Source organism: Photobacterium damselae (assembly GCF_003026815.1).
Classification (GTDB): domain Bacteria; phylum Pseudomonadota; class Gammaproteobacteria; order Enterobacterales; family Vibrionaceae; genus Photobacterium; species Photobacterium damselae.
Genome location: NZ_PYOG01000001.1, coordinates 230,686 through 461,371, shown reverse-complemented (window position 1 = coordinate 461,371; position 230,686 = coordinate 230,686). Strand labels below are relative to the sequence as shown.

Annotated in this window: 214 protein-coding genes, 2 tRNA genes, 1 other RNA gene, 1 pseudogene, 1 riboswitch and 1 other annotated feature (2 of these 220 running past the window's edge); of the genes and pseudogenes, 138 read left to right on the top strand and 80 right to left on the bottom strand. The window is 41.1% G+C overall.

What is annotated here, in order from left to right:
* From ligA to CTN07_RS02085, 5 genes are all read left to right on the top strand, one after another.
* Window positions 1–405, top strand: the final stretch of a protein-coding gene (gene ligA / locus CTN07_RS02110; protein WP_036764258.1) for an NAD-dependent DNA ligase LigA. The gene continues 1,611 nt to the left of window position 1, outside the view; only the last 405 of its 2,016 coding nucleotides appear in the window; its start codon lies beyond the left edge, outside the window; its stop codon occupies window positions 403–405.
* 582 nt (window positions 406–987) lie between these two features.
* Window positions 988–2,400, top strand: a complete 1,413-nt coding sequence (locus CTN07_RS02100) for an OprD family porin (protein WP_005300542.1) — start codon at window positions 988–990, stop codon at window positions 2,398–2,400.
* A gap of 143 nt (window positions 2,401–2,543) precedes the next feature.
* On the top strand, window positions 2,544–2,735 hold the full coding sequence (locus CTN07_RS02095; protein ID WP_005300540.1) for a hypothetical protein: 192 nt from the start codon (window positions 2,544–2,546) through the stop codon (window positions 2,733–2,735).
* 187 nt (window positions 2,736–2,922) lie between these two features.
* Window positions 2,923–4,347 carry a glutamate--tRNA ligase gene (gene gltX, locus CTN07_RS02090; RefSeq protein WP_005300535.1) on the top strand — a complete coding sequence of 475 codons (1,425 nt, stop codon included), beginning with the start codon at window positions 2,923–2,925 and terminating at the stop codon, window positions 4,345–4,347.
* Window positions 4,348–4,510: 163 nt separating this feature from the next.
* A tRNA-Ala gene (locus CTN07_RS02085) sits at window positions 4,511–4,586 on the top strand.
* Window positions 4,587–4,720: 134 nt separating this feature from the next.
* On the opposite strand, the gene CTN07_RS02080 is transcribed toward CTN07_RS02085, so the two are convergent.
* Window positions 4,721–5,257 carry an LA_2272 family surface repeat-containing protein gene (locus CTN07_RS02080; RefSeq protein ID WP_005300532.1) on the bottom strand — a complete coding sequence of 179 codons (537 nt, stop codon included), beginning with the start codon at window positions 5,255–5,257 and terminating at the stop codon, window positions 4,721–4,723.
* Between the two features lie 556 nt (window positions 5,258–5,813).
* Here CTN07_RS02080 and CTN07_RS02075 point away from each other — a divergent pair.
* From CTN07_RS02075 to CTN07_RS02065, 3 genes are read left to right on the top strand one after another with little or no spacing between them, the layout of a single operon-like run.
* Window positions 5,814–6,929: a hypothetical protein gene (locus CTN07_RS02075; RefSeq protein WP_005300529.1), complete on the top strand. Its 1,116-nt coding sequence runs from the start codon at window positions 5,814–5,816 to the stop codon at window positions 6,927–6,929.
* Window positions 6,929–7,408, top strand: a complete 480-nt coding sequence (locus tag CTN07_RS02070) for a three component ABC system middle component (RefSeq protein ID WP_036764255.1) — start codon at window positions 6,929–6,931, stop codon at window positions 7,406–7,408. Before CTN07_RS02075 ends, CTN07_RS02070 begins: the two co-directional genes overlap by 1 nt.
* On the top strand, window positions 7,405–9,354 hold the full coding sequence (locus CTN07_RS02065) for a DUF3732 domain-containing protein (protein WP_005300526.1): 1,950 nt from the start codon (window positions 7,405–7,407) through the stop codon (window positions 9,352–9,354). The genes CTN07_RS02070 and CTN07_RS02065 overlap by 4 nt, the downstream gene beginning before the upstream one ends.
* Window positions 9,355–9,398: 44 nt before the next feature.
* Here the strand turns inward: CTN07_RS02065 and CTN07_RS02060 are convergent.
* Window positions 9,399–9,475 (bottom strand) — tRNA-Arg (locus CTN07_RS02060).
* A 59-nt stretch (window positions 9,476–9,534) separates the two neighbouring features.
* The gene (locus CTN07_RS02055; protein ID WP_005300524.1) at window positions 9,535–10,680 is read right to left on the bottom strand and encodes a flagellar assembly protein FlgT; all 1,146 of its coding nucleotides are present in this window, start codon (window positions 10,678–10,680) and stop codon (window positions 9,535–9,537) included.
* Window positions 10,681–10,838: 158 nt separating this feature from the next.
* Between CTN07_RS02055 and CTN07_RS02050 the strand changes: the two genes are divergently transcribed.
* Window positions 10,839–11,474, top strand: a complete 636-nt coding sequence (locus tag CTN07_RS02050) for a FlgO family outer membrane protein (protein WP_036764254.1) — start codon at window positions 10,839–10,841, stop codon at window positions 11,472–11,474.
* A 6-nt stretch (window positions 11,475–11,480) separates the two neighbouring features.
* Window positions 11,481–11,942: an LPP20 family lipoprotein gene (locus CTN07_RS02045; protein ID WP_036764253.1), complete on the top strand. Its 462-nt coding sequence runs from the start codon at window positions 11,481–11,483 to the stop codon at window positions 11,940–11,942.
* A 33-nt stretch (window positions 11,943–11,975) separates the two neighbouring features.
* Here the strand turns inward: CTN07_RS02045 and CTN07_RS02040 are convergent, their stop codons facing one another.
* The 3 genes from CTN07_RS02040 to flgA form a co-directional block, all read right to left on the bottom strand.
* Window positions 11,976–12,401: a flagella synthesis protein FlgN gene (locus CTN07_RS02040; protein WP_036764252.1), complete on the bottom strand. Its 426-nt coding sequence runs from the start codon at window positions 12,399–12,401 to the stop codon at window positions 11,976–11,978.
* A 29-nt stretch (window positions 12,402–12,430) separates the two neighbouring features.
* Window positions 12,431–12,751, bottom strand: coding sequence for a flagellar biosynthesis anti-sigma factor FlgM (gene flgM / locus CTN07_RS02035; RefSeq protein ID WP_005300515.1), 321 nt, complete (start codon window positions 12,749–12,751; stop codon window positions 12,431–12,433).
* A gap of 123 nt (window positions 12,752–12,874) precedes the next feature.
* Window positions 12,875–13,570: a flagellar basal body P-ring formation chaperone FlgA gene (gene flgA, locus CTN07_RS02030; protein WP_005300512.1), complete on the bottom strand. Its 696-nt coding sequence runs from the start codon at window positions 13,568–13,570 to the stop codon at window positions 12,875–12,877.
* 92 nt (window positions 13,571–13,662) lie between these two features.
* Between flgA and CTN07_RS02025 the strand changes: the two genes are divergently transcribed.
* The 11 genes from CTN07_RS02025 to flgJ all read left to right on the top strand — a co-directional run bounded on the left by CTN07_RS02025 (window position 13,663) and on the right by flgJ (window position 23,393).
* Window positions 13,663–14,586 (top strand): chemotaxis protein CheV, encoded by a 924-nt coding sequence (locus tag CTN07_RS02025; protein WP_005300509.1) that lies wholly within the window; start codon window positions 13,663–13,665, stop codon window positions 14,584–14,586.
* A gap of 168 nt (window positions 14,587–14,754) precedes the next feature.
* Window positions 14,755–15,579 (top strand): CheR family methyltransferase, encoded by an 825-nt coding sequence (locus CTN07_RS02020; protein ID WP_005300506.1) that lies wholly within the window; start codon window positions 14,755–14,757, stop codon window positions 15,577–15,579.
* A 127-nt stretch (window positions 15,580–15,706) separates the two neighbouring features.
* The gene (gene flgB, locus CTN07_RS02015) at window positions 15,707–16,114 is read left to right on the top strand and encodes a flagellar basal body rod protein FlgB (RefSeq protein ID WP_036764251.1); all 408 of its coding nucleotides are present in this window, start codon (window positions 15,707–15,709) and stop codon (window positions 16,112–16,114) included.
* A 3-nt stretch (window positions 16,115–16,117) separates the two neighbouring features.
* Complete coding sequence (gene flgC / locus CTN07_RS02010) at window positions 16,118–16,537, top strand: flagellar basal body rod protein FlgC (RefSeq protein WP_036764250.1); 420 nt, start codon at window positions 16,118–16,120, stop codon at window positions 16,535–16,537.
* 23 nt (window positions 16,538–16,560) lie between these two features.
* Complete coding sequence (locus tag CTN07_RS02005; RefSeq protein WP_005300503.1) at window positions 16,561–17,292, top strand: flagellar hook assembly protein FlgD; 732 nt, start codon at window positions 16,561–16,563, stop codon at window positions 17,290–17,292.
* Window positions 17,292–18,641 carry a flagellar hook protein FlgE gene (gene flgE, locus CTN07_RS02000; protein WP_005300499.1) on the top strand — a complete coding sequence of 450 codons (1,350 nt, stop codon included), beginning with the start codon at window positions 17,292–17,294 and terminating at the stop codon, window positions 18,639–18,641. Before CTN07_RS02005 ends, flgE begins: the two co-directional genes overlap by 1 nt.
* A gap of 256 nt (window positions 18,642–18,897) precedes the next feature.
* A complete protein-coding gene (flgF, locus tag CTN07_RS01995) occupies window positions 18,898–19,647 on the top strand; it encodes a flagellar basal-body rod protein FlgF (RefSeq protein ID WP_005300494.1) in 750 nt (249 codons plus the stop codon).
* A gap of 16 nt (window positions 19,648–19,663) precedes the next feature.
* Window positions 19,664–20,452: a flagellar basal-body rod protein FlgG gene (flgG, locus tag CTN07_RS01990; RefSeq protein WP_005300492.1), complete on the top strand. Its 789-nt coding sequence runs from the start codon at window positions 19,664–19,666 to the stop codon at window positions 20,450–20,452.
* Window positions 20,453–20,463: 11 nt separating this feature from the next.
* Window positions 20,464–21,243 carry a flagellar basal body L-ring protein FlgH gene (locus CTN07_RS01985; protein ID WP_005300489.1) on the top strand — a complete coding sequence of 260 codons (780 nt, stop codon included), beginning with the start codon at window positions 20,464–20,466 and terminating at the stop codon, window positions 21,241–21,243.
* A 47-nt stretch (window positions 21,244–21,290) separates the two neighbouring features.
* Entirely contained in the window at window positions 21,291–22,376 is a 1,086-nt protein-coding gene (locus tag CTN07_RS01980; protein ID WP_036765111.1) for a flagellar basal body P-ring protein FlgI, read from the top strand.
* Between the two features lie 18 nt (window positions 22,377–22,394).
* Window positions 22,395–23,393: a flagellar assembly peptidoglycan hydrolase FlgJ gene (gene flgJ, locus CTN07_RS01975; RefSeq protein WP_005300483.1), complete on the top strand. Its 999-nt coding sequence runs from the start codon at window positions 22,395–22,397 to the stop codon at window positions 23,391–23,393.
* A gap of 56 nt (window positions 23,394–23,449) precedes the next feature.
* Here the strand turns inward: flgJ and CTN07_RS01970 are convergent, their stop codons facing one another.
* Window positions 23,450–23,638: a hypothetical protein gene (locus CTN07_RS01970; RefSeq protein ID WP_005300480.1), complete on the bottom strand. Its 189-nt coding sequence runs from the start codon at window positions 23,636–23,638 to the stop codon at window positions 23,450–23,452.
* Between the two features lie 254 nt (window positions 23,639–23,892).
* Between CTN07_RS01970 and flgK the strand changes: the two genes are divergently transcribed.
* The 47 genes from flgK (at window position 23,893) to CTN07_RS01735 (ending at window position 72,172) form a co-directional block, all read left to right on the top strand.
* A complete protein-coding gene (gene flgK, locus CTN07_RS01965; protein WP_232282462.1) occupies window positions 23,893–25,881 on the top strand; it encodes a flagellar hook-associated protein FlgK in 1,989 nt (662 codons plus the stop codon).
* 13 nt (window positions 25,882–25,894) lie between these two features.
* Window positions 25,895–27,133, top strand: coding sequence for a flagellar hook-associated protein FlgL (gene flgL / locus CTN07_RS01960; RefSeq protein ID WP_005300474.1), 1,239 nt, complete (start codon window positions 25,895–25,897; stop codon window positions 27,131–27,133).
* A 256-nt stretch (window positions 27,134–27,389) separates the two neighbouring features.
* On the top strand, window positions 27,390–28,796 hold the full coding sequence (locus tag CTN07_RS01955; protein WP_005300469.1) for a flagellin: 1,407 nt from the start codon (window positions 27,390–27,392) through the stop codon (window positions 28,794–28,796).
* 145 nt (window positions 28,797–28,941) lie between these two features.
* Complete coding sequence (gene fliB / locus CTN07_RS01950) at window positions 28,942–30,132, top strand: flagellin lysine-N-methylase (RefSeq protein WP_005300466.1); 1,191 nt, start codon at window positions 28,942–28,944, stop codon at window positions 30,130–30,132.
* A 45-nt stretch (window positions 30,133–30,177) separates the two neighbouring features.
* The gene (gene fliD, locus CTN07_RS01945; RefSeq protein ID WP_005300462.1) at window positions 30,178–31,566 is read left to right on the top strand and encodes a flagellar filament capping protein FliD; all 1,389 of its coding nucleotides are present in this window, start codon (window positions 30,178–30,180) and stop codon (window positions 31,564–31,566) included.
* 14 nt (window positions 31,567–31,580) lie between these two features.
* The gene (locus CTN07_RS01940; RefSeq protein ID WP_036764247.1) at window positions 31,581–31,880 is read left to right on the top strand and encodes a hypothetical protein; all 300 of its coding nucleotides are present in this window, start codon (window positions 31,581–31,583) and stop codon (window positions 31,878–31,880) included.
* Between the two features lie 9 nt (window positions 31,881–31,889).
* Entirely contained in the window at window positions 31,890–32,285 is a 396-nt protein-coding gene (fliS, locus tag CTN07_RS01935; protein WP_005300459.1) for a flagellar export chaperone FliS, read from the top strand.
* A gap of 291 nt (window positions 32,286–32,576) precedes the next feature.
* Window positions 32,577–34,022 (top strand): sigma-54 dependent transcriptional regulator, encoded by a 1,446-nt coding sequence (locus CTN07_RS01930; protein ID WP_107183670.1) that lies wholly within the window; start codon window positions 32,577–32,579, stop codon window positions 34,020–34,022.
* Between the two features lie 323 nt (window positions 34,023–34,345).
* Window positions 34,346–35,359 carry a sensor histidine kinase gene (locus tag CTN07_RS01925; RefSeq protein ID WP_036764243.1) on the top strand — a complete coding sequence of 338 codons (1,014 nt, stop codon included), beginning with the start codon at window positions 34,346–34,348 and terminating at the stop codon, window positions 35,357–35,359.
* A 3-nt stretch (window positions 35,360–35,362) separates the two neighbouring features.
* A complete protein-coding gene (locus CTN07_RS01920) occupies window positions 35,363–36,823 on the top strand; it encodes a sigma-54-dependent transcriptional regulator (protein WP_005300448.1) in 1,461 nt (486 codons plus the stop codon).
* Between the two features lie 107 nt (window positions 36,824–36,930).
* Window positions 36,931–37,242 carry a flagellar hook-basal body complex protein FliE gene (gene fliE, locus CTN07_RS01915; RefSeq protein WP_036764241.1) on the top strand — a complete coding sequence of 104 codons (312 nt, stop codon included), beginning with the start codon at window positions 36,931–36,933 and terminating at the stop codon, window positions 37,240–37,242.
* 38 nt (window positions 37,243–37,280) lie between these two features.
* Window positions 37,281–39,026: a flagellar basal-body MS-ring/collar protein FliF gene (gene fliF, locus CTN07_RS01910; protein WP_005300444.1), complete on the top strand. Its 1,746-nt coding sequence runs from the start codon at window positions 37,281–37,283 to the stop codon at window positions 39,024–39,026.
* Window positions 39,016–40,056 carry a flagellar motor switch protein FliG gene (fliG, locus tag CTN07_RS01905; protein WP_036764239.1) on the top strand — a complete coding sequence of 347 codons (1,041 nt, stop codon included), beginning with the start codon at window positions 39,016–39,018 and terminating at the stop codon, window positions 40,054–40,056. Before fliF ends, fliG begins: the two co-directional genes overlap by 11 nt.
* Window positions 40,057–40,067: 11 nt before the next feature.
* The gene (gene fliH, locus CTN07_RS01900) at window positions 40,068–40,883 is read left to right on the top strand and encodes a flagellar assembly protein FliH (protein ID WP_005300435.1); all 816 of its coding nucleotides are present in this window, start codon (window positions 40,068–40,070) and stop codon (window positions 40,881–40,883) included.
* On the top strand, window positions 40,880–42,193 hold the full coding sequence (gene fliI, locus CTN07_RS01895) for a flagellar protein export ATPase FliI (RefSeq protein WP_005300432.1): 1,314 nt from the start codon (window positions 40,880–40,882) through the stop codon (window positions 42,191–42,193). The genes fliH and fliI overlap by 4 nt, the downstream gene beginning before the upstream one ends.
* 94 nt (window positions 42,194–42,287) lie before the next feature.
* Window positions 42,288–42,740, top strand: coding sequence for a flagellar export protein FliJ (fliJ, locus tag CTN07_RS01890; RefSeq protein WP_036764237.1), 453 nt, complete (start codon window positions 42,288–42,290; stop codon window positions 42,738–42,740).
* Between the two features lie 188 nt (window positions 42,741–42,928).
* Window positions 42,929–44,731: a flagellar hook-length control protein FliK gene (locus CTN07_RS01885; RefSeq protein ID WP_005300429.1), complete on the top strand. Its 1,803-nt coding sequence runs from the start codon at window positions 42,929–42,931 to the stop codon at window positions 44,729–44,731.
* Between the two features lie 34 nt (window positions 44,732–44,765).
* Window positions 44,766–45,230 carry a flagellar basal body-associated protein FliL gene (gene fliL / locus CTN07_RS01880; protein ID WP_036764235.1) on the top strand — a complete coding sequence of 155 codons (465 nt, stop codon included), beginning with the start codon at window positions 44,766–44,768 and terminating at the stop codon, window positions 45,228–45,230.
* Window positions 45,231–45,237: 7 nt separating this feature from the next.
* The gene (fliM, locus tag CTN07_RS01875; protein ID WP_005300426.1) at window positions 45,238–46,281 is read left to right on the top strand and encodes a flagellar motor switch protein FliM; all 1,044 of its coding nucleotides are present in this window, start codon (window positions 45,238–45,240) and stop codon (window positions 46,279–46,281) included.
* 14 nt (window positions 46,282–46,295) lie between these two features.
* Window positions 46,296–46,682: a flagellar motor switch protein FliN gene (gene fliN / locus CTN07_RS01870; protein WP_005300423.1), complete on the top strand. Its 387-nt coding sequence runs from the start codon at window positions 46,296–46,298 to the stop codon at window positions 46,680–46,682.
* Window positions 46,682–47,020: a flagellar biosynthetic protein FliO gene (gene fliO / locus CTN07_RS01865; RefSeq protein WP_036764233.1), complete on the top strand. Its 339-nt coding sequence runs from the start codon at window positions 46,682–46,684 to the stop codon at window positions 47,018–47,020. The genes fliN and fliO overlap by 1 nt, the downstream gene beginning before the upstream one ends.
* Window positions 47,021–47,036: 16 nt before the next feature.
* Window positions 47,037–47,825 (top strand): flagellar type III secretion system pore protein FliP, encoded by a 789-nt coding sequence (gene fliP / locus CTN07_RS01860; RefSeq protein ID WP_085999124.1) that lies wholly within the window; start codon window positions 47,037–47,039, stop codon window positions 47,823–47,825.
* Window positions 47,822–48,091 (top strand): flagellar biosynthesis protein FliQ, encoded by a 270-nt coding sequence (gene fliQ, locus CTN07_RS01855; protein ID WP_036764231.1) that lies wholly within the window; start codon window positions 47,822–47,824, stop codon window positions 48,089–48,091. Before fliP ends, fliQ begins: the two co-directional genes overlap by 4 nt.
* A gap of 12 nt (window positions 48,092–48,103) precedes the next feature.
* Window positions 48,104–48,886: a flagellar biosynthetic protein FliR gene (fliR, locus tag CTN07_RS01850; RefSeq protein WP_005300418.1), complete on the top strand. Its 783-nt coding sequence runs from the start codon at window positions 48,104–48,106 to the stop codon at window positions 48,884–48,886.
* A 71-nt stretch (window positions 48,887–48,957) separates the two neighbouring features.
* Window positions 48,958–50,088, top strand: coding sequence for a flagellar biosynthesis protein FlhB (flhB, locus tag CTN07_RS01845; RefSeq protein ID WP_005300415.1), 1,131 nt, complete (start codon window positions 48,958–48,960; stop codon window positions 50,086–50,088).
* A gap of 246 nt (window positions 50,089–50,334) precedes the next feature.
* Window positions 50,335–52,440, top strand: coding sequence for a flagellar biosynthesis protein FlhA (flhA, locus tag CTN07_RS01840; RefSeq protein WP_005300413.1), 2,106 nt, complete (start codon window positions 50,335–50,337; stop codon window positions 52,438–52,440).
* A 39-nt stretch (window positions 52,441–52,479) separates the two neighbouring features.
* The gene (flhF, locus tag CTN07_RS01835) at window positions 52,480–54,066 is read left to right on the top strand and encodes a flagellar biosynthesis GTPase FlhF (protein ID WP_005300410.1); all 1,587 of its coding nucleotides are present in this window, start codon (window positions 52,480–52,482) and stop codon (window positions 54,064–54,066) included.
* Window positions 54,059–54,946 carry a MinD/ParA family protein gene (locus tag CTN07_RS01830; RefSeq protein ID WP_005300407.1) on the top strand — a complete coding sequence of 296 codons (888 nt, stop codon included), beginning with the start codon at window positions 54,059–54,061 and terminating at the stop codon, window positions 54,944–54,946. The genes flhF and CTN07_RS01830 overlap by 8 nt, the downstream gene beginning before the upstream one ends.
* On the top strand, window positions 54,939–55,661 hold the full coding sequence (locus CTN07_RS01825; RefSeq protein ID WP_005300404.1) for an RNA polymerase sigma factor FliA: 723 nt from the start codon (window positions 54,939–54,941) through the stop codon (window positions 55,659–55,661). The genes CTN07_RS01830 and CTN07_RS01825 overlap by 8 nt, the downstream gene beginning before the upstream one ends.
* Before the next feature lie 55 nt (window positions 55,662–55,716).
* The gene (gene cheY / locus CTN07_RS01820) at window positions 55,717–56,088 is read left to right on the top strand and encodes a chemotaxis response regulator CheY (RefSeq protein WP_036764228.1); all 372 of its coding nucleotides are present in this window, start codon (window positions 55,717–55,719) and stop codon (window positions 56,086–56,088) included.
* A gap of 36 nt (window positions 56,089–56,124) precedes the next feature.
* Window positions 56,125–56,847 carry a protein phosphatase CheZ gene (locus CTN07_RS01815; RefSeq protein WP_005300399.1) on the top strand — a complete coding sequence of 241 codons (723 nt, stop codon included), beginning with the start codon at window positions 56,125–56,127 and terminating at the stop codon, window positions 56,845–56,847.
* 9 nt (window positions 56,848–56,856) lie between these two features.
* Window positions 56,857–59,160 carry a chemotaxis protein CheA gene (locus CTN07_RS01810; RefSeq protein ID WP_005300396.1) on the top strand — a complete coding sequence of 768 codons (2,304 nt, stop codon included), beginning with the start codon at window positions 56,857–56,859 and terminating at the stop codon, window positions 59,158–59,160.
* A gap of 74 nt (window positions 59,161–59,234) precedes the next feature.
* Entirely contained in the window at window positions 59,235–60,488 is a 1,254-nt protein-coding gene (locus CTN07_RS01805) for a protein-glutamate methylesterase/protein-glutamine glutaminase (RefSeq protein ID WP_005300393.1), read from the top strand.
* Between the two features lie 11 nt (window positions 60,489–60,499).
* On the top strand, window positions 60,500–61,276 hold the full coding sequence (locus CTN07_RS01800) for a ParA family protein (RefSeq protein ID WP_005300390.1): 777 nt from the start codon (window positions 60,500–60,502) through the stop codon (window positions 61,274–61,276).
* Entirely contained in the window at window positions 61,266–62,468 is a 1,203-nt protein-coding gene (locus CTN07_RS01795; RefSeq protein ID WP_005300388.1) for a chemotaxis protein CheW, read from the top strand. Before CTN07_RS01800 ends, CTN07_RS01795 begins: the two co-directional genes overlap by 11 nt.
* 18 nt (window positions 62,469–62,486) lie before the next feature.
* Window positions 62,487–62,981, top strand: a complete 495-nt coding sequence (locus CTN07_RS01790; RefSeq protein WP_036764226.1) for a chemotaxis protein CheW — start codon at window positions 62,487–62,489, stop codon at window positions 62,979–62,981.
* A complete protein-coding gene (locus CTN07_RS01785) occupies window positions 62,981–63,415 on the top strand; it encodes a DUF2802 domain-containing protein (protein WP_036764224.1) in 435 nt (144 codons plus the stop codon). The genes CTN07_RS01790 and CTN07_RS01785 overlap by 1 nt, the downstream gene beginning before the upstream one ends.
* Window positions 63,416–63,788: 373 nt before the next feature.
* Window positions 63,789–64,439, top strand: a complete 651-nt coding sequence (gene ccmA / locus CTN07_RS01780) for a cytochrome c biogenesis heme-transporting ATPase CcmA (protein WP_005300381.1) — start codon at window positions 63,789–63,791, stop codon at window positions 64,437–64,439.
* A 2-nt stretch (window positions 64,440–64,441) separates the two neighbouring features.
* A complete protein-coding gene (gene ccmB, locus CTN07_RS01775) occupies window positions 64,442–65,110 on the top strand; it encodes a heme exporter protein CcmB (RefSeq protein WP_005300379.1) in 669 nt (222 codons plus the stop codon).
* A 225-nt stretch (window positions 65,111–65,335) separates the two neighbouring features.
* Window positions 65,336–66,067, top strand: coding sequence for a heme ABC transporter permease (locus CTN07_RS01770; protein WP_005300377.1), 732 nt, complete (start codon window positions 65,336–65,338; stop codon window positions 66,065–66,067).
* 7 nt (window positions 66,068–66,074) lie between these two features.
* Window positions 66,075–66,281 carry a heme exporter protein CcmD gene (ccmD, locus tag CTN07_RS01765; protein ID WP_036764222.1) on the top strand — a complete coding sequence of 69 codons (207 nt, stop codon included), beginning with the start codon at window positions 66,075–66,077 and terminating at the stop codon, window positions 66,279–66,281.
* Window positions 66,278–66,757, top strand: a complete 480-nt coding sequence (ccmE, locus tag CTN07_RS01760; RefSeq protein ID WP_005300374.1) for a cytochrome c maturation protein CcmE — start codon at window positions 66,278–66,280, stop codon at window positions 66,755–66,757. The genes ccmD and ccmE overlap by 4 nt, the downstream gene beginning before the upstream one ends.
* A 3-nt stretch (window positions 66,758–66,760) precedes the next feature.
* Entirely contained in the window at window positions 66,761–68,722 is a 1,962-nt protein-coding gene (locus CTN07_RS01755; RefSeq protein ID WP_036764220.1) for a heme lyase CcmF/NrfE family subunit, read from the top strand.
* An 11-nt stretch (window positions 68,723–68,733) separates the two neighbouring features.
* The gene (locus CTN07_RS01750; protein WP_005300370.1) at window positions 68,734–69,288 is read left to right on the top strand and encodes a DsbE family thiol:disulfide interchange protein; all 555 of its coding nucleotides are present in this window, start codon (window positions 68,734–68,736) and stop codon (window positions 69,286–69,288) included.
* Window positions 69,285–69,809, top strand: coding sequence for a cytochrome c-type biogenesis protein (locus tag CTN07_RS01745; protein ID WP_036764218.1), 525 nt, complete (start codon window positions 69,285–69,287; stop codon window positions 69,807–69,809). Before CTN07_RS01750 ends, CTN07_RS01745 begins: the two co-directional genes overlap by 4 nt.
* The gene (gene ccmI / locus CTN07_RS01740) at window positions 69,806–71,086 is read left to right on the top strand and encodes a c-type cytochrome biogenesis protein CcmI (RefSeq protein WP_005300362.1); all 1,281 of its coding nucleotides are present in this window, start codon (window positions 69,806–69,808) and stop codon (window positions 71,084–71,086) included. The genes CTN07_RS01745 and ccmI overlap by 4 nt, the downstream gene beginning before the upstream one ends.
* Window positions 71,087–71,368: 282 nt before the next feature.
* Window positions 71,369–72,172 carry an MlaA family lipoprotein gene (locus tag CTN07_RS01735; RefSeq protein ID WP_005300358.1) on the top strand — a complete coding sequence of 268 codons (804 nt, stop codon included), beginning with the start codon at window positions 71,369–71,371 and terminating at the stop codon, window positions 72,170–72,172.
* Window positions 72,173–72,261: 89 nt separating this feature from the next.
* Here the strand turns inward: CTN07_RS01735 and CTN07_RS01730 are convergent, their stop codons facing one another.
* The 4 genes from CTN07_RS01730 to CTN07_RS01715 all read right to left on the bottom strand — a co-directional run bounded on the left by CTN07_RS01730 (window position 72,262) and on the right by CTN07_RS01715 (window position 76,861).
* On the bottom strand, window positions 72,262–73,596 hold the full coding sequence (locus tag CTN07_RS01730) for an outer membrane protein transport protein (protein ID WP_005300355.1): 1,335 nt from the start codon (window positions 73,594–73,596) through the stop codon (window positions 72,262–72,264).
* A gap of 365 nt (window positions 73,597–73,961) precedes the next feature.
* Entirely contained in the window at window positions 73,962–75,203 is a 1,242-nt protein-coding gene (locus CTN07_RS01725; RefSeq protein WP_005300351.1) for an outer membrane protein transport protein, read from the bottom strand.
* 388 nt (window positions 75,204–75,591) lie between these two features.
* Window positions 75,592–76,305, bottom strand: coding sequence for a DUF3379 family protein (locus CTN07_RS01720; RefSeq protein ID WP_005300349.1), 714 nt, complete (start codon window positions 76,303–76,305; stop codon window positions 75,592–75,594).
* A complete protein-coding gene (locus tag CTN07_RS01715; RefSeq protein ID WP_005300345.1) occupies window positions 76,292–76,861 on the bottom strand; it encodes a sigma-70 family RNA polymerase sigma factor in 570 nt (189 codons plus the stop codon). The genes CTN07_RS01720 and CTN07_RS01715 overlap by 14 nt, the downstream gene beginning before the upstream one ends.
* A 649-nt stretch (window positions 76,862–77,510) precedes the next feature.
* Here CTN07_RS01715 and fadI point away from each other — a divergent pair.
* Entirely contained in the window at window positions 77,511–78,821 is a 1,311-nt protein-coding gene (fadI, locus tag CTN07_RS01710; protein WP_005300342.1) for an acetyl-CoA C-acyltransferase FadI, read from the top strand.
* Window positions 78,821–80,941 carry a fatty acid oxidation complex subunit alpha FadJ gene (gene fadJ, locus CTN07_RS01705; protein WP_005300339.1) on the top strand — a complete coding sequence of 707 codons (2,121 nt, stop codon included), beginning with the start codon at window positions 78,821–78,823 and terminating at the stop codon, window positions 80,939–80,941. Before fadI ends, fadJ begins: the two co-directional genes overlap by 1 nt.
* A 76-nt stretch (window positions 80,942–81,017) precedes the next feature.
* Here fadJ and CTN07_RS01700 read toward each other — a convergent pair whose 3' ends face one another.
* The gene (locus tag CTN07_RS01700) at window positions 81,018–83,783 is read right to left on the bottom strand and encodes an insulinase family protein (RefSeq protein WP_005300337.1); all 2,766 of its coding nucleotides are present in this window, start codon (window positions 83,781–83,783) and stop codon (window positions 81,018–81,020) included.
* A gap of 438 nt (window positions 83,784–84,221) precedes the next feature.
* Between CTN07_RS01700 and sixA the strand changes: the two genes are divergently transcribed.
* Both sixA and CTN07_RS01690 read left to right on the top strand, forming a co-directional pair.
* Window positions 84,222–84,695 carry a phosphohistidine phosphatase SixA gene (sixA, locus tag CTN07_RS01695; protein ID WP_036764214.1) on the top strand — a complete coding sequence of 158 codons (474 nt, stop codon included), beginning with the start codon at window positions 84,222–84,224 and terminating at the stop codon, window positions 84,693–84,695.
* A gap of 25 nt (window positions 84,696–84,720) precedes the next feature.
* A complete protein-coding gene (locus tag CTN07_RS01690) occupies window positions 84,721–85,083 on the top strand; it encodes a hypothetical protein (protein ID WP_232282461.1) in 363 nt (120 codons plus the stop codon).
* A gap of 94 nt (window positions 85,084–85,177) precedes the next feature.
* Here CTN07_RS01690 and smrB read toward each other — a convergent pair whose 3' ends face one another.
* A complete protein-coding gene (gene smrB, locus CTN07_RS01685) occupies window positions 85,178–85,708 on the bottom strand; it encodes an endonuclease SmrB (RefSeq protein WP_005300331.1) in 531 nt (176 codons plus the stop codon).
* Window positions 85,709–85,761: 53 nt separating this feature from the next.
* On the opposite strand from smrB, the gene prmB reads away from it, so the two are divergent.
* On the top strand, window positions 85,762–86,694 hold the full coding sequence (prmB, locus tag CTN07_RS01680) for a 50S ribosomal protein L3 N(5)-glutamine methyltransferase (RefSeq protein ID WP_005300328.1): 933 nt from the start codon (window positions 85,762–85,764) through the stop codon (window positions 86,692–86,694).
* A 122-nt stretch (window positions 86,695–86,816) separates the two neighbouring features.
* Here prmB and queC read toward each other — a convergent pair whose 3' ends face one another.
* The gene (gene queC / locus CTN07_RS01675) at window positions 86,817–87,521 is read right to left on the bottom strand and encodes a 7-cyano-7-deazaguanine synthase QueC (protein ID WP_005300325.1); all 705 of its coding nucleotides are present in this window, start codon (window positions 87,519–87,521) and stop codon (window positions 86,817–86,819) included.
* 388 nt (window positions 87,522–87,909) lie between these two features.
* A complete protein-coding gene (locus CTN07_RS01670; protein ID WP_005300322.1) occupies window positions 87,910–88,998 on the bottom strand; it encodes a PLP-dependent cysteine synthase family protein in 1,089 nt (362 codons plus the stop codon).
* A 250-nt stretch (window positions 88,999–89,248) separates the two neighbouring features.
* Here CTN07_RS01670 and CTN07_RS01665 point away from each other — a divergent pair, with 250 nt between their 5' ends.
* Window positions 89,249–89,710 carry an Lrp/AsnC family transcriptional regulator gene (locus CTN07_RS01665; protein ID WP_036764211.1) on the top strand — a complete coding sequence of 154 codons (462 nt, stop codon included), beginning with the start codon at window positions 89,249–89,251 and terminating at the stop codon, window positions 89,708–89,710.
* Between the two features lie 144 nt (window positions 89,711–89,854).
* On the opposite strand, the gene tesB is transcribed toward CTN07_RS01665, so the two are convergent.
* Complete coding sequence (gene tesB, locus CTN07_RS01660) at window positions 89,855–90,721, bottom strand: acyl-CoA thioesterase II (protein ID WP_005300318.1); 867 nt, start codon at window positions 90,719–90,721, stop codon at window positions 89,855–89,857.
* Window positions 90,722–90,855: 134 nt separating this feature from the next.
* Here tesB and CTN07_RS01655 point away from each other — a divergent pair, with 134 nt between their 5' ends.
* On the top strand, window positions 90,856–91,278 hold the full coding sequence (locus tag CTN07_RS01655) for a YbaY family lipoprotein (protein ID WP_005300316.1): 423 nt from the start codon (window positions 90,856–90,858) through the stop codon (window positions 91,276–91,278).
* Window positions 91,279–91,606: 328 nt separating this feature from the next.
* Here the strand turns inward: CTN07_RS01655 and CTN07_RS01650 are convergent, their stop codons facing one another.
* Window positions 91,607–91,912 (bottom strand): MGMT family protein, encoded by a 306-nt coding sequence (locus tag CTN07_RS01650; protein WP_036764209.1) that lies wholly within the window; start codon window positions 91,910–91,912, stop codon window positions 91,607–91,609.
* A 111-nt stretch (window positions 91,913–92,023) separates the two neighbouring features.
* On the opposite strand from CTN07_RS01650, the gene CTN07_RS01645 reads away from it, so the two are divergent.
* From CTN07_RS01645 to CTN07_RS01630, 3 genes and pseudogenes are all read left to right on the top strand, one after another.
* Window positions 92,024–92,761 (top strand): VP0952 family biofilm-associated protein, encoded by a 738-nt coding sequence (locus CTN07_RS01645; protein WP_005300312.1) that lies wholly within the window; start codon window positions 92,024–92,026, stop codon window positions 92,759–92,761.
* Window positions 92,762–92,899: 138 nt separating this feature from the next.
* Window positions 92,900–92,996, top strand: an RNA gene (gene ffs, locus CTN07_RS01640) — signal recognition particle sRNA small type.
* Window positions 92,997–93,465: 469 nt separating this feature from the next.
* Window positions 93,466–94,238 (top strand): annotated as a pseudogene (locus CTN07_RS01630) (NERD domain-containing protein).
* A 280-nt stretch (window positions 94,239–94,518) separates the two neighbouring features.
* On the opposite strand, the gene CTN07_RS01625 reads toward CTN07_RS01630, so the two are convergent.
* The gene (locus CTN07_RS01625; RefSeq protein ID WP_036764207.1) at window positions 94,519–95,052 is read right to left on the bottom strand and encodes a hypothetical protein; all 534 of its coding nucleotides are present in this window, start codon (window positions 95,050–95,052) and stop codon (window positions 94,519–94,521) included.
* 599 nt (window positions 95,053–95,651) lie between these two features.
* Complete coding sequence (locus CTN07_RS01620) at window positions 95,652–96,059, bottom strand: hypothetical protein (RefSeq protein ID WP_036764205.1); 408 nt, start codon at window positions 96,057–96,059, stop codon at window positions 95,652–95,654.
* Window positions 96,060–96,272: 213 nt separating this feature from the next.
* Between CTN07_RS01620 and CTN07_RS01615 the strand changes: the two genes are divergently transcribed.
* A complete protein-coding gene (locus CTN07_RS01615; protein WP_005300310.1) occupies window positions 96,273–96,911 on the top strand; it encodes an AcfA family outer membrane beta-barrel protein in 639 nt (212 codons plus the stop codon).
* A 98-nt stretch (window positions 96,912–97,009) separates the two neighbouring features.
* On the opposite strand, the gene CTN07_RS01610 is transcribed toward CTN07_RS01615, so the two are convergent.
* Complete coding sequence (locus tag CTN07_RS01610; protein ID WP_036764203.1) at window positions 97,010–97,486, bottom strand: hypothetical protein; 477 nt, start codon at window positions 97,484–97,486, stop codon at window positions 97,010–97,012.
* Between the two features lie 186 nt (window positions 97,487–97,672).
* Entirely contained in the window at window positions 97,673–99,085 is a 1,413-nt protein-coding gene (locus tag CTN07_RS01605; protein WP_005300308.1) for a winged helix-turn-helix domain-containing protein, read from the bottom strand.
* A gap of 299 nt (window positions 99,086–99,384) precedes the next feature.
* On the opposite strand from CTN07_RS01605, the gene CTN07_RS01600 reads away from it, so the two are divergent.
* Together CTN07_RS01600 and CTN07_RS01595 are read left to right on the top strand one after the other, a co-directional pair.
* Complete coding sequence (locus CTN07_RS01600) at window positions 99,385–100,392, top strand: HlyD family secretion protein (RefSeq protein WP_005300306.1); 1,008 nt, start codon at window positions 99,385–99,387, stop codon at window positions 100,390–100,392.
* A gap of 11 nt (window positions 100,393–100,403) precedes the next feature.
* Complete coding sequence (locus tag CTN07_RS01595) at window positions 100,404–101,939, top strand: MFS transporter (RefSeq protein ID WP_005300304.1); 1,536 nt, start codon at window positions 100,404–100,406, stop codon at window positions 101,937–101,939.
* On the opposite strand, the gene CTN07_RS01590 is transcribed toward CTN07_RS01595, so the two are convergent.
* Window positions 101,936–102,541 (bottom strand): TetR/AcrR family transcriptional regulator, encoded by a 606-nt coding sequence (locus CTN07_RS01590; RefSeq protein WP_005300303.1) that lies wholly within the window; start codon window positions 102,539–102,541, stop codon window positions 101,936–101,938. The two genes, CTN07_RS01595 and CTN07_RS01590, sit on opposite strands and share 4 nt — an antisense overlap.
* A 143-nt stretch (window positions 102,542–102,684) precedes the next feature.
* Between CTN07_RS01590 and CTN07_RS01585 the strand changes: the two genes are divergently transcribed.
* A complete protein-coding gene (locus tag CTN07_RS01585) occupies window positions 102,685–102,960 on the top strand; it encodes a nitrogenase-stabilizing/protective protein NifW (RefSeq protein WP_036765109.1) in 276 nt (91 codons plus the stop codon).
* A 20-nt stretch (window positions 102,961–102,980) separates the two neighbouring features.
* Here the strand turns inward: CTN07_RS01585 and CTN07_RS01580 are convergent, their stop codons facing one another.
* Entirely contained in the window at window positions 102,981–104,009 is a 1,029-nt protein-coding gene (locus tag CTN07_RS01580) for a HoxN/HupN/NixA family nickel/cobalt transporter (RefSeq protein ID WP_005300301.1), read from the bottom strand.
* 187 nt (window positions 104,010–104,196) lie between these two features.
* Complete coding sequence (locus CTN07_RS01575; RefSeq protein ID WP_005300300.1) at window positions 104,197–105,234, bottom strand: FUSC family protein; 1,038 nt, start codon at window positions 105,232–105,234, stop codon at window positions 104,197–104,199.
* Between the two features lie 409 nt (window positions 105,235–105,643).
* Between CTN07_RS01575 and nfsB the strand changes: the two genes are divergently transcribed.
* Window positions 105,644–106,297 carry an oxygen-insensitive NAD(P)H nitroreductase gene (gene nfsB / locus CTN07_RS01570; RefSeq protein WP_005300298.1) on the top strand — a complete coding sequence of 218 codons (654 nt, stop codon included), beginning with the start codon at window positions 105,644–105,646 and terminating at the stop codon, window positions 106,295–106,297.
* A gap of 75 nt (window positions 106,298–106,372) precedes the next feature.
* Here the strand turns inward: nfsB and CTN07_RS01565 are convergent, their stop codons facing one another.
* Window positions 106,373–107,311, bottom strand: coding sequence for a LysR family transcriptional regulator (locus CTN07_RS01565; RefSeq protein ID WP_005300296.1), 939 nt, complete (start codon window positions 107,309–107,311; stop codon window positions 106,373–106,375).
* 201 nt (window positions 107,312–107,512) lie between these two features.
* On the opposite strand from CTN07_RS01565, the gene CTN07_RS22725 reads away from it, so the two are divergent.
* Window positions 107,513–107,668 carry a hypothetical protein gene (locus CTN07_RS22725; RefSeq protein ID WP_153274597.1) on the top strand — a complete coding sequence of 52 codons (156 nt, stop codon included), beginning with the start codon at window positions 107,513–107,515 and terminating at the stop codon, window positions 107,666–107,668.
* Window positions 107,669–107,779: 111 nt separating this feature from the next.
* Here the strand turns inward: CTN07_RS22725 and CTN07_RS01560 are convergent, their stop codons facing one another.
* Entirely contained in the window at window positions 107,780–108,346 is a 567-nt protein-coding gene (locus CTN07_RS01560; RefSeq protein ID WP_005300294.1) for a beta/gamma crystallin-related protein, read from the bottom strand.
* Between the two features lie 164 nt (window positions 108,347–108,510).
* Window positions 108,511–108,633: a hypothetical protein gene (locus tag CTN07_RS23205; protein WP_255199328.1), complete on the bottom strand. Its 123-nt coding sequence runs from the start codon at window positions 108,631–108,633 to the stop codon at window positions 108,511–108,513.
* A 519-nt stretch (window positions 108,634–109,152) separates the two neighbouring features.
* Between CTN07_RS23205 and CTN07_RS01555 the strand changes: the two genes are divergently transcribed.
* Both CTN07_RS01555 and CTN07_RS01550 read left to right on the top strand, forming a co-directional pair.
* Window positions 109,153–110,196 carry an HlyD family secretion protein gene (locus CTN07_RS01555; protein ID WP_005300292.1) on the top strand — a complete coding sequence of 348 codons (1,044 nt, stop codon included), beginning with the start codon at window positions 109,153–109,155 and terminating at the stop codon, window positions 110,194–110,196.
* 2 nt (window positions 110,197–110,198) lie between these two features.
* Window positions 110,199–111,737 carry a DHA2 family efflux MFS transporter permease subunit gene (locus CTN07_RS01550; RefSeq protein ID WP_005300290.1) on the top strand — a complete coding sequence of 513 codons (1,539 nt, stop codon included), beginning with the start codon at window positions 110,199–110,201 and terminating at the stop codon, window positions 111,735–111,737.
* Between the two features lie 96 nt (window positions 111,738–111,833).
* Here the strand turns inward: CTN07_RS01550 and CTN07_RS01545 are convergent, their stop codons facing one another.
* Window positions 111,834–112,646, bottom strand: a complete 813-nt coding sequence (locus CTN07_RS01545; protein WP_005300288.1) for a 5'-methylthioadenosine/S-adenosylhomocysteine nucleosidase — start codon at window positions 112,644–112,646, stop codon at window positions 111,834–111,836.
* A gap of 357 nt (window positions 112,647–113,003) precedes the next feature.
* On the opposite strand from CTN07_RS01545, the gene dtpA reads away from it, so the two are divergent.
* Window positions 113,004–114,485: a dipeptide/tripeptide permease DtpA gene (dtpA, locus tag CTN07_RS01540; RefSeq protein ID WP_005300286.1), complete on the top strand. Its 1,482-nt coding sequence runs from the start codon at window positions 113,004–113,006 to the stop codon at window positions 114,483–114,485.
* A 122-nt stretch (window positions 114,486–114,607) separates the two neighbouring features.
* Here the strand turns inward: dtpA and CTN07_RS01535 are convergent, their stop codons facing one another.
* From CTN07_RS01535 to dinG, 9 genes are all read right to left on the bottom strand, one after another.
* On the bottom strand, window positions 114,608–117,733 hold the full coding sequence (locus CTN07_RS01535; protein WP_005300284.1) for an efflux RND transporter permease subunit: 3,126 nt from the start codon (window positions 117,731–117,733) through the stop codon (window positions 114,608–114,610).
* Complete coding sequence (locus tag CTN07_RS01530) at window positions 117,733–119,211, bottom strand: efflux RND transporter periplasmic adaptor subunit (RefSeq protein ID WP_005300282.1); 1,479 nt, start codon at window positions 119,209–119,211, stop codon at window positions 117,733–117,735. Before CTN07_RS01530 ends, CTN07_RS01535 begins: the two co-directional genes overlap by 1 nt.
* Before the next feature lie 8 nt (window positions 119,212–119,219).
* A complete protein-coding gene (locus tag CTN07_RS01525) occupies window positions 119,220–120,497 on the bottom strand; it encodes a TolC family protein (protein ID WP_005300280.1) in 1,278 nt (425 codons plus the stop codon).
* A gap of 137 nt (window positions 120,498–120,634) precedes the next feature.
* A complete protein-coding gene (locus tag CTN07_RS01520) occupies window positions 120,635–121,036 on the bottom strand; it encodes a hypothetical protein (protein WP_036764199.1) in 402 nt (133 codons plus the stop codon).
* Between the two features lie 336 nt (window positions 121,037–121,372).
* A complete protein-coding gene (locus tag CTN07_RS01515) occupies window positions 121,373–122,905 on the bottom strand; it encodes an EAL domain-containing protein (RefSeq protein ID WP_005300277.1) in 1,533 nt (510 codons plus the stop codon).
* Between the two features lie 266 nt (window positions 122,906–123,171).
* Window positions 123,172–123,339, bottom strand: coding sequence for a pleiotropic regulatory protein RsmS (rsmS, locus tag CTN07_RS01510; protein WP_036764197.1), 168 nt, complete (start codon window positions 123,337–123,339; stop codon window positions 123,172–123,174).
* A gap of 60 nt (window positions 123,340–123,399) precedes the next feature.
* Window positions 123,400–123,951 carry a primosomal replication protein PriC gene (gene priC, locus CTN07_RS01505; protein WP_005300276.1) on the bottom strand — a complete coding sequence of 184 codons (552 nt, stop codon included), beginning with the start codon at window positions 123,949–123,951 and terminating at the stop codon, window positions 123,400–123,402.
* 11 nt (window positions 123,952–123,962) lie between these two features.
* A complete protein-coding gene (locus CTN07_RS01500) occupies window positions 123,963–124,736 on the bottom strand; it encodes a sulfite exporter TauE/SafE family protein (RefSeq protein WP_005300274.1) in 774 nt (257 codons plus the stop codon).
* Between the two features lie 35 nt (window positions 124,737–124,771).
* A complete protein-coding gene (gene dinG / locus CTN07_RS01495) occupies window positions 124,772–126,847 on the bottom strand; it encodes an ATP-dependent DNA helicase DinG (RefSeq protein ID WP_005300272.1) in 2,076 nt (691 codons plus the stop codon).
* Between the two features lie 532 nt (window positions 126,848–127,379).
* Between dinG and CTN07_RS01490 the strand changes: the two genes are divergently transcribed.
* Both CTN07_RS01490 and CTN07_RS01485 read left to right on the top strand, forming a co-directional pair.
* A complete protein-coding gene (locus CTN07_RS01490) occupies window positions 127,380–128,384 on the top strand; it encodes a porin (RefSeq protein WP_005300270.1) in 1,005 nt (334 codons plus the stop codon).
* 141 nt (window positions 128,385–128,525) lie between these two features.
* On the top strand, window positions 128,526–129,167 hold the full coding sequence (locus tag CTN07_RS01485; protein ID WP_036764195.1) for a YccT family protein: 642 nt from the start codon (window positions 128,526–128,528) through the stop codon (window positions 129,165–129,167).
* Window positions 129,168–129,258: 91 nt separating this feature from the next.
* On the opposite strand, the gene CTN07_RS01480 is transcribed toward CTN07_RS01485, so the two are convergent.
* A complete protein-coding gene (locus CTN07_RS01480; RefSeq protein WP_036764193.1) occupies window positions 129,259–129,624 on the bottom strand; it encodes a TraR/DksA C4-type zinc finger protein in 366 nt (121 codons plus the stop codon).
* A 329-nt stretch (window positions 129,625–129,953) separates the two neighbouring features.
* Between CTN07_RS01480 and CTN07_RS01475 the strand changes: the two genes are divergently transcribed.
* From CTN07_RS01475 to recR, 5 genes are all read left to right on the top strand, one after another.
* Entirely contained in the window at window positions 129,954–130,352 is a 399-nt protein-coding gene (locus tag CTN07_RS01475) for a YbaN family protein (protein ID WP_036764191.1), read from the top strand.
* A 171-nt stretch (window positions 130,353–130,523) separates the two neighbouring features.
* Window positions 130,524–131,069 (top strand): adenine phosphoribosyltransferase, encoded by a 546-nt coding sequence (gene apt, locus CTN07_RS01470; protein WP_005300263.1) that lies wholly within the window; start codon window positions 130,524–130,526, stop codon window positions 131,067–131,069.
* Between the two features lie 248 nt (window positions 131,070–131,317).
* Window positions 131,318–133,414 (top strand): DNA polymerase III subunit gamma/tau, encoded by a 2,097-nt coding sequence (gene dnaX / locus CTN07_RS01465; protein ID WP_005300261.1) that lies wholly within the window; start codon window positions 131,318–131,320, stop codon window positions 133,412–133,414.
* Between the two features lie 124 nt (window positions 133,415–133,538).
* On the top strand, window positions 133,539–133,868 hold the full coding sequence (locus CTN07_RS01460) for a YbaB/EbfC family nucleoid-associated protein (RefSeq protein WP_005300258.1): 330 nt from the start codon (window positions 133,539–133,541) through the stop codon (window positions 133,866–133,868).
* Between the two features lie 3 nt (window positions 133,869–133,871).
* Window positions 133,872–134,474 (top strand): recombination mediator RecR, encoded by a 603-nt coding sequence (gene recR, locus CTN07_RS01455; protein WP_036764189.1) that lies wholly within the window; start codon window positions 133,872–133,874, stop codon window positions 134,472–134,474.
* A gap of 104 nt (window positions 134,475–134,578) precedes the next feature.
* Here the strand turns inward: recR and CTN07_RS01450 are convergent, their stop codons facing one another.
* Entirely contained in the window at window positions 134,579–135,088 is a 510-nt protein-coding gene (locus CTN07_RS01450; protein WP_225314490.1) for a regulatory protein ToxS, read from the bottom strand.
* A 44-nt stretch (window positions 135,089–135,132) separates the two neighbouring features.
* Window positions 135,133–136,032, bottom strand: a complete 900-nt coding sequence (locus CTN07_RS01445) for a winged helix-turn-helix domain-containing protein (protein ID WP_005300253.1) — start codon at window positions 136,030–136,032, stop codon at window positions 135,133–135,135.
* A 189-nt stretch (window positions 136,033–136,221) separates the two neighbouring features.
* Between CTN07_RS01445 and htpG the strand changes: the two genes are divergently transcribed.
* The 4 genes from htpG to CTN07_RS01425 all read left to right on the top strand — a co-directional run bounded on the left by htpG (window position 136,222) and on the right by CTN07_RS01425 (window position 141,641).
* Window positions 136,222–138,123, top strand: a complete 1,902-nt coding sequence (gene htpG / locus CTN07_RS01440) for a molecular chaperone HtpG (protein ID WP_005300251.1) — start codon at window positions 136,222–136,224, stop codon at window positions 138,121–138,123.
* A gap of 136 nt (window positions 138,124–138,259) precedes the next feature.
* Entirely contained in the window at window positions 138,260–138,904 is a 645-nt protein-coding gene (gene adk, locus CTN07_RS01435; protein ID WP_005300248.1) for an adenylate kinase, read from the top strand.
* A gap of 285 nt (window positions 138,905–139,189) precedes the next feature.
* The gene (gene hemH / locus CTN07_RS01430; RefSeq protein WP_005300247.1) at window positions 139,190–140,164 is read left to right on the top strand and encodes a ferrochelatase; all 975 of its coding nucleotides are present in this window, start codon (window positions 139,190–139,192) and stop codon (window positions 140,162–140,164) included.
* Between the two features lie 172 nt (window positions 140,165–140,336).
* On the top strand, window positions 140,337–141,641 hold the full coding sequence (locus CTN07_RS01425; RefSeq protein ID WP_036764185.1) for an inosine/guanosine kinase: 1,305 nt from the start codon (window positions 140,337–140,339) through the stop codon (window positions 141,639–141,641).
* 77 nt (window positions 141,642–141,718) lie between these two features.
* Here CTN07_RS01425 and asnB read toward each other — a convergent pair whose 3' ends face one another.
* From asnB to nagB, 5 genes are all read right to left on the bottom strand, one after another.
* On the bottom strand, window positions 141,719–143,389 hold the full coding sequence (gene asnB, locus CTN07_RS01420) for an asparagine synthase B (protein WP_005300243.1): 1,671 nt from the start codon (window positions 143,387–143,389) through the stop codon (window positions 141,719–141,721).
* 362 nt (window positions 143,390–143,751) lie between these two features.
* A complete protein-coding gene (locus CTN07_RS01415; RefSeq protein ID WP_005300240.1) occupies window positions 143,752–145,341 on the bottom strand; it encodes a cation:proton antiporter domain-containing protein in 1,590 nt (529 codons plus the stop codon).
* 289 nt (window positions 145,342–145,630) lie between these two features.
* Entirely contained in the window at window positions 145,631–146,845 is a 1,215-nt protein-coding gene (gene nagC / locus CTN07_RS01410) for a DNA-binding transcriptional regulator NagC (RefSeq protein WP_005300239.1), read from the bottom strand.
* Between the two features lie 3 nt (window positions 146,846–146,848).
* A complete protein-coding gene (gene nagA / locus CTN07_RS01405) occupies window positions 146,849–147,985 on the bottom strand; it encodes an N-acetylglucosamine-6-phosphate deacetylase (protein ID WP_036764183.1) in 1,137 nt (378 codons plus the stop codon).
* Between the two features lie 17 nt (window positions 147,986–148,002).
* Complete coding sequence (gene nagB, locus CTN07_RS01400) at window positions 148,003–148,803, bottom strand: glucosamine-6-phosphate deaminase (protein WP_005300234.1); 801 nt, start codon at window positions 148,801–148,803, stop codon at window positions 148,003–148,005.
* Window positions 148,804–149,059: 256 nt separating this feature from the next.
* Between nagB and nagE the strand changes: the two genes are divergently transcribed.
* The 3 genes from nagE (at window position 149,060) to glnS (ending at window position 155,265) form a co-directional block, all read left to right on the top strand.
* On the top strand, window positions 149,060–150,529 hold the full coding sequence (gene nagE / locus CTN07_RS01395) for an N-acetylglucosamine-specific PTS transporter subunit IIBC (RefSeq protein WP_036764181.1): 1,470 nt from the start codon (window positions 149,060–149,062) through the stop codon (window positions 150,527–150,529).
* Window positions 150,530–150,700: 171 nt separating this feature from the next.
* A complete protein-coding gene (locus CTN07_RS01390; RefSeq protein ID WP_005300229.1) occupies window positions 150,701–153,364 on the top strand; it encodes a beta-N-acetylhexosaminidase in 2,664 nt (887 codons plus the stop codon).
* A gap of 233 nt (window positions 153,365–153,597) precedes the next feature.
* Window positions 153,598–155,265 carry a glutamine--tRNA ligase gene (gene glnS / locus CTN07_RS01385; protein WP_005300227.1) on the top strand — a complete coding sequence of 556 codons (1,668 nt, stop codon included), beginning with the start codon at window positions 153,598–153,600 and terminating at the stop codon, window positions 155,263–155,265.
* Window positions 155,266–155,550: 285 nt separating this feature from the next.
* Here glnS and fur read toward each other — a convergent pair whose 3' ends face one another.
* Complete coding sequence (gene fur, locus CTN07_RS01380) at window positions 155,551–155,997, bottom strand: ferric iron uptake transcriptional regulator (RefSeq protein WP_005300226.1); 447 nt, start codon at window positions 155,995–155,997, stop codon at window positions 155,551–155,553.
* Window positions 155,998–156,189: 192 nt separating this feature from the next.
* Here fur and CTN07_RS01375 point away from each other — a divergent pair, with 192 nt between their 5' ends.
* A complete protein-coding gene (locus tag CTN07_RS01375; protein ID WP_036764178.1) occupies window positions 156,190–156,651 on the top strand; it encodes a DUF4442 domain-containing protein in 462 nt (153 codons plus the stop codon).
* Window positions 156,652–156,766: 115 nt separating this feature from the next.
* On the opposite strand, the gene fldA is transcribed toward CTN07_RS01375, so the two are convergent.
* The 3 genes from fldA to CTN07_RS01360 all read right to left on the bottom strand — a co-directional run bounded on the left by fldA (window position 156,767) and on the right by CTN07_RS01360 (window position 158,519).
* On the bottom strand, window positions 156,767–157,294 hold the full coding sequence (fldA, locus tag CTN07_RS01370; protein ID WP_005300225.1) for a flavodoxin FldA: 528 nt from the start codon (window positions 157,292–157,294) through the stop codon (window positions 156,767–156,769).
* Window positions 157,295–157,449: 155 nt separating this feature from the next.
* On the bottom strand, window positions 157,450–157,671 hold the full coding sequence (locus tag CTN07_RS01365; RefSeq protein ID WP_036764176.1) for a DUF2788 domain-containing protein: 222 nt from the start codon (window positions 157,669–157,671) through the stop codon (window positions 157,450–157,452).
* 86 nt (window positions 157,672–157,757) lie between these two features.
* Complete coding sequence (locus tag CTN07_RS01360) at window positions 157,758–158,519, bottom strand: alpha/beta fold hydrolase (RefSeq protein ID WP_005300223.1); 762 nt, start codon at window positions 158,517–158,519, stop codon at window positions 157,758–157,760.
* A gap of 102 nt (window positions 158,520–158,621) precedes the next feature.
* Here CTN07_RS01360 and seqA point away from each other — a divergent pair, with 102 nt between their 5' ends.
* Window positions 158,622–159,167, top strand: a complete 546-nt coding sequence (seqA, locus tag CTN07_RS01355; protein ID WP_036765106.1) for a replication initiation negative regulator SeqA — start codon at window positions 158,622–158,624, stop codon at window positions 159,165–159,167.
* Window positions 159,168–159,216: 49 nt separating this feature from the next.
* Complete coding sequence (gene pgm, locus CTN07_RS01350; RefSeq protein WP_005300219.1) at window positions 159,217–160,863, top strand: phosphoglucomutase (alpha-D-glucose-1,6-bisphosphate-dependent); 1,647 nt, start codon at window positions 159,217–159,219, stop codon at window positions 160,861–160,863.
* Window positions 160,864–160,982: 119 nt separating this feature from the next.
* On the opposite strand, the gene CTN07_RS01345 is transcribed toward pgm, so the two are convergent.
* On the bottom strand, window positions 160,983–161,771 hold the full coding sequence (locus CTN07_RS01345; RefSeq protein WP_036764174.1) for a DUF1853 family protein: 789 nt from the start codon (window positions 161,769–161,771) through the stop codon (window positions 160,983–160,985).
* A gap of 119 nt (window positions 161,772–161,890) precedes the next feature.
* Here CTN07_RS01345 and CTN07_RS01340 point away from each other — a divergent pair, with 119 nt between their 5' ends.
* Together CTN07_RS01340 and CTN07_RS01335 are read left to right on the top strand one after the other, a co-directional pair.
* A complete protein-coding gene (locus CTN07_RS01340; RefSeq protein ID WP_036764172.1) occupies window positions 161,891–162,097 on the top strand; it encodes a DUF2517 family protein in 207 nt (68 codons plus the stop codon).
* 181 nt (window positions 162,098–162,278) lie between these two features.
* A complete protein-coding gene (locus CTN07_RS01335; RefSeq protein ID WP_005300216.1) occupies window positions 162,279–163,037 on the top strand; it encodes a Nif3-like dinuclear metal center hexameric protein in 759 nt (252 codons plus the stop codon).
* Between the two features lie 124 nt (window positions 163,038–163,161).
* On the opposite strand, the gene CTN07_RS01330 is transcribed toward CTN07_RS01335, so the two are convergent.
* The gene (locus CTN07_RS01330) at window positions 163,162–164,451 is read right to left on the bottom strand and encodes a citrate synthase (RefSeq protein ID WP_005300214.1); all 1,290 of its coding nucleotides are present in this window, start codon (window positions 164,449–164,451) and stop codon (window positions 163,162–163,164) included.
* A 386-nt stretch (window positions 164,452–164,837) separates the two neighbouring features.
* Here CTN07_RS01330 and sdhC point away from each other — a divergent pair, with 386 nt between their 5' ends.
* The 8 genes from sdhC (at window position 164,838) to sucD (ending at window position 174,465) form a co-directional block, all read left to right on the top strand.
* On the top strand, window positions 164,838–165,239 hold the full coding sequence (gene sdhC / locus CTN07_RS01325; protein WP_036764164.1) for a succinate dehydrogenase cytochrome b556 subunit: 402 nt from the start codon (window positions 164,838–164,840) through the stop codon (window positions 165,237–165,239).
* The gene (gene sdhD / locus CTN07_RS01320; protein ID WP_036764162.1) at window positions 165,233–165,580 is read left to right on the top strand and encodes a succinate dehydrogenase, hydrophobic membrane anchor protein; all 348 of its coding nucleotides are present in this window, start codon (window positions 165,233–165,235) and stop codon (window positions 165,578–165,580) included. The genes sdhC and sdhD overlap by 7 nt, the downstream gene beginning before the upstream one ends.
* On the top strand, window positions 165,581–167,347 hold the full coding sequence (sdhA, locus tag CTN07_RS01315) for a succinate dehydrogenase flavoprotein subunit (protein WP_036764160.1): 1,767 nt from the start codon (window positions 165,581–165,583) through the stop codon (window positions 167,345–167,347).
* A 14-nt stretch (window positions 167,348–167,361) separates the two neighbouring features.
* Window positions 167,362–168,072 (top strand): succinate dehydrogenase iron-sulfur subunit, encoded by a 711-nt coding sequence (locus CTN07_RS01310; protein WP_005300210.1) that lies wholly within the window; start codon window positions 167,362–167,364, stop codon window positions 168,070–168,072.
* A gap of 151 nt (window positions 168,073–168,223) precedes the next feature.
* Window positions 168,224–171,046: a 2-oxoglutarate dehydrogenase E1 component gene (gene sucA / locus CTN07_RS01305; RefSeq protein WP_005300208.1), complete on the top strand. Its 2,823-nt coding sequence runs from the start codon at window positions 168,224–168,226 to the stop codon at window positions 171,044–171,046.
* Window positions 171,047–171,077: 31 nt separating this feature from the next.
* Window positions 171,078–172,289, top strand: a complete 1,212-nt coding sequence (gene odhB / locus CTN07_RS01300; protein WP_107183669.1) for a 2-oxoglutarate dehydrogenase complex dihydrolipoyllysine-residue succinyltransferase — start codon at window positions 171,078–171,080, stop codon at window positions 172,287–172,289.
* Between the two features lie 137 nt (window positions 172,290–172,426).
* A complete protein-coding gene (gene sucC / locus CTN07_RS01295) occupies window positions 172,427–173,593 on the top strand; it encodes an ADP-forming succinate--CoA ligase subunit beta (RefSeq protein WP_005300204.1) in 1,167 nt (388 codons plus the stop codon).
* Window positions 173,593–174,465 carry a succinate--CoA ligase subunit alpha gene (gene sucD, locus CTN07_RS01290; RefSeq protein ID WP_005300203.1) on the top strand — a complete coding sequence of 291 codons (873 nt, stop codon included), beginning with the start codon at window positions 173,593–173,595 and terminating at the stop codon, window positions 174,463–174,465. Before sucC ends, sucD begins: the two co-directional genes overlap by 1 nt.
* A gap of 88 nt (window positions 174,466–174,553) precedes the next feature.
* On the opposite strand, the gene znuB is transcribed toward sucD, so the two are convergent.
* Entirely contained in the window at window positions 174,554–175,339 is a 786-nt protein-coding gene (gene znuB / locus CTN07_RS01285; protein WP_005300202.1) for a zinc ABC transporter permease subunit ZnuB, read from the bottom strand.
* Window positions 175,340–175,350: 11 nt separating this feature from the next.
* Window positions 175,351–176,100: a zinc ABC transporter ATP-binding protein ZnuC gene (gene znuC / locus CTN07_RS01280; protein WP_005300201.1), complete on the bottom strand. Its 750-nt coding sequence runs from the start codon at window positions 176,098–176,100 to the stop codon at window positions 175,351–175,353.
* Between the two features lie 96 nt (window positions 176,101–176,196).
* On the opposite strand from znuC, the gene znuA reads away from it, so the two are divergent.
* From znuA to CTN07_RS01255, 5 genes are all read left to right on the top strand, one after another.
* Entirely contained in the window at window positions 176,197–177,132 is a 936-nt protein-coding gene (gene znuA, locus CTN07_RS01275) for a zinc ABC transporter substrate-binding protein ZnuA (protein WP_005300199.1), read from the top strand.
* 2 nt (window positions 177,133–177,134) lie between these two features.
* Window positions 177,135–178,484 (top strand): murein DD-endopeptidase MepM, encoded by a 1,350-nt coding sequence (mepM, locus tag CTN07_RS01270; protein WP_005300198.1) that lies wholly within the window; start codon window positions 177,135–177,137, stop codon window positions 178,482–178,484.
* 215 nt (window positions 178,485–178,699) lie between these two features.
* A complete protein-coding gene (locus CTN07_RS01265; RefSeq protein ID WP_036764158.1) occupies window positions 178,700–178,927 on the top strand; it encodes a FeoA family protein in 228 nt (75 codons plus the stop codon).
* A complete protein-coding gene (feoB, locus tag CTN07_RS01260; RefSeq protein ID WP_005300195.1) occupies window positions 178,927–181,203 on the top strand; it encodes a Fe(2+) transporter permease subunit FeoB in 2,277 nt (758 codons plus the stop codon). Before CTN07_RS01265 ends, feoB begins: the two co-directional genes overlap by 1 nt.
* Window positions 181,200–181,442, top strand: coding sequence for a FeoC-like transcriptional regulator (locus CTN07_RS01255; protein WP_036764157.1), 243 nt, complete (start codon window positions 181,200–181,202; stop codon window positions 181,440–181,442). The genes feoB and CTN07_RS01255 overlap by 4 nt, the downstream gene beginning before the upstream one ends.
* A gap of 75 nt (window positions 181,443–181,517) precedes the next feature.
* Here CTN07_RS01255 and CTN07_RS01250 read toward each other — a convergent pair whose 3' ends face one another.
* Window positions 181,518–181,952 carry an HIT domain-containing protein gene (locus tag CTN07_RS01250; protein ID WP_036764155.1) on the bottom strand — a complete coding sequence of 145 codons (435 nt, stop codon included), beginning with the start codon at window positions 181,950–181,952 and terminating at the stop codon, window positions 181,518–181,520.
* A 161-nt stretch (window positions 181,953–182,113) separates the two neighbouring features.
* Between CTN07_RS01250 and CTN07_RS01245 the strand changes: the two genes are divergently transcribed.
* Window positions 182,114–182,719, top strand: coding sequence for a DUF924 family protein (locus CTN07_RS01245; protein WP_005300192.1), 606 nt, complete (start codon window positions 182,114–182,116; stop codon window positions 182,717–182,719).
* Between the two features lie 112 nt (window positions 182,720–182,831).
* Here CTN07_RS01245 and argS read toward each other — a convergent pair whose 3' ends face one another.
* Window positions 182,832–184,562: an arginine--tRNA ligase gene (argS, locus tag CTN07_RS01240; protein WP_005300190.1), complete on the bottom strand. Its 1,731-nt coding sequence runs from the start codon at window positions 184,560–184,562 to the stop codon at window positions 182,832–182,834.
* A gap of 414 nt (window positions 184,563–184,976) precedes the next feature.
* On the opposite strand from argS, the gene CTN07_RS01235 reads away from it, so the two are divergent.
* The gene (locus CTN07_RS01235) at window positions 184,977–185,561 is read left to right on the top strand and encodes a VOC family protein (protein WP_005300188.1); all 585 of its coding nucleotides are present in this window, start codon (window positions 184,977–184,979) and stop codon (window positions 185,559–185,561) included.
* Between the two features lie 90 nt (window positions 185,562–185,651).
* Here the strand turns inward: CTN07_RS01235 and purU are convergent, their stop codons facing one another.
* A complete protein-coding gene (gene purU / locus CTN07_RS01230) occupies window positions 185,652–186,491 on the bottom strand; it encodes a formyltetrahydrofolate deformylase (protein WP_172460609.1) in 840 nt (279 codons plus the stop codon).
* 253 nt (window positions 186,492–186,744) lie between these two features.
* Between purU and yoaA the strand changes: the two genes are divergently transcribed.
* From yoaA to rnd, 7 genes are all read left to right on the top strand, one after another.
* Window positions 186,745–188,703 (top strand): DNA repair helicase YoaA, encoded by a 1,959-nt coding sequence (yoaA, locus tag CTN07_RS01225; RefSeq protein WP_005300184.1) that lies wholly within the window; start codon window positions 186,745–186,747, stop codon window positions 188,701–188,703.
* On the top strand, window positions 188,704–189,405 hold the full coding sequence (gene tsaB, locus CTN07_RS01220) for a tRNA (adenosine(37)-N6)-threonylcarbamoyltransferase complex dimerization subunit type 1 TsaB (protein WP_036764153.1): 702 nt from the start codon (window positions 188,704–188,706) through the stop codon (window positions 189,403–189,405). It abuts the gene before it with no gap.
* Window positions 189,406–189,464: 59 nt separating this feature from the next.
* Window positions 189,465–189,755 (top strand): hypothetical protein, encoded by a 291-nt coding sequence (locus tag CTN07_RS01215; protein ID WP_036764152.1) that lies wholly within the window; start codon window positions 189,465–189,467, stop codon window positions 189,753–189,755.
* Between the two features lie 142 nt (window positions 189,756–189,897).
* The gene (locus tag CTN07_RS01210) at window positions 189,898–190,455 is read left to right on the top strand and encodes a Slp family lipoprotein (RefSeq protein WP_005300180.1); all 558 of its coding nucleotides are present in this window, start codon (window positions 189,898–189,900) and stop codon (window positions 190,453–190,455) included.
* A gap of 6 nt (window positions 190,456–190,461) precedes the next feature.
* Complete coding sequence (locus CTN07_RS01205; protein WP_005300178.1) at window positions 190,462–191,364, top strand: alpha/beta fold hydrolase; 903 nt, start codon at window positions 190,462–190,464, stop codon at window positions 191,362–191,364.
* A 178-nt stretch (window positions 191,365–191,542) separates the two neighbouring features.
* Window positions 191,543–193,237, top strand: a complete 1,695-nt coding sequence (gene fadD / locus CTN07_RS01200; RefSeq protein WP_005300176.1) for a long-chain-fatty-acid--CoA ligase FadD — start codon at window positions 191,543–191,545, stop codon at window positions 193,235–193,237.
* Between the two features lie 165 nt (window positions 193,238–193,402).
* Window positions 193,403–194,551 (top strand): ribonuclease D, encoded by a 1,149-nt coding sequence (gene rnd / locus CTN07_RS01195; protein ID WP_005300173.1) that lies wholly within the window; start codon window positions 193,403–193,405, stop codon window positions 194,549–194,551.
* Between the two features lie 86 nt (window positions 194,552–194,637).
* On the opposite strand, the gene minE is transcribed toward rnd, so the two are convergent.
* Genes minE through minC form a run of 3 tightly spaced genes read right to left on the bottom strand, consistent with a single transcriptional unit; the run spans window position 194,638 to window position 196,404 of the window.
* Window positions 194,638–194,901 (bottom strand): cell division topological specificity factor MinE, encoded by a 264-nt coding sequence (gene minE, locus CTN07_RS01190; RefSeq protein ID WP_005300172.1) that lies wholly within the window; start codon window positions 194,899–194,901, stop codon window positions 194,638–194,640.
* A gap of 5 nt (window positions 194,902–194,906) precedes the next feature.
* Window positions 194,907–195,719 carry a septum site-determining protein MinD gene (minD, locus tag CTN07_RS01185; RefSeq protein WP_005300171.1) on the bottom strand — a complete coding sequence of 271 codons (813 nt, stop codon included), beginning with the start codon at window positions 195,717–195,719 and terminating at the stop codon, window positions 194,907–194,909.
* 22 nt (window positions 195,720–195,741) lie between these two features.
* Window positions 195,742–196,404: a septum site-determining protein MinC gene (minC, locus tag CTN07_RS01180; protein ID WP_005300169.1), complete on the bottom strand. Its 663-nt coding sequence runs from the start codon at window positions 196,402–196,404 to the stop codon at window positions 195,742–195,744.
* A 206-nt stretch (window positions 196,405–196,610) separates the two neighbouring features.
* Between minC and CTN07_RS01175 the strand changes: the two genes are divergently transcribed.
* Window positions 196,611–196,889 carry a YcgL domain-containing protein gene (locus CTN07_RS01175; RefSeq protein ID WP_036764149.1) on the top strand — a complete coding sequence of 93 codons (279 nt, stop codon included), beginning with the start codon at window positions 196,611–196,613 and terminating at the stop codon, window positions 196,887–196,889.
* 10 nt (window positions 196,890–196,899) lie between these two features.
* The gene (locus CTN07_RS01170; protein ID WP_005300167.1) at window positions 196,900–197,871 is read left to right on the top strand and encodes a lytic murein transglycosylase; all 972 of its coding nucleotides are present in this window, start codon (window positions 196,900–196,902) and stop codon (window positions 197,869–197,871) included.
* A 292-nt stretch (window positions 197,872–198,163) separates the two neighbouring features.
* On the opposite strand, the gene CTN07_RS01165 is transcribed toward CTN07_RS01170, so the two are convergent.
* The gene (locus tag CTN07_RS01165) at window positions 198,164–198,559 is read right to left on the bottom strand and encodes an H-NS family histone-like protein (RefSeq protein ID WP_005300165.1); all 396 of its coding nucleotides are present in this window, start codon (window positions 198,557–198,559) and stop codon (window positions 198,164–198,166) included.
* 377 nt (window positions 198,560–198,936) lie between these two features.
* Window positions 198,937–199,120, top strand: a riboswitch (Lysine riboswitch).
* A gap of 100 nt (window positions 199,121–199,220) precedes the next feature.
* On the opposite strand from CTN07_RS01165, the gene CTN07_RS01160 reads away from it, so the two are divergent.
* From CTN07_RS01160 to CTN07_RS01150, 3 genes are all read left to right on the top strand, one after another.
* The gene (locus tag CTN07_RS01160) at window positions 199,221–200,816 is read left to right on the top strand and encodes a Na+/H+ antiporter NhaC family protein (RefSeq protein ID WP_036764147.1); all 1,596 of its coding nucleotides are present in this window, start codon (window positions 199,221–199,223) and stop codon (window positions 200,814–200,816) included.
* Window positions 200,817–200,969: 153 nt separating this feature from the next.
* Window positions 200,970–201,548 (top strand): thymidine kinase, encoded by a 579-nt coding sequence (locus tag CTN07_RS01155; protein ID WP_005300162.1) that lies wholly within the window; start codon window positions 200,970–200,972, stop codon window positions 201,546–201,548.
* A gap of 24 nt (window positions 201,549–201,572) precedes the next feature.
* On the top strand, window positions 201,573–201,785 hold the full coding sequence (locus tag CTN07_RS01150; protein ID WP_036764145.1) for a VF530 family protein: 213 nt from the start codon (window positions 201,573–201,575) through the stop codon (window positions 201,783–201,785).
* Window positions 201,786–201,889: 104 nt separating this feature from the next.
* Here the strand turns inward: CTN07_RS01150 and hisIE are convergent, their stop codons facing one another.
* From hisIE to CTN07_RS01100, 10 genes are all read right to left on the bottom strand, one after another.
* Window positions 201,890–202,510, bottom strand: coding sequence for a bifunctional phosphoribosyl-AMP cyclohydrolase/phosphoribosyl-ATP diphosphatase HisIE (gene hisIE / locus CTN07_RS01145; protein WP_005300161.1), 621 nt, complete (start codon window positions 202,508–202,510; stop codon window positions 201,890–201,892).
* Window positions 202,507–203,280 carry an imidazole glycerol phosphate synthase subunit HisF gene (hisF, locus tag CTN07_RS01140; protein WP_005300159.1) on the bottom strand — a complete coding sequence of 258 codons (774 nt, stop codon included), beginning with the start codon at window positions 203,278–203,280 and terminating at the stop codon, window positions 202,507–202,509. Before hisF ends, hisIE begins: the two co-directional genes overlap by 4 nt.
* A 9-nt stretch (window positions 203,281–203,289) precedes the next feature.
* Window positions 203,290–204,027 (bottom strand): 1-(5-phosphoribosyl)-5-[(5-phosphoribosylamino)methylideneamino]imidazole-4-carboxamide isomerase, encoded by a 738-nt coding sequence (gene hisA, locus CTN07_RS01135; protein ID WP_005300156.1) that lies wholly within the window; start codon window positions 204,025–204,027, stop codon window positions 203,290–203,292.
* 14 nt (window positions 204,028–204,041) lie between these two features.
* Window positions 204,042–204,668 carry an imidazole glycerol phosphate synthase subunit HisH gene (gene hisH, locus CTN07_RS01130; RefSeq protein ID WP_005300155.1) on the bottom strand — a complete coding sequence of 209 codons (627 nt, stop codon included), beginning with the start codon at window positions 204,666–204,668 and terminating at the stop codon, window positions 204,042–204,044.
* Window positions 204,668–205,741, bottom strand: a complete 1,074-nt coding sequence (gene hisB, locus CTN07_RS01125) for a bifunctional histidinol-phosphatase/imidazoleglycerol-phosphate dehydratase HisB (protein ID WP_085999140.1) — start codon at window positions 205,739–205,741, stop codon at window positions 204,668–204,670. Before hisB ends, hisH begins: the two co-directional genes overlap by 1 nt.
* A gap of 12 nt (window positions 205,742–205,753) precedes the next feature.
* Window positions 205,754–206,800 carry a histidinol-phosphate transaminase gene (gene hisC / locus CTN07_RS01120; protein WP_005300151.1) on the bottom strand — a complete coding sequence of 349 codons (1,047 nt, stop codon included), beginning with the start codon at window positions 206,798–206,800 and terminating at the stop codon, window positions 205,754–205,756.
* Between the two features lie 21 nt (window positions 206,801–206,821).
* Window positions 206,822–208,117 carry a histidinol dehydrogenase gene (gene hisD / locus CTN07_RS01115; protein WP_005300149.1) on the bottom strand — a complete coding sequence of 432 codons (1,296 nt, stop codon included), beginning with the start codon at window positions 208,115–208,117 and terminating at the stop codon, window positions 206,822–206,824.
* A 4-nt stretch (window positions 208,118–208,121) separates the two neighbouring features.
* Entirely contained in the window at window positions 208,122–209,018 is an 897-nt protein-coding gene (hisG, locus tag CTN07_RS01110) for an ATP phosphoribosyltransferase (protein ID WP_005300147.1), read from the bottom strand.
* A gap of 49 nt (window positions 209,019–209,067) precedes the next feature.
* Window positions 209,068–209,206: a sequence feature (His leader region), on the bottom strand.
* A 228-nt stretch (window positions 209,207–209,434) separates the two neighbouring features.
* Complete coding sequence (locus CTN07_RS01105; protein WP_080551733.1) at window positions 209,435–209,947, bottom strand: YchJ family metal-binding protein; 513 nt, start codon at window positions 209,945–209,947, stop codon at window positions 209,435–209,437.
* Window positions 209,940–211,175 (bottom strand): EAL and HDOD domain-containing protein, encoded by a 1,236-nt coding sequence (locus CTN07_RS01100; protein ID WP_005300145.1) that lies wholly within the window; start codon window positions 211,173–211,175, stop codon window positions 209,940–209,942. Before CTN07_RS01100 ends, CTN07_RS01105 begins: the two co-directional genes overlap by 8 nt.
* A gap of 277 nt (window positions 211,176–211,452) precedes the next feature.
* Here CTN07_RS01100 and CTN07_RS01095 point away from each other — a divergent pair, with 277 nt between their 5' ends.
* The gene (locus CTN07_RS01095; RefSeq protein WP_005300143.1) at window positions 211,453–212,346 is read left to right on the top strand and encodes a sulfite exporter TauE/SafE family protein; all 894 of its coding nucleotides are present in this window, start codon (window positions 211,453–211,455) and stop codon (window positions 212,344–212,346) included.
* Window positions 212,347–212,411: 65 nt separating this feature from the next.
* Here the strand turns inward: CTN07_RS01095 and lpxH are convergent, their stop codons facing one another.
* Both lpxH and CTN07_RS01085 read right to left on the bottom strand, forming a co-directional pair.
* Window positions 212,412–213,155 carry a UDP-2,3-diacylglucosamine diphosphatase gene (gene lpxH / locus CTN07_RS01090; RefSeq protein WP_005300141.1) on the bottom strand — a complete coding sequence of 248 codons (744 nt, stop codon included), beginning with the start codon at window positions 213,153–213,155 and terminating at the stop codon, window positions 212,412–212,414.
* A gap of 49 nt (window positions 213,156–213,204) precedes the next feature.
* Window positions 213,205–213,699: a peptidylprolyl isomerase gene (locus CTN07_RS01085; protein ID WP_005300139.1), complete on the bottom strand. Its 495-nt coding sequence runs from the start codon at window positions 213,697–213,699 to the stop codon at window positions 213,205–213,207.
* Between the two features lie 196 nt (window positions 213,700–213,895).
* Between CTN07_RS01085 and cysS the strand changes: the two genes are divergently transcribed.
* The 3 genes from cysS (at window position 213,896) to glpQ (ending at window position 219,552) form a co-directional block, all read left to right on the top strand.
* Window positions 213,896–215,275: a cysteine--tRNA ligase gene (gene cysS / locus CTN07_RS01080; RefSeq protein ID WP_036764139.1), complete on the top strand. Its 1,380-nt coding sequence runs from the start codon at window positions 213,896–213,898 to the stop codon at window positions 215,273–215,275.
* 252 nt (window positions 215,276–215,527) lie between these two features.
* Entirely contained in the window at window positions 215,528–218,182 is a 2,655-nt protein-coding gene (locus tag CTN07_RS01075; protein ID WP_005300136.1) for a hypothetical protein, read from the top strand.
* A gap of 284 nt (window positions 218,183–218,466) precedes the next feature.
* Entirely contained in the window at window positions 218,467–219,552 is a 1,086-nt protein-coding gene (gene glpQ / locus CTN07_RS01070) for a glycerophosphodiester phosphodiesterase (protein ID WP_005300134.1), read from the top strand.
* A gap of 212 nt (window positions 219,553–219,764) precedes the next feature.
* On the opposite strand, the gene CTN07_RS01065 is transcribed toward glpQ, so the two are convergent.
* Complete coding sequence (locus CTN07_RS01065; protein ID WP_005300132.1) at window positions 219,765–220,583, bottom strand: ion transporter; 819 nt, start codon at window positions 220,581–220,583, stop codon at window positions 219,765–219,767.
* A gap of 127 nt (window positions 220,584–220,710) precedes the next feature.
* Window positions 220,711–221,349 (bottom strand): YchE family NAAT transporter, encoded by a 639-nt coding sequence (locus tag CTN07_RS01060; protein ID WP_005300130.1) that lies wholly within the window; start codon window positions 221,347–221,349, stop codon window positions 220,711–220,713.
* 800 nt (window positions 221,350–222,149) lie between these two features.
* On the opposite strand from CTN07_RS01060, the gene adhE reads away from it, so the two are divergent.
* Complete coding sequence (gene adhE / locus CTN07_RS01055) at window positions 222,150–224,843, top strand: bifunctional acetaldehyde-CoA/alcohol dehydrogenase (protein ID WP_005300127.1); 2,694 nt, start codon at window positions 222,150–222,152, stop codon at window positions 224,841–224,843.
* An 83-nt stretch (window positions 224,844–224,926) separates the two neighbouring features.
* Here adhE and CTN07_RS01050 read toward each other — a convergent pair whose 3' ends face one another.
* The 6 genes from CTN07_RS01050 to cmoB form a co-directional block, all read right to left on the bottom strand.
* Complete coding sequence (locus CTN07_RS01050; protein ID WP_005300125.1) at window positions 224,927–225,607, bottom strand: SDR family oxidoreductase; 681 nt, start codon at window positions 225,605–225,607, stop codon at window positions 224,927–224,929.
* A 231-nt stretch (window positions 225,608–225,838) separates the two neighbouring features.
* Window positions 225,839–226,372: a VC2046/SO_2500 family protein gene (locus tag CTN07_RS01045; RefSeq protein WP_005300123.1), complete on the bottom strand. Its 534-nt coding sequence runs from the start codon at window positions 226,370–226,372 to the stop codon at window positions 225,839–225,841.
* 144 nt (window positions 226,373–226,516) lie between these two features.
* The gene (locus tag CTN07_RS01040) at window positions 226,517–227,491 is read right to left on the bottom strand and encodes an alpha-L-glutamate ligase-like protein (RefSeq protein ID WP_005300121.1); all 975 of its coding nucleotides are present in this window, start codon (window positions 227,489–227,491) and stop codon (window positions 226,517–226,519) included.
* Between the two features lie 3 nt (window positions 227,492–227,494).
* On the bottom strand, window positions 227,495–229,006 hold the full coding sequence (locus CTN07_RS01035; protein WP_005300119.1) for an inactive transglutaminase family protein: 1,512 nt from the start codon (window positions 229,004–229,006) through the stop codon (window positions 227,495–227,497).
* 18 nt (window positions 229,007–229,024) lie between these two features.
* Window positions 229,025–229,822 (bottom strand): ATP-dependent zinc protease family protein, encoded by a 798-nt coding sequence (locus CTN07_RS01030; RefSeq protein ID WP_036764136.1) that lies wholly within the window; start codon window positions 229,820–229,822, stop codon window positions 229,025–229,027.
* Window positions 229,823–229,910: 88 nt separating this feature from the next.
* A protein-coding gene (gene cmoB, locus CTN07_RS01025) for a tRNA 5-methoxyuridine(34)/uridine 5-oxyacetic acid(34) synthase CmoB (RefSeq protein ID WP_036765100.1) crosses the window boundary here: on the bottom strand, window positions 229,911–230,686 show its 3' portion. It continues 199 nt past the right edge of the window; only the last 776 of its 975 coding nucleotides appear in the window; its start codon lies off the right edge, out of view — the gene reads right to left on this strand; the stop codon is at window positions 229,911–229,913.

The following is a 230,686-nucleotide window of genomic DNA, read 5'->3' as shown; positions in this document are numbered from 1 at the left end:
GCATTGATGACTGCGAGTAAAGATCAATTAATCGAAGTTCCTGATGTGGGTGAAATTGTGGCTGCTCATATCTTTAATTTCTTCCGTGAAGAGCACAACCTTGCTGTGGTTAATGATTTACGTGATGTTGGTATTCATTGGCCTGATATTGAAAAAGTTGCAGATGATGTTGAGCTGCCTTTTGAGGGGAAAACAGTTGTCTTAACGGGTTCGTTATCACAGCTGTCGCGTACAGAAGCGAAAGAAGCACTTCAAAAGCTAGGGGCTAAAGTAACGGGGAGTGTTTCGAAAAAGACTGATCTTGTTGTGGCGGGTGAAGCGGCAGGTTCAAAGCTGACGAAAGCTCAAGAGCTGGGTATTGAAGTTTGGGATGAACAACAATTGATCGATTTCATGCAGCGTTAATATTCTGACCAAAAACAGCTGTTGAAAATAAAACCCTTGTTTCTGATTGAGGCAAGGGTTTTTTATTATTACGAGTTACTTCAAATATTAGGCTTATTACTTTTATTCTGCTCATTATTGAAACGTTATTGTGACTTTATTTTTTATCTTCAAAAAGAATAACTCTGTCTGAGATTTCATGCCTAAAACTAATGAATTCGATTCATAGATTAAAATGTTAATAGTGCAATTTTACTAATTTATAAATTTGCACTGTATCACAATATTTATTCTTATTGGTATAACTATTTGATTGTTATCGATTTTGTTGTTTTTGTTTTTATTTTTGAACTGGATCACTATTAACAAGGGAACTTTGCACTGCGTCATATTTTTAACACAAGAAATTAAGTTCTGATTGATGTTTTGCGCTGCAAAAGTAGTCTTAGTAATCGAAGAGAGACAAAGGTTCATTGTAAGAACCAAGAATATATGGTTTAGCGGATTTTCAATCGGCTGGCATATGGGAGAGTTACTTGCTGCCTCGGCGGCCAACCATTTCAGGTAGCAAGTAAACAGCTAATATCTTTTAGGAGTTATTCCATGGAAGCTAAGTTTTTCAAAGTATCTGCACTAACAGCAGCAATGGTAGGCGCATTCGTAGCAATGCCAGTAATGGCAACTTCCGACAGTGCTGCAGGTCCTGAGTATGTTGAAGCAGTTAATGAGTTCATTGATGGCTCAACACTAGCGGGTGTTGCCGTTGTTGATACTCGTTCACGTACTCGTACTACTGGTAAACCAGGTGGTCAAGATGGCGATCGTTGGAGCCGTCTAAACTACTCATCTTACAACCTAATTTTAGATTTCACTTCTGGTTACCACGATGGTTGGCTAGGTGCTGATCTTGGTGGTTACTTCTCTGGTGACCTTTACAATGACAGTGCTGTAAATGGCGGTACAGGTGAATACCTATGTAACGAAATCTCTACCTGTAACAACCTTGACTGGGGCGCAGGTGATGGTCAGCAATTTAAAGTAACACGTGCTGCGCTTAAGTTTAAAGCTGGCGAAGCTGTTGACGGTCGCTTCGGTTTCACTCAAGCGAATGGTAACGGTGTTCTAGGTAATGTATGGTCATTTGTTCCTGGTACTTATCGTGGTGCTGAGCTAAACGCTAATCTAGATCGTTTCAAGCTTACATACTTTATCGCTGACCAATTTACAGCACCTTGGCTTCTAAGTGAAAATGACTACGCTCCAGCACTTTGGTCTGACACTTCTTGGAGTATGGTCCACTCTCTAGGTTTCTCTGGTAATGTTTCTGACCAACTATTCATCCAATTGGGTCTAGGTCAAGCAACAGATGTTCGTTACGCAAATAGCATCGATTGGGGTGCTGGTGTAGTGAATTCTTACCACGGTGAAACTGACACAACAGGTTACAAAGCTTACGCGAAGTACACTTTCAACGAGAACATGTCATTGGCTTATGACTTCTACGGCGTAAACGATGACGTTCAGTATGATGGTCTAGGTTTCACAACAGGTCTATCTTTCAATGCTAAGTTTGGCCAGTTCTCTTGGATGTCTGACCTTCAGTACGCATCAAGTAATAACGACCGTGATGTTAACCCACGTATGATTTACACCTATGGTATGACTAACGGTACTTACTCACTATGGTGGGATGCCCTATCTGACTGGAACAAGTCTGGTGAGGTTGCATGGTACAACCGTATTTCTTACGACCAAGGTAATGGTTGGAACTACTACCTAGGCTTCGGTTACGGTACTGGCTCTAAATCTGCCGCTGAAGGCGCGAAGGGCGATTGGGATTATGAGAGCGAGTACGCATTTAACGCAACAATTGCATACTCTCTACAATCTGGTGCTCTTAAGGGCTCAACAATCCGTCTACACGGTACAGTGCTAGAGCGTGATGAATATGCTGGTGCACCTAAAGCTGATGAAACGGATCTACGTTTCCAAGTTATTATCCCTTACACTTTCTAATTTGAATTGTTAAGAGATACCACTTTAAAAGACTCGCAATTAGCGAGTCTTTTTTATTGGAGAAAATAAATGCATCTAGCTTGAGAGGTGAAGTATCTTGTCTATACTTTTTTGTGATGTTAATCACAAAATGAAGGTGCTTTATGAAAAAGCTAGTTTTTGCTGTATGTCTAGGGATGGCTGTCTTCACAAGCTCATCTGTCTTTGCTAATGGTGGTAATAGTGGTGCTGGTGGCGGGTTTGGTCAAACTATTTGTACTTTACCTGATGGTAGTTATGGCTTTATGCCTTGGTTTGCGTGTAAGTGGAAAGGTGGGGAGTCTCTCGACTTTTAGTTTTTCTTTTATCGTCTTGCTCCTTATTCGCTAAGAGAAGGGATGCTCTTACGTTTTAATTCAACTTTTCATGAGTGCTAAGTTGATGAGGATTATTGTAGATTTACCTCACAGTGCTAAAATAGCGTCATTAGTCTTTTCGCAGCATAGATAAGCTGCATAATCCTTCTTTATTAAGGTAAGTCAAATGACGGTTAAAACTCGCTTTGCACCAAGCCCAACTGGCTTTTTGCACGTAGGTGGTGCACGTACAGCTCTATATTCTTGGCTATACGCAAAACACAACAATGGTGAATTCGTTCTACGTATCGAAGATACTGACCTAGAGCGTTCTACTCAAGAAGCGATTGATGCCATTATGGAAGGTATGGAATGGCTTGAGTTGAACTGGGACGAGGGCCCATACTATCAAACCAAGCGTTTTGATCGTTATAACGCAGTTGTTGATCAACTACTTGCTGAAGACAAAGCATATAAGTGTTACTGCCCTAAAGAGCTTCTTGACGAAATCCGTGAAGAGCAGATGGCAGCGGGTGTAAAACCTCGTTACGATGCTAACCATCCAAAAATAATTGCGGCAAATGCTGCAGCAACAGAAGATTCCCCATTCTGTATCCGTTTCCGTAACCCAAAAGAAGGTACGGTTGTATTTGATGATAAGATCCGTGGTCGCATTGAAATCGCAAACAGCGAGCTAGATGATCTGATCATTCGTCGTACAGATGGTAGCCCAACATATAACTTCTGTGTTGTTATCGATGACTGGGATATGGGTATTACTCAAGTTGTTCGCGGTGAAGACCATATCAACAACACTCCTCGTCAAATCAATATCTATAAAGCACTAGGTGCACCAGTACCTGAGTTTGCTCACTGTGCAATGATTCTTGGTGATGATGGTGCAAAACTGTCTAAGCGTCATGGTGCGGTAAGCGTAATGCAATACCGTGATGAAGGTTACCTACCTCAAGCACTACTAAACTACTTAGTACGTCTAGGTTGGTCTCACGGTGACCAAGAGATCTTCTCAATGCAAGAGATGATCGATCTATTTAGCCTAGAGTCTGTAAGTAAGTCAGCATCTGCATTTAACACAGACAAACTACTATGGTTGAACAATCACTACATCAAAACAGCAGAACCTGAATACGTAGCTAAATACCTTCAGTGGCACCTAGATCAAAAAGAGATCTCTCTTGAAAATGGTCCAGCAATTACTGACGTGATTAAGCTTGTGGGTGAGCGTTGTAATACTTTGGTTGAGTTAGCAGAGCAGTCTCGCTACTTCTACCAAGATTTTGATGCTTTCGAAGAAGGTGCAGCGAAGAAACACCTACGTCCAGTAGCAAAAGAAGCATTAGAGCTTGCTCTTGCAAAAGTTGAAGCATTAACTGAGTGGACAACTGAAAATCTACATGCAGTTATCGCTCAAGTGTGTGAAGAGCTTGAACTAGGCATGGGTAAAGTAGGTATGCCTCTACGTGTAGCAGTAACTGGTCAAGGTCAATCTCCATCTGTTGATGCTGTAATGCAATTAATCGGTAAAGACCGTGTTGTTGCTCGTATTAAGATGGCTCTTGAGTTCATTGCAGCTCGCGAAGCAAACGCTTAATTTCTATCGAATAACTCGATAATAAAAACGAAGGTATCTCGGTATCTTCGTTTTTTTTATCACTATTATTTGATGTACTTAACAGTTTATTGCTTATTTAGACTCTTCGTTAATGTACTCTATTGACATGAAATCATTAGGTTTTTATTATTCAGCTCATCAAGGGGCTATAGCTCAGCTGGGAGAGCGCTTCGCTGGCAGCGAAGAGGTCATCGGTTCGATCCCGTTTAGCTCCACCAAATTTAAAACCTCGCTATTAAGATTTGTATAGAGATCTTTATCGCGGGGTTTTTTCTTTTTATCTCTTAATGAAAATAAAAACGGCCACCTCATGGCAGCCGTAATCATCATCATATAGTTAACTAATATTCAATTAGAAACGAGCGTTAATGATAGGGAATACCGGTAGGTTCTTGCTTACGAAAGTACCTGATTTGTCATAGTTGATCAGACCGATCTGAACACCTTGGTTGATATGATCTGTTGCGTTAACAAAACCAAACTGTAGACCGTTTAGAGTACCTGCATAGTTGAAAGTACCAAACTGAGCACCGGTAAAGTTACCTGCTGTGTAGTTAGCTAGACCAAAATCTACACCTTTTGCATTGCCATCGTTCCAGTTAGCTAGACCGAATTCAACACCAGTCATCATAGAGCGAGTACGGTTAATACCAAATGCAAGACCGAAGTTTAGACCTTTAAAAGTATCAATATCCGATAGACCTAGGAACGAGAAGTTAACACCCGTTACTGAACTTGTGTGGCCGTAAAGGGCATTTAAACGAACACCTGTTACGTTACCAGCAGGTAGGTTTACGCCTGGTACGGATAGCTGAATTGGTGTATCAGCCATTGCTGCAGGGGCTGCCATTGCTGCACATAGTGCAAGAGATGCGATTTTTAATTTCATTTTAATTCCTAATAGATCTCATTTGTGACTGAGTAAAATTCACTGAGGTATATTTGATTCTTTATTATCAATAAAACAATTTTATCTCTTTGTTTATAAAGCTATATTTATCATAGATAGATAAATATAGTAAGAAAAAAAATATTGTTTTATATTTTTGCGAGTTCACGAAATACACTAAATTGTATATAAATTTATAATACGAAGTGTAGGAATAGTGTCAGAATTTTATAGGAGATGAGAGATGGCGCTCCCTACTGGAGTCGAACTCTTATGTAGATCATAAAACCTATAAATGAATTAGTGATAGGTCAATTATCTATGTGTAAATATCAATCAGCTTTAGTTTTTCTGGATTTTCCTTAATTGGCTATTTTTACTTGCAATGGTGCTGCATTTGTACAGAATGATACCATCTTAATTATATGGTTATTAAAATACTTTAATTTATTACTGATTGGAAGTTTGACAGAACAAGCTTCATTGGTATTACTAAATTGTAAAATATTCTATGTGTGTGAAGTGATTTAGAGTAAATCAGGGAGTAATTGACAGGATGACAGATGGTTTTTCTAACAACGCTACACCAAAGTATTTAGGCTATGTGTATCAAGTCTTAATCGCCATTGAGAAGTGCTTTGACGCAAAACCCAATGAGACTATCTGGATAGAGTGCTTTGGGGATATTTATGACGGTAAGACGTTCACAGAGGTAAAACACCATGTAGAAGAGCATAACTTAGCTAGTAACTCAAAAGATATCTGGAACACTTTGAAGAACTTGGTAGTTGAAGATTCCTCTATGTTTGAACAAATTGTCTTACACACGACATCTTTCATTTCCGAGAGATCAATATTCCATGGTTGGAACACACTAAGTGCCCATGAAAAACTCAACCTCATAAAGTCTCACGAACCATCACTCTCAATTAAGCTTCTCTATGACAAAATTTTTGAAGATGCATCGGATGTCGAGTTATTAAGTATATTGTCTAGATTTACAATTGATCAATCTCGGGAGCATGTAGAAGAAAAATGGAAGAGCTTATTGGAAGCTCGCAAATTGAAGTGTGTGTTAGAGCCATACAGAGAAAGCATTTTACATTGGATATACTCATACGTTAATAAAAATGCAATCGTAGACCACCGACGTTGGAAGGTTAATATCAATGATTTTGATGATGCTTTCCAGTTTCAGGTTAACAGATGGAGTGGAGATAACATTCCTTTTCCTGTAGACCGCACGGAGTATGATACGGAGCAGCATGCTGATGGTTACTTGTTTTTATTAGAGTATAGAGATATTGGTTTGAAGGGGAGAGATCGAGGTATTGCTCTCAATGATTATTTTAAAGCTAAAAATAGCGAAGAGAGTCTTGTAGATCTTAAACCAGATATTATGCCCGAAATTATTAATAACTATTTAGTAGATGTAGTAGAGAAGGCTACAGGGTATAAAAGACAATATTCTTATGAAATAGATCCTGAAGATTTAGGTACATCTAAATCTAACAAGATTGCTCGTGATGCATATTTTGAATTTCATAATAGCTCGGTGCTAGAAGTGCCAGAGGTAAGTGGTACGAGACCTTATTTCATGAGAGGTAAGGTACATGAGGCTATTAATAACACCTCTTATACTTGGAAATATAATGAAGAGGATATTGACTAATGAACCCAAAAGTTATTAGAGATTTGAAATATTCACCATCTTTTATAGCAGATATATTATATGAATTTATTGAAGGATCTAGACGAATTGATGAACGTGGTGCAAAATTTGAGTTGATTTATCTTGTCGTTCCTTTTGTTATGGATGATATTTTAAGGGATAAACTGAGTAGGTCTAAAGCTAGTAGTACATTTCAAACAGCGTTCCTAAAAAATGATGAAATTAAAGAAAGGCTATTTTTTATAAATAATAAAGTTCTGTATTCAAAATCAGTTACTAATGATGGAATTATCTATTTGAGTTCTATGTATGAAACTATAATTAATTCTTTTATCTTAATTAAACATGAAGAAAAATGTTTATCTAATATAAGTGATTATAAAAAAGAATTTTTAAAAGCGTCTTACAACTTAGGTATAATATTTTCGAAAGAAGGATATGTTAACGTTCTTCTTAAATCCAAGGTCAAAAATATATGAAAGCTTTTTTAAGGAATATAATTCTTATTGGTCATGATGGTACTGTGAAAGACCTTGGGTTTGAACGAGGATTAAACATAATAACAGGTGATTCTAAAACAGGGAAAAGCGCTTTAATTGAAATTGTAGATTATTGTTTGTTTTCAAAGCGTTCAACAATACCTGTAGGGATTGTTACTGACTTTACTGATATATTCTGTTGTGTATTTGAACATAATAATAAGAAGATAGTTATTGGACGTTCGAATAGGCAACCAACAAAGTGCTATTTTGCTGTTGAATATTCAGTTGATTTTATTGCTGATAATATAATCAATGCTAATTACTTTAAATCTAAAAAAACTAGATCTAGATTAGAGGTTCAAAAGGACTTTGAAGAGCACTTAGGATTATCTGTTGAAGATACGTCGTTGACTGAAAATGATTATAACCTTAATAAAGGAAAAGTTTCAATTCGTAATGCTACTTCACTTTTTTTTCAACATCAAAATTTAATAGCTAACAAACATAGTTTGTTTTGCCGGTTTGATAACTTTATTAAAAGTAGATCGGTTATTGATCAGTTTCCTATATTCATGGGGTGGGTTGATAGCAGATACTATAGATTAAAGAAAAGATCAGAAGAATTAGAAAAACAAATAAAAAAGATAGATAAAGAAGAAAAGAAAACTCAGCTAGATATTCAAGAAAAAAGAGAAAAATTACTTATACCAATTAGGGAGTATTATAGAATTTTAAATCTTAAATTTTTGGATGAAGATGCATCATTAGATAAGTTGAAATATTTAGCGAGAAACTTGCCTTTTGTTCCATTAAATGCAGAACAAAATGTTGATTTCAATAAACAGTTAAATTCTTTAGAGAAGAAAAAAGATAAAGAACTTACGTCTTTATATGAATGTAATCAATTAATAAGTCTTATTAAGTCAAACGAAGAAGAGTCAATAGATTATTCTAATTCAATGGAGCGCCTCAAGGAAATATCACAAGATGAATTTGAGTCCAAACATAATGTTAGTTGCCCATTGTGTAATGCACCTGTAAGTAACGTTGTTGCTAGAGTAGAAGAGGTAAAGCATTCTAGAATGTTACTTCTAGATGAATTATCAAGAATTAATAGTTATAAGCAAGATAGTTCGAAATCCCTTAACTCATTACTTCTAAAGCGAGATAAGCAAAAGCAAGTTATAGCTAATATAGAAAATGAGATGAAACAATTAAGAAAATTGTATAAGGTTAAAAATAATTTAGACATAAGAGATTCATTAAATATTATTAGAGGGAGAATAGAGAGCTCTTTGGAAATTTTTATTGAAGGGCAAAGTTCAGAAAAAGCCAACCACTATTTGTCAGAATTAAGAGAAGAGTTAGAAATTTGCGATGAGCAGATTCGAGGTTATGGCCTTGAGCATAAGTTTTCTGAAGCTAACGCTCTCATTAACCAGACGATGAATGAGCTTAAAAAAGACTTAGATTTTGAAGATGACTTGCGAGATGGTGAAATGAAATTTAAAACAGAAGATTTCACGTTTACTTATTACTTTAAAAAGCAGGAAATACTGCTATCCGAAATGGGAAGCGGTGCAAATTGGCTAGCTTGTCATCTAGCTGTCTTTTTATCAATTTTAAAATTAACATCAAGTTCACATTCTGTGATACCTGCCTTCTTATTTTTAGATCAACCTAGTCAAGTATATTTCCCTAAGGTGACTAGAAGGTTTTCTTCAATAAATAAAGAAGAGTTATCGAATGAGGATGGAGTTGATGAGGATATCAAGCAAGTAATAAATATATTTAAGGTTATTGAGCGCTTCTTGGATAAACTCGAAGAAGATCCAAATGTTGGATTTAAGCCACAAATTATAGTTTTAGAACACGCAGATCAGCCTGAATTCAATAAATATATTCGCTATAGATGGTCTTCAAATGGATCTAAGTTGATATAAAGTACTTTGGGATAGGTGCAATGATTAACGGATTAATCCAGAGATGGCGCTCCCTACTGGAGTCGAACCAGTGGCCTTCCCCTTAGGAGGGGGACGCTCTATCCTGCTGAGCTAAGGGAGCTTCTTGATATGAAACTCCCTCATTATACTGAAAAAAAACAAAAATATAAGAGATTGTCGTTAACGTTTGACTTGCTTGGTCAGTAAATCACCGGTTTGGATGCTAGCAGCAAGATCCGGTTGGTTAATGATAAGTTCTGCTGACTTTTCATAAACACGGCTAACGACTAGGGTAAGTTGGGTGGCAACCATGCGAGTTCTTGGAATCCCCATTTGATCGATAAAGCTGGCACTGTGCCATAATTTCAATCTATCGCCCTCTTTTACCCCATGAATGCGTCCAACATTCATTTGAGCCATATTGCCATGAGCACTCACAATTTCAGGTAAGCTTGTTCGACAAGATAAGGAGTTTTCTAAATCTAGCATCATATTACGGCTTACTCGCTCAACGGCTAGTCCATAAGGAGATTGCCAGAATCGAGCAGACTTAGTATCTACGGTACTGGTACGAGAAAAAGGCCATAAAGCAATATCACGGTAATTCTTTTCAAATAGGATCTCTCCCGTTTTACCGTCCATAATGGTCATTGAAGTGGCAAATTGGCGATTCACTTGATCCTTTTTTAATAACTTTTGATCTAAGGTCGCAGAAATATCTGTAATTTGCCCACTGATAAGATATTGAGCATCTTTATCTTCTGCCAACATCATCATCATCGATGGGTTATTGGCATTAAATGGAATATGAGTGGTTCCTGCGACAACAAAACTTTGCGACCGTTGCTGGATTTGTCGCTTTAGCATGGTAGTAAAATCCTCTCCAACTTGGTAAATGCCACCCATCACCGCTTGTTGCTGAGAAAGTAAAGTGAAGTCACTAAGTAACAAAGGCTTTTTATATTGAGTCTTGTGGCAAGATTTTGCCGCAGGGTAAATATCAATGCGTGCAGTGAGGTAAAACTTGCCGCCTTGTTTATCGGTTTTGAGTACAGAGACTTGGCGTACTTCGTTACCACTGAAGCGATACTCTTTATTTTTCTCACTTAAATACGGTTTGATATTACTGAGTGTCGCAATATCAGCACCAGAAAAAATTATTGCTTGATAGATGGCATCTTCTAAAGCGTTAATGCGGGCTGTGCTTTCACTTTCTAAAATAACGGCTTGGCCCGTAACTTCTAGCCATTTAGCGTGAACGGGCAGAGAAAATACGCCACCTAGCATGACACTAAAGTTAAGCAATGCCACCAATATCTTTTTCATTCTTTCATTCTCGGTATATTTTTTGCTTTATTGCAGATCGGTTATGTAACCCTATAAGCAAAGAATGTTCCTAAAGTTAGATGATATTGAATATATTTAAAGTTTTTATGAATTTTGACGATAAACAGAGTGACGGTAGATCTAACTGGAGCAAAAGAATGAAAATATGGTGGGCCGTAGCGCTAACTTTGCTGGTAACCTCTTGTAGCAGTCCCGCTGTATATAACGGACGAGAACCTTATCCTGGTGCGTCATTTTCTTTGACTGAAACACCACGCCATACATTGGATTATTTCATCCAAGGAATGGCTGATCAGTTAGTGCAATCAAACCAATATCTAACCGCTCAAACACCAGTCGCTGTAACGTCATTTGTTGATTTACAGTCAATGAGCGAAACCAATTGGCTTGGTAATGCAGTAACGGAAAGCTTTATGTATCAGTTGCAACACCGTGGTTTTACCGTTGTCGATTATAAAATTACGGGTTCAATTAAAGTGACCCAAGCGGGTGATTTTACAATTAGTCGTGACTGGCGAGAATTAGCACCACAGCAGTCAGTTGATTATGTATTAACAGGAACCATGTTAAGACAAAGCGGTGGCGTTATGATCAATGCACGTATTGTAGGGATGCGCTCTCGTGTTGTGATTGCTTCTGCTCAAGGTTTTTTACCTGCTGATAGAATTGGTCGTGACCTTGATTTTATGAATAAGATTCAAATGCGTAATGGTGTATTGATTCGAAATGATATCAATAAATTATCAGATAATAATGTTATTTTGAGGCCTTAGAATTCCGTGAATAATAACTCCGTTTGGCTGCTAGGAGCCGTTCTTTTCGTTGCAGGATGCAGTGGTTCAAATAATGTTGGTTTTAGTTCTCCGTCATCGTCGTCTTATGGTAGCCAGGTGATTACGGCAGTAGGTTATGCCTCTATTAGTGATCAACAAGGTAGAAATGATGATGAAAAACGCATTCGAGCTATGCGCGCATCAAAAATTGACGCTTATCGAGAGTTAGCCGAGCAGGTTTATGGTGTGCGTATCAGTGCTCGTGCCGCGATGGAAGATCAACAATTGGGTCTTGAAGTGGCTGATGGTGCAACCGATGGTGTAATTCGCGGTGCTAAAGTCATTAGAAGCTACCCGGTAGGAGACAGTTACGTTACTGAAATGGAGTTGGATCTTAAGTTGATGGAAACCATGAAAGATCACGGTCAAATCATCCATGTTCCGGCACAAACACAGACGATATTTTAAGTTTAATGCTGGTGGGCGCTCAGGTGTTAAATATTAAGCTTTGAGGTTGGTGCCCAGAGAGCGGATATTCTGTGCAATACCATCACTGTTGTATGTCATTTGCTGCTTACCGCGGCTTTGCTGGAATAAATTATTGAGTTTGTGAAAGCTCAGTTGAGCACGTTGAAGTGCTTCACCATTAATGTCATTTTGTTGCTGGCATTGGCTAACAAGGGATGTTAATTCGATCACTTGCTGGGCTAGCAAAGGGGAGTCAACCAATGACGCTCGCTGTGGATGTTTGGCAATTTGGTGATCTAACAACTGAGCTTTTTGAATGCGTTCGAGCTTTTGCTTGGCAAAGTGTTCAATATTAAGTGCATTACGGGCAACGATAGCTTGCTTTTCTTGGCTAAGTATCTGACGTAATGCTTCTAAATTTTCTTGTTGCTGATTAAGCAAAGACTCAATATTTTCCACCTAACGCTCCATTACCGCTCTGTTATGGATTAGATATCTTTCAGTTCATTTTCAAACTTCATGATATTTGAAGCTAATTTATCAGGATCGACTTTGTATGATCCGTTACTGATCGCTTCTTTGATTTTAGCCACTTTATCGGCATCAAAACTTGGCTCGGTAGCTAATTGCTGATGAATTTGGCCTACCGCTTTACCCTGAGCACTTAATGAAATCTCATCGTGCTGGGTTGGTGTCGTTGATGCTGTTGTATTGCTTGTTGATGATGCATTGTCATTAACTTTTTGTTGCTGACTTCGCATGGTCGTCATCGCTTGACTATTTTGACGTAGTTGATCTATGCCTGCCATTGTGTGAACCCTTATCAGTGTCGAATTATTGTATTCTATAGTATGAACTATCGACTTGATCACCGTTTACTTTAGCACTATTTTGTCAAAATTATAATGAAAGCCTTGTGCTTATCATGGTGGTTAATAAGAGACATCGACCTCACCGACAGCGGAAACTTGGGCTGAGATGATTTTATTGGAGCGATTGTTTTTTACCCGGATTTGTTCGCCAAGGGTGCCATCAGATAGAGCAGTGCCTTGAGTGATGATCTTTAAGCCCGGTTGCCCGGCACTGATCACAACTTTATCATTACGACAAACCATACAAATATCATTCGCTTGTACGGCTTCACCAATTTTTACATTGCGTTTTACTTTAGCACCAAATAACGCCTGTGGTGATTGATAGATTGCCCCTCGTTGAAAGCGACTTTCGATAAGTGCAACAGTCAGGTTATTTTGGGAGAGAACCATTCCTCGGCCTAATGGAACTGAAGCGACAACCCGAGGTAGCAGTAGCTGCACGCGCACCGGGACATAGACTTGCCAATTTTCATGATTACATCGAACCAGTACAGTGGCATTGTTATTGATCTCTTGTTTGCCCGGTAACGATGTTTCTAGTGGTTCTGAACAATGAGAAAAACGTAGGCGAGAGTCCAATTGTGCCGCTTCGATGCTAAGTTCTCCCTCTTTAGGTGGTGTTATTTGAGTTTGAACAAAAGCTTCAGCACTGTGGCGAATTGTTTCGAGATCAATATCAGCAGCAAATGACATATTGTTACTAAAGATTACCGAAACAAGGCCGATAATAGAGGGGATAAATTTAAAACGCATTATATTGTCCGCTATTTGTTCGTTCTACATCAGATGACAGTGCAGATATTGGCATTTAGTAATACTTCTTTGCAAAACATTATGGAGTCCTTATGACGGGGATACTAGATTCGGTCAATCAACGAACCCAGTTAGTTGGCCAAAACCGATTAGAGTTATTGACGTTTCGTTTGATGCGACGTCAGCGTTATGGGATCAATGTCTTTAAAGTTAAAGAAGTATTGCAGTGCCCGAAGTTAACTACAATGCCTAATTTGCATCCATTAGTAAAAGGCATAGCACATATTCGTGGTCAAACCATTTCTGTTATCGACATGAGTTTAGCAACGGGCGGGCGTCCAATTGAAGATCTGTCTAACTGCTTTGTGATCATCTCTGAATTTAACCGCTCTGTACAAGGGTTTTTAGTAACCTCGGTTGAGCGTATTATCAATATGAATTGGGAATCCATTCTGCCTCCACCGAAAGGGGCGGGCCGCTCGAACTATTTAACCGCGGTGACTGAAATTGATAATGAGTTGGTTGAGATCTTAGATGTAGAAAAAATTCTAGATGAGATCTCCCCTGCTGATACCGATATAACAGGAACAGTATTTGAAGAGTTAGCGACTCAATTACCTGAGGTTAACCGTATTTTAGTTGCCGACGATTCCGCTGTTGCGCGTAAACAAGTTCAGCGAGCAATCGAAGCTATCGGTTATGAATGCGTATTGGTAAAAGATGGGCGTGAAGCGCTAAATACCTTAAAAGAGATGGCAAAAGAAGGCAGTATTTACGATCAACTGGCTTTGGTTATCTCAGATATTGAAATGCCTGAAATGGATGGCTATACCTTAACCGCTGAAATTCGTAATAACCCGCAACTGAAAAATCTCCATGTTATTTTGCATACCTCTTTAAGTGGGGTTTTTAATCAGGCAATGGTTGAACGTGTTGGCGCTAATGCCTTTATTCCTAAATTTAACCCAGATGAGTTGGGTTCAGCAGTACTTCAGGCGATCCCACAAACGAACTAATAGAAAGGTTTTATTTAAAGTCTATTTAAGGTTTTTGGGTTAAGAGGTTAAGATTTTCTGGTTAAAGTTTTTTGGGCAGTGGTGTTACTATCTGCCCCAAACCTTATTAATAAAAGCTATCTCATTAATTATTTGGTGAGATTGATATAACAAATAAAAGAGTCTTACATGACAACAACAGTAAACGATAAAGACTATGCCGAGTTTTGTCGTTTTTTAGAAGCTCAATGTGGCATAGTGCTAGGTGACAGTAAGCAGTATTTAGTTCGCAGTCGATTAAGTCCTTTAGTCAGTCGTTTCTCTCTTGCTTCCATTTCAGATCTTATTCAATCTGTCTTAGTGGGGCGAAATCGAGAGTTGCGAGTGGCTGCGGTCGATGCGATGACAACCAATGAAACACTGTGGTTTCGCGATATTTATCCATATACCGTATTAACCGAGCGTATTTTCCCTGAATTAGCTGCACATAAAAGACCGCTTAAAATTTGGTCGGCAGCCAGTTCTTCAGGTCAAGAGCCGTATTCGATTGCCATGAGCGTACTAGAAACTCAGATGAAAAAGCCGGGTTTGCTCAGTGGGGTGCACATTACCGCAACCGATATATCACAAACTATGTTAGATATGTGTCGGACAGGGGTTTATGACAACCTTGCGTTAGGCCGTGGTTTATCACCAGAGCGTCGTCGTATGTTCTTTGATGATAATGGCGATGGTCGAATGAAGATTAACGATAAAGTGAAGCGTTTAGTTCAGTTTAGAGCGCAAAACTTAAAAGACAGCTACGCTCTACTGGGCAAGTTTGATGTGATCTTCTGTCGTAATGTTTTGATCTATTTCTCACCTGAAATGAAAGCTAAAGTGCTTAACCAAATGGCGCAAAGCTTAAATCCTGGTGGTTACTTATTGCTGGGCGCATCAGAATCGTTAACTGGTCTTACCGATAAATTTGAGATGATTCGCTGTAATCCAGGGATTATCTACAAACTTAAATAACCGTTATTTTTGCAATAGAGCAAGTTGGTTATCTCTTCTATTTCATGGGGTTCTGCTTAGAATCCCATTCCTTTCTTAATTGGCATTATCCTTGCAGTAATAGCGCTAAGTTATTGTGGAGGCATCGATGTCTATTTCTTTTGATAAAGCGCTTGGGATTCACCAATACACGGTAGGGCTACGCTCTAAACGGGCTGAAACAATCGCCAGTAATATCGCAAATGTGAACACCCCAGGTTACAAAGCAAAGGATCTGGATTTCAGTCGAGCATTGCAGGCGGCAAGTTCAGGTCAGCAAGCCGGTCTTGCACAAACCAACGGGCGGCATATTTCTGCCGCACATGCAGGTATTGGCGGAATTGCTGGAGCACAAAAGTTTCGAGTTCCTACCCAACCTGATACCGGGGATGGCAATACTGTTGATACACAACTTGAGCAAAATCTGTTTATGCAAAATGCGCTAGAGTATCAGGCATCACTCGATTTTCTTGGCTCTAAATTTAAAAACTTAACCAAAGCCATTAAGGGAGAGTAGTAGATGAGCTTGTTTAATATCTTTAATGTTACAGGCTCAGCCATGAGTGCTGAATCGGTACGTTTAAATACAACGGCCAGTAACTTATCTAACGCCAATACAGTCAGCAGTTCAGCTGGGGAAACTTATCGTGCCCGCCAGCCTATTTTTGCCGCTGCTTTAGACAGTGCCTCTTATAACAATACTCAAGAAAGTGTTCCCGTTCGATTAGAAGGCATTGTAGAAAGTCAAAAGCCTTTGATTGCTGAATACAATCCCGAGCATCCCAAGGCGAATGCTCAAGGTTATATCTACAAACCTAATGTTAATGTGATGGAAGAGATGGCAAATATGATTTCAGCCTCTCGCTCTTATCAAAATAATGTTCAAGTGGCAGATACCAGTAAGCAGATGCTCATGAGCACCTTGCAGATGGGTAAATAGAGCGTCAGTGAGAAGTGACTGTTATGACAAGCATTAATGGCAACGCTGGAAATAATCTCTCTTATTTAGATCAGCTAAAGGGTATGCACGATAAAAAAGTGCAGCAAGAGCAGAAGACCACAGGTCAAAACGCCTTAAAACAAGAAGATTTTCTCTCTTTGTTAACCAAGCAGTTAGCCCAACAAGATCCGTTTAAACCCGTTAGTAACGATCAGATGATTGCACAGATGGCATCATTTGCAACGGTTGATGGTATTACCAAAATGAACGATCAATTTGGGGTCCTAAATACGGCATTAACATCAAACCAAGCGCTTCAAGCGTCCTCTTTAGTTGGTTTAGATGTTCTGATCCCAAGTGCAACCGCAATGAAAACCCAAGATGGCGCAATGAGTGGTGTCGTGCGAGTTAATCAAGGGGTCGACAACGCCATTTTACGAGTGGAAAACGAAAAAGGGGAGTTGGTTAAAACCGTCTCTCTTGGCACGCAAGCTCCTGGCGAACATCCATTTAGTTGGGATGGCAAAGATGATAACGGCAACAGTTTGCCGCATGGAAAATACCGTTTTGCCGTTTCTGGCACTAGTGGTGGTAAAAACCAAGAATTTGAAGTATTTACCCATGCAAACGTCAACAGTGTTTTGATGGGTAATCAAGATGGTCAGGTAATGTTAAATCTGGCTGGATTCAGTTCACCATACAAACTTACTGATGTCTTGCAAGTGGGTCAAGCAACCGAAAAAGGAAATGGATAATGAGTGTTAATATCGCATTGAGCGGCTTGGGTGCGGCCCAAAAAGATTTAAATACAACCAGTAATAACATAGCTAACGCAAACACTTATGGCTTTAAAGAGTCCCGTGCTGAGTTTGGTGATGTGTATTCTAATTCCATTTTCTCCAATGCTAAAACTAGCACTGGTGGCGGTGTTCAAACCTCAACGGTTGCTCAGCAATTTCATGAAGGTTCAAGTTTATATACCAATAACCCGTTAGATCTTCGAATCTCAGGTGCAGGCTTTTTTGCTGTTGCTGATAATAAAGCAGAACCAGCTAACAACAGTTTGACGCGAAATGGTGCTTTTCATCTTAATAACCAAAACGAATTGGTGAACTCAGAAGGTAAGTTTTTATTAGGCTATGAGGTGAATAGCGACACGAATACGGTGTCCTCTTATGAGCCTAAATCGATGAAAATTGATGATGTTTTTGGTAAGCCAACGCCATCAAAAACTATGGATATTTCGCTTAACTTGCCAAATAAAGAAACTACGCCAAAGAATCATCCGTTTAACTTTGACGACAAGGATTCTTACAGCCGCTCCACCTCGTCTACTATTTATGATTCATTGGGTAAACCTTACAAAATGAATACCTATTATGTGGCGAAGTATAATCCAGCCGATCCAACTACAGCGAATACGTGGGAAGTTTACCATACGGTGACTAATCCATCGGGCAAAGAGCTACCTCTAGACGTAGATACAGCAAAGCTAAATCCTGCATTTGTAGCTAATGGCGCTATTCATGGTACTGCTGCGCACAAAGGCTATATCATGAAATTTGATACCTCTGGCCAACAGCAAGCAGGTTCACCTTCTGTTATTAATATGGTGAATTTCAAAACAGCTGGTATTGATGTGGGTGGTGCTGATGATTCACAGGCGTTAACGATGAATTATAAAGAGCCAACCCAATACGCCTCTCCATTTGAAGTGCGTCAATTTAAAGATGTGGATGGCGCGACAACCGGTTATCTTTCTAAAGTTGATATCGACCCTGATGGTAATGTGTTAGCGTCCTATTCAAACGGTAAAGATCGTATTGTTGGTCGTGTTGCCATGGCGCGTGTTTCAAATGAACAAGGTTTAAGTCAGCTTGGTGGTACCTTGTGGAATGTGACGCAAGAATCTGGTGATGCGGTATGGGGTGATGCATCTCAAGGCTCATTTGGTGCGATCAAAAGTGGTACGCTTGAGCAATCGAATATTGATATGACCCAAGAGCTGGTGGATCTGATTACTGCGCAACGTAATTTCCAAGCCAGCTCACGAGCGTTAGAAGTGAATAATCAATTGCAGCAAAATATTCTGCAAATTCGCTAGTTGCTTCAATAGTATTCATCAACTGCTTATCATTGCCGCTGACTTTAATCACGAGATATTACTTGTTCGATTAAAGAGGCGGCAATTTTTTTCCTCGTATAGATTCAATTTATTGACGGTGAATTTACACCGATTTTGAGATCTCTTTCTTAATCATTTTAGATAGTTAAGCCATTTCTTTTTAAGTTTTATTATATGGAATGATTTTTGCTTAATCTGAGCCATTGCAGATGATTGGATTGAAAGAGAGTCAAACATGGATCGCGCTCTATATTTAGCGATGAATGGTGCCCAACAAGATATGCTTGGGTTACAAGTTCGTGCTAACAACCTCGCTAACGTAAGTACCACGGGTTTTCGTGCCGATTTAGAGCAAGCTCGTAGTATGCAAGCTTATGGTGAAGGTGTCCCCGATCGTGTTTTTACCATGGCTGAGCGTCCGGGATATAACTTTACTCAAGGCTCGGTTATTACCACTGGACGAGATCTGGATGTTGCCGTTGAAGGTGATGGTTGGCTAGCTGTACAAGATGCCTCGGGTAATGAAGCTTATACTCGCGCGGGTCATTTAAAGATCGACCAGACAGGCATGCTTCAAAACAGTAATGGCCAACTGGTGCTCGGGCAAAATGATTCTCCGATTTTTATCCCTCTGCCTATCAGTAAAATTGAAATTGGCCGTGATGGTACCATTTCTGTACTTCCTCAGGGTGCACCACCCGAAGCGATGGCACAAATTGATCGTATCAAGCTGGTTAAAACAGATAATCATCAGCTATTTAAAGATGCTGATGGTTTATTTAAGTTTAAAGGTGGGCAAGAGCCACAGCAGGCCGATGCTAGTATTCGTTTGCTTAATGGCACGTTAGAAGGCAGTAACGTAAATGCTGTGGGTGAGATGACCGCGCTTATCGATCTCCAACGCCACTTTGAAATGCAAGTTAAGTTAATGAAAACCGCAGAAGAGATGGATAAATCCTCGTCTTCGTTGATGCGTATTAGCTAATTAAAAGGAAATCACCATGCATCCTGCATTATGGGTCAGTAAAACAGGGCTTGACGCTCAACAAACCAATATTTCGACTATTTCAAATAACTTAGCTAACGCCTCAACCGTTGGTTTTAAAAAAGGGCGAGCGGTTTTTGAAGATCTGTTTTACCAAAATATTAACCAGCCGGGTGGCCAAGCGACTCAAGATTCAACCCTGCCAACCGGCTTGATGTTAGGTGCGGGCTCTAAAGTGGTCGCAACCCAGAAAGTTTTCACTCAAGGTAATACCCAAACCACAAATAATGCCATGGATATGATGATTGAAGGGGATGGTTTTTTCCAGATCCTACTTCCTGATGGCAACATGGGATATACCCGAAATGGTCAGTTTACCATTAACGCTGAAGGCCAATTAGTTACAACTGGTTCTGGTTATGTTGTGCAACCTGAAATTGTGGTACCAGAAGATGCGGTGGGTATTACTGTCGGAACGGATGGTGAAGTTTCAGCTCGTATTCGTGGCCAGCAAGAAAACCAAGTACTCGGTCAGCTAACAACCGTTGATTTTATTAACCCAGGAGGTCTTGAGCCGATTGGTCAGAACCTATTTTTACCAACTGGTGCTAGTGGTGACGCTCAAGAAGGCACTCCAGGCTTAGATGGTTTGGGGACGATTCGTCAATCAATGCTAGAAACCTCTAACGTTAATGTGACTGAAGAACTGGTGAATATGATCGAAGCGCAGCGTGTTTATGAGATGAACTCTAAAGTCATTTCGACCGTTGATCAGATGCTGAGTTACGTGAATCAACAGCTATAAGGTTATTACCAATGAAATCTCCCATTGCTGGCTTGCTATTACTGGGTTTGTTACAGCTTGTTGGTTGTGCGTCTACACCTGACGTTCCTCAATCTGATATTGAAAAAGGAACCACAACGGTTGATGCGGTTGAAGGGGATCAAAGTGAGTCAAAAGGGTTAATAGATAAACTTCGTCACCGAGAAGATCCTGTCGCTGGCGATCCCGCTTGGGGCCCGGTCCGTCCTCCAGTACCTGCAGAGCACTATGTCGCAGCAACGGGCTCTCTATTTAATCAGACTCATGTTCAAGATCTGTATGACGATACGCGTCCACACAGCATTGGCGATATTGTTACTATCTTATTGGAAGAAAAAACGGCAGCAAAAAAGAGCGCCACTTCAGAGCTCGATAAGTCAGCGGATATGAATATGAAGCCAATCGCTTTGGGTGGTAAACCCGTTACGATTCATGACTACAGTTTGTCTTATGATTTTTCTAACGACAATACTTTTTCTGGCTCTAGTACAGCCGATCAAAGTAACAGTATTAAAGGTTCTATTTCGGTAGAAGTGATTGATATTCTTGCTAATGGCAATTTGGTTATTCGCGGTGAAAAATGGTTAACATTAAATTCTGGTGATGAGTTTATTCGTGTGAGTGGCCATATTCGCCCAGACGATATTAGCCAAGACAATACTATCCCATCGACTCGAATTTCGAATGCGCGTATTCAGTATTCAGGTACTGGTGATCGCCAAGATGTACAAGATCAGAACTGGCTCTCTCGATTCTTTAATGTGGCGTTTTAATGGTACTTAATATCGCTTATTTATCTCAGTCAAAAAGTAGGGTGCTTATGCGCTTGTTTGTATTCACTTTAAGTTTGTTATTGGCACTGCCTACCTTTGCCGCTCGCATTAAAGATGTATCGGAAGTGGCCGGGGTTCGTAGTAACCAGCTGATTGGTTATGGTTTGGTTGTTGGTCTTGCTGGATCGGGTGAAACCACGCCATTTACCGACCAAAGCTTTAATACCATGTTGAAAAATTTTGGTATCCAACTGCCTCCTGGTACTAAACCGAAAACAAAAAATGTGGCCGCGGTGGTGGTGAATGCGACGCTGCCAGCCTTTGCCAAACAAGGTCAGCATGTAGATATTACGGTCTCCTCTATTGGTTCGGCAAAAAGCTTACATGGAGGTACCTTACTTCAAACATTTCTAAAAGGTTTGGACGGTAAAATTTATGCGGTTGCGCAAGGAACGCTGGTGGTCGGTGGTTTTAGTATCGAAGGTGCTGATGGTTCTAAAATCGTGTCAAATACGCCAACTGTAGGTCGTATTTCAAATGGAGCAACAGTTGAACAAGAGATTGCGAGCCCATTTGGCCGGGGAGATTATCTAACCTTTAATCTCTTTGATTCGGACTTTACGACAGCACAGCGTATGGCAGATGCGGTTAATCAATTTTTAGGCCCTGATATGGCATCGGCAATAGATGCAACATCCATTCGAGTTCGTGCTCCTCGTGATGTGAGTCAACGTGTTGCTTTTCTTTCTACCATTGAAAATCTTGAGTTTGAAACTGCAGATAGTGCAGCAAAAATTATTGTGAACTCACGAACAGGAACGATTGTAGTTGGGCAACATGTGCGATTAAAACCGGCGGCTATTACTCATGGCGGCATGACAGTAACCATTAAAGAAAATGCTCAAGTTAGCCAGCCTAATGCGTTTTCACAAGGACAGACAGTTGTAACGCCAAACTCAGATATTAATGTGACAGAGAAAAATGCTCGCATGTTTGTGTTCCAACCGGGCGTGACTCTTGATGATCTGGTTCGTGCAGTGAATCAAGTTGGGGCTGGGCCTTCTGATGTGATGGCTATTTTACAGGCTTTGAAACAAGCAGGGGCCATTGAAGGTCAGCTGATCATTATTTAATTGGATGGATTGTGCCAAATGAAGCAAATTGAACCTGGATTTATTAATGACCTCACAAACCTAGATCGGCTTCGAGCAGGAATTGGTAAGGACAAAGAGGGATCATTGCGTCAGGCGGCACAACAGTTTGAATCGCTGTTTACCCAAATGCTGTTTAAATCGATGCGTAATGCTAACTCTGCGTTTGAATCAGATTTAATGAGCAGTAATAACACTAAGTTTTTTCAACAGATGCGCGATGAACAAATGGCTTCTGAGTTGAGCACTCAAGGCAATTTAGGCTTAGCCGATATGATTGTGAAACAGCTTGGTGGTGAGAGCGACAACAGCCTGAGCGGCAAAACGTTGCCAGTCGATAAATTTGCCGTTAGACCTATCTCTCAGCCGAGTGAATCTTATTATTTATCGGCTGATGAGCGGGCAAAGTTATATCAAGATAAATACGATATCGAACCTAAAAGTGCAGAACAAGCTAAAACCGCAGCGACTCCAGACGGTGTAGGTCAGTTAAGTGACATGACAGATAGGGTAAAAACCCAGCCAGAGCCAGGTCGATTTGATTCACCAGAAGGGTTTGTTGCACACATGAAGCCCTATGCGTTTAAAGCCAGTCGAGCATTGGGTGTGGATCCGGCTATGTTGATTGCTCAAGCGGCATTGGAAACAGGATGGGGCAAAAAGGTGATTCAAAATGCGGCAGGATCGAGCCACAACTTATTTAATATAAAAGCCGATCCTCGTTGGGGGGGGAATAAAGTTGCCACCCGAACACTGGAATATCATAACGGTATCGCGGTGCAAGAAAATGCTGCGTTTCGTTCGTATCATTCCTATCAAGAAAGTTTTGATGATTTTGTTCAGTTCTTAAAGCAAAACCCTCGTTATGGAACGGCACTAAAGCACACGACCGATCCGAGTCGTTTTGTTAAAGAGATCCACAATGCTGGTTATGCGACCGATCCTAACTACAGTCAAAAAGTTTTAGCAGTAATGAACAAAGTAAAAACTCTATGGTAGAGATTACTATAGATGGGGATGTAACTATCGATAAATGCACTCGTTGGATACAACTCTTATACTACGATATCGACAATATTAGAGACCAGTTTGACCAGATCGTTACTTTCAAACAGCGCATTATCCACTTCTTTATCTGATACCTGCTGGTTGCTGTTATCTGATTCATTATCTTCACCAGTGATCAGTGGCATAACAACTTCTTTGAGCGCATAGCCAATTAAGCCTGTCATCAGTAAGTTCATAACCGATTATCCTTTCATTTTTGTATCAAAATAAATTCAGCAATATCGAATGAATTATAAATAAAACCCAATAAATAACTACGATTTTTTGCTGCTATTTTTTATCGCTATGTGTCTTTGTATCTTTATTGAATCTGTGATGCTCATAAAAGAAGGTGGCTATTAGCGCCTTCTTTTTTCTATGAGCGGTCTTTGTGGCTAACTTTGGGTATGTTTCTTGCAAAGATGGTGCCATCGTTTATGGTTAGGATAAAATGATGGCTCTGGATTTAATGCAAATTGGTATGAGTGGCCTGCGTACTTCGCAGAAGCAATTGGATGTTGCAAGTCACAATATAAGTAACGTCAACACACCGGGATACAGTCGCCAGGTTGTTGAACAAAAAGCCGATGATGCTTTCTACAATGGCAGTAATTATTACGGCACAGGAGCTTATATCGATAATGTTTCTCGTGCTTACGATCAATTTGCCGCTCGAGAGCTGACCTTGTCGACTACCCACCTAGAAGAAGCTAATGTTCGTCAGCAAAATATGATGATGTTGGATGATTTTACGTCGAAAAGTGCCGTAAATACCGTAAACAGTATGAACGATTTTTATAATTCGGTGCGATCTTTATCTGATCATCCTAACGATCTTGGTGCGCGCCAAACGGTATTAGAACAAGCGAAACAAACCGCTCAAAGTTTTCAAACTAGCCATCAAACGTTGACCAATATGCACCAAGATGTGACCGATCAAATCGGCGTATCATTGGAGCGCATTAATACCTTAGGGCAAGAACTTGCCGCGGTGAATACCAGCTTGCAAGAACAGGCGGCAAGCGGCAAATCAAACGATCTATTTGATAAACAGCGCTCACTGATCAACGAACTTGCCAAATACACCAAAGTGACCGTGTTAGCCGATAAAGGCAGTTTAGCCAATACAGTGATCATCGGAAGTGGTGATACCTTGGTGTCAGGCGTTACTTCAGCAAAATTAAAACTAGTTAACGGTAAGCCAGATACTCAAACCCAGCAAATCGCATTGGTAACAGGCAATAGTGCCAAAGAAATTAAAAGCGATGGCATTGGCGGCAGCTTAGGTTCATTACTGGATATTCGAGACAATGTGATTGATAAAAGTCTGGATGAAATGGGGCGAATGGCAATTGGTTTCTCCAAACAAATTAACGATCTGCAGCAACAAGGTGTGGATTTAAACGGAGAGCAAGGTGCATTGCTATTTAGCGATGTAAACAGTGTCAGTGCGATGCAGCAGCGGGCAATTAAGCCATTAGGCAGTAATGCTGAGATTCAAGTGAGTATTGATGATGTTAATCAGTTAAAAACTGGTGACTATCAGCTAGATATGAATTTTGATGGGACAAACTACAATTACACCGTGACTGATCAAGACGGAAAACAGACGACAATCTCAGATACCTCACAGAAACAATCGCTCTCTGTCGATGGCTTTTCGATCAATATTGAAAAAGCCTTTTCGACGCCAACCGCAGGACAAAGTGAATCCATTTTAATTCGTCCTGTACGAGATGGTGCGGCCAATATGGCGGTAGAAATGAGCGATCCGAAAAAGCTTGCGGGTCACTCTCAACTTGCCGTTATGCCTCATCAAGCTAATCAAGGCAGTGCGTCTGTTATTAAAACGGTGCCGCAATTGTCTGATGCATTAGCCGGTGTCTATGAACTTAAAGTTAATAACAGTGGCAATAAAATTTCTCTGATTAATCAAGCAACGGGTCAACCGATGACTCTGATTGATGATAAAGGCAGTGAAGTGACCGAACTTGGTTACGATAGCGCTAAACCTCAAAACTTAACGGTGAAAACCGATGCGGGCGATCTATCTGGGCTAGCATTGCAAGCTGGTGCCTTAGCTGGTGACAGTTTCCAATTGAATTTAGGTCGAGCCCAAGCAACGGGGGGCAATGGTAACTTCTTAGCGATGCAGCAAGTTCAAGCTCAAAAGTCGATGAATAATGGTAAATCAAGTGTTATCGATCTGTTCCAAAAGCTTTCTACCGATATTGGTATGGCAAAGAAAAACGCTGATCAAACCGCAGAAGTGACACAGTTGGATTTTGATGCCGCGAGCGAGCGAGTATCTAATTTATCTGGGGTCAACCTTGATGAAGAAGCGGCTAACTTGATGAAATTCCAACAGTCTTATATGGCTTCCTCTCGTATTATGTCGGTGGCTAAAGAGACCTTTGATACTTTAATGCGTGCGGTATAGGGAGTGATGACCGATGAGCCGAATTTCAACCTTAAGCCAATACAATAATCTGACTTCAAACCTAATGCGCAAGCAAACCCAATTGAGTCATACCAATAATCAATTGGCAACCGGAAAGCGTGTTGATACATCGGGTGATGATCCTGTTTCTTCCATTAGTATTCAGAACTACAAGCAGCAACTGACCCAAATTGGGCAATACAAAGATGCAATCACTTTGGCAAATAACCGTTTAGGCGTGTTAGAGACTAATATTGCTGGTGTGGAAGATAACCTTGATGTTACCAAGCAGAAAGTGTTGGGAATGTTAAACGGGGCAATGGCAGCAAACGATCGCAAAGCATTTAAAGATGAGCTGCAAAGTTTGTATGATGGCCTACTGAGTTTAGCCAACAGTAAAGATGAAGCGGGTAACTATATTTTTGCTGGCAATCAGATGGACACTAAGCCCTTTATTGAAAAAGACGGTTATATGACCTACCAAGGGGATAGCCAGTCACGCCAAACTCAGATTGATAGCAATATGAACGTCAAAACCAGTTTGCCAGGCGATCAGGTCTTTATGGACATTCCCAACCCATATGGTGATTTTCGGCCAAACTTTGCCGGGCTAACGGAGGGTTCTAAAGCACATGTATTGAGTGCCGATATTTCAGATTTCTCAAAAGCCAAAGCGATTCAAGTTTCTTTTTCTGATGGTGGTACAACAGCAGGCCCTAACGGTGAAACGGTTAAAGTGACCAATTACTCGTTAAGTATTGATGGTACTGAAGTTGTTAAAGATCAGCCTTATGATCCGGAAAAAGGGATTGAATACACAGGTAGTACGGCAGGAGATCCAACGCTTAATTTAAAATTTGCTGAGATGCAAGATGGTGACACCATTACTTTGCAGCCAGCACAGAGTTTTAATATTTTTGACTCTATTCAAGCGGCAATTACCTATGCAGATGCGCCAACATCATCTCCAGAAGCGCAAGCAAACCTGCAACGTGTTATTGATGATTTAGATGCCGGATTTGTGCATATGAACCAGCAGCGTTCTGAGGTTGGTTCAATCATGAAGCAAGTAGAACGCCAACAAGAGCAGCACCTCGACTTTGAACTTACCCTTAATACCGCGCACGGCGGATTAGAAGATCTTGATTATAGCTCTGCGGTGTTGGATCTTAATCAGCAGGCTATGGCACTACAAGCCTCACAAGCTGCGTTTAGTCAGACTAAAAATTTAAGTCTGTTTAATTATTTGTAGTCTAATTAAGTTTCAAATTTTAGTGCAGAGTAATACTCAAATGAGGCGGCAATGATTTGCCGCCTTTTACTTTTTTGGGGGTCTGCACCTTTCTCATTTCTCTTCTATTTTTAAAAATTAAATATTTTGAGATTTGATTGAAAATTTTTCTAAAGTTTGATTTCTCTATGCCGTTAACAATAGCAACTAAGTTATTGAATGTTTCTTTATAACCCGGCTATGTACTGGGTGAGATCATACCAAGGAGTGTTATCTTATGGCTGTTACTGTTAATACTAACGTCTCTGCAATGACCGCCCAGCGCTATTTAAATAGCGCGAGCAATGGCGTGGCAAACAGTATGGAAAAATTATCATCGGGCTTACGCATTAATAGTGCAAAAGACGATGCTGCGGGTTTGCAGATTTCAAACCGTTTAACAAGCCAAACCAATGGCCTAAATGTGGCAATGCGCAACGCCAATGACGGTATCTCTATGGCGCAAACCGCAGAAGGTGCAATGCAAGAATCAACTAATATGTTGCACCGTATGCGCGATCTTGCACTACAATCTGCAAACGGTTCAAACTCAGATGACGATCGTGCTGCAATTCAAAAAGAAGTGACAGCATTACAAACAGAAATGACTCGTATCGCAGACACTACCACGTTTGGTGGTCAAAACCTGCTTGATGGCTCATTTGGCACAAAAGAGTTCCAAATTGGTGCTAATGCAAATGAAACAATTGGCGTTTCTTTAAGTGATATTTCATCTGATGCTATTGGTAATTTTGCTGCGGGAGGCTCTGCTGGTAAAATTTTTGGTAAGGGTGTACAAAAATCTGGTGCTGCTCTTGATTTTGCTAAAGTTGGAGCAACGAATAAAGAGCTTAAATTGGATGGCCCTAATGGCAAAGAAACTTTAACTTTTGCTGGTAATGAAAAATTAACTGAAGTTGTTTCTGAAATTAATAAAGCTAATACAGGGATAAAAGCGAGTACTTCGGTAACCACAACAATAGGAAACCTAGCTTCTACGGAAACTGGTAAATTAGTTATTGGCAAAGACGAATTTGATCTATCTAAATATAAAGGTGATTCGAAGAAATTAGCGGAAGATTTAGGTAAAAGTGGTTATAGCGCTGAGGTTGCCGATGATGGAAGTACTATCAATCTCACTGCAAAGGATGTAGATGGAATAAAAGTTACTGGCGCAGCTAAAGATGGTGTGGAACTTGGTGGACAGAAAGCAGGTGCTGCAAACGACAACATAGTTGCAGATGCACAAATAAAATTATCATCGAGCAGTAACTTTAAAGTTGGGGGAGCTTTAGCTGATGATTTGACTGATAGTGCTACTGGTTCTTTAAATTCTGTTAAAGATATTGATCTTACAACCGTTGATGGCTCTCAAAATGCACTAGATGTAATTGATGCCGCTATTGCTGGTATTGACTCTCAACGAGCGGATCTAGGTGCGGTACAGAACCGTTTTAACCATACCTTAAATAACCTTTCTAACATCAATGAAAATGTAAATGCTTCGAATAGTCGTATTAAAGATGTAGACTTTGCAAAAGAGACTACAAATATGACTAAGAACCAAATTCTACAACAGGCGAGTACATCAATTCTTGCTCAAGCGAAGCAGATCCCACAGTCAGCGTTGAGCCTACTAGGCTAATTGATATTTTAACTATGACTCAGAACCCTAATCACATGATGGTTAGGGTTTTTTTTGTACTATTTTTATATTCGCGATGTTGGTACAAAATGTGCATTAGAAACAATTAACAGTATCTAGTTCGTAGCCATAAATAAGGTAATAAATGAAATTCATTGAAGCGATTCCTCAATTTGTTGACAATTTCTCTTGTATTGCTGATAAGTGTGAAAATCATTGTTGCCATGGTTGGAATATTAATATTGATAAGACAACGTATAAATTTATGGTTCATAAAAGTACGTTCAAAGGTCGAAGTAAAAAATGGATTGAACGAATCCCTAATCAATCAGCAAGCTCAGCGTATGCGAGAATAAAGTTGAATGATCAAGGTGTTTGTCCATTTCGAGATCAACAAGGTTTATGTGAAGTTCACAAACACCATGGACACGCTTGCCTATCTGATACGTGCAAAATATACCCGCGCCTTACCTTTACTCGAGGAGATCGGGTAGAACAACTGCTTTCACTGTCATGTCCTGAAGCGGCTCGCCAGATATTGTTTAACCCAGAAGCTATGTTATGCCGAGAACAAGAAATTGAGAGTGACTTTGCTGCAAAGTCTTATGAACGACCATTTTATTATGATGTGTTACGTCAACTCTATATTGATATTTTGCTAATAGACTCTGTTCCGATGGAAGCCCGTTTGTTTATATTGGGAATGACATTAAAGCTCTTAGAAGCTAGAAAAGATGATCGAGATGAGTTTGAAAAATGCTATCAAGTCTGTATTGAACAAATTACAAATGGCGATTTTCTGTCTACATATACTCAAAGTACAACTGCAGAAAGTTTTCATCCTGGTTTTTTAATTCGAGCTTTTAATGCTCACCTTTATATTGGGGTTAAGAGTCAATACAGTTCTGTTATTGAACAGCTCAAAAAAATACACAACAATTTATTAGCTGCATTAGAGCCAGCAGGAGATGATGTTCAACAGCAAGTGGATATATTACAGCAAGGGTTTAATGGCCATTATTCGTCATTTATTGCTGAGTATCCTCAACTTTGGATTAATTATTTCTTATATGGTATGCATTTTTATGATTTCCCAAAAGATGATTGGTATCAGGCTTACAGTAATTTAGTTATCGATTTTGTGATTATTCGTGGCATTTTGATGGCAATCGCATCACAACGAGAACTTACCCACCAAGATGTTATTGATGTTGTTCATACCTTTCATCGAGCTCGTAGTCACGGGATACATTTATCGGGAAGTATTAAAAATATTATTGAAAATGGTCTCCAAGTTGATGAAAAAGTATTGCCACTAATGTTATTAAAAATTTAGTTATTATTCTTTAGACATAAATTTATCGGGTAATGGAGATATTTTGTGGGATTAAGCGCAGGTGGACTAGCTTCTGGTCTTGATATTACAGGAATGACCCAACAGCTTGTGGCTGCTGAACGAGCTCCAAAAGAACAACGAATTAAGGAGCAGCAGCAGAAGGTTGGGGTACAGCTTAGTGGCTATGGACAGATAAAATCTGCGGTTTCTGGACTTGAAGATATGGTGAAGAAATTTACCGAAGATAAAGTCTTTGCTGGTCAATCGGCAGAATCCTCAGAGAGTAGTTTTGTGGATGTTAAGGCATCAGCAGAAGCGAAAAATGGTACTTATAATATCGAAGTACTGGCTCTCGCAAAATCGCATAAAATAGTATCCAATAACGCCTTTGATTCTGATCCTAAAGCAGAATTAGGCTCAGGAACCTTAGATATAACGGTTGATGGCAAAACAATGTCATTAACGATTGATAAGAATAAAAGTAGCTTAAAAGAAGTGGTTAGCGCGATTAATAACGCATCAGATAACCCAGGTGTTACAGCAACCGTTATTAATGATGAAAAAGGAGCTAAGATTGTTTTTTCTAGCTCACAGACAGGCGTTAAAAACCAAATATCCATTGATGCATCTAAGATGGATGGTGAACTCAAAAAACTGAGCTTTGATCCTTCAAATATTACCGCTAACCCAGAGATGATTCAGATGCAAGCGGGTGTGGATGCTCAGATAAGAATCGATAACCATACCGTAGTAAGTAACGATAGTAATAAATTTGAAGACGTGATTGAAGGGCTAACACTCGATATTAAAAAGCTCACAAATACCGAAGATGTTAAGTCCGCCAAGATTGATATTACAAATAATACATCGGGAGCGAAGAAAGCGATCAAGGAGTTCATTGATGCTTACAATGGCTTTATTGATACCAGTGAAAGTTTAAGTAAATACAATACTGAAACAAAAAGTAGTGGGCCGCTTAATGGAGATAGCCTAACCCGTTCGATTATTAGCCAAATGCGTAACTTAATGAATAGTGGGGTTGAGGTAAATAATCAATCTTATTATCTCAGTGACTTTGGCGTTACAACGGATCGATACGGAAAGATAGAAATTGATGATGAGAAATTGGATGACGCATTAAAAGATAATTTTAAAGCGTTTAATGCCTTTTTTCATACGAAAGATGATGGTTTCCTGGATAAATCAGAAGCTATTTTTAAAAGCTTTACAAGCAGTACTGACGGTTCGATTACACAAAAAGAAAAGAGTTTAAAAGAACAGCAGCAGCGACTTAATGATGACATGTCCGATCTGAACGAGCGAATGAAAGCATACGAAGAACGTACGTATAAGCAGTTTAGTGCGATGGATGCTGCGATTGGTAAAATGAATAATGAGTTAAATACTATGATGAGCCTGATGGTATTTAAATAAGTTAAGGTGAGTGTGTGGAACAGTTAGACCAGATAGAACAACAAATAATAGCCCTACTGCGATCCTCAAATTACCCTGATGATTTTCCAGAACAGCTAGAACAATTCGTTTTAGCGCGACATCAGATTGTTGAATCCATTCTTTCTGACCGCGATAACTTAACGCGTGAACAATTTGATGCTGTGGTATTAAGAACACAGCAAATGAAAGAAATTTTACAACAACATAAACAAATAATTGCAGATAAATTACTTCAAGCGAAGCGGAGTGAAAAAAGTGTTTCACTCTATCAGCGTTATCAGAACAAACTATAGGAATAAGCCATGCGTGGTTCTCTTCAAGCTTATAAAAAAGTATCGGTTAATGCTCAGTTAGCCAGTGCCTCTCCTCACCGTATTATCCAGATGTTATATGCTGGAGCTATTGAGCGTCTTATCCAAGGCAAAGCGGCGATGGAGCAAGGTAATATTGCGATGAAGTGCGAGCGCCTTTCAAAAGCACTGGATATTATTATGAGTTTACGTGACTGTCTATCTATGGAAGATGGCGGTGATGTTGCCAATAATCTTGATTCGCTTTATGACTATATGATTCGCCAAGTGAGTACGGCAAATGCTGAAAATCAGCCTGAGCCAATTGATGAAGTGATCACTATGTTGCGTGAAATTAAGTCTGCTTGGGATCAGATCCCATCTGAATACCATTATTTGACTAGCTAATCGATGATATAGGGTTCCCAAGCTATAATGTATAGATAGCTTGGGTACTTTATTATTATTTGTTGCTGAATAGTGCCTAAAATATTAGATGCTATTTTCGAAAATAGTGTGAAGTGCGTTGTAAATTACCAAAATTACAGTGTTTTTTTCTTGATACCTTGCATTGTTATCACAGGTTTTCATCCTTCATTGTTGCCTTATCTTGAACATTTATTACAATAGTGACCATTACTTGTGGTTTCTATTTGCCACAAATGCATAAATTTGTAAAAAGGCAGGGCATATAGACCTATGCAAGGTATAGCAAAGACTCTCGTTATTGATGACGATCTGCAGCACCGCCGCGATCTCAGTGTGATCCTTGATTTCGTTGGTGAACAGCACTGCGTCATATCATCTGACCAAGTTGATGAGCAAATATGGGATAATACTTGGGGTGCCTGTTTATTAGGTAATTTTCAGTCACATAAAGCACTGACTCGTATTATTGATGCCTTACGAGTGCAGAATCACATCCCGATCATCGCACTTCCTGAACATCGTTCCGAACTTGCTGGTTTACCCAATTTTGTTGGTGAGCTAGCCCAGCCATTTAATTACAGCCAGTTGATGGATGCCTTCCGTCATTGCCAAGAGTTTTTGGGCAAAAAAGCATTTCAAGTTCCTCAGCTTGGCCGTAAAAATACCTTGTTCCGTAGTATGGTGGGCCGAAGTGCGGCGATCAGCCAAGTTCGTCACTTAACAGAACAAGTATCGAAAACGGATGCCAGTGTCTTAATTTTAGGTGAATCAGGTACGGGTAAAGAAGTGGTTGCTCGTAATATTCACTATCACTCTTCTCGTGGCAAAGGTCCGTTTGTTCCTGTTAACTGTGGCGCAATTCCCCCAGACCTTTTAGAAAGTGAACTTTTCGATCATGAAAAAGGGGCATTTACCGGAGCCATTGCAGCTCGTAAAGGTCGTTTTGAATTAGCCGAAGGGGGGACACTGTTCCTTGATGAGATTGGTGATATGCCAATGTCGATGCAAGTTAAGTTACTTCGAGTTCTGCAAGAGCGCTGTTTTGAACGTGTTGGTGGTAACCAGACCATTCAAGCAAACGTACGCATTGTTGCAGCAACGCACCGTAATTTAGATGAGATGATCGCCAACAGTAAGTTCCGTGAAGATTTGTATTACCGTCTGAACGTATTCCCAATTGAGATGCCAGCACTACGAGAGCGAATTGAAGATATTCCGCTATTGTTGCAAGAGCTACTTGCTCGTATGGAAGCTGAAGGGGCAAATGTTGTTCACTTTACACCTCGTGCTATTACTTCTTTAATGGAGCATAAGTGGCCAGGTAACGTGCGCGAATTAGCCAATCTGGTTGAGCGACTCATCATCCTTTACCCAGGTGAAATGGTGGATGTAAATCATTTACCTATGAGCTACCGTCATACGGATTTACCCGAGTTCCATCCAGAACCTCATGTAACATTAGAACAGATGGAGCAAGAAGCTCTGGCCGATATCTTTGCTGAAAGTAATGATGATGCGAACTCTTTAAGTGATCTACCTCCTGAAGGTTTAAACTTAAAAGAGATGTTGGCTGATCTGGAAATTGATATGATCCGTCAAGCATTAGAAGCTCAAAATGGGGTTGTTGCACGTGCTGCCGATATGCTGGGTATGCGTCGTACAACTCTGGTTGAGAAAATGCGTAAATATGGTCTAAGCAAAGACGATATTCGTTAATTTCTAAACATAGACATCTATAAAAAGGCCTTGTTGTAAGTAATACAGCAAGGTCTTTTTTTTTTATCTCTATGAATCGCCAGTCATTACTTATGTTAGCGTCTGTCTGCAATCTATCTATTTCCTGTTTTCCTGTGTCCAATAGCTCTCTATTTTTTAGAATATCGCTAAGTCTATTTGCCTTGTTAACCTCGGTATTTTTATCTCTGTCATAAATTTGACAATATCCTGACATTGAAGTAATCTCCAACGCTTTGAAAAATATATGTTTTATCTGGCATGTATTTTGCTTAATTAGACTTTTGTCAATATTTGTATTTTTCATGGACGAACTGAAGACCTCCCTATCTTTGTCACAACAAGCGCGTTATCAGCAAGTGTTTGATGTAATGCCAACAGGTGTGTTGCTACTTGATGCAACAGGCCGAATTCACGATGCGAATCCAGAAGCTCATCGCCTATTGGATGAACCATTAATTGGTGAACGTTGGATTGATATCATTAAGCGTGCTTTTGCCCCGCAAGATGATGATGGTCATGAGGTTTCTTTGCACAATGGTCGAAAAGTAAAATTGGCTATCTCAGCTTCCAGTGAAGGGCAGCTAATTTTTATTACGGATATGACCGAAACGCGATTATTGCAGTCGCGATTAAGCGAACTTCAGCGTTTGTCTTCGCTTGGCAAGATGGTGGCCTCGTTAGCTCATCAAGTGAGAACCCCTTTGTCGAGCGCTATGCTCTATGCCTCTCATTTAGGTTCAGAACAGTTGGCTCCAGCAACTCGACAGCGTTTTCAAGGTAAGTTAGTGGATAGATTGCACGACCTTGAAAAACAAGTCAGTGATATGTTGCTGTTTGCTAAAGGTGGAGATAACAAAGTCGTTACCCGCTTTTCTTTAGAGAGTTTACTCAATTGCCTTGAAGCCATGATTGAGCAGCCAGTTATCCATCACCAAATTGATTTTAGTATCGATTGTGACGATGAGTCCTGTTGTTTATTGGGAAATGAAAACGCCTTAGCCAGTGCGATCAGTAACTTGGTAATTAATGCGATCCAAAATGCAGGGGATGGCGCTCAAATAGCCATTCAATGCCAATTACAGCAGGGTAATATTTTGATCTCTGTGGCGGATAATGGTCCTGGGATTCCAGCTGAGTTGCAGCACAAAATACTCGAACCCTTTTTTACCACCCGCAGTCAGGGAACCGGACTTGGATTGGCGGTAGTACAAATGGTGGTTCACGCTCATAACGGACAATTAAATATTGTTTCAGAGCCTGAGCAAGGGGCTTGTTTTACTTTGCAGCTACCTTTAGCTGACACAGATACGGAGTAAAGGATGAATCAAACTTGTGTGCTTGTTGTTGAAGACGATGATGGCCTACGTGAAGCGCTGATTGATACATTAGCGCTTGCTGGATACAACTGGTTAGAAGCCAATAGCGCAGAACAAGCTTTATTGATGCTAAAAGAGCAATCGGTGGATATTGTTGTCTCTGATGTTCAGATGTCGGGTATGAATGGCCTCAGTTTACTCCGTAGCATCAAGCTTACTTATCCAAAACTCCCCGTGATTTTGATGACAGCTTTTGCCAACATTGAAGACGCGGTTATCGCGATGCGTGAAGGGGCTGTCGATTATATGTCTAAGCCATTTGCCCCTGAAGTATTACTTAATTTAGTTGGCCGTTATGCTCCAATCAAAAATGATTTAGGCCGAGCTATTGTGGCTGACGAAAAGAGTAAACGCTTACTGAATTTAGCAGAAAAAGTAGCAAAAACTGATGCCAATGTGATGGTGTTAGGCCCTAGTGGTTCTGGTAAAGAGGTGATGTCGCGTTATATTCATGAACACTCTTTACGTTGCGATGGTCCATTTGTCGCGATTAACTGTGCTGCTATTCCTGAAAATATGCTTGAAGCCACACTGTTTGGTTACGAAAAAGGTGCTTTTACCGGGGCAATTCAAGCGTGTCCGGGTAAATTTGAACAAGCACAAGGTGGCACCATTTTGCTCGATGAAATCAGTGAGATGGATTTAAGTTTACAGGCGAAGTTACTGCGCGTACTGCAAGAGCGAGAAGTTGAACGCCTTGGTAGTCGTAAGAGCATCAAACTAAATGTACGTGTTCTTGCCACCAGTAACCGAGATTTACGCCAATATGTAGAGCAAGGTCAATTTCGAGAAGACTTATATTACCGATTGAACGTATTCCCAATTACCTGGCCGCCACTGGCTGAGCGTCTAGGTGATATCGCACCATTAGCCCAATTTTTTGCCGAACGCCACTGCATAAAACAGGGCTTACCGGTTCCCCATGTTTCTGAATGTGCGCTAAAAAAACTGTGTTGCTACAACTGGCCTGGTAACGTTCGTGAACTCGATAATGTGATTCAACGTGCTTTGATCTTGTGTGAAGAGAAAATTACCCATGATCATATTCTTCTTGAAGGGGTTGACTGGCTTGATGCGGATTGTCTGCAGCAAGCGATTTGTCAGCAGCAACAAGTATCTGAACTTAGTGAGAGCGAGTTGGCATCAGATCAAGCAGCAAAAAGTGTTGAACCCGAGCCTGAAGACACTAAGAAACCAGAAGATAATAGCAAGAAAATGATCGTGAGTTGTGCCGATGGTTTAGGGAATGAATTGAGAGAGCAAGAGTTCTCTATTATTTTCGACACCTTGATGGCTTGCGATGGTAAGCGTAAAGATGTAGCAGAACGGTTAGGGATTAGCCCGCGTACACTTCGTTACAAACTGGCGAAGATGCGCAGTGCTGGCATCGAGATCCCAGTTTAGGAAAAAAACGTGCTGCAGCAAGGACTAAGGCAGAAATCTGGCGCTATGTTTGCAAGTAGAACGCCGATCATAAAATCCGACATAAAAATGACATTACGAGACATACGATGAATATCAATGGACTACAAGCTGAAATGCAAGCCATGGGGTTGGAAGCTCAAAATACGGTAAAACCTGCAACAGGACAGCAAGTGAGTGCCAACTTTGGCAACTTACTCAATGATGCCTTAAAGACTGTGAATAATCTGCAAGGGCAGTCCAGTGATCTTGCCACACGTTTCGATCAAGGTGACCGCAGCGTTTCTTTATCGGATGTCATGATTGCTCGTAATAAATCCAGCGTAGCCTTTGAAGCTACCGTTCAAGTTCGAAATAAGATGGTAGAAGCTTATAAAGAACTGATGAACATGCCTGTTTAATCTCACTATTTAGCTATAAACGATAGGAATGGTATTTCGTGTCTGACTCGCTTTCTAATCAAGAGTTGCTTCCCGGTAATAATGGACAAGCAGCATTGATCTCATCTAATGACACAGCCGATACGGATCTAGGGGAAAAAAAGGCCTCGAAATCCGACAGTATTTTAGGAAACTTAGATCTGCTTCGTCAGGTGATCTTAGTGCTTGCGGTGGCGATCTGTGTTTCTCTTATCATTATGGTGATGATGTGGATCAAAGAGCCTGAAATGCGGCCATTAGGCAACTATGAAACATCAGAGCTTATCACCGTCTTAGATGCATTAGATCAGAAAAAAATAGAGTATCAATTAGACGGTAATACCATTCGAGTCCCCGCAGATCAATACAGTGCCATTAAGTTAACACTTGCCCGCGATGGTTGGAGTGCACCAGAAGCTCAAGGTGATGATATCTTATTAAAAAACATGGGCTTTGGTGTTTCTCAGCGGCTAGAGCAAGAGCGGTTAAAGCTCAGCCGAGAACGACAATTAGCTCGTGCAATTGAACAAATAAAGCAAGTGCGCAAAGCTCAGGTTTTGTTAGCGCTGCCAAAGCAAAGTGTGTTTGTTCGTAATAATCAAGATGCTTCTGCCACCGTCTTTTTAACCTTATCTTCAGGAGCAACATTAGGTCAGCAAGAAGTGGACTCTATTGTCGATATGGTCGCTTCTGCGGTACCAGGATTAAAACCCACTCGCGTAACAGTGACCGATCAACATGGCCGTTTGTTAAGTTCGGGTACCGAAGATCCTAGTGCAACCGCGAAACGTAAAGAGTATGAATTAGAGCGCAAGCAGGAACAAACCCTACGGGAGAAAATTGATGCGATCTTAATGCCGATTTTGGGGCTTGGAAATTACACTTCACAAGTGGACGTTTCTATGGATTTCAGTTCGCTAGAAGAGACGCAAAAGCAGTTTGATCCATCGAAACCGGCTACACGAAGTGAGTTCATTCTAGAAGATCTTAATAACAGTAATCGAGTTGGCGGAATTCCTGGCGCATTAAGTAATCAACCGCCGGCAGATAGTGCAATTCCTCAAGATGTAAAAGACTTGCAATCGGGTAAAAGTTTGTCTGATGGTTCAGTGCATCGTGAAGAGACTCGTAATTATGAGCTTGATACCACCATTCGTCATAAGCGTTCTCAGACTGGCACCATTGCTCGTCAAACCGTATCGGTTGCCGTGGATTATAAAAATATTACCGATCCGAAGACCGGAAAAGTTACTCGCGTACCTGTATCCGATGCGGAGCTAGAAAAAATTCGACGTCTATTGATGGGCGGAGTTGGTTTCTCACAAGCTCGTGGCGATCTCCTTGAAGTGATATCGATGCCATTTGCGTTACCTGAAGAATTAGCATTAGCCAATCCACCAATTTGGGAGAACCCGAACTTCAGTTCTTGGATCCGTTGGATTGCAGCTGCACTGGTGATTATTGTGATGATCATTGTGTTAATTCGCCCAGCGATGCGTAAGTTGCTCTATCCAAATCAAACCGCAGAAGGGATCCCTCTAGACGAAAATGGGGTGCCAATGTTGAACCATCATGGGGATGGTATCACTTTAATTGGTTCTGATTTAGATGCCGGTGATTCGTTAGAATTGAGCACTAGTCAGCTTGAATTACCGAGCTTACATCGAGATGAAGATCTATTAAAAGCTGTTCGCGCATTGGTAGCGAATGAGCCCGATTTAGCGGCACAAGTTATTAAAAATTGGATGAGCGAAAATGGCAAATGATGTAACGCCACCTCCGGCTGAAGGCTTTGATATTAGTCAGCTTTCTGGTACTGAAAAAGCAGCGATTTTATTGTTGAGTTTAAATGAGCAAGATGCTGCTAGTATTATTCGCCATCTAGAACCTAAACAGGTACAACGGGTCGGTGGTGCTATGGCGAGTATAACCGATTTAAACCAAGAGAAAGTGAATTCAGTGCATCGTCATTTTCTGGAAGATATTCAGAAATATACCAGCATTGGTATGGGTAGTGAAGACTTTGTGCGTAATGCTCTTGTCGCCGCTCTCGGTGAAGATAAAGCCAATAACTTAGTGGATCAAATCTTAATGGGCAGTGGCTCCCGTGGTCTTGATTCATTGAAATGGATGGATCCTCGTCAAGTGGCCACCATTATTCAAAATGAACACCCTCAGATTCAAACTATTGTTTTATCGTATCTTGAGCCAGAACAATCTGCCGAAATCTTATCCCAGTTTCCTGAACGAGTACGGTTGGATCTGATGATGCGTATTGCCCACTTAGAAGAAGTTCAACCTGCAGCGCTCCACGAACTTAATGACATTATGGAGAAACAGTTTGCCGGTCAGTCTGGTGCGCAAGCTGCGAAAATTGGCGGCTTGAAAGCGGCGGCTGAAATTATGAACTATCTCGATAACAGTATGGAAGGTATCTTGATGGATCAAATTCGTGAGCATGACGAAGATACTGCCGTTCAGATTCAAGACCTGATGTTTGTGTTTGATAATTTGATTGAAATGGATGATCGCAGTATTCAGATTTTGCTGCGTGATGTACCTCAAGAGCATCTGCAATGTGCACTGAAAGGTGCAGACGATCCACTGCGTGATAAGATTTTTGCCAATATGTCAAAACGCGCTGGTGAAATGCTGCGTGAAGATCTTGAAGCTATGGGGCCAATTCGTGTATCCGATGTAGAAGCGTCACAAAAAGAAATTCTAGCAATTGCTCGTCGTTTGGCTGATACCGGGGAGATTATGCTAAATGGCGGCGGCTCCGAAGAATATTTATAACAGGGTAACCCATGGATAATGATCGTCGTCGCGGCTTTGTTCGCATAAATTCAGACCAAGCTGAAGTGTTAGAACGTTGGTGTTTTCCCGATTACAGCGATGAGTTGCCACATCAACATGACAACGCACTAAATTATGAGCTTCAGCGGCAAGTACCAGAACCCGAGCCTCATCATGCGCCAGAGGAAGATTCGCCGCCACCATTAACGGCGGCAGATCTCGATGAAATCCATCAATCTGCTTACGATGATGGATTTGCTGAGGGGCGAAAAGCAGGTTATGACGAAGGATTTAGTCAAGGACAGCAAGATGGGCAGCAGTTAGGTCAGCAGCAAGGTGTTGAACAAGGTCTCGCTCAGGGTTTAGAGCAAGCGCAAACGCACATTGCGGCCCAAGTGGATGCGTTAGCTTTAGTGATGGATAATCTCGCTACGCCTATTGCGGTTATGAACGAAGAAGTCCGAGCTCAAGTCTTGCAATTGGCAATATCACTCACTCGAGAGCTGATTCGGGTAGAGGTACAAACCAATTCTCAAGTGATTCTGCAAACCATTAATGATGTTATCGCCAGCTTACCTGTGGTTGAGCGAGAGACACATATTGCGCTTAACCCAGAAGATCACCAGCAAGTTCTAGAGGCATATGGTAGTGAAAATCTTGCTGAACGTAAGTGGAAACTCACCATAGAGCCAGCATTACAACGCGGTGATGTGCAAGTTAGAGCGGGTGATGCTAGTGTAGATTATCGTATGGAACAACGCATTCGTCATTTGCTACAGCAGTTTGTTGGGAATAATAACCTCGATCAAGAGAGTATCGCAGAATGACTCTTGCACAAGAACTTGCCAAGTTTACAACCCAAGGTTTGGCGTGTCGCCCCGTTGCATCAGGACGTTTAACTCGGGTAGTGGGGTTAACACTTGAAGCGGTTGGTTGTCGTGCACCTGTTGGTAGTTTATGTAAAGTAGAAACGGTGAACGGCGAATTAGAAGCTGAAGTGATCGGATTTTCTGGTGATACTCTGTTTTTAATGCCCAGCGAGCAGTTAACTGGTGTGATGCCTAGCGCTAAAGTAACGCCTATTTTACAAGAGAGTGGTTTACCCGTAGGTCCTGAATTACTTGGTCGAGTTATTGATGGCGTTGGTAATCCACTTGATGGTCTAGGTGATATTTATACCCAGCACCGTGCCTCTTTTAGTGCTCCTGCAATCAATCCATTAAAACGAAAACCGATAAAAGAACCGTTAGACGTTGGATTAAAAGCTATCAACGGCTGCTTAACTGTAGGTAAAGGTCAGCGAATTGGCTTATTTGCTGGATCCGGTGTCGGTAAGTCGGTCACTCTTGGCATGATGACCCGAGGTACCACAGCACAAGTGGTTGTGGTTGGCTTGATTGGTGAGCGAGGCCGAGAAGTAAAAGAATTTATTGATGAGATTTTAGGTGAAGAAGGGCGTCAGCGCTCAGTCGTTGTGGCCGCGCCAGCCGATGCTTCGCCTCTAATGCGTTTAAAAGGGTGTCAAACAGCGTTAACGATAGCAGAATATTTTCGAGATCAAGGACAGGATGTTCTTTTGTTAATGGATTCTCTTACCCGATTTGCTCAAGCCCAGCGTGAAATAGCCCTTTCTGTTGGAGAGCCTCCGGCAACTAAAGGTTATCCACCCTCAGTGTTTGCAAAACTCCCTGCCTTGGTTGAGCGAGCCGGTAATGGTGATGAAAACCAAGGGTCTATTACTGCCTTTTTTACGGTGTTAAGTGAAGGTGATGATTTACAAGATCCCATTGCAGATGCCTCGCGAGCAATCTTAGACGGCCATATCGTTTTGTCTCGTGAAATGGCTGATGCGGGTCATTACCCAGCAATCGATGTAGAGCGCTCTGTCAGCCGTGTAATGCCTGCCATTGTGACCGAAGAGCATATGATTATGGCAAAAGCGGTACGGCAGATCTTATCTATTTGTCGTAAGAACCAAGACCTGGTTGCGATAGGGGCTTATAAACCAGGAACGGATCCCAATATTGATCAAGCCTTTAGTTTAAAACCGCGGTTAGATGGTTTCTTACAGCAAGGAATGAAAGAATCGGTTCCCTATGAAATGTGTGTGAATATGCTTCGTAGCACACTGAGCTAGTTTTGAGCTGTTTAGTAGTCAGAAAAACGTCTAATGCGTAACCTGTCATTAACTTAACTAGTCAAATTAATGACGATTAAGGATTTGCTGCTGTATGTCGAATAATTCTCTTAGCTTAATTTTAGAACAAGCAAAAGAACAAGAGCACCAAGCTCAATTAGCCTTAAATCATGCCCATCTAGAACGAGAAAATTACCTGCAGCAATTGGCCCAAATAGAACAATATCGACTGGATTACTGCACTCAGCTGTCAGAACGAGGGTTGCAAGGCTTAACTGCCAGCTCTTATAACCATTTACAGAAGTTTTTAACCCAGCTTGATGAAACCTTGGCAAAGCAGAAAAGCATTGGTTCGCATTTTGAACAGCAGATAACCGACTGTCAACAACATTGGCTAGAGATGCAGAAAAAGCGCCGTTCTATTGAATGGTTGATAGAGAAAAAACAGCGTGAGCGACAAATGTGGTTAGATAAGCAAGAGCAAAAAATGATGGATGAATTTGCCACATTACAGTTTGCGCGAAGAATGCAAGCTTCTGGGCGTTAGTCGATAGTATAAAAACTATCCGTTAATAGGCTGGTTAGTGTGATAATAATCACGACTTACCCTCTGTTTTTCTACATATTTTAGAAATTTTCAATATTGGTTTAATTTTTGCATTCGTCTGTGCTTTGGTTTTGTCATAGTCAAGAATTTGGGTATTCGAGTTCGAGAGTAGGAAAGAGAAAGACGTTATGCAATTGTCCCATCTATTATCTCAAGTTAATGCTAAGTCTCATACAGGCTCTACAGCGACAACTCGCAATGAGCCAACAGATCCTGCCAGTCGTGGTGAAGAGGCTCAGTTTGCAGTATCCCTGCATTCTGCTATGGATGATACATCTGATACTCAGCTTAAAACCAAATCCCAATTAAAGTATGAACTTGGCGGCGAAGAGGCATTAAAAAAAGAACCGTTTAAAAAAGAGGGGGCGAAAGCAGCGATTTCTTCCGATGAGGTATCAATTGAAAGCCAAGCTCCTAGTGCTGTCCTGTTAAGTAAAAATACTACAACGAAATCTGCAGCTAGTGATGACTCTCAAGCTTTATTAGCTCCTGATGAAGTTGGAGAAAAATCACAAACCTCGTCATTATCTGTATCACCATCATCTATTGAAGAGAGCTCTGATCCTCAGACGGTTGCTCAGTCTATGGATGAAGGTCTTGATGTTTTACAACAACTACAGCAGTCCCATAGTCAATTAAATAGTCAACTACGTTCTAAAAAAGTGCTTACTGATCAACAAGATGCAAAATTTGGTACAGAATCAGTTAGTACTGAAGACGGGGGCGATGTTCTACAACAGCTGCAGCAGTCCCATGGTCAATTACATGGTCAACTGCACTCTAAAGAAGTGTTTACTGACCAACAAGATGCAAAGCTAGATACAGAATCGGTTAGTACGGAAGACGGGGGCGATGCTCTACAACAGCTGCAGCAGTCCCATGGTCAATTACATGGTCAACTACGCTCTAAAAAAGAGCTTACTGACCAACAAGATGTAAAACTGGATACAGAATCGGTTAGTACAGATGTTGGAACAGCACATGATACAACAGCGCCATTAACCACAAGAATTGATACTGATACGATAGCAGCTTCAACGTCGACGGCTACTCGAAATGCCAACGGTGATAAAGTTCTACTTGCAAGTAAGTTAGCCTCTACTGATGAGGTGGAACTTAAGCATCATCGTTCTATCGACACAGAGCTTGATTCACATGAATTTAAAACTACGGTATCAGGTGGTAAAGAATCGACCAAAGAGTTATTAGAGTCGCAGCAAAACAAATCCGTTCATGGGCAAAACGCGCTATTGGCATCGAAAGCAGAACTCTTGCCTCAAGGTGATGCCGTAAAAGCGGGCATCAATCATTCGGCGGCATTATCTCAAGCTCATACCCAGTCATTACTGGATCAGAGCCATGCTACTGACAGCAAAGAGGCATCAGCACAAGCGGCATTACAGTCACTATCTGCTCATCAAAATGGTGCATCGTCAGCATCATCCTTGCTGGGAAATCGTCAGGACACTTCTCTAAATAATCAGCCACCACTGTTATTAACCAAAGAGCAATCCGGCGATCAACTGGCGGATAAAGTGCAGATGATGGCGGCGAAAAACCTTAAGCAGATTGATATTCGCCTCGATCCTCCTGAGTTGGGCCGCATGCAGATTAAACTGTCCCTTCATGATGACAACCAAGCTTCGATTCAATTTCAAGTTGCCCATCAACAGACTCGCGATCTGATTGATCAAGCTATGCCAAGACTGCGAGAGTTATTGTTGCAGCAAGGAATGCAGTTGGCTCAAAGTTCTGTTCATCAAGAGACTAATCAGCAGTTTTCGCAACACTTTAATCAACAAAGTGGTCAAGATTCGTCTGCGTTTGGCTCTGGTGGCCACAGCGATGGTTCTCATGATGGTCACGATGATGGAACTATTATTGAGGGGTATGTTACGACCTCTTCTGACCGAGTTGATTACTACGCATAACGATAAATAACAATAAAAGAGAGACATAAATTTTATGGCTAATGGAAAAAAGAAACTTTTTATTATTTTAGGGGTTATTACCTTATTAGCCGCTGGTGGCTGTACAGCATGGTTTACCTTTGGTAATCAAGTATTAGATGTTGAGCATCAACAGCAGGAGAAAAGCGCAAAGGTTCAGTCTCCTATTTATTATGTTGTTATGCCGCAGCCTTTTACGTTTAATGTCACCGGCGATCCTCGTGATCGAGTTGTGCAAATTCGAGTACAATTGATGGTTCGTGGGGCAGAGAGTGAAACCTTGACCAATCAAAATATCCCCTTACTAGAAAGTACGTTATTACAGAATTTTAGTGCTGCAACTGTGGAAGATTTACGTACGGCTTATGGTAGGACAGAGCTCCGCCAGCGAGCTCTTACGGCAGTGCAGTCGAGCATGGAAAAAGTGACAGGAGCACCTGTAGTGGAGCGGGTACTCTTTACCGGATTTGTAATGCAGTAGGTATAGTGTGAGTGATTTATTAACCCAAGATGAAATAGATGCCTTACTGCATGGGGTCGGTGATGTAGACGACGGCCCTGAATCAAACAGCAGTGAAACGGGTGTTATTACCTTTGACTTCTCATCTCAAGATCGCATTGTTCGCGGTCGGATGCCCACCCTTGAATTGATTAATGAGCGCTTTGCTCGTCATATGCGGATCAGCTTATTTAATATGCTGCGCAAAACGGCAGAAGTCTCGATCAATGGGGTACAAATGATGAAGTTTGGTGAATACCAAAATACGTTATATGTGCCAACCAGTTTGAATATGGTGCGTTTTCGGCCATTAAAGGGTACCGCTTTAGTCACAATGGAAGCGCGTTTGATCTTTATTTTGGTGGAAAACTTCTTCGGTGGTGATGGTCGATTCCACGCAAAAATTGAAGGGCGTGAATTTACCCCAACTGAGCGGCGTATTATTCAAATGCTCTTAAAGCTGGTGTTTGAAGATTATCGCGAAGCTTGGTCTCCGGTTATGGGAGTTGAGTTTGAATATTTAGACTCAGAAGTAAACCCAACCATGGCCAACATTGTTAGCCCGACGGAAGTGATCGTAGTGAGTTCTTTCCATATAGAACTAGACGGTGGTGGCGGTGATTTTCATGTGGTAATGCCTTACTCCATGGTTGAACCGATTCGAGAATTACTCGATGCTGGCGTGCAAAGTGACAAGATGGATACGGACGTACGTTGGAGTCGAGCACTGCGTGAAGAGATCATGGATATTCCTGTGAATATTCGCGCTAAATTACTCGATGTGGATCTGACTTTGCGCGATCTAATGGAGTTGCAAGTTGGGGATATTATTCCGGTTGATATGCCTGATACAGCCACAGTGTTTGTGGAAGACTTACCAACCTATCGCGCTAAAATGGGCCGCTCAGGTGATAACGTCGCATTAAAAATTTCAGAAAAATTAAAGCGCCCGGATATGGTGAAGACTGAGTTAGCCTTTCTTGAGCGAGATGCATTAACTCGTACCTTAGCAGCTGTGGCAGATAACGATTAATACTAGGATTTCTTATGTCTCAAAATGATCAACAAATGGCAGATGAGTGGGCGGCAGCATTGGCAGAGCAAGAAGCTCAAGTACAACCTGCACCTCTTGAAGAGTTAACTGACGATAGTGCACCTGTTAGTGATGATGAGCGTCGTAAACTGGACTCTATTTTAGATATTCCCGTAACCATTTCGATGGAAGTAGGACGTACTCAAATTAGCATCCGTAACTTACTACAACTAAATCAAGGCTCGGTTGTTGAGTTGGATCGGGTTGCAGGTGAATCGTTGGATGTGATGGTAAATGGCACATTGATCGCCCATGGTGAAGTGGTAGTGGTGAATGATAAATTCGGTATCCGCTTAACCGATGTGATCAGCCAAACTGAACGCATTAAGAAGTTACGTTAATGAATACGGCACCTGATCTTAATATTGCCACTACGCTAGCATCGTTATTATTGGTTATCGGTCTAATTTTCTTGCTAGCGTGGTTAGTAAAACGAATGCGAGTCACAGGCTTTAAAGGTCGTCAGCAAGAGTTACAAATTGTCTCACAACTGGCGGTTGGCACCAAAGAGCGAATCGCATTAGTGCAAGTTGGGCAAGAACAGGTTCTCGTTGGTATTACCGCTCATAATATTTCACTGCTGACAAAGTTAGAGCACCCTGTCACCTTAGATAAGGTCGCAGGGAGTGATTTTGCTAGTCAATTAAACGCATTTTTAAATAAACATGATAAGTCGTAACATCGTAATAGTGCTGATGTTTGCACTTTTGGGTTTTTGCTCTTTTAACGCTCTTGCCAATACGTCGTCTGCAACAGCAGTTGATAGTTTAAGTCAAAGCGTCCCATTTTTAAGCACCCAAAAAGGCAGCACAGGAATACCTGCGGTTTCAGTAACCGTAAATCCTGATGGCAGTGAAGATTATTCGGTCACATTGCAGATTCTGGCTTTAATGACCGCTTTAGGTTTTTTGCCTGCCATTGTGATTTTAATGACATCCTTTACCCGCATTGTGGTGGTGATGTCGATTTTGCGTCAAGCGTTAGGTCTCCAACAAACACCATCTAATCAGGTGATTATTGGTATTGCTCTGTTTTTGACTTTCTTTGTGATGTCTCCTGTTTTGGATCGAATTAATGCTCAGGCGGTACAGCCTTATATTAATGAGCAGATCACAGCACCGCAAGCGTTAGAGAAAGCCAAAGTGCCGATGAGAGAGTTTATGCTTAAACAGACGCGGGTTAAGGATCTTGAAACCTTTGTCAATATCTCAGGGGCTAAGGTTTCTGATCCGCAACAAGTCCCAATGACTGTTCTCATCCCAGCGTTTATTACTTCGGAATTAAAAACGGCATTCCAGATAGGTTTTATGCTGTTTTTGCCTTTCTTAGTTATTGACCTTGTGGTGGCGTCAGTATTGATGGCAATGGGTATGATGATGCTCTCACCTATGATTGTTTCGTTGCCGTTTAAGTTAATGCTATTTGTGTTGGTTGATGGTTGGAACCTGATTTTATCAACGCTTGCAGGGAGTTTTGCCGTATGACGCCAGAAGCTTTTGTCGATATATTTCAGCAAGCCCTCTATATGGTCTTGATTATGGTTTGTGCCATTGTCATTCCGGGGCTTATTGTGGGCTTGGTCGTTGCGGTGTTTCAGGCGGCAACCTCGATTAACGAACAGACATTAAGTTTTCTGCCTCGCTTAATTGCCACTTTGCTTGCGTTAATGTTTTTTGGTCATATGATGACTCGGATGTTGATGGATTATTTTCATCAGATCATCGAGCAGATACCGAACTTGTTGTATTAACCAAGGTTCGTTATGCACTACACCTCTGCAATTTTACTGGATTGGTTAGCCAACTATATGTGGGCGTTTATTCGTATCTCTTCCATGATGATGACGATGACGTTTTTTGGTGCGCGCTTTGTTTCGGCTAAGATTCGACTCTATTTAGCATTAACCATCACATTCGCGGTCGTGCCGGTATTACCCCAAGTTCCCCAAGATATTGCTTTACTCTCTCTGCATGGTTTCATTATTACTACCCAGCAGATTGTTATAGGTGCTGCCATTGGTCTTGTGACACAATTTATTACTCAATCCTTTGTTTTACTAGGGCAAATCCTCGCTATGCAATCGAGCTTGGGTTTCGCATCTATGGTCGATCCTGCAAACGGTCAAAACACCCCAGTGTTAGGTCAGCTTTATCTGTTTTTAGCCATTATTTTATTTTTGATGACCGATGGCCATTTAGAGATGTTAGAGCTGATAGTAAAAAGCTTTACTACTTTGCCAATCGGAAAGGCTATGTTCAACGGGCAAGATTATTACCAACTGGCATTGTGGTTTGGTCATATGTTTAAGATGGCGTTAAGTATGGCTCTAGCGGGGATTATTGCGCTCTTAACGGTCAACCTCTCGTTTGGTGTCATGACGCGAGCGGCTCCACAATTAAATATTTTCTCATTAGGTTTCTCTTTTGCGCTGTTAATAGGTTTTGTGATCAGCTGGTTTGTGGTGAGGGGGCTGCTTCCTCACTATGAACAATATTGGCAGTTTGGCCTAGATAAGATGTGTGATTTGGTGCGATTAAACTGCTAGAGAATTAACGTTGAACTGTATTTATATATCGTTGGAATTGATGAGTATGACAAGAATAGCTAAGGGTTATTATGGCTGATTCTGACGATCAAGAACGTACCGAAGACGCCACGCCCCGAAGGCGGCAACAGGCCCAAGAAAAAGGGCAGGTTCCGCGTTCTCGTGAATTGGCTTCGGTTGCCGTACTGATTGCTGGTGCGGTGGGGTTAATGTGGTTTGGTGGCTCGCTTGGTCAGGCGTTAGCTGCGGTAATGTCACGTCTATTTTCTTTGACCCGAGAAGAAGTGTTTGATCTCGGTGCAATGTCAACGGTGATTTCTGAGGTGATCTGGGGAATTGCAGCTCCTTTAACGCTCGTACTGGTTTTTCTTTTTGTGGCGGCCTTTATTGGCGCTGCCGGGTTAGGTGGAGTTCGCTTTTCTTCAGAAGCGGCGATGCCTAAATTATCAAAAATGAACCCGTTAAGTGGCTTTAAGCGCATGTTTGGGATGCAAAGCTGGGTTGAATTGATCAAATCCATTTTAAAAGTGGGACTGGTCTCAGGTGTTGCCTATTACTTGATGTATGACAGTTTGGATGATTTTTTCCAGTTAGCTCAAGAGAGTTATCCCAACAATATTTATCATGCGTTAAGTACTTTATTGCATTTTATTTTGTTGATCAGTTGTTCGTTATTAGTGGTTGTTGCGATAGATGTGCCATTTCAGATTTATCAATTTAATCAGCAATTAAAAATGACCAAGCAAGAGATTAAAGACGAATATAAAGAGACTGAAGGTAAGCCTGAAGTTAAAGGACGTATTCGTATGCTTCAACGTGAAATGGCTCAGCGCCGTATGATGGCTGATGTTCCTCAAGCGGATGTGATTATTACCAACCCTGAGCATTATTCTGTTGCCTTACGGTATGATCCAAAACTGGATAGTGCGCCCGTAGTGATAGCCAAAGGGGTCGATCATACTGCATTTAAAATTCGGGAAATTGCCAAGGAACATAATATTGATATTGTTCCTGTACCTCCGTTAGCGCGTGCGATTTATCATACTACCGAGCTAGAACAACAAATTCCTGACGGTCTCTTTATTGCGGTGGCTCAGGTATTAGCTTATGTCTTCCAGTTAAAACAATATCGTCGAGGGAAAGGACAAAAACCGAAACTATCGCCTGATTCTGAGCAGATCCCAACAGAACTTCGCCACTAGATATTTATAAAATGGAAGTAAATATAGAAAAGTTGCGATATGCCTCACAAAAATAATTTCATTTAAGTTAGTGAAATATCAATAAGATAGCTGTCAAAATAGTGACGTATTTTTAGGCATGATTTTTGCTATAAAAACAGCTTTGTAGCGTTGAAGCAAAATCGTGGCCACAGGATTGCACTATGCCCTGTCTGCTATGGTTCCCTTCGATTGGTCTTTCCCTTTTATTGTTATTTTATTTACTGAATGAAACTGTCCGTTCCGTTTACCAATAAGCTGCCATTTGATCGTTTGCAATCCATGCCCGCGATAGGTGCCCCTGTACTTGTGTTGGCAACCTTAGCTATGGTGGTATTGCCAATGCCGCCATTGCTATTGGATATGGCATTCACCTTTAATATCGCATTAGCTCTTGTGGTGTTATTAGTTACTATTTATACCCGACGACCATTGGATTTTGCCGCCTTTCCAACTGTCTTGTTGATTGCAACACTGCTTCGTTTGGCGCTTAACGTGGCTTCTACGCGAGTGGTTTTGTTGCACGGCCATGAAGGCTCTGATGCAGCGGGTCAAGTTATTGATGCCTTTGGCTCGGTGGTGATTGGTGGTAACTACGCGGTTGGTTTGGTGGTCTTCGTTATTTTGATGATCATTAACTTTATGGTTGTCACTAAAGGTGCTGGACGTATCTCAGAGGTGAGCGCTCGTTTTACCTTAGATGCGATGCCCGGTAAACAGATGGCGATCGATGCCGATTTAAATGCGGGATTAATCGACCAAGAGCAAGCCCGAACTCGACGTGCAGAAGTGACCAAAGAAGCGGATTTTTACGGTTCAATGGACGGTGCCTCTAAGTTTGTAAAAGGGGATGCCATTGCCGGTATTTTAATTCTGTTTATTAACATTATTGGTGGCTTAATCATAGGTATGATGCAGCACCAATTAGGTTTTGCAGAAGCGGCATCTATCTACAGTTTATTGACCATTGGTGATGGCTTAGTCGCTCAGATCCCATCGTTATTACTTTCTATTGCAGCAGCAATGATGGTAACACGACAAAATACCGATGAAGATATGGGTAAAGCTCTGTATTTTCAGATGTTTAATAATCCACAAGCGTTAATGATCACCGGGGTCATTTTGTTTGTGATGGGTATTGTGCCGGGGATGCCTCACATTCCATTTTTGTTATTGGCATTACTGATTGGTGCTGTCGCTTATTGGCGTATAACCAAAGAAAAACAAGCGATAGAAAATAACCAATCGTCGTCTTCTTCGTTACCTGCTGAATTAACACCGCAACAAGCACCAAAAGAGCTGTCATGGGATGATGTACAACCGGTTGACATGATAGGTCTTGAAGTTGGCTATCGCTTAATTTCTATGGTGGATAAAGAACAAGGCGGTGAGCTGCTTGAACGTATTAAAGGGGTACGTAAAAAGCTTTCTCAAGACTTTGGTTTTTTAATTCCTGCGGTACATATTCGTGACAATCTTGAATTACCGCCCAACTGTTATCGCATTAGCTTGATGGGGGTAACGTGCGGTGAAGCCAATATTCATCCCAATATGGAACTGGCAATTAACCCCGGCCAAGTCTACGGCAATATTGATGGTGAAATGACTAAAGATCCCGCTTTTGGTTTGGATGCGGTTTGGGTTCAAGAGTCACAACGTGAACATGCTCAGGCATTAGGGTACACAGTGGTGGATTCATCGACTGTGCTAGCAACTCATTTGAGCCAAATCTTAACCAACAATGCCGCCCACTTATTGGGCCATGAAGAAGTTCAGAATCTACTGGAAATGCTGGGCCAATCTACGCCGAAATTGGTCGACGGTTTTGTACCTGATCAGCTACCTTTGGGTGTGGTCGTGAAAGTGATGCAAAACTTATTGAATGAGGCCATTCCGCTTCGTGACATTCGAACAATCGTACAGACGCTATCGGAATACTCCAGTAAAAGCCAAGATCCTGACATATTGACCGCAGCCGTTCGAATCGGATTGAAACGACTAATCTGTCAAGATATCAATGGGGTAGAGGCAGAATTACCTGTGATTACTCTAGTGCCTGAACTGGAACAGATATTGCATAAGACGATGCAATCTGCTGGGGGAGAATCGACAGGAATTGAACCAGGCTTAGCTGAACGTTTGCAGCAATCTTTAGCCGATGCAACTCAGCAACAAGAATTTAAAGGGGAACCTGCAGTACTGCTTACATCTGGGGTATTGCGTTCCACTCTTGCAAAATTTGTAAAAAATACCATTCCAACACTACGCGTTCTTTCTTATCAAGAAGTGCCTGATGAAAAACAGATCCGTATCGTCAACGCGGTCGGTCATTAATGTTGGTTATTTACAGCGTTATCAAACGGGAAGATACGAGTGAAAATTAAACGTTTTTTTGCCAAAGATATGCGTACTGCACTTAACGAGGTCAAAGAAGAGCTCGGTTCTGATGCGGTGATCATGTCGAATAAAAAAGTGACTGGCGGCGTTGAAATTGTTGCGGCAGTGGATCCGGATAGTCATCCAGAACCGATGAAATCATCAGCAATGCAATCTGCACGTGATGAACTGGCTTATGGCTTTGGCCAAGCTAAACGTAAATTAGCAGACGATCATGTTCAGTTACAACAAAGTGCGCCATCGAGTCGTTTTGCTAATGTGCTGCAAAATTATGCAGAATCTCAACCAAACGGTGATGAGCGCCAAGAAGATTCGCTAACTGCTTTGTTGCAACGTCAGTCAAAGCACCGCCAGCAAGAATCAGAACACAGCTATCATGATGAACCGCGTGAGTTTCAGCGTCACTCTTTATCATCTCGTCATGATGCTTCGGCTCAGTCACAAGGTTATGATTTTCGAGCTCAGAAGCATTCATTAGATATTGGTGATTATCAACGTCCATCATCCAGTCAATATGAACGTGAGCTGCATGTTGGGAATCGAGCTAAGCCTAATTATAGTCAGCGTCCAGCTAAACCGCGCTTGGACCCTTCTCGTTATGAAGCAAAATCTTCCCATCAGTTTGATGATATAGAGACTATGCGCTCTGAGTTAGCCTCTATTCGTTACTTGTTAGAGCATCAACTGTCAGGATTAATGTGGCAAGAAGTAGAACGCCGCGAGCCGATGCGGGCAATGATGGTTAAGCGTTTGGAAAAGATGGGCTTATCTGATGAATTGGCTGACCAACTCGCCAGTTATATTCCAGAAGAGCTACCACCGCATCAAGCATGGCCAGCATTACTCGATTTATTATCCGATCAAATCCAAACCATCAAAGAAAATGTATTGGAATCTGGTGGTGTGGTAGCGCTGTTAGGTCCAACCGGAGTAGGTAAAACAACGACGATTGCCAAGCTTGCTGCACGAGCTGCCATGGAGTTTGGTCCAGAGCAAATCGCCCTTGTAACAACCGATACTTTTCGTATTGGTGCACACGAACAATTGGCAACATATGGTCGAATTATCGGCTGTCCGGTAAGAGTTGCTAAAGATGCGGAAGAACTTGCCGATATATTACATCAGTTACGTCATCGCCGCTTAGTATTACTGGATACAGCAGGTATGGGTCAGCGTGATATTCGTTTGTCAGAACAGCTTGATACCCTAATGCAAAACAGTGGGGCTCATATTCGTAGCCTATTGGTGATGCCAGCAACGGCTCAGCGTCGAGTGATGCAAGAGACCATTGAACATTTTCGTCGTATCCCATTATCAGGTTGCGTCTTAACCAAATTGGATGAGTCTTTAAGTTTAGGTGAGGTGATTGCGGTCACTATCCAAAATGCATTACCGATTGCTTATCTTGCCGATGGGCAGCGAGTTCCCGAAGATATCAAAGTAGCGACGGGTAAGTTTTTAGTCGCACGAGCAAATGAGTTGTTGGAGCAAGAGCTTAACCAACGACCTCACTTCTGGTCTAGTGATCGTCTTGAGCAAAAGGCGGCAGATTTTTATGATTGAGAACGCAATGTACGATCAAGCTAGCGGCCTGCGCCGTTTAACTCAGATTCCCTCGACCAAAGTGATTGCTGTAACTGGCGGTAAAGGCGGGGTTGGTAAAACCAATATTACCTTAAATATGGCGATTTCAATGGCTAAGCAAGGTAAGCGAGTGATGGTCTTTGATGCCGATCTCGGCCTGGCTAATATTGATGTTATGTTAGGTATTCGAATTGGCCGTAATCTTTCTCATGTGATGGCTAGCTTGTGTGATTTACAAGACATTATTGTCGAGGGGCCATACGGAATTAAGATTATTCCAGCATCTTCGGGTACTCGCAATATGGCTGAATTAGACCCGATGCAGCACTCAGGGCTTATTCGAGCTTTCAGTAGTTTACAAGATGAGGTCGATGTATTGCTGATCGATACCGCAGCAGGTATCTCTGATATGGTCTTAAGCTTTGCCCGTGCCTCACAAGATGTTTTAGTTGTGGTGTGTGATGAACCGACCTCAATTACCGATGCGTATGCTCTGATTAAAGTGCTAAACCGAGATTATGGGGTTCAGCGTTTTAAAATTGTCGCAAATATGGTGCGCAGTTATCGTGAAGGGCGCGATCTGTATACTAAGTTAACCCGAGTCACTGAGCGCTTTTTGGACGCTAACTTAGAATTGGTGGCATGTATCCCACTAGATGATGCAGTACGTCAAGCGGTAAGATGTCAAAAACTGGTGGTAGAGGCTTACCCACGAAGCCCTGCCAGTTTGGCGTTAAACTCGTTAGCAACCAAAGCAACAACTTGGCCGAGCGCAAGTAATCCAGGTGGTCATCTTGAGTTTTTCGTTGAGAGATTACTGGTAAAAAGAAGCCTAGAAGGGGAATGTGCTTGTGAATAGAGCGCTAACTTACGGGCGCTATCAAGAAAGTCCACAAGCTTTTATTGCCCGTCACTCATCGTTGGTTAAACGGATTGCTCACCATTTGATGGCGCGTTTACCACCGAATATTTTGATCGAAGATTTAATTCAAGCGGGCATGATCGGCTTGCTTGAAGCACAGCAAAATTATGATCCGACCAAAGGTGCGAGTTTTGAGACCTTTGCCGGAATTCGTATCCGTGGTGCTATGTTGGATGATATTCGTCGTGGAGATTGGGTTCCGCGCTCTGTTTACAAAAACAGTCGCCGAATCAGTGAAGCAATGGCCCAACTTGAGCATGAATTAGGGCGAGATCCTAATGACCATGAGGTTGCTGAGCACTTAGAGATGTCGCTGGAACAATATCATCAAGCTCTTAACGATGTAAATTGTGGTCGTTTAGTTGGTATCGATGATCTCGGTATCTCTGAAGATGCGGTTGCGAATGATGAATTATTAGAAGAAAATCTACCTTTTCAGGGAGTTGTTGATGATAGTTTCCGCCAAGCGTTGGCAGAAGCGATCAAAACGCTACCGGAAAGAGAGGCTCTGGTTTTATCGCTTTATTATGATGAAGAGTTAAACCTAAAAGAGATTGGTGCAGTAATTGGGGTGAGTGAATCTCGCATTTGTCAGATTCATACCCAAGCAATGCAGCGTTTAAAAGCCAAACTAAAAGCTTGGCAAAATTAACTATTTACTTTAGCAAAACACTGTGACCTCAGTGGAGGCAACTTTGAATAAAAATATGAAAATCCTCATTGTTGATGACTTCTCAACAATGCGTCGAATCGTGAAGAACTTACTGCGAGATCTTGGCTTTAATAATACTCAAGAAGCTGATGATGGAGTAACCGCCTTACCTATGTTAAAGCGTGGCGATTTTGACTTTGTTATTACCGACTGGAACATGCCTGGAATGCAAGGGATTGATTTACTTCGCCATATCCGAGCGGATGACAGTTTAAAACATTTACCTGTACTGATGATTACTGCAGAAGCAAAACGCGAGCAGATCATTGAAGCTGCGCAAGCTGGGGTAAATGGTTATATTGTTAAGCCCTTTACTGCCGCTACATTAATAGAAAAATTAGAAAAGATTTTCGAGCGTATGCAGTAAATCTGGTCGTCAGATGTTAATAGGGTAATGACAATAATGATTACACTTGATCAAGCAAAACAGCTCGTTTGTTTGTTAGAGGATGGACAACAAACTGAAGCCAACGCTCTTATGCAGATGATCATCGCAGAAACGCGAGAACCTATGTATGAAGAAGTTGGTAAGATCACCCGACAACTGCACGACTCTTTAACTCATTTTAGGTTAGATCCGCGTTTAAATGATCTGGCGACCAACGAGATCCCAGATGCTCGCGATCGCTTGTCTTTCGTTATTGATAAGACAGAAGCAGCTGCCAACAAAACCATGGATGCCGTCGAAAGTCTTTTACCGATTGCAGACCAATTACATGAAACTTTATTGCAAGTTCGCCCGCAATGGCAACGTTTGATGGATGGAGAAATTAACTTAGCGGAGTTTAAGTTATTGTGCCACGACATCGATAAGTTGCTGATGCAGGTCGAGGGTGACAGCAGTGAAGTTCGTTCTCAACTGACTGAAATATTAATGGCGCAAGATTTTCAAGACTTAACGGGACAGATTATCCGTCGAGTGATTGCGTTAGTTCAAGAAGTTGAAGAGCGATTAATTGAAATATTGAAAGCCTTTGGTTTAGAAGAACAAGGACCAATGTCAGAAGCTCAACAAGTTGAGCGGGCATTGCGTGCTGAAGGACCGATTGTTAACACAGAAAAGCATGACAATGTTATGTCGAGCCAAGATGATGTTGATGATTTACTCTCCAGTCTTGGATTTTAAGGGGACATTATGAGCTTTGATTTAGATGAAGATATCCTGCAAGACTTTTTGATTGAAGCAGGAGAAATTCTTGAGTTGCTTTCTGAGCAGCTTGTTGAACTCGAACGCAGTCCTGAGAATTCCGAGTTACTCAATGCTATCTTTCGCGGTTTTCATACCGTAAAAGGCGGGGCTGGATTTTTATCATTAACTGAGTTGGTTGATGTTTGTCACGGTGCTGAAAATGTCTTTGACCTGCTCCGTACCGGTAAACGTCACGTAACATCTGAATTGATGGATGTCATCTTACAAGCATTAGACACCATTAATGTGATGTTTGCTTTGGTACAAGATCGTGAACCGTTAGAACAAGCTGACCCAAGTTTACTTGCAGCATTGCATCGTTTTAGTCAACCGGGCGATGCTTCTGTGGCTGAGCCAATTGTGGTGACTCCTGTGGTAGAACCTGAACCTGAGATTGTGGTGGTGGATGTACCCGCCAGTGCATCATCTCATCAAGAGGATCAACCCGTGACCTCTGGCTCAAGTGTTGATGATATCACGCAAGATGAATTTGAACGTTTACTCGATGAGTTACATGGCGTGGGAAAAGGCCCTTCTGTAAATGAAGGATCATCCGCGACACAATCCTCAGCGCCTGTATCAAATTCTGCATCGACATCAACTCAACCGAGCGATGTGGTACGTTTACACATCGAATCTGACAGTAACGATATTACCGATGATGAATTTGAACGCTTATTGGATGAGTTGCATGGTTCTGGAAAAGGCCCAAGCAGTCATGAAGATAACGTTGCAGGTACAGAATCATCGATTGTTGCTGATTCTGCTAATGAACAGACAGCAGCAGAAGTGACATCGGGCGATGAAGAGTTGATGAGTGACGATGAGTTTGAACGTTTACTCGATCAACTTCATGGCATAGGTAAAGGGCCTTCAGCACAAGAGTTAGAAGCTGCAACGTGTTCTGTGGCAGAAATGAATGATCAGAAAGATGAGCCCGCACCTGTTAGTCAACCGGTGAGTTCATCTGAACGTTCAGAGTCACAACCAACACCTGTTGTCGCTCCTATTAGAACAGCAGAACCTGTTGCGGTTCGTGAAACGGCGGTAAAAGAGAAAGCGATCAGTAAACCTACTGCTGAAACTACTGTACGAGTTGATACTTCAACGTTAGATACCATTATGAACATGGTCGGTGAGTTAGTCTTAGTTCGCAATCGGTTAGTGAGCTTAGGGCTAAACAGTAACGATGAAGAGATGTCAAAAGCGGTCGCTAACTTAGATGTTGTTACCGCTGATCTGCAAGGTGCGGTAATGAAAACGCGCATGCAGCCAATTAAGAAAGTTTTTGGCCGTTTCCCGCGTGTGGTTCGAGATCTTGCTCGTCATCTGAAAAAAGACATTGTGCTTGAGATGCAAGGTGAAGAGACCGATCTGGATAAGAACCTGGTAGAAGCTTTAGCCGATCCTCTGGTTCACTTGGTGAGAAACTCAGTGGATCACGGTATTGAGATGCCGGAAGTTCGAGAAAGAATTGGTAAACCAAGAACCGGTACTGTGTTACTGTCAGCCTCGCAAGAAGGGGATCATATTCTGTTAACCATTGAAGATGATGGTAACGGAATGGATGCCAATAAATTGCGAGCCATTGCGGTTGAGCGTGGCATTATGGACAGTGATGCTGCTTCTCGTTTAACCGACAATGAAGCTTATAATTTGATTTTCGCACCGGGTTTCTCGACGAAGAAAGAGATCTCTGATATCTCTGGTCGTGGTGTGGGTATGGATGTGGTAAAAACAGCCATCAGCCAATTAAATGGCTCAATCCATATCGATTCTGCCATGGGTAAAGGAACGCGTATTGAGATTAAAGTACCGTTAACCTTAGCTATCTTGCCAACCTTGATGGTCGGTGTCGCTGATCAACCTTTTGCGTTGCCACTGGCTAGTGTTAATGAGATTTTCCATCTTGATTTACGTAAAACCAATATCGTTGATGGACAGTTAACGACCATAGTGCGAGATAAAGCCGTACCTCTGTTTTATCTCCAAGATTGGTTAGCCCCTCGTTATTATACCGAGCATAAAGATCGCGATCATGGTCATGTTGTGATTGTCCAAATTGGTCATCAACGGATCGGTTTTGTAGTCGATACCTTAGTTGGTCAAGAAGAAGTGGTGATAAAGCCATTAGATGAATTATTGCAAGGCACCCCGGGTATGGCTGGGGCGACTATCACCAGTGATGGTCATATTGCATTGATTTTGGATGTACCTAACCTGCTAAAACACTACGCAGGTCGTAAGTAAGACGGGACACCCGCCAACAAATAGCGCCATAGGAGACTGTGGCGCTAATAACAATTAAAAAGGGGAATATCGTCATGGCTATCAAAGTATTAGTCGTAGATGACTCAAGCTTTTTTCGTCGCAGAGTAAGCGAAATCATCAGTGCCGATCCAAAGTTAGAAGTTATAGGTAGTGCTGCAAATGGTAAAGAAGCCATTGCGCAGACGCGTCAACTGCATCCTGATGTGATCACTATGGATATCGAAATGCCTGTTATGGATGGCATTACTGCGGTTCGAGAAATCATGAAAGTGGCTCCTACCCCTATTTTGATGTTTTCATCTTTAACTCATGAGGGAGCCAAAGCGACCCTTGATGCGTTAGATGCAGGCGCATTAGATTTTCTACCTAAGAAATTTGAGGATATCGCACGTAACCGTGAAGAAGCGGTATCACTCCTGCAAAAACGTATTGTGGAATTATCCCATAAGCGCCGTTTTATGCGTCGACCAGTAAGCTCAACACTGACGTCAGGTTTAGTTCATACGTCTCGTACATCTGCGACGACACGTTTAAGCGATACGGCTCGTTCTCATATTTCGAGTTCAGCACTTTCAACAAGTCATAGCAATTTACGTACAACTAAGCCAACCGTGGCAGCAACAGCATCTGCAAATTCAGCTCGTGTACAAGTGGCAAAGCCTCACATTACGGAGCACTCAGTACCTGTCAGTGCGAATAAGCCGATGATGCGTTTTAAAGCGTCAGGTAAAAAATATCAGTTGGTTGCAATAGGTACTTCAACAGGAGGACCGGTTGCTCTACAGAAAATTTTGACCAAGTTGCCTGCACGTTTTCCATTACCGATTGTGCTGATTCAACATATGCCTTCAACATTTACCCCTGCGTTTGCTGCTCGCTTAGATAATCTGTGCAAGATCAGCGTTAAAGAGGCGCAAGATGGTGACATTTTACAGCCAGGTAAAGCGTATCTAGCTCCTGGTGGTATGCAGATGATGGTCGATGGCCGAGTGGGCGCTGGACGTTTGCGTATTCTTGATGGCGGCGAACGAATGAATTATAAACCGTGTGTCGATGTAACATTCGGTTCAGCAGCCAAGGTTTATCAAGATAAAGTGCTTTCTATTATTTTAACAGGTATGGGAGCCGATGGTCGCGAAGGGGCTCGGATGCTAAAAGCTAACGGTTCGACTATCTGGGCTCAAGATGAAGAGAGCTGTGTAGTCTATGGTATGCCTCAAGCAGTTGCTAAAGCTGGCATTTCGAGCGAAGATCTCCCTTTAGATCGTATTGCCGAGCGAATTTTAGTTGAGCTCGGTTTAGAGTAGGGAGAGATTTTTTGATAGTTTGGAGTATCGCCAACCAAAAAGGTGGGGTGGGTAAAACCACGACAACCGTAACTTTGGCTGGATTATTAAGTGAACGTAAGCAGCGAGTATTATTGGTTGATACCGATCCTCATGCGTCACTGACAACCTACCTCAATTTTGATCCCGATGCGGTGACGGCCAGTCTTTTTGATCTGTTTCAGTTACCCGAGATCACCCGAGATCGAGTCAAACCGCTGATACTCCATACCGATTATCCAAACATCGATATCATTCCTGCTCATATGTCGCTGGCAACATTGGATCGAGTATTGGGTAATCGAAGTGGTATGGGGTTAGTGGTTAAAAAAGCCCTTAATAGCCTTGCGCAAGATTACGATTATGTCTTGATTGACTGTCCACCTATTTTAGGGGTGATGATGGTTAACGCATTGGCAGCCAGTGACCGTATTTTGATTCCGGTTCAAACTGAGTTTCTTGCCATGAAAGGGCTGGAGAGAATGATGCGTACACTCGATATTATGCAACGTTCTCGCCCTGCTGGTTTTAACGTTTGTGTTGTTCCTACCATGTACGACAGACGAACGAACGCTTCATTACAAACGTTACAAGAGCTTAAAGAGCGCTATCCTGAACAAGTGTGGGCTTCTGCCGTACCGATTGATACCAAATTTCGAGATGCCAGTTTGCGCCACATGCCACCATCGCTGTATGCCAAAAGTTGTCGTGGAGTCTTTGCCTATAAAACGTTGCTTAACCATTTAGAGCGATTGGAACATGGCAAATAAACCGCTATCAAGTGAACAAGCTTTAAATGACTATTTTAGTGATTTGCTTGTTGAAGAATTATGGGATGAACCAAGTTCAGAGGATTTTGATTCAAAGTCTCCTGACTCTGAAACTCTTGATTTTGAAGATCCTGGTTCTAAGGTGTCTACTTTCGAACATTATCCATTAGAGACTACGGCTGACATTAGTAAGGACTGTGAAGATACTGATATCTGTGATAACGCTCAAGATATCACAGCCGATTCTGAGTCAACCCATTTAGCCTCTAAAGAAAAGTGGCTTGATACCGATACCTTAATTAAATGTTCTCGTTCACAGATTCATATTGAGCCAAAGTATGCAGAACCTATATTGACAGAATCGGTATTTGCAGAGCCGATCTTGGCTGAACCTGTATCTGAGAGCCAGCTGCAATTACAGCAATTATTAGATACGTGGTCGCAGCAGCAAGATGAACATTGGGTTTCATTGGCTGATGTCCATTCTGAGCCCGCTATTGAGCTCACTATCGAACCGGCTATTGAACCAGAGTTAGAAGAGAACCGCGATGCATTGGTTGTCTCAATTGTAGAACCTGAAATACTTGCAGATTTCAGTGATAGTAGTGCCGAGCCGATTGCTGAAACATTGCCGGTTTTAGAGCGTGATGATGCACTCTTTGCTGATGTTGAGACTGAACATCAAGCGCTCGTATTAGAGGCAAGTGCGCCGATAAATGAATGGCAGGGGCAATTTACCTCATCTTCTTTTCAGGCTCTGTTTTTTGAAGTGAACGGTGTTATGTTTGCTGTTGCATTAGAGCAGCTAGGTGGAATTCACCGCTTAGGCGAACTGAATCATTTATTAGGTCGCCCTAAGTGGTATTTAGGTTTACAGAGTTCGCCATCATTACAATTGGATGTGGTCGATACCGCTCGTTGGGTAATGTCCGATAAACTTCGTAATGATGACTATCTGGAAAATTATCAATATATCGTGATGTTAGGTGAGAGTCGGTGGGGATTGGCTTGTGATCAATTGCATGGTACTCAAACCTTATTATCAACCGATATCCAGTGGCGAGAGCAAGCAGGAAAGCGGCCTTGGCTTGCTGGTATGGTTAAAGAAAAAATGTGTGCCCTGATCCATGTTAGTGAGATGATTACCATGCTTAATCAAGGGTGGGACGTCAAAGCACTTACTCATGATTAGAGCCAATGAGGATAAAAAATGTCACAGCTAAATGTAGCGGAAATTCAACAAGACGATAATCGAGACCAAGTATTGCAATGGGTTACATTTCAATTAGAAGATGAAACCTATGGTATTAACGTAATGCAAGTGCGTGAAGTGTTACGTTACTCCGAAATTGCGCCTGTACCTGGTGCTCCTGATTATGTTTTAGGTATTATTAACCTTCGCGGTAACGTTGTGACTGTGATTGACACTCGCTCTCGCTTTGGTTTAATGCCTGGCGATATTTCTGATAACACTCGTATTGTGATTATCGAAGCAGAAAAGCAAGTGATTGGTATTTTAGTCGACAGCGTTGCAGAAGTTGTTTATCTTCGTAGTTCTGAAATCGACAGTACGCCGAGTGTGGGTACTGAAGAGAGTGCGAAGTTTATTCAAGGTGTATGTAATCGTGATGGTAATTTGTTGATTTTAGTCGACTTGAATAAATTATTATCTGACGATGAATGGGACGAAATGGCGTATCTATAATGCTTAATGTAATTCTTCAATGGTTACCGCTTTCTGTTGCTGGTTTGGCTTTTATTTTTGCTATGGTGGCATGGCGTAAAGAGCGCCAATTACGAGCAAGTTACGAAACAAAATTTGCTGCAATCGAAACGGTATTAAAAAATTCTCGCCAACAAAACGAGAGTTTATCTAAACAATTGAATGAATTACGTGCCGGTACTATGGGTATGAGCCAGAAAATGATGGATCTAAACCGTCAACTGGAAGTGGTTTCTGATCGACAAATTGACCTGAGCATGCAAGATGCCGATGGTCGTTTGTATTCTAGAGCCAGTAGAATGGCAGAACTTGGTGCTGATCTGCACGAATTAATGCGCGAATGCGACTTACCTAAAGCGGAAGCCGAATTGCTTATGCGCTTACAGCAGACTCGCAGCCAAAAACGTCGCTCTTAATCCTACCTATTCAGTTATCCCTTTAATGATTACTTTATGATTAAAGGGATAATTTTCACTTTATTCCCCGTTAAATTACGTATTTGGATATCCCTATTAAACCAATAGGAATTATCGTCTTGTTTTATCATTAGTAGTCATATATAAACGTGCCACTATCTCTGATAAGAATGAACAATCACTGTCATCGCTTAAATCTAGGATCCAAGCAGGGTGCTGTTAGTTTAGAGCGATTGGATAGATAATATTTCATACATTTTATTTACATTTTCTTACTGAGTTTTGGTGGCATGTTTTTGCTTGTCTAACCTAATCTTAGGGGGATGTGGTAAGATGTTCGCTTGTGTGTAACACCAAGGATCTTCTACATATTATGCTGTCTATTGAAGACTTAGCCTGTATTCGTGATGAGCGGATGCTGTTTGAACACCTTAACTTTACGATTTCATCTGGTGAATTGGTGCAGATCGAAGGACATAACGGCGCAGGTAAAACAACATTATTACGAATCATTGCAGGGTTAGGTCGAGCTGATCACGGTGTTGTACGTTGGAAAGGCGAAGATATTGTTACAGCTCGTGAAGATTATCATCACGATTTGCTGTTTTTAGGCCACAGCACTGGGGTTAAAAAAGAACTCAGTGCTTATGAAAATTTAGCGTTTTTCCAAGCGATGCATCCATGGGAATACGATAGTGAGTTACAAGGATCTCCTCGGGTAACTGGAGAAGAAGCCTTGTGGGATGCATTGGCGCACGTTGGTTTAGCCGGTCGTGAAGATGTGTTAGCTGGACAATTATCTGCAGGTCAGCAACGTCGAGTCGCTTTAGCTCGTTTATGGTTGAGCAATCACAAACTTTGGGTATTAGATGAGCCTTTAACTGCCATTGATAAACAAGGTGTCAAAGTGTTAGAGAATCTGTTTTTAGCCCATGCCCAACGTGGTGGTATGGTGCTGCTAACAACTCACCAAGATATGTTCACCGATAGTGACCACTTACGTAAGATTAAGTTAGGACAATAATTATGCTGACTTCGATAACTCAAGTGATCCGTCGTGAATTGTTGATTGCATTTCGTCGTCAGGCTGATGTCTTTAACCCGCTTTGGTTTTTCATTATTGTTATTACTCTTTTCCCACTAGCGGTAGGACCAGAGCCAAAATTACTAGCTCGTATTGCTCCCGGTATTGTTTGGGTGGCGGCACTATTAGCGGCACTTTTATCGATGGAACGACTGTTTCGTGATGATTTTGCCGATGGTTCATTAGAGCAAATGATGTTGATGCCGACCCCTTTGCCTGTGTTGGCCTTTGCCAAAGTGATCGCTCACTGGCTACTAACGGGCTTACCCTTAATTATTATTAGTCCACTGCTTGCGATTTTATTGTCTTTTGATTGGTCGACTTGGCTTGCGGTGGTACTGACGCTATTACTTGGTACACCAACATTAAGTTTTGTTGGAGCCATTGGTGTCGCTTTAACTGTTGGTTTGCGAAAAGGTGGGGTTTTATTGAGCTTGCTCATATTACCGCTTTATATACCTGTGCTTATATTTGCAACTTCAGCGATTGATGCCGCCAGCCTTGGTATGGCTTATAACGGACAGTTAGCATTAATGGGAGCAATGCTAGTGGGTTCGGCTACCATGGCTCCGTTTGCTATTGCAGCATCACTTCGAATTAGTGTGAATTGACGATGACTGAAGCTCAGAGACTAGAATAAATAGTATCTGAGCTTTTGCTGTTTTGGCTTAAGGATAAATGTGCAATTCAGCGCTAGTCAATTCAATGATTATGGTGAGCGAGTTGAGGTTTTATCCTGATATAAACCATAGTGAAATTATGGTTACAGTAACTCGGTCATTAGAATACGTTTTATAACAATTAATTTATAACCATCAATTTGGGTAGAGTACATTATGTGGAAGTGGTTACATCCCTACGCAAAACCTGAACGATGCTACCAGCTATGCGGTACATTGTTGCCTTGGTTCTCTGTGTTAGCCTTCTCATTAATCTTAGTTGGTACCATTTGGGGCTTAATGTTTGCGCCAACCGATTACCAACAAGGTGATAGTTTCCGTCTGATCTATTGGCATGTTCCCGCCGCTATTTGGTCTATGGGGGCTTATGTGTCGATGGCGATTGCTGCTTTTATTGGCTTAGTATGGCAAATTCGTCTATCTGATATGGCCGCTGCCGCAATGGCTCCAGTTGGTGCGGTATTTACTTTTATCGCATTATTTACCGGTGCGGTCTGGGGTAAGCCGATGTGGGGAACTTGGTGGGTTTGGGATGCTCGCCTCACTTCTGAGCTAATTCTTCTTTTCTTATACCTAGGTGTTATTGCGCTTTATAACGCATTTGATGACCATAAGACAGCGGCAAAGGCTGCGGGCTTACTGGCGATTGTTGGGGTGATCAATATTCCAATTATCCATTTCTCGGTGGAGTGGTGGAACACTCTACACCAAGGTGCAACTATTACTAAATTCGCTAAACCCTCTATGAGCACCGATATGTTGTGGCCTCTGCTTCTTAATATCTTTGGCTACGCGTTTTTCTTTTGTGTGGTCACAATGATCAGTTTGCGTAATGAGATCCTATTACGTGAAAGCCATCGCCCTTGGGTTCGTGAATTGGTGAAGTGAGGTAATTATGCATTTTGATTCGTTTAGTGATTTTCTCGCTATGGGTGGGTATGCAGGCTACGTATGGAGTGGCTATGGTATTTCACTATTAGCGTTGCTGTGGATTTTAGTTTCAAGCTTGCGAAAAAAACGTCGTTTACTGGCCGATATTAAAAACAAAATGGCTCGTGAAGAACGCATTAAGAAAGCGAAAAAATTGGAGAATACTCTATGAACCCAAGACGTAAGAAGCGTCTAACGATTGTTATAGCGATTCTAATTGGTTTAAGCGCAACAGTTGGTCTGATGTTGTATGCCCTAAATCAAAATATGGATCTGTTCTATACTCCAACTGAATTAGTTAACGGTAAACCAGATGGTACCAAACCAGAAGTGGGTCAACATTTACGCATTGGTGGTATGGTGGTGAAAGGGTCTCTTAAACGCGATCCTGAGTCATTAAAAGTCAGCTTTGAAGTGGAAGATGTTGGTCCGAAAGTAACGGTTATCTATGATGGTATCTTGCCTGATCTTTTCCGTGAAGGGCAGGGTATTGTGGCTCAAGGTGTGTTAGTTAACCCTACAACCGTGCAAGCAAGTGAAGTACTGGCTAAACACGATGAAAACTACATGCCACCTGAAGTTGCTGATGCAATGAAGAAGAATCACACACGTCTTCAATACACCGAAGAACAACTACAAGGTAAGTAATACATGATCCCTGAATTAGGGCTGTTTGCTCTTATCGCTGCACTAGGGTTATCCGCCCTAGTCAGCATTTACCCACTCTATGGTGCCTCTGTCGGTAACCAAGCAATGATGCGCATGGCTCGTCCTTTGACCTATGGCGTATTTTTGATGCTGCTCGGCTCCTTTGTTTCACTGTGCTGGTCATTTTATAGCAATGACTTTACCGTAACCTATGTTGCAAGTAACTCAACCAGTTTACTGCCATGGTATTACCGTATTACGGCAGTATGGGGCTCCCATGAAGGCTCTTTACTGTTATGGGTATTTATCCAATCTGCATGGGCGGCTGCGGTTGCTCGTTTAAGTAAAGGTATGCCGTTAGAGTCGGTATCTCGTGTACTTGCTGTTATGGGTATGATTTCTGTAGGTTTCCTACTGTTCATCATCCTAACTTCAAACCCATTTTTACGTACACTGCCTTTCTTCCCTGTTCAAGGCCGCGATCTTAATCCTCTGCTTCAAGATCCGGGTTTGATTATCCACCCACCTATGTTGTACATGGGTTATGTTGGCTTCTCTGTTGCTTTTGCTTTCGCTATTGCTTCACTGATGACAGGTCGCTTGGATACGGCATGGGCTCGCTGGTCTCGTCCTTGGACTATTGCTGCATGGTCATTCTTAACTCTTGGTATCGCACTTGGTTCTTGGTGGGCATACTACGAACTAGGTTGGGGCGGCTGGTGGTTCTGGGATCCAGTAGAAAATGCCTCTTTCATGCCTTGGTTGGCAGGCACCGCACTAATGCACTCACTGTCGGTAACAGAAAAGCGCGGCACATTTAAAGCGTGGACAGTTTTGCTTGCTATTGCTGCATTCTCTTTAAGCTTACTGGGTACTTTCCTTGTTCGTTCTGGCGTTTTGGTTTCTGTGCACGCATTTGCCTCAGATCCTTCTCGCGGTATGTTTATTCTTGGTTTCCTTGTTGTGGTTATCGGTGGTTCATTACTGCTGTATGCTCTACGAGGTGCACAAATTCGTTCGCGCGGTAACTATAGTCTGTTCTCTCGTGAAAACATGCTATTTGCCAACAACATCCTATTAGTTACTGGTTTACTTGTGGTTCTTATCGGTACTTTATTACCGCTGGTACACAAGCAGTTAGGTCTAGGTTCTGTTTCAATTGGTGAACCGTTCTTCAATACGTTGTTTACATGGTTAATGGTGCCATTTGCTTTTGTTCTGGGTATTGGTCCTCTGGTTCGCTGGAAACGTGATAATATTTCTAAGATCAAAAAGCCACTTATTATCTCTGCAATTGCATCTGTTATTTTTGCCTTTGGTTCAATTTATCTGTTTGCAAGCACAGTTGAGCCGCTAGCGGTACTGGGCATGTGGATGGCTGCTTGGATTGTGATTTTGCATGGTTTTGAATTGTATGAGCGTGCAACTCACCGTCATAGCTTAATTGAAGGTTTAGGTAAGCTAGGTCGTAGCCACTGGGCAATGGTCTTTGGTCATATTGGTCTAGCGATATCGATTATCGGTATTACACTGGTTTCAAATTACGATCTAGAGCGTGATGTTCGTCTAGCACCAGGTCAAAGCGTGAATGTGAAGGGCTACGATTTCTACTTTGCAGGTCTTCGTGATGCAGATGGTCCTAACTATGATGGTTATGTTGCTGACTTTAAGATCAGTAAAAACAATATCATGGTAACAACACTTCATGCAGAAAAGCGCATCTACACGGTTGCAGGTTCTATGATGACAGAAGCGGCAATTGATAGTGGCATTACGCGTGACCTCTATGTTGCGATGGGTGAAAAACTAGGTGATGGTGCTTGGGCCGTTCGTATTTACTACAAGCCATTTGTAAACTGGATGTGGTTTGGCGCATTACTAATGGCAATTGGTGGTGTCTTTGCGATCAGTGATAAGCGTTACCGTTTTCGCAAAAAAGCACAAATTACTGAATCTAAGCGCTAGGAGATGGCCGAATGAATAAGAAGTTTTTATTTATCCCACTTGTTATCTTTTTAGCTTTAGTGGCGATGTTTATGGTGCAGCTACTGCGCAATGCCGATGGTGATGATCCAACAAAATTGGAGTCAGTCCTGGTCGGTAAGCCAGTGCCTACCTTTAAGCTAGAAGATATCTTTGAGCCGGGTAAAGAGTACGAGCAGACTATCTTTAAAGGTCAGCCGTTATTGCTCAATGTTTGGGCGACATGGTGTCCTACCTGTTATGCCGAACACCAATATCTAAATCAGCTTGCTAAGCAAGGGGTTAAAATTATTGGTCTTAACTATAAAGATGATCGAGCAAAAGCCATTGATTGGTTAACCCAATTAGGTAATCCATACGTTCATACACTTTATGATAATACCGGTATGTTAGGCATGGATTTGGGGGTATATGGTGCACCTGAAACCTTCCTAATTGATGGTAACGGCATTATCCGCTATCGCCACGTTGGTGATGTTAATGCGACTAACTGGAATGAGACCCTCAAGCCTATCTATGACAAGATGAAAGAGGAAGCTAAAGGATGATAAAACGTGGATGGAAAGTGCTGCTTAGTGCTGTTATGGCATTAACTATTGCACTTCCGGCTTTAGCCTCTATCGATGTGTATGACTTTAAAAACAATGAGCAAGAAAAGCAGTTTCAAGAGCTGACTTCAACGCTACGTTGCCCTAAATGTCAAAACAACGATATTGCTGACTCAAATGCAACGCTTGCTCAAGATATGCGTCGTAAAGTGTACGAAATGCTGCAACAGGGTAAAAGCGAGAAAGAGATCATTGATTATATGATTGCTCGTTACGGTAATTTTGTAACCTATGATCCACCTGTAATGGCATCAACCATCATTTTATGGGCAGGTCCTTTACTGTTCGTAATTATTGGCTTTACTGTTCTAGTGATTCGTTCTCGTAAAAATAGCAAACTGGCTACTGAGAATAGCGACACACTAGATGCGGAAGAAGAAGCGCGTTTGAAGGCGATTTTAAGTGATATGGATCAGCCATCAGATACAGATAAGAACAATAATACTAAGGTGAACAAATGATACTGTTTTGGCTATTAACCGCGGTAATTGTTCTATTCTGTGGTGCTATTTTCGTTTACCCAATGTTATCGCACAAAGAAGTTGATGATGTTGCTAACCGTGATGAGCTCAATAAAGCATTTTATAAAGAGCGTGTTGATGAACTGGCTCATGAAGCAGAAGAAGGTTTGGTTGAAGATCAGCAAGAACTTGTGGCTGAGCTTCAGCAATCACTTTTAGATGATATTCCAGCCCAAGAAGAAGAGAAAAAGAGCAAAGTTAGCTTAGCCATGTTGCTACCAGGTTTTATCTTGCTGGTCGGTATTAGCTACGGTATGTACTTTGCGTTAGGCGGCATCCAAAAAGTAGAAGCTTGGCATAACACTATTGATCGTTTACCTGAGCTAACACAGCGTTTAATGTCTGAGCAAGCAGGTGAACCATTATCCGATCAAGATATGTCGGATCTAACTTTGGGTCTTCGTACTCGTCTCCATGATCATCCAAATGATGCCCAAGGCTGGTATTTATTGGGTCGTATTGCAATGTCTAATCGTGATGCCGATACGGCAAAATCAGCGATGAAACGTGCTTATGACTTGGATCCAAACAATACCGAATATCAGCTGGGTTATGCGCAAACATTAATGCTGATCGATAATGGCAATCCAGGATCGGTTGATTATGCTCGTCAGCTTTTACGTCATGTTATTAAGCAAGATCATACCAATATGACAGCAATGTCACTATTGGCGTTTGATGCTTTTGAACATAAAGAGTATGAACAAGCGATTTCTTATTGGTCTATGATGAAGGCCCTTTCTGGTTCTGATGAATCTCGTGTTGCCATGCTAGATCGCAGTATTTCTCGTGCACAAGCTATGCTAAATAAAGCAGCTGTTGCTCCAACAACAACGGTTGCCAAAGAAGAAGCGCAAGCTAAGAAAAATGATGTTGCAGCAGATAAAAGTGTGCGTGTGACCATTAATCTTGGTCCAAACGTAAAAATGCCAAAGCAGGGCATGATTATGGTTTCTGTACATAATGCATCAGGTGCTCCAATGCCAATTGCTGCCCGTCGTTTACCGTTAGATACTAAGTTTCCTCTAACATTAACACTGGACGATAAGGATAATATGATGCCAACTTCGAAGCTTTCGGATTTACCAGATATGATCATTAAAGCACGTATCGACAGTGATGGTGATGTGATGAGTAAGCAAGGTGACTACTATGGTGAAAGTGTTTTAGTCCCTCTTGGTGGCTCGACTGAAATGACTATTGATAAGCAATATTAATATTTCTTATACACACTAGATAAATTAAATAGGCTAAATACTCTGGTATTTGGCCTATTTTTTTATATACTCACGCTGTCTTCTATAATTAATTGTATGATACTTATTGATCAAATAATAAAGGATTGAGTAATTAGTGATTTAATTTATAGATTGCCATAACCACTTATTGCGATATTTGAATAGATAGTTTTTTGAAAAAATCTTTTTCAAGTGAATGTCTGGAATTGATAGAGCAGGGTGGATATCATTATTTAGTCTGCTTTGTTTATGGATTTTATTTTGAAAAAGACGTTTATTTTCCCAGCTCTGGTTGTTGTTGGTCTTAGTGGGTGTGCAGATACACCAGACCAAACTGATACAGCGGTTTCAACCAATACAATTGATCATATAGAAACGGACACAGCAGCAGAACAAGCAATGGATGTGTATGATCCATTCCAAAGCTTTAACCGTGTTATGTGGGATATCAACTACGACTATTTAGATCCTTATTTAGTGCGTCCAGTTTCTCTTGCTTATGTCGATTATGTTCCAACGCCTATTCGTTCTGGTATTTCCCATTTTCTGGCAAACCTTGATGAACCAGCGAGTATGGTCAACAGTTTATTGATGCAAAATCCAAAAGCGGCTCTTGCTCATTTTAACCGTTTCTGGATTAACAGTATCTTTGGTTTAGCGGGTATTTTTGATATTGCTTCATTAGCAGATATTAATAATCCAGGTGATCGCTCTTTCAGTGATACCACTGGTTATTATGGCTTGGGTAATGGTCCATATTTTATGGTGCCTGGCTATGGCCCAACAACATTACGTGAAACAACGGATCTAGTAGATGATCTATATCCTATGCTGAGCTATTTAAATTTCTGGCAGGGATTAGCGAAATGGGCTTTAGAAGGGATGGAAGATCGTGCAGCTCTAGTGAAACAAGAAGCTCTGCTTAAGAACTCTCCGGATCCTTATATCTTTACTCGTGATGCTTATATTCAATATAAAGACTTCCTCGCATCGGATGGTAAAGCAACCGTTGAGAAAGAAGCGCAATTTGATGATAGCTATTTAGATGAAATTGATAGTGATTAATCTCATTAATTAATCAATTTATTGAAAATGAAGTATGAAAAAGGCCGCTATGTATAATTGCGGCCTTTATACTATCTAGGTTCTAACTCTTAGAACTTATAGCTTGCCTGAACACCTGCAAGCCATACATCACCTGATGTGTTGCCATCAAATGATAGGCTTGCACCTGGCATGATGTTACCAATTAGATGGTCTAGATCTGGTTCATTTTCGTTTAGGTGCGCTTTCTTCGCATGGATGTAAGTTAGACCTGCATCAAATGTTAGGTTTTCAGACCACTTATAGCCTGCACCGATGCTATACCAAGTACGATCCGTTTCTGGGATTGTTTGAGTACGGTTGGCATCATTTACTGCTGCTGTATCGTAAGCGATACCAGAACGTAGAGTTACCTTGCTGTTTAGCTGATAAGTCGTACCAATAGCAAAACGGTAGTTATCTTTCCAGTTCTCTTGTTTGATTGGTGTTTGGCCGCCAATACTTGGAATATTTGCTTCTAGTTTTTCAAAAGCGCTCCAATCAGTCCAGTTTACACTTGCATGAATCGCAAGAGCATCAGTGATTTGGTGGAAACTGGCAATTTCTGCTGAAGCTGGAAGCTCAAGTGGTAGAGAGCCTGCATATGAACCACCACGTTGACCCGCTTTAAGATCAAACGCAGCACCAGAAGCATGACCTGTTAGATCTAACTTAACCGCAGAATGGTAGCTTACACCGATACGGTTTGCTGGGTTAATCTGCCATGCAGCACCTGCTTGCCAACCCCATGAACTGTCATCACCTTCCATATACTTAAGGTTTTTACCAGCAAGAGGTGAGTACATTGGATTATAAGCTGCAAACGCTTTTGGAAGAGAACTTGGCAGTGCTGCACCAAAGTGACCTTTACCGATCACGTAACGAACACCAGCACCAACACTGAATTGCTCGTTGATCTTGTAAGCTAGGTTCGGGTTGATTTCAACAGTGTGTACTTCTGCTTGGTTACCAAACATAGAGCCTGTGAAATTTGTACCAAGGTCTGTACGCATACCAAAATGAGTACCAACAGCTAAACCTAGCGTGAATTTATCGTTCAAAGGGCGAGAGAAGTAGAAATTAGGAACGACAGCACTATTAGCAATATTATTTGCAGAAGTTGAGTCAATGGTATGGCCATTTAATTGCAGATTACCGTTAACATCAATGTTTGGATCAACATAGATAGCACCTGTCGAAATCTGAGTGCCTTCTAGGTAAGTCAGCATAGCAGGGTTACGGAACTGAGTACTTGCGTTATCCGCCATTGCCGCTTCACCAGCAAATGCACGACCAAGGCCGGTTGCTGAATATTCTGCTAACTGGAAACCTGCTGCCATTGCATTTGATGTTAAACCAAGTGCAACCGCTGCTGCTAAAGATAATGTGATTTTTTGCTTATTCATGCTTCTTATTTATATTTGTTCGCTCAAATTTATTGCTGTGAATCATACGTATAAGTTCCTGTGCTTTAAGTTTTATTTGTAAAGAAATATGAAAAAAGAATTAAAATCTGGTTTATTTTGGTTTTCTGGTTTTATATCTGGTAAATATTAATCAAAATAGTCTGGTCTGATCTGTTTTCAGCGTACACCTGTACCAGAATATGCTGTTTTCGGCGACGATCTGTAAGCTAAGTGAGTGTGATCTAGATCTTGTTTTTCTGAGGGGGATGAAAAAGGTAGGTGTAAATATATGAAATTATTGAGCGAATATTGAAAAGGGAGCGAGGTGCTCCCTTTGTTAATTTATCGTAAGTTGTTCGCTGAAATTAGAATGAGCGATTGTACTGAATACCGTATAACCATGCGTTAGCACGAGTGGTTGCATCAACACCTAAACCTAGAGGATTTGATTCTGTTGCTTTAACATCTTCACCAACAAGGTAAGTTACACCCACATCAATGCTTGATTTTGGATCTAAGTGGTAGCTGAAGCCGCCAGAGAACCAGTTACGAGCTGAGTCTGGTACTGAAATTGATGTACGCTTATCTTGAGCACTTGTATCATGCATATAACCTGCACGTAATGTCCAAGTGTCGTTTAGGTAGTATGTACCACCGATAGAGTAGTGCCAGCCGTCTTGCCACTCATAGTTATTTAGGTTTACACCACCGCTTGTTTCAAGAACATCAAACTCACTCCAACGGATCCACTGAATGCTATAGTGAACAGCAAATTTATCATTTAGCTTGTTGAAGCCAGAGAATTCTGCCATATCTGGTAGTGGCATTTTAAGCTTATGATTTGTGATATCTGCGCCAATATAAGACATATCGCCTTTAGCATCTAGGGTTGGGCTATAACGGTAAGAAAGGCCAAAACGGTTGTCTTCATTAAGCTCGTATACTGTACCTAGATTAAAGCCTAGAGCTACACCATCTGCATCGATATTTAATAGATCTTTACGTGGAATAGTAATATCAACTACTGGAACTTTAGTTTCAGGAAGGTAGCGCTCTAGTTTACCGCTACCATAAATAACATCTAAACCACCACCAAGACTCCAATGTTCATTAACACGGAAAGCCGCACTCAATGCTAGGTTGACACTTTTAACGTCAGTTAAACCGCCAAAAGCATTGGCTGCATATTTATCGCTAAATTCAGTTTTCGTACCGAAATTAGAGTAAAGACCTGCACCAACAGTCCATTTCTCATTAAGAGGGTGAATATAGTAGATATTCGGCGCAAAGCTAGTACCACCAATTTGCTCATCAGGAAGAGCATTAGTACCAAATGGTGATGTGTACGTCGCATTTTTAACTTTTACATCAGTATCAATCGCAATCACACCAAGAGAAAGTGCTGGCGCATCGAAAAGAGCCATTGATGCTGGGTTTTTTGCCATTGTTGATGCGTTATCTGCAATCACACCGTCACCAGCGAATGCTCGGCCTAGACCAGTTGCTGATTGGGCATTTAGCTGAAAACCTGCTGCCATTGCTTGTTGTGATGCAATCGTTACTGCTGCTGCAACGAGAGTTTTTGTAAACAGACGCTTCTTATTCATTTTTTATATTCCTAATTATTTTTATGCTTATCTATTTTTTGATAAGTCGCAGCAATTTTAGGCTGGGTATTGGGGTTAACAAATCAGACCAGTATTAAAATTTATTCAATAAGTTAGGAAATGTGAGAACAGTAGATTTTAGAATACTTACTCAGTATTTGTGGAGGGTATTTACGGTGGATTTATCACCATTTTAGAATCTTAACCTATTTATTTTTATTGACATAAAGTGCATAAAGTCAATATTTTGACCTGTTAAGATAAATTTTCTGGTGAGTTTTGTGTGATAAAATAAAAGCCTAACCACATCGTTAACTATAAAACGGTATGTATTAGGCTCATTATTAAGTTGTTATCTTAAGTAACTGTGCTTTTAACTTATTCGCTGTTAAATACTTTGCTGTAAGTCGGCACGAATACTATCAGCAACTGGCATTAGGTTTTGTCCAGTATCACCAACAATCACTAAGCTTGCTTCATGAATTGGCATTACCACCGTTTCAACTTGGCTATTGCTGTAGGTTTCAAGTTCAGCAGAAGTCTCTGGCACAATAAATACGGTCACTTTACCTACTTCCGTTTGCATCACCATATGTAGTGCATGCATTGTGCCAAAACCACAATGGTTAACATAATAGATATGACCAGGTAGCGCTTTAAACGTATTACCAAAAGGCGATAGTTTTGCGTTAACTTGCTGTAGTGCGACACCTTCATCTACATGCCTAATAAAGGGGGCTTCGTTATCCACATGCTTAATGGCTATTTGTGCAAGGTTTTCAGCTTGAGCAGGAGCAATAGGGGTTATATCGTAACGACCAATAAATATTCCTACTACTAAAGCAACCGATGCAGCCAATGCTGGATACCATCTGCGCCGATCGGATTTTACGGAAGGTTGTCCTGCTTGCTTAAACAGAATTTTCTCTGCAAGATCGTCAGGTACATCAACATCCATTGCTTGCTTTAATTGAGCATCCAAGTTGATAAGATCGTTAGCAAGTTTTCTGTTGGTCACCGATGCATTTTTACTTGCTTGTAATTTGGGATCGTCATCATTCGGGTCGGCAAAGAGACGACGTCGAAATTCAAGATCGTCCATTTTTTTGTCCTCTTACTTGGTTGTTATCGTCAAGTTGTTCTTTTAATTGGTTACGCGCTCGAAATAAGCGAGTCATAACCGTATTTTTATTAAGCCCCAAAATTTCCGCAATTTCTTCTCCGCTAAATCCTGCCATAACTTGTAAAACTAATGGCTCGCGATACTCGGGGGCGAGGTTCATAATCATGGAATGCAGTTGTTGCTGTTGATAATCACCATCACTGCTGCTTTGTTCATCGGCAATGTGATGGTCGTCAATATCAACGGTTTCAAATTGCTTACGTTCAAAGCGGCGTGCGTTTTCACGACGAAGAATGGTGATGAGCCATGACTTCGCTGCATTATCATCTTGAAGGCTATCAAGGGATCGCCATGCTCGTAAACAGGTCTCTTGTACTAGATCTTCGGCAATATGAGGATCCTTACACAACCAGTAAGCATAACGATACAGGTCTCGATGCCAGGCTCTAACCAGAGCTTCGTATCGTCTTTGTCTATTCATATCTAAAGAGACCGAGGCATCTGGTTTTTTCTTTCCAAAAAATTTTTTGATCATCATGTTGCCCACTATGATGTCGTTTTTAGCAACAAAATTTGGCTAAAGACATTAGTTATAGACAAAATCTCGAATTATTTGTGCCAAATCTCGATTAATCAGCATTAAAATTGATCTGGTTCAAATTCTGAATTCTCATAAGGGTTATATTAGTCCACGTCATCTGATGGCACTGATTGATAGCAAGACTTTATTGTTTTGTTGTTAGTTATCCGTCTGTTGAGCAAGATGACAACTTCCTTTTGAAGGCTGACTTTACTTTCTCCTATCAGGATTTTCCTGATTTGCAATTGGCTTTACGTTAATTGACTTATTTATCTTACGTAGATTGCTTTCCGCGTAAATTTCTAACCATACCATCGGGTATGGTTTTTTTTTGCCTGTTATCTGCCGTATCGCACTTTTTCCTACCAAGTAATTCCTCATGTGAATGTATGGTTATTTTAACATTCGGACAAAATATAAAGTGAATTTTGGTTAAAGTATATATAACTTGCCTGATTTTTGTGATGAACCGATAGTTATCGTACTATTTTTAAACATTTGTTTGAATTAAATAACAAGTTTATTACAATTGTGTCATCCGACCTCTTCTTTTATGAAGATCGTTTTGGTTATTGAAAGGGATTTTCCCGCATAAGGAGTTGCGATGACACGTCTCCAGAATCTGAAAACAGCTCAAGGTGAACGCATAGCTGTGGTATCCGGATTACGAACCCCCTTTGCCCGTCAATCGACCGCTTTTGCTCAAGTACCCGCAGTGGACTTAGGTAAGTTGGTTGTCAATGAAATGCTACAGCGGCTGGACTTTGATCCTAAGCTTATTGATCAGTTGGTTTTTGGTCAGGTTGTTCAAATGCCAGAAGCGCCAAACATTGCCCGTGAAATAGTGCTAGGGACAGGGATGAATGTTCACACTGATGCTTACAGTGTGACTCGCGCCTGTGCAACCAGCTTTCAAGCCGTCGCTAACGTCACCGAAAGTATTCTCTCGGGTTCCATCGAAATTGGTATTGCAGGCGGTGCGGATTCATCTTCTGTTCTACCTATCAGTGTTTCTAAAAAAATGGCCGCAACACTGCTGGCATTGAGTAAAGCAAAAACGATGGGGCAGAGAGCTAAGTTATTTAGTCAGCTCAGTCTTAAAGATTTGATGCCAGTGCCTCCCGCAGTTGCTGAGTACTCGACGGGTTTGAGTATGGGGCAAACCGCCGAACAAATGGCAAAAACCCACCAGATAACACGTCAAGAGCAAGATGCTTTAGCTCATCGCTCCCATACCTTAGCAGCTCAAGCATGGCATGATGGATTAATTCGAGATGAAGTGATGACCGCATTTCCTGAGCCGTATCGGGCGTGGATTGATAAAGATAACAATATCCGAGAAGACTCATCCCTTGAATCATATGCCAAATTAAGACCTGCGTTTGACCGTAAATATGGTTCGGTTACTGCGGCCAATGCGACACCGTTAACCGATGGTGCGGCTGCTGTGTTACTGATGTCTGAAGGGCGAGCAAAAGCGTTAGGTTTAACACCGTTAGGTTATATTCGCTCGTATGCTTTTGCTGCGATTGGTGTTGAAAAAGATATGTTGATGGGACCGTCTTATGCGACGCCGTTAGCCCTTGATCGCGCTGGGATTTCCCTATCGGATCTTACTCTTATTGATATGCATGAAGCTTTTGCAGCTCAAACATTGGCTAATGTAAAAATGTTTGGTTCTGCGCAATTTGCTCGTGACAAACTGGGTCGAGATCACGCCATTGGTGAGATTGATATGGACAAATTTAACGTCTTAGGTGGCTCGATAGCGTATGGACATCCATTTGCTGCAACAGGAGCGCGCATGATCACCCAAACATTACGCGAACTGCAACGCCGCGGAGGTGGACTGGCGTTAAATACGGCGTGTGCTGCTGGTGGTTTAGGTGCTGCTATGATTTTGGAGGCTGACTAATGAATAATTCTGCTTTCACATTGACCATTGATGATGACAAATTAGCATGGTTAAAGATTGATGTTCCTAATGAAAAAATGAACACGTTGCAAGATTGCTTTGCTACTGAAATATCACAGGTTTTAGAGCAACTAGAAGCAAGTTCTGACATTAAAGGTATGGTTATCTATTCGGGAAAACCCGATAACTTTGTCGCCGGTGCCGATATTAAAATGTTAGCGGCGTGTGAGACTGCTGAACAAGCGCAGCAATTAGCAACAACTGGACAAGAGTTATTTACTCGGTTAGAAAATTTGCCATTTCATGTGGTTGCCGCAATTCATGGTCCATGTTTAGGTGGGGGGCTTGAGTTGGCCCTTGCTTGCCATAGTCGAGTTGCCACACTAGACGATAAAACACGTATTGGTTTACCAGAGGTACAATTGGGTCTATTACCTGGATCTGGTGGCACCCAAAGATTGCCTCGTTTAATTGGGGTGGCTAATGCTCTGGATATGATTTTAACCGGTAAGCAACTGCGCGCGAAAAAAGCCAAAAAAATGGGCGTGGTAGATGCGGTTGTTGATTCTGAAATATTGCTTACCGTTGCCAAAGAGATCGCATTAGAGCACAAACCTAAACGCCAATCTTCTTGGCAAAATTGGGCTATGGGGGGGAATCCGCTGGGGCGCTCAGTAGTTTTCGATCAGGCAAAGAAAAAAACTGAACAAAAAACGCGAGGAAATTATCCGGCAACCACCGCAATTCTTGAAGTGATTAAACATGGATTAGATAAAGGTCTGAGCCAAGGATATGCTCTTGAAGCACAGCGTTTTGGTGAGCTTGTGATGAGTTCGCAATCAAAAGCTCTGCGCCATATTTTCTTTGCAACGACCGCAATGAAAAAAGAGCAAGGGAGCTTAGAGCAAGCACATCCCTTGACGCATATCGGTGTGTTAGGTGGAGGCTTGATGGGGGCTGGGATTAGTCATGTCACTGCAACCAAGGCGGATTTGCCTGTACGCATTAAAGATGTCCATAACGATGGTGTCCTTAATGCTCTTAACTACAACTATAAGCTGTTCAGTAAAAAGCGCGATCGTAAGATTATTTCGAAAGCTCAGTTGCAAAATCAGATGTCTATGTTTACAGGTGGTACTGATTTTATTGGGTATAATCAGCTAGATATGGTGGTTGAAGCTGTATTTGAAGATCTAGCCTTAAAACATCAGATGGTAAGAGATATTGAGACTCACTCGAAACCAGATACGATTTTTGCCACCAATACCTCTTCGTTACCTATTCATCAGATAGCTTCTGCTGCGCAACGACCTGAACAAGTGGTTGGACTGCACTATTTCAGCCCGGTAGAGAAAATGCCATTGGTGGAGATCATTCCTCATCAAGGAACCGAACTTGGTGGAGCGACATCGCAGCAAACTATAGAAACGGCAATAACCTTAGCGAAAAAACAGGGGAAAACGCCGATTGTTGTTGCCGATACAGCTGGGTTTTATGTTAACCGAATTCTTGCTCCTTATATGAACGAGGCGGCGCGCTTGTTACTAGAAGGCGAGCCGATTGAGCATATAGATCGTTCTCTGCTGGATTTTGGATTCCCTGTTGGTCCAATCACGCTTTTAGATGAAGTCGGTGTCGATATAGGAGCTAAGATCAGTCCTATTTTATTGGCTGAGTTAGGGGAGCGTTTTCAAGCTCCAGATCTGTTTGATACCTTACTCAATGATGGCCGTAAAGGGCGCAAAAGTGGTAAAGGGTTTTATCTGTATAACGGCAAGAAAAAAGAGGCGGATAAGCAGGTTTATCAATTGCTTAACCTCGAACCTGAACAGCATTTGGCCGGACAGGATTTGGCGCTGCGCTGTACATTAATGATGTTAAATGAAGCGGTTCGTTGTTTGGATGAAGGTGTTATTCAGTCGGCGCGAGATGGTGATATAGGGGCGATTTTTGGTATTGGTTTCCCTCCATTCTTGGGTGGACCATTCCATTATATGGATAGCCTTGGTTTAGACCGTGTATTAGATATGTTTATCGACTATAGCCACAAGTATGGTGAGCGTTTTGCGCCTTGTGAGGGGATTGTTATGCGTGCGGAAAATAAGCAATCTTTTTATTAACCATGAATCATAAATAGTAAAGAAGATAAAAGGTCCCAGCTGGTAGCTTAATACCAACTGGGACCTTTTGATTTGACTATTGCGCTTTTTCTTGTAGCTGAGAAATTGAGGTAATTGGTTCACCTAAGTCTAGCTTGTCAGCTTCATGATGTTGATTACCTTGGCTAAACATCACTAAGCGATGAGCGGTTCTTGGCTTAATTCTATCAACAATAAAGCGAATCATATCGGCCCGAGATAGCTCTGAAATGGCCTTAACGACGCGCTGTCTTTGGTTAAAGTCTTCATCTTTATTGCCAATCGCAACCCAAAAACGTTGAGCTCGTGATCTTAGGTTGGTATCTGGCTCTGATATTTGTGCAATTAACCCTTGTTTACTGGCTTGCCATTGCGCTTCATTAAGCTCTAACAAAACTAGAGCAAAGGCATTGGTAAAGTCATCAATCGCTTCTGCTAAATGAACTGGGTCTGCAACAGGAGACTGGACATACAAAATTAACCCTGGATGGCGATTAAGCGGTAAATTTGCAGTACCTACCATATAACCAAGTTGTTGTTTGGTTCGCAGCTCATGGAAAAACGTCGTCGACATTAAGTGATTGGCTAAAGTATACAGCGCAATTTTATGTGGCGACGTCTCGCGTGACTGGTAGTACATCAAAATCGCAGAATCGGCATGATCACACTCAAGCTCATAAGTAAGAGTGCCACAATCATCTAAGTGCACTAAAGGTCTTTGAGCTTCACCGTACAGTTGATCGGTTACCCTAAATGCATCCTTGAGTGTTTCAGCTAATGCCAAAGCCTGATCTTTGTGCCAGTTACCGTAGACGAAAGTATCTATATGCAGCTCTGCAAACATATCATCAACAAAACCCGGTAACTCATCGATGGTAATTGACTCTAATGCCTCAATTAATACTGGATAAGGTGGGTTGTTCGGTTGCAATAATCCCGTAAGCTGGTTAAAAAGCTGAGAAATGGGCTTATCTTCGGCTGCATTGCGCCAGTTTCTAAGTAAGAGTGCTTTGATATTATCAAAACGTTCTGGTTTAAACTGACGGTTTTTAAATCGCTCTAAAATCAGGTTGAGCAGGAGCGGTTGCTTTTCACTAAAGCCAGATAGTTGCAGTGTGACTCCGCCTTGATGAGCATAGAGATTGTAAGACATACCTGCAATTTCAGCGGGATATGCCGACTCATTGATTGCTTCTAGCAGCATTTCAACACACAAGCGCGTTTTCACAATATTTCGAGGCGAGCTCACCGCATGTGGACTGTCGATAGCCACATAGACAACCCCTTTAGGTACTCGAAAATCGTGCTCTTGTTTAAACCACAAACGAAAGCCAGGTAGCTCTTGAATCAGTTGAGGGGGCAGTTCTGAACCTTCTTGTAGTGGTAGCGGATCAAAACGCTCACACAGATACGGGTTAGGTTCTGGTAGCATCAGCTGCTTATTAAGCTCTTTAGTCTGCCAAAGTTCTTGTTGTTGCTGAGTGAATGGCGTTACAGAATATGGTGTGTCATACCATTGAGCCTGTTGATCATAATGCTGATCTTGAGCCACTAAAATCAAACGCATATTATCAGGCGATAAGTAATCTAAAACTTGGCGAATAAGATCTTCATCAAAACCTGCCATCATATAATCACCGTAGATAATATCTTCTGGTGCATAATGGAGTAGATTCATCACCAAATAGCTGACGGTATCAAGGGGACGACTTTTTTCTTGATAGCGAAACGCAAATTCTAGAACTGATTTTTTCTCTTCATAACGCCAGTTATTCAGTCCGCGTTGTTTAATTAGCTCGATATATTGGAAGATGGTTTGGACGATTTCATCTTGATGCTCAATACCTTGAGGCGTCAAATTTACCGAGACTGTAAATTCACGGAAATTGGTTCCATTTACACCGCCACCTGCGGCCAGAGAATTGATCCACTCTTTTTCTTTTAAGTATGACATTAAGCTGCCTTCGCCTTCATTACCGAGTAAATGAGCAAGGTAAGAGAGCGGTTTTATGGCGTAATAATGATCCCATGAAGGCATAGCAAAAGAGAGAGAGAGACGACGAACCTCTTTGATTGGCTCTATTTGAATATAGTGCTGGTTCTGTGCCTCTGTTACCCAAGGAGCGGTAATTGGGGCTTTCTCTTTGCCTGAGTTAGGTATTTGGCTGAAAAAGTCCTGAGTATAAGCTTCTAGTTGGTCTAAAGACTGAGGACCTAATAAGACTAACCCCATAATATTGGCAGAATAATGCTGGTGGTAAAAGGCGAGAAGATCATCACGTACCAAGTGATTTGGTCTGTCTTCTAAGGTTGTGAGATCGCCCACCGAGAATTTAGAAAATGGGTGCTCAGGATTAATGGTTTCCTTGTGCACTTGATAAATACGGCGAATATCGTCTTTAATTTTTAACTTATATTCCGAATCAACTGCATTACGTTCCTTATCTACTGCATCAGCATTAAATAACGGCGCAGTAAAGAACTGACCAAAGCGATCTAATCCCTGCTCAAAACCATGAGGGCTGACTTCAAAAAAGAATGTGGTGTTTTCTGTTCCCGTCCAGGCATTGTTGCTTCCACCATGCTGATTGATAAAGGTTTGAAATTCACCCACCTTTGGGTACTTTTCGGTACCTAAAAACAGCATGTGTTCGAGAAAGTGTGCCATACCTTGACGATCCATCGGATCATCAAAATGACCAATCTGTACCGAAAGCGCAGCAGCAGAACGTGGAGCCTCAGCGTCATGCACAAGTAAGACTTTTAACTCATTGTCTAACGTGAGGTAGCGATATTGTTTATGATCGTTAGGACTAATATGCACAAGAAACGCCTATTTTTGAGGGAATTAAAATTAATTATGACCTTGCAAGCGCCAACTGGCAAACGGATGATAGGAATTTAGAGCATGAACAACAATTTCGAAAAATAATCTGACAATATCTGCATTTTGGCACTTTAAGGTTTATCTGAAATCTCATGATAGTAATTACAGTGAATTGTGGCTAAAACTTTGCAAGATACTGGCTATGATTTTCAACATGGTATAAAAAAATGGGTGAATAATAACTTCCCAGAATAGTCATTATTGAGCGATACATTGTTAGTGATAGTTTGGGCTAAATGGCAATCTCAGAGTGAAAGGCGGGTCACGATTTCACATGTTTTCAAATAATAGTGGTATTCACTCCGACTCAGAGTTGCTAGCATTACCTCTCTTGCTGTTTAGCAAAGCATTAGGCTCTAAAACGGAAAAACAAATATGCGTATTTATATTATGCGTCATGGTGAAGCTGAAAATTTTGCTCCTAGTGATGCCGAGCGACCTCTAACACAGCGTGGTCGCAGTCAATCAGCTCAAATCGCGACTCAACTGCATGAGCGTTTAAACCAGCAGCCAATTGATTGGGTATGGGTTAGCCCGTATCTACGAGCACAACAAACTTGGCAAACTCTGGCTGATGTTCTATCTGAGCCTAAACAAATTTCGACCGTTGCCGATATTACTCCATATGGTGAAGCAGAAGAGGTGGCGGCCTATTTAAAAGCAGCCATTGATGTAGAGCGACCAGAATCTGTGCTGTTGGTTTCGCATTTACCTCTAGTGGGGTACTTAACCGCAGAATTGGATCCGTCTATTCAACCTCCTATGTTTCGAACCTCAGCGATTGCCGCTCTAGAATACAATCCAGAGACTGGGCGAGCAGAGTTCTTGTGGCAAGATGTGCCGCAATAATTCATAACATAGAGAAAATGGTGTAATGAAGATTAAGATGATAGGGGCTGGGGTGGTGCTATTTGCTCTTGCAGGGTGTGCAGCACAAATGGAGCCGGCTCGAATTCTTGCTAATGGTCAAATCCGTTGGTCTGATGGCATAAAAGAAGGCATGCATGTTTCGCCTACAGGCAGTAAGTTGACCTTTGCTAACTATTCTAACGAAGTTGGTGCCCAACCTGTCACGATCTTTTCTCGAATCGATAGCGCTCGTAATGGTGATTGTGAATATTACTTTGATGAAGCGAAAGTTAAACGTCGCCTAGAAGTGTGTAAATCAGGAGAGGTGACCCTATTGAATCAAGGTCGAGTGGTTCGTGTTGGTTCTCTAGCATCTCCGATTATTTAACGGTTATTACCCTATTGATTGATACTATTTTTTAATGTGGCATTGAAATACGAAACGCCCAGTAGGATATATACCTGCTGGGCGTTTTGTTTGGTTATTTTTCTGGTATTTCAATTAAAACCAACAGCGCACCATCTCCGCCAAATTCAAGAGGCGCTTGGTGAAATGCCATTACATCTGGGTGTTGAGCTAGCCATAATGGCGCTTTTTGCTTGAGAATGTGTCGACCAATACCATGCATCACACAGGCACATGACACACTTTCTTTAATGCAGGCTGCAATCATCGCGGCTAATTCGCGTTTGGCTTCTTGTTGTGTCATTCCATGCATATCTAAATACATATCTGGCACATAGACGCCCCGGCGCAACTTTTTCACTTCATATTTTGAAACATCAGAACGCGCATAATGCATCGGACCATTTTCATTTAAGTGCGGCTCAAATTCATCAGAGAAATAAAACTCATGATTTTGGGTTTCTTTACCCATCACTTTGCTTTTATCTGCTTTTGTGGTCTGTTTGCGCGGCGCAATTATGGTATCATGGGTAAACTTTTTTATGCCTTTTACCTCGGCTTGGAAGAGAGAGAAATCATCTTCCATGTTCGGGTCTTTATTACTCATAGTGAAATTCCAACAGCTGTATATCAGTATTGTAGCGTTTTTCGGAGGCCATTTTGGATAAGATTTTTGTCGACGAAGCCGTCAACGAACTTCACACACTACAAGATATGTTACGTTGGACGGTAAGCCGTTTTAACGCAGCAAATCTATTTTACGGTCATGGTACAGACAACGCTTGGGATGAAGCCGTTCAGCTTGTATTGCCAACTTTGTATCTTCCACTAGATGTGCCATCAGAAGTGCGTTTTTCGCGTTTAACTTCTAGTGAGCGCCATCGTGTGGTTGAGCGCGTTATTCGTCGTATTAATGAGCGTACACCAGTATCTTATATTACAAATAAAGCATACTTTTGTGGTATGGAGTTCTTTGTTGACGAGCGCGTACTTGTGCCTCGTTCTCCAATCGGTGAACTGATCGAAAACCGCTTTGAACCATTTTTAAAGCAAGAACCAACACGAATCATGGACCTATGTACAGGCAGTGGTTGTATTGGTATTGCGTGTGCTCATATGTTCCCAGAAGCGGAAGTGGATATTGTTGATATCTCAACTGACGCACTGGCTGTGGCTGAACAAAATATTCAAGATCACGGTTTAGAACAACAAGTGACCCCGCTTCGTTCAGATTTGTTGCGTGATGTTCCTAAAGATCTTTATGACCTAATCGTAACTAATCCACCGTATGTGGATCAAGAAGATATGGATAACTTACCAGACGAATTCCGTCACGAGCCAGAGCTAGGTTTAGCTGCGGGCAGCGATGGTCTGAAATTGGTTCGTCGTATCCTATCTAATGCACCTAACTATCTAAAAGAAGATGGTGTATTAATTTGTGAAGTGGGTAACTCAATGGTCCACATGGAAGAGCAATATCCGCATATTCCATTTACTTGGATCGAGTTCGAAAACGGCGGTCACGGTGTATTTATGCTAACTCGTGATCAGCTAGTTGAATTCGCTGACGATTTTGCACTATATCGTGACTAAGACTGCTGTTTAAGTCTGCACAAATAATAAACCGGCTCTTATTATCAAGAAGCCGGTTTTTTTATATCGCTAGATGACCTACATTAAGTCCTATCTTTTAGATAGTGGCTAGCGATTTAAAATTAGCGCTCTGCTTGGCCGTGAGCCTGTTTGTCTTGCAGTGATGCCATCACGCTTTCCTGATGCTGAAGATAATCTTCAAGACCTGCGCGGCGTAAATCACAAGATGGGCAATCGCCACAACCATCGCCAATAATGCCGTTGTAGCAAGTCAGTGTTTTTTCTCGAACATAATCAAGCTTGCCGTATTGATCGGCTAGAGCCCAAGTTTCTGCTTTATTTAGCCACATTAGCGGTGTTTCAATACGCAGTGGGCGGTCCATACCTAAAACAAGTGATTGATTGAGTGATTTTACAAACTCATCGCGACAGTCTGGGTAGCCAGAAAAATCGGTCTCACACACACCCGTAATCACAGCCTCAGCACCGATTTGATACGCGTAGATACCAGCCAAAGTTAAAAACAGAATATTACGACCTGGTACAAATGAATTTGGCAGACCATTTTCTTGTAGCTCATGAGAAACTGCAATGTTGTCACGAGTTAGTGAGCTAATAGCCAATTCATTTAATAAACCCACATCCATCACTTTATGCGCAGCAACACCTAACTCTTGGGTGATTGCTTGTGCCACTTCAATTTCTAACTTATGGCGCTGACCATAATCAAAAGTAATACAGTGTACTTCATCATAGTGAGCAAGAGCTTGAATCAGACAGGTTGTGGAGTCTTGACCACCACTAAAAACAACAACGGCTTTACGCATAATAATAAGATCCTTTCAATCCGAGCTTTTTACTGTTGGTTGCCAATTTAACAAGTACAGCATTATCAACAGTGGTTACCGAGAAACAGTCGGTTCCAGCACAATATATTAAGTGCTTATGGTACTTCAGCTGGTGAGAAGAGAAAAGAATTACCCGATTAAGACATACGACTTTTCATCAGAGAAAACGATGTTAGCAGGAGGTACAGATAAAAAAATGCCGCAGGCAAGTGCGGCAAAAGCTAATTACTCTGATTAGATTAATCAGTCGACTACATACAGGTAATGAGACCGAGTATTAGCTAACAGACACAAACTGTTGGTATTAGAACAAGCCATCGAAACCAAATAGGCAAAGTACGATAGCCTGTTCTAATAGGGGGATTCTTTAGTGAGACCAGTCTCCGCTTTGTTCTAATTGCTCTAGTTGCGCAAGATAAGGTGAAAGATCGCCGATATTGTCGCGAACCCATTGTTCATCGTAGTAAGTATCGAGATAACGTTCACCGCTGTCACATAGTAGGGTCACGATAGACCCGGTTTCGCCACGCTGCTTCATTTCGCAAGCGAGCTGTAATACACCGTATAAGTTGGTTCCGGTTGAGGCTCCAGCTTTTCGTCCTAATAGTTTTTCTAACCAATGGACGGTAGCCACACTTGCCGCATCAGGAATCGTGCGCATCTCATCAACCACATCTGGGATAAAACTCGGTTCAACACGAGGTCGACCAATCCCCTCAATTCGGCTACCAACGGCCGAGGTTAAACTGCAATCACGACTTTGATAGTAAGGAGCAAAAACGGAATTTTCAGGATCTACCACACACAAACGAGTCGGTTGCATTTGATAGCGAATATAACGACCAATGGTTGCCGATGTTCCACCCGTACCTGGACTCATCACAATCCAGGTTGGAATTGGATGTTGCTCAAACTTCATTTGTTCAAAAATACTGTTAGCGATGTTGTTATTACCACGCCAGTCTGTTGCTCGCTCAGCGTAAGTAAATTGATCCATATAGTGACCATTAAGCTCTTGGGCTAAGCGGCGAGATTCTGCATAAATTTCTGATGGGCAATCAACAAAATGAGCCTTGCCACCATAAAACTCTATTTGCTCAATTTTTTTACGAGCCGTTTTACGAGGAACGACCGCAATAAACGGTAATCCAAGTAGACGAGCAAAATACGCTTCGGATACAGCTGTACTGCCTGATGATGATTCAATAATTGGTGTACCTTCCGTGATCCAACCATTACATAGTGCGTATAAAAAGAGGGAGCGGGCAAGACGATGCTTTAAACTGCCTGTTGGGTGGGTACTTTCGTCTTTAAGATAAATATCAATACCGTCTAAGCTTGGAATATCGAGCTTGATCAGATGGGTATCGGCAGAACGTTGATAGTCGGCATCAATTTTACGAATAGCGTTATTGATCCATTCTGTTTTATTGCAACTCTTTAACTTAGCATTCATCTGATATCTCTCTTATAAGGCTGATATTTATCTATTCTTTTTATAATGTTAGGGTTGGCGCTCATCATCAGTGCTTTTGTTATACTATGACGAAACTAACGGGGAAAATCTTTGCTTTCTTTCTCCTTAAATCGGTAAAATAGATAAAAATTTTCTCTCAACGTAATGAATACTTAGTCAGTGCATTATCTGAGCACGACAAGAGAGAAAACCAATAATTTTATAAGTATTAGCAGAAATAAGGACGGATATGAGCGATTTAGACAGTGTTGACAGAACTCTGCTGCGCTTACTGCAAAAAGACGCGACTTTGGCGTTGGCTGAATTAGCTGAGGCGGTGAATCTCACCACAACGCCTTGCTGGAAGCGATTAAAGCGCCTAGAAGAAACTGGAATTTTACAACAGCGAGTCGCTCTACTTGATCCGATCAAATTGGGTTTATCGTTTACTGCGTTTGTGCAAATCAAAACCATTAATCACTCTAAAGATTGGTATCATAATTTTGTTGAAACAGTTTCTGATTTTGCTGAAGTGATGGAGTTTTATCGTATGGCGGGTGAGTACGACTATATGATGAAAGTACAAGTCGCTGATATGTTCGCATTTGATAAGTTTTATAAGAAACTGGTTAACAGTGTCGAAGGGTTAACTAATGTGACTTCAACCTTTGCTATGGAGCAGTTGAAGTATACGACGGCGTTGCCAGTTTAAATCACATTGTCATTCCGGAATTGAGGAACGAAATATCCGGAATCTCATTAGGCGTACTGTATCATTTAGTTAGTCAACAGCACGCTAAATGAGATCCCCTATCTCGTTCGTTTCACTCACTGTAGGGGATGACAGAAGATAGGGTTAATCCTTCATCCTCATCAATCCTTCCTGAACTGCAGAGGCAACCAACTCACCTTGTTGGTTATAGATCTCGCCACGAACCAAGCCGCGACCACCTGAAGCCGATGGGCTATCTATCACATACAGTAGCCACTCATCCATACGAAATGGGCGGTGGAACCACATTGAGTGATCGATTGTTGCCACTTGCATCTTAGGCGTAAATAGCGTCACCCCATGAGGCTGCAGAGCTGTTACTAAAAAGCCCCAGTCAGAAGCATAAGCTAATACATACTGATGAATGCGCTGATCATCTGGCATTTCACCGTTGGCTTTGATCCATAAATACTGTTTAGCTGGTTCTTTCTTGGGATTAAGAGGATTAACGACCACAGCAGGGCGCACTTCAATAGGGCGCTCTCGACCAAAGATCTCAACCAACTTAGGGGGTAAGTATTGGGCAATAGATTGAACAAGCTGACGCTCAGATGGTAGTTCTTCTGGACTTGGTACATCATCAATTGGCATAGGTGCCTGATGCTCAAACCCTGACTCTTCTGCTTGATAAGAAGCAGTAAGGTAGAAAATAGGACGACCGTTTTGAATCGCTTTTACTCGACGGGTGCTAAAGCTTTTGCCGTCACGCAGTTTTTCTACGTCATAAATAATGGGTTTTTCAGGATCGCCAGGAAGTAAAAAATAGCTATGGAAAGAATGCACGTGGCGATCCGCTTCAACGGTTTTTTTCGCCGCTGAGAGGGATTGACCAATAACTTGTCCGCCATAAACTTGAGGTAGGCCTAAATTTTCGCTTTGGCCACGGAACAAGCCTTGTTCTAAGCGCTCTAAATGTAACAGATTGAGAAGTTCATTCAGTTCTTGGCTCATATGAGCTCCAATTTCGTGTTATCATAGTGGTGTTTTACGAGGACTTAAACACAAAAGCAACAACTATTCTGTTCGTGTTCTAGCTTCATCGTTACACCTTTAAGTTGTGTTTAGGATTTTTACAGGGAATAAGAATGAAAAAAGCCTTTATGATGGTGTCAACTCTAGCCGCTGCGCTAGTAGTAACCGCGTGTACAAAATTAATTCCAACAGATACTAATATGGGACACATCCAAGGCAATGTTACTTACCGTGAGCGCATCGCTTTACCTGATGACGCAAAAGTAACGGTAACATTAGAAGATGTATCATTGGCTGATGCTCCTGCCGAAGTGCTGAGCCGTCAGACCTTTTTAACCGATGGCAAACAACCTCCGTTTGCGTACCAGTTAAGTTATCAATCGGATCAAATTGAGCCTAACCATCGTTATATCGTGAGTGCTCGTATTGAAGGCCAAAATGGCAAGCTATTGTTTGTAAGTGATACCGCTTACCCAGTGCTTACCAATGCGGCGAAAACAGCAACTCAAGATATTTTGGTTATCAACGCTCAATAAAATTTGTAGCCGTTAGATAAAATTCTATACCCAAGTAACCTCAAGATGCGAGGTTCAGCGAGAATAATTTGGTTTACAGGCAAGGCAACGATTTGAAGATCTAGTGGCTCTAAATTAAAAATCGTTAACGTAGTATGTGAAGCAAATTAACTCGCCCTTTGGGAGCGTGTCACAGACACAATTTCATCGTCAAACAATTTGGAAATAGCGAGCTATTACACTGCATTGTTTGTCTTGAACTTGAATCAGTGACAACGCTCTGAATCCTGCATCTTGAAGTCACTTGGGTATATAGGGCATTGAACTTAGGTTTGATGCCTTTTTTGATCTACTCACCATTCCATCGATAATTTTTGAGTCGAATTCGCCCCGTTACTGACACCTCAATACCTTCCTGTTCTAAGTGACGTTTTTGACGCTCTAGGTTCTCGCCTTTAAGCGATATTTGTCCTTGTGAATTAATCACTCTATGCCACGGTATTGTTGAGCCTTCAGGTAAATTTGCTAGCAGTTTTCCTACCTGTCTGGCATAACCTGGATAGCCAGCAAAACGTGCAATATCACCATAGGTTGAAATCTTACCTTTGGGAATGTGATATACTTGACTATAGATTTGCGCAGAAAAATCATCCATATTTATAAATACTGAGTAAAAAATGCAAAATCGTTAATGTGATCAATATTAACGTGTAACAGTTACTGAGTATTGTTTTCTTTCTGTCAGAATAACGCAAGGAGGTGCAACATGTTGTATGCCGCGTTACTTATGATTGCCAGTGTCGCCTTAACCATCGTTGGGGTGACTGCGCTTGGACATGGACAAGGAGAGATCCCTGCTCTTGCGCTTGCTATTCCTGCATTGTGGATTTTGCCGCAGGGTAAAACAGCAGCTTGGTTACTTCTTAGTGGCTTGGCGCTGTTTGGCTATGCGTTACCCGATCAGCCGTTGGCGCTGTCAATCAGCTTATTTATGATTCTCCCCATTCTCGCGGTCTCTTTCTCATCAAAAAGTCCGTGGCAGCTTGGTGCTATGTTAATTGCGGTTGTGATTGCGATGCTGTTTGGCTTAATGGCGTTGCAAACCGAAAGTAAGTTATCGGGTTCGATGGGGGCAACTTGCATGCAGTTAATGGGTGTTTTGATGATCTGGTATGCGGCAAGAAGCTGGCGACCTGTCACGGGGAACACCTGGTGGGCGCTGGTATTGGTGGTTCCTCTATTAATGGGAGGAATGGCTCCTGCAGCTTTAGTGGCGCTGTGTGTAACGGGTCTTATTGCTGCAATGCAAGAGATGGAAAAGCACAAAGTGGGTGAGTGGATTCCGAAGATGGCGTGGGTGTTACCTGCGATTGGCTTTGCGACCTTGGTTTTAGCACCACAGTTTGAAGTGCCAAGTCCAATTTTGGTTTCGTGGTTGCTTATCTTAGGTGGCGGCTTGCTGGGTGAGTTCTTACTTGAAGAAAATGAAGAGGAAGAAGTATAAACCCACATCAGATAAACTCTATTTGATTGAATTATAAACACTTAAACTTTTAAGGTAGGGGAGTGCTTGCAATGTCCTCTACCTTAGTACATAATCCATCTCGTTCTCGCAAGAGACACAAATAATCTATGGAGGCTCCATTGGTCCTCCCGCAACACTAGTTTGTGAACCTGGTCAGGTCCGGAAGGAAGCAGCCACAGCAAATGACGTGTGTGCCGGGATGTGGCTGGTGGGGCCTCCGCCCGTTCTAGGGTAAAAAAAGTTGTTATAACCCGCCTAGATGAACCCCATCCTGTTTTGAAACTTCTAAAGAAACGTTCCATTCGTACGTTATCCCAATGATTTTTAGCCCTAACAGAACAATTTTTGGGTGTAACTCATTTTTTTCTCTTTGCTTATGAGCCTGATGTATATCGAAGTTCAGGGTATTCAGAGTTAATTTGTCCTATTCATTACTACGATATACAGCAGAAACATTGGAACGAGTTTGTTTATCGTGGAGGCATGGTTAAGATTTACAATGTTGGTCACGCTCTAGGCAATCAAGTCATTGAGTTTTATGGGTGTGTGTATTGATTGCAGTGAAAAAATTCACATAATAAGGCGTTCAATAGGGAATCATTCCGCGTGACGTTTTGGTATACGGGGCATCGGTATTGCGTTGCTCACCCTTTAGTCGGGCATTAGCTGAATAGGGAAAATCTGTGAATATTTTTGAAGTTTTTATTAATGTTCTTGAGCAAGTTTGGTATCTGTTACCTTTATTGCTCATTGTTAGTGTTTTCAAAAGTAGGTGGCTAAAAGGTATATTCGGTGAATATCTCGTAAACCGTCTTTTGTCTAAATTACCAGAGTCTGATTACACACTAATAAAAGACGTAACCTTACCAACTAGCGATGGTACAACTCAAGTTGATCATATTGTGGTTTCTAAATATGGCATCTTTGTCGTTGAAACTAAGAATATGAAAGGTTGGATATTTGGTTCAGCTCGCCAGAAGCTGTGGACACAAAAGATTTATCGTCATTCCTCTAAATTTCAAAATCCGCTACATCAGAATTACAAGCCATCAAAGCGCTGGAAACCTTGCTAGGTTGCAATGTCGATTACTTACATTCAGTTATTGTTTTTATCGGCGACAGTACCTTTAAAACCGAAATGCCGCCAAACGTTACCTATGCTCGAGGAAGTATTCGATACATTCAGCAATTTAACAAGGTTGTGTTCTCTGATAAGGATTATGCTCGGTTAACTGACTCTATAAACCAGATAAAGTTAAAGCGCGGAGTTATTACGGATTTAAAGCATCGTAATTATGTCAAAGAAATTGTCGCATCTAAAGTTAGCTCAAATCAGTGTCCCCGTTGCGGCTCTGAAATGGTGTTGCGTGAAACTAAGCGTGGTGAAAATATAGGTAAACAGTTTTGGGGGTGTTCAACATTTCCTAAGTGTAGGGCGGTGAAACAACTCAACTAATAAACTGTTATTGAGGGATATCTAAAATAGAAAATGCCTGAATTTAGAACAGTAAATTCTATATACAAGTGAGCTAGCTTAGTTGCTAACTCACTTTTGGACAAAAATCATTTAGAGTATTATCCACATTTTTAATAATAGTTATTAGGAAAAGTCATGGAGATACTTCAGCATTGTTATCCAACTAACTATCAATATTTACTTATATAAGGTACCTTGGGCTTGTCTAACACTTCGGATAGGTGTCGTTGCGCGACACATATCCTTATTTGTTATATCGTTATTTAAAATAGACCGTAGCAATAACACCAAAGAAACCTAAAACCACAATAACAAAGAGTAGTATTAATGCTTTCATCATGCTGTCAACTTTCTCTTTTATTGCTTTTACATCAGAGTTCTCTTCGTTTTTAATTCCTACTGGACTATCCGTAGAACTATTTGTTGCAACGTTCGCTAATACACTACCTCCAGCCCCAGTAAAAGATGCAGCGACAATTGCCATAAAAACACTATAAGAAAGTCTTAAATTATCAGGAATAAACAATAGTGGTTTTATATCTTCACCAATATTTGAGAGGCCAATTGCAAAACCCAATACCCCAACAAAACCAGACCCTATTAAAATCAACCCAAAACCCTTGGATAGTTGATCTGTTTTATAACTAACAGACCACAAAAAGAGTGCCAAATAGCTTGCAACAAATAAGATTAAAGAAATTGAAGTAAATCCTACTCTCCCTAGAACAAGTGCGATAAAGTAGATCGCAACACCCACATGAAAAAACAATTTACTATCAGTTGATTTATTCACTTTTTATACTCTAATTTAAATTTTGTAGACGATATAACAGTATATTAATAAGCATTCTTACTTTTATGAAAAAATATACTTATTAAATACCGATCATCGTTACATATTATGAATCTAATAGCAATTTATTACACCTAAGGATTTGAAAGAGGATGTGAAAAGTAAAAAATGTATTTAATCAGTCTTATTAAATACAAACTGGAATGTGTAATTGCTTAATTATCAATTGGATATATCTTAACCTCTTTTTTTAACAATAGATATTCCTTATTAAAAACGGAACTAAAACGATAAAATCTCCATGTTTCATTATAACTGTTCATATATACAGACAACAAAACTAATCCCAAATTACGTTAATAAGATATGAATGATTATTTGTTCTAAGAAGCTTTGGGGCCAATATGATTTTGCTCAATATTGGATAAAAGTTTGTTAGACTACTTTAGATTGGTAGGTTAATAAGTAGGGGAATGTTCGATTTATTTTCAGCATTAACCTATATGTTACTTCTAATACTGACTAAGGTGTTTTAGGCTTATCCGATACTTCGGGTAAGTGCCGACTGCGCGGCACATATCCTTATTTATTATGTGTAATTAATTTGATACTCTAGTCCAGCCGATTACTTCTTTGTTCGTTAATTCACTTATCGCGCCGTTCCAATTTTTATATTGACCACCCTCAGTTTGGAACTGACCAAAGCATTGCGTAGTTCCATTCTCGGTCTGCAATCGTGATTGATGTATCGAAACAATTTTACCTTTTTCTTTTCCTGCTTGATCGATCCAGTATTGGAAACTTGATGCATTTTCTGTGCAACTCGGTCCGTAATGTGCGTATTGCTGATAAACAGACTTGCCAGCAAAGAAAGAAGCAAGTAATACACCGATAATAATTATTTTTATTACTATAGTCAGAGCTGTATTTGTTTGGTCAAGTGTGCTCTTTTTTGTTGTCGATTTTGAATCATTAACTTCACTTTTTTGTACTTTTGTATCTTCCATTATTATTCCTAGCTATTGATATAAAAAGGTATTTTATTAAAGTACGATTCAATATAATGTGAGTGGTGACTCATATAAAACAAGAACAGTTCTATGTTGGAGTTTTGTTGGAAAATCACTAATTTTACATCTCACTTTCACGAACACTTCACATCTCATCCTTTATTCTTCGCCATAAATCACTAAACAGATATAAAAAGAATAAGGATTTCCATGAAAAAGCACCTTCTAGCCGCTCTGCTATGCACATCATCATCTGCAATGGCTGCACCTTATGTTGGACTGGATTTAGGTCTATCAACTTTCAGTCATGACTACCAAACTCACTTTAGCGCCGATAATAAGACAGTTTCACCAAATGATTCAGGCATGGTTCTAAATGGTTATGTTGGCTACCGTTGGGACGAATTTGGTCTTGAACTAGGTTACCGCCATTTTGATGAGCTAGATGGTTCATCAAGTCAATTTATGGGTAATGTTGATGGTTTTCGTCACGAGCGCGAATGGGATGCGGATTTAAAAGTCAGCCAAATCACTTTAAAACCTGTTTATTTTTATACGTTGACCGATCGAGTAGAACTAAAGACTGGCCTTGGTCTAACTTATACACAATATGATTACCGTTCTGGTTCAAGTGACGAATACGAACTGATCACCAATGATGATATCGAGCATAACGTAAATCGTGCTGGTGGCGAAAATAAGAAAAACAATGAGTTTGGTGTTATTGCAAGTGTCGGTGTGGATTACCGTATTTGGCAGCAGTTACATATTGGTGCGGGAGTTGATTACTACGCCGATAGCCAAGCCAATGCAGCAACCTTTATGCTAACCAGTCGTTATCAGTTCTAGTTTTTAGCCATAACTTAAATCGGTTGAATTACCAGTAACACCTAAACAATAAATTGTTAGATGAAAAGCCCCATTTGTTTGGGGCTTTTGACGTAATGTTATTTACCGTGCTCGTTACGTAGGTACATGATGGCAACCATGCTAAAGCCAATAAATTGCCATAGATACTGCCCATCACTTGCGCCCGTAATAGTTTGGGTAAAAGCCATACAACTGGTTACAAACAGAGATGAAAAAGCGGCATAGAGTAGCCATGGTCGCTCTTTTCCAACCATAAACTCACCTGCCAGCACCGAGCGAATTACTAATAAAAATGGTAAGCATTGTAAGATAATGAGAATCGGAAACATAAAATCGAATGTTGGGCTTAACAAAGCATGACCGACTTGGCTTTTATCCCAAGTTCCAACTATATAGCCCTTCCAACCAGCCCAAGTATCGCCTGTATATGCGGTCTCTGGCGTAATCATGCCAAGCAATACGCCCATTACTTTATCGATAAAGCCATTTTTGAACCAAAAAACGAATAAAAAAATCTGGATTGGAATGATCTGAAAAGCAAACTTCTTCAACATGTGTGTATCCCAAAAAATGAATAATTTGGTTTACAAGTATGTGGAAGGCACTTTTCTAACGTTTGATGCAAGACAAGGGAGTCAGACTCTAAACAAAAATCAAACATCCCGTTAGCGTGTCAGCATTAGAAATACCGACTTAACAATAGGCGGGAACAGCAATCCTTTATTTCAGTTTGTTTGAGACTATTTGGGTGTTTGGAATAGGTTTGTTTTTTGTGAAGATTCAATAAGATCAAATAGTTGTCCCTTAGATTCTTTTTTCATCTCAGTATAACGTTGGTAATTATATTGCGAGCCTTTTGGGTTATCTGCCAGTTTGTCAGCTACGCTGAGTAAGTAAAAACTGATTGGGCTTGGTGTGCTTTCTGCTGCGTAAAATAAATATGGGAAAGCTTGATTCGGATGCTGATTGATCAATAAAGCAAGCCCCAAAGTGAGGTTGGCAATATCACAACGTGGGTTCAGTTCGAACGCCTGCTTAGCTAAGTGAAGTGCTTGTTTTCGATCTGCTTGTTTATGTTCATGTAAGTAAGTTAAAGATTCAGAGTAAGACAATAAAGCGCTGACCAAATAGTTGTCTCGCCCTTGTTGTTGAATCGTATTTAGCTGCTGAGCAATATCTGAAAAAGCGGGACCACCTTTACCTTGATAGAAAAGAGAAATCCCTTCAGAGATTACTTTCCAATCATCATAGTTACTAATGGAAGTTACACGATGGCTTGTCACTTCATAATTGGAACTCATAGGTGCAATGATGGCTTTGATTTCTAAAATTACATCGCCAATAGCATCGAAGAAAGTATCTTGGTTAAATGTCTGTTCTATTTTTTGGTTCTGGCTTGGTTGATGATTATTTTGTACTAAAACACTAAGTACATAATTACCATCTGTTTTCTTAATCCAACTTTTGAGCTCAATTCCGTGGTTAGCAATTGACTGTTTACTTTGATTAGACAATTGAGAATAGTGATAACCAGATAGGCTTTTAGCTGAATTTAGTCCATAGAAGAGATAGTTATACACGCTTTCCGCCATTTCAAAGTCACTGGTGGAGTCGAGCGTAATATCATGAATATAAACTGGAATCATGTCACTCTGATGCGTCGCTATCACTGTTGTATCATCAGAAGTGTCAACATTTTGTATTGCCCAAGCGCCAATTAGTCCAACCGTCAGGACTGCCGTCATAGCGACAATCAAACTCTTGTTTTTGGACTTTGCTGCAAAAGTTGTAGGAAATACGGCCTCTTCAATGACAGATGAGTGCTCTTTAGTTACTTCAATATCAAACAGGTACCCTTGTTTGGGAATGGTTTGAATGATGCGATATGGACGCGATTTATCTTGAAGTTGGCTGCGCAATAAGCTGATAACTTGTCTTACTAAGTTGTCGGAAACTTGCGTTCTTTGCCAGACGTTGGTTGCGATTTGTTGGGCACTCAGTACCTTTCCTCGGTTCTCGATAAAATAACTGAGCAGTCGCGCTTGCAATGGCTCTAAATGAATCGCCTCACCATCAATCATCAACTGATTTTTCTCAGGGTAGAAAGAAATAGGGGTGTCATGTTGTAAGACAAAGCAATGCGAATGAGTCATAACGATTCAATGAGTTAGAAGTAACCAGACAAGACTATTGGTTTTATAAGTCGGAAGCAAGTTAAGCAGCAGTAAATAAAATGCAGTAGCGGAGATATTGTATTTACTCATTTCATCAATATCTTTCTTCTTTATCGCAACAGTATAAACACTCAGAAGATCAATTTCTTATCATCTTTATTTTGCTCTAAACCCACAACTTTCATGCCTATAGCTAATCCTCTTACATGAAAAAACTCTTTACTCAAACTGTACCGTACAGTACGATTTGTGGCGTATTGATATAGGTGTTTTAAACTATGAAAAAGAAAGTCATTGTTTTTATTGGTATTATTTTAGCAACGGTTGCAGGTTATCGTTATATAGAGTCTCAGAACGAAGAATCGACCGATAACGCGTATGTGCATGCCGATGTTACCGCTATTTCGCCTGAAGTTGGCGGTCAGGTAATGGCCATTCATGTGAAAGATAACCAATGGGTAAAGCAAGGCACACCATTGTTTTCAATTGATAATGCCGACTATGAAGCTAATTATCAGATATCTCAGGCAGCTGTCGAGGTAGCTCAAGCGGCACTAAAAAATAATCAAACACGTATTGATATGCAGAAGGTGAAAATTGAGCAAGCAAAACAAAATATTGCCAGTGCCGATGCCAATGCAAACCATCAAAATGCAGAGCTGAAACGTTTTGCTCGCTTGCTAAAGCCTAAAATGATAAGCGAGAACCATTATGAAGCGCAGCGTTCTACAACCATTGATGCGAACGCAAAATTAAAATCAGCTCAATTATTACTGACCTCTGAACAGAAATTATTAGAAACGTTACATACTGAAAAACAACAGTTAATTGCGCAGGTACAACAAGTTCAAGCCAAACTAAAACTGAATGCTATCTCATTACAACGCACTGTAATTAAAGCGCCGTTTGATGGTTATATTGCCAGTCGTCAGGTACAGGTGGGTAAATACGTGCAACCGGGGATGGGGGTTATTGTGATGGTGCCAAGAAAAGTTTGGGTTGAGGCGAATTTTAAAGAAACTCAGCTTAAAGAGATCTCGGTGGGTCAAATCGTTGATGTGGTATTAGATGGATATCCCGATACGGTATTAACAGGAAAAGTAGACTCTATTACTCCCGCGACAGGCGCTCAATTTAGCTTGTTACCGGCACAAAATGCGACGGGAAATTTTGTGAAAGTGGTACAGCGAGTTCCCGTTCGCATTGATATTACGATCCCTAAAGCATTAGAGCACAAAGTCTACCCAGGCTTATCAGCTGAAGTGACTGTAGTAACTCAGTCGTAGGAGCCAAGCTTATGTTTCGTTATGTTGGCTTGATCATCTGCATTGTTTTTACGTTTGTTCCGTTTGGCTTAAATTCTGAGATGTTTTCTGATGCAGCCAGCGAAATGGCAGTCTCTATTGGAGCGTCGGCTGATGAGTTGAGCGTCATAAAAATTATATTTATGGCAGCTCAAATAGCGGGATTAGTTTTAACTCCACGCTTAGTTCGAATGAAAGGTGTAACAGTTTCATTAACCGCCGCGGTGTGTTGCGCATTATTGGTCAATATTGGACTTTATGTTTCACATACCATCATTATGAGTTCGATGTTATGGGCCATTAATGGTTTTGTTCTCAGTGTTATTTTAATTTCGGTTAATTTATTGATTCTCGATACTTGTCCTCGAAAACAATTGCCAATTTTTATTGCAGGCGCTTTGGTTTTTACTACCTTATTGCCGATGGGGATGTACTCTTGGCTGATGGCGGAAATACTTGAACATTTCTCATGGCAGATGTTTATTGTGTTTCAGATCTGGAGTTATGCTATTGCGCTAATTTGGCTTGTGGTTTACCCACCGAGCAATCGTATTTTTGTTGCCGAGCCTAAGTCTAATCACTTTATCTATTTGCTGAGCCTTAGTTTTTTTAGCCTAGTCACTTATTTGCTGATGAGAGGCAGTTATTATAATTGGCTCGATAACCCAATATATTTAGACTTGGTTATTTTATCGGGAGTATTAGCGCTAGCGATTATTTTATTCATCATGCAGCGAAAACAAAAGACGATAACGCAGCAAGTACTGAGTAAACTCAATACCAATGTTTACATGTATAACGCATTTTTAGCTGGATTTGCGGTGATGTCGAGCAATGTATTATGTGATAGTTTCTTAGAAAAGGCCTTACATTATAATGCATTAGTAACAGGCGAAACAAAACTGCCTGCCGTTATTACTATGTTATTAGGAATGGCCGTAAGCGTCTGGGTCAGCAATCATAAACCCGCTTTAAGTGATAAAATTGTACCGATTGGCGTTTTACTTATTTTAATCTCCAGTATCAAGTTAAGTTTTATGCCGAGTTATGTTTGTCCTGAACAATTGACTATTCCGCTATTATTACGTGGTTTTGGGATTGGCTTATTGAATGTCTCAGTTTCTATTGCAGTGTTAATGTATTTTACCCGCGAAGAACAATTAGAAGGGGTCAGTTGTTTTTATCTATTTAGAACGGTGGGCGGATTGATAGGTGGCGCTTTTTTCAGCCATTTTATTCACATCGAAAGTGCGCAAGCGATCAATCAGGTAAATAGTAATGTAACCGCGTTTAGTAATACGGTAACGCATTATCAGGCAACATTAAATAATACCTTCTTAATAAATGGTCATTTACCGTCTCAAGCAATGGGGGCAAATTACATGAGTGGAGTGGTTCAGCAACAGGTCATGACCCTAACATTAAACAATTCATTAATTATGTTCGTGATTGCTATTTGTATCTTGGCCCCAATCTTAATTGTGGGTAAGAAAATGGCGGCCAAGCAAAAAGAAGCAGCAGAACATTAAACTTTTTTATACAAAGATATAAACGCGGCGACTGCTTGAGTAATAGTGATTTTTAATTCGTTATCATCAGGCAGTTCGTGCCCCAACATGGCTGTGGTTTGATAATCTAATTTTATCAGTGCCAGCAGCTGAGCACAGGCAAGTTGTGGATTGGTGATCGATAATTGTTGTTGTACTGCATCAGATTGTAAGTATTCAATCAGATAACCATGAATTCTTTGTGGACCACGCTGCCAAAAGCTTTCGGTGACCGATTGGTTTTTGTGAAAATCGGCAGCCACAATTCGAAATAGACTAAGCAGTGGGTCTGCGCATAATCCTTTAATATATTTTAAGCCAAATCCTTCTAATGCCTCAGCAACGTTTAAATGTTGGCTGTCGGATAATTTGAATGCTTCTTCAAGACTTACACTAGTGTGATAAGCCATTACTTCGGTTAATAACCCTTCTTTATTGCCAAAATAGCGGTATAAAGTTTGTTTAGAGCCACCACATACAGCAACGATTTGATCAAGAGAGGTATCTTTATATCCATGTTCAATAAAGAGCTCTGTTGCGACCTCTATTATTCTTTTCTTTTTTTCTACGGTTGATGCACGCATATCGTTCTACCTAAATCGATTAATCATCATACTGTTCAGTACAGTATCATTATCACAGTAAAAAAGGGAGATAGAGAGTTTGAATTATCCCTTTTTTACGTTAAGGTGAAACCCGTTTTTACTCGGTATTGACTGTGATTGTGATGAGCCAAACAGATATTCAGCAAAAAATTGCGAGTTTTACTTCTATCGAACAAGCTCTGGAATATTTTGAGATTGAATTTGATAGTCGCTTTATTGATGAATATCGAATTCCACTGATGAAACGCTTCAATGGTTACCTGCTTATTCAAAAGCCCGATGACTGGTTTTCAGCAAGACGCGCTCTAAAAAATGCCTATTGTAAGATTCAACGAGGCCGACTCGATCCCTATACTCGTTCTGCTTGTCGAGGATGTACATCGTGTCAGCGCCGTTAATCTGTTGTGTTGTTTAAGAACTACTCAGCCAGCGGTGCATCCAGTTTGTCGTAACCTTTAATTTTATAGTTGGCGATGGATATCAACCAGCAAGCGATAAAAGTAATGACAACCGCAATACCTACCATACCAAAATGATCCGTCATATTGTTGATGCTATCCCAGATAGGGCCTTGCAGTTGTAGTGAAGAGGCAAGGGCGCTAAGTGCTTCTAGACCACCAATCATTAAGGCTACAATCACCGAAACACCCGTAATCGTCATATTGTAATAGAGTTTTCGTGAGGGTTTTGAAAATGCCCAGCCGTAAGCGCCAACCATTACCAAATTATCTAAGGTATCAATCAACGACATTCCAGCGGTAAAGAGTATTGGGAAAATCATAATGAGCCAGATATCCATACCTTGCGAAGCATTAGTTGCAGATAGGGCAAGTAAGGTAATTTCTGTTGCGGTATCAAAACCTAAACCAAAAAGAAAACCGACAAAATACATGTGCCAGCTTTTATTAATAAATTTAAACGAAAAATGAAACAGTTTATTTAAGGGTCCTGATAGTTGAATATCTAATTCTGTTTTATCAATCTGTTGGTTCTTTTTATAAAGATTAAATTTCTTATAAACCGAAATAAAAATGGTAAGGTTGATATAAGCCATTATTAATAAAAACAGAATCGAGACACTGGTGCCTATGGTGCCGCCAATATTACTGATATAGGGGATTTTATCTTTAAAAGTACCCACGGTAACAGCAATCGCGGTTGCGGCTAACATAACAATAGTGGAATGGCCTAGAGAGAAAAAGGTACCAATGGCAATCGGCTCTTTTCCTTGCTCCATCATTTTACGGGTTGTGGTGTCAATGGCGGCAATATGGTCGGCATCAACCGCATGGCGTAATCCAAGCGACCATGCAAGCAAAGACATTCCCAACATGCCAGGACGCTGATAAAAGGCGAAAATTGCTGTAATCCAAACCACAACATTGACCACAATCAGACTTGAGATGAGCCAAATAGCGTGTTTTTGGGTGGTGTGACTAATTTTCATCAGAAGATCCTAGTAAGGAAAGAGCAAGATTCGCCTAAATCGTAATAAATATACCCAAATAATTTCAGTATGTGAGGTTCTGCAATAATCACTGGGGTATATGACAATGCGGCAGTAATAACCAGTTTATTATATGGAATATAGAATTGTTCGTAATGAGCTTTTATTTAAAACATAAGTTACCGTTTTATTTACTCAATTTCGATTCGGCCTCAATATATTCTGTCACCATTACTAATTTACGAGCCAATTCTCGGTTAAGCCATAAATAGCTATAGAAACTGATATCGGTTCTCGGTTCTTTACTGCCTGCAATGGTTGGAAAGAGTGCCAATATCTCTAAATCCTTTTGCTGTAAAACATAAGGCAGTACAGCTTCGCTACTAATGTGTTCTGCTAAGGTCTCAATACAGCTTGAAAGTTGCTCTTTAGCTTCAAATAAACCGTCTAATTCTTGGATCTTACGATGACCATATTGGTGACTCCAGGGGGTCTGCGTAATGTTTTCCAGCAAACTAAACATGCGTTCATAACATTGGATCAGTTTTTTGGTGCAATTACCTTGATTGGGTGTTTCATGTTTAATGCTACCTTCTAGGCCTGAGAGTTGCTTTAAGGTGGCATTTAGAGGTGCAAGATTGATTGGTTCGTGTTCTTCTTGCTGGTGGGCCAGTTGGTTGTGTTGGCTATAAACAAGATGAAAGTGCTCAAGGTAGTCACCACTAAGTATTTTAAAATGATAACTGGCTCTGGCTGGAAATAAGAATTTACTGGCTAAGATGGCAAGTAATCCACCCCATAACACATTGACAGTACGCCACAGTGCAATAGTGAGATCGCCAGGACCATTACCTGCGACAAGCACTAAAGTCACAGAGGCTAAAATAGCGCCATAAGAGTACTTTCCTAAGGTAAAAAAGAGCGTAACCGCGAGCATAGAAAGTAATAGCGTGTAGTGCAGGATTTTGTCAGTTTCTGGTAGTAAATAGAGCGATAAACCTAACAGAGCGCCTAGAAATGTGCCCGAAATTCGTTGGCTCGCTTTATGTGAAATTGCCCCTGAATAGTTTGCAGCCATTACCACAATGATGGTGATAGGAGCCCATGCGATGTAAGGGATATGAAAAAACATTGCGATGGTGTATGCAATAACGCACGAAATAAGAATGCGTAACATATTAAACAGTCGAATATTTTTTATTATGGTTTTATTGAGATTCTTCATTTTATTCACTTTATAAGAATATCTATAAGATTTTGATTTTATTTTAAATTTTTATCTCATCCATCTTAACTAAAAAGGCATATATACCCAAGAGGCTTAATTTGTTGAAGCGACTGAGGTATCTGTTTATAGGGTAGCTGACATTGTGCTAATGACGAATGGAAACAGAAAAGAGAGGACAATAGTGAGCGATTTTCAAAAAAAAATTGAAAAAGATTTAAATGAATGCCGCTTTTATTTAAACAATGAGCCATGTATTGTGAGCCCCATCGCATGAACATATACCCAAGTGTTTTTATTACAATATAAGTTTGAGGGCGTTTCTTCCAAGTAACCACGCATCTTGAAGTCGCTTAGGAGCTTGAAGTCACTTAGGTATAGATATAAATAATAAATATTGGAGACAGCCATGAGTATTGTTTCAGCTGCAGAAGCTCGTTATTCAACTAAAGCATTCGATGCATCACGCAAACTAACAGACAAACAAGTTGCTGACCTTAAAGAGTTGGTACGAGTAAGCGCATCAAGTGTTAACTCTCAACCTTGGCACTTCATTTTAGCGAGTACCGATGAAGGTAAAGCTAAAATTGCAAAATCAATGCAAGGCCCGTACGTATTTAACGAGCGCAAAGCATTAGATGCATCACATGTATTGGTTTTTTGTGCCAAAACAGACATAGATGAGCAATACCTACTAGAGCTATTAGAGTCGGAAGATAAAGCGGGCCGTTTTGCTAATGAAGAAGCAAAGCAAGGTATGCACACAGGTCGCTCTTTCTTTGTAAATATGCACCTAGAACAGCTTCATGATGTACAAGCTTGGATGGAAAAACAGGTTTATCTAAACGTTGGTACTCTATTACTTGGTGCTGCTGCGATGGATATTGATGCTGTGCCAATTGAAGGTTTTGATGCCGACGTACTTGATGCTGAATTTGGCTTAAAAGAGAAAGGCTTCAAGAGCTTAGTTGTTGTTCCTCTTGGTTTCCATAGCGAAGAAGATTTTAACGCGAAACTACCAAAATCTCGTTGGGAAGAAACGCGCGTTTTCACTGAGTGCTAATCACCCTTATCGCTTATTTATAGGATGTAGATAGGCTTAATACCCAAGTTTTTCTGATTGCTTGGGTATTGTAAATTAATCAGTAACTTGTTCATTGCCTAATGCTGTCAGTACTCTTTTTCGTTGCTGGCAGCATTTTTCTTTAATGAATTCTTGAAACTTGCGGATGGTTGGATTTAATAATCTGCGGTCGGCGCAAACCATATAAAGTGGTGCTGAAAACCCACGCCATTGAGGGAATATAGGCACTAAGCGTCCAGCGATAATATCTTCACTCAAATCCATCAACGATGTATGTATGATCCCTTTTCCTTTTAAGGCTAAGCGGTGAATCATATCGCTATCATTACCTGTCATATTTCCCGATACATGCACAATCTCACTACGATTGTCACAGCTAAATTGCCACTTGTTATATAGCGTATCGGCAACCATAAAGCACAAACAGTTATGCGCTAATAGATCCATAGGTTCTGTAATGGTTGGATTCGCAGCGATGTATTCTGGTGTGGCGCAAGTGATCCCTTCGTTTAACTGACAAAGGGAAATCGCCACCAAATTTGAGTCAGCGGGTTGGCCATAACGAATCGCTATATCAACGGGTTGGCTATAAATATCAGCCACTTTATCCGATAGCTCTAGTTTAATAGTGATATCGGGGTAGATTTCTTGAAATTCTGCGATCCAAGTGAGCAATAGATTGCGACCAAAATCCGATGGGGCCGTGATATGTAACTTTCCTGAAAAGGCATTTCTGTCATTGGCAATCTGATCTAAACCATCTTGTAAAATATTGACAGCCATCGATGCTTTATCACAGAAAATCTCCCCTTCGTTGGTTAGACGTAAATGACGTGTTGAGCGAATAAAAAGAGGAAAGCCAACCTGCTCTTCAAGTCTTTTTATTGCGGCACTAACCGCTGCTGGGGTAATCCCCATGCTATTAGCGACTTTAGAAAAGCTGCCCATACGGCTGGCTTCAATAAATACTTGTAGATCGTTTAAGGCTTTCATTACCGGTCCATCTTTGTTTGGTTAATGCCTTGGAGAGGGTACTTCATAAAAAGCGGCTGAGGCTACTGTTATTCTGTCATCGGAGAGTAAAAGTTGTGACAATGTTAAAGAAATTGAGTGCATAATACGCAATCGTACCTTGCATAAATACTGAACTTGAGGGTATAACTAGTTGGAAGGATAAAAAAGAAGGAAAGTTATATGGACGAAAAATCTGGCTCGGTATTGCCAATGACATTTTCAGTAGCAGACAAAGAATTTGACGCCAATTTTGATCAAGTGTGTATGAACCTTGATCGTATGGTATGGCTAACCATCGGAGGCGGGCTACTGCTCCTACTTTCCAGCTTCTTCTAATTAGCCCAAGTCATTAAAGATAAACATTGGATGTGATCCGTTAAATGACTTGGGTCGAAAAAACAGGCAGCGAGGCATAAAGTCTCGCTGTTGTTTTTGAGAAAGATTGTATTAACGCTGCATAATTTGAATCGAACTGATTTTATTCATAAAGCCATCTGCATTGTATTTCCCCGCAGTTCGGGTGTAATAGTCACCAGAAAAGTTCTTATCTTCATAAAATCGAACCGTCCAGCCCACTGGAATTTCAAACGATTCTAATGTGTTATCAAATTGCACATTACTAAGATCAGCAATATTGTCGGTAACGGTTACTGTTCGGCCTGCTTGATTACGCATATTGTAAATGATCAATTCACCACTATTGCCGCTTGTTAGGTCACCACTCCATAGTTGAGATTGATGACAACGAGCTTTGCTCTCTTCACAAAAAATACTGTTACTGCCTTGATCTCGTTGACAAGCCAAACTGACATTGCGTCGAGCTTGCGCTTCGGTAATACCCGCCTCGGCAAAGATCTTAGTAAATGGGTTTAATACACAAACCGATACAGAGCGGCTAACTGAGCCGTTATTGGAACCGGAGACAATGATATTTTGATTAAAGTTAATTGCAGCAAAAGAGGATGATGAAAACAGAAATGCCGCTGCACTTAACCAAGAGAATATACGCTTCATAATAACCTATTTGAATTGTGTTTTATTGGCGGTAAGTTAAAGCTGAAACGTCATTTCGACAACATAATTAATGTCGATAAATGTATGGAATTGTCAGAGTAGGCGAGTTGATGAAGAGAATCAGAGGATAGGGAACGTCCTTGTTACGAACCCAGAGTGAGAAGCTAAGCGTCTTGTTTCGGTTTGCTTTGGGACATGGCAAAAGCAAGTCGAGATTTCAATTCAGCTTGTTTCTGCTCTGTAGTTTTACGGGCAAATACGACTGATTTAAGTTTTTGTAAGATCATAATGACCTCCAATAAAGTGTGAGCTATGTATTAAAGTTAATGATATGCACTGTGTTTTATTGCGGTGGCTAAAGTATATTCATTTATGAATGTCCATCTGGACAGACCAGTTTATTTTTTTAGGTGGTAAAATGGCGTTGTGAGGATGGGTTCGCAAATATTATTTCGCAAATTTTTGGCTGTTTACGTCACATATAGAGTAATAACTCATCTACATAGTTCTAGTTAGCACAAAATAGCAGAAAAATTTTATTGGTAAAAAATATAGAACAGTCTGTATCAGTATTTTGATTAAACAAAAAATAGTTAAGTGTTTCAATAAATTAAAAAATAGGATTCGAAAAATAGCGATTTAGCAAAATTGCCAATAGGTATATCCTTAACTAAGATACTACTAAAAATGTGAAATAGATCTCTCTTCATAATATTTACAGACTTTGTTTTTTCTCTTTCATACGTTTTCCCCCTATCTTTTTGATTGAGCATTTACGACAGAGCATAACCGTTTAGGTCATTATAATGAATGAAACAAAATCCCACTTTGCTCGCAATTTGATTGTGACAGGACTTATCGCTGCAGGATTGGCTACTGCGGGTTATTTTTATGTGAAGCATCAAGAAGAATATCCAAGTACCGATGATGCTTATGTTCATGCCAATATTGTTTATGTGGCACCACAGGTGAGCGGTAAAGTCATTTCAAGCAATGTGACCGATTATCAAACGGTAAGTAAAGGCGATTTGTTAGTTCAAATTGATCCAGCGCCTTATCAAGCCCAATTGGATGAAGCAAAAGCTGCTTATGAGTTGGCAACCCAAAATAACGCCGCAACTGACGATGCAATTTTAGCGGCGAGTGCGAATGTGAAAACCGCGATGGCTCAGCTAAATGATGCACAAAGTACTTATCGTCGAATTAAAGATTTGGTGAATAAGAAACTGTATCCGCAACAAGAATTGGATGATGCCAAAGCGAAGCTATCAACAGCGGAAAACAATGTTGAAGCGGCTCGTGCCAATATGTCCCAGCTGATTAAATCACAAGGCGCAAAAGGTAAAGATGCCCCTGAAGTGAAAAAAGCGGCAGCAGCACTAAGCCAGGCGAGTTTATCTCTGTCTTATACCAATATTTTTGCTGACCACGACGGTAAGTTAGGTAAAGTCAGTGTTCACCCTGGCAGTGTGGTTGCTCCAGGTCAAGCGCTTATGCCATTAGTTGAAGCCAATACTTATTGGGTGCAAGCTAACTTTAAAGAAGATCAAGTAGGTCGCATGCATATTGGTATGCCTGCAACCATTGAACTGGACCTTTACCCCGATATTGATTTCCACGGTACGATAGCGGCGATTTCACCTGCAAGTGGTTCCTCTTTCTCTCTATTACCTCCTGAGAACGCAACTGGTAACTGGGTAAAAGTACCACAACGTTTCCCTGTTCTTATCGAACTGAATAATGAGCAAGAAAATAAAGCGCATCCTTTACGTGTTGGTGCAAGTGCCACAGTAACGGTTGATACTTTAGCGAAAACAGATGATGCTCAGGTAGCACAGCAAGGTAAGTAATCATGGCTGAGGTGGAAATACCAACAGGCTCATCGGCAGCAGATCAAATGTCTGAAAAAAGTCGCTCATTGGTGACCTTTGCAGTCATGCTATCGGCAATTATGGTGTTATTGGATATGACCATCGCCAACGTTGCCTTGCCGCATATGATGGGATCGCTTGGGGTAACCTCTGAGCAAATTACTTGGGTGCTGACCTCTTACTCAATGGCGGAAGCGATCTTTATTCCACTGGCGAGCTATTTAACGCTTAAGATAGGGGTAAGGAAATTACTTCTGGTCTCTATCAGTGGCTTTATTGTGACTTCTGCATTGTGTGGCCAAGCTGACTCTTTAGCGGAAATGGTTACTTTTCGTGTGATGCAGGGGGCATTTGGCGCATCGGTGATCCCGTTATCTCAATCGATTATGGTTCAGATCTACCCGCCTACACAACGGGGTAAAGCTATGGCTCTGTTCAGTGTTGGAGTATTGTTAGGCCCAATTTTAGGGCCAACACTGGGCGGTATCATCACTGAGAACATGGACTGGCGTTGGATCTTCTATGTTAACTTACCCGTGGGTCTATTCTGTTTAGCGCTGTTGTTCTTCTTCGTTAAAATTGATGGTCGAGGCAAGAGTCGGGTCGATTGGCCTATTGTTATTGCGATGGCCATTGGTATCGGTTTGCTTCAGATGGTATTAGACCGCGGTAACGAAGAGGGTTGGTTCGAGTCTAACTTGATCTTATTCTCAGCGATCATCAGTGCGATTGCGGTGATCTTTTTTGTTGTTCGCTCTTTTAAGACCAAAGGTGATATTGCACCGGTTTGGTTACTAAAAGACCGCAACTTAGCGATGTCATGTTTGGTTATGGCCGGGTTTGCTATGGGGATGTTTGGTATTACCCAGTTGCAGCCAATGATGCTTGAGCAATTGCTAAATTATCCCGTGGATACTACGGGCTTAGTGATGGCTCCGCGCGGATTGACCTCAGCGATTGTTTTGCTGATGATGGCGCGATATATGGACCGTCTTGATGCTCGGATGTTGATTGTGGTGGGATTATTATTGAATGCGTTAGGTACGTATTTAATGACGCAATACTCCATGAATATCGATCTGCATTGGATTTTATTGCCAAGTATTATTCAAGGTGCGGGCATGGGCTTAGTATTTTCACCACTTAGCCAGCTTGCGTATGCGACATTAGCGAAAGAGTACACAGTGGGTGGCGCTGTGGTGTATAACTTATGTCGTACAATTGGTGGTTCGTTTGGTATCTCGATTGTAAATACGTATTTTAGTCGTACTGAGCAGCGAGAATGGCATGCATTAGGCGGCGACTTAACGCTATCAAACCCAATCTTACAACAAGCCGCACAAGCACAAGGCCACAGTATTACAGATCCAAGTTTTATGGCCAATATTCAGGCTTTGTTACATCAGCAATCAACACTGCTGGCTTTTGTTTATACCTTTGGTTTTATTTTGGCCTCTTACTTATTATTGATTCCATTTATCTTCTTATTTAAGAAAAAACCAAAACCAGTCGATCATTAGAGAATAAAGCCAGTTCCTAATATTAGGATCTGGCTTTTTTTGAAACCATCATTTGGGGAGCAATTGATTTAGGATCTCCTAGGGGGAGGAGATAATCTATTGTTGCTTAATAAGAGTCTTGATATAGCCTAAAACAAACTCTTGGCAATCTACTGCTGTCTGAGGATCAAAGTCTTGCTTGTGTTGATCTGTATTAGACAAAATTCGGATACCAATAAACGGTATATTATAAGCTTGCGCAACTAGAGCAGCTGATGAGGTTTCCATTTCTTCTACCGAGGTGCCGTAAGTGTTATGGAACCAGTTAATTCTGTCTACTTCTCGGTTCCATTCATCGGCTGTACCAATAATACCTGTTACTACTTTTCCTTTGTTATAACTTTTTGCTTGCTGTTGTGCGACTGTCAGTAAATGGCTATCGGCTGCAAATTCGGTGTGCTCTACAGGCTTACCATTTTCACGAAGGCGCATCGTTACGGCAAAGTTTTGCCAGTTTTCAGGATGGATTCCCTGACCTTTTTCTTTAAAGCTTACTTGATAAGCACCCATATTGAAGCTGGTTTTTCCCAATACGATATCACCGCGGTATAGCTTTGGATCATGACCGCCTGATGTACCCTGGTTAATAATTAATTTTGGTTTGAATTGCTCTATGGCGAGTGTTGTTGCCGCTGCTGCATTGGCAATTCCTACCTCGGTACGGGAAACAACGACGGGATAGCCTGCAATGGTTCCTTGCCAAAATGTCCAAGAGCCCATAGTTGTTTCTTTCTTATTATCTAGCGCATTGATTAATGTGGTTGTTTCAATATCCATTGCGCCTTGAACCAAGATTGGCTGTGATTGAGCAAAGATTTGACAAGAAAAAAGAATAGCGATTAATGCTAAACCGCGTTTTAGTAACAACATAAAATTATCCATAATTCTGGGAAAGGTCAAAAACGCGGGTAATCTAACTAAAGCAAACGTTTGCGTCAATGTAATTTTTAATTTTCTATCTGTCTTGGTAATAACAAACGGATAAATAACACTTTTTATTTTTTCTAACTATTTTCTGCTATCAAGTCAGAGTAAGTTACTGTTTATTTAAATTAATACAGTGTTTTTTCATAAGTCGTATCTAATGTTGCATTTTTGTTCGATGCAATCGTTTTCCATTCAAAGTAGTTTGAAATCATAGGTCAGAAAATAACTCGACCATATATTTAAAAAATACACACAACATCTTAAAAAATTTATTAAAAAACAGCTTACAGGAAACACACTATGTCTGACTTGAATGTATTCAAGCAGCCGAAGCAGTTCTATTTGATCTTTTCAATAGAATTTTGGGAGCGCTTTGGCTTTTACGGTATGCAAGCAATCTTAACCGTTTATCTGGTTCAGATTTTGGGCATGTCCGAATCAAAATCTTTTGTTCTTTTTGGTGCTTTCTCGGCATTAGTTTACGGCTCAGTTGCAATTGGCGGTTGGGTTGGCGATAAAGTTATCGGTACGAAAAGAACCATCACACTTGGCGCGGTTGTTTTAACTGTAGGTTATGCATTGTTGGGCCTTTCAGCGATGGCTAATTTCGGTGGTGAAAGCTTAATTTATGTCGCGATGGGCTTTATCACTATGGGTAATGGCTTATTTAAAGCAAACCCATCGAGTTTATTAGCAAAAGTCTATGATGATGGGGATGCTCGTCTTGATGGTGCATTTACGATGTACTATATGGCGATTAACCTAGGTTCATTTTTCTCTATGCTACTAACGCCTTGGATTGCTGAGAAAATGGGCTACGACATTGCATTTGGTATCAGTGCTGTTGGTTTGGTTATCACAGTTATTAACTTCATGATGTGTAGCAAAATGGTGAAAGATGTTGGTTCAGAACCTGATCTTGCGCCAGTTAATAAAAAGCACTATTTAGGCGTTGTTATTAGTGCGATTGCGTTAAGTTTTGTTAGTGCTATTTTGCTACAACACCTTTTCTATGCTCACGCAATTTTGGTTGTGGTTGGTTGTTCTATTGTTTTCTTATACCTAAAAGAAGCCTTTTCTATCTCAGGTTTGGAACGAGCAAAGATGCTGGTGGCGTTTGTATTAATGCTGCAAGGTGTGGTGTTCTTTGTTCTTTATTTCCAGATGCCAACATCACTTAACTTTTTTGCTATCCATAATATTGAGCACAATATTTTTGGTATCTCCGTTCAGCCAGAGCAGTTTCAGGCTCTAAACCCATTTTGGATCATGATCGCAAGTCCTATTCTTGCCATGATGTATAACAATATGGGTGAGCGTTTTGCTATGCCTTATAAGTTTGCGATGGGTATGGTGCTGTGTAGTTTGTCATTCTTGGTACTGACTTTCGGTGCAAAATTTGCCAATGCACAAGGGATCATGAGCTCAAACTGGTTGATCATCTGTTACGGTTTCCAGTCTATTGGTGAGTTGTTAGTGTCTGGTCTTGGTTTGGCGATGGTAGCGCAATTAGTCCCTCAACGTATGATGGGCTTTGCTATGGGTATGTGGTTCCTAACTTCGGCAACGGCTGCGGTTGTAGCTGGCTGGGTAGCAACATTAACAACAGCACCTGCGGGTATTACTGACTCTCATCAAACACTGACTATCTATAGTGATGTGTTTGCTAAAATTGGTTATTCAACCGCTGCAATTGCTGTATTAACGCTATTAATTGCCCCTAAGTTAACTCGAATTATTCGTGGTGAAACTCAAGCGGCAACTGAGCAAGCAACTGCCTAAAAAATATCTACCTGTGAGATCTTAACGATCTAAATCTCTGGCAAGAAAGAAGCGCTATGTAGTGATTACGTAGCGCTTTTTTTCTGTTAAATGTTGTTATGAAATCTAGCCATTAAATATGACTACTTCAGTTTGTAGCTTGTCTGTTTCCACAGTTTAAATAGAGCTGGGAGCACCACGAGTGTCAGTAATAATGCCGATGACATACCGCCAATCATTGGTGCGGCAATACGCTGCATAACTTCCGATCCCGTTCCGTGACCAAACATAATTGGAATTAAACCAATAATGACCGTTGCTACTGTCATCATGACTGGGCGTACTCGTAAGCCAGCACCTTCACTAATGGCTTTAGTGAGATCAGCCATGGTTAACGCTCGTTGCTCCTGTTTTGCTTGTTCTATCTGGCCATTCCACGCTTGGTTAAGATAAACCAACATGATGACTCCAATTTCAACGGCAACCCCGGCCAGTGCGATAAAGCCAACCCCAACTGCGATAGAGAAGTTATAGTCCAAGATCTCCATTAACCAGAGGCCACCAACCATAGCTAGAGGCAGCGTGCCCATAATCAGTAGCACTTCCCCCGCACGACGGAAGCTCATATAAAGCAACATCATAATGATGGCGATCGTGGCCGGAACAACTGTAGTTAGACGGGCTTTTGCTCGTTCCATATACTCATATTGACCTGACCAAGAAAGCGAGTAGCCAGCAGGCAGAACAAGTTCTTGTGCTACTTTTTGTTGTGCTTCATGAACATACGAGCCTAAATCGCGACCATCGATATCCACAAAGACCCATCCGTTTGGTCGTGCATTTTCGGTTTTGATCATTGGAGGGCCATCTTCAAAGCGTAATGTAGCGACATCGGCCAAAGCAATACGAGCACCGCTTGGAGTCACCAGAGGTAAGCTCTTGAGTTTTTCTAAAGAGTCTCGATAGCTCTGAGGATAACGGACATTAATTGGGTAACGCTCCAAGCCTTCAATGGTTTCACTGACATTCATACCACCAATGGCAGTAGTAATAACCTGTTGAATATCTTGAATGTTAAGCCCATAACGAGCCGCTTTTTGACGGTCGATATCCATGGTGATATAGCGCCCTCCAGCCACTCGCTCGGCATAAACTGAGGCGGTGCCTGGTACTGGTTTTAAAATGGTCTCCAATTGCTGACCGATCTTTTCAATCTGTTTGAGAGCTGGGCCAGCAATTTTTACACCGATAGGCGTTTTAATCCCTGTTGCCAACATATCGATACGAGTTTTGATCGGCATAATCCAAGCGTTGGTTAAACCTGGAAATTGCACCAATTGATCCAGTTCATGACGAAGTGAGGCTGTTGTCACACCCGGACGCCACTCATCTCTTGGTTTCAACTGAATAATGGTTTCAATCATGGTTAGGGGAGCGGGATCGGTAGCTGTTTCTGCTCGACCAATCTTGCCCCAAACCGTTTTCACCTCGGGGATAGTTTTGATTAACTTATCGGTCTGTTGCAAAATTTCACGGGCTTTACCAATGGAAATACCAGGGTAGGTGGTTGGCATATACATTAGGTCGCCTTCATCCAATGGTGGAATAAACTCGCTGCCCATATTGTGAATTGGGTAGTAAGCCGAAGCCATTAGAATACCCGCGGCCACCAATAAAGATTTAGGGTGACGTAGGCTGATATTGAGTAGTGGACGATATGCCGATACAACCGCTTTATTGATGGGGTTCTTATGTTCTGGTAACACTTTACCGCGAATAAAATAACCCATTAATACTGGAACCAAAGTAATGGCAAGACCGGCCGCTGATGCCATGGCATAGGTTTTTGTAAAGGCAAGGGGAGAGAACATTTTCCCTTCTTGACCTTCGAGAGCAAATACTGGAACAAAACTTAACGTAATAATTAATAGTGAGAAAAATAGCGGTGCACCTACTTCTTCAGCGGCTTTTCCGATAACTTGCCAACGGTTTTCATCCGTAAGTGGTGTTTTCTCGATGTGCTTATGGACGTTCTCAATCATAACGATTGCGCCATCAACCATGGCACCAATTGCAATCGCAATACCACCTAGAGACATGATGTTGGCATTAATACCTTGCCAGTGCATCACGATAAAGGCCGATAAAATTCCGATTGGTAAGCTGATCATAACCACTAAAGATGAACGCAAATGGAATAAGAACAGCGCACAGACAATGGCAACAACAATGAACTCTTCCAGCAGTTTTTGATATAAGTTATCAACCGCATTGTCGATCAAGGTTGAACGGTCATAAGTAGGGACTATCTCCACGCCTTCAGGCAAGCTGCGCTGTAACGACGCCAGTTTCTCTTTTACATTGGCGATCACTTGCTGCGCATTTTCCCCAAAGCGCATTACAACCACACCACCAACCGCTTCTCCTTCGCCATTAAATTCTGAGATACCACGACGCATCTGTGGGCCCAGATTAATATCAGCGACATCTCCTAATAGCAGAGGAGTGCCTTTGCTGGTGACACCAAGAGGGATATTTTTTAGATCAGCAATATTTTTAATGTAACCGGTCGCACGAACCATGTGTTCAGCTTCAGCCACTTCAACAACAGAGGCTCCTGCTTCTTGGTTGCCTGCTTTTATCGCTTTATTGATCTGCTGTAGGGTTAAGTTGTAAGCACGCAGTTTATTGGGATCAATTTGGATCTGATACTGTTTAACCATGCCGCCAACAGTGGCAATTTCAGAAACGCCATCAACCGTTTGCAGTTCGTATTTTAAGAACCAGTCTTGCAAACTGCGTAGCTCGCTCAGATCATGTTTGCCGCTACGATCGGTTAAGACATAGCTGTAAATCCAGCCCACACCCGTTGCATCTGGCCCCAACACAGGTTTGGCACTAGGCGGCAATTTCGGTGCAACTTGGCTGAGATACTCCAACACTCGTGAGCGAGCCCAATACATATCAGTATCATCGTTAAAAATGATATAAACGTAGGAGTCACCAAAGAAAGAGTAACCGCGTACCGTTTCAGCCCCAGGTACAGCAAGCATGGCGGTTGTTAATGGGTAGGTTACTTGATCTTCCACAACTTGCGGAGCTTGGCCTGGATAACTGGTTTTGATGATCACCTGAACATCCGATAGATCGGGTAGGGCATCAATAGGGGTTCGTTTAACACTGTAGATCCCAGCGGCAACCAAAAACACTGTTGCCATTAAGACCAAAAAGCGATTTTTTATAGACCACCGAATAATAGCTGGAATCATTAGTGACCTACCTTAGTCGCAGGGTTTGCCACTTGAATTGCAATAATCTCAAATTGTCCTTGAGGCGTTTTCTTTAGCTCAAAGCGAATGGACTGTTTGGCTGATAAATCGGATAGATCAACCGATTTTGCAACGGTGAAATTCATGGTCATAGTTGGCCAATTCCACGCTTTTACTGGCTGGTGGTGTACCGTTAACATTCGATGGTTCGCCATGACTTTAGTGATAGTACCATCGACCCATACGGTATCGGCTTTTGTGTCGGCTTGCTGATCCGCTTGACTAATACGACTGAGATCTGCGGTCTGACTCGATTCGGAATCGATCATAAACTGGGCTGATGTGACAATCTTATCATTGGCGGTGAGACCTGAAATGACCTCAATCATATCACCAGCTTCGCGTCCTGTTTCAATGCGAGTAGAACGATATTTACCCTCTCCAAGGGCTAATACAACTCGATCCATGTTACCTGAACGGATCACCGCCTGATTTGGGATTTGTAGCACTTTATTTTTACTCTGTGGGATCAGTTCAACATTGGCAAACATGTTAGGTTTTAAGGCACCATCTTTATTTGGAAAGACCACTCGAATACGTAAAGTTCGCGTTTTAGGATCTAAAATAGGGTAGATGTAATCCACTTTGCCTTGCCACTGTGTTCCCGGTAGGCTGTCGATTTTCATATCGGCAGTTGTTCTCAATGTGATCCAGTGAGCTTGGCGCTCGAACACTTCTACATCAACCCAAACATCCTGTAATGATCCAGCGCTGATCACCGTTTGTGCTGGAGAAAGGTATGCGCCTTGACGAACATTTAAGGTCGCAATAACGCCATTCGCGGGCGCTTTAATCGCAATTGTTTGAGATGCCGTACCGCGTTTAAGTAGTTGGTTGATTTGAGAATTATCTACTCCAAGTGATTTTAAACGTTCTTTTGCACCATTAATTAAAACTGTTTTTCCCAAACGACGAGCATTAAGTAACTCTTCTTGAGCCCGAACTAATTCGGGAGAGTAGAGCGTAAACAGCACTTGTCCTTGTTTGACTTGTTCCCCAATAGCGTTGACATTCAGTTTCTTGATCCAGCCACTGACTCGGCTGTTGATTTGCCACAGTTGGCTTTCATCAAATGCTACATAACCCACCGTATCAATCTGTGGTGTTAGAGGGGCAGAAATCACATTAGCTGTTTTCACCCCAAGATTATTTTCAACCACAGGTGAAATTTTAACTGTGCCTGCCAGTTCTTTGCCGCCATTGTCTTCTTCGTACACAGGGATCAAATCCATTCCCATTGGTGATTTGCCGGGTTTATCTCGTTTGTAATTGGGATCCATCGGTGCAACCCAGTAGAGCGGTTCTTTGTTTTTAGCTGATGGCTCAGTTGATGAATCACTGAACTGAGTTGCCGCAAAATAACCACCACCGGTACCAATCGCTAATGCTAATAAGCTGATACTAAATACGTTTTTCATAACATCCCTTAATATTTATTCAGTAAGTAAGCGAGATTGGTGTTCGCTAGTTGCAGGTCGGCATGGAGACGTTGTTGCTCCAATTGTAGGGTTAGCTCTTCACTGGCAGCGCGAATGTATTCATCCAGCTGGGTGGTATTGTTTTGATAGCCACGCTCAATGGCGCGAGTTTTCTCTTTGGCTTGGCGTAATAGCGTTGAGTTGTAACGCCCTAAACGTTCGGTGATATTTTGCCTGTCGATGAAAAGAGCCTGTGCTTGCGCATTCATTTGTTTGAGCATCAGATCTTTTTGTGATTGAGTTGCCCCAAGTTGTAATTTGGCTGCGGAGAGCTTTTTATCTTGACGTTTATCAGTAAATAGCGGCAGATCCATGGTGACGTAAGCACTAACAAGATCTGAGGCTGGATCACCATTCATCCCTTTTGCCTGACGATAACCGTACATAACCTCAACACCAAACTGAGGTTTATAAGCTTCGTTAGCAATATCGATTCCGGTTTCATTGCTTTTGATCAGAGCTTCAATAGCTTTCACCGTTGGATGCTGTGCCAAGAGAGGATAAAAATTAGAATGTGATTGATTCAAACTTTGGCTCAGTTGCGCCCAATTTGGATCGTTTTTAGGTGATAAGTTAGAGGCTTGATCGCCTAACCATTCACCCAGTTGAGCTCGAATTTTTTGCTGCATTTGGCTATTGGCTTGAATTTTTTCACCAATACGAGAGATCTGCAGTTGGGACTGAATAATATCTTGCGCCTGGTTAACCCCAACGCCGTAATTCGTGCTGAGGTATTTTTCTAACGAGCGAAACAGCTGCTGGTTCTGTTTTAATAACTTTTGTGCCTGCTGTTGATAATGCAGTTCAACCCAAAGTGTTGTAATGGCTTTTTCGATATCAAGCTGGCGAATTTCGGCTTTTTCTCGAATACTAGAAGCTTGCTCAAAAGCTTGGCGTTCAAGCAGTTCTAAAGTGTCACCTCGGCCAAATTGCTGCATCAATCCAACAGAAATATTGGTCATAGGATCATTATCAAATCCCATATTTTCAACTGGAAAGCCACCAACTCCCATTTTGAGTTTTGGGTCCATTAATTGGCCTTGAGCGATCCCCATCTCTTGCATCGCTTCGGCTTGATAATGAATTTGTTGACGGCCAGAGTCGTGCTCAACGGCCCAGTCGATCAACGATTGCAGCTGATCATTGGCAAAGCTTGGTGCTGAAAAAGAGGCAGCAACCATGAGTCCCAACAAGGACTTTGCTGATAAATGCGTATTTTTAAACATAACGTATCCACGATAGATAATTATCATCGCGATATGCGCAACATACTGTAATTATTGTTTTTTACTTTAAATACAGTCGATTACATTACAGCTTGACTATAATGAGTGCATATCGAGGTATATAAAAGAATCGTAGACTAGGCTATTGGGGGGCGATAAAGGTTTTCACAAGGTGAGACAGGTGTCTCAAAGTGATAAGTACTCAGTTGAGTCGTTGATGTTGGAGAAGAGAATGCATAATTAGCGGTTGGTAATACGCCAGTTACAACATGGCACTGGGTCATATCGTCACAACAATTGTCTGACTTGGATTGATCGGATAAGTGACGAGCACAATCAGTCATCATGGCGTGTGATTGGTCATGATGTTGCATCTGCTGCGTATGAGCTATTGGTGCGTGACTATTATCGTGCATAACATGTTGTCCTGAGGCAGACATAGCAAAAGCTGGCTTCGTTATCACAACCATGATAACCACCAGAACTAGCGCAATCCACTTATTAGACAGCAATGTGTTTGACGATAAAAAAGAGTTCACAAATAAGCATCCAGCTAATTAAACGTGTTAACTATAAAGCTTCCCCTTAGGGTAAGGTCAAGTCTGTTTTAATGAAAGAATAGCGATACTACTAATAGTAGTACAAAAATTCCGCCAATCAGTTTCATTAATAGACCTAAGTTATTTGAACCACCTTTTGGTGCTTGATTACAACATCCCATAATAGACCTCTGCTGTGAAAAAGATTAAAGAAGACTTAATAGTAATTGAGCTTTAATTCGGTGCCAAGATATTGTGCAACTGCTCTAATGTTGCATTTTTTACTATTGAGCTTCCCCCTACTGGAAGGGGTATAGCAACGAATAAGTTAATGGTCTATTTCACTACAATTGGTTGATAATTAATTTCAAGATCTGGTTGTTGGCAGATATAAGCGCGGTGATCAAACGAGTGCTGAAAAAGTAAAAAATCTTTAATAGCCATTGGTTTACTGAATAAATAACCTTGTGAATAATCAATATTCAAGCCAAGTAATTTATTAAATTGAGTTTGAGTTTCAACCCCTTCAGCAACCATTTTACAATTTAGACCTTTACCTAAATAGGCGATATTTTTCAAAATTGAACTGGTAATAGCATCAGTATCTGCGGTTAATACAAAGAGTTTATCAATTTTTATAATATCAAAATTTAAGCTGCGTACACTTGATAAGCTTGAATAACCAGTACCAAAATCATCTAGAGCCCAGCGCACCCCAATCTGACGAAATTGTGTCATAACGGTATTTAACTCTTTCATGGCACAGGTGGTATTTTCGCGTTCAGTTAATTCAAAAACAAGGCCCGATTGTAAGCTGGTATTTTTTTTGATTAATGCCATAACTTCAGCCATATAAGCTTCATCTCTCAACATAGCCAACGTAAAGTTAATTGAGATATAAAAATCAGGGTTATGCTTACACAATTGAATTTTGTCTTTCACTAATTGATTCAAAAGCTGAAGAGTAATCGCTTTTATCTGCCCACTTTCTTCGACTTTTGTAATAAAGTGATTGGGTGCGAGAATGCGTTTTTTCTTATGATGCCAACGACACAGCAATTCTGCGCCGCTACATTGTAAGTTTTTATTTGAAACTATTGGCTGATAATAGGCGATAAACTCTTTTGCTCGGATCGCTCGTTCAATATCTACTCTAAATGAGAAGTTATTGTTATATAAATGCTTTGCAAATAATAACCCCAGTAGAATAAAAGCAAAGATAAAAGCAGCTCCCATAGCGATAAGTATAATAACGTCTTGGGTTGGCTCACCGATAACAACTTTAAAAGGGTATTGAGGTGATTGATAAACCGCTTTTATTAATAATTTTTGTGGTTGATTGATAATAGGTTGATTGTGATTATTTACAACATAGCCATTGAGCGTAAGGTCAGCATTATCAAGCCAATCATCCATATAACGTGCATTAAGAAATAGTTGGTAAAAACCATTTTTTCCTTTTATTACAAAGTGCAGTTCTTCAATGTTATTTAATGAACTTTGTTTGCGGTATAAAAAAGGTAACGCTTCTGTCTTTATTTTTTGCTGTAAACTTGATGATATTTCTTGATTTAAATGTAGTTGGCGGTCACTGTATACATAGTGATCATCTTGAATATAAGCCACACTACGAAGAGAACGTGATGCAAGAATTAGAGTAACAAGTTTATTTAAATCTTGTGAATGATTATGTACTTCTTGAATTAATAAAACGTCTTTTTTTAATTGTGTAAAACTGCTATTGAGTGATTTATTTACTTCAAAGCTTATTTGTTCTGAGCGATATGACAAATAAGTAACCACTAAACTGCTCGAAATAAAAATCGAGAGCAGAGCAATAAGAAAGAATTTTTTTAACGAGAAGGACATAACTGAAGCCAACAACTTACGAGATTATTTATAAATTATTTTTGTTATCCCTAAGTAGCATTAAGGTACTTGGGTATTTGATATAGATATATTTAATAATATTAACTGATAATCTACGTAATTTGCGCATAAAATCGATAAGAAATATTTGTTGTAACGATTTAAATTTCTTATCTATATGACTTTACTTAATTTTCAAGTGGTTAAGAATGATAAGATATGGAGGCCTGATTAAACTATGGGGGATCATCATCCTTGATAATCGATTACTCATTGGATATTTTGCGTTCTAGGTCTGTTTTTACTATTGCAAGAGCGGCCAGTGCGATTGCTGGGTCTATCTCATTGCTTTCGAGTAAATAAATGAGGTCTACAGCGAGTTTGACCTCTGCAGGAGCATTGTCTAGAGGGCTGCTTTGTTTTTCTGTAGTCATTACTTTTCCTTTCTTCTTAATTGGTTAAGGTTAATTCTATCTCGTCTATATAAAGAGAAGCTATCCTTTGCGTTCACGTTTCATTATTGTCTGTTCTATTTTTGTGAGTGCTTGCTGACAGCGAGATACTCGACCTTCGAGCACAAGCACTTCATGTTGAAGTTTTTGCTGTAATTGCCAATCACTGCATTGGGAGAGTTCGAACTCTTTATCTCGCAGCTTAGTTTTAAGTTGGCGCTCCCAATCTTTATGCTGATTGAGGTTTTGGTAGATCTCATTGAGCGGCTGATAGTGAGCACTTCGGTATTTCGGCTCATTTTTACGGATCGAAATCGTTGCAAATTCACGTTGAACCGCTTGTATCTGAGCCACAATTTTTTCACAGATATGTTGAGTTCGAGTGGGAAGTAGTCGGCCAGATTGTTGTTCTTGGCGCAATTTAAAAACTTCTGAGGCTATTTCGTTAACACAAGGTGTCAGTAATTTACTACGACAACGAAACAGCTGTTCATCAAATAATGGTTTATTGGCTTCGCCACGGGTACGGTCTAAATTCGCAGCTTGCGTTTTGAGTTGGGCAATTAAAGTGTCGAATCTCGTTAAATCTATCATAGTGAATCCATTTAAAACCAAGCTTGATACGCTAATTTTATGGCAAGAATCATCACCACGGTAATAAAAATAGGGCGAATAAACTTAGCGCCAAACCGAATGGCTGAGTGTGCTCCTATGTAAGCGCCTACCATCAAGCAAAGACCCATGGTTAAGCCCAATGCAAAATTGATATGGCCTAAAATGGCAAAGGTCACAAGCGAAGTCATATTACTGGTGAAGTTCATCGCTTTAGCAAGACCTGATGCCAGCAAAATATCCAATCGATATAAAGCCATACTTGATACAGTCCAAAAGGCACCAGTACCAGGGCCCGCTAGACCGTCATAAAATCCCAGACTCGAGCCTTGTAGCCACTGTTTACGATATAAACTCGCTGATACTTGCGGCAGACTTTGTTGGGCCGTTTTAGGGTGTGGATGCCAAATAGTATAGATTGCAGCGGCAAGAATAATTAAAGGAAGCGCTTTTTCAAGCCACATAGTACTGATTTGATTGACAACCAAAGTACCAATAACGGCTCCGATAAATGTCGCAATAAAAGACTTTTTCCAAAATGATGGCGAAAATAACAGTTTTCGATAATAGGTCCAGGCTGCGGTTGATGAAGCAAATGTTGCCGCCAATTTGTTGGTCCCTAAAGCGATATGAGGTGGCAGGCCAAGTGAAAGCAGCGCAGGTACGGTCAGCATACCGCCACCTCCTGCTACAGCATCTATAAATCCTGCGACCAGTGCAACGCCACCCAGTATCGCTAAAGTTAAAGGCTCGATATTTTCTATCATAGTGTGGATACCCAAGTTGCTTGAGTATAGGATCCTTAATATTCAATAACTCGTTTAAAAGGCGGCAAAGAATCAAGTAGTGCTTTTCCGTAACGCTTACTAATGATGCGTCTATCTAATAGCACGACTCTACCAGAATCTTCTTCTTTTCGCAGTAAGCGACCTACCGACTGGATCAGCTTTTTACTCGCTTCCGGTACGGAAATTTGTAAAAAAGGATTACCGCCTCGACTTTCAATGTATTCGGCGTGAGCTTCTTCAACAGGTGAGGTTGGTACGGCAAAAGGAATCTTGGTGATAATCAGGTTGGTTAGATATTTCCCTGGTAAATCAAGTCCTTCTGAAAAGCTTCCCGTACCAAATAGAATGCTGGTTTTACCTTTTTCACAGTTCTCTTTATGTTTTTTTAGAGTTTCATTGCGCGATTCTTTACCTTGAACCAGCAGTTCCCAACGATTTTTCTTCGCTAATGGACGCAGAGCTTCAGCCACTTTGTTCATTTGCCAATAAGAAGAGAAGAGCACAAGGCTTGCTGTTTCTCCCTCTAGATATTCAGGCAACACCTCGATAAGCAAATCGGTAAATTGAGGTGCTTGGGGCTCATATCTGACCGCAGGGATCACTAGACGTGCATTGTTCTGATAATCAAAAGGAGAAGCCAGTGCTAAAAAGCGTACACCATCGGCTTCACTGATCCCTGCTTGACGACAAAAGTAAGTAAATTGATTTAATGCTCGCAGTGTTGCTGAGACTAAGATGCAACCTGCCGCGCGACTCCACAATAATTGATCGAGGCGATAGCCCACTTCAAGGGGAGAAACTTCAACAATATAGTCGTTTTCACGCTCTGGACTTTTTTCTAACCAACGAGCCAGAGGGGCTCCTTTGTCTTTATTTGGTTGTGCCATTAAGAACCAGACCTTTTCTAAGTTCTCTAATCGCTGCAAATAAAAGCCCATTTCCGCCAGTGCTTGTTCTCCCAATGAGGGCAATATTTCATGTTCTTTTAATCGCTCTGAGACCAGGTCATGAATTTTACCCAGCGATTGTGCGGCTTTTTTACTGGTTTCTTTCAGTGCGACAGATTCTTCAGAAAGCCAAGCGGGTAACTCTCCATGTTCAAAACGATAGACTCCATCTTGATTAAATTGTGATGGGTCAATGTTATTGGCAATTTGGCTGAGAGTTGGCACTAAATGTTGAATACTTTCTTGGATAGCATTTTGAAAACGATTTGATTTCTTATAATCGGCCAGCTCTGCAAATTTGCTTACGTGTTTATTTAAGTTTTCTAGCCATGCTGCAGCCCCTTTTAAACTGGCCGCAGCTGAAGAAAAATCACGAGCAACTTGTGGCAAATGATGGGCCTCATCAATCACATAAATGGTATCTTCTGGATCGGGTAAGATAACGCCACCCCCCAATTCTAGGTCTGCCATTAGTAGTGCATGGTTAGCGATAATTACATCTGCTTTATCTAAATCTTCCCGTGCTTTAGCAAAAGGGCAGTTACGATGTAGTGGCAAACCTGAATGGCAGCTATGTTTATCTGCCATGATTTGCTGCCAAATTCGGTCTGGAATGTTTGTTGGCCAACTGTCTCTGTCACCATCCCATTTCCCTTCACTGCGCGCTTTAAAAAGACGTCTCAAAAGTTCTAAATCTGACTTTTTAGGTTTTTCGTCTAACAGGGTGATTTGCTGTGAATACTCGCTAGAACAACATGCTTCTAACTTATGGTTACAGCAGTAGCGTTGGCGACCTTTTGCAAGAATAAAGCTAAATTCTTTTGGGTAGATACGATTAAACAGAGGCAAATCTTTATTGATGAGCTGTTCTTGAAGAGCTACCGTTGCCGTTGAAATAAGCAATCTCTTATTATTAAACATGGCAAAAGGAATCCCTCCTAAAAGATAAGAGAGCGATTTTCCAATTCCTGTGCCAGCTTCTGCCACTAACATTCTGTTTTTCTTGTGGTACTCCCCAGCCAATGTTTTTGCTATTTCGGCAACTAAATAGTTTTGAGCTCGACGTGGAATAAAGTTATCAAGCTGTTGCCCTAAGTTGGTATAGCACTGTTTTATGTCTTGTTTAATTTGAGTATGTAACATATTTGAAACTTATTCTTGGCTGGGAGCTGCATTATAGCATGAAGCTCTAACTGTGAGCTGAAACAAATTTTAGGATATTTTCTCAGCAAAATGAGATTGAAATCACGAATTGATATTGAACCTTTTAAATGCAACCAAGTGTAGATATCACTTTAGTGGTTTAAACTATGTTTTATCTATTTTTTGAAATATTATCTTGGTTGTATTTGTGATGTTTGCGATTTCTTGGTTTTTTCTACCAATATGTCATTTGTATTACTTAAAAAAATACATTCTAGGGGTAAAAAAATGCTGTATGTTATTTAGGCATTTTTATAATTATGTTATTGATTTTATTTTCTATTTTATGTTTTTTGAGCTTTCATTTAGAAGATTTGACATCAATATTGAACTTCTGACAGGATAAGCGGCACAAGTTACTCACCCCTTGAGCTTACTGACTTTATGGATATAAAAGTTTGTAAATTAAGAGGGGAATTATAAAAGAAAAGGAATTCCAAAAAAGGAATTTCAAGAATAGGCAGTGGATATCATGAAAAAGACTCTTCTAGCTCTTGCAGTTATGACTGCAGCGGGTTCTGCAAATGCAGCAATCAATGTTTACGATAACAACGGTGTTAAAGTAGACCTATCTGGTGCAGCAGAAGTTCAATACTTCGATGGTTTTGAGAAAAGCAAAGATGCAACAATTCGTCTAGACGACGGTGACTTTGCAATCAACGCAACTTACGCAATCAATGAGAACCTAAACGTTATCTCTGGTATGGCGTTTAAATACGAGTCTCGTGACGTTCAAAACGACGAGCTATGGGTTGGTTTCTCTTCTAACCAAATGGGTGCTCTAACTTTCGGTCGTCAGCTACTAGTATCTGATGATTCAGGCATCGGTAAAGATTACGAGCTAGGTCTTGAGCAAGTTGACTTCGCTCAAACTGAAGGTGACCGTGTAATCAAGTACGTTTACGATAACGGTTCTTTCTATGCAGCAGCATCTCATGAGCTAAATGCAGATCACAGCACTACAATCACTGACGGTCGTCTAGGTTTCCGTACTAACGGTCTAGATGTTCGTGTATACGGTTACGACGGTGAGCGTATCGGTGCTAAAGGTCTTGAGCTGGGTATCACACCTGATCAGAAGCCTATTGTAAAACCTGGCGAAGCTGGTGAAGATATCCGTGGTTACAACCTAGAAGCTGAATACGGTTTCGGTGCATTCAACATTGCAGCATCTTTCGGTCAAATCGAATACAAAGCAGCTGATACTCATGTTACTGACCGTGACTTAGACCTATACGAAATCAACGGTTCATACACTATGGACAAGACGACTTTCGCTCTAGGTTATGTTCATGCTCAAAACCATGCAAATACTGAAAAGTATGGTAAGCGTCACGACAACGTATACGCTAACGTAACTCAACAGCTACACAGCAATGTTAAAGTGTACGCAGAAGTTGGTTACGCTGATAACGATAAGATCATCAACGACCGTGAAGAGTTCGGCTACGTTGCTGGTATGGAAGTTAAGTTCTAATTTAGTTTAGATAACTTCTTGATGAAAGCCGCCGCTTATTTGGCGGCTTTCTGTTATATAACTTATAAGTATTTCGCTACCATTGTTTTATTTATTGAGAACAGTAGCTAAAGCAATAGCTAGCAAGAACAGGATAATAATATGAAAAGAATTGCATTATTGATTGGCGCTGCTCTGTCATTTGGTGTCCAAGCGGCAACCTTAACTGCTGGTGATAACATCGAGTTATTGGTTATTGATGGTAAGAAAATTGAACAAAAAGGTTGGTCAAAGGCAGAAAGTGTCGAGCTAGCTAATGGCGAACATCAGATTGTGGCTCGTTTTGATGGGGAAGTTAAGCGCGGCTCTCAAGGTACGATTTATACTACGCGACCTTATCTGTTTAATGTTGATATTAAAGATCAAAATGCAGAAATCGTATTATCAGATACGTTAACGACGCTATCTCAAGCTGAAGCGTATTTTGCTCGCGGTCCTGAATGGCAAGTTAAGTTCGCAAATGGCTCTGAGCAAGTTCTTGACGCTACAGAACTTAAAGGCAGTGGCTTTGCCGCTTATGCGGATATGGAAAAATTAGTTGCGCAGTACAATAGCGAAAATGGCATTATCTTTGAGCAGGGTAATCCCGTTGACTTAGAAAAAGTGGCAGTTAAAGTGGATGAGCAAGGTAAAGTAAAAATTACCGGTGACAATTTAACTCAACTTAAAATGTGGTATAGCAAAGCAACACCAGAAGAGAAAAAAGCATTTAAAATGTGGATGACAGAGCAAGACTATCTATAAGGCTTTCGTCATTATTGAATGTAAATACCAAGATAGAGAAAAGGCAGCGAATATATAGCTGCCTTTTTAATTGGAATTTTTTAACCACCGCTTACGCATCATGATGATAACGGCTGTGCTCTCGACAGTGGCGGCAACGTGGTTGAGCAGGATCAACTTCCAGATCGGCTAAATCAATTTCTTCTTCGCAATCAGCGCATAAGCCGTATAAACCAAAGCGGATAGAGCAAACCGCTGCATCGACAACTTCTAGGCGTGTTGCCAATTTATAAAGGTTTGGGATATAAGCCGCTTTCGCTAATGCTAAAAGATCATACAGATCCAGCTTGTTAAGCTCTTCCATTGAAGGCGAAACTGCATTTAATAACATTTCACTTTTTAATTCTTTTGCTAAGTCAACGCGCTCATTTTCAAGCGTATCTTGTAGCGGTTGATAGTCTATTTGTGAGTTAGCCATAGTGTTCATTATTATTCACAAGAGGAGTTAAAGGAGATACTTTCGTCCTTGAGTATTTGTGTTTTTTGTTAGTCTCGCTACTTAGTTTACGGCGCGAAAAGAAAAAGTGTCGTGATTTGAATCAATTCTTGATGATTCTGTAAGCGAATATTGATAAAAAAATTGATTTTTTACAGAAAGTTTTGATTTTTGAATAAATTTCGATTCCAAATCATATAGTTATAATAAATATGAGAAAATAACAATAAAACCACACCGAAATCGTAATAATTTCCATTTCACTTAGGTCTTAGTATGATAGCCGTGTTGCAAGCTGATGAGAGAAAGGAATGAAGCAATCTGCTATTCGTATTGGGTTATTGGTGATTGGATGGGCTTGTGTCATTTTAGGAACGATAGGTATTTTTCTACCTCTGTTACCTACAACGCCATTTTTGTTATTGGCGAGTGCATGTTTTATGAAAGGCTCACCTAAACTTAATGATTGGCTGATGAATCATAAAACGTTTGGCCCTATTTTGCATAATTGGCATCAAAACCGTGCGATTTCATCTGTTGTAAAGCGCCGAGCGAATATTACTATGATCCTTAGTTTTCTGCTTTCTATTAGCTTAGTTCCTCTGTGGTGGCATAAATTGTTGCTATTTGTGATGGGTATAACTTTATTGTGTTGGTTTAATCGGCTTCCAGTGGTGGATTCGGTTGCCGCACCTGTAGAAAAACAATAATATTGGTGCGCTTTATCGGTCTTTGCTCGTCCATTATGGTGCAGGGGAGGCAGATAAATAACTGTCTCAACCAAGGCATAATTTTTGTTCTTGGTATTGGGAGTAAATAAGTAAGCTTGTTGTGACTCTTAAGTTGATATTAACGTTAAAGAGTACCCTCGGAACCAAATTATGACACAAGAAAAAATCGAACTAATCCAAAGCAGTATCAAGTCTATTCAGGATTACCCTAAGCCAGGTATCTTATTTCGTGATGTAACTAGCCTGATGGAAAACCCTGATGCATACCGTGCCACTATGGAAGTGCTAACCGAGCGTTACAAAGACAAAGGTATTACTAAGATCATCGGTACTGAAGCGCGTGGATTCCTATTTGGTGCCCCTTTAGCTCTTGCTCTTGGTGTTGGTTTTGTTCCTGTTCGTAAGCCAGGTAAATTACCTCGTGAAGTGATCGCTGAGAGCTATGAACTAGAATATGGTAAAGACACCTTAGAAATTCACTTAGATGCAATTGCTGAAGGTGACAAAGTTCTGCTTGTTGATGATCTACTGGCAACAGGCGGTACTATTGAAGCGACAACCAATCTTGTTCGTCGTCTAGGTGGTGTTGTTGAAGATGCTGCGTTTGTAATTAACCTACCAGATATTGGTGGTGAAGAGCGTCTTAAAGGTTTAGGCCTTAACGTTTACAGTATTTGTGATTTTCCAGGTCACTAGTAGCTTAAACACTTAATTTTGCTTTAAGTGTTCGAACTGTGCTGAAGGATTGGGCGCTTATTATAGCGCCCTCTCGTTGTTACTCGCTGTTACCCGTCGGCTGTGTTAGCATCTTCTTTTATTACTGTTTTTTCCTTTATTTACTATGACGTATTCATTTTTAGAACGTAATAAATAGTGAAGAAAGGAAATGACAGCAAAGGCCGCAATATTTCTTTGTTGGCAAGGTTAATAAGGTTAGGAATTGAATGAGTTATCAGGTTCTTGCTCGTAAGTGGCGTCCAGCACAATTTGCTGATGTAGTGGGTCAAGCTCACGTACTTACCGCTCTTGAAAATGCGCTAGAGCACAATCGACTTCACCATGCGTATCTATTCAGTGGTACTCGTGGTGTTGGTAAAACGACGATTGCGCGTATTTTTGCTAAAGGCTTAAACTGCGAGCAGGGAGTTACCGCTCATCCATGTGGTCAGTGTGCAACCTGTAAAGAGATTGATGAAGGTCGTTTTGTCGATCTTTTAGAGATCGATGCAGCATCTCGAACTAAAGTCGAAGATACACGTGAACTGCTTGATAATGTGCAATATAAGCCAGCAAGAGGCCGTTTTAAGGTTTACTTGATCGATGAAGTTCATATGCTGTCTCGCCATAGTTTTAACGCGCTGTTAAAAACACTGGAAGAGCCACCAGAGTATGTGAAGTTTATTCTGGCTACAACCGATCCTCAAAAGCTTCCTGTAACCATTTTGTCGCGCTGTTTACAGTTTCATTTGAAGCATTTAGATAACCAGCAGATCCAAACTCAGCTGGAAAAAGTGTTAACAGAAGAACAACTAGCCTACGACATTAAAGCATTAAGTTTGATTGCTCGTGCCGCGGAAGGCAGTATGCGAGATGCATTGAGTTTAACCGATCAATCTATTGCACTTGGTAATGGCCATGTTGAAGCCGACAAAGTAGCAGCCATGCTGGGGACTCTTGATACGGATCAGGCTCTGATGTTGTTAGAGGCGGTTGCACAAAAGCAAGCACAAGTGGCGATGGATACTCTACATCAGTTAGCTCAAGTTGGTGTTGAGTGGGATGGGTTATTACGTGAACTCGCAGCGCAACTGCACCGTATCGCCATGAGTCAGGTACTGCTTGAGAGCCAAGATGAAAGTTCCCCTGATTTTGAACGTGTTTTGCTGTTGAGCAAATTAATGACACCGCAAGATGTACAGCTGTGTTATCAAATCGCACTGCAAGGTCGTCAAGATTTAGCATTTGCACCGGATGGTCGAACAGGGCTTGAAATGGTGTTACTTCGTATGCTCGCTTTTCGTCCGATGAGTGGGGCGGGTATTGTGCCGCAAGCGATTTCGGTTCCGACGCAAGAGCCTATCCAAGGTGCTACGGTACAACCAATGCCTGCGCCACAACAAAGCATGGAAAAAGTGCAAGCGTTACGAGCTCAAGTTCAGCAGCCTAGTGCTCCTGCTCCACAGATGCCATCTCAACCACCCGTTGGGCATCAAGTGCAAGGATATACTCAGCCTAAACCGCAGAATGTACCACCAGTCGCGATGCAACAATCGGAACCTGATGCTGCTGTTGCCAAACCTCGCACCAGTGGTTTGTTAGCGGCGCGTAATCAGCTTCGTAGCCAAACAAAGCGAGGCCAAACGCCACCTCCTGCAGGCGGTGAGGTAAAAAAGTCTGAATCGGCACCGGCTAAAAAAGTCGCAACCAGTGTATTAGACCGCATTGCTACTAAGCACAATGTAGGATCAAATACAGCTAATGCGATGCCTGTGTCGAATGTTGAAACGATTAATGCAAAAGACCAAGAGCCGGAAGAGTATCAGTGGAAACCGATGTTGAATGTTGCACAAGAGCAGCAAAGCAATATCGCCACGAAAGAACTAAAGCAAGCACTGGAACATGAAAAAACACCAGAAATGATGGAAAAGCTGGTGGTTGAGGCAGCTGCACAAGATAACTGGGCCGCTGTTGCCAATGAGCTAGAGGTAGGGCGCCTAATTCAACAGTTAGCGCTTAACTCGGTATTTGAGCAGAAAGACAATCAAGTCACGCTGTTATTACGTTCCTCGCAAAAGCATTTAGATGGGGCTAGAGCACGTGAACAATTAACGGAAGCATTGCAGCAGAAACTAGGTTGTGATGTGGTATTACATATTGAATTAAATGATGAAATCGGCACTACGCCCCTTGAGCTGCGTGAGGCGATTTATCAACAAAAACTGCAAGCGGCTTGTCAAAGTCTGCAGCAAGATCAAAATGTTAATTTCATCTGTCAGCGCTTTGGTGCTGTATTAGATGATGAAAGTATTCGACCAATTTAAGTCGATTGACAAGATTGAGTTAATTTACAAGAAAGACTGGCTGTTAATGATTTGCTCATGAGCAGAAATACGATATAACAGTTCAGTAATATGATTTTCAACCAGACCAATAGAGAGAGAAGATATGTTTGGTAAAGGCGGTATGGCGAACATGATGAAGCAAGCTCAGCAGATGCAAGAGCGTATGCAGAAGATGCAAGAAGAAATCGCCAATATGGAAGTAACTGGTGAATCTGGTGCGGGTCTTGTTAAGGTAACCATCACTGGTAATCACAGTGTTCGTCGTGTAAACATCGATGAAAGCCTAATGGAAGATGACAAAGACATGCTTGAAGATCTGATTGCTGCTGCATTTAATGATGCTGCTCGTCGTATCGAAGAAGCACAAAAAGAGAAGATGGCTGGTGTAACTGGTGGCATGAACCTACCAGCTGGCTTTAAGATGCCATTTTAATCAATGCGTACCAGTCTTTTACTGGAACAATTAATGGAAGCCTTACGTTGTCTGCCAGGAGTCGGTCCTAAGTCGGCACAGCGTATGGCTTTTAGTTTGTTACAGCGCAATCGCCAAGGTGGGTTACAGCTTGCTGAGGCGTTAAATCATGCGATGACTGAAATTGGTCATTGTCGTGATTGTCGAACGTTCACCGAAGATGATATCTGTGCTATTTGTGACAATCCACGTCGCAAAGAGAACGGTATTGTCTGTGTAGTTGAAAGCCCAGCCGATATTGTTGCGGTTGAAGCAACAGGGCAGTTCTCAGGCCGTTATTTTGTCTTAATGGGACATTTATCGCCGCTTGATGGCATTGGTCCTTCGGATATTGGTTTAGATACACTAGAGTTTCGTCTGCAAAATGAAGCGATTTCGGAGCTGATTTTAGCAACAAACCCGACGGTAGAAGGTGAGGCGACAGCTCATTATATTGCTGAACTCTGTCAAGAATATGGTGTTCCTGCCTCTCGTATTGCCCATGGTGTGCCTGTTGGTGGTGAGCTTGAGTTAGTTGATGGTACAACGCTTTCACACTCTTTAGCCGGTCGACAGAAGCTATATTAATAGCCTTATTTAATAAAAAAATACCAGCAAATAAGTGCTGGTATTTTTTTATTTGAAATTTACTTCATAATCATTTTTTTGGCCAGATCGGAACTGGTACTTGATTATAAAGAGTAAAATATATTAGAACCGTAAGTTAAGCTGGTAAATAAAATGGTTTTATCATTAATAATTTCCATTTTACGGCTCTGTTCTGCATCCATTTGGAAGATTTTCTTCACTACTTTAAGATTTTGGTTATTAAAGTCAGGGTTAGAACCCGATGTGATTTCTTTAAATTCCAACGGCCTTGTAATTAAATACTGACCACTGATATTCCACTTACCGGTTTCAGAAATATGCAATGAGATCGGCTCTTCATCTTGGCTAAAGAGTTTCATTACTGTTATTCGTGAGTAAGTGTGGTTTGGTAAATACACCATGTGGCTATTTTGCTCAACACGGCGCAGCATACGTAAATCGTCTAATTGAGTCGGTTCAATACGGCTGTAGGTTGAGGATTGCCACTCTCGCGACATCAGCATTTGCGCTAACTTATAATCGCTCGATAGATAAAACCAAGCACTGCCAACGATTGAGATGAGCAGTAATAATAGTGCCCAGTAGCGTTTCAAAAAATTTATCATAACCAGAGAGATGCTATTGTTATTAGTTGAACTTAACGACATAAGTTTGCATTATCCTCATGGCTGGTAAGTAGGCGAAGCGTAACATTTTCATTAGCAGTTTGTGCAGTATGAATATAGTTAAGCCACACTTGATTGCTCTGTCCGCCGGTTACGATAACTTTAACTGGTTTACTCTCCTGCTGGTGGTTATCTAAATAACTCGTGATACAGGTCGAAATGAGGCTCTGCCAATCGTTCATAATAGGGTTGTTATTTGGTGTTACAACTTGCACCCCTTTAACCGAAAAGAGTGGAATAAAATTGTCAGAAGCTTTTGCTGGTGCAAAGTAACTTGCCAGAGGGATCAATAATGCCAGTATCAAAGCGATGATAGATAAGAGTGAGCGCGAGCCGGTTACCTTTGCCGAACTTTTCTGTTGTACAGGTTCTGTGCTTATAGGCTGTTGTGGCTGCTGAATATTTGATAATTCAACTTCTACTGCGCTTTGAGGAGCGGTAACAAGGGCACTGTCTTGATAATGGTGCTCAGGAACCGAAGTGAGATCTTCTGCGTGTTCGGTTGCTGTAATAGCCAGTGGCATATCCACATATTTTTCGACAGTTGCGATCATTTGATAACCGCGTTTAGGTACGGTTTTTACATATTCAGGAGACTTGGTTGGATCTTTAAGTGCTTTACGCAGTGTTGATATACATTGGGTCAGACTGGAATCATCAACCTCAAAACCTTGTTCGCGCCACACATAATCGTGCAATCGATTACGTGTAATGATCGCTCCTGGTTCATCAATCAATAATGATAATGCTCGGCTCTCATTGCTACCTAAGCGGATAAGTTCATTATTTTCAACTGTGTCAATTAAGCTATTGTCGTATGGATCAAAAATAAAACGTTGCCCAATACAGTGCTTAGCAGATGTTTTATGCATGTCTAGCCTCAAAGCGAGTATTCTTCCCTTTGTGTACCATAAAATCCCTTAATACATTCTGAATATAAAAATAAAAAAATTATACTCAAAAAAACTAAAGAAAGGAAAAACTATCAAATTTGCTTGAAAAAGATAAATTTGACCACATCTAGGAGTAGGTAGGAAATACGTTACATTTGGAGTTTTTTTATGAGTGAACAAAGTCTAGATAAAAACAAAGAGACACGTGGTTTTCAGTCTGAAGTGAAGCAGCTTCTTCATTTGATGATTCATTCACTGTATTCAAATAAAGAGATTTTTTTACGCGAGCTCATTTCTAACGCCTCCGATGCGGCTGATAAACTTCGTTTCCGTGCGCTATCAGATGGCTCACTTTACGAAAATGATGCGGAACTTGCGGTTAAGATTTCTGTTAATCAAGATGCAGGCACACTGACAATCAGTGACAATGGTATCGGTATGACCCGAGAAGATGTGATTGAACATCTAGGTACTATTGCTAAATCAGGAACAAAAGAATTTTTTGCCAAATTGAATGAAGAAGAGACCAAAGATTCTCAGCTTATTGGTCAGTTTGGTGTGGGTTTTTATTCTGCTTTTATTGTTGCCGATAGTGTAACCGTGAATACTCGTGCGGCGGGTGTACCTGCGGATCAAGCAGTAAGCTGGTCATCGGCTGGTGAAGGCGATTATACGGTTGAGAACACTACCAAGGCCGCTCGCGGTACTGATATTATTCTTCATTTACGTGATGATGAAAAAGAGTTTCTTGATGAATATCGCCTGCGTGACATCATCAGTAAATACTCTGATCACATCGGCATTCCAGTTCTTATTCAAACGACTGAACGAGATGAGGAAGGTAATGAAACCGGTAAAAAGTGGGAGCAAATCAATAAGGCTCAAGCTCTTTGGACCCGCAATAAATCCGATATTAGCGATGAAGAGTTTAAAGAGTTCTACAAGCATGTTTCTCATGACTTTGCCGAACCTTTAACTTGGAGTCTAAACCATGTTGAAGGTAAGCAAGACTACACTAGCTTGCTGTATATTCCGTCAAAAGCGCCTTGGGATCTGTACCATCGCGATAGTCAACACGGTTTAAAACTGTATGTACAGCGTGTATTCATTATGGATGATGCTCAGCAGTTTATGCCGATGTATCTACGCTTTATGCGCGGTCTTATTGATTCAAATGATCTGCCACTAAACGTATCTCGTGAAATTCTTCAAGATAACAAGGTGACACAAGCACTTCGTAAAGCGTGTACTAAACGTGCTTTATCTATGCTAAGCAAGTTGGCTAAAGGCGACAGCGAGAAATACCAGACATTCTGGCAAGAGTTTGGTCAAGTTATCAAAGAAGGTTTAGCCGAAGACTTTGCTAATCGTGACAAAATTGCACAGTTGTTACGTTTTAGCTCTACTTATAACGACAGCGCAGAACAGACGGTGGCCTTGGCTGATTACGTTGAGCGTATGAAAGAAGGCCAAGATAAGATCTACTACATTACGGCTGATAACTTTAATGCCGCGAAAAATAGTCCGCACCTAGAGCAGTTCCGCGCTAAAGGTATTGAAGTTCTTCTTATGCACGATCGTATTGATGAGTGGATGATGAGCTATATGCCTGAGTTTGAAGGTAAAGGTTTCCAATCCATCACTAAGTCTGATCTTGATCTGTCGAAATTTGAAGACGAAGCAGAAAAAGAGAAACACAAAGAGACTGAAGAAGCCTTCAAATCGGTTGTTGAGCGTACTAAAGAATACTTAGGCTCTCGCGTGAAGGATGTTCGTACTACGTTCAAACTGCATGACACGCCAGCTGTTGTGGTAACCGATGAAAATGAAATGGGTACCCAAATGGCGAAGTTGCTTGCAGCTGCGGGTCAAGAAGCGCCAGAAGTGCAATATATCTTAGAGCTAAATCCAGATCATGCCTTAGTGAAACAAATGGCAGATGAAGCGGATGAAGAGATCTTTGGCCGTTGGGTAGAGATGCTGTTTGGTCAGTCTCTACTTGCTGAACGTGGTGCAATGGATGACCCTTCACGTTTCTTAACTGCAATGAACCAGCTTTTGGCTAAGTAATTGTTTATCTAATTGACAACTATTACTGATAATTCATGTAATGCAAGCCCAGTGACCGTGCTGGGCTTGCGACTCTTGGCTAATCAGTGTATTTTTCATCTTTTGCAAAACTCCATTTTATTTATAGGGGATCAAGATGCGCATCATCCTTCTAGGCGCTCCAGGTGCAGGTAAAGGCACACAGGCTCAATTCATCATGGAAAAATTTGGTATTCCTCAAATTTCTACTGGTGACATGCTACGTGCTGCTATCAAAGCAGGTACAGAGCTAGGTAAACAAGCTAAATCAGTAATCGATGCTGGCCAATTGGTATCTGACGATATCATCCTTGGTCTAGTGAAAGAGCGTATTGCTGAAGACGATTGCGCGAAAGGTTTCCTACTAGACGGTTTCCCACGTACTATTCCTCAAGCTGACGGTTTGAAAGAAATCGGCGTTGACGTTGATTATGTTATCGAATTCGACGTATCTGACGATGTGATTGTTGAGCGTATGGCTGGTCGTCGTGCTCACCTTCCTTCAGGTCGTACTTACCACGTTGTATTTAATCCGCCTAAAGTTGAAGGCAAAGATGACGTAACAGGTGAAGACCTTGTTGTTCGTGATGACGACAAAGAAGAAACTGTACGTGCACGTCTAGGTGTTTACCATGAGCAAACTGCTCCTCTAATTGAGTACTATGGTAAAGAAGCAGCTGCTGGCAACACTAAGTACCTAAAATTTGATGGTACTCTTCCTGTTGCTGAAGTAAGCGCAGCACTTGAGAAAGCACTTGCTTAATTATTGATTTGGGTTCATAGCCTTTATCAATAGAAAAAAACGGGCATACCGATTGGTAGGGCCCGTTTTTTTTATGCCATGATTACGGTAATCCAGTAATTAAGTGATTTATTAATAGTTATAAGTAAGCCTTAGTGATCATACTCTACATTCTGCATCTTACGGTCACGAGTGGATAATGTTCTAGAATTCATTGAATTAAAATCATCATGCGCCAATAACAAACTGTACTCTTTTTATTAACAAGGTACACTAGAGCGCAAGAGAAAAGGAATCTGGTTAATAATGAAAGATAATCATAAATATGGCGTATTATTAGCAAATCTTGGAACGCCAAGTGAGCCAACGACTGCCGGTGTAAAACGATTTTTAGCTGAGTTTCTTCATGACCATCGTGTGGTCGATACCAACCGCTTTATCTGGTGCCCAATTTTACACGGGATCATCTTGCCTACCCGTTCACCTAAAGTCGCAAAACTGTACCAATCTATTTGGATGGATGGTGGTTCTCCATTGATGGTGTACTCACAAAGCCAACGAGAGAAACTAGAACAACAGTTGGCTGTTCCTGTGGAGTTAGGAATGACTTATGGTGAGCCAAGCTTACTGTCTGGTTTGGATAAGCTAAAGCAACGTGGCTGTGAACGTATTTTGGTCTTGCCTCTCTATCCTCAGTATTCTGCCACGACCACGGCTGCGGTGTTTGATCGTATTGCCAAAGATCTTAAACAGCGCTCAGATTTACCCGAATTGCGTTTTGTAAATCAATATTTTGATCATCCAGAATACATTGCTGCGCTTGCACACAGTGCAAAAACATTCTGGCAGCAACATGGGGAACCTGATTATTTATTGTGTTCATACCATGGTATTCCGCAGCGCTACGCAGATAACGGTGATCCGTACCCAGAGCAGTGCCATGGAACCACGGCCGCGCTTGCTCAAGCTTTAGATATGCCACGTGAGAAAATGAGCATGAGTTTTCAATCCATTTTTGGTCGTGAAGAGTGGGTAAAACCTTATACCGAAGGCACCATTCGAGCTCTCGCACAAAAAGGGGTAAAACGGTTAGATGTTATGTGCCCGGCATTTTCGGTTGATTGCCTTGAAACATTGGAAGAAATTGCCAGCGAGTGCAAAGAGGTCTTTTTGGAGGCTGGTGGAGAAGCCTTTAACCTGATCCCTTGTTTAAATGACAGCGAAGACCATATTCATTTGATGATGACGTTAGTTGAACAATATACTCAAGGCTGGTTATAACTGTAATTCTGCTCATTCTTTTAAGTTATAAAACCAAGTCTAAATAAAGAAAAAATATTGATTAAGCTCTTATTTGCTGATGATTCTCACAAAAGCGATAAGAGCTTTTTCTTTTATGTTCTAGATTATGTGATAGAATTCGCAAAATTCTCACAACTGACAGCTCATTGACATGAAATTTCCAGGCCAAAGAAAATCGAAGCATTACTTTCCAGTACATGCCCGTGATCCGCTTATAAGTCAAACTAAACAAGAAAAACGTCTTGCACGTACCCATGTTGTTGGTATCGATCAAACGCTGGTTGATATCGAAGCATATGTAAACGATGACTTCCTGGAACGTTACAACTTAAGTAAAGGCCACTCATTGGTGATCACTGATGAAATGGCAGAAGCCCTTTACCGCGAGCTGAAAGATAACGATTTAATCACCCATGAATTTGCAGGTGGTACTATCGGTAATACTCTTCACAACTATTCAGTATTGGCTGATGATAAATCAGTACTACTTGGTGTGATGAGTAAAGATATTGAAATTGGTAGCTACGCTTATCGTTACCTATGTAATACATCTAGCCGTATGGATATGAACTTCCTACAGCCAGTAACAGGTCCTATCGGTCGTTGTTTCGCTTTGATTTCACCTGAAGGTGAGCGTACTTTTGCGATCAACGAAGGTCGTATGAACCAACTTCACCCTGATAGTATTCCTGAAAGTGTATTTGAAAATGCATCAGCGCTTGTGCTTACTGCGTACTTAGTGCGTTGTAAAGAGGGCGACCCAATGCCAGCTGCAACTATGCGTGCTATCGAATATGCTAAGAAATACGATGTGCCTGTTGTGCTAACACTAGGTACTAAGTTCGTTATTCAAGATGATCCTCAATGGTGGCGTGACTTCCTTCGTGACAATGTGACTGTTGTTGCGATGAATGAAGACGAAGGTGAAGCATTAACTGGTGAGTCGGATCCTCTTGTTGCTGCCGATAAAGCACTTGATTGGGTTGACCTAGTGCTTTGTACTGCTGGTCCTGTAGGCTTATACATGGCTGGCTACACAGAAGATGATGCTAAACGTCAAACGAGCCTTCCTCTGTTACCTGGTGATATTGCTGAATTCAACCAGTATGAGTTCAGTCGTCCTATGCTAAAAGAACAATGTGAACAGCCAATTAAGGTTTACTCTCATATTGCTCCATACATGGGTGGCCCAGAGCGTATTAAGAATACCAATGGTGCAGGTGATGGTGCGCTTTCTGCGTTATTGCATGATATGTCTGCAAACCGTTACCACAAAGAGAATGTACCAAACTCAAGTAAGCATCAGCACAGCTTCCTAACTTACTCTTCATTCTCTCAAATCTGCTTATATGCAAACCGTGTGAGCTATGAAGTGTTAGCGCAATATTCTCCTCGTCTGTCTCGTGGCTTACCAGAGCGTGAAGATAGCCTAGAGGAAGCATACTGGGAGCGTTAATCGCTTTTTATGTATTGCTAAATAAAAAAACCGCCATCATTAATATGGCGGTTTTTTTGTCTATTACTTTTTACTGGTTACTTTTTATAAGCATCACAGTGAACGGCTGCAACGGCACGACCAGACGGGTCCGCGGCATTTTTAAAGCTCTCATCCCACTCAATGGCTTTTGCGCTTGAACAGGCAATAGATGGACCACCAGGTACACAATGTGCCGCACTTTCTAGCGGGAATAGCTCCTCAAAAATCTCACGGTATGCATACGCTTCTTTGGTTGTTGGCGTATTGTATGGGAAGCGGAATTTTGCCGTTTCCATTTGCTGATCGGTAACTTTTTCTTCAGCAACAGCCTTTAGGGTATCAATCCAGTTATAACCTACACCATCTGAGAACTGCTCTTTTTGACGCCATGCGACAGATTCTGGTAAGTAATGACCGAAACACTCACGAATAATGTGTTTTTCAATCTTACCGTTACCGCACATTTTATCTTGTGGGTTAATACTCATTGCCACTTCCAAGAACTCTTTATCTAGGAATGGTACACGAGCTTCAATACCCCAAGCGGCCATCGATTTGTTTGCGCGAGCACAGTCGAACATATTTAGTGCAAGCAACTTGCGAACTGTCTCTTCGTGGAACTCTTTAGCGTTAGGCGCTTTATGGAAGTATAAGTAACCGCCAAAGACTTCATCGGCACCTTCGCCAGAGAGTACCATCTTAATACCCATGGCTCGAATTTTACGAGACATAAGATACATAGGCGTTGATGCTCGAATGGTTGTTACATCATAAGTTTCAATATGATAAATAACATCACGGATAGCATCTAGGCCTTCTTGAACTGTGTATGTCAGCTCATGGTGTACCGTACCAATATGATCTGCAACAACTTTTGCCGCTTTCAGATCGGGAGCACCTTCTAGACCAATAGCAAATGAGTGCAGGGTTGGCCACCAAGCTTGTGATTGTTCATCATCCTCGATACGGCGAGCTGCAAACTTTTTCGTAATTGCTGAGATAACCGATGAATCAAGACCACCAGAAAGTAGTACACCATAAGGAACATCGGTCATCAACTGACGTTTTACTGCACTTTCAAGGGCGTCTGCTAATTTTTGTTTATCAGTTACTGCATCTTTTACGGCATCAAACTCCATCCAATCACGCTTGTAATAGCGAACAGGTTCACCTTTTTTACTCCATAGGAAGTGACCTGGAGGAAATTCACTGATGGTTTTACACACAGGAACTAACGCTTTCATCTCAGAGGCTACATAGTAGTTACCGTGTTCATCATAGCCTTGGTAAAGTGGAATAATACCGATATGGTCACGGCCAATCAGATACGCATCTTGCTCTGCATCATAAAGAATAAAACCAAAAATACCGTTTAAATAATCCAGTAGCTCAGGACCTTTTTCTTTGTATAGCGCCAAAATGATTTCGCAATCAGATTCGGTTTGGAACGGGTAATCAGGCGCAAATTCAGCACGTAATTCTTTGTGGTTATAAATCTCACCGTTAACAGCAAGAGCGTGAGTTTTGTCTTGGTTATAAAGTGGCTGTTCGCCGCTGTTAAGATCGACAATAGCTAAACGTTCATGGACTAAGATTGCTCGATCTGATGAGTAAATACCTGACCAGTCAGGACCACGGTGACGCATTTTTTTTGACATTTCTAACGCTGTTGTACGCAGTGCAGAAGAATCACTTTTAATATCAAGAATACCGAATATAGAACACATACTACTTACCACTCCAAAAAAACTTTTAATGACTATCCATAAATCTTGGTGTTCGCGAGTTGCCTATTTACCACGCTAACTTATGCTGCTTCGTTTGATTATGCATTGGGTTAGAGTTTGGGTACATAGACGATTTGGCCAAATTCTCGTCGCTCCCTTGTTGTTTTCTAAAATTGCGTATTCGGTAAAAAAATGCAATGAAAAATCTGAAATATTTTAAACTATAGCCTTGTCGTTAAATATTGTTCAGTTATTTTCAATATAACTGAATATTTTTCAATGAAAGCTGTTTTTTGACCATAAAAAAGAAAGCGGCAATAAGAATATTGCCGCTTGGGTTGATTTGAAATGTTGCTCAGAAATTAAGGTATGCGTTGAATTTGAGGGTCTAAATGTTCACATACGTGACGAGCAAATCCACTTCCTGCTTCACTGTAAATGTTAAATGCAGCGTCAACGCCTTGCTCGATTAGCCATTGTTCATCTTCACTGTATTTAGCAATCGCGGCAATTTGACCTTGATAATCACGCAAGCGAATCTGCTCAAGGGCAAAAGTATTGGCTTGACTGTTTGGCATGGCTAATAAAATAAGGTCTATATTGCGACGTTTAATAACGCGAGCCCAAAAATCGGGGTCGGTTGCATCGCCACAAATAACATTTCGGCCTTCTTGTTTGTGTTGCTCGGCAGAATCTTCTCGGGTTTCAACTCCAATCACTTGATGACCATAGCGTTCGGTGAGTTCATCATAAGCACCTGAGCCAATGCGTCCCATACCTAAAATCATAATGCGAGCAGAGCCTAAATCGATAAGCTTATCGCCAGAGTTGAGTTGCTCTGGAGCGAACTCTTTTAGCCAGCGGGATGATTGACTATAAATTTTGTGTCCTGCACTGGTTACGGCGGCTGCAACCAAAAACGAGAGTGAAACGGCAATGGCAATCGCCACTAAGAAATTGCCTGGTAACCATCCTAATTTATAAGCCACACCACCGACAATTAAGCCAAATTCACTGTAGTTAAATAGGGTAAGAGTGCCTAATAGTGAGGTTCGGACTCGGAAACGGAAAAGATGGAAAACAAGATAATACAAAATGCCTTTTAATGGCAAAATGAGCATCAACACCAATGCCATTAATAAGCCATCAATGGTTGGGGTTTCGGCCAGGCCAATATTTAAGAAGAAGCAAACCAGCAAGATTTCTTTAATATTAAAGAGTGATTTTGATAATTCAGACGCTTTTGGATGACTGGCGAGCATCATACCTAGAATCAGAGCCCCCAGATCTGGTTTCATACCAACAGATTCAAACAGACCTGCTCCGGCAACAAGGGCTAAGAAAATACCATAAAGCACCAACATTTCGCCGTGACCTGCTTTATCTAAGATTCGATAAAATAGAGGGCGTAGAAGGGGAAGAGCAAAGAGGCCTAACGCTGTGATTTCAGGCATTTTCCCGGTAGAGGCAGTTAAGAAAACGACGGCAAAGATATCTTGCATAACCAGCACACCAATGGCCAAAGTACCATAGGTTGCATTGAGTTCGCCTTTTTCTTGTAAGGCTTTAATGGCAAAAACAGTACTTGAGAATGAGAGTGCAAAGCCCATTAGAGCCAGTTGTCCCATATCAAGGCCAGCTAACATATTCAGACCGAGTAACTGAAGCCCTTTCAGACATAGGGTAAAGAGCAGTGTTGACAGCAGATTATGTAAGGTTGCGCCTCCCCAAATCTCTTTCGCCAGTAAGGTTTTAACATCCAGTTTTAAGCCGATGGTAAATAAAAGTAAGGTTACGCCTAAATCAGCAAATGTGGTTAACGCATCGGTAGAGTGGTAGCCAAAACTGTTAAGAAAAAAGCCAGCAATAAGAAAGCCAACCAGCGGTGGAAGTTTGCAGCGAAGTGCAATAAAGCCAGCTACAAAAGCGGTAATAATAAAAACGATTTCCATATCTCGGTAATCTTTCCTTTATTTTGTACTCAAAAATATATCTAAGTTTCTCTCAATACAGTGTGCGTTGGAGAAGTCATAACTCAATTTACAGATATATGATGACTTGATGTGTGAGATATTTTGCAACATGCTCATTTAAAATAATCGAGCAAAATATCCTCTAGTTGTTTGTCATTATATGCTAAGAAAATAGAAAGTTACGTTGAGTATATCAAAAAGGGGAGACTGTGATGAGCCTCCCCTTAAAATGCAATGTAACCGATTATTACGGCTTCGTTGCGGCTTTTTAATCTTCTAGCAAACGTTGCAGTAGAACACCGTTTAGCATTGCGCGCTTGATCATTGAAAATGCGCCTATTGTTGGTTGGCTATAAAGCTCAGAGGTAACAATAGGAAGATCTTTGTTAAATGTAGAAAGTGACTGCGTTTCAACACAGCGACGAATCGCAGGAAAAACTATGTCTTTCGCTTGAGTAATATTACCTGCCAGAACAATTTTTTGCGGATTAAACAGGTTGACTGTCATCGCTAGCGCTTTACCTAGTTGGTTTCCCACTTTTGTGAGAGCTTGAACGGCCAGTTCATCCCCTTTGTTAGCAGCCATACAGATAGCTGGCATCGTAAGCTCTTCTAGCTCTTGAAGAGTGCTTGGATAGCCTTGATCAAGCAGTTCTTGAACATGTCGAATTACGGCAGGATCGGATGCTACTGTTTCTAAACAGCCAAAATTACCGCACTGACATTTATCACCTAATGGATCAATTTGGATATGACCAATTTCGCCGACGTTACGGTTATAGCCTAAAAATACCTGACCATTAACAATAATTCCTGCGCCCGTACCGTGATGCATGCTGACTAAGATTGAGTCTTTACAATCGCGGCTTGCGCCAAAGTAATGCTCAGCAAGAGCTAGGCCTCGAATATCATTACCAACAAAACACGAAACACCAAATTTTTCATTGATGATATCTGCTAAAGGAAAATGATCGACCTCGATATGTGGCATGTATTCGATTACGCCAGTTTCCGGATCAATAAGACCTGGAAGAGTAATGCCAAATGCAACAAGCTCTTTAATAACGTTTTGATTTTCTGCAATAAATTGACGAATGTGATTAATTAAACCATCAGTCAACTCTTGCTGGTTGGAGTATTGAAAACGATGTGAATCGCTCACAATATGTTTACCACTTAAGTCAAAAATCGTGAGTTCGATATAAGTTCGTCCAAGACGGATTGCTACCGAATGGAAAGGAGCTGACTCAGTAGTAAGAGAAATTGCGCGTCTACCACCTGTAGAAGCTTGTTGCGCGACCTCTTTAATAAGGCCGCGCTCAAGCAGTTGGCGGGTAATTTTAGTAACACTTGCAGGAGCAAGCTGACTTACATCAGCAACCTGAATGCGTGATATAGGGCCTTGTAAGTCGATAAGTCTGTAAACAGCGGCACTATTTAGCTGTTTTACTAGATCTACATTACCAATTTGTCCGCCTGTCATATTTTAATTCTGCTCGTATTCACCATTAACAACTGTCGCCTGGACGTTGTAATCGCGATCGAACACAGTTAGGTTTGCAACCATACCTTGTTTAACAGCACCAAGTTTCTTGTCTACGCCAATTGCGCGAGCAGGATACAAGGTAGCCATACGAATCGCTTCGTCCAGGGCGATACCCACATGCTCAACACAATTTTGTACTGCTTCTATCATTGTCAGTGCTGAGCCGCCTAGTGTGCCATTTTCATCAACACACTTGCCGTCTCTGTAATATACTTTCTTACCGACAAAAATAAAGTGATCCATGTTAGCACCTGCCGGGGCTGTGGCGTCGGTCACTAAAACTAACTTTTCACCCTTCATTTTATGGGCCATACGGATGTTTGCATAATCCACATGGAAACCATCAGCAATGATACCTGTGTACACTTCAGGGGTATCATAAATAGCACCGACCATACCTGGCTCACGACCTGCAATTGGTGTCATTGCGTTAAATAGGTGAGTGGCAAAGGTAATACCAGAAGCAAAGCCTTTACGAGCTTCGACATACGTTGCGTTAGTATGACCTGCTGAAACAACAACACCGGCTTCAACCAGTTTTTGGATATGAGCGTGGTCGTTTTGCTCAGGCGCTAGTGTTACTTTGGTAACAACATCTGCATTTTCACAAATGGTATTGATCATGGCATCGTCAGAAGTACGAATGTAATCAATATTGTGAATACCTTTTTTCATCACGTTTAGGTATGGACCTTCAAGGTGTAGACCTAATGACTGGTTTTGGTATTTTGCTTCGTAGTCGCGTTGAGCTTTAATAGCCGCTTTCATATCTTCATCAGATGAAGTGATAAGCGTAGGAAGGAAGCTGGTACAGCCTGATTTGATGTTTGCGCGGTGCATTGTGTGAATCGTATCAGCGTTGATTTCATCGTTGAACATCACACCGCCACAACCGTTAAGTTGGACGTCAATAAAACCTGGAGTTAGGTTAGCACCGTTTAGGTCAATAGTTTTGATATCTTGTGGAAGTTCTGCAACAGGGCAAACAGCATGAATGTTCACGCCGTCAACAATGACGGCGTGGTTATTCAGCACATCGCTACCTGTGAAGATTCGACAATTGGTAAGCGCGTACATGAACAGTTCCTTTATTTTTACATGTGGTTAATGTTTTCAGCTTCTAGCTCTTGGAAATATTTAACCGTTTTAACTTTAAGTTCTTGAGTTGCAGGCTCATCACATACAATCAGTGATTTTGGATGCAGCTGTAGAGCTGAGATAGTCCATAGGTGGTTAACACAACCTTCAACAGCAGCTTCTAGTGCTTGTGCTTTGTTGTGACCTGTAACCAAAATCATGATCTCTTCAGAATCAAGCAGTGTACCCACACCAATAGTTAGAGAGTATTTAGGTACTTGATTAATATCGCCATCGAAGAAACGAGAGTTAGCGATACGAGTATCATGAGTTAATGTTTTGATACGAGTTCGAGAAGATAGAGACGATGCCGGCTCGTTAAATGCGATATGACCGTCGTTACCTACGCCACCCATGAATAGGTTGATTCTACCGTAAGATTTGATTTTGTCTTCATAACGTTGACATTCAGCAACATGATCCGCTGCATTACCATCAAGAAGATTGATATTTTCTTCTTGAATATCAATATGATTGAAGAAGTTGTTGTACATAAAGCTACGGTATGATTCTGGGTGATCAGAAGGCATGCCTACGTACTCGTCCATGTTGAAAGTAACAACATGCTTGAAACTTACTTCGCCCGCTTCATAAAGCTCAATAAGACGTTTGTAAGTCGCTAGTGGTGTACCACCAGTCGGTAGACCTAGTACAAATGGACGCTCAGCTGTTGGCTGGAATTTATTAATACGATCAGCAATATAGCGAGCAGACCACAAACCTACATCTTTTGCGTTATCTAGCGGGATAAGTCTCACGGTGACACCTCATACAGAATAATTAAAACAGGGAAATCATAGCGGCATATCGCCTTTGTTTCGAATGATAAAATAAGTTTTATGATCGAGCTAGCAAAATCGCTCAGATATTGCCAACTCTGGTGATAAAGATCACAAATGAGGACGTTTTAATTTGCGGGGCGAAATTAAATTCTTAAACTGCAAATGACTTAATCGGATAGCAAAAAAAAGTTATCAAATATCGAATCTAAGAAAACCATAGGGGGAACTAAGGGTGAACATTCTTGGATATTTTCAAAAAGTAGGTAAGGCGCTAATGGTGCCAGTAGCAGTACTTCCAGCTGCTGCGATCTTAATGGGTATTGGTTACTGGATTGACCCAACAGGTTGGGGTTCAAACAGTGCAATCGCTGCGTTCTTAATTAAAGCTGGTGCGGCAATTATCGACAACATGTCGGTACTGTTCGCTGTCGGTGTTGCTTACGGTATGTCAAAAGATAAAGACGGTGCAGCTGCACTTTCTGGTTTCGTTGGCTTCCTAGTGGTAACAACGCTTCTAGCTCCTGGCGCAGTAGCACAGATTCAGGGTATCGACCCAAGTGCAGTACCTGCGGCATTCTCTAAAATTAACAACCAGTTTGTTGGTATCCTAGTTGGTATCGTATCGGCTGAACTTTACAACCGTTTCTCTGATGTTCAATTGCACAAAGCATTGGCATTCTTCAGCGGTAAGCGTTTAGTTCCAATCCTAACTTCGGTTGCAGGTATTGTGATTGCTGGCGTACTGATGTTTGTATGGCCTTCTATCTACGGTGGTCTAGTACACTTTGGTGAAACTATCCAAGGTATGGGCTCTGTTGGTGCTGGTATCTACGCATTCTTTAACCGTCTACTTATCCCTGTTGGTCTACACCACGCACTAAACTCTGTATTCTGGTTTGACGTTGCAGGTATTAACGATATTCCTAACTTCCTAAGCGGTAAAGGTGTTCCTGGCGTAACAGGTATGTACCAAGCTGGTTTCTTCCCTGTGATGATGTTCGGTCTACCAGGTGCGGCTCTAGCTATGTACCACACAGCTAAGCTTAAGAACAAAGAGCGTGTAGCATCTCTACTTCTAGCTGCTGGTTTTGCATCATTCTTCACAGGTGTTACAGAGCCTCTAGAATTTGCATTCATGTTCCTTGCACCAGTACTTTACGTAATTCACGCAGTACTAACTGGTCTATCTGTTTACATTGCAGCATCAATGCAGTGGATTGCAGGCTTCGGTTTCTCTGCAGGTCTAGTTGATATGGTTCTATCAAGCCGTAACCCATTAGCGGTACAGTGGTACATACTAATTATCCAAGGCATCGGCTTCTTCTGTATCTACTACGCAGTATTCCGTTTCGCTATCGTTAAGTTCAACCTTAAGACTCCAGGTCGTGAAGATGACGAAGCTGAAGAGACTTCAGGAGCAGCGGCGGCAGAAACTGGTGAACTAGCTAAGCAATACATCAAAGCTCTTGGTGGTCGCGACAACCTAGAAAACATCGATGCTTGTATCACACGTCTACGTTTGACTCTTAAAGATTCAAGCCTAGCAGATGAGAAAACGCTAAAAGCATTAGGTGCGATGGGTGTAGTTAAACTAGGTACTAACAACCTACAGGTTATCCTAGGCCCTCTAGCTGAAATCGTTGCTGGTGAGATGAAGAAAGTCTCTCCTGCAGAAGACCTATCTTCTGTAAAACTACCTTAATTACTTAAGTTCTTTAAGTAACAAACTGTAACACCGTAAAACTTTAATAAACCGGCCTCTCTCATAATTTCTTAAGTGAAATGAGAGGCCGGGATTTTGAGTACCTTATTTTCAGTACTCGGTTTAGATTTCCCTAAATTATTAGGGGCTCGGGAGACAAGGAAACATATCATGACTCTAAAATTATCTGCGTTAGCTTCTGTTATCGCTCTTGCGGTAACTGGATGTGCTTCACAAGGAACAAATGATCAAGCTGTAGTTAATAACCTAGCGAATAATCTAGAAGTTAATTACAAGGTAGTAACGAACCACGGTGCTGACAATGGTCTACAATGTCAAAACCTAGGCGCAGAATGGGCTTCTTGTGACCTAATTAACCTTACTCTTGTTAATAATGGCCCAGAAGTAACAAGTAAAGATTGGAAAATCTATTTCCACAGCATCCGCCAAATTCTGGATGTACAAAACGATCAATTTAAGATCACTCACGTAACTGGTGACCTACATACACTAGAGCCAACCGAGAAATTCGATGGTTTTGCTGAAGGTGAAACGGTTGTGATCCCATACGTGGGTGAGTACTGGACTCTGTTTGAAAATGACTACATGCCACGCGCTTATGTTGCAGCAGGCAAAGCAGAGCCAAAAACAATTAAAAGTACTGACACTGAAAATCCAGCAGATTACTTAAGCCCAATTGATGGTGATAATTGGAAACGTGTACCTGCTGATAACAACACGCTAGCTACAGCGCAGTCTCGTTTTGATAAAAATAACGATGTACAGCTACTTGCTAAAGAAGAAATTGCAGGCACTATCGTTCCAACTCCATTGAGCACTAAGCTAACGGGTAAAACGGTATCACTAACAAATGGTATTGCGATTGATAACTCGGCGTTATCTGGCGATATGCTAAATGCAGTAAAAGCACGTTTAACCATGCTTGGTGTGAACAGTAACGGTTCATACCCAGTTAAAGTAGAATTAGCACCTAAGCACTTTGCAAAAGCAAACCAAGTATCTGGCGCATATCAATTAGATGTTACGCCAAAAGGAGCCACTATCCTTGGTTTTGATAAAGAGGGTGCGTTCTACGGTATGCAATCTCTGATGTCTCTAATGAGCACTGGTACACAAAACGAAATTCCTACTCTAAAAGTTGTGGATGCACCTCGTTTTGATTACCGTGGCATCATGGTTGATGTAGGCCGTAACTTCCACAGTAAAGAAGCGATTCTTCGTACTCTGGATCAGATGGCTGCCTACAAGATGAACAAACTTCACATGCACTTATCTGATGATGAAGGTTGGCGTCTAGAAATTCCTGGTCTTCCTGAGCTAACCGATATTGGTGCGAAGCGCTGTCATGATCTTTCTGAAACATCGTGTTTGCTTCCTCAGTTAGGTTCTGGTCCTGAAGCAAATAACTTCGGTTCTGGCTTCTACAGCAAGCAAGATTACCTAGATATCTTGAAATATGCGAAAGCTCGCGGTATCGAAGTGATTCCTGAAATCGATATGCCAGCACACGCTCGTGCCGCTGTTGTGGCAATGGAAGCGCGTTATAACCGTTTAGCGGCTGATGGCGATATGGAAGCGGCGAACGAGTACCGTTTGATGGATCCTCAAGATACTTCAAATGTAACAACGGTTCAGTTCTACGATAAGCGCAGCTTTATCAACCCATGTATGGATTCATCGATGAACTTCGTGAACAAGGTGATTTCAGAAGTGGCTGCGATGCACCAAGAAGCAGGTATGCCTCTAACAACATGGCACTTTGGTGGTGACGAAGCGAAAAATATCAAGCAAGGCGCAGGTTTCCAAGATCTTAACGCTGGCAATAAGGTGGCATGGAAAGGCAACATCGATATGTCTGCTGAAAACAAGCCATTTGAAAAATCACCAATGTGTAAGAAGCTAGTGGACAGCGGTGAAGTAGCTGATTATGCACACTTACCAAGCCACTTTGCTGAGAAAGTAAGTGAAGTTGTTAATAATAAAGGCATTCCAAACTTCCAAGCATGGCAGGATGGCCTGAAGTATTCGAAAGATTCTTCAGCGTTTGCAACAGATAAAGTACGCGTTAACTTCTGGGATGTATTGTACTGGGGTGGTACAGCATCTGCTTACGATTGGGCTGATAAAGGTTATGACGTAATCGTATCTAACCCAGACTACGTATATATGGATATGCCATACGAAGTGGATCCTCAAGAGAAGGGCTACTACTGGGCAACACGTGCGACTGATACTCGTAAGATGTTTGGTTTTGCGCCAGAAAACTTACCACAAAACGCAGAAACTTCTTTAGACCGTGATGGCAATGGTTTCTCGGGTAAAGGTACGACTGAATCGAAAGGTTTCTACGGTCTATCGGCTCAGCTATGGAGTGAAACAGTACGTACTGATGACCAGTATGAGTACATGGTATTCCCTCGCGTACTTGCAGCTGCAGAGCGTGCATGGCACGAAGCTAGCTGGGAAAATGAATACAAGACAGGCGTTGAATATTCACAAAAGAGTAATTTAGTGAATAAGAAAGCGCTAAATAACGATTGGGCTCGTTTTGCCAACGTACTGGGTCAACGTGAATTGGCTAAATTGGATGCTGCTGGTATTCAATACCGTGTACCAGTACCTGGTGCAAAAGTTATTGATGGTAAGCTAAACATGAACGTGAGCATGCCAGGTCTTAAGCTTCAGTATTCAACAGATGCTGGTAAGACTTGGGTAACTTACTACAATGAAGTGAAACCAACAGTAACTGGTAAAGTTGAAGTTCGCGCAGTAAGTGCTGATGGTAAACGAACTAGCCGAGTTGTGAGCCTATAAGATTCCCCCTAATGCTAGATTTTTCTATGAGTCAATATGGGAAAAAATAGCAAAAACTATCGTGCGGAAATGTTTTTCCGCACGAATTCCAGAATCTGATATGATTAAACCTCGCATTTGCGAGGTTTTTTTGTTCATATCGCAAAACAATGCACACTATTTGTTGAGTCGTGAGTCATATTTGTGGATCATAGGCTGAATTAAAAATCCTGTAAGCACACGAGGTATTATTGATGAGTGGAACTGAAGCTCGTCCAACTAACTTTATCCGCCAAATTATCGATGCGGATTTAGCAAGTGGCAAACATACAAGCGTTCATACCCGATTCCCACCAGAGCCAAATGGTTATCTGCATATCGGTCATGCTAAATCTATTTGTTTGAACTTCGGTATCGCTCAGGACTATCAGGGTCAATGTAACTTACGTTTCGACGATACAAACCCTGAGAAAGAAGACATCGAATACGTTGAGTCTATTAAGAACGATGTTAACTGGTTGGGCTTTCAGTGGAGCGGTGAGATTTGCTATTCATCGAACTACTTCGATAAGCTACACGGGTTTGCTATTGAATTAATTAATAAAGGCTTAGCGTATGTTGATGAGCTAAGTCCTGAGCAGATGCGCGAATACCGCGGTACACTTACCGAGCCTGGTAAGCACAGCCCATACCGCGATCGTAGCGTAGAAGAGAACCTTGAACTATTTGCCAAAATGAAAAATGGTGAAGTAGAAGAAGGTAAAATGTGTCTTCGTGCGAAGATCGATATGGCATCTCCATTTATGGTTATGCGCGATCCTGTTCTATACCGTGTTCGTTTTGCAACACACCATCAGACAGGTGATAAGTGGTGCATTTACCCAATGTACGACTTTACTCACTGTATTTCTGATGCGTTAGAAGGCATTACTCACTCTATCTGTACGCTAGAGTTTATGGATAACCGTCGTCTATACGATTGGGTTCTAGAGAACATTACTATCGACTGTACCCCTCATCAGTATGAGTTCAGTCGTCTAAATCTAGAATACACAGTGATGTCAAAGCGTAAACTAAACCAGCTTGTAACCGATAAATTGGTTAATGGTTGGGATGACCCTCGTATGCCAACTATTTCAGGCCTACGTCGTCGTGGTTATACTGCTGGCTCTATTCGTGAGTTCTGTAAGCGAATTGGTGTGACTAAGCAAGATAACACCATTGAGATGAGCTCTCTTGAAGCGTGTATCCGTGAAGATCTAAACGAAAATGCACCACGTGCAATGGCTGTATTAGATCCAGTTAAAATTGTTATCGAAAACTTCGATGGCGAAGCTGAGACTCTAAACATTGCAAACCATCCAAATAAACCTGAGATGGGTAGCCGTGAAGTGCCATTTACTCGTGAAGTTTACATTGAGCGTGAAGACTTCCGTGAAGAAGCAAACAAGAAGTACAAGCGTCTAGTTCTTGGTAAAGAAGTACGTCTTCGCGGTGCTTATGTGATTAAAGCTGAGCGCGTAGAGAAAGACGAAGCAGGTAATATCACTACTATCTACTGTACTTATGATAATGAGACTTTAGGTAAGAACCCTGCTGATGGTCGCAAAGTAAAAGGTGTAATTCACTGGGTATCTGCAGATCAATCTGTACCTGCTGAAATTCGTCTATACGACCGTCTATTTACCGTACCAAATCCTGGTGCTGCAGAAGATTTTGTCTCTGTAATTAACTCAGAATCTCTAACTGTGATGAATGGTTTTGTTGAGCCAGCTCTTGTTAATGCACAAGCAGAACAAGCATACCAGTTTGAACGTCTAGGTTACTTCTGTGCAGATAGCAAAGATTCAAGTGCAGATAAGCTAGTATTTAACCGTACTGTAGGCTTACGTGATACTTGGGCTAAAATTGCTGACGAGTAATCGTTTATCACTTAAGTGAGCATAAATTATGAAGGTGGGGCTTTGGCTTCACCTTTTTTTTGTGCTCAAAACTTGTTGATACTTAAAATCTAGGATTTGACAACAATAATTAGATTGGTCGGTACTGTTATTAGAGGTGCTAGCCGCAATAAGAGTTAGGACTGTGGATAGATAATAAAAAACCAGCCGATAATTAGGCTGGTCCTTGAGGTGAGTCTACTTTCTTTCTGACTATGTTGAGCGCATAGCTTTTGGCTTTAGTTATTGAATTATGAAAGCAGTAGATTATTTCTGATCGTGCAGGCTCTCGTCTTTACAGCAATCACCGTTTGCACAGTGGCCGTATAGATACAGGCTATGATTAGTCAAGTCGACATTGTATTGTGCTGCGATCTCTTTCTGACGACGCTCAATAAGCTCATCAGAGAATTCAATTACTTTGCCACAATCTAAACAAACAAGGTGATCATGATGGTGTTGTGTTGCTAGTTCGAACACAGATTTACCACCTTCAAAATGATGGCGAGTCACAATGCCAGCATCATCAAATTGGTTCAAAACACGGTATACGGTCGCTAAACCAATTTCTTCGCCGATATCAATCAGCTTTTTGTAAAGGTCTTCCGCACTAATGTGTTGACACTCTGGTTGTTGAAGAACTTCTAAGATCTTCAAACGAGGTAGTGTAATTTTCAAGCCTGCTTGCTTAAGCGCGTGATTATTATCTGACATTCGAGTTTCCTATGGGCTAGCTGCGAAATAGAAGCAGTAGTCTTTCTCATTAATGTTTATTATAAGTGACCATAAGATAACATTAAACCTCAAAAAGCAACTAATCTGTGTTCTGGGTAGATTTTCTGAAGTTTGCTTAATTGTTATCAGGATGTATCATGTTTTACATTGTGCGACAGGGAGTGGATCACAATGAATTACTATAAACCCAGCATCGTAAAACTGGCTTTAAATCTATGGCCACCATTTTGGGGCTCAGGCATTAAGATAGTCGCAATCAGTGATGATTTCCGCTCTGTTAAGATGAAACTTAAATTGCGCTGGTGGAATAAAAATGCCAATCGTTCTCAGTATGGTGGAAGTATATTTTCCCTAACGGATCCTGTCTATTCGCTTATGCTTATGGGTATCTTAGGCCCTAACTATTACGTTTGGGATAAACAGGCCGATATTAATTTTATCCGCCCAGGCTGTAGTGATCTGTTTGCTGACTTTGTTATTTCTGATAGCTGTGTTGAAGCAATAAAAAGGGCTACAGAGCAGGGTGATAAATATTTCCCTGAGTTTGTGGTTCATGTTCATAATGCCACAGGTGAAGTGGTTTCGACGGTTAAACGAACGCTGTATGTCCGTAAGAAGCCTGAACATCGGTAGATCAAAATGGATATGGATAGAGTAGATGTTGGCGAAGTGCGTTGTATCAAGAAGAATTGATAATAAAAAAGCGCACTGATTTGCTCTAGTGCGCTTGGTTTGAGAATGGATAATATTAGTCCATTAACTCAGATAGACACATTTCGTCCATTAGCTGATTAACCCACTGGGTCACACGCTGTTCAGTCAGTTCAGGTTGACGGTCTTCATCAACACATAGACCAACAAAGTGGTTATCATCAACCAGTGCTTTTGAAGCTTCAAACTCAAAGCCTTCTGTTGAGAAGTTACCTACTACTGTTGCGCCACGGCCTTCTACGATTTCACGGATAGTGCCCATCGCATCACAGAAGTACTCTGCGTAATCTTCTTGGTCGCCACAGCCAAAGATAGCAACAAGCTTAGTTGAGAAGTCGATTTGCTCTAGTTCTGGGAAGAAGTCATCCCAGTCACATTGAGCTTCACCGTAGTACCAAGTTGGGATACCAAGAATAAGCAGATCAAAGTTATCGATGTCTTCTTTGCTGCTTTTCGCAATATCTTTAACCTCAACCAGTTTGTCACTTAGTTGCTTCTGGATCATTTTAGCAACAGCTTCAGTATTACCTGTGTCGCTACCGAAGAAGAGTCCTACACTCGCCATAGTAAAGATTACCTGTATTGTTGTAGTTTAACCGTACACAAAAGACGGCTGAATTCAATGTTGTACCAATGATAATCGTTTCTGCTGCACAAACTGAATACTTTTTGCTGGCAGCAGATCCTTTTGTCGTTTGATTGCTCATTGTTCGAGCAATTTTAGCCAAGGCCAGATCCTTCCCAACTAAGTTGAATAATCCCTTTGGAGATAAATCCCGCACATCCTAAAAATAGCACTAACCAGACAATACGGCGGCCAAAAGGGGGAACCTTGCCTTGCTTTAAAACATCCTTAATTGCCATACCTATAAAAAAGAAAATAGCGGCAAATAAGAGGTCTAATCCGATTGATTCGAGTAAATCCATGTACTCATAAAGCATAACGAATCCTTACGCAGCTCGAATGGGATCACTATATCATAGAGTTGCAGATCAATTCACGGCCTCTTACTTGTCTTTCTTGTTCGTTATTTTTGCAAAAACTGCTCAATTACCCGATTGACGGTCTCAGGTTTTTCCGCATGAAGCCAGTGTCCAGTATTTGCAACCAAATGGGCTTTGGCGTTCGGAAACTGTCTCATAATAGCCTCTCGATAATCTGGTGTGATGTATTCGGAGTCTTGCCCTTTCATAAATAACGTTTTACCCGTAAATGGAGGAATGTCGTGCCAACCCATAATAGTTTGATAATTTGCAATTAGGCCTTCAACATTAAAACGCCATTGATAGCCATTCTCTGTTTTTGTGAGAGATTTGAGCAGAAATTGACGAACACCGGGATCTTGAACATGAAGCGCTAAATACTGTTCTGCTTCTTTTCGATTCAAGATTATGTGTCTACTGACTTCGCGTAAACCAGCAAAGACATTTTGGTGGCGATGTTCACTATACGCAACAGGAGCAATATCAAGAACAATCAAATGATCAATGCGATCAGATGCCAATTCTGTAAGCGACATGGCGACTTTTCCACCCATTGAATGTCCGATTACTGCAAAATGATCGATTGATAATTCATCGATCACATCGAGTACATCTTGCGCCATTTGCTGATAAGTAAACTGATCACTATGAGGCGATAAACCGTGATTGCGTAGATCAACGTTAATCACTTTATATTTATCTTTCAATGCTCTAGAAATTAAACCTAAGTTATCGCCACTGCCAAATAAACCGTGGATCAAAATGATCGGATAACCATCCCCAATTGCGTGGTAATGTAACTTCACTGACAATTTTCTCTTATTTGTTATGGTATTTACCGTAGAGTATAACCTCGGATCAGGTTATAATCGCATGAGATTTTAAACGGAACGATAATGAAGACAACGATGAAAACTATTGAGGTAGACGAAGAGCTATACCGTTTTATTGCGAGTCAAACTCAACATATCGGTGAAAGTGCATCTGATATCTTACGTCGCTTGCTTATGATGCCTGATACTCAGTACCAGCCACAACCTGAAGTGGTTATGCCTGTACGCCCTCGTGGTATTGTAGTAAGCAAAGACGCAGGAAATGAACCCCAGTTAGATCGTGTAAAAGAAATGCGATCACTACTGATTTCTGATGAATTTGCCGCACAGGAAAAGGCCATTGGTCGCTTTATGTTGATTCTGTCGTCCCTTTATCGAATCGATTCTAAAGGTTTTACAGAAGCGGCAGCCATCAAAGGTCGTACTCGTATTTATTTTGCTGAAGATGAAGCAACATTACTGGCGAGTGGTAAAACTACAAAACCAAAAGCTATTGCTGGCACACCATTTTGGGTGATCACCAATACTAATACCGACCGTAAACGCCAGATGATTGACCAACTCATGGTTAAAATGGGCTTTGCTCAAGACATCGTTGATAAAGTTTGCGGCGAGATTTAATGGGGGCTTTTAGCCCTCCTTTTTTATTTCACAAGGACTCGTTAATTATATGGCTATTCATGATCGAGCAGGTCAGCGCGCACAACAAAGTGATTTGATTAATATCCCTGCGTTAGTTGCAAACTACTTTCTGATTGAACCAAGTGCTGATAATGCAGCACAAAAAGTAGAATTTGGTACTTCGGGCCACCGTGGTACAGCCAATAAAGGAACATTCAACCAACACCATATTTGGGCAATCGCTCAAGCGGTAGCAGAGGTTCGTCAAGCACATGGCGTGACAGGTCCTCTTTTCTTAGGTAAAGATACTCACGCATTATCTGAACCTGCATTTATCTCTACCCTTGAAGTACTGGTTGCTAATGGCGTTAAGGTTATTGTTCAGAAAGACAATGGCTACACGCCAACACCGGGTGTATCTCATTCCATTCTATGTCACAACAAAGCATCGGCAGAAAAAGCCGATGGTATTGTTATTACACCTTCTCATAACCCACCTCAAGATGGCGGTATTAAATATAACCCTGTTCATGGTGGTCCTGCTGAAGGCGAATTGACAACGGCGATTGAATCACGAGCAAACGAAATTATTGCTAGTGGTATGCAAGCTGTGAAGCGTATTGCTATTGAACAAGCGTTAGCCAGTGATCTAGTAGAAGAGCGTGATTTGGTTACGCCTTATGTTGAAGATCTTGTCAATGTAGTTGATATGGCTGCAATTCAAAATGCGAACTTAACCATTGGTGTGGATCCTCTAGGTGGTTCGGGCATTGAATACTGGCGCGAAATTGCAAAATACTACAATCTAAACATCACGTTAGTCGATGAGTCGATTGATCCATCATTCCGTTTTATGTCATTAGACAAAGACGGTGTGATTCGTATGGACTGTTCATCTCCATATGCGATGGCAGGTTTGCTTGAGTACAAAGACAAGTACGATCTTGCTTTTGGTAACGACCCTGATTATGACCGTCACGGTATTGTAACACCAGCCGGTTTAATGAATCCAAACCACTATTTGGCAGTGTGTATTGATTACCTATACCGTCATCGTGCTCAGTGGGCTGATGGTGTCGCTGTTGGTAAAACATTGGTATCAAGTGCGTTGATTGACCGTGTGGTTGCAGATCTTGGTCGTAGTTTATGTGAAGTACCAGTAGGCTTTAAGTGGTTTGTTGATGGATTGTACTCTGGTGAACTTGGCTTTGGTGGAGAAGAGAGTGCCGGGGCATCGTTCCTACGTATGGATGGTACACCTTGGTCAACAGATAAAGACGGTATTTTACTGTGCCTATTAGCTGCTGAAATCACAGCGGTAACAGGTAAGAACCCACAGCAATACTATGAAGAATTAGCGGCTAAACACGGCGCTTCTGAGTATAGCCGTCTGCAAGCTGTAGCAAACAAACAACAAAAAGCGGTATTGAGCAAGCTATCACCAGAAATGGTTGCGGCTGAAACCTTAGCTGGAGACGTAATTACTGCGCGTTTAACTCACGCTCCTGGTAATGGCGCTGCTATTGGTGGCCTAAAAGTGACGACTGAAAATGGTTGGTTTGCAGCTCGCCCATCAGGTACTGAAGATATCTACAAAATCTACTGTGAAAGCTTTAAAGGTAAAGAGCACCTAGCTCTTATCGAAAAAGAAGCACAAGAGATTGTTAGCAAGGTATTTACTGACGCAGGTCTTTAATTTGCCGTAATCTTAGGTAAAAGATATCTATTTAATACCCCAGTAGTTAAGAGCTGCTGGGGTATTTTTTTATAACTGTTGCAACAGACAGCCTTGTAGTTGAATAAACAAATATCACACTATGGTTTTGAGTTTGGCCAGTATGAGGGCATAACAAACCAAACTTGATTGTGTTCATCTATCGCCTGAGTTGGATGGGTGAGTGCGTTATGGTTGCTTTGAGGTTTTAGATCTTGATATCGCGGAGGTGAAAGCCACTCTGATTTATCAAAAAAGCGTAAATGAGCAGGAGCATGTTCGGCAAAACACCAGAGCCCTTTGGCACAATTAGGGTTGATATCCGGTGCTTTGATTTGCGCTGATTCTGAGGTAAAGAGTCGACCTTGCATAATAAGACGCTTAACCTCTGGTTGCCCAAATTGAGTTTGCCATTGCTGTTGATAAGCCGATTGTTCAGTCAGTAGCAATTGGTGAGATACCATTCGTGCTGTTTTTTTCTCTAGCTGATCATTCGCATTTGGACCGAGCCACTGTGCTTTATGTTGTAGATAAAATTTAATAGCCACTTCCCAATGCTCAATTTGCTGGGTTTGTTTTTCTCGAACTAGAAAATCGATAGCTCCAAGTGTCTGTTTATCTTGATATATCTGAACTTCTTCGGCAATAAGTTCATATTGAGGGTGAGCCAAGATGAATTGACGCCACAACCATTGATAATAAAACCCCAGTCTCCGATTACCTCCGTATCTACTCCATGTCGGTTTTACTGCTGTTTGGAAAAAATGCTTTAGCCATTGGTTATCAACATAATTGACGTGATCTGATAACAGAGAGGGGAGCGCCATTACTGCTCGAATGTCCGTATCGAACTTCTGAATTGAATTTTCAATATTGTTTATTAATGACATTATTTCATTCTCGTAAAGAATTTTTGCACAGATAGGTGCTATTTTCAGCAAAAATCTGTAGTAATAATACACGTATTCCATTACAGTAATTAGAGGTTAGACCAGTTGAGGGGAATACAATGTTTACGCCATTTTCTATTGTGAATATTATTTTACGCCGAATTTTTGTTCTTGTTGCAGGTATTGTTTCATTTCCTGTAATGGCGTGCCTTTCTCATTCTCGACGCTCTCGATTCTATAGTTATTTGCACCGTTATTGGGTAAAAACCAGTACGAAGCCTGTGTGGTTAAAATTATCAGAGCATGGCGCAAGTGAGTTTTACTAATATCGACTACCAGTTATAACGGTTATGGCCACATCTATCTTGAAGTTACTTGGGTATATTGACGTTACTTGAGTATAAATGTGGCTTTATCTTTTTGCTTGGATGGTTTGTCTTAGTTGATACTGTATTTTATTGTGCAAACCAGTATGATTAATCTGTTACTTAATATTTAGGATTGATCATGAATAACATCCAATTAGAACGTCTACTGAATGATTTCCTTTCTCCTCAATTAATTAATGATTACTGCCCAAATGGTCTTCAAGTCGAAGGCAAGTCAGAAATTAAAAAGATTGTTACAGGCGTTACTGCTTGTCAGGAATTGATCGATCTAGCGATTGCAGAAAATGCCGATGCTTTATTGGTCCATCATGGTTTTTTCTGGAAAGGTGAGCCTGCTCATCTTCGTGGTATGAAGTATCACCGAATCAAAGCACTGATTGAAAATGGTATCAATCTATACGCGTATCATTTACCCCTCGATGTACATCCGCAAGTTGGTAATAACGTTAAGTTAGCTCAATTACTTGGCATTGATATTATTGGTGGTTTAGAGCAGGGAAATCCACGCTCAATTGCACTTTATGGCGAATTAGAACAACCGCTTGAAGCCAGTGAATTTGCCGCTCGTATTGCGATGACATTACAGCGTGAGCCACTTTATATTAGTGGTAACCAATCACAATTAATTAAAACGGTTGGGTGGTGTACTGGTGGTGGTCAAGACTATATTGAACTGGCGGCCTCACAAGGAATAGATGCTTTTATCTCTGGTGAAGTATCAGAACGTACAACTCATACGGCTCGTGAAATGGGTATTGATTACTTTGCCGCAGGCCACCATGCCACTGAGCGTTATGGTGTGAAAGCTCTGGGTGAGTGGCTGGCGCAAGAGCATGGTTTTGATGTTCAGTTTATTGATGTGAATAATCCAGTGTAATAATTAACGGAAAAAGCCTAAGAAATTATCCAGTTCTTAGGCTTTGCTTTTCTATTTATTTAGAGCTAGCTGTAATCTTTCGCTACTCGCTACTCGCTACTCGCTACTCGCTACTCGCTACTCGCTACTCACGTTCATGCATTGGACTAAACTCACGTTGATCTTCACCGGTATAAAGCTGACGAGGTCGGCCGATACGGTTGGTTGGATCGCCATGCATTTCATTCCAATGAGCAATCCAGCCAATGGTGCGTGACATTGCAAAAATAACCGTAAACATAGAAACTGGAATACCAATGGCTTTTAGAATAATACCTGAGTAGAAATCAACATTTGGATACAGTTTTTTCTCTACAAAGTATTCATCGGAAAGCGCAATACGCTCAAGCTCCATCGCCACATCCAGTAGTGGATCATCAATATTAAGCTCATTGAGTACATCATGACACGCTTCACGCATTACTGTCGCTCGTGGGTCGTAATTCTTGTAAACACGATGACCAAAGCCCATTAAGCGGAATGGATCATCTTTATCTTTAGCGCGCTCAATAAATTCTGGAATATTATCTACGCTACCAATTTCTTCTAACATCTTGAGACAGGCTTCATTTGCCCCACCATGAGCAGGTCCCCAAAGAGATGCAATACCTGCGGCAATACAAGCAAACGGGTTTGCACCAGATGAGCCGGCTAGACGTACCGTTGAAGTGGATGCGTTTTGTTCATGATCGGCGTGAAGAATAAAGATTTTATCTAACGCACGGCCAACCACAGGGCTAACTTCATATTCCTCACACGGTGTTGCAAACATCATATGTAAAAAGTTTTCGGCGTAATCAAGATCATTACGCGGATAGATAAACGGTTGACCGATTGAGTACTTGTAACACATTGCCGCCAAGGTTGGCATTTTTGATAGGAGGCGGAATGCTGTGACTTCTCGGTGGTAGTCGTTATTGATATCTAAGGCATCGTGATAGAAGGCAGCTAAAGCGCCAACCACACCACACATAACGGCCATTGGGTGGGCGTCACGTCTAAAACCATGGAAGAAACTAGCAATTTGCTCATGCACCATCGTATGACGAGTTACCGTAGTTCGGAACTTTTCGTATTCTGCTCGTGTAGGGACTTCACCGTATATCAAAATGTAGCAGACTTCTAAATAGTCAGCATGATTGGCAAGCTGATCAATTGGAAAGCCGCGGTGTAGCAAAATACCGTTGTCGCCATCGATATATGTAATTTGAGATTCACATGAGGCAGTAGCTAGAAAACCTGGGTCAAATGTAAAATAACCGTTAGCACCTAATGTTCGAACGTCAATAACAGCAGGACCTTGAGTTCCCTCAATAATCGGCAGTTCAATTGGTGCCTGCCCTTCAATATGAAGAGTAGCTTTCTTATCTGCCATAACAATCTCCTTTGCTTTTTATAATCCTAAATCCACACGGATGTACATTTGTTGTACCGCTGAGAGAGCTAATTGTCAATTTTTGTGCGTCTATGTGTGCGCTTGTTTATAAGTTTTAACTTTTAAGTGAGTTTTATTGTGAAATGTGTTTGATGTCATGTAACGAGAATTGTTTTTAAATGTTACAGATTGTATACTCGCGGTAGATCTCTGGTAAGCTCAAGCCAGAGCAAGTAACCTAAGTTTTCAACAAAATAAGTAACTTAGGCCAGCAAGATATTTCTGTTTTCATTAAAGAATACCTTGTTTAGGTTGCATTTTTGTTACTCTTATGTTTTCGGCTCAGGCGTTCATTCCAGAGGTTTTTTATTACTATAAAAAGCTCAATGGAGCTGAGTGAGCAGAAAGTGAAAGTAAAGAAAGTCAGACCTGTCAACCTCGACCTACAGACGATCCGTTTTCCTATAACGGCCATCGCCTCTATATTGCATCGTGTTAGTGGTGTAATAACCTTTGTTGCCATCGCTATTTTGCTGTGGCTACTCAATGTTTCGTTATCTTCTCCAGCCGGATTTACTTCAGCAAGCCAGATAGTTGATGGTTTTTTGATGAAATTTGTTCTGTGGGGAATTCTTACTGCGCTGTTTTATCACCTTGTGCTAGGTATTCGTCATCTTGTGATGGATATGGGATTTGGTGAAGAAATGTCTGCGGGAATTGCCAGTGCAAAAGTTGGCTTTGCAGTAACAGCTGTCTTGTCATTAATTGCAGTGGTGATTGTATGGTAAGTAAAGTTTCAAGTTTTGGCCGTAACGGCGTACATGATTTTATATTAGTCCGTGCAACTGCCTTGATATTAACCCTCTACACACTGTATCTAGTTGGATTTTTGTTATTTGGTCCTCCCATTACCTATGCTGTTTGGCTCGAATTTTGGGGCGCTTTATCAACAAAAGTTTTCACTATGCTCGCTCTCTTTGCCATTTTAATTCATGGCTGGATTGGGATCTGGCAAGTATTGACTGACTACATTAAACCTGCCGGATTAAGAGCTGGGTTGCAGTTTTTTGTGATTGCTCTACTGCTGGTGTATCTGTTTTCTGGATTTTTTATTGTGTGGGGTGTGTAAGTGAGTATCTCAGTTCGTGAATTTGATGCTGTTGTGATTGGTGCTGGGGGAGCGGGTATGCGAGCAGCCCTTCAGATATCAGAGCAAGGTTTAAAGTGCGCTTTATTATCAAAAGTGTTTCCGACACGTTCTCATACCGTTTCAGCTCAAGGCGGGATCACTGTTGCATTAGGAAACTCTCATCCTGATAACTGGCAATGGCATATGTACGATACGGTAAAAGGTTCTGATTACATTGGTGATCAAAATGCCATTGAGTATATGTGTTTAAATGGGCCCAAATCAGTCATTGAGCTTGAGAAGATGGGGCTACCATTTTCTCGTTTTGATAATGGGACTATTTATCAACGTCCATTTGGTGGCCAATCCAAAGAGTTTGGCGGTGAGCAAGCAGCTCGTACAGCGGCAGCCGCGGATCGTACCGGCCACGCCTTACTTCATACCTTGTATCAGCAAAATATTAAACATAAGACAACGATTTTTTCAGAATGGTATGCGCTTGATCTGGTTAAAAATCAAGATGGTGCCATTTTAGGCTGTACTGCTCTTTGTATGGAAACCGGTGAGATTTGCTATTTCAAATCAAAGGCCACCATTTTAGCAACTGGAGGCGCGGGACGTATTTACGCTTCAACAACCAATGCTCATATTAATACAGGTGACGGTGTTGGTATGGCATTGCGAGCCGGTGTCCCTATGCAGGATATGGAAATGTGGCAATTTCACCCAACCGGTATCGCAGGGGCTGGAGTGTTAGTTACAGAAGGCTGTCGCGGTGAGGGTGGTTACCTGCTCAATAAAGATGGTGAACGCTTTATGGAGCGTTATGCTCCCAATGCAAAAGATCTTGCCGGTCGTGATGTTGTCGCCCGTTCTATGATGGTTGAAATTCGAGAAGGTCGAGGCTGTGATGGCCCATGGGGACCGCATATTAAGTTGAAACTCGATCACTTAGGTAAAGAAGTTTTGGAGTCGCGTTTACCCGGTATTTGTGAATTATCGCGAACCTTTGCGCATGTTGATCCAGTTAAAGAGCCGATTCCTGTGATTCCTACTTGTCACTATATGATGGGAGGCGTTCCGACCCAAGTATCAGGACAAGCCATTAAGCAAAATGTATCAGGGCAAGATGTTGACGTTCAAGGCTTATTTGCTTGTGGTGAAATCGCATCAGTCTCGGTTCATGGCGCGAATCGATTAGGTGGTAACTCACTACTTGATTTGGTGGTGTTTGGTCGTGCAACAGGGCTGCATTTAGGCGAAACCTTGCTGGCTCAAACAGAAGCTCGCCCAGCTACCGACTCAGATATTGAAGCATCGTTAAGTCGATTAAACCGTTGGAATCGGACCCAACAAGGTGAGGACCCTGTTCAGATTCGCAAAGATCTGCAAACGTGCATGCAAAATAGCTTCTCTGTTTTTAGAGAAGGGGATGCTATGGCTGAAGGGCTCAAAGAGTTAAAACAGATCAGAGAACGCTTAAACGAAGCTCGTCTTGATGATACATCGACTGAATTTAATACTCAGCGAATTGAATGCTTAGAATTAGACAACTTGATGGAAACAGCAATGGCTACCGCTGTGGCTGCAAATTACCGAACAGAAAGTCGAGGAGCTCATGCTCGTTTTGATTTCCCTGAGCGTGATGATGAAAATTGGCTCTGTCATACCATTTATAATCCTGAGACTGAATCGATGTCTCAGCGCGCAGTAAATATGACGCCAATTCACCGTGAAGCATTTCCACCAAAAGTACGTTCATATTAAGGGAGGGCAGAGAGATGAAACTGAATTTTTCTATCTATCGTTACAACCCTGATATTGATGATGCGCCGCATATGAAAGGTTACACACTGGATGTACCAGAAGGAACCGATATGATGGTGCTTGATGCATTAATTCTATTAAAAGAGCAGGACCCGAGTATCGCCTTTCGACGCTCGTGCCGAGAAGGGGTTTGTGGTTCTGACGGCATCAATATGAACGGAAAGAATGGGCTTGCTTGCATTACGCCACTGTCGACTTTAATGACGCAAAGTACAATTGTTATTCGCCCGTTACCTGGATTGCCGGTTATTCGAGACTTAATTATTGATATGGAACAGTTTTACAGTAATTATGCCAAAGTTAAACCGTTTCTAATGAATGAGGGGATCCCTCCTGCTCGAGAGCATTTGCAATCTCCAGAAGAACGGGCGCATTTAGATGGATTGTACGAATGCATTATGTGTGCATGTTGCTCAACATCTTGCCCTTCTTTTTGGTGGAATCCTGATAAATTTATTGGTCCTGCGGGATTATTGGCAGCATATCGCTGGTTAATCGATAGTCGAGATACAGCAACCGATGAAAGATTATCGGAATTGGATGATGCGTTTAGCGTTTTTCGTTGCCATGGCATAATGAACTGTGTAAATGTTTGTCCTAAGGGATTAAACCCCACAAAAGCGATAGGTCACATAAAATCTATGCTGTTAAAGAGAGCAGTATAGGGTTTAGAAATATTATGGCATGATAGTGATATGATTTTTGCCAATCATATTGAAAGATAAGAATTATCGATATGCTGGCCTGCAACAGATGGTCAGCTTTTATCTCGGCACAGACCGAGGCGTTGCGATAACTAGTGGTTAAGGGAAAACAATGCAGAATGGCGTGATGAAGGCCTGGTTGGAGTCTTCTCATTTAGCTGGCGCCAATGCGGCTTATGTAGAAGATCTCTACGAGTTGTATCTTAGCGATCCAGAGTTAGTCGATGAACAGTGGCGAAATGTGTTTGATGCGCTACCTGTTGTTAATCAAACAACGGTAGAACAACCACACTCCCGCGTTCGAGACTACTTCCGTCGACTTGCTAAAGAAACAACTTTTTTAAGTACTACCGTGACAGATCCGGATGAAGATGCGAAACAGGTAAAAGTGTTGCAGTTAATCAACGCATACCGTTTCCGTGGACATCAACACGCAAACCTCGATCCATTAGGATTGTGGCAACAAGAGCGTGTGCCTGATCTTGCTCCTGAGTTTCATAATTTAACGGAAGAAGATTTCGATCAAAGTTTCAATGTGGGTTCCTTTGCCGTTGGTCAGGAAACCATGAAGCTTTCTGAAATCTATGAAGCGCTAAAACAGACCTATTGTGGTTCCATTGGTGCCGAGTACATGCATATTACTGATACAGAAGAAAAACGTTGGATTCAACAGCGTTTGGAATCTGTGTTGGGGCATGATGAGTTCAGTCAAGATGAGCAAAAGTGTTTTCTTGAAGAATTGACCGCCGCTGAAGGCTTGGAGCGTTACCTTGGCGCTAAATTCCCAGGAGCTAAACGTTTCTCGCTTGAAGGTGGGGATGCTCTAATCCCAATGGTGAAAGAGTTGATTCGCCATGCGGGAAGCCAAGGTGTTCGAGAAGTTGTTGTTGGTATGGCCCACCGTGGTCGACTCAATATGTTGGTTAACGTGTTGGGTAAAAAACCGCAGGACTTATTTGACGAATTTGCAGGTAAGCATGGTGAAAGCTGGGGTACCGGTGATGTGAAATACCACCAAGGTTTCTCGGCTGATTTTGCAACGCCTGGTGGTGATGTTCACTTAGCTTTGGCATTTAACCCATCTCACCTTGAAATTGTAAACCCTGTGGTTGTAGGGTCAGTTCGTGCTCGTCAAGACCGCCTAGGGGATCATCAAGGTAGTAAAGTATTACCAATTACTATTCACGGCGATTCTGCGATTGCAGGTCAAGGTGTGGTTGCTGAAACCTTCAATATGTCACAAGCTCGTGGTTATCGAGTGGGTGGTACAGTTCGTATTGTGGTGAATAACCAAATCGGTTTTACAACATCAAATCCGCACGATACGCGTTCAACTGAATATTGTACCGATATTGCCAAGATGGTTCAGGCTCCAATCTTCCATGTAAATGCCGATGATCCTGAAGCCGTTGCTTTTGTTACACGCTTAGCATTTGATTTCCGTCATGAGTTCAAACGCGATGTCGTGATTGATTTGGTTTGTTATCGCCGTCATGGTCATAATGAAGCAGATGAGCCAAATGCAACTCAGCCACTGATGTACCAGAAGATCAAAAAACATCCAACGCCGCGTAAGCTTTATGCCGATTACTTAACTGAGCAAGGTGTATTTGGTTTAGATACCGCAACCGAACTGGTTAATGAGTATCGTGATGCGCTTGACCGCGGTGAATGTGTGGTGAAAGAGTGGCGACCAATGAAGCTGCAATCGGTGGATTGGGCTCCTTATTTAGGCCACGATTGGACCACTGAGTGGAATAGCAAAGTTGATATTAAGCGATTAACCGATTTAGGGACTCGTTTATGTCAGTATCCTGAAAGCCATAAATTGCATAGCCGTGTTGATAAGCTTTATAACGATCGCCTAGCAATGATTGCGGGTGAAAAGGCTGTTGATTGGGGCATGGCAGAAACCTTAGCTTATGCCACCTTAGTTGATGATGGGCGTCGAGTTCGTATTACTGGTCAAGATTCTGGTCGTGGTACTTTCTTCCATCGTCATTCGGTTCTGCATAATCAAAATGATGCCAGTATCTACGTACCATTAGCGCATTTACATGATAAGCAAGGTGCATTTGAAGTATTCGATTCGGTGTTATCAGAAGAATCCGTACTTGCCTTTGAGTATGGCTATGCGACGACAGAACCTCGTGGTTTGACTATTTGGGAAGCGCAGTTTGGTGACTTTGCCAATGGTGCGCAGGTCGTCATTGATCAGTTTATTAGCTCAGGTGAGCAGAAGTGGGGTCGTATGTGCGGCTTAACCATGCTGTTACCTCATGGCTATGAAGGTCAAGGTCCGGAACACTCATCTGCTCGTTTAGAACGCTATTTACAGCTGTGTGCTGAGCAAAATATGCAAGTGATGGTGCCATCGACACCGGCTCAGGTTTATCACATGCTACGTCAGCAAGTACTTCGCCCAATGCGTCGTCCGCTGATTGTTATGTCGCCTAAATCGTTATTGCGTCATCCATTGTGTATTTCGACTATGGATGAACTTGCTAATGGCACATTCCAAGCAGCTATTGATGAGGTGGATGCATTGGATCCAACTCAAGTAAAACGTGTCGTCTTTTGTTCAGGTAAAGTGTATTACGATCTGCTAGAGCAACGTCGTAAGAACGAACAGACGGATGTTGCAATCATTCGTATTGAGCAGCTATATCCTTTCCCATTGGAGTTAGTGAGAGAGCTTTTGGCTCCTTATGCTCATGTAACCGATTATGTTTGGTGCCAAGAAGAGCCACAAAACCAAGGTGCGTGGTACTGTAGCCAACATAACTTTTATGCCGCAATTCCGGCTGGCGCTAAACTGACTTATGCGGGACGTCCTGCATCTGCATCGCCTGCAGTAGGTTATATGTCGGTACACTTAAAACAACAGAAAGCGCTAGTTGAAGATGCGTTAACTGTCGAACAAAAAGAGCTTTAGTAAGAGCTGGAACAAAAAGGACAATCACGATATGACAATCGAAATTCTGGTTCCCGATTTACCTGAATCTGTAGCAGATGCAACGGTAGCCACTTGGCATAAAAAACCTGGTGATATGGTTGAGCGCGATGAGGTTCTAGTTGATATCGAAACGGACAAAGTTGTACTAGAAGTACCAGCGCCTGAAAGTGGTGTACTTGAAGCAATTATTGAAGATGAAGGTACAACCGTATTAACAAAACAACTTATTGGTCGCTTAAAAGTTAACGCAGTAGCGGGTGAGCCAACAGTTGATGTGCCTGCAGGTGCTGAAGCGTCACCAAATAAACGTAATACAGCGGCATTAAGCGAAGAAAATAGTGAAGCGTTAAGTCCCGCAGTACGTCGTCTACTTGCCGAGCATAACCTTGAAGCAAAACAAGTTCCAGGTACTGGTGTCGGTGGACGAATTACGCGAGAAGATGTTGATAACTATTTGAAAAATAAGCAGCCAGTTGCTGTAGTGAATACGACGGTAGAAGTAAAAGAAGCACCTCTATCGCATCGTAGTGAAAAGCGCGTACCAATGACTCGTCTGCGTAAACGTGTTGCTGAGCGTCTGCTTGAAGCTAAAAATAGTACGGCGATGTTAACGACATTTAATGAAGTTAACATGAAGCCAATTATGAATATTCGCAAACAGTACAAAGATGTGTTTGAAGAGCGTCATGGTATTCGTTTAGGTTTCATGTCTTTCTATGTTAAAGCGGTTGTGGAAGCGCTTAAACGTTATCCAGAAGTGAATGCATCTATTGATGGTGATGATATTGTTTATCACAACTTCTTTGATGTTAGCATTGCGGTTTCAACCCCTCGCGGCTTAGTGACACCAGTGCTTCGTGACTGCGATAAATTGAGCTTGGCTGAAATTGAGAAGGGCATTCGAGATCTTGCGATTAAAGGTCGCGATGGCAAACTGACAGTGGATGAGCTCACTGGTGGTAACTTTACCGTTACTAACGGTGGTGTGTTTGGTTCATTAATGTCAACGCCAATTATCAACCCACCACAAGCGGCTATTTTGGGTATGCATAAAATCCAAGATCGTCCAATGGCGGTTGATGGTAAAGTAGAAATACTGCCAATGATGTATTTGGCACTGTCTTATGATCATCGTTTGGTTGATGGTCGTGAGTCGGTCGGTTTCTTAGTAACAATTAAAGAACTGCTTGAGGATCCGACGCGTCTACTCCTTGATGTTTAACGGATAAAATAAAGCCAAACGCATGCTCACGTTTGGCTTTTTTCTAGCAGAGAATGACGAAGGTGTACCAAAAGAGTACGCTATATGGAAATAACGAGTCTCCCAATAAAGAGACCGATAACAATGGATAGAACATTATGAATTTGCATGAATATCAGGCAAAGCAGCTGTTCGCTGAATATGGTCTGCCTGTCCCAGAAGGATACGCGTGTAGTACACCACAAGAAGCGGCAGAAGCTGCTGGTAAAATTGGTGGTGAGAAATGGGTTGTAAAATGCCAGGTTCATGCTGGTGGTCGAGGAAAAGCCGGTGGTGTCGAGTTACACGAAACTAAAGAAGGCATCAAAACATTTTCTCAGCAATGGCTAGGTAAACATTTAGTCACATATCAAACAGATGCTAATGGGCAACCTGTCTCAAAAATTCTAGTTGAAGCAGCATCAAATATCGCCAATGAGTTGTACTTAGGAGCTGTGGTTGATCGCGCTTCTCAACGTATTGTATTTATGGCCTCAACAGAGGGCGGCGTTGAAATTGAGAAAGTTGCAGAAGAGACTCCAGAGCTTATTCATAAAGCTGCAATTGATCCTCTTGTTGGTCCTCAAGCATATCAAGGTCGTGAATTAGCATTTAAGTTGGGTTTAACTGGCGATCAAATTAAACAATTTACTCAGATCTTTTTAGGGCTAGGTAAAATGTTTACGGATTATGACTTGGCGCTTCTTGAGATTAACCCGTTAGTTATTACCGATGACGGCAACTTATTGTGTCTTGATGGTAAGATCAATATTGATGCAAACGCCTTGTACCGTCAGCCTAAGTTACGTGAAATGCACGATCCCTCACAAGAAGATGAGCGCGAAGCACATGCTGCTCAATGGGAACTTAACTACGTTGCACTCGATGGCAATATAGGTTGTATGGTAAATGGTGCAGGTCTTGCGATGGGGACGATGGATATTGTTAACCTCCATGGTGGACAACCTGCTAATTTCCTTGATGTTGGCGGTGGTGCAACTAAAGAGCGTGTAACAGAAGCGTTTAAAATTATTCTCTCAGACAGTAATGTTAAAGCCGTATTGGTAAATATTTTTGGTGGTATCGTCCGATGCGATCTGATTGCCGAGGGTATTATTGGTGCAATTGCTGAAGTTGGTGTAAAAGTTCCAGTCGTTGTACGTCTTGAAGGGAATAATGCTGAGCTCGGTGCGGCAAAATTGGCCGAGAGCGGATTAAATATTATTGCAGCAACATCGCTAACAGAAGCGGCCGAAAAAGTGGTTCAAGCAGCGGAGGGCAAATAATGTCAATTCTTATCAATAAAGACACCAAAGTTATTTGCCAAGGCTTTACCGGAGGCCAAGGAACATTTCACTCTGAACAAGCTATTGCTTATGGAACTCAAATGGTGGGGGGCGTCTCACCAGGTAAAGGAGGTTCCACACATTTAGGCTTACCCGTTTTTAATACAGTTCGAGAAGCTGTTGAAGCAACTGGCGCAACGGCAACCGTTATTTATGTACCTGCGCCATTTTGTAAAGATGCCATCTTAGAAGCCATTGATGCTGGTATTGAACTTATTGTTACGATCACCGAAGGTATCCCAACCTTAGATATGCTGGATGTAAAAGTACGTCTAGATCAGGCCGGTGTTCGCATGATTGGCCCTAACTGTCCGGGGGTGATTACTCCTGATGAGTGTAAGATTGGCATTATGCCAGGTCATATTCATAAAGCGGGTAATGTGGGTATTGTGTCTCGTTCTGGGACATTGACCTATGAAGCGGTTAAACAGACAACAGATGAAGGGTTCGGTCAATCAACGTGTGTTGGTATTGGCGGTGATCCTATTCCGGGATCAAGTTTTATCGATATTCTCGCGATGTTTGAGCAAGATCCTGCAACAGATGCCATTGTCATGATTGGTGAAATTGGCGGTACCGCTGAAGAAGATGCAGCAGCTTATATTAAACAACATGTCACAAAACCTGTTGTCTCTTATATTGCAGGAGTTACGGCACCTCCAGGTAAACGCATGGGGCATGCTGGTGCAATTATCTCAGGTGGAAAAGGAACCGCAGAAGATAAATTTGCGGCTCTAGAAGCTGCAGGTGTACGTACGGTGAAAAGTTTAGCTGATATTGGTTTGGTTTTACGTGAAGTGATGCCCAAGTAATAGCATCGGTTGAGCCGTCTATTTTCATAAAATAAAACCCGTTAAGTTATCATCGCTTAACGGGGTTCTTTTTCATTAATTGGTGTATTTAGCGTTCAGATTTTTTAAATTGGCTTAGGATAAAGAGTGCTGCCGCTGAAACAACAACAGATGGACCCGCTGGTGTGTCGTATTGCCAAGAGAGTATCAATCCACCTACGACTGCGATAGCGCCAATAATAGAAGCAAGGCAAGCCATCATTTCTGGACTGCGAGCAAAACGACGCGCCGTTGCTGCTGGAATAATAAGTAGTGATGTAATAATCAACGCACCGACAAACTTCATCGCAACTGCGATAACCAGACCAACCATTAGCATCAGCAATAGACGCATAAGATCAACATTTATACCTTCTACTTGTGCCATTTCTTCATTGATGGTCATTGATAGCAGTGGTCGCCACAACCAAACTAACATCCCAAGGACTAAGACTCCACCACCATAGATCCAGTACAGATCGGTTGTTGTAACAGCCAGTAGATCACCAAAGAGATAAGCCATAAGATCGATACGAACATTATCTAAAAAGCTGACTGCCACTAAGCCAAGTGATAGCGCACTGTGAGCTAAAATTCCTAGTAATGTATCGGTTGCAACCAGTTTTTGCTTTTGCAGTGTCACAAGAATAACGGCTAGAGCTAAACAGCAGATAACTAGCGCTAAATTGAGATTGATATTAAATAAAAATCCCAGAGCGATACCCAATAACGATGCGTGGGAGAGAGTATCACCAAAATAGGCCATTTTCCGCCATACAACAAATGAGCCTAAAGGTCCTGCGATAAGGGCAATACCGATGCCCGCTGCGAGTGCAGGAAGTAGAAATTCAAGCATAAAGCTGTGCCTTAGTTATGTTTATGGTTATTGCAACAAGATGAAACTGTCTGACCATTAAGATCATGTTCATGATTATGCTGATGTTTATATACTGCGACTTGATCCCCAAATAAAGCGATATAAGACGGGTGTGCTGTAACCGCATCAGGCGTACCTGAACAACATATATGGTGTTGTAGGCAGATCACTTGATCGGTTTTTGCCATAACCAAATGAAGATCGTGGGAGACCATTAAGATCGCACAGTTTAATACATCACGAAGTTCTTGGATTAGACGGTACATTTCAATTTGACCGTTAACATCAACGCCCTGTACCGGTTCATCGAGTACTAATAAATCTGGATTGAGCAAAATAGCTCTTGCCAGCAAGACCCGCTGCATTTCGCCACCAGATAAATTATGCATATCGTTATGGATAAGATGTTGTCCACCCACTTGAGCTAAAGAGTCAATTCGCTGTTCTGCAGTATATTTACCTGCTAAACGCATAAACCGATCAACAGAGAGAGGCAGGCTATCATTAAGGCGTAATTTTTGCGGAACATAGCCAATTTTAATTCCTTTTTTGCGAATGACTTTGCCCGATGTTGGTTTACGCAATCCGGTAATGATCTTTACTAGCGTCGATTTTCCTGCACCATTTGGCCCGATAAGTGTTGTAATTTGCCCTCGCTCGATTTTTAACGAGATATTGTCCAGTACATTTCGCTCTTGAATAGCGACGATAACTGATTGTAATTCAACTAAGGTAGTCATAGGAAAAGATGCTTAATAAGAATTTGCCAACAGGTGATGTTATAATATAACATATCAAAACTTGATACGTAACTAGACATTTTACTGGATTTTTTTATGAGACGCTTACTTTCTTTTTGTGGCGCAAGCGCCATGCTCTTTTCCTCTTTAGCCACTGCTCATGAACTTAATGTTGTCACAACTGTTCAACCATTAAATCTTATTGTGAGTGAGCTTACGGAAGGTGTTGCACATAGCGAGGCAATATTACCAGCTGGAACATCTCCTCACGATTATGCTTTACGCCCATCTGACGTAAAAAAGATAAAAAATGCAGATTTAGTGATATGGATTGGCCCTCAATTGGAATCTTTTCTAAAAAAAGTACTCCAAGGAAATAGCAAGAATCTTGCACTAACAGAACAGGCAGGGATCGATTTCCGTCATTATGGCGAAGAAGATGAAGATCACGATCACCACCATGACGATGGTATGGAAAATGCTGAACATGATCATCATGACCATGATCACCATCATGAAGGGATTGACCCTCACGTATGGTTAGGACCAAAACAAGCGATTGAAGTTGCAAAAGTGATCACTCAGCAACTGGTTAAGCAAGATCCATTGCACAAAGAACAGTATGAGGCTAACCTCTCACGTTTCACCTCAGAGGTTAACCAGACAATTACACAGCTTACAACTGAGCTGAAACCATTAACGGGACATGGTTACTACGTTTTTCATGATGGCTATGGCTATTTTGAAGAGCAGTTTGGATTAAAAAATTTAGGACATTTTACGGTTGAGCCCGATCGTCGACCAGGAGCGAAGACTCTAATAAGTATTCGCCAGGCGTTACAAGATCATCAGGCTTACTGTGTGTTCAGTGAACCCCAGTTTTCTCCAGCTGTAGTAGATAGCGTTGTTAATGGTACCGAGGTGAAAGTAGGGACCCTTGATCCAATGGCGACAGGTATTGTGGCTGGCAAGGGGGGATATGTTCGATTTTTACAACAGCTCGGACAAAGTTTTACCAAGTGTCTTAAATAACAATGAAATTATATCAGGTTGCGGTTTCTTCAATAAAAGGGCTACCACGTCAGCATAAAATTGCACTAGCCTCAACCTCATTGCTCGTCATGGCTGCCCTAATGTGGCAGCCATCTAAATCAACGTATCGTGCGCCTATTATATCTGGCGAGCGAGTTGCTATTGATTTAGCACACGATAATATTGAGGTTTTGTCTGAACAAAATAGTGAACCATTAGGTGTGATTTTGGATCCGCAAGATCCAGAATTCCAAGCGCCTAAAGATGATTTAGACAAAGAGCTAGAAGCAGTAAAAGACGAAGAACATAAACATAAAGTGGCTTCTGGCGATACGCTAGGATCTATTTTTTCTCAATATGGATTACCTGTCTCTGACATGTACGCTCTTATTGATGCAAATAAAAGTATTCAGCATCTTAAAGTAGGTCAGCAGATGGAATGGTCATTAGACAGTGATGGCCGAGTTAAAGATTTCAGTATTGTTCGTGATCGCAAGACTACGGACACTTTTACGCTTACAAAAAAAGGCTATAAATATAAAGCTGTTGAAATTGCAGGCGTTATCAAACCCGTTATCTTACATGGTAAAGTAACCGGAAGTTTTTATAATTCTGCTCGTAATGCGGGCTTATCTCCGACACAAATCAAAACCGTGGTTAAAGCACTGCAGTGGAAATTTAATTTAGGCAGTGGTGCAAGTCGTGGTGACCGATTTGCTATTTCTCTCGATCGTGAATTTATTGATGGTAAGCCGGTTAATATGGGAGATGTGAATGCATTCTTTTATAAACACGGTAATCAAACTTATTTTATTCAGCGTTTTGATGATGACCAATTCTTTGATCAAAGTGGTCGTAGTCTAAACCGTTCATTTAGACGTTATCCAACAGCGAAACGTTATCGAATCAGTTCATCTTTCAATCCACACCGTCGCCATCCGATTACAAGACGCATTTCACCTCATAACGGTACCGATTTTGCTGTACCTGTTGGTACTCCTGTATTGGCATCTGGTGATGGTGTTGTCGTTAAATCGCGTTATCATCCACTTGCTGGTAACTATATTGTGATTAAACATGGTCGTGAGTTTACCACGCGCTATTTACACTTGAGTAAACGCTTAGTGAAGGTTGGAGATCGCATTAAGATGGGACAACGAATTGCTTTAAGTGGTAATACAGGTCGTTCTACTGGTCCTCACTTACACTATGAATTGATCAAAAATGGTCATCCAGTAAATGCGATGAAGGTACCATTGCCTCAATCTGATCCTCTCTATGGCAGCAAAGCAAGTAAGTTCAGAAAAGAAGCAAAAGTTGAATATAAAAAATTAGCGGCAGCTGCTGGCTAATAATGACCATAAAGATAAGCGCACTATATTAAATAGTGCGTTTTTTTTATATCAATAACCATACTAAAAATACTACCTTTCCATTTTTGGGATCTTTGTATTTATTTTTGATATGTGATTTTGTTGATATAAAACAAGATTACTTGATTAAGAATAGGTAGAATTGCTAATTAGAAATGCTAATAATTCTTATTAAGATGGCGATTTAAAACATTATGAAACTGTCAGAGATGTCATGCGGGACAACAGGGGTCGTGACAGGAATGTCTAACCTTCCTACGGCTACACGTAAAAAATTAATGGTTATGGGACTTCTTCCTCACACAGAAGTTGCAGTGGTTCGTCTTGCTCCGCTTGGTGATCCGCTACAAATCCGTGTACGCGGCGTTGATATTGCTTTACGTAAGCAAATTGCTGAAAGTATTGAAGTTGAGGTTAAGTAATGCAATACCATATTTTAACGGTAGGTAATCCAAACAGCGGTAAAACGACTCTGTTTAACGGTCTGACAGGCGCGAAACAGCACGTTGGTAACTGGGCTGGTGTAACAGTCGAAAAGAAAACAGGCCGTTATGAGCGTGTTGGGGATGAATTTGTCTTAACCGATTTACCTGGTATCTATAATTTAGATAGTGCAAATGATGCTAACAGTCTTGACGAAGCGATTGCATCTCGCGCTATTTTAACTACACCTGCCGACGTGATTATTAATGTCGTTGATGCTTCATGCCTTGAACGTAGCTTATATATGACATTACAGTTGCGTGAATTAGGCCGTCCAATGATTGTTGTACTAAACAAGATGGATGTTCTAAAACGTCAACGTCAAATTCTTGATATTAAAGGTCTAGAAAAAGCATTGGGTTGTCCAGTGTTATCGCTATCGGCAAACAATAAAAAGCAAGTTGAAGAGTTTAAAGAAAAATTACATAAGATGCTGACTCAAGGCATCTCTGTACATGGTCTGTCTTTAGATTACGGTGTGGAATTTGAGAGTGCTGTTAGTGAATTAGAACCGCTATTTTCTGATGGTGAAGTCAAGGCTCGTGCTCAAGCGATTCGTGTACTAGAAAATGACACTTTGGTTATTAATACCTTAGAAGACGACGATAAATTTAAGGCTTGTAACACTCGCAGTAAATTAATGGTTGATGTTGACCCCGATATCCAAGTTGCTGATATTCGTTATACCTTTTTGCATAATTTATGTCAGAAGGTTCGTCGACAAGAGGGGAAACTGAGTCATAACATTACTGAACGTATTGATAATGTTTTACTAAACCGCCTGTTTGGTATCCCATTTTTCTTTATTGTTATGTATTTGATGTTCCTATTTGCTATCAATGTGGGTAGTGCGTTCATCGACTTTTTCGATATCAGTTTTGGCGCTATTTTCGTTGATGGTGCGCATCATGTTTTAGATGGCCACTTACCTGCATGGTTAGTTACGGTTATTGCAAATGGTGTTGGTGGTGGTATCCAGACCGTTGCGACCTTTATTCCGGTTATTGCTTGTTTATATCTATTCCTGACAGTGCTTGAAAGTTCGGGTTATATGGCTCGTGCCGCTTTTGTGCTAGATAAAGTGATGCAGAAAATTGGTCTGCCAGGCAAAGCATTTGTACCTCTTGTGCTAGGTTTTGGTTGTAACGTGCCAGCAATCATGGCAACGCGTACTCTTGAGCATGAACGTGAGCGCAAACTCGCTGCAGCAATGGCTCCATTTATGTCATGTGGTGCTCGACTACCTGTATATGCACTGTTTGCCGCTGCATTTTTCCCTCACAGTGGTCAGAACGTTGTATTCTCTCTGTATATTCTAGGTATCGTGGTTGCTATCTTTACCGGTCTTGTGCTGCGTAACACGCTTTACCCTGGTACAAGTGACAGCTTTATTATGGAGATGCCAGATTACGAGTTACCAACATTCCGTAATGTTGTGCTGAAAACATGGCAAAAAGTGAAGAAGTTTGTCCTTGGTGCTGGTAAGACTATCGTTGTTGTTGTTGCGATCTTAAGCTTCTTTAACTCATTAGGTGTTGATGGTTCATTTGGTAACGAAGATTCACCAAACTCTGTTCTATCTAAAACCGCCCAGGTTGTAACACCTGTGCTTGAGCCTATTGGTGTCAAAGCGGATAACTGGCCTGCAACTGTTGGTATTATTACTGGTATTTTCGCAAAAGAAGCCGTAGTTGGTACTTTAAATAGCCTATATTCACCAGAACAAGCAGGTGATGATACAGAGTATGATTTACTGGGTAGTTTAAAAGAAGCGGTTGAGAGTATTCCAGCTAACTTAGAAGGCATTAACTTCTCAGATCCTCTAGGTCTAAGCGTTGGTGATTTAGATAACCAATCGGCAGCAGCAGAAGAGCAGGGTGTCGATCAATCGGTCTTTGGTAATATTCAGGCTCACTTTGTAAGTTCTGCCGCAGCAATGGCGTACTTGATCTTTATCTTACTATACACACCATGTGCTGCCGCTATGGGCGCATATGCTCGTGAATTTGGTCAGAAGTTTGCTTGGTTTATTGCCGGCTGGACAATGTTGCTTGCTTATACTTGTGCAACCTTGTTCTACCAGATTGCACATTTCATGGATCATCCAGCATCAAGCATGCTTTGGATCGGATTATTTGTTGCAATCAATGTTGGTTTAATTCTTATCTTTAAACATCAAGGTAAGAAACAACGAGAAGAGTTATTGGCATTATGATTTTACAGCAGCTAAAACAGTATATTGAACAACACGGCCGAACCAGTCGTAAATCTTTAGCAAAACATTTTGCACTTTCAGAAGATGGTGTTGATGCAATGCTTGAGGTGTGGATTCGTAAAGGAATTGTGAGTAAAGAACTGGTTGGCTGCAATAGTGATGGATGTTGCCAAAGTGCAAAAGAAGTTTGGTATCGCTTACTAAAATCAAACGAATTGTCCATTATGGTCATGCGTTAAAGTAAACCAGACTGATTGAAATCAAATAAAAAAAGGCAATGAGGACATTATCTTCATTGCCTTTTTCTTTATGTTTTATGCTGGAATAAAAGTAATTTCAGCTTGCTGTTCTAATTCACTTTGCAGTTCTTCTACTAGTGCTTGCTGTACTGCTTCAGAACGTTGAATTCCTTTGGTATTACCCCAGATAGGGCCTGGCCATGCGATGTCATCACTAAAGCGGGCAATATGGTGTAAGTGCAGTTGTGGCACTAAGTTGCCAAGAGCGCCTACATTGATCTTTTCTGCTTTATAATCGGTTTCTAATAGTTGAGCTATCAAGCAAGATTCTTTGATAAGTTGAATCTGTTCTTGCTCAGATAGGTGATGAATTTCGCGAAGATTGTCCTTCTTAGGAACCAAGATTATCCAAGGTCCTAGTGCTTCTTTAGCTAATAAAACTCGGCTGAGAGGGAAGTCACCCAATACGCTGGTATCTGCGGCTAGTCGCTCATGCAATGTAAAACTCATTATGGATACATCCTATGTTTTGCTCTTGTTCACAGGCTAGAAAAAAATATTGCTGATTTAGCCTCTCTTTTATGAATTTTGACATTATCTTTCAAATAAATACATCACAATTATCTCTAATAATAAATAGGGTTCGATGTGTCGTATTTTAGAGGTGTTTTATGATTCCCGAATATAAGCAAGTTCTGGATTTTTGGTTTGGTCCATTAACGGAGGAAGTAACAGTAAGTGATCGAAAAGCATTATGGTTTACTGGTGGTGAAGAGGTTGATCGTTTAATCACAATGCAGTTTCATTCATTAGTACAACAGGCAGGAGCCGGGCAATTAAGCCATTGGACTCAAACCCCAAAAGGAACTCTGGCTTTAATTATTTTGCTTGATCAGTTTTCTCGGAATATTTATCGAGGTTTGAGTGCTGCTTTTCGCTATGATTCATTAGCACTTGCAATTTGTCGTCGTGGAATGTCTCAGAATCAAGATGAAGAGCTAACACCAATAGAGCGTGTCTTTTTTTATCTACCGTTAGAGCATTCTGAAGCATTAGAAGATCAAGAAGAGAGTGTTTTTCGTTTTGATCGATTAAGAAACATGGTATCAGCCAAAAATAAGCCCGTATTTGATGGTTTCTATCGTTATGCTGTGAATCATCATGAGGTGATTAAACTGTTTGGACGTTATCCTCACCGAAATGCGGCAATGGAAAGATTATCAACACCAGAAGAGTTGGCCTGGCTGAATCAAGGTGGACAGAGGTTTGGTCAATAATTGATAGATAAGAAGTAATAAATAAGCAAATAAAAAACCTCTACTGTAGCAGCAGAGGTTTTTATTTATCTGTTAAAACAATCCATTAAAGGTTGTTTGTTAAGATTATGGATTACATGCGATCCAGAGTCTTAATACCTAGAAGATCTAGACCTTGTTTGATTGTTTTCGCTGTTAGATGAGCCAGTTTTAGACGGCTCTGCTTAACTTCTTCTTCTGCGTTTAGAATTGGGCACGCTTCGTAGAAGCTAGAGAAAGTACCAGCTAGTTCGAATAGGTAGTTACACATTACGTGTGGGTGACCTTCACGAGCAACAGTTTGTACTGCTTCTTCAAACTGAAGTAGTTTAGATAGCAGTGCTTGTTCTTTCTCATCAGTGATAATAATTGGGTGAGTAAGGTCTGCTAACTCAACACCAGCACGTTTGAAGATAGATGCTACACGAGTGTATGCATACTGCATGTAAGGTGCTGTGTTACCTTCAAATGCTAGCATGTTGTCCCAATCGAAGATGTAGTCTGTAGTACGGTGCTTAGAAAGGTCAGCGTACTTAACCGCAGCCATAGCAACAGTATTAGCAATTTCTGCTTTCTCTTCTGCGCTTAGCTCTGGGTTCTTCTCTTCAATTAGCTTGTTAGCACGCTCTTGTGCTTCATCAAGAAGATCAGCAAGACGAACAGTACCGCCTGCACGAGTCTTAAATGGACGACCGTCTTTACCTAGCATCATACCAAATGCGTGGTGCTCAAGAGATACGCTCTCTGGAACATAGCCCGCTTTACGTACGATAGACCAAGCCATCATTAGGTGTTGGTGCTGACGTGAGTCGATGAAGTAAAGTACACGATCTGCGTGTAGTTTCTCATAACGGTATTTAGCACAAGCAATATCAGTTGTTGTGTATAGGTAACCGCCATCGCGCTTCTGGATGATTACACCCATAGGCTCGCCATCTTTGTTTTTGTACTCATCTAGGAATACAACAACTGCGCCGTCATCTTCTACAGCAAGACCTTTTTCTTTTAGGTCTGCAACGATGCCAGGTAGCATTTCGTTGTACATTGACTCGCCCATTACGTTCTCATCAGTTAGAGATACGTTTAGACGGTCGTAGTTACGCTGGTTTTGTTTTAGCGTAATTTCAACTAGTTGCTTCCATTTTTCATGGCAGTATTCATCGCCGCTTTGTAGACGAACAACATAGTTACGTGCTGTTTCTGCAAACTCAGGATCTTCATCGTAAAGTACTTTTGATTCACGGTAAAAGCCTTCAAGATCGCTGATGTTCATTGAAACATCTGAGCCATCTTGCTCTTTACGAACCATGTTTGCGATAAGCATACCGAACTGAGTACCCCAGTCACCTAGGTGGTTAGCACGGATAACATTGTGGCCTAAAAACTCAAGAGTACGAACAACAGCATCACCGATGATAGTTGAACGTAGGTGACCTACGTGCATTTCTTTTGCTACGTTTGGTGCTGAGTAGTCAACAACGATAGTTTGTTCTTTCTCTTTAGCAACGCTTAGACGGTCATCATTTAATGCTTCTTCTGCACGAGCGGCTAACCACTGCTTGTTTAGGAAGATATTGATGAAACCTGGGCCTGCAATTTCTACTTTCTCAGCCATTTCGCCAAGATCTAGATTATCGATAACTTTTTGTGCGAACTCGCGAGGGTTAGTGCCTAGCTGTTTTGCTACGCCCATTACACCGTTAGCTTGGTAATCACCAAACTGAGCTTTCGCAGACTGACGAACCGCTGCTGGGCTACCTGCTGGTGCGCCTGCGGCTTCTAGTGCCTGAGATACTTTGTCATTAATTAGTGCTTGAATGTTCACACGCTTATCCTTCAATTCGTTTATAACGCTAACGAACACATTAGCGGAGTAAAAACGTTACCTTTATCCAAGAAACCGTCAAAAATAATCACGAATATTTTCGCTATTATTGAGCGTTTTTTACTCAGTGAAACTATCGTGAGTATTTTTGACGGGGCCGCCTCACATGATGAGAGTATAGCCTCTTCGATAAAAGGTATGCATTACCCTAATAATACCCACAAGTTAAGGTACTTTGGCAACCCGAAAATCCCTCTTAATGTGATTTTTTTTTCGTTATCTAATTTTGCTGAAAAATATGCATGAGGTTAGATGGTATCTGGCCTGCCATTATCTGGTGTAAACTATAGCAATCAGTAAAACTATGGATAATTATGCATTTTTGGCAGGCGTAATAAGAACTGGAGAAAAAACATGCAAAAATTGAAAGAAATTGGCCTACATCCTGAGCAAATGTTGGCAAATCTGCCTGCTTTTATGAATAAGATCACAAGCTTGTTACAAGAGCTAAATATTTCTCTTACTGAATACAAGGCCGATCACATTGCTTTGCGAGTAAATAATTATGCAGATGCTGAGTTATTACACCAAGCTTGGCTCGAATATGGTATTGAATGGTCAAATAATTGGATTAATGGCCGTCCAATTATCGTGATTGGTTTTACGCAGCCATTGCAGGTAGGTGATTGGACTATTGAAGCATTAGAGCTTCCTTACCCTAGTAATAAGATCTATCCACAGCAGGGGTGGGAGCATATTGAGTTTGTGATTCCATCGAATGCGCGAACAACCGATGAGTTAAAGCAACATTTGGCAGAGCAGTTACCAAGTCTTGATTGGTCAGGGTTTGAAGAAAAGCAGGTTAAGGTCAAAGCAAGTTCTCCTGCTGGGGAAAAAGAGCGCTTACCAAATCCAACGATTGCGTTTAAGAAAGACGGAGTGTGTATTAAATTGCATCCTTGCTCTCTTAAAGCTGTGTTAGAAAGTGAGTCTGAATAGCGTTTAAAGAAATTGGAATTCGTATCCCTAGCTTAATTGAAGTACAGGGATACGATATGTTGTTGTGCAGTTATGTGTGGTTTTGTGTCGCTATAAGATGACGGTTCGATTTCCGTGTACAAAAACACGATCATCAAGAACTAAACCTAACGCTTTACTGAGCACTGATTTTTCTACATCGCGTCCTGATTTTGCCATTTCTGTTGCGCTGAACGTGTGATCAACTGGAATGACATTTTGAGTAATAATCGGCCCTTCATCCAAATCATTAGTAACAAAGTGCGCGGTTGCCCCAATAATTTTAACGCCACGCTCAAATGCTTGTTGATAAGGTTTTGCCCCAATAAAAGCGGGTAAAAAGCTGTGATGAATATTAATGATCTTATGAGGAAAAGCTGCGACAAAATTAGGGGTTAGAATTCGCATGTATTTTGCGAGTACCACATAGTTTGGATCATATTGCTGCACGGTTTGTAATAGCTGAGCCTCGTGTTCTTCACGGCTTAAACCTTCGTGGCTAACGTGGTGGTACGGAATATCAAACTTTTCGGTAAGATTTTGCAGCGTATCATAATTGCCAACAACTGCGGCAATTTCAACATCCAAAGTGCCATCAAAGGCTTTGACTAAAATATCACCAAGGCAATGAGCCTCTTTGGTTACCATGATAACAATACGTTTGCGATCATTGTTTATTAAGCGGCGACGACTTCCATTAGGTAGGGCTTTGTCGAGATCGGCTAAAAAAGTATTGTCGTTAAAATAGCCTTCGAGTTCGGTTCGCATAAAGAATTGATTATTGGTGTTATCAACAAATTCTTTATTATTAATAATGTTGAGCTGATGCTTATGACAGATATTGGTGATTTTAGCGATTAATCCTAGATCATCAGAGCAATCGGTAAGCAGTGTTTTCTTTTCCATTTTCATCCCTGTTTCTATTTCTAAGCCAGAATGTTTGAAACTCTGTCTCTATAGTTTTTTGCATAGTTTTCTGCTTGTGGTCTTCATTTTTTACTCTGAAAACATGACGGGGTCAAAACATTCTAATTCTTTCTTTGGTTTGAATTTTTAATAAATCGTCGGGGATTTCAAAAAGTAATTGAGCGATAAACTGGCTGGTAATTAGGAAAATTGGCATAATGCTACGTCAAAACCTGTATGGATAACCAATAGTTTTCTTATGATTGCCAAGTTTTTTGCTCCTGGTGGGGCTTTAGCGAAAGCCATTCCTGGATTTCAAGCCCGACAGCCTCAAATAGAGATGGCGACAGCAGTTGCTAATGCGATTAAACAACAAGGGCAGTTAGTTGTTGAAGCTGGCACCGGAACCGGAAAGACGTTTGCTTACCTGATTCCGGCTTTAGCCAGTGGTAAGAAAACCATTATCAGTACGGGTTCAAAAAGTTTACAGGAACAGCTTTTCCATCGAGATCTACCCTTGATGACCGAAGCTATTGGTTTTACAGGGCCTGTTGCATTGTTAAAAGGACGCGCAAACTATTTGTGTTTAGACCGATTGGCAAGACAGACTGTTGAAAGTCATGGCGTTCATACTGATCCTACACAGTTAACTCAACTGGTTAAGATTCGCTCTTGGTCTTCTGCATCAAAAACTGGGGACTTGGGCGAGTGTGACGAACTGGCTGAAGATAGCCCTATTATTCCGCTTATTACTTCCACCAATGATAATTGTCTGGGACGAGAGTGTCCTTATTATGATGACTGTTTTGTGATGAAGGCACGTAAGAAAGCGATGGAAGCGGATGTGGTTGTCGTTAACCACCATTTATTTCTTGCCGATCTGGCAATAAAAGAAACTGGCTTTGGCGAGTTGATCCCTGAGGCGGATAATTTTATTTTTGATGAAGCCCATCAAATCCCAGATATTGCCAGTCAATATTTTGGTCAAAGCTTTACTAGCCGCCAAGTACAAGACCTAGCAAAAGATATTGAAATAGGTTATCGCACAGAAGCGAAAGACATGCGCCAGCTCCAAAAAACGGCTGATAGATTGGCTCAAGCGGCTTTTGATTTACGCATTATACTAGGGGATCCTGGTTTTCGTGGTAACTGGCGTGAAGCGGTTAAAGTTCCTGCGGTGAGTCGAGAATTAACTCGCTTACAAGATGCGTTAGAGCTGACCTATGATGTCCTTAAACTCTGTTTAGGTCGTAGCCAATTGCTTGATACGGCTTTTGAACGGGCAACGCTATTAAAGGGCAAACTTAATCGGTTATGTGATACCAGTATTACGGGTTATTCGTATTGGTATGAATGTACTCCTCGCCATTTTAGCTTAAATATTACGCCGTTATCGGTTGCTGATAAATTTCATGAGCAGATCGAACAGAAGAAAGGGGCATGGATATTTACTTCGGCGACGCTCGCTGTGGATGGCGATTTTAGCCATTTTAGTCAACGTTTAGGTCTTAAGCCTATTGAGCAATTTTCGTTAGAGAGCCCTTTTGATTATCAGCAACAAGCTCTATTGTGCGTACCTCGCTTTTTGCCCGAACCAAATAGCTATGGCTTGGCCGATAAACTCGTGACCATGTTGACACCCCTTATTCAGTCTAATGGTGGACGATGCTTCTTTCTTTGTACTTCTCATCAGATGGTTCGAGATTTAGCCGAAGGTTTCCGTCAAAGCTTAGATTTACCTGTTCTTGCTCAAGGTGAAATGACCAAACAAAAATTATTGGCTGAATATTTAGAATTGGGCAATGCACTGCTAATTGCAACTGGAGCGTTTTGGGAAGGGATTGATGTTAGAGGACAAGCATTAAGTTGTGTTATTATCGATAAATTGCCCTTTACTGCGCCAGATGATCCTCTGCTTAAAGCCCGAATCGAGGATTGCCAAGTTCGAGGGGGTGATCCTTTTGCTCAGGTACAAATTCCTGACGCTGTGATTACATTAAAACAGGGTGTGGGTCGATTGATCCGTGATGAGCAAGATAAAGGGGTTCTGGTGATCTGCGATAATCGTCTGGTTACACGGCCCTATGGCGCAGTCTTTTTACGTAGTTTGCCACCGATTCCACGAACACGAAGCGTTGATGAAGTGGAGAACTTTTTGTCACTGCTCACCAATAATGAGGTTGAGCAAGTAAATGACAACCAACATTCAGAGGCTTGAATGAGCACCAAAATTCTCGCTGTTGATACAGCAACTGAAAATTGTTCTGTTGCCCTTATTATGGGTAATGAGGTTATTGCACGTTGTGAATATGCACCTCGTGAACATACAACAAAGATTCTACCTATGGTTGATAGCGTTCTAGCAGAAGCTGGCGTTAAATTAAATCAACTGGATGCGCTGGCTTATGGCCGTGGACCTGGTAGTTTTACCGGTGTTCGTATCGGTATCGGTATTGCGCAAGGGTTAGCCTTTGGTGCTGATCTGCCTATGATTGGTGTTTCAACACTGGCGGCAATGGCTCAAGGCTCTTATCGTACAGAACAAGCTGAGCAAGTTGTCGCAGCTATTGATGCTCGCATGGGTGAAGTGTACTGGGGACAATACCAACGCCAACAAGATGGGGATTGGGCTGTTCTTGGCGCTGAACTGGTTATTGAACCAAAAGCATTACCTGAGATGGTTCAAACTGAGTCTGGTATCTGGCTAACGGCAGGCACAGGCTGGGAAAGCTATGCTGAAGAGATGAGCAATCTGCCTCTAGAGCTGAAAACGGGTGCTATGCTTTATCCAGAAGCTCAAGATATGGCATTTTTAGCTCAGTTTGCTTTTGCTCGTGGTGAAATGGTTCCTGCTGAAGAAGCAAGTCCTGTTTATCTTCGCGACACGGTAACATGGAAGAAACTTCCAGGCCGCGAATAAGCATATTATTAGGGTAAGTAGTTTTCTGAGCTACTTACCCAGAATATTAAGAGGTGGTTATGCAGATCAGTTCCCGATTACCACAAATTGATGTTTTATCTTCAGCCACGAAAAAAATATCTGGCAAACCAGCTGCAATAGCTCATACCTCTGCTCCTTCGTCCTCATCTCGCCCATCATCTCTTGCGCTTTCTCATCATTTATCTAGTGTTCAGCAAACGTATCAGCCCGTACAGTATGATCAGGTCTCTCCAAAGGTTGGCTCTGCCCTTAACCATTATCAGCAGGTACTGCACTATGGGGCTAAAGAGCAACTGTCTCAATTAATTGGAGTCAATATTCTGGTCTAATCCCTCCAGTTAATACGAAATCTATTCTCATTATCAGTAGGAACTGCGGAATGAAACCTCATATTTGTGGTCGTAATTGAGAATAAAATTGAACAAGATGTCTATTTTGGCTGATTATTAGACATTTATGATAGGAGAGGTTATGTATAGAACGCTATTTCTTGGGGGGATCTTACTGTTTATGGTAGGCTGCTCCGCCGTGCCAGAAAGTCTACAGACCGCTTCGGACAAGCCGATTACGAATGTGCAGAGTTTGATTGCTACGCCTGAATTAATGCAAGGACAAGAAGTCCGCTTAGGTGGTGTTATTGCCTCTATTAAAAATGAGGAAAATCAGACTCGACTTGAAATATCTGCAATGCCACTTACTTCTGATGGACGTCCAGTTCTTGGCGCGAAACCGCAAGGTCGGTTTATTGCCTATGAAAACGGATTTCTTGAACCAATGGAATATGCGCCAGGGCGTTTAGTCTCAGTGGTTGGACATTTCCGAGGTATGGAAAAAGGCAAAGTGGGGGAATTTGATTATAACTTTCCCGTGATTGATGCCACTGGTGACCAGATCTGGCAAGTACATCAAGAAGTTAGAATTGATGATGTATATCCGCCTTGTTTTGGTCGTTACTGTCATCGCTATTGGCGTAATTATCCTTACCGAGGACCAATGAGAGGGCAAGTCATTCAACGAGTGACTCCTTAGGTAGATATGGTATTTGATATTCAATTCCAGTTAGCTGAGCTTCAGTTAGCTGGTTTTTGCTCTTTTGAGTTTGATAAAACTAATGGTAGTAAGAATAGTTCGGTGGCAAAAACTGACGCACCGCTCATTCTGATGTTTCATGGTTGGCAAGATAATGCAGCGACGTTTATCCCTTTAATTCAACATCTTCGTCCTTATTATCAAATGATAGCTGTTGACTTACCGGGTCATGGATTATCACACCACCGCAGCACAGATAATTTCTATCATTTTGTCGATTATCTTGATGATATTTCACAACTGGTTGAACAATTATCCAGTACTGAGCAGCCTATTATTTTACTGGGTCACTCATTGGGCGCAATTATAGCCAATAGTATTGGGGCTATGATGCCTGAACATATACAGGCAGTGATTGCTATTGAAGGTTTGACTCCTTTATTTGAGAGCGAAAGTAATACACTTAAGCGCTTACAAAAAGGTGTCGCCAGCCGTAAATTGAGTCGTCGTCGCTTACAAAGAGAACCAAAGGGATTTTTGAGTTTTTCAGAAGCGCTTGCGATGAGAGCAAAGGCGAATCAACTCAAACCTGAACTATTGGAGCAAGTAGTCGAACGTGGATGCTATCTCGATCAGCAAGATTGGTTTTGGCGACATGATCCTAAATTGCGCTGTGAATCGCTATTTCGAATGTCTTCTAATCAAGTGAAAAATATTATCGAAGGCATCGAGTGCCCCGTTTTCTCAATTGTGGGTGAACATGGCTTTGATTATTTACGAGCTCCACAAACATCTCATTCGTGGTTTCGTAATCTAGAACAAGTTCAAGTGAAAGGTGGCCATCATTGCCATTTAGAGAGTAGTGAGGCCGTTGCGTACTATGTAAAAGAGTTTATTTCTAAGACATAGGTGACAACAAAGATTACATCAGTGTGACAATATAGTTATCAACATCAAACTTTACTATTGAAGTTGAGCTTTAACGTACTGATATTCGTATAAATGTGCTGTAATAATCCAATAAACTGTATTTATTACACCAGAATAATAAAGACTATCGCGTCTAATTCTTATAAGGAGAGTGCAAGTGGATAAGGTTTGGCTTAGCCGCTATCCGGAAGATGTACCGGCAGAAATCAACCCAGACATGTATTCATCATTGGTTGATATGTTTGAGCAGTCAGTACAAAAGTATGCAGATCAAACCGCGTTTATTAATATGGGGCAGGTGATGACCTTCCGCAAATTAGAAGAACGTAGCCGAGCATTTGCTGCTTATTTGCAAAATGATCTTAAACTACAAAAAGGTGATCGTGTTGCGGTCATGATGCCAAATTTACTGCAATACCCAATTGCTATTTTTGGTATTTTGCGTGCAGGTTGTGTGGTTGTAAATGTAAACCCACTATACACACCGCGAGAATTAGAACATCAGTTAAACGATGCGGGCGCAAAAGCGATCGTTATCGTGTCTAACTTTGCTCATACTTTGGAAGCCGTTGTTAAAGATACAAGCGTTGAGCATGTTATTTTAACACGTTTAGGTGATCAGCTTTCTCGTCCTAAAGGTACTTTAGTTAACTTTGTTGTTAAATACATCAAGAAGATGGTACCGAAATATCACCTACCTCACGCAACATCTATGCGTATGGCTCTACGCAAAGGTCGTAGAATGCAGTATGTGAAGCCATTTATCTCAGGCGAAGATATGGCATTTTTGCAATACACCGGTGGTACGACTGGGGTAGCAAAAGGAGCGATGTTAACGCATCATAATATGGTATCGAATGTGATGCAGGCTAAAGGTGCTTATGGCCCTGTATTAACTGAAGGTCGTGAACTGATTGTAACGGCTTTACCTCTATATCATGTATTTGCGTTAACCGTTAACTGCTTACTGATTCTAGAAATGGGTGGTCAGAACTTATTGATCACTAACCCTCGTGATATTCCAACCTTTATTAAAGAACTGCAGCGTTATCCGTTTACAGCAATTACCGGTGTTAACACACTCTTTAATGCGTTAGTGAATAACGAAGATTTCCACGAGCTTGATTTCTCAAACCTTCGTCTATCGGTTGGTGGCGGTATGGCCGTACAACGCGCAGTCGCAGAGAAATGGCAGAATATTACGGGTAACTACCTATTAGAAGGTTACGGTTTAACAGAATGTTCTCCGCTGGTGGCTGCTTATCCATACGATCTAACTCAATATAACGGTTCGATCGGTCTCCCTGTTCCTTCAACAGAAGTACGTCTAATTGATGATGAAGGTAACGAAGTAGGTATGGATGGAACGGGTGAGCTACAAGTTCGCGGTCCACAGGTGATGAAAGGTTACTGGCAGCGTCCTGAAGCAACCAAAGAAGTGCTAACTGACGATGGTTGGTTATCAACAGGTGATATCGTTCGCTTCGATGATGATGGTTTCATGCACATTGTGGATCGTAAGAAGGATATGATTTTAGTTTCAGGCTTTAATGTCTACCCGAATGAGATTGAAGATGTGGTTGCTCTACACGGTAAAGTGATGGAAGTGGCTGCAATCGGTCAAGCTCATGATGTGTCTGGCGAGATTGTTAAGCTTTGTGTAGTTAAACGTGATCCAAGTTTAACTCGTGAAGAATTGATTGCGCATTGTCGAGAACACTTAACGGGTTATAAGATCCCTAAAATTGTTGAATTCCACGAAGAACTGCCAAAATCGAATGTAGGTAAAATCTTACGTCGAGTTCTACGTGAAGAGTCAGATAAAAAACTGGCAGAAAAGACAAACGCATAAACAAATGTACCACCCGAAAAAGGGATCGGTTACAATTGTGAATATACAGAGTGCCGGCTAATTAGTCGGCATTTTTTCTTTTTTACCAATGGCATTAAGTAATACAAAAAGGATATTAGGTATTACTTAATGCGGTTGGTTTGGTAACAAAGTAAAAGGTTTATTTTGGAATTTACAATTATTACGACCACTGCCGACTTAAAGATGGTATGCCAAGCGGCGTCTTCTGCGCCTGCTATCATGCTTGATACTGAGTTTGTTCGTACACGTACACTTTATCCTAAATTGGGTTTGATTCAGCTATTTGATGGCAAACAACTCTCTTTGATTGATCCTTTAGCAATTGAAGACATGGAGCCATTATGGGATTTACTACGCGATCAGTCAGTTATGAAAGTGCTGCACGCTTGTGGTGAAGATTTGGAAGTGTTTCAGCATCATGCTGGATGCCTGCCTGTACCTATGCTTGATACCCAACTTATGGCGGCTTTTTTAGGTCACGGTGTCTCGACAGGTTTTGGAGCCCTAGTTAAAGAGTATGTGGGTGTTGAGCTTGATAAAGGTGAAGCTCGTACAAATTGGCTTGCTCGTCCACTGACGGATCGCCAATTAAATTACGCAGCAGCTGATGTATTTTATTTATTGCCTCTGTATGAAACTTTGTTAGAAAAAGTAGGGGCCGCTGGATATTGCAAAGCGTTAGAGCAAGAGTGTAACGCTACTATGCTTAAACGAGTAAAACAAGCCGATCCAAGCAAAGCGTATTTAAATATTAAGAACGCATGGCAATTAAATCCAAAGCAATTAGCTATATTGCAAAAATTAGCCGCATGGCGTGTATTAGAATCACAAAAACGTGATATTGCGGTTAACTTTATCGTAAAAGAACTGAATTTATGGAAAATTGCTCGCTATAACATTAAGTCCAAAGCTGTAATGGAAAAAGAAGGCTTTGAACCGATGGAGATCCAACGTCATGCAAATCGTCTATTAAAGATGGTGTATGATGTGGATTCGATGTCAGCGTTTGATTATCCAGATAAAATTCAACGACTGGTCGATTTCGCTGGATACAAACAGGCGGTTAAACGTCTGAAAGATGTCGTAGTTGATGTCGAGAAGAAAACGGGTTTAGCGCCTGAATTTCTGGCATCAAAAAAGCAGATTCATCAAGTATTGTCTTGGGCTTGGAAGCATCAATATGCGGAAGATAAACGCCCAGAAATGCTAAAAACGTGGCGAAAACCATTATTTGAAGAGCGAGTAATGGGCTTATTAGAAAAAATGTCACCTAATTCGGCAAGCTTGAAATAACTAGGTTTAAGAATAAATAAAAAACCCCAGGCTTTTGGCTTGGGGTTTATTTTATTTATCGACAGAATGGTAATGCTGCTGACTGATTATTTATCTTCTTCAGGCAACGTTACATTTAATTCTAGAACGGCAAGATCTTCTTCTTTTTGATCTAAGGTTACAACAACCTGTTCTGGGTCAATTGCAACATACTTACGAATAACTTCAAGAATATCTTGTTTTAGTTGCGGTAGGTAGGACGGCGCACCTTGACCCGCAGAACGACGCTCAGCGACGATAATTTGCAGCCTTTCTTTCGCCACACTTGCCGTCGTTGTTTTTTTAGGGCGGAAGAACTCTAGCAAAGCCATGATAATTAGCCTCCAAATAGACGTTTAAGGAAGCCTTTCTTCTCTTCCTCTAAGAAACGGAATGGGCATTCCTCACCCAATAAACGAGCAACAGTATCTTGATAAGCAATACTTGCGTCAGCATCTTTGTCAAAGATAACAGGTTCACCTTTGTTCGATGCATTCAGTACTGCTTGGCTTTCAGGAATAACACCTAAAAGTGGGATATGCAAAATTTCTTCAACATCTTGAACACTTAGCATATCGCCTTGGTTTACACGAGTTGGGTTGTAACGGGTCAATAAAAGATGTTGCTTAACGGGTTCTTGACCTTGCTCTGCTCGGCGTGACTTTGAATCTAGAATACCTAGAATACGGTCAGAGTCACGAACAGAAGAGACTTCAGGGTTCGTGGTTACAATAGCTTCATCAGCAAAGTACAATGCCATTAGTGCACCAGTTTCAATACCTGCTGGTGAATCACAAATAACAAAATCAAAACCCATCTCGCCTAAATCTTTAAGAACACGTTCTACGCCTTCTTTACTTAGTGCATCTTTATCACGAGTTTGCGATGCAGGTAATACAAATAGGTTGTCGGTACGCTTATCTTTAATTAATGCTTGGTTTAAATTTGCTTCACCATTAATGACATTAACAAAGTCATAAACAACACGACGCTCACAACCCATAATTAGGTCTAGATTACGAAGACCGATATCAAAATCGATTACGGCTGTTTTTTTACCGCGAAGAGCTAACCCTGATGCGATTGCTGCACTTGATGTAGTTTTACCAACCCCACCTTTGCCTGAGGTAACAACGATTATACGTGCCATCAAATAAATTCCTTATTAAACGTTATAAAGCTAAAGGCTCTATGTTCAAATTATTTTCTGTTAGTGAGATAACGACACCCTTACCCCAGAATTCTTCAGGTATTTTATCACTTAGCCAGTAGCATCCCGCAATGGAAACTAACTCAGATTGTAAATTCTGACAGAAAATTTGCGCCTGATGTTGGCCGTTTGCTCCAGCAATAGCGCGACCTCTTAATGTTCCATAAACATGAATACAGCCATCAGCAATAATTTCAGCGCCTGCACTTACATGATTCATGATAATAAGGTCTGAATTTTTTGCATAAATTTGTTGGCCAGAGCGAACTGGAGTACGAATGATTTTTGTTGGTACCATCTCAGGCTCGGATGCTTGCAACTGACGCGCTGCATTCATAATAGCAAAACCATTTTGTTTTGCTTTATCTTGCATCTGAGGATTTTTACATCCGCTGATCCCAACAGGAATCATTCCTGCTTTCGTTATTCCTGACTTTAATTGGGCAAAATCAATCTTACTGCCCGCCTGCGAAATATCAATCACTAATGGCGCTGATGCGAAAAAGTTTGGCGCTCTATCAACTTTTTCTTTTAGTTGTGTCAATGCGGTCGTTATATCACCATCATTGAGATGAAGTGCCGAGAGTGTAAAAGAACTCCCTTTTAATTCTGCAGATTTAGTCATATTGAAGCTAAATTAGCCAATCCTGTCCGTTATCACAAAGGTACTTAGCATGGTATATTCCTAAATCCTTTCGGGCAAGTTATCCTTGCCAAGACTGTGTAAATTAAGATCTGTCTCTCACCCAAATATGAGGAATAGATCATTAAATTGAATGTTTTTGATAAAATAGAGTCTATAAATCTAGTAGTTTAACGGTAGTAAATATCATGTTGTGTGCCATCTATAAAAGTTTAAAGAAAGAGAACACGTACCTATATATTAGTAAGAAAGATGATTTTTCATCAGTGCCAGAAGCGCTACTTACTACATTTGGTAAACCACAATTTGTGATGGTATTAAATTTAGCCGGTCGAAAATTAGCAATTGCTGATGTCGAGAAAGTTAAAACTGCATTGGTTGAGCAGGGGTTTTATTTACAAGTGCCGCCACCAGTGCCTAATTTGTTAGAAGAATATAAAGCGGCAAAAGCTGCGGTAAAACCATAATAAGGTCATTATGAAAAAGCGACTAGTTTCTGCTCTTGTAGCATTTGGATTAGGGATGTCATCATCAGTTTTTGCAGCTGATGCAGGATTTGATAAATATGTGGAAGGCTTAAAGGCAGAGGCGCGAGAAAAAGGAATTTCAGAACAGATTATTAATGAAGCGTTTACAGGTATTGAATTTAAGCATCGTGCTGTTAAAGCCGATAAAAATCAGCCAGAGAAAAAATTAACGCTTGATCAATATATCCCAAGAGCTGTACCTCAATGGAAAGTAAAGCAAGCTAATCGCTTATATCGCGAACATTACACCGATTTACAACGTATCGGTAAACAATTTGGTGTTCAACCTCGCTTTATTGTTGCGCTATGGGGCGTTGAAAGTAATTTTGGTAAATTTACTGGCAAATATAATGTAGTAGAAGCTCTAGCAACCATGGCTTATGAAGGACGTCGCGAAGCATTTTTCCGAGGTCAGGTTATGGATGCATTGCAAATATTGAATGAAGGTCATATAAAACCTTCAGAAATGAAAGGTTCATGGGCAGGAGCAATGGGTCAGCCGCAATTTATGCCTAGCTCTTATTTAACCTTTGCCGCTGATGGAAATAATGACGGCAAATCCGATATTTGGAATACAACAGAAGATGTTTTTGCTTCTGCTGCTAATTATCTGCATAAATCTGGTTGGAATGATGAATATACTTGGGGACGTCAAGTTAAAGTACCAACAACATTAAATTCGGCACTTATTGGTGTTGAAAGGGATAAAGGTAAAACTTTATCACAATGGCAAGCTTTAGGTGTTCGTACCGTATCGGGTCAGCAATTACCAACAGAAGATATTCAAGCATGGTTAGTTCAACCCGATGATCAACATGGACGAGCATATTTGATCTATGAAAACTATCAAACACTATTAAAATGGAATCGATCTCACTATTTTGCTTTAGCAGTGAGTCATTTAGCGGATCAAATACAGTAATATATTTTTAAAGGCTGAGTGAAGACTCAGCTTTTTTATATCATGAGTTTAGCTGCATACATTACGAGATATATAAGAGTGTAATAAAAAGTAACAAGAAGTTATGATTGATATTGAACAAATGATTTGCAATTACTTCGATACGACGAATAGACAAGAAGAGTAATAGTCTTGTGGTTGGATATAAATAACCGTAATGAAAGAGGTTGTTTTGAAATGAAGTGAATGTTTATGTTAACTGTTCAATATAAAAAAACCCGACATAAAGCCGGGTTTTTTGTATTGAGAAGGATTAGATCTCAAACTCTTCAAGAGATTTGCCTTCATCAAGTGCTTTTTTAAGAGCACTTGGAGTACGGCCTTGACCTGTCCAAGTTTTTTCTTCACCGTTTTCATCGATGAATTTATATTTAGCTGGACGAGCAGCACGTTTTGCTTTTGGTGCTTTTGATAGTGAAGCTAGTAATTCTTCAGGATCAATACCGTCAGCTAATAGCATTTCGCGGTATTGCTCTAGTTTCTGGTTACGCTCATTTTCTTTAGCGATTTCTTCAGCTTCAGATTCTTCACGTTCGCTAACAACTGTCTGTAATTTTTCTAGAGCTTCTTGTAGTTGTTCTAGAGTGTATTCACGAGAAAGTGCGCGAAGGCTACGAAGATTTAATAGCGCTTTCATTGCATCAGACATTTATATTTCCTGTTTGTTATATATGGCTACTGGAATAATAATAGCAGCGTTAAATTATATTTGACAATAATAATACTATTATTATTTTAATGCTAGTGTCTGCTCTCTATAAATAATCATCTATTGTTACGAAAATTTAAGTATTCATCATTATGAATTCGTTACAAAGTGAACCGCATTAATAAAAGACCATCCATATATTTATATTAATAACACATGCGGTTAATTTCATAATCATTAGATGATGCTTGCTTTGTCTATAAGGAATAATTCTGTGTTTTTTATAAATAGCTGCAAAATTATTCACTAAACACTATCATTTTTTCATTCTAAGTTGTTGCAAATGAGCTGACATTACGTAGAATGAAATTTCCTTGACTAAGGGTAGAGGTGCATTGTCTATAAGTAACTAACTCGAGGGTGATTCCATTGACGGTTAGAGAAAGGAGCCAATGCCGAAGTAAGAGAAGGGTATCAAACCCTCTTGCTGGGGTTGTGTCGAATAGGTACAACACTGCCATAGTAAAATTTTAATATTAACTATGGAGCGCTACTGTGGGGTCAGGAGAGGGTTAACCTTCTTTCCTTTTCTCTTCTTGATAAGACTATGTGCTTATCAATGACAGTAGATCTCCAACCTGGATCGGTTGTAATAGAGATCATGAACTTTGTAGATTATTCCCATTCTTTAGTATCCATCTTACCGCCTCTGGTCGCGCTAAGCTTGGCTATTCTGACACGTCGTGTATTAATTTCATTAGGTGCTGGTATTGTACTTGGTGCTTTACTGTTAACCGACTTTTCATTAGGCAACACCTTTTCGTATTTAAAGCAGACGGCGACCGAACTGTTTGTTGTCGATGGCGACCTAAATTATAGCAATTTAAGCATTTTGCTATTTCTTGTTTTATTAGGTATGACAACGGCACTATTAACTTTATCTGGCGGTACACGAGCATTTGCTGAGTGGGCTCAGACTAAAATTAAGAGTAAGCGTGGTGCAAAACTACTGGCTGCATTTTTAGGTATTTTCATTTTTGTTGACGACTATTTTAATAGCCTAGCAGTAGGTGCGATTGCACGTCCCGTTACTGACCGATTCTATGTATCTCGAGCAAAACTGGCTTATGTTGTTGATTCAACAGCAGCACCTATGTGTGTAATTATGCCTGCATCAAGCTGGGGTGCTTATATCATTACCTTGATTGGTGGCATTTTAGTTTCTCACGGTGTAACTGAGTACTCACCATTAAGTGCATTTATGACACTGGCTCCAATGAACTTCTATGCAATCTTCGCCTTAGCAATGGTCTTTGTAGTTGCTTGGTTCCAGTGGGATGTGGGTCCAATGAAGAAGCATGAAATGGCTGCAAGTCACGGTCGAGGCTTTGATGAAGGTGATTCTCTTGATGAAGCAAAAGCATTAGATGAAGAGCTTGAAATTAAAGAGAGTGATAAAGGTCGAGTAGGCGATTTAGTATGGCCTATCTTAGTCCTTATTTTTGCTACCTTCTTCTTTATGATTTATACCGGTAATGAAGGTCTTGCAGCAGCAGGTAAGCCATTTGATATCCTAGGCGCATTTGAAAACACTAATGTAGGTAAGTCACTTGTTCTTGGTGGTACGCTAGGCTTAATTTGTGCACTTATTCCGGTACTTCGTCAGCGTTTACCTATGGCTGATGTAACAAGTACGCTATGGATTGGTGCGAAATCTATGTTTGGTGCTATTTTAATCCTGCTATTTGCTTGGAGCATCGGCAGTGTGATTGGCGATATTCAAACAGGTAAGTACTTATCAACCTTAGTTCAAGGTAATATTAACCCAATGCTATTACCTGTTATTTTATTCTGTTTGTCAGGCATTATGGCATTCTCTACGGGCTCATCATGGGGTACGTTTGGCATCATGCTTCCTATCGCAGGTGATCTTGCAGGGGCCACGGATATTACGTTAATGCTTCCTATGCTTGCTGGTGTCCTTGCTGGTGCTGTATTTGGTGATCACTGCTCACCAATTTCTGATACAACGATTTTGTCTTCAACAGGCGCGCGTTGTCATCATATTGATCATGTTGCGACACAGCTCCCGTATGCTTTATCAGTGGCGTTTGTTTCTGCTGTAGGTTTCCTTGTTTTAGGTATTACAGATTCACTACCAGTGAGTTTCTTAGCGGCAACGTTGACCTTCGTTGTGATGTGTTTTGGTCTGTCTTGGTGGTCTCGCCGCCCGGTATCAAGCACTAGCGCTGCATAATCGCAGTCATCATCTTGCTTAAAGCCTGCACAGTTTGCAGGCTTTTTTTATTGTTGTGATCCAAACTTAATGATCTCGCTTTTCATTGTGGGGAGATTTCTGTAGCATCACGCTAATTTTGGATATGTATTTTCAAACGATTTGGGGAACCTAATGGCTCAAATGTATTTCTACTACTCTGCGATGAACGCGGGTAAGTCGACAACCTTACTACAATCATCATTTAACTATCGTGAACGTGGTATGACGCCTTTAATCTTTACGGCAGCGATTGATGATCGATATGGTAAAGGTAAAGTGAGCTCCCGAATTGGTTTGCAAGAAGATGCTGAACTATTCAATAATGCCGATGATCTTTATGCTCAGATTACTGATATTCATAATGAGAAAAAAATAGATTGCGTATTAATTGATGAATGCCAATTTTTAACTAAAGATCAGGTTTATCAATTAACCGAAGTGGTTGATAAATTACATATTCCAGTATTATGTTATGGATTGCGCACTGATTTTCGTGGTGAGCTATTTGAAGGCAGCCGCTATCTATTATCATGGGCTGATAAATTAGTTGAATTAAAAACAATTTGTCACTGTGGTCGTAAAGCTAATATGGTTATCCGCCAAGATGAGACGGGCCGTGCAATTGCAGATGGGGATCAGGTCGAAATTGGCGGTAATGATCGCTACGTTTCTGTTTGTCGTACCCATTATAAAGAAGCGTTAGGACGTTAGATAAAAGGGCGTTAAGTAAATTTTATGACACAGAAAAATAATCCTTTACACGGCATAACGTTAGAGAAATTACTGACAGAGTTAGTTGAACATTATGGCTGGGATGAACTTGGCTATCGAATTAATATTCGTTGTTTTACTCATGATCCTAGCATTAAATCGAGCCTTAAGTTTCTGCGCCGTACAGAATGGGCCCGAACAAAAGTAGAGCAATTGTATCTTGATATGATTCGCTAATACCTATTTATTGCGATAAGAAGTTATTGTGATAAGAAATGCCAGCGTTAATATGCTGGCATTTTTTTCTCATAATAAGACAGAAGATCGCTCTTACGATTTAGTTATTCATTGTGTCTTTGGTGTAATTTATTTAATACATCCTGTAATGATAAGCCTTGATCTTGTAGTAGGACTAATAAGTGATATAGCAGATCAGCAGATTCACAAATTAATTCTTCTTTATCCCCTGATGTTGCTGCTAATGCTACTTCTACTCCTTCTTCTCCCACTTTTTGCGATATACGCTTGGTTCCTCGTGCATATAAACTGGCGGTATAAGATGATTTTGGATCAGCCCCTTTGCGACTTGCGAGTACTTGTTCTAATTGCTGCAAGAAAAGGGGGGAAGCGGCAGATAATTTAATGTCTTTATCATCAAAACAGGTTTCTGTATTTCGATGACAAGTTGGTCCTACCGGAATAGCTTGAATAAGTAAGGTATCTTGATCGCAATCGAGTTTTATCTCTTCAAGCTTTAATATATTTCCAGAACTTTCGCCTTTCATCCATAAACGCTGTTTAGTACGAGACCAAAATGTCACTTTATGAGTATCTAATGTACTACTGAGCGCGGCATCATTCATATAGCCAAGCATTAATACTTTTTGTGTCCGGCTATCTTGAACTATGACTGGAATTAAACCACCAACTTTTTCCCAATTAATCTCTGTTATTAAGCTCATAGTCGGATCTCCACATTTTGCTGTTTTAAATAGCGTTTTAATTGACCAATATTAATGATCTGCTTATGAAATACCGATGCTGCTAAAGCGCCATCAACATTTGTTTGATTAAAGGCTTGAGCGAAGTGAGCCATTTCCCCCGCGCCACCAGAGGCGATTAAAGGAACATGACAAACTTGCCGAATATTACTGAGCTGTGTGAGATCATAGCCATTACGTACACCGTCTTGATTCATCATATTTAGTACAATTTCACCGGCACCACGTTGCTGAACTTCTTTTACCCACTCCTCAGTTTGCCACTGAGTCATTTGAGTCCGTTTTTCATCCCCAGTAAATTGATAGACTTGGTACTGTTTAGTATTTACATCAAAATAAGAATCAATGCCAACGACAATGCATTGCACTCCAAACTTATCTGCCAACTCTGTAATAAGAGCTGGATTGGCAAGAGCGGGGGAGTTAATGGAAACTTTATCTGCTCCAAATTCTAATATTTGATTGGCGTCTTGAACCGTTCGTATTCCGCCTGCAACACAAAAGGGAATATCAATGACTTCGGCAACTTGTGATACCCAACTTTTATCGACAACTCGGCCATCACTTGATGCGGTAATATCATAAAAAACCAGCTCATCAGCACCTTCTTCAGCATACCGTTTCGCCAGTGGTACAATGTCACCAATGATCTCATGATTGCGAAATTGCACGCCTTTAACTACTTGTCCATCCCGTACATCTAAGCAGGGAATAATACGTTTTGTTAACATAAACTCTCCTTATTCCCGAGCCCAAAGTTGAAAGGCATCTTCTGCCGTAAAATGGCCATCAAGCAGTGCTCGCCCCACGATTACACCAGCTACACCACTATTTTTAAGTGCGGCAATATCATTAAGAGAGCCGATGCCACCAGAAGATTGAAAAGCAATGGTTGGATAGTTGCGACACAAATCTTGATAAAGGGCGACATTCGAACCTTGTAAAGTGCCATCACGGGAGATATCGGTGCATAGCACGTGTTGCAGACCGACAGTTAAATAATCCTCTAGTAGTGCCTCAATCGTGACACCAGAATCTTCTTGCCATCCAGAGACGGCAACATGGCGCTCACCTTGGTCATTAATATTAATATCAAGGGCAAGCACGATTTTGTCAGCGCCTAACTCCTGTATCCATTGTTTAACCTGTTGCGGATGCTTCACTGCGGTAGAGCCAATAACGACACGTTTAGCTCCTGCAGATAATAGCGCCTTCACATCTTCTAAATGACGAACGCCCCCTCCAATCTGAATATTGGCAGGTGTACTGGCTAAGATGCTAGCAATTAAGTCTAATTGTCTTGCTTGCGTATTTTTAGCACCGGTTAAATCAACAAGATGTAGCCATTGAGCTCCTGCCCGATAATAAAGAGCAAATTGTTCACTTGGATTCACTTTGTATTCGGTCACTTGACCATAATCGCCCTGATATAGGCGAACGACTTGGCCATCAATTAAATCTAATGCGGGTATGATCATTTTTCATCCTTGAATTAGAGCTCGAGAAAGTTCTTTAGTAATTGAGATCCGACTTTCCCTGAACGTTCTGGGTGAAATTGCACCCCATAAAAATTGCCACATTGAATGGCTGCGCTGAATCCTTGACCATATTCACATTGTGCGATAGTTCTGCCTCCTTGAGCAAAAATAGGCATGGCATAGCTGTGAACAAAATAAAAATAACTTCCCATTGGAATATCAGCAAAGAGTGGGTGGCCGGGTTCTGGCGTTATGGTATTCCACCCCATATGAGGGAGAGGAAATCCCTGGCTATCGAGCTTAATGACAGGAGCAGAACAAATATCAAGGCATGGCACTTGTTGTTCTTTCTCATCTTTCACTTGTTCTAGCGAGTAACGACCTAGCAATTGCATGCCCAAACAGATCCCCAGTATTGGCTGAGTGATTTGTTTGATGAGCTGAATGAGGTTTCGTTGCTCTAAGTTTTTCATCGCTTCGGCGGCAGTTCCGACTCCTGGTAATAGCAGTTTATCGGCACTTAAAACAATTTCAGGGTCTTTACTGACGGTAACTGGATACCCAAGTCGTTCAATGGCAAATTTTACAGAAGCGATATTGGCGCATCCGGTATCAATAATCACGACCTGCTGCTGACTCATTACAGTACTCCTTTACTGCTTGGTAGTTCGTTACCTTCAACTTTGATCGCTTGACGTAACGTACGGCCAAAAGCTTTAAACAGACTTTCAATAATGTGGTGATCGTTTTGTCCACTAGAACTGAGGTGTAAAGTACACGCTAAGGTATCAGTTAATGAGCGGAAAAAGTGCTCAACCATTTCCGTCGATAAATCGCCAACTTGTTCTCGACTAAATGTGGCATCAAATTTTAGATATGGCCGGCCTGAGAGATCCAAAGCACATTGAGCAAGACACTCATCCATGGGTAGCGAGAAACCAAATCGACCAATTCCTCGTTTATCTCCTAAGGCTTTACGCAGAGCATCTCCCAAAGCTAGGGCAGTATCTTCAATAGAGTGGTGATCATCAATGTAGAGATCGCCTGCAACATTTACTTCAAGTTGAAACCCGCCGTGGGTAGCGATTTGATCCAGCATGTGGTCGAAAAAACCTAAGCCGGTGCTGATCTGATTTCCACCACTTTGATCTAAGTTTACTTTAACGTGAATGTCGGTTTCTTTGGTGGTACGAATAACCTCAGCGATCCTTGGGTTGGAGGTAAGATCTTTAACGATCTGTTGCCATCCCATTTGTTGCGGGTGATATTGAATACCTCGAATAGCCATATTTTCTGCCAGTTGCAGATCCGTTGGACGATCACCGATAACGGCACTTTGACTAAAATCGACCCGTCCTTGCTGAAGATAGGTTTTTACTAGCCCCAATTTAGGTTTACGACAACTGCAATTTTCATGGTCAAAATGAGGGCAGATTAAGACATCGGAAAATTTCACTCCTTGGGAAGTAAAAATATCCATCATCATATTATGTGGCGCATCAAAGTCTGCTTGTGGATAGCTTTCGGTACCCAACCCGTCTTGATTGGTCACCATCACCAGTTGATATCCTGCATTTTGTAGCTCAAGAAGAGCCGGAATAACATAAGGCTCAAGCTGTAATTTATCTAAACGGTCAACTTGAAAATCAATCGGTGGCTCAACAATTAATGTGCCATCACGGTCTATAAATAAAATTTTCTCTTGGCTCACAATCGACATCCTTGCTTATTGTGTTAATTGAGTTCGGATAAAGGCGAGCGTTTTTTCACACTCATCACGGTTTCCGATACTGATTCGAATGCAGTTTTCAATTGGACTACGACGTAAAATAATACCGCTGTCCCACAGTGCTTTAAATAATGGCTCTGCATCTTCAAATTGCACCAGAAGATAATTGCCATAACCATCAAAGACGCGCACATTCGGTAGCATGCCTAAACCCGCTTGGAGGTAGGCTCGGTTAGCGCTGATATCAAGCACTTGAAATTTGGTTCGTGCTATTCCTGCCTCTGATAATGCGGCTATGGCAATATCAGCAACAGGAATCGGAACTGGGTAGGGCGCAATGACTTTTAGAAGTAATTCGATAACTTGTGGGTTAGCAAGGGTAAATCCACAACGAAGACCCGCAAGGGCAAAAGCTTTTGAGAGCGTTCGTAATATCACTAAGTTACTGTAGCGATCCAGAAGATTGGCAACACTTTCCTCGCTACAGAAATCAATATAGGCTTCATCGACCACCACTAAAGCACTATCTTGAGTACGTTCTAATAATGCTTCAATATCGGCTTTTGCTAATAGATTGCCTGTTGGATTATTTGGACTGCAAACAAAAACCAATTTCACGCGATCTAATTGGGCAAAGATAGCGGGTAAATCAAGTTGCCACTCTTTGGTTAAGGGTACAGCAATCGCATTAACATCAGAGGTTTGCGCACTGATGCTATACATACCATAAGTCGGGGGACAATAGAGGATTGCATCTTGATTTGGCTCGCAAAAGGCACGAATTAATAATTCAATTCCTTCATCGGCACCTCGTGAGGTTAGAACTTGTTCTGGTCGTACGCCAGCATAGTTTGCATAAGCTTCTATCAGTTGCGGCGGTTGACATTCACTGTAGCGGTTCAGTCGAGTATGGTTAATGTTGTACTCATTAGCAAAAGGGGATTCGTTTGCATTAAGCCAAATATCACCTTGCCCCCCTAATCGACGAGCAGATTGGTAAGGTGTTAACTCCTGTACTGTTTGTCTTGCTAATTTTTTTACCATGTTCATTTTCCTTGAAAAGAGTTAACACTGTGTTTGATATTGTTCAACTCGAATGGTTACCGCCCTTTTATGAGCATCTAAGCCTTCAGCATCGGCAATGGTTGTTACTGTTGGCGCAAGAGCCATAAGCCCCTCTGCACTAAGTTGTTGTACCGTCATTCGTTTTGAAAAATCGGCCAGCCCTAAGCTAGAGTAGGTTTTGGTATAGCCATAGGTTGGTAATACGTGATTAGTACCAGAGGCGTAATCGCCAACCGATTCAGGAGACCATAACCCAAGGAAAATCGATCCAGCGTTATCGAGTTTAGATAATAGAGCTCTAGGATCTTCAGTTTGAACAATTAAGTGTTCAGGGCCGTATTGGTTAGAGATGGCAATACACTGCTCAATATCTTGCGCCACAATCAGTAAACTGCTGGTAAGTGCCTTATCTGCAATAGTTGAACGAGATAACTCAGCCAGTTGTTTTTCTATCTCAATCGCCGTTTGTTGTGCAATGGTTTCATCTGGTGTTACTAAAACAACTTGAGAATCAGGTCCATGTTCGGCTTGGCTTAATAAATCAGCGGCAATAAAGGCAGGATTGGCACTGTGATCTGCAATAACTAATACTTCTGATGGTCCTGCAGGCATATCCATCGCCGCACCTTGGAAATCATTGCTAACTTGACGTTTTGCTTCGGTTACATAGGCGTTTCCTGGGCCAAAAATCTTATCAACTTTAGGTACGCTTTCAGTACCATAGGCCATGGCTGCAATAGCTTGAGCACCACCAATTTGGAAGATAGTGGTAATGTTACACAATTGCGCGACATACAAAATTTCATCAGAAATGGGTGGCGGGGAGCAAAGCACAACTTGTTTACAGCCTGCAATTTGAGCAGGAATACCCAACATGAGTACTGTTGAAGGTAAAGGAGCGCTTCCTCCTGGTATATATAACCCAACTGCATTAATTGGACGAGTGATCTGCTCACAAATAACACCGGATTGAGTTTCCACAATCACGGGTTTGGCTTTTTGGGCTTGGTGAAATAGAGCGATATTGTCATAAGCTTGATTTAGAGCTTGTTTCATTGATTCGCTCAGACGATCACTGGCTTGTTGGATCTGCTTTGAGGTTATGGCAAGTTGCTTTAATGTTTGCTGATCAAACTTTTCTGTGAGTTCGAATAAAGCTTGATCTCCTGTTTCTCGAACCGAATTGATGACTTGAGCGACTTTGGCTTTAATCGCCGCGCCATCAGTAATAGCTGGACGAGTGAGCAATTGTTGTTGCTCTTGTTCGCTATATTGTTGCCAATAGACCGTTTTCATCGCGCTACTCCATCATTTTTTCAATTGGCAGAACAAGAATTGAGCTGGCTCCAAGCTCTTTTAGTTGCTCCATCGTTTCCCAAAATAGGTTTTCTGAACTCACAAGGTGAATGGCGACTTTGGTTCTATCTTGAGAAAGAGGCATCACCGTTGGGTCTTCAGCACCAGGAAGCAATTGTTTGATTTGGTCTAAACGATCCGTTGGGGCGTGAAGCATGATGTATTTTGATTCTTTAGCTTGAATCACACCTTGCATACGGGTGAGAAGGCGGTCTATTAGTGCTTGTTTTTCAGCACTCATTGGAATTTTGGCCTGAATTAAGGCTGCTTTAGAACGAAGAATGACCTCGACTTCTTTTAGGCCGTTTGCTTCGAGAGTCGCACCTGTTGATACTAAGTCACAAATGGCATCGGCTAACCCTGCTCGTGGAGCAACTTCGACCGAACCGTTAAGCATACAAGTACTAAATTTAACCCCACGTTCGTCCATATAACGTTTAACTAATTGTGGGTAGGTGGTTGCAATGCGTTTGCCTTGTAGATCTTGAGGACCGTTATACTTAGCGTCTTTATCTATTGCGATAGAGAGACGACAACCGCCAAAATCGAGACGACGCAGCTTTTTATAATCTGCTGGTTCATTGCGGGCAATTCGCTCAAGGCCCACTTCTTCTAATTCATTTTCACCAATAACGCCCAGATCAACCACACCATCCATGATTAACCCTGGAATATCATCATCGCGTACTAAGAGTAGGTCAATGGGCATATTTTCAGCGTGAACAACCAGACGTTCACCGACCATGTTAAATTTTACGCCACATTGTTTTAACAAGTTCTGACACTCTTTACTCAAGCGTCCTTTTTTCTGTATTGCAATACGAAGTCGAGGTGTTTGCATAGTTATATTCCTTATATCAATCCATATAATCAGTTTGATCCAGTAAAAAACTGAAAAGCCCTCGGAAGATGAAGTTCTCTTCCGAGGGCTATAATGGCGCAATCCTTGCTAGCCTCTGGAAGATTATGCGATCTTCCAGGGCGATACGTATCCTCCCGAAAGATCAATCAGGATGATGATGGTGATGAATGTTAGTCTGGAAGATACGCATAATTATTTACTCAAAATTGAATGCTATTGATTAGCTTGTTATTCACACTAACTAAGCTACTCATGTTTTGCAACATTAATTTGAAGAAAAAATTAAATTTATTGTTAAGATTCTAGATGGCGAGAAAGAGAAAGATGAAATAAAAAAGAGAGGATACCTATACGTTATCCTCTCTTATTCAATTGCGATTAAATGGTATGAATGATTATCCGCAGCACTTCTTATATTTTTTTCCGCTACCACAGAGACAAGGATCATTTCGACCTATTTTATTGCTGTTTGCTGGCTGAGAAACCGATTCTTCTTGTGCTTGTGGGTATTCACCGTCGATGTAGAACCACAGTTTATTGCCGTCGACTTCTTCTTGTAAAAAACGAGAACGTTCTTGGAGAACATACTCATCTTTTCCATCCTGATAATACGCTTTAAATTCAACGAAGCCTTCACCAGATGGGGCGATTTCGCTATTTAGAACATCAAGTCCAAGCCAAGTTGAATGTACTGAATCGGCAATGGCATCACGATATTGTTCCGCTTCACAACTTGGGTGATAGGTTGCCACTACAAAATCCACCAAACCTAAAACATGAGCACTGTAACGAGCTCGCATCAATTGCTCTGGGTGAGTTGCATGAGCGTGGTTTTGATGAACTAACTGACAGCATTGAGCGAGAGACTTTTGGCTGCCACATGGGCACGATAATAATGAATTAGTCATTTACTTGTTGCCAATTTTTTTCAAAAGTTGTCGCCCATTGTACCGATTCTAAGTAGAGCTCAGCAATGGATTCTTCTTTTAGGCCAAGGAAACGATTGTAATAGTTCACTGTATCCCATTGTGCGTTATCAAAAGCTTCAGCCAATTGTAGAATGTCGCCCAACTGTCCTGTTCTTTCAATTAGAGCGTCTTTAACATCTTGGGTTAGAGGTAAATTATTCACCAGATCTGTTAACGGTTGGTCCAATAAGGAGTCTAACAATGAAAACAGTCCAGTAAGAAAGGCTTGATTACCATCGATATTTTTATTAACCAACTTACTTAAGCTTTCACAAAAATACGCTCTTTGTAGTGATAAGTTATGTAAAGCTTGAGGTTTAGCTTGTAACGCATGCGATGTTACGACAAACGTAATAAATCGACGTAATTTCTCTTCTCCAAGATAAACCAGAGCTTGTTTAAATGAAGCGATAGGTTTTGCTCGATTTGAAGTCATCATATTTACATGACGCAGTAATTTATACGAAAGTGAAACATCTGTTGCGATGATCTCTTCTACTTTGTCATAGTTAACTTCGTCGACACAGATCTCTTTAAGTAAACGAATCGCGGTTAATGCTGAAGGCTTAAGAGACTTTCTCTGTAGCATCTCCGGTTTACTGAAAAAATACCCCTGAAATAATTCAAACCCCGCATCTTTTGCGGCAATGAATTCTTCATAGGTTTCTACTTTTTCTGCAAGAAATCTAATATTTGTACGTTTTTTGTAATGTTCAATAAACCGTGCTGCTTTCTCGATAGGCAGAATACGAATATCAAATTTAATAATATGGATATAAGGTAAAAAACGGTTCCATGCTTCACTTGGCATAAAATCGTCTAAAGCTAAGGTGTATCCTTTTTTATACAGGTTGATGACAGCATAAAACAGCTCATTAGTCGGTTGGCAAGACTCTAGAATTTCAATTACAAAGCTTTGCTTGGCAAATAATAAAGGGGTACCTTTAATTAAACTATCATAAGGAAAGTTTACAAATGCTCTTTTTCCCGAAGTGATATGTACCGGGCCAGCAAGACTAAAGAAATTGTCATTGAGCAGCTGATTAGTCGCTTGCTCTTCATCGACATTTGGGTAGCTGTTTTGTGGTCCATCTCGAAATAGCAACTCATACCCAACAGTTTTCCTTTCTGTATTGAGGATAGGTTGTCTAGCAATGTATGAGAACATGGATGAATTCAATTGTATATTTCAGTCATTTTTATTACCCCAAAGTATAAATCAGAATGCAGATTAGACCTATACCTTTACTTGAGATGTCACCCTAATATCTATAAATATTTTCTTTTTTTAGGGATAAATCATCGGTACATCCTATTTATGTGATATTTTGTTGCACCTGCACAATAAGGTGTCGATTCATTATACTCCTTACGTTTAATTCTCTGTTGAGTTGTTACTCAATTTGTGCGTGTTATTAATCTGTTTGTGAAGAAATAGCTGAGTTATGTCCATATTTACCTTGATACAAGCGGGACTGCTTGTTGGAGGAGCTATTTTTGTGTTCTTGCTTATTCAAGCATGGCGCAGAAATAGAACGCAGGAAGCGCAAACAAAGATTGTTCCAATTGGCCTTATTGGGGGATTCGCAAATTTTTGCGATACCTTAGGCATTGGTAGTTTTGCCATTATGACTGCAGGTTATAAGCAGTTTAAATTGGTCGACGATAAAGTGTTGCCAGGAACTCTTAACTGTCAGTCCGTATTGGCCACTGTTGTTCAATCCCTTATTTTTTTAACAGCAGTCAATGTTGATGCTGTCACTTTAGTTAGTTTGGTAATTGCAGCTTGTGCTGGTGCGACCGTTGGCGCGAAATTGGTTTCTAGTTGGGATCGCCAGCTTATTCGTATTGTCATGAGTATGGCACTGCTTATTGTTGCGGGCCTTATGCTTGCAGGGCAGTTAAAACTTTTCCCATTAGGTGGCACTGCGTTAGGGTTAACGGGGTGGAAATTAGCTATCGGTATTGCTGGTAACTTTTTATTTGGCGCATTAATGACAGTTGGTATTGGTTTATATGCTCCGTGTATGACAATGATTTATATGCTAGGTATGAATCCATTGGCGGCATTCCCTGTCATGATGTGCTCTTGTGCCTTCTTGAGTTTTTTCTCAGCTGGTGGCTTTCTTGTTCGAGATCGGGTAAATACTCGTGCCGCTTTGGTCGTTGCCATAACAGGGCCTATAGCGGTTGTGATTGCTGCTTATTTGGTTAAATCATTAGATATGCATCTTTTGGCTTGGTTGGTAACCGGTGTGGTACTTTATACGGCAATTAGTATGTATCGCTCTTGGAGCCAAGACCGTAAATCTACACCAGAGCCTATTGCTAATCTCTAATACGGTATGATTTGCGGAACAAAGGAGAGAAAAGGTACGTGTTTGCGTACCTTTTTTATTACACGCTATTTAAGTGTTTGTTCAGTTTGAAATTGGCGGGTTTCTAATTGGTAGTCATCAGGCGTTATGACTAATACTGAGCCATGATCATACCAATCACCGAGAACAATACGAGTTGCTGGCTGACCATTTACGGTTAACTCATGAATATCTGGGCGGTGAGTATGGCCATGAATCATACGATAGACGCCATCTTGAGCCATTACCCGTTCTACTTCACTTGCAGTTACATCCATAATTTCAGCACTTTTTTGCTGATTATTTTGGCTACTGCCACTGCGCATCTTATCTCCGATGCGTTGACGAGTACTAAGAGGCAGACAAGAAAACAGCCACTGTAAACAAGGGTTATGAACCTTCTTACGGTATTTTTGATATGCTTCATCGGCAATACAGAGAGTATCACCATGAAGAATCAGTGTCGGTATCCCGTAAAGATTGGCAACATGATGTTCAGGTAATAGTGTCATACCTGTTTCTTTGGCAAACTGTTTTCCAATAAGGAAGTCACGATTACCATGAATGAAGTAGCATGGAGTACCACGATCTGTTAACTGCTTAAAGGCGTGTTTTATCTGCTGATGGAAGGGCGAGTCATCATCATCACCAATCCACATTTCAAACAAATCGCCAAGAACGTAGAGAGCATCAATGTGTTGAGTCTCTTGCTCTATGAAAGAGAGAAAGCATTGTGTGATGTCGGGGCGATCTGCACTGAGGTGTAAATCTGAAATAAAAAGTGTGGTCATAGTCAATAAAGAAAGGGCGATCTTAAAGATCGCCCTTATTCAATGAAGATTAGTCTTCGATAGTTACGCTTTCGATCACAACATCTTCAACTGGCACATCTGCGTGGTAGCCGCTACGACCTGTTTTCACTGCTTTGATCTTTTCAACAATGTCCATACCTTCTAGTACAGCACCGAATACACAGTAGCCCCAGCCACTCATGTTTTCGCCAGTGAAGTCTAAGAAATTGTTGTCTTTAACATTGATAAAGAACTGAGAAGTTGCAGAGTGAGGCGCGTTAGTACGAGCCATTGCAAGAGTACCAGTCTTATTGCTTAGACCGTTGTTCGCTTCGTTTTTGATTGGTGCGTGAGTTTCTTTCTCTTGCATGCCAGAAGTCATGCCGCCGCCTTGAATCATGAAGCCATCGATAACACGGTGGAATAGGGTACCGTTGTAGAAACCTTCACGGCAGTAACGTAGGAAGTTTGCACAAGTTTCAGGTGCTTGCTCTTCAAATAGGTTAATTTTGATGTCACCAAAATTAGTGTGAAGCGTTACCATGGTTTTTTCCTTTACTGGACTGTTTTCACTAAGCTGCAAATTTTAACGATTGCAGCGATTTATCACAAATATTAACGTGCTTCTTGCTTTCAAGATAGCCTAAATGTGGGTTAGTAGTGGATTTTCCTTGCCATCACTAATCATAAAAGGTGTAATTACTGCTTTAATGTAACCCCAAAAATGAGTAAAGAAGAGCATGTTAAAAATCTATAACTCTCTGACGCGACAAAAAGAGGAATTCAAGCCCATTCACCCTGGTAAAGTAGGTATGTACGTCTGTGGGGTTACAATCTACGATTTATGTCATATTGGACACGGTCGTACATTCGTATCTTTTGACGTAGTGTCTCGTTACCTTCGCTACTTGGGCTACGATTTAACGTTTGTTCGTAACATCACCGATATTGACGACAAAATCATCAAACGTGCTGCTGAAAATGGTGAAACATGCGATTCACTAACAGAACGTTTAATTGGTGAAATGCACGCAGACTTTGATGCACTAGGCATGAAGCGTCCTGATGTTGAGCCACGAGCAACTGCTTTTATTAGCGAAATCATTGCTCTTTGTGAACGTCTGATTGAGCGTGGTTTCGCTTACGTTGCCGATAATGGCGATGTGATGTTTGAAGTGAGCAAGTTTAAAGATTACGGCCGTCTATCTAAGCAAGATCTTGATCAGCTGCAAGCTGGTGCTCGTGTTGATATTGAGCTGGCAAAACGTAGCCCTCTTGATTTTGTACTATGGAAAATGTCTAAGCCGGGTGAACCAACATGGGAATCACCATGGGGTCCAGGTCGTCCAGGTTGGCACATTGAATGTTCAGCAATGAACTCAGCTATTTTAGGCGATCATTTTGATATCCACGGTGGTGGTTCGGATCTTCAGTTCCCACATCATGAAAACGAAATTGCTCAATCTTGCTGCGCGCATGATACCCAGTATGTAAATACTTGGATGCACAGTGGTATGGTGATGGTTGACCGCGAGAAAATGTCTAAATCTCTTGGTAACTTCTTTACTATTCGTGATGTATTAAACCATTATGATCCTGAAACAGTTCGTTACTTCCTAATGTCTGGTCATTACCGCAGCCAGCTAAACTACAGCGAAGATAACCTAAAACAAGCTCGTTCTGCTTTAGAGCGTTTATACACATCACTTCGTGGTCTTGATACTTCAGTTGAAGCTGCTGGTGGCGAAGAGTTTGTTGCTCGCTTTAAAGAAGCTATGGATGATGACTTCAATACTCCTGAAGCATATTCAGTGCTGTTTGACATGGCGCGTGAAATTAACCGTCTAAAAACAGACGATATGGCTGCTGCATCGGTTCTTGGTGCTCGTATGCGTGAACTGGCTGATGTACTAGGTTTATTAGGTCAAGAGCCTGAAGTATTCCTACAAAGTGGTGCAAATGATGACGACGTGGCAGAGATTGAAGCATTGATTCAACAGCGTCTTGATGCTCGTGCTGCCAAAGATTGGGCTGCCGCTGACCAAGCTCGTGATAAGTTAACTGAAATGGGTATCATTCTAGAAGATGGCCCTCAAGGTACAACTTGGCGCCGTAAGTAATGTTATTAGCGCAATTAGCGAAATGATTATTCGTTAAAAGCGTCACTTAAAAATACAAGCCGATAGGGGAGTGATTCCTTATCGGCTTTTTTTATCTTTTATAATTCAATTAGATAAATAAATTTTTGTATTTTAAGGATATTTATAAAACACAATTGATTAATTAAATTTAATGAATAGTTAATTTTACATTTACACTATTTTTGTTATTCGCTAGTATCGCCATCCTTTTATTATGCTTAGGTGGAATTTATGCGTAAGGTTTGGTTAGTATCAGCATTGGTTTTAGGTGGTTGTGGTGGAGGAGGTGGTGATGATGCTGCTGCAACTCCAGTCAAAAATTCAGCCGATAATACGGTTAAGACATCTTCTACTCCTATTCTTAATCCAAGTCGTAATAAAGTTGCATCCGCGACTGAAGAGAAAGTAAATTCAAATAGAGAGACTGTTGTTTTAAATAATCGTGAACATCAGCCAGTAGTAACAATTTCTCCTCCGCTATCAATAGATAAGAAACTTGAAGTTACAGAGATAAAACCAGAAGACTTTGTTACATCATCTTCTTCTCAGAATGTAATAAAAGAAAGTGCGGTTAAGGATATACAGCAAGATCATTTATCTCTTGATAAGCCAGCTGAAATTGCTGACTTAAATAAGGGCATTTCTCTCGATGATCAAACGATTTCGATCGCAGTTAATCCAGAAGATTCAAATATAATTGAAGAGAGTGTTAATAAAGATCAGGTAAAACCTTTAGATGTATCATCTAATCGTGTTGGTTCTTATCAGGTATATCAATTGCCTGAAAATATTAATGACGTTCTTAAATCACACCCAGCGAGCAGTGAGATCCAGGTTGGTCGTTTATTAAATATTTCTCGATTAAATAATAAGTTAAATGATTATTATGATGTATATGGGGCAAGAGATAAGTTGTCATTTAAGGTTTCTTTTCTCTCCGCTCAAGAGACTGAATACACTAAAGTTGCTTGTCGTTGGATAAGTGAAGGTGAAACTTCAGCTCAAGATCATGAATTATCAACAAAATGTGAATATCAATTATCAGGTAATGAGTATTTAAAACCGTTATTAATTGAAGTTCGTTATTATATTAAAGACCAATTACATTTGGCAAAATTTCGTTATCAAAAGCGTTTTCTAATTGATCGGAAATCCAATACCTTAGGTAGCGTTAATTTATATAATGATAGTGATATATCTGAAAATATAACGTTAGCCGAAAGTGGTTTGGCACAAATGAATCGTTCATTAAGCGAGGAATTTAAGCACAATATCCGTAAAGTCGAAGCTAACTATAGCGGTTTTGCAGCCATTAATATGCAGGGAAACTTGTTTACATGGGGCACTAAAACATTTATCGGAGAAGAAGACTATTTACAAACGGTAAATCAAGAGAAAATTGTTGATGTTGTACCTAGTTTACGATCCTTTGCTGTTTTAAATGAATATGGGCAAGTCCATGTTGTTGGTTCTTTGGGGAATTTTACCGACACTTTGTTGCAGGACCAATTTAAATTTACTCAAATGATGGGTAATAAACATGCTTTTGCATTAAAAACAGAAAATGGTCAAGTGTGCTTAGTGACCGACAAAATGACAAAAGCTGATTTTTCAGGAACCTGTAAGTATTTAAAACAAGATGCGCCAATAGCTAAATTTGTCGGTTTAGGCCAAGATTTTAATGGGTTTGCTATCTTAACGACAAGAGGTGAGCTAGTTGAATGGGGCAGTGCTTCGCATGAATATAAACAGTATTTGCGAGATATAGCGGCACAAAAGGTAAAGGAATCGCAAGAACAGGCTGAAAAAGAAGCTCTAGCTAAAGAAAAAGGAGAGTTGTCTGATACCGATTTATCACCGAGCACAAGTCAATTAATTCAGGCGACTGATGCGAAAACCCATTTTAATTGGGATCTCTATTTCGATAAACTTCGCAATATCGATAATAATGAGCCGTCTTTATTATTTAATGACTTAGTTGCAACAGATGGCGCTTTTGCAGCTTTAACAAAAAATAAAAAGGTCATCGTATGGGGAATTTCCAGTTATGGCGGTTCACCTGTATATGATTATGCTGGTTTTAAAGTTAAGTTAGTTGAAGATACGACGACATGTAAAGAAAGTAATAAGACGTTTTATACTCAGGATGGGTGCCCGAATGGTTTAAAACGTGTTCCAGTACCTGGTTACTATCAGCAAATGCGTGTTAATGAAGTTAATCAGAAATTATTGGAACCGTTAGAGAATATTAAGAAAGTAGTCGCAAATCATGGTGCTTTTGCTGCATTAACAGAAAGTGGTCAAGTACTGACGTGGGGAAGTGTTTTTTATGGGGGGAATACATACTCTCATGAATTAAAAGGCTTACATTCTGAGTTAGAAAACGCTAAAGATATTATGGCAAGTGATGATGGTTTTACTGCATTATTTGCCAATGGAAAGACTCTATCCTGGAAAGGGATTTGGAATCTGAGCGCGAAAAAAGGTGATCAAGTTTCGTTTGAGAAATTCTATGATTATGATTCTGTATCGACTGAAGATAAATATGGATGGTTTAGAGGCTTTGGTCTAAAAGATGGTAATAATGTAGGACACTTTATTACTAATGGTGAAGCCTTCATGGCAATTTCTGGCATAAGTGATGAACCTAAAGCATGGATAAGCAGTTGGGGTAATAAAGAGTTTGGTGGTGGTCTTTTAGATAGTACAAGAGATTTAATTGTCATTCCTGAACGAATTATTGCTACGTATCCTGACCATTATGGTTTTACATTTGTCACAGCTTATGGTGACGTTTATTCCTGGAGTGGTAATGATCGAGGTACTTATATCGGTTCATTCGATATTAAAAAAGCAGCCCCAGTGAGTAAGACTCAAATTCAATAAGAACTGATTTTATAAAATAAAAGGCTAAGAGTTATTGCTGTTAGCCTTTTAATATATCTTCAAATCATAATGTTTTTTTAAATTGTCCTAATAGGAATTTGCACCAAGATCACTATTCGAACATTAACTATGCTTGTTCGAGCAAAATTGATCACATTTTGCTATTGCTGTCGAAAATTTGTCATAAATATCTCGTACTATTTGTTCGAACTTTAGATAAGAGTTTCACTATTCATATAAGACTCAATATTTAAGTTGGATTAATACTTTAAGGACAAATAATAATGACAAAATTAGGCTTAACCTTGGCATTAACTGCTGCAATGTTAGCTCCTTCTGCTTTTGCCCAATCTGATCTCTCCGACAAAATTGTAGTAGCGCACCGAGGTGCATCAGGCTATCTACCTGAACATACTTTACCCGCAAAAGCTTTGGCTTATGCAATGCACCCTGACTATATTGAGCAGGATGTTGTGATGACGAAAGATAATCAGCTAGTGGTTTTACATGATCATTATTTAGATCGTGTGACAAACGTAGCTGAAGTTTTCCCAGATCGAGCCCGTAAAGATGGTCGTTATTATGCGATTGATTTCACTTTACCTGAAATTAAGCAACTGACAGTAACGGAAGGCTTTAATATTGAAAACGGCAAACAAGTTCAAGGTTTCCCTGATCGTTTTCCTATGTGGAAGTCACATTTCACAGTTCCTACCTTCCAAGAAGAAATAGAGATGATTCAAGGGCTTAATAAAACATTAGGCTATGATATTGGTCTTTATCCAGAAATTAAAGCGCCATGGTTCCATCGTCATGAAGGTAAGGACATCAGTAAAGCGGTACTTAAAGTATTAAAACAATATGGTTATACAAATAAAGACAGCAAAGTCTATCTGCAAACTTTTGACTTTAACGAACTTAAGCGTATTAATGACGAGTTAATGCCAGAGCTCGATATGGATTTAAATTTGGTTCAGTTGATGGCATACACTGATTGGAATGAGACCATGGTGTATGACAAAGACGGTAAAGCCCAGCCTTATAGCTACGATTGGATGTTTAAACCTGATGGGATGAAAAAGCTGTCTAAATACGCTGATGGTATCGGTCCATGGAAACCAATGGTGGTCTCTGATAAATCAACGAAAGACAATATTCAGTTAACTGGGTTGGTTAAGGCCGCCCATGAAAATGGCATGGTCGTTCATCCATATACCTTTAGAGCCGATAAAGGGCGTATTCCTGCTTATACTGATGACTTTAATGGAATGTTAGAAGTATTTTATAAAACCGCTAATGTCGATGGTGTATTTACTGACTTTCCTGATAAAGCTGTTGATTATTTAAGACAGCAAAATTCAAAAAAATGAATAATTAATCAATTGAGTAGTTTCTGATTTGAAATAACAATCAAAACAATTTCGTTACAACTCTATTGTTAAATATAAAAAAGAGACGATATTACAAGATGATATCGTCTCTTTTTCTTTTGAATGTTATTAAGTTGTAGTTTTATTTTAATCTGTAAAATAAAGTTGAATACCTATTTATGGGTATTTTTTGATGCTCTTTTTTTACTTTCTTAAAGGTGCTCAGGAAGTTTACTACCACATTTTCTGCAGTAATCAGCATCCATATCATGGCCGCTTGTTGCACAATTAGGGCAACGAATAAGTGCCTTATGGTGGTTAATTTCTTGGTTAATTTCAGCCGTAATAATACCTGTTGGTACTGCTAATATTGAATAGCCTAACAGCATAGTAAGCGATGCCACTGCTTTACCTAACACTGTATGGGGGACGAGATCACCATAACCGACAGTCGTGATTGTCACAATTGCCCAATAAATACTTTGTGGAATACTCGTGAAACCATTATCAGGTCCTTCAATGATAAACATCAAAGAGCCAAAGACGGTTACAAGGACCAAAACTGAGCTAAAAAAGACGAGTATCTTGCGCTGAGCCTGCATTAAGGAACGTAATAAGATATTGGAATCTCTAAGATAACGTGCAAGTTTTAGCACTCTAAAGATTCGCAGTACTCGGATTAAACGTACGATTAATAGATAGTTTGAACCCGGAATAAAGAACGCGATATAAGCTGGCACAATCGCAATTAAGTCAATTAGGCCATAAAAACTTCGCGCATAAGCCCAGGGTTTTGGCGAGCAGTAAAGCCGCAAAATATACTCAACAGTAAATAGAAGGGTAAAGAACCACTCTAAAATATAAAGTGTTGTAGAAAACTTGGATTCAATACTGGTAACAGATGAAATAATTAAAATTACCTCGGAACTGATAATGGCAATAATTAGACCAATATCAAAGAGTTGACCATATCGAGTTTGAGTTCCAAAAATGATTTGATAAAGGCGTTGGCGTGGAGTGAGAGTAACCATAACGAGGAATGTCTATTCGGATCAGTAAAATAAAAGCCTCGAACTTAGCGAGGCTTTTTAGCGATTTATTTCTGCCTGATTATAGCATCAAATGGCATAAATTTAATTATATCAGGCAAATGATTCATTAAGTTAAACCTGGAAACAGCGCACGTAATCCATTGGCGATAAATTCAATACCTAATGCAGCAAGGATTAAGCCCATAATTCGAGTAATAACGTTAATACCAGTTTGACCAAGCACTCGCACAATAAGAGGGGCCGCTCTAAACAGTAACCAACAACAAAATGCAAAGGTAATAATGGTTGCCGCGATGCCTAAGATGCTGGTTAAACCTGGATAACGCGAACCATAAACGATGGTTGAACTGATAGCACCAGGTCCTGCTAAAAGAGGCATGGCCAATGGAACAACACCAATTTGCTCTCGACTGACCGATTCTGATATTTCTTGTTTGTTCTGTTTTCCTTCACCTATTTTTCCGCTCATCATCGAGAATGCGATAGTCAGAAGTAGTAGGCCCCCGGCAACTCGGAACGAATCTAGTGAGATACTGAACATATCCAGTAACCACTGCCCAGCTAATAACGAAACAATCAGAATAATGGCAACCGCAACGTTGGCGGTTAAGGCCGTTCGGTTTCGCTCTTCTGGTGTCATATGGCCCGTCAATGAAACGTAAACAGGCATGATGCCTATCGGATTAACTGCGGCGATTAACCCCACAAAAAATTGAAGGAAAATAGCAAATTCTAAAGATGGCATTGAAGTAACCACATCATGTAAGTGTCGATGGATGAGAATATAAAGCATGGCCATTTGTTATGTTTGGATAGCCAGTCATAATAAATGAATATGAGTGCCTGTATTTCTCTAATTGGCGATACTTTAAGCTATCAATAGGGCGTGGCTCAAGCAAAATATCTAGCTATTGAGGGACAGAAATCGATTTTAAAATTGCTCTAATTACCTCCAAGTAAATTTTAACAGCAAGAGTGACAAGCTGGCCGTTAAAGTCGTGATTTGAAGATCTTGTTGTTTTAATTATTTAATCTGATTCGAGCTGGGGCATTGAAATGTTTTGTCATAAATTTTAATTTTGTTTTGTTTGTGTAAATCAAATAACAAGCTATTATCTGTTTGGGCGGCTGGCGTGCTAGAATATATGCAACAAAATTGACCAGATGAACAAATAAATAGTGATTTTTGTCACAAAATGCGTAGGATTTAGTAATAAATGTAGAAATATTACATATTATTTCCTTACGCGAAGAAACTGATTAAAGTCTATATTCGCCAAAAACAAGCTTAACGATCACAGAAAATGATTTTAACTTGTTGATTTTTAACTGCTTAGATCAAATTTTGATGAAAAATGTAAATTTTTAACAGCAAATGATCTAAATCAAGTTTTTTCATGGTGTGAAATTTTATAATCAGTTTTGAAAGCAATTTACTAAGTATGTGTGTTGCTGAGTTGTTATAACGGAAAACAACGAGTGGCATAAAGGATTGAGAACGTATCCTTACTAAAAAGTTTTCAATATTAAGTTTAGGAGTTAACTATGCCTGTAACAAATATGGCTGAACTAGATGCAATGATTGCGCGTGTTAAAGCAGCTCAGAAAGAGTTCGCAACTTTCTCTCAAGAGCAAGTGGATAAAATCTTCCGCGCTGCTTCTCTTGCTGCAAACAACGCTCGTATCCCTCTAGCTCAACAGGCTGTTGCTGAATCTGGAATGGGTATTGTTGAAGATAAGGTTATCAAAAACCACTTCGCATCAGAATTTATCTACAACAAATACAAAGATGAAAAAACTTGCGGCATTCTTGAAGTGAATGACGAGTTCGGCACTATGACTATTGCTGAGCCTGTAGGTATCATCTGTGGTATCGTTCCAACGACTAACCCAACCTCTACAGCAATCTTCAAATCTCTAATCTCTCTAAAAACACGTAACGCAATTATCTTCTCACCACACCCACGTGCTAAAGAATCTACTAACGCAGCAGCAAAACTTGTTCTTGATGCAGCAGTAGCAGCCGGTGCACCAAAAGACATCATTGGCTGGATTGATCAGCCATCTGTTGAACTTTCAAATGCCCTAATGAAGCACGATGATATCAACCTTATCCTTGCTACTGGTGGTCCAGGCATGGTTAAAGCAGCATACTCTTCTGGTAAGCCTGCTATCGGTGTTGGTGCTGGTAACGTTCCTGTTGTTATTGATGAAACTGCTGACGTTAAGCGTGCTGTAGCTTCTGTTCTTATGTCTAAGACTTTCGATAACGGTGTAGTGTGTGCTTCTGAGCAGGCAGTTATCGTTATGGACGAAGTTTACGATGAAGTTAAAGAGCGTTTTGCTTCTCATAACGGTTATGTTCTAACTAAAGAAGAAGCAGATAAAGTTCGTAAAGTACTGCTTATTAATGGTGCACTAAACGCAGATATCGTTGGTCAGCCAGCAGTTAAGATTGCTGAAATGGCAGGTGTTAAAGTTCCTGCTGCAACGAAAATTCTTATCGGTGAAGGCCTACAGGTAAGCGCTGATGATGAATTTGCTCACGAAAAACTATCTCCAACTCTAGGTATGTTCCGTGCAACTTCATTTGAAAATGCGGTTGACCAAGCAGTAACTATGGTTGAAATCGGTGGTATCGGTCACACATCTGGCCTATACACTAACCAAGACGTAAACGCTGACCGTATCAAGTACTTTGGTGACCGTCTAAAAACAGCTCGTATTCTTGTAAACATCCCTACTACTCACGGTGGTATCGGTGACCTTTACAACTTTAACGTTGCACCGTCTCTAACTCTAGGTTGTGGTTCTTGGGGTGGTAACTCTATCTCTGAGAACGTGGGTCCTAAGCACCTTATCAACAAGAAGACAGTAGCGAAGCGAGCTGAAAATATGTTGTGGCACAAACTACCTAAATCAATCTACTTCCGTCGTGGTAGCCTTCCAATCGCACTTAGCGACCTTGAAGGTAAGAAACGCGCATTCCTAGTAACTGACCGTTTCCTATTTAACAACGGTTATGCAGATGAAATCGTCGCACTGCTTAAAGCTCAAGGTATGGAAGTTCAAACTTTCTTTGACGTAGAAGCTGATCCAACTCTATCTGTAGTAGAGAAGGGTGCTGAAATGATGAAGAGCTTCCAACCAGACGTTATTCTTGCTCTTGGTGGCGGTTCTCCAATGGATGCGGCTAAGATCATGTGGGTAATGTACGAGCACCCAGAAACATGTTTTGAAGACCTTGCAATGCGCTTTATGGATATTCGTAAGCGTATCTTCAAGTTCCCTAAAATGGGTCAAAAAGCTGAGCTTGTATGTATCACAACTACCTCTGGTACTGGTTCTGAAGTAACACCATTTGCGGTTGTAACAGACGATAAGACTGGTGCTAAGTACCCACTTGCTGACTACGAACTAACACCAAACATGGCTATCGTTGATGCAAACCTTGTGATGAACATGCCTAAGTCTCTAACTGCATTTGGTGGTTACGATGCGGTAACTCACGCACTAGAAGCTTATGTATCAGTACTTGCTAACGAATACTCAGACGGTCAGGCTCTACAAGCACTTAAGATGCTAAAAGAATACCTACCATCTAGCTATGCAAATGGTGCTAAAGATCCAATTGCTCGTGAGAAAGTTCACAATGCGGCAACTATCGCTGGTATCGCGTTTGCTAACGCATTCCTAGGTGTATGTCACTCAATGGCTCACAAACTGGGTGCAGAATTCCATATTCCACACGGTCTAGCTAACGCACTGTTGATTTCTAACGTGGTTCGTTACAACGCGAACGATAACCCAACTAAGCAGACTGCATTCTCTCAGTACGACCGCCCACAAGCTCGTCGTCGTTACGCAGAAGTTGCTGATCACCTAGGTCTATCTCAGCCAGGCGACCGCACTGCACAGAAGATTGAGCGTCTACTAACTTGGTTAGATGAGCTAAAAGTTAACCTAGAAATCCCTATGTCTATTCAGGCAGCAGGTGTTCCAGAGGCTGACTTCCTAGCTAAGCTTGATGAGCTATCAGTAGAAGCGTTTGATGACCAGTGTACTGGTGCAAACCCTCGTTACCCTCTAATTGCTGAGCTTAAAGATGTACTACTAGCATCTTACTACGGTAAAGCTTTCGTTGAAGGCGAGACTTTCGAAGGCACTACAGTGATTAAGAAGTCTGAGCCTCTAACTGAGAAACCAGCAAAAACTAAGAAAGAGAAAGCAAAAGCTTAATCATTAGTTTTAGACCTTAAATTAAAAACCCGCTCATGTAGCGGGTTTTTTTCTGTCTGTCTTTTATGTAAGAAATTAAGTTGTTATTGATGTTCAGCTTCAATGATTCGGCCATTAAAGTAGTCATTTTCAACAATATATTCAGCACTTCGAACCATTTCATACTGCATTGAGAGAGACAGAGGGGCAGATGTATTTGTCTCTTGGTATGAGATTGGCACAATACTTCCTACCCGAACATCGAAGTGTTTTAACTCTTTTGCCCAGTTTTGTGTTAGGCCCGCAATCATCGCCTTATTTCCGATAGTATAATTGGCCGTATCTAAGGTTTCTGATGTGATCACATTTAATATCACACCAGCTCTTTTATTTGATTTCATATAGTTAGCAATAAAACGACCAAAGGAAAAAAATAGGGTAGAGTCTTGGGTAAGGGCTTGAGTCATATGTTCTTCTGAGTGGCTACTTAAAAGGTTTGGCAACACAATACCTTGCCAGCAATTTACGAGGATATCTATTGAGCCAAAATCCTGAAGTACTTTGAGTCCGATTTGATGAATGTTTGCCTCTGTCAGATCTTTTATTAGGTAGCCGTGACATGGATTTTTCAATGTTTGACAGCACTCTAATGTCGTTTGAAGGTGAGATGCATCTGTATCAATAAGAGCGATATGAGCACCTAATTGAGAAAAATGCATAGCCATAGCCCGACCGATGGCGCTGCCAGCAGCAGTAATGACGACAACAGATTGAGCGATTTGCATATTTTCTCCTACTAGAAATTCGTTAACCCTACTAGCCAATAGAGACGGTGATCGATTACTTATCAACTTACTTGGTTTTATTCTTTATTTTGATGGTAGTAAAAGTTTGCTTGTTGCTAATAGTTTGGATGAATAAGCTATGAGTGAGTTCACGAAATTTATAAAACAGTAATTTGTATGGTAATAATTAGGTGGGGATATGTAGGCAGCTATGCAACATTACGCTAGAAACTAAGCTGTTGCGTAGATCTGTGGTGCTTGTGCTTGCATTTCAGCAAAGCGTTTTGCTTGTACTAGCGCACCATAAAGTCGTTGAGGTGAAGACTCTGGTACAATTATTTCTGTTGGCGGCAATTTACGACGCTCGTGACCTGATAGGTTATGATATAGCTCTTCAGGCATCCCTTTCGTATCTTGTGGTGGAAAAGTAAGTGCAATAGGCTGTAAACCATCCATGAGTCGGCAACTTGCCAACCCACCTTGGTGAAATGCTTCAGCTTGTACTGCTCCTCGCTCATAACAAAATTCGGATGTGGTTAATGGGCGAGAGTCTTGTAATTCAAAGTAGCCACGAAGCTGGGAGTCGGTAACGGGTTTATTATCAATATGATCAACGGGAGTGTTCTCTAGAAAGTCTGGAGAAAGCAGGGCCAACATAAGAGCAAAATCTGAACGACGTCCTTGCTCAACGGCATGACCTAACTGATTGCCCAGTTGAATCTCGTTGATAAGTTGTGCTTTGTCTAAGGTATGGACAGCCGTCATAAAAATCACAGGGTTAATAATAAACTCAGTAATGTTATCGGTTAGACGCAAAAAAACTTGAGAGAAAAATAGAAAAAAGCCTCGATGGGAGAGTCGAGGCTTAGATTAGATGTCTATATTAGATGGTTATCAATATTCGTTTGATCAGAACTGTGGTTTAGCACCAAATTGATGGGCAGAATAGGCAACACGCTCTTCAGGTGTTGGCATTCTAAATGATGTTCCCATCATCTCAATATGGCGCAAACGGGGTAACAAACCACAGCCATTCGCAATTTGAATAGCAAGACCGGGACGAGCATTTAGCTCTAGAACCATAGGGCCAAGTTTTTTATCCAAGACCATGTCGGTACCCATATAACCCAGTCCTGTCATTTCCCACGCACTTGAGGCTAAGGTTAGTAGTTTTTCCCAGTTAGGAACTTCTAACTCGCTTAATAACCTATCGGTATCTGGGTGACGTTCGATCGGTTTATTAAACTGCACTGCACGTATAGCCTTTCCGCTGGCAATATCGATACCAACACCGACAGCGCCTTGGTGAAGGTTCGCTTTACCATCAGAGGCTGACGTTGAACAACGCATCATCGCCATTACAGGGTATCCTTTGAATACGATAACACGAACATCCGGAACACCTTCATAGCTAAAGCCATCAAAGACATTATCAAACTCAATCAGGTTTTCGACCATGGCAACATCATTCTTACCCCCTAGCGAGAATAGACCTGCTAGTGTATTGGTAATATGACGCTCTACATCTTCCTTGTTGATCTCTGCACCTGATGGTTTTACATAGACACCATCTTTATGTTTGACGATCACCAATATGCCTTTACCACCAGAACCTTGTGCCGGTTTAATCACAAATCCAGGCCAATCTTTTACCATATTATGGATGGTTTTAACGGTCGCTTGACTGTCAATAATACCAATCAGTTCTGGAACTGTCGCGCCGTACTCTTGCGCGACAATCTTGGTTTTTAACTTGTTATCTACCAACGGGTAACGACTACGATCATTATAGCGGCCAATGTAACTGTGGTTACGCTGGTTCATCCCCATAATACCGCGTTTTTTCAGTTTGCTAGGGGAGGTAAACTGTGACAAAAATGACATGGTTTAGTCCTCCGCCAGCGGTTTGAATCGACGTAATTCGCTGATTCGGTAACCGGTGTAAGTACCCAACAGTAGAATGGCTGCCATAATGATAAGTTGCAGACCAATAAAGTTAAAAGTAAGGTGACGAATTAATGGGTTTGTCATGGCTAGATAGATAAGTACCGCAGTTAATAGCGAACCACCACCTTGAACAAACACTTCTTTTGCCCCTTCTTCTTCCCATAGGATAGACATACGTTCAATTGTCCAAGATAGGATAATCATTGGGAAGAAGGTGATACTTAAGCCTTCGACTAGACCAATCTTATAAGCGACAACCGTAAAGACAGAAATGATCATAATAACCGTTATTATAACGGCGGATATTCGGGCCACTAAGAGTAAGTTAAGCTTGGATAAATAACTTCGGATAATGAGGCCGGTACCAACAATTAATAAGAAGCCTAAGATACCTGTTAGTAGCTGTGTCTGAACAAATGCAACCGCGATCAGAACTGGCATAAACGTACCAGAGGTTTTTAAGCCCACAATAATACGTAGGAAGACCACGATAAGAGCACCAATCGGGACAAGCATAATGGTTTTAAACATTGCTTGCTCTTCAATTGGTAAGCTATGGATAGAGAAGTTAAGTAGATCTTCGGCTTGAACTTTCTCTTGTGTTGCTTGTTGTGGCGTAATGTCTTGCGCAATGATCGAGAAGCTTACATTGGAGTTACGTCCACCAACAACATCAAGTAACGAGTGGCCTTGCTGGTTCCAGATTAAAACATTCTCTGGTTTGCCTTTAATGCCGGTTTCTAGGTTAAATAACTGCCACTCTTTATTCGCTGAGTCCCAGACTTCAACCATTGGCGTAATGCTTTGGCGACGACGACCATCTTCAAGCTGTAAACCACCGACAACACGAGAATAGATACCATCCATCGACAGCAAATTCGTAATTGCTTGCTCACGAGTTAAGCTGTTAAGAAGTAGGGAGGCATTTTGGTTCTGTTTGTCGTTAAATTCTTTGATTAGCTCACGAGTTAACGTAAGGTCATCTGATGATAAATTACGAGCTTGAGCCAGCAGTGCTGTCGCAGCTGTCTGTTGTGGGCTATCTAAGCTAACAGTAGCGGGTTCGCCTTTAGGTGCGATCTCTTTGTAATCTGATTGATTATCTACCAACATTTGGGTTTTGTAGTAGAGAATCTGCTTACCAATTGCATCTCGAATGGTCCACTCGATGCGGTGACCTTGGTCGTTATCAACGGTAGCTACACCATAGCCTGGTGATGAAGTACTTTGATCTATAAGAGTAAAACCTTGTTGGGTTTTTGGTGCAGCCATAGAGACCTTTACAGGTTCGCCAATTGCATCGAACTCAACTCGAGCTTCAAGTTCCCATACTTGACGGTGTTCACCTGGAGTCCATGGCACACCATACACTTCATGACGATAAATACTTAGCGCAAGTCCTACCGTAATGAGAATAGAGATCAAAAAATAAAACGGAACTCTAGACGTCATGACATCCTCTTCATTTAATTATTTTGTTACAGCTGCTGGCTCTGGTTTTGGCTCAGTCTTTCCTTGGATGTATTTTTTACCAACATCAACAAGTGCAATATCTTTGAAAAATTCACGACCTAATAGAACGGGATAATCCATCTGCGAACGGTCTGCGAGTGTAAACTGAGCTTTTTCATGAAGAGATCCCAGTTGAACCCATAGCTCAACCACAGGACGACGAACCGCTTCCTCTGTGCTTGCTTGGCGAATCTTCACCCAACGCACTACAGGCGCTTCGATTTCATCCACTTTTGCTGCTTGTGCTTTCTCATCAGTATTATCTTCACCCTGATGAGTTAAGTTAAAGCGAATCCACTCTTTACCATCGCGCTCGAAAGTCTGGATATCTTGTGCGTTGATAGACGATGTTGTTGCACCTGTATCAACACGAGCTTTAAAGTGGGCTTTGATTGAATCGATCCAAACCCACTCTTCCTGTCCTAAAACAACTTTACCGTTGGCGACTTTAGGATCGACTTTTTTCTCTTCGACTGGTACGCGAACAATTTGTTTTTCAACAATAAGTTTTGGTTCAGTTAAGCTTTTGTGTTTAACAAACTTTACGTCTTTTGAAATGTTGGCTAATTTGGACTCCAACTTAGCAATATGCTGGTTTTGTTGATCAATATGTTGAGACATCGACGCTATTTGACCATGCATTTGGGTTTCAAGGTTCGTAATAGCATCAAGTGTCTCTTGATGATTTTTTTGCTGAGTTGCAGTACAACCGGATAGCACTGCAATGGCAAGTAAGGGTACGCTGCGGCGAAGCATTATTTCTCCCAAAGTACTTCAAAAATTCTATAGACCACATTAGTTTAGCGCACAAAAAGGGATGCGAACAGCACCCCTTTGTCAGTCGTTAGTCAGGATTACGAGCCACTAAAATTGCACGTTTAGGGGCTGGGTATCCTTCAATAGTTTTGCTTGGATCATCTGGGTCCAAATAATCAGGAAGTGAGTTATTTGTCATCCAATCTGTTGATCGCTGCTCGTCTGTAGTAGTGTCACATTGATCTACGATTCGAACATCTACAAAACCACATTTTTCTAACCAAACTTTAAGCGCTTTAGCTGATGGGAAAAAATACACATTGTGCATTTGTGCGTAACGATCTGTTGGTACTAACACATCGTTTTCATCACCATCTATTACAATAGTTTCTAGCACTAATTCGCCATCTTTGCGTAATTGGTTTTTCAGCTGAATAATATGATCTAAAGGTGAGCGGCGATGATAGAGCACGCCCATACTAAATACAGTATCAAATGCCTTGAGTTCTGGAAGCTGCTCTATACCTAGTGGCAATAAGTAAGCGCGGTCATCCATACCCATAAGGCGTTTAATCGCTTCAAATTGGATCAAGAACAGGCTAGATGGATCAATACCTACGGCAAGTTGAGCTCCTTCACCTAGCATGCGCCACATGTGATAACCATTGTTACAGCCAACATCAAGTACTGTGCGATTTTTTAGTGGTGAAATGTGAGGTAGGACTCGATCCCATTTCCAATCCGAGCGCCATTCGGTATCTATTTGAATATCATGGATATTAAATGGACCTTTACGCCATGGTTGCATGATACGTAGTAAACTTTCGATACGTTTACGCTCACCATTTTCAATACCATTTTGGT

Bases quoted from the DNA above. Each gene is read 5' to 3' on its own strand.
- CTN07_RS02100 (WP_005300542.1), top strand. From the start codon at position 988: ATGGAAGCTAAGTTTTTCAAAGTATCTGCACTAACAGCAGCAATGGTA.
- CTN07_RS02095 (WP_005300540.1), top strand. From the start codon at position 2,544: ATGAAAAAGCTAGTTTTTGCTGTATGTCTAGGGATGGCTGTCTTCACA.
- gltX (WP_005300535.1), top strand. From the start codon at position 2,923: ATGACGGTTAAAACTCGCTTTGCACCAAGCCCAACTGGCTTTTTGCAC.
- CTN07_RS02080 (WP_005300532.1), bottom strand. From the start codon at position 5,257: ATGAAATTAAAAATCGCATCTCTTGCACTATGTGCAGCAATGGCAGCC.
- CTN07_RS02075 (WP_005300529.1), top strand. From the start codon at position 5,814: ATGACAGATGGTTTTTCTAACAACGCTACACCAAAGTATTTAGGCTAT.
- CTN07_RS02070 (WP_036764255.1), top strand. From the start codon at position 6,929: ATGAACCCAAAAGTTATTAGAGATTTGAAATATTCACCATCTTTTATA.
- CTN07_RS02065 (WP_005300526.1), top strand. From the start codon at position 7,405: ATGAAAGCTTTTTTAAGGAATATAATTCTTATTGGTCATGATGGTACT.
- CTN07_RS02055 (WP_005300524.1), bottom strand. From the start codon at position 10,680: ATGAAAAAGATATTGGTGGCATTGCTTAACTTTAGTGTCATGCTAGGT.
- CTN07_RS02050 (WP_036764254.1), top strand. From the start codon at position 10,839: ATGAAAATATGGTGGGCCGTAGCGCTAACTTTGCTGGTAACCTCTTGT.
- flgM (WP_005300515.1), bottom strand. From the start codon at position 12,751: ATGGCAGGCATAGATCAACTACGTCAAAATAGTCAAGCGATGACGACC.
- flgA (WP_005300512.1), bottom strand. From the start codon at position 13,570: ATGCGTTTTAAATTTATCCCCTCTATTATCGGCCTTGTTTCGGTAATC.
- CTN07_RS02025 (WP_005300509.1), top strand. From the start codon at position 13,663: ATGACGGGGATACTAGATTCGGTCAATCAACGAACCCAGTTAGTTGGC.
- CTN07_RS02020 (WP_005300506.1), top strand. From the start codon at position 14,755: ATGACAACAACAGTAAACGATAAAGACTATGCCGAGTTTTGTCGTTTT.
- flgB (WP_036764251.1), top strand. From the start codon at position 15,707: ATGTCTATTTCTTTTGATAAAGCGCTTGGGATTCACCAATACACGGTA.
- flgC (WP_036764250.1), top strand. From the start codon at position 16,118: ATGAGCTTGTTTAATATCTTTAATGTTACAGGCTCAGCCATGAGTGCT.
- CTN07_RS02005 (WP_005300503.1), top strand. From the start codon at position 16,561: ATGACAAGCATTAATGGCAACGCTGGAAATAATCTCTCTTATTTAGAT.
- flgE (WP_005300499.1), top strand. From the start codon at position 17,292: ATGAGTGTTAATATCGCATTGAGCGGCTTGGGTGCGGCCCAAAAAGAT.
- flgF (WP_005300494.1), top strand. From the start codon at position 18,898: ATGGATCGCGCTCTATATTTAGCGATGAATGGTGCCCAACAAGATATG.
- flgG (WP_005300492.1), top strand. From the start codon at position 19,664: ATGCATCCTGCATTATGGGTCAGTAAAACAGGGCTTGACGCTCAACAA.
- CTN07_RS01985 (WP_005300489.1), top strand. From the start codon at position 20,464: ATGAAATCTCCCATTGCTGGCTTGCTATTACTGGGTTTGTTACAGCTT.
- CTN07_RS01980 (WP_036765111.1), top strand. From the start codon at position 21,291: ATGCGCTTGTTTGTATTCACTTTAAGTTTGTTATTGGCACTGCCTACC.
- flgJ (WP_005300483.1), top strand. From the start codon at position 22,395: ATGAAGCAAATTGAACCTGGATTTATTAATGACCTCACAAACCTAGAT.
- CTN07_RS01970 (WP_005300480.1), bottom strand. From the start codon at position 23,638: ATGAACTTACTGATGACAGGCTTAATTGGCTATGCGCTCAAAGAAGTT.
- flgK (WP_232282462.1), top strand. From the start codon at position 23,893: ATGATGGCTCTGGATTTAATGCAAATTGGTATGAGTGGCCTGCGTACT.
- flgL (WP_005300474.1), top strand. From the start codon at position 25,895: ATGAGCCGAATTTCAACCTTAAGCCAATACAATAATCTGACTTCAAAC.
- CTN07_RS01955 (WP_005300469.1), top strand. From the start codon at position 27,390: ATGGCTGTTACTGTTAATACTAACGTCTCTGCAATGACCGCCCAGCGC.
- fliB (WP_005300466.1), top strand. From the start codon at position 28,942: ATGAAATTCATTGAAGCGATTCCTCAATTTGTTGACAATTTCTCTTGT.
- fliS (WP_005300459.1), top strand. From the start codon at position 31,890: ATGCGTGGTTCTCTTCAAGCTTATAAAAAAGTATCGGTTAATGCTCAG.
- CTN07_RS01930 (WP_107183670.1), top strand. From the start codon at position 32,577: ATGCAAGGTATAGCAAAGACTCTCGTTATTGATGACGATCTGCAGCAC.
- CTN07_RS01925 (WP_036764243.1), top strand. From the start codon at position 34,346: ATGGACGAACTGAAGACCTCCCTATCTTTGTCACAACAAGCGCGTTAT.
- CTN07_RS01920 (WP_005300448.1), top strand. From the start codon at position 35,363: ATGAATCAAACTTGTGTGCTTGTTGTTGAAGACGATGATGGCCTACGT.
- fliE (WP_036764241.1), top strand. From the start codon at position 36,931: ATGAATATCAATGGACTACAAGCTGAAATGCAAGCCATGGGGTTGGAA.
- fliG (WP_036764239.1), top strand. From the start codon at position 39,016: ATGGCAAATGATGTAACGCCACCTCCGGCTGAAGGCTTTGATATTAGT.
- fliH (WP_005300435.1), top strand. From the start codon at position 40,068: ATGGATAATGATCGTCGTCGCGGCTTTGTTCGCATAAATTCAGACCAA.
- fliI (WP_005300432.1), top strand. From the start codon at position 40,880: ATGACTCTTGCACAAGAACTTGCCAAGTTTACAACCCAAGGTTTGGCG.
- fliJ (WP_036764237.1), top strand. From the start codon at position 42,288: ATGTCGAATAATTCTCTTAGCTTAATTTTAGAACAAGCAAAAGAACAA.
- CTN07_RS01885 (WP_005300429.1), top strand. From the start codon at position 42,929: ATGCAATTGTCCCATCTATTATCTCAAGTTAATGCTAAGTCTCATACA.
- fliL (WP_036764235.1), top strand. From the start codon at position 44,766: ATGGCTAATGGAAAAAAGAAACTTTTTATTATTTTAGGGGTTATTACC.
- fliN (WP_005300423.1), top strand. From the start codon at position 46,296: ATGTCTCAAAATGATCAACAAATGGCAGATGAGTGGGCGGCAGCATTG.
- fliO (WP_036764233.1), top strand. From the start codon at position 46,682: ATGAATACGGCACCTGATCTTAATATTGCCACTACGCTAGCATCGTTA.
- fliP (WP_085999124.1), top strand. From the start codon at position 47,037: ATGTTTGCACTTTTGGGTTTTTGCTCTTTTAACGCTCTTGCCAATACG.
- fliQ (WP_036764231.1), top strand. From the start codon at position 47,822: ATGACGCCAGAAGCTTTTGTCGATATATTTCAGCAAGCCCTCTATATG.
- fliR (WP_005300418.1), top strand. From the start codon at position 48,104: ATGCACTACACCTCTGCAATTTTACTGGATTGGTTAGCCAACTATATG.
- flhB (WP_005300415.1), top strand. From the start codon at position 48,958: ATGGCTGATTCTGACGATCAAGAACGTACCGAAGACGCCACGCCCCGA.
- flhA (WP_005300413.1), top strand. From the start codon at position 50,335: ATGAAACTGTCCGTTCCGTTTACCAATAAGCTGCCATTTGATCGTTTG.
- CTN07_RS01830 (WP_005300407.1), top strand. From the start codon at position 54,059: ATGATTGAGAACGCAATGTACGATCAAGCTAGCGGCCTGCGCCGTTTA.
- cheY (WP_036764228.1), top strand. From the start codon at position 55,717: ATGAAAATCCTCATTGTTGATGACTTCTCAACAATGCGTCGAATCGTG.
- CTN07_RS01815 (WP_005300399.1), top strand. From the start codon at position 56,125: ATGATTACACTTGATCAAGCAAAACAGCTCGTTTGTTTGTTAGAGGAT.
- CTN07_RS01810 (WP_005300396.1), top strand. From the start codon at position 56,857: ATGAGCTTTGATTTAGATGAAGATATCCTGCAAGACTTTTTGATTGAA.
- CTN07_RS01805 (WP_005300393.1), top strand. From the start codon at position 59,235: ATGGCTATCAAAGTATTAGTCGTAGATGACTCAAGCTTTTTTCGTCGC.
- CTN07_RS01795 (WP_005300388.1), top strand. From the start codon at position 61,266: ATGGCAAATAAACCGCTATCAAGTGAACAAGCTTTAAATGACTATTTT.
- CTN07_RS01790 (WP_036764226.1), top strand. From the start codon at position 62,487: ATGTCACAGCTAAATGTAGCGGAAATTCAACAAGACGATAATCGAGAC.
- CTN07_RS01785 (WP_036764224.1), top strand. From the start codon at position 62,981: ATGCTTAATGTAATTCTTCAATGGTTACCGCTTTCTGTTGCTGGTTTG.
- ccmA (WP_005300381.1), top strand. From the start codon at position 63,789: ATGCTGTCTATTGAAGACTTAGCCTGTATTCGTGATGAGCGGATGCTG.
- ccmB (WP_005300379.1), top strand. From the start codon at position 64,442: ATGCTGACTTCGATAACTCAAGTGATCCGTCGTGAATTGTTGATTGCA.
- CTN07_RS01770 (WP_005300377.1), top strand. From the start codon at position 65,336: ATGTGGAAGTGGTTACATCCCTACGCAAAACCTGAACGATGCTACCAG.
- ccmD (WP_036764222.1), top strand. From the start codon at position 66,075: ATGCATTTTGATTCGTTTAGTGATTTTCTCGCTATGGGTGGGTATGCA.
- ccmE (WP_005300374.1), top strand. From the start codon at position 66,278: ATGAACCCAAGACGTAAGAAGCGTCTAACGATTGTTATAGCGATTCTA.
- CTN07_RS01755 (WP_036764220.1), top strand. From the start codon at position 66,761: ATGATCCCTGAATTAGGGCTGTTTGCTCTTATCGCTGCACTAGGGTTA.
- CTN07_RS01750 (WP_005300370.1), top strand. From the start codon at position 68,734: ATGAATAAGAAGTTTTTATTTATCCCACTTGTTATCTTTTTAGCTTTA.
- CTN07_RS01745 (WP_036764218.1), top strand. From the start codon at position 69,285: ATGATAAAACGTGGATGGAAAGTGCTGCTTAGTGCTGTTATGGCATTA.
- ccmI (WP_005300362.1), top strand. From the start codon at position 69,806: ATGATACTGTTTTGGCTATTAACCGCGGTAATTGTTCTATTCTGTGGT.
- CTN07_RS01730 (WP_005300355.1), bottom strand. From the start codon at position 73,596: ATGAATAAGCAAAAAATCACATTATCTTTAGCAGCAGCGGTTGCACTT.
- CTN07_RS01725 (WP_005300351.1), bottom strand. From the start codon at position 75,203: ATGAATAAGAAGCGTCTGTTTACAAAAACTCTCGTTGCAGCAGCAGTA.
- CTN07_RS01720 (WP_005300349.1), bottom strand. From the start codon at position 76,305: ATGGACGATCTTGAATTTCGACGTCGTCTCTTTGCCGACCCGAATGAT.
- CTN07_RS01715 (WP_005300345.1), bottom strand. From the start codon at position 76,861: ATGATCAAAAAATTTTTTGGAAAGAAAAAACCAGATGCCTCGGTCTCT.
- fadI (WP_005300342.1), top strand. From the start codon at position 77,511: ATGACACGTCTCCAGAATCTGAAAACAGCTCAAGGTGAACGCATAGCT.
- fadJ (WP_005300339.1), top strand. From the start codon at position 78,821: ATGAATAATTCTGCTTTCACATTGACCATTGATGATGACAAATTAGCA.
- sixA (WP_036764214.1), top strand. From the start codon at position 84,222: ATGCGTATTTATATTATGCGTCATGGTGAAGCTGAAAATTTTGCTCCT.
- CTN07_RS01690 (WP_232282461.1), top strand. From the start codon at position 84,721: ATGAAGATTAAGATGATAGGGGCTGGGGTGGTGCTATTTGCTCTTGCA.
- smrB (WP_005300331.1), bottom strand. From the start codon at position 85,708: ATGAGTAATAAAGACCCGAACATGGAAGATGATTTCTCTCTCTTCCAA.
- queC (WP_005300325.1), bottom strand. From the start codon at position 87,521: ATGCGTAAAGCCGTTGTTGTTTTTAGTGGTGGTCAAGACTCCACAACC.
- CTN07_RS01670 (WP_005300322.1), bottom strand. From the start codon at position 88,998: ATGAATGCTAAGTTAAAGAGTTGCAATAAAACAGAATGGATCAATAAC.
- CTN07_RS01665 (WP_036764211.1), top strand. From the start codon at position 89,249: ATGAGCGATTTAGACAGTGTTGACAGAACTCTGCTGCGCTTACTGCAA.
- tesB (WP_005300318.1), bottom strand. From the start codon at position 90,721: ATGAGCCAAGAACTGAATGAACTTCTCAATCTGTTACATTTAGAGCGC.
- CTN07_RS01655 (WP_005300316.1), top strand. From the start codon at position 90,856: ATGAAAAAAGCCTTTATGATGGTGTCAACTCTAGCCGCTGCGCTAGTA.
- CTN07_RS01650 (WP_036764209.1), bottom strand. From the start codon at position 91,912: ATGGATGATTTTTCTGCGCAAATCTATAGTCAAGTATATCACATTCCC.
- CTN07_RS01645 (WP_005300312.1), top strand. From the start codon at position 92,024: ATGTTGTATGCCGCGTTACTTATGATTGCCAGTGTCGCCTTAACCATC.
- CTN07_RS01620 (WP_036764205.1), bottom strand. From the start codon at position 96,059: ATGGAAGATACAAAAGTACAAAAAAGTGAAGTTAATGATTCAAAATCG.
- CTN07_RS01615 (WP_005300310.1), top strand. From the start codon at position 96,273: ATGAAAAAGCACCTTCTAGCCGCTCTGCTATGCACATCATCATCTGCA.
- CTN07_RS01610 (WP_036764203.1), bottom strand. From the start codon at position 97,486: ATGTTGAAGAAGTTTGCTTTTCAGATCATTCCAATCCAGATTTTTTTA.
- CTN07_RS01605 (WP_005300308.1), bottom strand. From the start codon at position 99,085: ATGACTCATTCGCATTGCTTTGTCTTACAACATGACACCCCTATTTCT.
- CTN07_RS01600 (WP_005300306.1), top strand. From the start codon at position 99,385: ATGAAAAAGAAAGTCATTGTTTTTATTGGTATTATTTTAGCAACGGTT.
- CTN07_RS01595 (WP_005300304.1), top strand. From the start codon at position 100,404: ATGTTTCGTTATGTTGGCTTGATCATCTGCATTGTTTTTACGTTTGTT.
- CTN07_RS01590 (WP_005300303.1), bottom strand. From the start codon at position 102,541: ATGCGTGCATCAACCGTAGAAAAAAAGAAAAGAATAATAGAGGTCGCA.
- CTN07_RS01585 (WP_036765109.1), top strand. From the start codon at position 102,685: ATGAGCCAAACAGATATTCAGCAAAAAATTGCGAGTTTTACTTCTATC.
- CTN07_RS01580 (WP_005300301.1), bottom strand. From the start codon at position 104,009: ATGAAAATTAGTCACACCACCCAAAAACACGCTATTTGGCTCATCTCA.
- CTN07_RS01575 (WP_005300300.1), bottom strand. From the start codon at position 105,234: ATGAAGAATCTCAATAAAACCATAATAAAAAATATTCGACTGTTTAAT.
- nfsB (WP_005300298.1), top strand. From the start codon at position 105,644: ATGAGTATTGTTTCAGCTGCAGAAGCTCGTTATTCAACTAAAGCATTC.
- CTN07_RS01565 (WP_005300296.1), bottom strand. From the start codon at position 107,311: ATGAAAGCCTTAAACGATCTACAAGTATTTATTGAAGCCAGCCGTATG.
- CTN07_RS22725 (WP_153274597.1), top strand. From the start codon at position 107,513: ATGGACGAAAAATCTGGCTCGGTATTGCCAATGACATTTTCAGTAGCA.
- CTN07_RS01560 (WP_005300294.1), bottom strand. From the start codon at position 108,346: ATGAAGCGTATATTCTCTTGGTTAAGTGCAGCGGCATTTCTGTTTTCA.
- CTN07_RS23205 (WP_255199328.1), bottom strand. From the start codon at position 108,633: ATGATCTTACAAAAACTTAAATCAGTCGTATTTGCCCGTAAAACTACA.
- CTN07_RS01555 (WP_005300292.1), top strand. From the start codon at position 109,153: ATGAATGAAACAAAATCCCACTTTGCTCGCAATTTGATTGTGACAGGA.
- CTN07_RS01550 (WP_005300290.1), top strand. From the start codon at position 110,199: ATGGCTGAGGTGGAAATACCAACAGGCTCATCGGCAGCAGATCAAATG.
- CTN07_RS01545 (WP_005300288.1), bottom strand. From the start codon at position 112,646: ATGTTGTTACTAAAACGCGGTTTAGCATTAATCGCTATTCTTTTTTCT.
- dtpA (WP_005300286.1), top strand. From the start codon at position 113,004: ATGTCTGACTTGAATGTATTCAAGCAGCCGAAGCAGTTCTATTTGATC.
- CTN07_RS01535 (WP_005300284.1), bottom strand. From the start codon at position 117,733: ATGATTCCAGCTATTATTCGGTGGTCTATAAAAAATCGCTTTTTGGTC.
- CTN07_RS01530 (WP_005300282.1), bottom strand. From the start codon at position 119,211: ATGAAAAACGTATTTAGTATCAGCTTATTAGCATTAGCGATTGGTACC.
- CTN07_RS01525 (WP_005300280.1), bottom strand. From the start codon at position 120,497: ATGTTTAAAAATACGCATTTATCAGCAAAGTCCTTGTTGGGACTCATG.
- CTN07_RS01515 (WP_005300277.1), bottom strand. From the start codon at position 122,905: ATGTCCTTCTCGTTAAAAAAATTCTTTCTTATTGCTCTGCTCTCGATT.
- rsmS (WP_036764197.1), bottom strand. From the start codon at position 123,339: ATGACTACAGAAAAACAAAGCAGCCCTCTAGACAATGCTCCTGCAGAG.
- priC (WP_005300276.1), bottom strand. From the start codon at position 123,951: ATGATAGATTTAACGAGATTCGACACTTTAATTGCCCAACTCAAAACG.
- CTN07_RS01500 (WP_005300274.1), bottom strand. From the start codon at position 124,736: ATGATAGAAAATATCGAGCCTTTAACTTTAGCGATACTGGGTGGCGTT.
- dinG (WP_005300272.1), bottom strand. From the start codon at position 126,847: ATGTTACATACTCAAATTAAACAAGACATAAAACAGTGCTATACCAAC.
- CTN07_RS01490 (WP_005300270.1), top strand. From the start codon at position 127,380: ATGAAAAAGACTCTTCTAGCTCTTGCAGTTATGACTGCAGCGGGTTCT.
- CTN07_RS01485 (WP_036764195.1), top strand. From the start codon at position 128,526: ATGAAAAGAATTGCATTATTGATTGGCGCTGCTCTGTCATTTGGTGTC.
- CTN07_RS01480 (WP_036764193.1), bottom strand. From the start codon at position 129,624: ATGGCTAACTCACAAATAGACTATCAACCGCTACAAGATACGCTTGAA.
- CTN07_RS01475 (WP_036764191.1), top strand. From the start codon at position 129,954: ATGAAGCAATCTGCTATTCGTATTGGGTTATTGGTGATTGGATGGGCT.
- apt (WP_005300263.1), top strand. From the start codon at position 130,524: ATGACACAAGAAAAAATCGAACTAATCCAAAGCAGTATCAAGTCTATT.
- dnaX (WP_005300261.1), top strand. From the start codon at position 131,318: ATGAGTTATCAGGTTCTTGCTCGTAAGTGGCGTCCAGCACAATTTGCT.
- CTN07_RS01460 (WP_005300258.1), top strand. From the start codon at position 133,539: ATGTTTGGTAAAGGCGGTATGGCGAACATGATGAAGCAAGCTCAGCAG.
- recR (WP_036764189.1), top strand. From the start codon at position 133,872: ATGCGTACCAGTCTTTTACTGGAACAATTAATGGAAGCCTTACGTTGT.
- CTN07_RS01445 (WP_005300253.1), bottom strand. From the start codon at position 136,032: ATGCATAAAACATCTGCTAAGCACTGTATTGGGCAACGTTTTATTTTT.
- htpG (WP_005300251.1), top strand. From the start codon at position 136,222: ATGAGTGAACAAAGTCTAGATAAAAACAAAGAGACACGTGGTTTTCAG.
- adk (WP_005300248.1), top strand. From the start codon at position 138,260: ATGCGCATCATCCTTCTAGGCGCTCCAGGTGCAGGTAAAGGCACACAG.
- hemH (WP_005300247.1), top strand. From the start codon at position 139,190: ATGAAAGATAATCATAAATATGGCGTATTATTAGCAAATCTTGGAACG.
- CTN07_RS01425 (WP_036764185.1), top strand. From the start codon at position 140,337: ATGAAATTTCCAGGCCAAAGAAAATCGAAGCATTACTTTCCAGTACAT.
- asnB (WP_005300243.1), bottom strand. From the start codon at position 143,389: ATGTGTTCTATATTCGGTATTCTTGATATTAAAAGTGATTCTTCTGCA.
- CTN07_RS01415 (WP_005300240.1), bottom strand. From the start codon at position 145,341: ATGGAAATCGTTTTTATTATTACCGCTTTTGTAGCTGGCTTTATTGCA.
- nagC (WP_005300239.1), bottom strand. From the start codon at position 146,845: ATGACAGGCGGACAAATTGGTAATGTAGATCTAGTAAAACAGCTAAAT.
- nagA (WP_036764183.1), bottom strand. From the start codon at position 147,985: ATGTACGCGCTTACCAATTGTCGAATCTTCACAGGTAGCGATGTGCTG.
- CTN07_RS01390 (WP_005300229.1), top strand. From the start codon at position 150,701: ATGACTCTAAAATTATCTGCGTTAGCTTCTGTTATCGCTCTTGCGGTA.
- glnS (WP_005300227.1), top strand. From the start codon at position 153,598: ATGAGTGGAACTGAAGCTCGTCCAACTAACTTTATCCGCCAAATTATC.
- fur (WP_005300226.1), bottom strand. From the start codon at position 155,997: ATGTCAGATAATAATCACGCGCTTAAGCAAGCAGGCTTGAAAATTACA.
- CTN07_RS01375 (WP_036764178.1), top strand. From the start codon at position 156,190: ATGAATTACTATAAACCCAGCATCGTAAAACTGGCTTTAAATCTATGG.
- fldA (WP_005300225.1), bottom strand. From the start codon at position 157,294: ATGGCGAGTGTAGGACTCTTCTTCGGTAGCGACACAGGTAATACTGAA.
- CTN07_RS01365 (WP_036764176.1), bottom strand. From the start codon at position 157,671: ATGCTTTATGAGTACATGGATTTACTCGAATCAATCGGATTAGACCTC.
- seqA (WP_036765106.1), top strand. From the start codon at position 158,622: ATGAAAACTATTGAGGTAGACGAAGAGCTATACCGTTTTATTGCGAGT.
- pgm (WP_005300219.1), top strand. From the start codon at position 159,217: ATGGCTATTCATGATCGAGCAGGTCAGCGCGCACAACAAAGTGATTTG.
- CTN07_RS01345 (WP_036764174.1), bottom strand. From the start codon at position 161,771: ATGTCATTAATAAACAATATTGAAAATTCAATTCAGAAGTTCGATACG.
- CTN07_RS01340 (WP_036764172.1), top strand. From the start codon at position 161,891: ATGTTTACGCCATTTTCTATTGTGAATATTATTTTACGCCGAATTTTT.
- CTN07_RS01335 (WP_005300216.1), top strand. From the start codon at position 162,279: ATGAATAACATCCAATTAGAACGTCTACTGAATGATTTCCTTTCTCCT.
- CTN07_RS01330 (WP_005300214.1), bottom strand. From the start codon at position 164,451: ATGGCAGATAAGAAAGCTACTCTTCATATTGAAGGGCAGGCACCAATT.
- sdhC (WP_036764164.1), top strand. From the start codon at position 164,838: ATGGAGCTGAGTGAGCAGAAAGTGAAAGTAAAGAAAGTCAGACCTGTC.
- sdhD (WP_036764162.1), top strand. From the start codon at position 165,233: ATGGTAAGTAAAGTTTCAAGTTTTGGCCGTAACGGCGTACATGATTTT.
- CTN07_RS01310 (WP_005300210.1), top strand. From the start codon at position 167,362: ATGAAACTGAATTTTTCTATCTATCGTTACAACCCTGATATTGATGAT.
- sucA (WP_005300208.1), top strand. From the start codon at position 168,224: ATGCAGAATGGCGTGATGAAGGCCTGGTTGGAGTCTTCTCATTTAGCT.
- odhB (WP_107183669.1), top strand. From the start codon at position 171,078: ATGACAATCGAAATTCTGGTTCCCGATTTACCTGAATCTGTAGCAGAT.
- sucC (WP_005300204.1), top strand. From the start codon at position 172,427: ATGAATTTGCATGAATATCAGGCAAAGCAGCTGTTCGCTGAATATGGT.
- sucD (WP_005300203.1), top strand. From the start codon at position 173,593: ATGTCAATTCTTATCAATAAAGACACCAAAGTTATTTGCCAAGGCTTT.
- znuB (WP_005300202.1), bottom strand. From the start codon at position 175,339: ATGCTTGAATTTCTACTTCCTGCACTCGCAGCGGGCATCGGTATTGCC.
- znuC (WP_005300201.1), bottom strand. From the start codon at position 176,100: ATGACTACCTTAGTTGAATTACAATCAGTTATCGTCGCTATTCAAGAG.
- znuA (WP_005300199.1), top strand. From the start codon at position 176,197: ATGAGACGCTTACTTTCTTTTTGTGGCGCAAGCGCCATGCTCTTTTCC.
- mepM (WP_005300198.1), top strand. From the start codon at position 177,135: ATGAAATTATATCAGGTTGCGGTTTCTTCAATAAAAGGGCTACCACGT.
- CTN07_RS01265 (WP_036764158.1), top strand. From the start codon at position 178,700: ATGAAACTGTCAGAGATGTCATGCGGGACAACAGGGGTCGTGACAGGA.
- feoB (WP_005300195.1), top strand. From the start codon at position 178,927: ATGCAATACCATATTTTAACGGTAGGTAATCCAAACAGCGGTAAAACG.
- CTN07_RS01255 (WP_036764157.1), top strand. From the start codon at position 181,200: ATGATTTTACAGCAGCTAAAACAGTATATTGAACAACACGGCCGAACC.
- CTN07_RS01250 (WP_036764155.1), bottom strand. From the start codon at position 181,952: ATGAGTTTTACATTGCATGAGCGACTAGCCGCAGATACCAGCGTATTG.
- CTN07_RS01245 (WP_005300192.1), top strand. From the start codon at position 182,114: ATGATTCCCGAATATAAGCAAGTTCTGGATTTTTGGTTTGGTCCATTA.
- CTN07_RS01235 (WP_005300188.1), top strand. From the start codon at position 184,977: ATGCAAAAATTGAAAGAAATTGGCCTACATCCTGAGCAAATGTTGGCA.
- purU (WP_172460609.1), bottom strand. From the start codon at position 186,491: ATGAAAATGGAAAAGAAAACACTGCTTACCGATTGCTCTGATGATCTA.
- yoaA (WP_005300184.1), top strand. From the start codon at position 186,745: ATGATTGCCAAGTTTTTTGCTCCTGGTGGGGCTTTAGCGAAAGCCATT.
- tsaB (WP_036764153.1), top strand. From the start codon at position 188,704: ATGAGCACCAAAATTCTCGCTGTTGATACAGCAACTGAAAATTGTTCT.
- CTN07_RS01215 (WP_036764152.1), top strand. From the start codon at position 189,465: ATGCAGATCAGTTCCCGATTACCACAAATTGATGTTTTATCTTCAGCC.
- CTN07_RS01210 (WP_005300180.1), top strand. From the start codon at position 189,898: ATGTATAGAACGCTATTTCTTGGGGGGATCTTACTGTTTATGGTAGGC.
- CTN07_RS01205 (WP_005300178.1), top strand. From the start codon at position 190,462: ATGGTATTTGATATTCAATTCCAGTTAGCTGAGCTTCAGTTAGCTGGT.
- minE (WP_005300172.1), bottom strand. From the start codon at position 194,901: ATGGCTTTGCTAGAGTTCTTCCGCCCTAAAAAAACAACGACGGCAAGT.
- minD (WP_005300171.1), bottom strand. From the start codon at position 195,719: ATGGCACGTATAATCGTTGTTACCTCAGGCAAAGGTGGGGTTGGTAAA.
- minC (WP_005300169.1), bottom strand. From the start codon at position 196,404: ATGACTAAATCTGCAGAATTAAAAGGGAGTTCTTTTACACTCTCGGCA.
- CTN07_RS01175 (WP_036764149.1), top strand. From the start codon at position 196,611: ATGTTGTGTGCCATCTATAAAAGTTTAAAGAAAGAGAACACGTACCTA.
- CTN07_RS01170 (WP_005300167.1), top strand. From the start codon at position 196,900: ATGAAAAAGCGACTAGTTTCTGCTCTTGTAGCATTTGGATTAGGGATG.
- CTN07_RS01165 (WP_005300165.1), bottom strand. From the start codon at position 198,559: ATGTCTGATGCAATGAAAGCGCTATTAAATCTTCGTAGCCTTCGCGCA.
- CTN07_RS01160 (WP_036764147.1), top strand. From the start codon at position 199,221: ATGAACTTTGTAGATTATTCCCATTCTTTAGTATCCATCTTACCGCCT.
- CTN07_RS01155 (WP_005300162.1), top strand. From the start codon at position 200,970: ATGGCTCAAATGTATTTCTACTACTCTGCGATGAACGCGGGTAAGTCG.
- CTN07_RS01150 (WP_036764145.1), top strand. From the start codon at position 201,573: ATGACACAGAAAAATAATCCTTTACACGGCATAACGTTAGAGAAATTA.
- hisIE (WP_005300161.1), bottom strand. From the start codon at position 202,510: ATGAGCTTAATAACAGAGATTAATTGGGAAAAAGTTGGTGGTTTAATT.
- hisF (WP_005300159.1), bottom strand. From the start codon at position 203,280: ATGTTAACAAAACGTATTATTCCCTGCTTAGATGTACGGGATGGACAA.
- hisA (WP_005300156.1), bottom strand. From the start codon at position 204,027: ATGATCATACCCGCATTAGATTTAATTGATGGCCAAGTCGTTCGCCTA.
- hisH (WP_005300155.1), bottom strand. From the start codon at position 204,668: ATGAGTCAGCAGCAGGTCGTGATTATTGATACCGGATGCGCCAATATC.
- hisC (WP_005300151.1), bottom strand. From the start codon at position 206,800: ATGGTAAAAAAATTAGCAAGACAAACAGTACAGGAGTTAACACCTTAC.
- hisD (WP_005300149.1), bottom strand. From the start codon at position 208,117: ATGAAAACGGTCTATTGGCAACAATATAGCGAACAAGAGCAACAACAA.
- hisG (WP_005300147.1), bottom strand. From the start codon at position 209,018: ATGCAAACACCTCGACTTCGTATTGCAATACAGAAAAAAGGACGCTTG.
- CTN07_RS01105 (WP_080551733.1), bottom strand. From the start codon at position 209,947: ATGACTAATTCATTATTATCGTGCCCATGTGGCAGCCAAAAGTCTCTC.
- CTN07_RS01100 (WP_005300145.1), bottom strand. From the start codon at position 211,175: ATGTTCTCATACATTGCTAGACAACCTATCCTCAATACAGAAAGGAAA.
- CTN07_RS01095 (WP_005300143.1), top strand. From the start codon at position 211,453: ATGTCCATATTTACCTTGATACAAGCGGGACTGCTTGTTGGAGGAGCT.
- lpxH (WP_005300141.1), bottom strand. From the start codon at position 213,155: ATGACCACACTTTTTATTTCAGATTTACACCTCAGTGCAGATCGCCCC.
- CTN07_RS01085 (WP_005300139.1), bottom strand. From the start codon at position 213,699: ATGGTAACGCTTCACACTAATTTTGGTGACATCAAAATTAACCTATTT.
- cysS (WP_036764139.1), top strand. From the start codon at position 213,896: ATGTTAAAAATCTATAACTCTCTGACGCGACAAAAAGAGGAATTCAAG.
- CTN07_RS01075 (WP_005300136.1), top strand. From the start codon at position 215,528: ATGCGTAAGGTTTGGTTAGTATCAGCATTGGTTTTAGGTGGTTGTGGT.
- glpQ (WP_005300134.1), top strand. From the start codon at position 218,467: ATGACAAAATTAGGCTTAACCTTGGCATTAACTGCTGCAATGTTAGCT.
- CTN07_RS01065 (WP_005300132.1), bottom strand. From the start codon at position 220,583: ATGGTTACTCTCACTCCACGCCAACGCCTTTATCAAATCATTTTTGGA.
- CTN07_RS01060 (WP_005300130.1), bottom strand. From the start codon at position 221,349: ATGCCATCTTTAGAATTTGCTATTTTCCTTCAATTTTTTGTGGGGTTA.
- adhE (WP_005300127.1), top strand. From the start codon at position 222,150: ATGCCTGTAACAAATATGGCTGAACTAGATGCAATGATTGCGCGTGTT.
- CTN07_RS01050 (WP_005300125.1), bottom strand. From the start codon at position 225,607: ATGCAAATCGCTCAATCTGTTGTCGTCATTACTGCTGCTGGCAGCGCC.
- CTN07_RS01045 (WP_005300123.1), bottom strand. From the start codon at position 226,372: ATGACGGCTGTCCATACCTTAGACAAAGCACAACTTATCAACGAGATT.
- CTN07_RS01040 (WP_005300121.1), bottom strand. From the start codon at position 227,491: ATGTCATTTTTGTCACAGTTTACCTCCCCTAGCAAACTGAAAAAACGC.
- CTN07_RS01035 (WP_005300119.1), bottom strand. From the start codon at position 229,006: ATGACGTCTAGAGTTCCGTTTTATTTTTTGATCTCTATTCTCATTACG.
- CTN07_RS01030 (WP_036764136.1), bottom strand. From the start codon at position 229,822: ATGCTTCGCCGCAGCGTACCCTTACTTGCCATTGCAGTGCTATCCGGT.